Raw genomic sequence first — 227,732 nt, forward strand, 5'->3', positions numbered from 1 at the left:
ATCGGGAGCATGCGGTCGCGGAGCTTGCGGCGGTAGACGAGCCGGTGGAACGACACCGGGGCCAGGAACAGTCCGACGGCCAGTGCGGACGCGATCAAGGTGACGGCGTACACGTCGTGGGTAAACCCGTCGGCGTCCTGGAAGCGGTTCTGGAATGCGATGCTGAGCAGGAAGGCGAACAGGATCTGCGTACCGGTCTGGGCCAGCCGGAGTTCCTGCAGGAGTTCGTTCCACTGACGGTCCAGCCGTTCGCCGGCGTCCTCGTCCGGGCGGCCGTACGGCGGGTTGTCGGTCACGGATCCATTGTTCGTCATCGCGTCCGGGATTGGCGCAAGGACCAACGCGAAAGGGCCGCACACCTGGTGGTGTGCGGCCCTTTCGGTGTCGTGCTGGAAGGGGTGAACCTCAGGTTCCGATCGCGCGGATGTTCTCCGCCTGCAGACCCTTCTGGCCCTGGGTGATCTCGAACTCCACCCGCTGGTTCTCGTCCAGCGAACGGAAGCCCGACATCTGGATGGCCGAGTAGTGCGCGAACACGTCCGCACCACCGTCATCCGGCGTGATGAAGCCGAAGCCCTTGTCAGCGTTGAACCACTTGACAGTACCGACAGCCATTTGTCTATCTCCTCGATGGCTTGTAACAAACCGTGACCCACACCTCATGAATCACGTGTCGCGAAAGGCCCCAGACGACAGACCGGCCATGCAGCACAGCAAAAGTCAGGGAGTCCAAAACTGCAACGGCATAACTGTAGCCGTTCTGCGGCCTGATGGTAGAGGTGACCACAAACACGTGTCGCTGATTGTCGCGGCCCGTTACTCTCCGTGCCCGCCGGATTCTGGGCCGTCCGGAGCCGTTCCGGAGCCCGAAATCCTGCGCCGACCTGCTCGTTCGCGCCCCGCCGATGGGTCCGGGACGATGGCAACGTAGGACAAGCCCCGGTACGCCGGGTGATGGCGCAAGATTCTGATCAAAGCTCTCGGCGTGTCGCGCGGGTGTGAGCAAGCACTGGAACCAATGGAGGCAGCGTGATCGTCAAGGTGACCCGCAGCGGGGGATTCGCCGGCCTGACCCGGCAGGGCGAGCTGGACACCAGCGCCCAGGCCGATGCCGATCAGCTCGAGGCCGCGGTGCATGCGTTGGGCAACAAGGACCTCGGGTCCGGCCGGCCGCAGCCGGACCGGTACGTCTACCGGCTGGAGGTGCGCGACGCCCCGGACAAGGACGTCGCGCACCAGCACACCGTGGCCGAGCAGGACGTGGACGAGACCACGGCCTGGCTGCTCGACCGGGTCCTCAGTTCCTGGCGCCAGTCGATCTCCGGCGCCCGGTAGAAGTTGACCCCGAGCACCTCCCAGCGCGGCCCCTGCTCGGCCAGCCGCTCGCGGTACGCCGACCAGTCGAGCGCGGACTCCGCCGACCAGCCAAGCTCAGCGATCCCGGGCAACCGCGGGAACACCAGGTACTCGATCTTGCTCACGTCGTCGACCGTCTCGGTCCACAGCGGCGCCTCGACGCCGTCGATCGCGCTCGCCGGTACGTCGGGGACCAGCGTGGCCGGATTCCAGTTGTACGACTGCTCCACGCTGATCAGGCCGGCCCAGTCGAGGCCCAGCTCGGTGTTGGCGTCGTACTTCATGTCCAGGTACGCACGGTTGGCGGGGGAGAGCACCAGCGTCGCGCCCTGCTCCACCGCCTTCTGCGCCAGCACCTGAGCCTTCGGGTCCTCGGTGCCCCAGTACTGCACCACAGTGCCGGCAGGCAGCGGTCCGTCGGCGATCTCGTGCCACCCCATCACCCGCTTGCCGTGCTTCACGACCAGCTCGGCCGCCTTGGGCACGAAGGCGAGGTACTCCGAGTGCGGTGTCGAGTGGGCCTCGTCTCCACCGAGGTGCAGGAGCTCACCGGGCGTCTGCTCGGCCACCTCCCGGAACACGTCGTCGAGGAACTCGTACGTGACGTCCTTGTCGATGGCGAACGAGCTGAAACCAACCTCGGTCTCCGTGTAGAGGTCCGGCGCCTGGTCGCCCTTGTTCAGCTCGGGGTACGACGCCAGCGCGGCGTTGGTGTGGCCCGGTGTGTCGATCTCCGGGACCACGGTGATGTACCGATCGGCGGCGTACTGCACCAACTCGGCGTACTCCGCCTTGCTGTACGAACCACCGTCCGCACCACCGACCTGCTTGCTGCCGCCGTACACCGTGAGGTTGGGCCAGGAGTCCACCTGGATCCGCCAGCCCTGGTCGTCGGACAGGTGCAGGTGCAGGCGGTTGACCTTGTACAGCGAGATCAGGTCGATGACGCGCTTGACCTGGTCGACGGTGAAGAAGTGCCGGGAGACGTCGAGCATCATGCCGCGGTAGCCGTACCGCGGGGAGTCGGAGATCGTCGTACCCGCGATCTCCCACGGGCCGTCCTGCGCGCTGTCGGCGTCGGCCTTGGCGGGCAGGAGCTGGCGGAGCGTGGTGACACCGCGGAACAGTCCCTCGGCGGTGTACGCCGTGATGCTGACGCCGGATGCGTCCGCGCGGAGTTCGTAGCCTTCGGCACCTAATGAGTCGGGGCCGCTCGTCGACAGCGTGATCGTGCCGGCGCCTTCCTGGACCGGCAATGCGAAACCGGTCGAGGTCCGGAGCTGGGCCGCGAACCGGTCGGCGATCGGCTGGGCAGAAGGATCGTCGAGTCCGATGGTGGCGTCGGACGGCAACGTGAAGGTCTCGTCAGGGAGCGCCTGCTGCGCGGTGGGCTGCGGGATCATGATCGGAAGTGTTGGCGGGCTCCAACAATTCGTCAAGAGCTTTCAAAACTTCGCGGCGCCGCCGGGTCAGCAAAGGCTCGGACAGCATCACCAGAAACGCGGCCGCGGTCAGCAGACCGCCGACGAGGGCCACGCTGCGCACGGTGGTGGCATCGATCAGGGCGCCACCGACGAACGCGCCGGCGGCGATGCCGACGTTGAACGCCGAGCTGGTCCCGGCCGAGGCGATATCGGTGCTGCCTGGGGCGATCTGGAGCGTGCGGCTCTGCACGGCGACCGCTAGCCCGCTGAACGACAGCCCGATGACCGCGATCAGCAGGACGGTCGCCACCTTGAGAGTGCCGAACGCATACAGCCCGAACAGCCCGGCGGTGATCAGCCCGAGAGGCGCGACCACAGCTCCGAAGGGGAACCGGTCGAGCAGCCGGCCGACGATCAGCGTGCCGGCGAGTCCGCCCACGCCGCTGGCAAGCAGCATCGGACCGAGCGCGTCGGACGAGAATCCGGTGATGTCCAGCAGGAACGGCGTGACATAGGTGTTGTAGGTCAGGAAGCCGGTCACCCCGACCGCGCAAGCGATCAGCAGGACGACGTACCGGCGGAGGTCGGGGGAGCTGCCTCGACGTGCCGGGCTGTCCTGGATCTCGGTGTGCGGCAGCAGCGTCATGACGCCGATGCAGGCGGCGGCGCCGAGACCGGCGGCCACGACGAACGGCACTCGCCAGCCTGCCTGCTCACCGAGCCACGTGCCCAGTGGGATCCCGAGGATCGGCGCCAGTGCGGTGCCGATCGCGAGCCGGGCGACCACCCGGCCGCGGCGCTCCGGCGGGAACAGGCTGGTCGCGATCGGCGGCGCGATCGACCAGAACAAGGCCTGCGAGAGCGCGATCACCAGTCGCCCGGCGAACAACACCTCGTACGACGGGGCGGCCGCGGAGAGCGCGGTCGCGACGGTGAGGACTCCGAGTGTGCCGCCGAGGACGAGGCGGCGGGGGAGGTGGTGGGTCAGCCGGGCCAGTGGAATGGACGCGAGCACGACGACGACGGCGTACCCGGTGACGAGGAGGCCGACCTGCGAGCGTGACCGGCCGAGGTCGTCGGCCATCACGGTCAGCAGACCGATCGGCAGCACCTCGATGGTGACGAACGTGAAGGTCGAGACGCCGAGGAACACCAGCGCTGCGGTGGCCCGGCGGGTGGAGAGCTGCATGCGTCACCTTGTGATCCCGGTAAACATTCTGATGGTGGTAGCGTCTCATCTATGGCCGACAGTTCTCATGCGGAATTTCGCATCGTGGGCGGACACCCAGCTGTCGACCTGGTGAACACTGTGAGTCCCCGCGTGCGGGGTGGCTCGGTCGAGCACGATTACCTGACCTCGCCGGCCGACCTGCTGGCCTGGAGCCGCCGGATCGAGCTGATCGATCTCCGCGACTACAGCGCGATCGAGGGCACCTGGCGGTCCTCGCCGGAGCTGGCCGTGAAGGCGCTCGGAGCGACGCTGGAGATCCGCGAGGCGACGTACGACGTACTGGCGCCGCACGCGGCAGCGGCCGTGGTCGCGAAGGACGGAGTCAAGCGCAGCCAGGGATCCGCCTTCGAGCGCTTGATGTTGCGCTGGTCGGCGGCGGCCGCGCGGTCGATGCTGATTCCGACCGCGAACCGGGAGCGCGGGGTGGCCGACCTGGTGGTCGGGACCTCGCCGGCGCAGCTGATTCCGGATCGGCTGGTGGTGGCCGCGGTCGAGCTGGTGCGGACGGTCGAGTTGCGGCAGTTGCGGGCCTGTCCGGTCGACGACGGCGGCTGTGGCTGGCTGTTCCTGGACCGCAGCCGGAACGGCTCTCGGCGCTGGTGCGCGATGGAGGACTGCGGGACGCAGGCGAAGATCCGCAAGCTCGGCGAGCGGCGACGCGCTACCGCTGTACACCCCGTTTAGTGGTAGCGCGAACGAACCTTCACTGTCAGCGATCGGCTCACAGGTCGAGAACGCGTGTCGAAAGGTGCGAACTGTCCCCCGAACCTGTCATCGTAGGCGGCCGGGCCTTCTGACCAGACGGGCCTGGCCGGTCCTGCCCCGAACCGGGAGCAGGCTGACGAAACAGAATGTGGAGGACAGATGACGCAGGTGGCAGAGCAGCCGGGCAGTACTGCCGGGCGGCTCGGCTCGGTGGTGCTGGATTGCCCGGACCCACTCGAGCTCGCCCAGTTCTACTCGGCGCTGCTGGGGCTGGACATCGACGAGAACGGTGACGACGACTGGCGGAGCCTGACCGGCCCCGGCTCGTCGCTCGGCCGCTCGACGCTGGCCTTCCGGCGCTCGGAGCAGTACGTGCCGGCCACGTGGCCCGGCACCGAAGCGCAGGATCTCCATCTCGACCTGATCGTCGAGGACCTCTCCAGCGGTCACGCCACCGTGGTTGCCCTCGGTGCCGAGCCGCTCGACCCACTGGACCCGCCGCCCGCCGAGAACGCCCGCGGCTGGCGGATCTACGCAGACCCGGCCGGCCACCCGTTCCGGATCTGCCTCGAGTAACCCGTCGAAGGCCCGCCCCAGCCGGGGCGGGCCTTCGCATGTTCAGGCCCAGGCGCTGCTGCCGGTGAACGGGAAGTGCTGCCCCTCGTCGTACGTCGGCCGCGGCTGGTAGCTGTTCACGCCCGGCTCGCCGCGCAGGTGGAAGGCGCTCGGGTACGGCGTCTCCGGATCGGTGATCCTGGTGGACGTCGGGATGTAGCGGATCGTCAGTCCGCAGCGCCGGTTCGGGGACGTGTTCGCGTTGCTGCCGTGGACGATGTTCGGGTGATGGACCTCGACATCGCCCGGTGCGAGCACCATGTCCACCGCGTGCGCCTCGTCCACCTCCACTGCGATCTCCTGACCGAGGACGTTCTCGATCTCGGTGTTGTCGCGCATCCCGGCCACCCCGGACCGATGGCTTCCCGGGACGACCCGGACGCACCCGTTCTCCGGCGTCGAGTGGTCGACCGCCAGCCAGAGCGTCACCACCTCCATCGGATCCAGCGGCCAGAACGCGGCGTCCTGATGCCAGAGCACCGCCTGCCCGGAGTACGGCGGCTTGGAGATGTAGTGGGAGGCGAACAGCGCGATGTCCGGTCCGACGAACTGCTGCGCGATGTCGACCAACCGGTCGTCGCTCACCAGTCGCAACCAGAACGGGTCGTCGCGCAGGTACACATGCCCGAGTTGCTCGGGCCGTACGTCGGGATGCCGGGCCTGCAGCCACTCGACATGATCGTTCACTTCCTTGATCAGGTCCTGGTCGATGACGTCGCGGAAGATGACGTAGCCGTCTGTTTCGAACATGTCTTCAGAGTGCGGTCGCGACGCGTCGGCGTACTAGCAGCGGTCTGACCAGAATTTGTACTGTGTTGACGTGGATCAGATCCTGCGGTTCGAGACGCACGCGTTCGGACGGCCGTATCACGCGGCCCGGGTGCGGATCCCGGCTCGGGCTCGGGACACGGAATTGCACACGCATGCGGACTTCCACGAGTTCATGGGAGTCGTGTCGGGAAGCGGCGAACATCTGCTGACGACGGGCGTCTCGTCGCTTCAAGCCGGCGACGTCGTACTGGTCCGGCCGAGCGACCGGCACGCGGTCCGCGGCTCGGCGCCCGACGGCCTCGAGTTCGTCAACATCGCCTTCCCGAGCTCGATCTGGCAAGGGTTCCTCGACCTGACCCGGACCGCGACCTGGTCGTCCCGCGGTCCGATCAGCTTCCACCAACCGGCCGCAGTACCCGTCTTCGAGCACGCCCTCGATCGATTCCAGGACAGCCCGACAACTTACGACCTGCTGCGCTTCTGGATCGACCTGCTCGACCTGCTCAAACCCGGTGACGCTGGAGGTCCCGGCGTACCGGATTGGCTCGCGAAGGCCTGTACGGCGATGCGCGCAGAGGACAACCTCCGCGGCGGAGTACCTCGTCTGCTCGAGCTGGCCGGCGTCAGCGCCGCCCACCTGTCCCGCTCGATGCGCGCGGCGTACGACGTCACGCCCACCGCCTTCGTCACCGACCTCCGGCTCGAACACGCCGCATCATTGCTAGCGGCAACCAACACCCCGATCGCCACCATCGCCGACCGCTGCGGGTTCACCAGTCAGTCCTACTTCACCCGCACTTTCACCGCCGCCCACGAGCTCCCGCCCCGCGACTTCCGCCGTCGCTCCCAACGCGCGTTCGTGCCCTAGAGCTGTTCCAGGTACGCGGCAGCTTCGTCCTGCTTGAACCACTTCGCCCAGCCGAGTACGTCGGCCTCGAACCGCGGGTCCTTCGCCGACAGGTCCGCGCCGTGCTCGACCAGGAACCGCAGCGTGTCGAGCGAGCCGGTCCCCGCCGCCAGGTGCGCAGCGGTCCTGCCCTCTGCTGTGCGCTCATTGACGCCGAAGCCCAGCTCGGCGAGCTTCGGGACGACCTCCCATCGCTGCGCCGCCGCCGCTTCGGCGAGGAGGGCCGGGCGCTCCGCAGGCGTCAGTTCGCCGGCGAGGGCGGCCGCGAACGGATCATCGGGGTGCACGCCTCGGTAGAAGTCGCGAACAGTGCCGACCTCGGCTCCGTGGTGGATGAGTTCGTCCAGGATGTGCAGGGCGAACGAGGCGCCGTCGTGGTCGGCGTACAGGCCGGCGGGCTCGCCCATCGGCTGGTCGAGGTCGTCCTGACTGAGCGACGCGAGCCGCCGGCGCCACACGTCGTACGAGTGATCGAGCGCTGCCAGCGCGGCCTCAGCCGACTCCGGTACCGGGGGCTGGCCGTCGTCGGCCGCAACCTCGTGGCCGAACCAGGTCGCGGTGCGATCCTCCTGCAGGATGTCGACGATGTGGGTGATCCGCCAGGCGAGGGTGGTGAACGGCGGCGGCTCCGGCGGGATCCAGGCCCAGTCGGCGACGTACCCCGCATCTGTCTTCCGGATCGTCCAGCAGCCGTCGAACGGCTCCCAGAAGTATTCGTCGTCGGTGATCCCCGCGACACGTCCACGGAGGCGTTGCCAGGCGAAGTCGGACAGGTCCAGCAGGTTCTGCAGCGTCGTGGTCATGAAGTCACCGTAGAGCGACCTGCGGACAGGATCGGTCCGCAGGTCGAGGCAGAATGGAAACTGATGGATACCGCGGCCCGTTTGCTCCGCTTGCTGTCGTTGCTCCAGTCGCGCCCGCAGTGGGACGGCACCGAGCTGGCGGCGAGGCTCGCCGTCACGCCCCGGACTGTACGGCGTGACGTGACCCGACTGAGGTCACTCGGGTACCCGGTCGAGGCCGAGGCCGGCATCGGTGGTGGGTACCGCCTCGGTCCGGGCGGCCGCCTACCACCGCTGCTGCTCGACGACGAGGAGGCGGTGGCGATCGCGGTCGGCCTGCGGGTCGCGACGACCACGACCGTGTCAGGTGTCGAGGAGGCGGCGATCTCGGCGCTGGCCAAGCTCCATCAGGTCCTGCCGACCCGGCTGCAGGAACGGGTCGCGGACATCGGTGCGCACACCACGCAGTTGCCGCAGGGTGAGCTGCCGCAGGTCGACGGCGAGGTGCTGGTCACGCTGGCCGCCGGTTGCCGTCACGTCGAAGGGATCCGCTTCCGCTACCGCACCCATGACGGCGCCGAGTCAGAGCGCAGCGTCGAGCCGTTGCAGATCGTGCACACCGGTCGCCGCTGGTACCTCGTCGCCCGCGACCGGGACCGCCAGGCCTGGCGTACCTTCCGCGTCGACCGCATCACCCAGCCCGTGCTCACCGGCTCCCGCTACCGCTTCGAGGACCCGCCCGACCCGGTCGCACTGGTTGCCGAGGGCACCGGAGTGGCGCCGTGGGACATCGTCGCCCGGGTCCGCGTGCACGCCGACGCCGAGACGGTCGCCCGGATGATTCCGCCGAGCCAAGGCGTGGTCGATCCCATCGACGCGAACACCTGCGAGGTCCGTTTCGCCGCCAACGAGCTCGGACCCCTCGTCTCAGGCGTCATCCGCCTCTACTGGCCGTTCGAGATCCTCGACCCACCCGAACTCCGCACCGCCGTCCACAGACACGCCCGCAGGCTGCTCGAGTCCTAGCTGTCCGCCAGCGCCTTGCGGATGCGCTTCTCTGAGACCGGGTACGGCGTGCCGATGGTCTGGGCGAAGAGGCTGATGCGGAGTTCTTCGAGCATCCAGCGGACGTCGAGGAGCTCGGGGCTGGGGTACTTACCGGTGGGCACAGCACGAAGGTGCTTCTGGTACTCGTCGGTCAGGGTCTGGACGATGGCCATTCCGGACCGGTCGCGAGCTGCGTTCGCACTGAGCTTGTCGAGGCGCTGCTCCATGCCGCGGAGGTAGCGGAGCAGATCCGGGAGCCGCTTGGCGCCGGCTTCGGTGATGAAGCCGGGGTGGACCAGGGCTTCGAGCTGACCGCGGACGTCGGACAACGCCACGATCAGGGCCGGGCTCGACGCGCGGGAGATGAGCTTGTCCACGGTCCGCGCCTGCGTCAGTACCTGCTCGACCTGCTGCAAGATCGTCAGGACCGTGTCCGCGAGCTCCGACCGTACGGCGTCGCGCAGGATGGAGAACGCGGTCAGGTTCCAAGCCGGCCCACCAGCGGCCGCCATCAGCTGATCGATGGCCGCGGCGATCGCGTCGTCGAGCAACTCACCGACGTTGCGATGCGGACCCGCCATCAACGTCATCTTCTGCTGATTACTCAGGTGCCGCTGTACGAGGTCGATCACCGACGGCATCGTGAGCAGCAGAAGCTTCCGCGTACCCGCCCACATCGCGGCGGCCTGGTCGCGCTCGGTCTCCTGCAGCCGGATCGCGACGCTCTTGCCCTCGTCGACGAGCGCTGGGTAGCCCGCGACGGTCAGGCCGTTGCGGTGTTCGGAGAAGCTGCGCGGCAGGTCGCCGAAGGTCCAGTCGGTCAGGCCGGCCTTCTCGAGCCCGCTGACCGCCTTGGATGCGACCTGCGAGATCGCCGCCGTCGTCTTCGGCTTCAGCTTCTCCTTCAGCCGGGCGAGATCCTTGCTCTCAGCAACAGTCTTGCCCTTGTCGTCCTCCACCCGGAACGTCATCCGCAGATGCTCCGGCACCCGGGTCCAGTCCCAGTCGGCCGGCTCGATCACGACACCGCGCAGTTCTCGCAGCGCGCGAGCCATCGCGTCGGTGAGCGGACCGGACGCCGGGTCGAGCTGGGGGAGGATCTGCCGCGCGTGGTCCGGAGCGGGCACGATGTTGCGCCGGATCGTCTTCGGCAAGGACTTGATCAGCGTGGTGACCAGATCCTCGCGGAAACCGGGCACGCTCCACTCGAACCCGTCCGCCGTGACCTGGTTGAGTACGAGCAACGGGATGTGCACAGTCACACCGTCGGCGTCCGTACCCGGCTCGAAGGCGTACGTGAGATCGAAGGTCATCCCGTTCTGCGTCCAGAGCAGCGGGAACTCTTCCTCCCTGATCTCCGCGCCGTCGCGGACCACGAGCGACCGCTCGAAGTCGAGCAGGTCGGCGTCGCGCTGCCGGGCCTTCTTCCACCAGGTGTCGAAGTGCGCGCCGGTGACGACCTCGGAGCCGATGCGTTCGTCGTAGAAGGCGAACAGCGTCTCGTCGTCGACCAGCAGATCGCGGCGCCGGGTGCGTTCCTCCAGCTCCTCGACCTCCTCGATCAACTTGCGGTTCTCGTGGAAGAACTTGTGGTGGGTGTCCCAGTCGCCCTCGACCAGCGCGTGCCGGATGAACAGCTCGCGCGACACCTCCGGGTCGACCTTCCCGTAGTTCACCTTGCGCCGGGCAACGATCGGTACGCCGTACAGCGTGACCTTCTCGTACGCCATCACGGCACCGGCCTTGCGTTCCCAGTGCGGCTCGGAATACGACCGCTTGATCAGGTGCGGGGCGAGGTCCTCGGCCCACTCGGGCTCGATCTTCGCGTTCACCCGCGCCCAGAGCCGCGAGGTTTCGACGAGCTCGGCGGCCATCACGAACTGCGGCGGCTTCTTGAACAGCCCCGAGCCCGGGAAGATCGCGAACCTCGTCCCGCGAGCGCCGATGTACTGGTGCTGGTTCGCCGGATCCTTCATGCCGAGGTGGCTCAGCAGACCGGACATCAGCGAGAGGTGCACGCTCTGCGGATCGGCCGGCTCACCGCTGTTGAGCCGTACGCCGATCTGGGCGGCGACCTGGCGAAGCTGCGCGTAGATGTCCTGCCACTCGCGGACGCGGAGATAGTTCAGGTACTCGCTGCGGCACATCCGGCGAAACTGGTTGCCGGACAGCTCCTTCTGCTGCTTCTTCAGATATCCCCAGAGGTTCAGGTATCCGAGGAAGTCGCTGTTCGGATCGCGGAACCGGGCGTGCGCCTGCTGGGCCTGCGCCTCGGCGTCGGTCGGGCGCTCCCGCGGGTCCTGGATGGAAAGCGCGGCGGCGATGACCATCACCTCGCGGACGCACGCGTTCTTGTCTGCCTCGACGATCATCCGGGCCAGCCGCGGGTCGAGCGGGACCTGGGCGAGCTGGCGGCCGATCGGGGTCAGCCTGCGGTGCCGCTCGGACGCCTTCGCGGGCTCGATTGCGCCGAGCTCGGTGAGGAGCTGGAGGCCGTCGGTGATGCTGCGCTTGTCCGGCTCGTCGATGAACGGGAACGCCGCGATGTCGCCGAGCCCGATCGCGGTCATCTGCAGGATGACGGACGCGAGGTTGGTGCGGAGGATCTCCGGGTCGGTGAATTCGGACCGGCTCTCGAAGTCCTCTTCGGAGTACAGCCGGATGCAGATGCCGTCGCTGGTCCGGCCGCTGCGGCCCTTGCGCTGGTTGGCGCTGGCCTGCGAGACGCGCTCGATCGGCAGGTGCTGGACCTTGGTGCGATGGCTGTACCGCGAGATTCGCGCAGTACCCGGGTCGATGACGTACTTGATACCGGGGACGGTCAGCGAGGTCTCGGCGACGTTGGTCGCGAGGACGATCCGCCGGTTCGAGTGCGACTGGAAGACGCGATGCTGCTCGGCGTTAGAGAGCCTCGCGTACAGCGGCAGGATCTCGGTGGTCTGACGGTCGTTGCGGAACTTGTCGTTCAGCGCGTCGGCGGTGTCGCGGATCTCTCGCTCACCGGACAGGAAGACCAGTACGTCGCCGTCCGCCTCGTACGCGAGCTCGTCGACGGCGTCCAGGATCGCCTGGGTCTGGTCGCGGTCGATCGTGGCCGGGTCCTCGGGGTCGTTGACCGGGCGGTACCGCACCTCGACCGGGTAGGTCCGGCCGGACACCTCGACGATCGGCGCCGGCTTGCCCTGGGCGTCGGAGAAATGGGCGGCGAACCGCTCCGGGTCGATCGTCGCCGAAGTGATGATCACCTTGAGGTCGGGCCGGCGGGGGAGCAGCCGCTTCAGGTAGCCGAGGATGAAGTCGATGTTCAGGCTGCGCTCGTGCGCCTCGTCGATGATGAGCGTGTCGTACCTGGTCAGGTCGCGGTCGCGCTGCAGCTCGTTCAGCAGGATGCCGTCGGTCATCAGCTTGACCAGAGAGCGCTCGCTGACCTTGTCGGTGAACCGGACGGCGAAGCCGATCGTCTCGCCCAGCTCGGTGCCGAGCTCCTCCGCGATCCGCTCCGCGACGGTGCGCGCTGCGAGCCGACGGGGCTGGGTGTGCCCGATCATCCCGCGTACGCCGCGACCGAGCTCGAGACAAATCTTCGGGATCTGGGTGGTCTTGCCGGACCCGGTCTCACCGGCGACGACCACGACCTGGTTGTCCCGGATCGCGGCGGCGATCTCGTCCTTGAGCTGGCTGACCGGCAACTCTTCCGGGTACGTGATCTCCGGTACGGCGTCCCGTCGTACCTCGACCCGCTGCTCGGCCTGCTCGATCGCCCGGACCACACCCTGGAGCGCCTGCTCCCGCTTCCCGGCTTCCTTGGTGGTCCGAACCCGCTCCAGCCGCTTGCCGAGCTGCTCCCGGTCGTACACCGTCAGGTCGTCGAGCCGAGCGACCGCCTCGGCCAGGCTCAACCCACCGTCGGCCGGCGGCGTGCTGGACGACGCGAGGCGCTCAGCAGACTCGCCCGACGCGGCGGCCGTTCGGGCCGGGTCGTTACCCGCCGGATTCGGCTTGCGCCGCCGGCGGCGCGGACGGTGGGTGGCGGTTGGCTCCGGGGAGGGAACTGGGGAAGGACTCGGGGACTCGGTCCGGGCATCAGGCATAACCAGTCCAGTTTAGGCGCCCAACCCCAGCTGCTCACCCGGATTACCAGAGGCGCCCGGCCAGCGTCTTCAACGCGGCGATCTGGTCGGGGATCGGGGTGCCGACGAGGTTGAGGTCCCAGTCGACCCTCGTGATGCCTTCGTCGGCGGCGTGCTCGAGGTCGTCGAGGATCATGGCAGGGGTGAAACCCACCGGATCCTGCTGCATCGGATGCGGTTTCATCGGCCCGGCGCGAAGGACGATCGGCCCGGACCCGCCGGCCTCGTGGTACCAGCCGATTGCCGCGCGGGTGGACTCCCAGTCGCGATGCGCGAGGGTCAGGCCGTCGGCGATCCGGGCAGCCCGTTCGATCGCGGGCTGCGCGACACCACCGCCGTACAGCGTCAGGGGTGCGACCGGCTTGGGCCCGAGTGTCGCCATCGGGACGGTGTAATGCGCACCGGTGAACTCGACCGGATCAGGACCCCAGCACGCCCGCAGTACGGCGACCGACTCCTCGAACGCCGCGACCCGTCCACGCGCGGGCACGCCGGCGGCGACGAACTCCTCCGGCAGCCAACCGAGCGCGATGCCCAGATCCATCCGCCCGCCGGACAGCTGATCGATCGTCGCCACCCGCCGCGCGAGCACGACCGGTTGCTGAAACAACGGCATGAGTACGGCGGTGTGCAGCCGCACCCGCTCGGTCCGCGCGGCGACGTACGTCAGCGTCTCCAAGGCGTCGTACGCCGCCTCCGTCGGCAACCCGGCGTGGTTCACCCAATCGGGCGCCGCCGGAACGAGTAGCCGCTCGAAAACCGAGACGGCCGCGAATCCGAGCTCGTCGGCAGTGGTCGCGAGCTCGACGACCGCATCCGGCCCGCGCAGCCCGACCACCGGGAGCCCGACGCCAACCTCGGGATATGACATCCGCAGTTCCTTCCGCTCCCGGGCACCCCGAAGGTGCCGCGTTCACCCGTGGGTCGGAGCGGTCGGCAGGTTCTTGCGGTCAGTCGTGCGGCGACGGGACCTTGACCGCGAGGACCGGGACCGGGGACTCGAGGAGCACGCGCTGGGCGGTGCTTCCGAGGATGAGTTTGCCGACCGGGCTGCGGCGGCGGAGGCCGAGGACGATCAGGCCGACGTCTTCGGCGGCGGCTGCTTTGAGAAGTTCGCCGGCGACGTCGCCCTCGGAGACGGCCTGATGGATGGTCACCTCGACGCCTTGCTCACGCAGCTTGGCCTCGGCGGCGGCCAACTCGTCGGCATTCGCGTACCGGGCGTCGATGTAGGAGTCGCCGCGACTGGTGTTCAGCAGCAGGATCGAGGCTCCGCGCAGCTCGGCCTCGGCCGCCGCCGCGGTCAGTGCGGCCTCACCTTCGGGCGTTGGTACGTATCCGACGAGAATCTTCACGGCACCCACTCTCCCATCAATCGACGTCACCGAAGGTCAGGCAGTTAGGGTCAAGCGCATGGTTGAGCTGCAGGTGGTCCTGCCGGACGAGTCGGCAGCGATGCCGCCCGAGCGACTGGTCGAGCTGGCCGTAGCCGCCGAGGAGTTGGGCTACGGTACGGCGTGGTTGCCCGACCACCTGCTTCCTCCGGGCGACTTCGGCTCGACGTACGGCGGTGTGTACGAGCCGCTCGTGACGATCGGGTACCTGGCCGCTCGGACAACCCGGATCCGGTTCGGCACGTCCGTGCTCGTGCTGCCGATGCGGAGTGCGTACGTGGTCGCCAAGCAGGCCGCGACCCTTCATCGGCTGTCCGGCGAGCGCATCGTGCTCGGTGTCGGAGCAGGTTGGGCGGCCGCTGAGTTCGCGGCGGTTGGTGCGTCGTTCGAGGAGCGCGGTCGCCGGACGGATGAGTCGCTCGGGATCATCCGGGACCTGTTCGAAGGGCGCGATCGCGGCGGGGTGTTCGAGCCGAAGCTGCGGGCGCCGCTGCCGATCATGATCGGCGGTACGACGACGCCTGCGTTGCGCCGGGCTGCTCGATTCGGTGACGAGTGGCAGGGCCTCGGCCTGGATGGCGCCGGATTCAGTGCGGCGGTCGCGCGACTCCGGTCGTTCGGCGAGCGCCCGGTCAAGGTCGGCACTCGGCTCGACTGGTCCAGTGGCGATCCCGGACCGGTGGTCGCGCAGGCTCAGGAACTCACCGAGGCTGGCGCGGAGACGATCGCCGTGTCCTTCGGAGACGAGACCGGCGCGCTCGATCGGATGACTCGGTTCCGCGGGTTGTTCACGGCGGGCTGAGTTTGCCGCGGAGCACCTTGCCGGTCGCGTTACGCGGGAACTCGTCCAGTACGACGATCTGACGCGGGGTCTTGTAGCGGGCCAGATTCGCCTTCACGTGATCGATGAGTTCGTCAGGCGTGGCCGGCTCACGCAGTACGACGTACGCGATCAGCCGCTGGCCGAAGTCGTCGTCGGGGACGCCGGTGACGACTGCCTCAGCGACCGCCGGATGAGCGGCGAGGCACTCCTCGACCTCGACCGGGTACACGTTCTCGCCGCCGGAGACGATCATGTCGTCCTCGCGGCCGTCGACGAACAGCCGCCCGGCCTGATCGAGATGACCGAGGTCGCCGGTACTCATCCGGCCGTCGACCACGGTCTTGCTCGACCCGTCGGAGTACCCGCCGAACACCAGCCCGCCACCGGCGAAGATCCGCCCGGTCGTGCCCGTCGGCACCGGCCGGTCGGCGTCGTCGAGGATGCGGATCGAGCTGCCGAGGCACGGCCGCCCGACCGTCCCGGGCGCGGCGACCAGGTCGGCGGAAGTCGCGATCGTGGCGATGCCGACCTCGCTCGACCCGTAGGCATCACACAGCACCGGCCCGAACCGCTCGATGAACCGCTCCGCCAGCGGTGCGCCGAGCTGGGACGCGCCCGAGATCACAGCCCGCAGCGAACGCAGGTCGTACTCCGCGATGGCCGTCGGACCGAGGTCGAGCAGCCGCCGCAGCATCACCGGAACGGCGACGACCGAACCTGCCCTCGTTGCCTCGACATCCGCCAGCAAGGTCGCGGCGTCGAACCGCGGCCGGAGGACGAGCGGCGAACCGAGGAACAGCGCGAGCATCGAAGTCAGCAGCCCGAGTCCGTGGAACAGCGGCGGCCCGATGATCACCGGCTCACCCGACCGCAGCCCGAACCGGTTGAGCGCACTCGCGGTCAACCCCGCCAGCCCAACTGCCGTCGGCACCCGCGGCGCCGCCTTCGGCGTGCCCGTCGTACCCGAGGTGAGGATCGTGATGTGCCCGGCCGAGTCAGGCGCGGGCGCGGCCGGCGCTCGACTCGCGGCAAGCTCGTCGAGATCCGACTCGATCGCCGGGATGCCTTCCGGTACGGCGAACTCGGCGTCGTGGATCAACAGGTCGGGCCGATGCCGTTCGAGTACCGCCTGCAGCTGCGGCGCGGCGAACTCGGTGTTCACGAACAGTACGTCGGCGCCGATCCGGGACGCCGCCAACGTCGCTTCGAGAAAACCGGCGTGGTTCCCGCACAGCACCGCCACCTTGCTCCCGGCAACGATCCCGTAATGCGCGTGCATCGCGGCCGCGATCCGCTCACACCGCCGGTCCAGCTCGGCGTACGTCAGCTGGCTCTCGCCGGAGATCACCGCGGCACGATCGGGGTAGCGGATCGCCGCGACCACTCCGAGCGCAGCCATCGACTGGCCCCAGGTCCGCAGCGCGCGCTCGATCCGGACCAACTGCGCCGGGCCCGCCGACCGCCAGACCCCGGACCTGATGAGTGCGACCGACAACCCGCCGACCTCGGCCGCGCTGTGAACCAGCCACTCAGGCGGGCGGATCGGTCCGATCGGCCTCACCGCTTCTTGCTTCCAGTCAACCGGAAGTAGGACTCGAGCAACCGATCGGTCGGCACCCGCAGCAGGTTGCCTACGGCATCGGCCGGCCGGACGAACGGCGGCGTGATGTTGTGCGGCCGCTCGGCCACAGCCGTACACACCTGATCGGCCGCCTGCTCCGGCGTCAGCCCCGGCATCTTGTTCAGCAGCGGCGTCGGCTCACTCATCCGGGTGTGCACCAGCCCCATATAGACAGTCGACGTCGTCACCCCGTCGCCGCGAACCTCCTGCGCCACGCACCGCAGCCAGACGTCGAACGCACTCTTCGACGCCAGGTACGCCGACCAGCGCGCCATCGGCGGCGTCCGAACGCCGGCCGTCGACACGTTGACAATGTGGCCGGATCGGCGTTCGCGCATCGACGGGAGCAGCTCGAGCACGAGCTTCGCCGGGCCGAGGTAGTTGATCGCGTTGGTCCGCTCGATGTCGTGGAACCGCTGGTACGTGTCCGCGATCGACCGCCGGATCGACTTGCCCGCGTTGCTCACCAGCACGTCCACCCGCCCGTGCTCGGCCAGGACGGTACGCACGAGTTCCTCGACCGCGTCCGGATCGGCAAGGTTCGCCGGATAGACGTACGCCGTACCGCCGCCGGACCGGATGTCCTCGGCCACGAGCTGCAGCTGATCCTCGGTCCGGGCAACGAGCAGGACCGTCGCCCCGGCCGCTGCCAGCCGGCGCGCGGTCGCCTCACCGATCCCGTACGACGAACCGGTCACCAGGATCACCTTGTCCCGGACCGCCGCGCTCAACCGCTCGTCGGAGATCCGGGCGCGCCCGTTGGTCAGTGCGACAAGCAACGGCCACCCGATCGGACGCTTCCCAGTCATGCCGCCGACATTACCCGCTGGTAGCCACTCGCGGCAGCCCTTGGCTGACTCTTTGCAACCACTCGCGGACCAGCGCTGCCAACAGCTCGGGCTGTTCGAGTTGCAGGTTGTGCCCGGCCACGTCGGCGACCGCGTAGGTGGCGCGCGGATAGTGGGGGAGCAGCGTGAACTGGTCCTCGTAGCCGGTGATCGAGTCCTGCCGCCCACACAGGATCAGCGATGCTCCGTCGTACGGCGGGCCGCTCTCCGGCGCGATCGACAACGCCCAGTTCTTCTGGATCCGCTCAAGCGCAACTTCGTCTGCAAGCGCGAGACCCGGCGCGACATCGGAGCGGTAGGCGGCAAGCGCGGCCGCGGTCTGGACGACGGCGAGGTCGGTGAAGTCCTCGCCCTCGGTCAGCGATTCGAGCACGCCCGGCTCGGTCCGCAGTACGACGTGTTCCGGCACCTTGCGGTCCTTGTGCCAGAGGGTGCCAACCGGGCAGATCAGTCCGATACCGAGGATCTGCTCGGGGCGTTCGACGACCAGGGCGCGGGCGAGATAACCGCCGTACGACTCGCCGATGAGAAGGAACGGCTCGTCGTCGATCTGCTCGTCGATGTACTCGCGGACCGCTGCCATGATCCCGTCGGAACTGTCGATGTCGCCCGCCGGACTCTGGCCCATGCCGGGCAGGTCGGGATAGAGCCGCCGGTATCCGGGGAGGTCGGCGAAGATCGGTTCCAGGCAGCCGGTCATCAGTCGATGGTCCGGACTCCAGCCGTGCAAGGCGAGAACCGGAACGCCGTCGCCGAAGGTCACATGGTGCAGAGTCATGGAGAAGTTGTAGCAACCTGCCCCGACAGTTCTAGAGTCGGACCATGGCCCGTCGCTCAGCTCTTCCTCCCATTCCTGATGTCGCCGTACTGCGTGCCCGCTTGGATCGCGCCCGCGAGGCTGCGGCAGGGACCGGTTTGGTCATCGCGCCGGGCTCGGATCTGCGGTACCTGATCGGTCAGCCCGGGGGCTCGTTCGAGCGACTGACCGCGCTGCTCATCCCGGCCGACGGTGCGCCGGCTCTCGTCGTACCGAAGCTCGAAGCGCCTGGGTTCAATGGGTTGGAGGACCTCGGTGTCGATGTTGTGACCTGGGTGGATGGTGTCGATCCGTACAACCTGGCGGCCGAGCGGCTGGGTGGCGCCGAGCGGGTCGCAGTCAGCGACTTCACGCCGGCGCTGCACGTGCTGGGTATCCGCGACGCGTTGCCCAAAGCCGAGCAGGTGCTGGCTGGGCCGATCGTCCGCGAGCTGCGCATGCGGAAGGACGCGGCGGAGATCGAGGCGCTGCGGAAGGCGGGCGCTGCGATCGACCGCGTGCACGCTCGGGTCGGCGACTGGCTGCGGCCAGGCCGGACGGAGGCGGAGGTCGGCGCCGACATCGCCGCCGCGATCGTCGAGGAAGGTCACACCGAGGCCGACTTCGTGATCGTCGCCAGCGGTCCGAACGGCGCCAGCCCGCACCACGCCCTGTCCGAGCGGGTGATCGAGGCCGGTGACGTGGTCGTCGTCGACATCGGCGGACCCGTTGCCGAGGGCTACAACTCTGACTCGACCCGCACCTACGCTGTCGGCACTCCACGGGACGCCGACGTGGCCGCGACGTACGCCGTACTGCAGGAGGCTCAGCAGGCTGCGGTGGATACGGTTCGGCCGGGTGCGACCGCGGAGTCTATCGACGCAGCGGCTCGGGACGTGATCGCGGCGGCTGGCTTCGGCGACTACTTCATCCACCGGACCGGGCACGGGATCGGGCTGGACGTGCACGAGGAGCCGTACATCGTGGCGGGCAACGAGCTGCCGCTCGAGGCAGGCATGGCGTTCAGTGTCGAGCCGGGCATCTACCAACTAGGCCGTTGGGGTGCGCGGATCGAGGACATCGTCGTGGTCACCGCGGACGGCGTCGAGTCGATGAACAAGCAGCCGCACGACCTCGTGGTGCTCTGAGACTCAGCCCGCCCGGAAGGTCTTGCGGTAGGCCAGGGGAGAGACGCCGAGGTCGGAGCGTAGGTGATGGCGCAGCGATGCGGCCGTGCCGAGACCTGCTTCTTCGGCGACCCGATCGACTGACAGGTCGGTCGTCTCGAGTAGATGGCACGCGTGCCGAACGCGTTGCTGCAGTAGCCAGGTGCCGGGGGACTGGCCGGTCTCGGCCTTGAAGCGGCGGCTGAACGTACGCACACTCATCTGCGCGTACGCCGCCATCGCCGGCAGGCTGATCTCCTGACCGAGCCGCCCGAGCGCCCACGCCCGCGTCGGCGACGTACCCTCGCTACCTACCTCCGGGACCGCCCGCTCGATGTACTGCGACTGCCCACCATCACGCCAGGGCGGTACGACGCAGTGCCGAGCGGCCCGGTTGGCGACCTCGCTACCGAAGTCACTGCGGACCAGATGCAGACAGAGGTCGACGCCTGCAGCCAGACCGGCCGAGGTGAGGATGTCGCCGTCGTCGATGAACAGGCGGTCCTCGTCGAGCTTCACGTCCGGGTAAACGCTGCGGAACAGCTCGGCTCGCTCCCAGTGGGTGGTCGCCGGCCGGCCGTCGAGCAGCCCGGCCGCGGCGAGCACGAATGCGCCTGTACAGATCGACGCGATCCGTGTGCCCGGCCGGATCATCGCGAGCGCTTTGGCGAGGTCGTCGGGCAGCGTTCCCTCGTAGCGCGGCTGCGGGACGGAGGTACCCGGAATGATGACGGTGTCTGCTTGAGCCAGCGCCTCAGGGCCGTGATCCGGGATCAGAGTGAAGCCGGCGCTGGCGCGGACCGGTCCGCCGTCAGGCCCGCAGATCCGGACGTCGTACAGCGGCGTACCGTCCGCTGTCGTGGCCGCCCCGAAGACCGTCGGCGGGATCGTCAGGTCGAAGCCGACGACCGGTTCGACGGCGAGGACGGCGACCACGTGCGGACCGGCAGAGGCCAAGCGGCGAGGGCTCATGGCCGTATCTTGACACATGTTGTCCATCTGGCCACTAGTTCGATGATGATCGAACCGGCACTCTGATCGGGTGACGCAGATCGTGGAGACGAAGAAGGCCCCCAGGGTGCACCTGGCCTGGGCGGTCGCGGTGGTTGGGTTCGTGACCTTGATCGGTGCGGCCGGGTTCCGTTCGGTGCCGAGCGTCCTGCTCGATCCACTGCACGAGGAGTTCGGCTGGTCGCACGCCACGATCTCCGCGGCGGTGTCGATCAATCTCCTGCTGTACGGCGGGATTTCGCCGTTCGCCGCCGCGCTGATGGACCGGCTCGGTCTGCGCAAGGTGGTCAGCGGGGCGCTGGTGCTGATCGCGCTTGGCAGCGGACTGACTGTCTTCATGACTGCGTCCTGGCAACTGTTGCTCTGCTGGGGTCTGTTGGTTGGTGTCGGCACGGGCTCGATGTCGATGACGTTCGTGGCGACGATCACCGGACGCTGGTTCGTCCACCGCCGTGGTCTGGTCACCGGGATCCTGACGGCGGCCGGTGCGACTGGGCAGCTGGTCTTCCTCCCGCTGATCGCATCGCTGGCGACGCACCACGGTTGGCGAGTGCCCGCCCTGGTCGCAGCCGGTGCGGCGCTGGCCGTCGTACCGCTGGTGCTGTTCTTTCTGCGCGACTACCCGAGTGATGTCGGGTTGAGGGCGTACGGCGCACCTGAGGGGAGCATGGCCGGGCAGCGGGTTGAGACGACCGGTAGTAGTGCCATGCGGGCGCTGACTGCGCTGCGGACTGCCTCGCGGCGGCCGGCGTTCTGGCTGCTGGCGGGTGGATTCGCGATCTGTGGCGCGTCGACGAACGGACTGGTCGGGACGCACTTCGTGACCGCGGCACACGACCACGGCATGCCTGCGACGACTGCTGCGTCATTGCTGGCGCTGGTTGGTGTGTTCGACGTGGGCGGGACGATCTTCTCCGGGTATCTGACCGACCGGTGGGACCCGCGGTACCTGCTGATCGCGTACTACACGCTGCGTGGTCTGTCGCTGCTGGTGCTGCCTTCGCTGCTCGGGCCGACTGCTGCACCGAGCACGTGGGTGTTCATCATCTTCTACGGGCTGGACTGGGTGGCGACGGTGCCGCCGACTGTGGCGCTGTGCCGGGAGTGGTTCGGGCAGGACGGGCCGATCGTGTTCGGCTGGGTGTTCGCGTCGCACCAGGTCGGTGCCGCGCTGGCTGCAACCGGTGCCGGCGCGATCCGGGACGTCCAGGGCAGCTACAACCTGGCGTGGTACCTCGCCGGTGGACTGTGCGCGGGAGCCGCGCTGATGTCCGCAAGCATCGGACGCCGAGTCGTGCCTGCCTGACGCTTTCCGCTAGCCTCGATTTAAGTTGAGGTTGGAGGGATGGGCGATGGATATCGAGCCGGGTGAGTTGACGGTCGGGCAGCTGTCGCAGCGCAGCGGCGTGGCGATCTCCGCGCTGCACTTCTACGAGCGGCAGAGCCTGATCCTCAGCCGCCGTACGTCGGGGAACCAGCGCCGCTACAAGCGCGACACGTTGCGCCGGGTGGCGATGATCCGGATCGCCCAGCGGGTCGGCATCCCGCTCGCCGAGGTGGCCGCGATCCTCAAGCTGCTGCCCGAGAGCCGGACGCCGACGCGCTCGGACTGGGAACGCATCTCGGAATGCTGGCAGGCCGAGCTCGACCGTCGCATTCTGCACCTCGAGCAACTGCGCGACGACTTCAAGGACTGCGTCGGCTGCGGCTGCCTGTCCCTCGACCGCTGCGCCCTCGCCAACCCGTACGACGCTCTGGCCGCCAAGGGCCCAGGGCCTCGCCGCCTGATGAATCCCGAGGGCGAACCCTGCCACCCGGGCAAGTGCGCCTGAGGTTATCCACAGGCGAGGCGTCGTCGCCAGCGGACTGGGGGTGGGGGCGTCTAGGGTTCGAGCATGGCTGAGACTGCGGGACCGCTTGCTTTGACCGACGACCGGGCGAAGGTCGCCGGGGACGTGATCCGGGCGATCGCCGGTGACGACGCCCGGTTGCGGGCGGATCAGGAGACCGCGGTCGCGGCGCTGTGCGAGGCGGCGGCACGGGTGCTCGTGGTCCAGGCGACCGGTTGGGGCAAGTCCGCGGTGTACTGGGCGGCTACGGCGATCAGACGGGCGGAGGGGTTCGGTCCGACGCTGGTGGTTTCCCCGTTGCTCTCGCTGATGCGGGACCAGGTCGGGGCGGCGAGCCGTGCGGGGCTGCGCGCCGCCACGCTGAACTCGAACAACATCGACGAGTGGTCCAACATCGAGCACGACATACGATCCGGAGCGATCGACGTGCTGCTGGTGTCGCCGGAGCGGCTTGCCAACCCGGGGTTCGGGCGGCGAGTGCTGGACGGGTTGGCCGGGCAGATCGGTCTGCTGGTGATCGACGAGGCGCACGCGGTGTCCGACTGGGGGCACGACTTCCGGCCGGACTATCGCCGGGTGTCCGACGTACTGCAGCGGCTCAACCCGAAGACTCCGGTGCTCGCGACGACAGCGACCGCGAACTCGCGGGTGACCGACGACGTGGCCAAGCAGCTGGGGGAGTCGACGCTGGTACTGCGTGGTCCGCTGGCGCGATCGAGTCTCCAGTTGGCGGTCGTGGATGCGTTGTCGCCGTTGGATCGGTTCGCCTGGGTGGTCGACGAGCTGCCCAAGCTGCCCGGATCCGGGATCGTCTACACGCTGACCGTCGCTGACGCGCAGCGGCTGGCTGCGGTGGTTCAGGAGGTGCACGGGCGGGACGTGCCGGTCGCGGCGTACACAGGTCAGTTGGAGGCGGGGGAGCGGGAGAATCTCGAGGACGCGCTGCGGGCGAACCAGTTGAAGGCTTTGATCGCGACCTCCGCATTGGGGATGGGGTACGACAAGCCGGATCTCGGGTTCGTGGTGCACGTAGGGTCGCCGCCGTCACCGGTGTCGTACTACCAGCAGGTTGGTCGTGCCGGGCGCGGGATCGATCACGCGGTGGTGGCGTTGCTGCCGTCGGATGCCGACTCGGGTGTGTGGGACTACTTCGCTACGGCGACGATTCCGGTGCCGGAGAACGTGCAGCGGCTGTTGCGGGCGCTGGAGGGATACGGGCCGGACCAGCCTGCGAGCGTGCCGGCATTGGAGGCGGAGACCGGCCTGCGGCGTACGCGGGTCGAGTTGATGCTGAAGCAGCTGGCGGTGGACGGAGTGGTCGACCGGGTCGAGCGCGGTTGGGTGCGGACGGACGTGCCGTGGAGCTTCGACGCCGAGCACTACGACGGGATCGTATCCGTCCGCCGGCGTGAGGCGGACATCATGCGCGCGTACACGCGGGGTGATCGTTGCTTGATGCAACTTCTCCAGGAGTCGCTGGACGATCCGTCGGCGGAGCCGTGCGGACGGTGCTCGGTCTGCCTGGGCGAGTTGCCCGCGCCGTTGGTGTCGCGGCCCGATCCGGAGACAGTGGCGACGATCGTCCGGCTGCTGCGCGGTGAGGTGCATGTGCTGGAGCCACGGAAGATGTGGCCGGGCGGCGCGTTCGGCGCCCGCGGCAAGATCCCGCCGGCGTTGTCGGCCGAGCCCGGCCGCATCATCGTGTACGCCGACGCGCCGGAGTGGCGCGAGGTCCTCAGCGGTGCGTTCAACGGATCCCCGTCGCCTGATGCGGTCGAGGCGTTGAAGGCGGGCGCGGTCGCCGCCCTGTCGCGATGGCGCGGCTCATGGTCCGGTCGCCCAGAGGTCGTCGTACCGCTCGCTGCCGGTGGTTATCCGGAGCTCACGTCTGCTGTCGCCGACCACGTCGCCGGCGTCGGCCGGTTGGACCGGGCGGAGCTGACGGTCGACCGCACCGGCTTCACCGACGACCTGTCGTCAGCCGAGGAAGCGAGGGTTTGGCGCGACGGCCTCCAGGTAGACGACGCCACAGCCCAGGCCGTCACAGCCCGAACCGTCCTCCTCCTGGTCGACGCCACCTCATCCCAATGGCCCGTCACCGTAGCCACCGCCAAACTCCGCGAAGCAGGCGCCGCCGCCGTCCTGCCACTCATCATCCACAAACGCCCTTGATCATTAGATCTGCGGCCTGCCCAAGCAGGTCAGCTGACGGTTGCGGGTGACGTTTCCAGGAGGGACTTCAGGTCGGCGAGGAGGGCTGGCCAGCCTTCTTGGATCATGGTTCGGATGGTGCTGCCGGGCTCGAAGCCGGTGTGGATGACGGTGAGCTTGACCTGGTTGTCGACCGGCTCGAGTTCGAAGGTGGCGGTGGAGAGCGGCTCGCGACTGATCTTCTCGTACGTCGCGTCGTCGATCCCGAACTCCTTGGCGAACTCGGGCGTGATGTGGTGCCACGTGTACGACAGCCGGCTGTACGGATCGTGCTCCACCACGACCTGGTCCGCGCCGGAGATCGTGACACCACCCTCGTGCTGCCACACCATCTCCGAGCCGACCTTCCAGTCGGTCTCATGGCGCAGCTTCCAGTACTGCTCGGTGAACGCCGGGTCGGTCAGCGCCTGCCACAGCCGCTCGGGCGTGGTCCGGATGTACGTCGTGTAGACGAAGTCGTTGTCACTCATAGTCGTTTCGGCCTCCAAAGCCGTTTTGAGGTCGGCGAACAGCTGGACCCGGCGGCGGTCGTACTGGTGGATCCAGCGATCGGCGATGGCGTTGATCGGCTCCGCGTTGAGGTGGTGCAGCTTCTCCCGGCCGCGCCACACCGTGGTGACCAGGTTCGCTTCCTCGAGTACGGCGAGGTGCTTGCTGACGGACTGCCGGGCCATGTCCAGCTCGGCGCACAGCTCCCGCAGCGTCTGCCCATTGCGCGCGTTCAGCAGGTCGAGCAGCCGCCGGCGGCTGGGGTCCGCCAAGGCCCGGAACACCTCGTCGTCCATCGCGCTCCGATCAATTCATGCAGCCGATCGGCTGCATGATCAACATAGGCAGCCATCGGGCTGCATGTCAAGGGAATCGGATTGACGCCCGCGCGAGGATAAGGAGGTGGAGATCACGAGCCTGGGCTACCGCACCGACCTGTTGCTGCTGGAGTTGAGTGGCAGCACGTTCCACGACACCGGCGAGTACGTCGTGATCCGCACGCCGGCCAACCCCGGCTTCTGGTGGGGCAACTACCTGCTCTACCGGACGCCGTTCGCACCGGACGACACCAAGCTCCGCATGGACGACTTCCACCGCGAGTTCCCGGCCGCGGATCACATTGCCCTCGGCATCGATTCCGTCGATGGGGAGATCGGGGCCGAGGACGAGCTGGCCGCCGCCGGGTTCACGATCGACCGCGACGTCGTGATGACGGCCGACCGGGTCCTGCCACCAGAGCGGCCGAACACGGACTCGACGTACCGCTTCCTGAGTAGTGACGACGACTGGGAGCAGCTGTACCACCAGAGCCTTGCCACCGCGTCGATGACGGTCGACGCGGCGTACGAGGAGTTCACCCGGCGCAGGCTGGCGGCACAGCGTGAGCTGGTCGACGTCGGTCATGGGAAGTGGTTCGGCGCGTTCGACGAGGATCGGCTGCAGTCGTCGCTCGGGTTGATGTTCGACGGCAAGGGGCTGGCCCGGTTCCAGGACGTGCAGACCTCCCCGGAGGACCGCGGCCGCGGTCTGGCCACCACACTCGTCCATTACGCGTCGACGTACGGCCTGACCGAGGGCGGCGCGCGGACGCTGGTGATGGTCGCGGATCCGGAGTACCTCGCGATCCGGATCTATCGCTCGCTCGGATTCACCGACTCGGAGACCCAGCTCGGGTTCGCGAAGCCGCCTGCGTGACAAAGTATGGGCATGACTGACAGACGTGGGGTCGTGCTCGTCACCGGTGGGAGTCGCGGGATCGGCGCGGCCACTGCGGTCGCGCTGGCCGCCGACGGCTGGGACGTCGCGGTCAACTACCGGACCCGAGCCGACGAGGCTGCTCGGGTCGTGAAGGCCTGCGGGCGCGCGATCGCCGTACAGGCTGACGTCGTCGAGGCCGATCAGGTCGAGCGCCTCTTCGACACGGTGACCGCCGAGCTCGGCCCGATCGGTGCCGTGATCAACAATGCCGGCGTCGTCTCGCCGGGCGGCCGGGTCGCGGAGTACGACGCCGAGCGGCTCGACCGGGTGTTCCGGATCAACACGATCAGCGCCTTCCTCGTCGCCGGCGCTGCTGTACGTCGGATGTCCACGGCGTACGGCGGCAATGGCGGGGTCCTCGTCAACGTCTCGTCGCGAGCGGCCGTGCTCGGATCGGCCGGCGAGTACGTCGACTACGCCGCCAGCAAGGCCGCGGTCGACGCGCTGACCACCGGCCTGGCCAACGAGGTCGCGAAGGAAGGCATCCGCGTCCTCGGCGTGCGCCCCGGCCTGATCGAGACCGACATCCACGAACCGGGCCGCCTCGACCGCCTGGGTACGACGCCACCGTTGGGCCGGCCTGGTCGGGCGGAGGAGGTCGCGGAGGTGATCGCGTTCCTGGCCTCGGATCGTTCGTCGTACATGACCGGTACGACGGTGGACGTGTCGGGCGGACGTTAACTATGGGACTGCGGCCGGTGGACCTGGCGCGGCGGGCCGGGGTGTCGACCCAGCTCGTCCGCAACTACGAGGCGGCCGGGATCCTGCCGCCGGCGCCGCGGTCGGACACCGGTTATCGGCAGTACGGCCCGGAGCACGTGTCGGCCCTGCTGACGTACCGCGCTCTGGCGCCAGGGTTCGGCGCGGAGACTGCGACGGCGATCATGCGCGCCGTACTCGACGGCGACGAGGCCCTCGCGTACCGGTTGGTGGACGCCGCCCACGCGGCGCTGCACGAGCAACGGCTGGCAACCGACGCCGCGAGTGAGGCCCTGGCCGCGCTCGCCGCCGAGTACGTCGACGAGCAGCCGGTCAACGGCCCGTCGTTACTGGTGGGGGAGTTGGCGCACCGCCTCTGCATCCGCACCTCGGCGCTGCGGGTCTGGGAAGCCGCGGGTTTGCTGGCCCCGACGCGAGAGCCGGGGACGAAGTACCGCCGGTACGGACCCGAGGAGGTCCGCGATGCGCGGATCATCCACATGCTCCGGCAGGGCCGCTACTACTTCGAACAGATCAAGCCCGTCCTGGACGGCCTGCGCCGCACAGGCAGCACCGACGCTCTACGCACCGCGATCGCCGAACGCCGTGCCGCCCACGACCGCCAAACCAAGGCAATGCTCCACGGCGCAGCCCTCCTCTACGAGCTCCTTGAGCACCCGCCAACCATCTGATCGCCGCCGAAACGGTTGGTCCGTGCTCAAGGTCAGTGGGGGACGGCGAGGAGGGTCGGGGTTGAGCGGCCGCGGACGGTGACTTCGGCACCGGGCCGCCAATGAGCAGCCTCCTCGGGCGCCGATTCGTCCACGGCGGTCATCGAGGCCATCAGCCGGCCGGGCGCGGCCTTGGCCAGATCGCTCAGGCGGGCAGCTTCGTTCACCGGGTCGCCGATCACGGTGTACTCATGCCGCCGTACGTCGCCCACCGTCCCGGCTACCACGATCCCGGCCGTGATCCCGATCCCAGCCGTTGCCTCGGGCAACTCCTCTGCGAGCCGCCGGGCCAACGAGCGGCCGGCGCTCAACGCACTCCCGGCCGGATCCGGCAGCTCGGCCGGCGCCCCGAAGATCGCCAACGCCGCATCGCCGGCGAACTTGTTCACAAACCCGCCCTGCCGGTCCACCTCGTCGACCACGATCGCGAAGAACCGATTGAGCAACTGCACCACCTCGGTCGGCGGCCGATTCGTCGCCAGCTCGGTCGACCCGACCAGATCGACGAACAGCACCGCGACGAACCGCTCCTCCCCGCCGAGCGAATCGCTGGTCAACGCCTCCTGTACGACGCCAGGACCGACGTACCGCCCGAACACGTCCCGGATCCGCTCCCGCTCCCGCAGCCCTTCCGCCATCCGGTTGAACCCGGCCTGCAGCGACCCGAGCTCAGTACCGTCGAACACCGGGATGCTCACGTCGAGCCGGCCCTCGCCGATCAGGCTCAGCGCGTCCCGCACCGACCGTACCGGCGCCACCACCGACCTCGCCGACAGCAGCGTCAGCAACCAACCGTTGCCGAGAGCCACGATGCCCACGGCAAGGATCACGACCGACAACCGGGTCGACGTCACATCGTCCTCGATAAGCGCCAGTACGGCGGCCAGCATCAAGCCGGCCACCGGTACGCCGGAACCGACCGCCCAGAAGAACACCGTCCGTGCCTTCAACCCGGCCGCGAGCAGTCGTCGAGGCGGCGGCGAGTCGACCAGCGCCCGGGCAGCGACCGGCCGCAGCGCGAACTCGGTCAGCAAATAGGAAACCGCACAGGTGATGATCGCCCCGTCGATGACTGTGAGCGCGACCCGCAGCGCGTTCTGGGGCTGGAGGATCACGGTCATCACAGTGAAGATGACGGCGGCCACCAGCCAGAGGAGCACCTCGATCAGCGTGAGGCGAAATGGCAGCTGCAGGGTGGCGATCTGCTCCCGGCGAGTGGCGGGACGGCCCAGCTCGATCCAGCGAGTCACCCGGCGGGTCAACCGGGTGCTCCAGACGCAGCCGACCGCCATCGCGACCACGAAGTACAGCGGGATGATGATGGCGTCCATGAGCTGGAGCTGGTCGATCAACGACGGCCCGGGCAGCACGAAGACCGCGAGTACGAACACGACCGCCGCACCGATCAGGTTGGTGCCGATCGAGAACGTGGTCATCAGGATCTGCAGGCGGAACCGCAGCCGCCGCGCGCTCTGATCGGCCGGGCCGAGCAGCCAGGATCCGAACGGCCGCCGCGTCAGCACCAGATCGGGACTGCCCTGGGTCATCATGCTCACAGTCTGCTACCAAGCGCCGCGATTCCCGCAACCGGTGTCAGGACCGAACCGGGGTTTTGGCACGGTGGTGCGGATGGCCCAGATTGGCCGTCCGATCGGACCGCGACGTGGGTACTGTTCCTCGGACGCCTCACTCGGGGAGCTTCCGTTGACGCACGATCGCCACTCCTTCGCCGAACCTGACCTGGTTCGGACCACCCATCTCGAGCTCGACCTCGCGCTCGACTTCGACGAGAACGTGCTGGCCGGTAGTGCCACGCACACGCTCGCGTGGACGGGTACTGCTGAACGCCTCGTCCTGGACACCCGCGACCTGACCATCTTGGCCGTCGAGGGACAGACCGCCGACGGCTGGGAGCCGCTGGAATACAGCCTGGCCGTCCCTGACAAGGAGCTCGGTGCCGCGCTCACGATCCGGACGTCGAGTCATCCGCGGGTGAAGGTGAGTTATCGGACCGCTCCGACCGCGACCGGTCTGCAGTGGCTGGAGCCGGCCATGACGGCCGGTGGCGTGATGCCGTTCATGTTCAGCCAGTCGCAGGCGATCCACGCCCGCAGCTGGGTGCCGGTGCAGGACACCCCGAGCGTGCGGTTCAGCTACGCCGCTCACGTGACCGCGCCGCCGGAGCTGATGGTGCTGATGAGTGCCGACAACGGTACGACGTCGCGCCGGACCGGCTCGTACGACGTCGTGATGCCCGAACCCATCCCGTCGTACCTGCTGGCGATCGCCGCGGGCGACCTGGTGTTCGAGCCGCTGGGCGAGCGGTCCGGGGTCTGGGCCGAGCCGGCCACGGTGCGGCAGGCCGCGACCGAGTTCTCCGACACCGAAGAGATGATGCGGGTCACCGAGGAGCTCTTCGGCCCGTACCGCTGGGGCAGGTACGACCTGCTCGTGCTGCCGCCCTCCTTCCCGTACGGCGGGATGGAGAACCCGCGGATGACGTTCGCGACGCCGACCGTGGTGATTGGCGACAAGTCGCTGGTCAGCGTGATCGCGCACGAGCTCGCGCACAGCTGGTCGGGCAACCTGGTCACGCAGGACAGCTGGGACGACATCTGGCTCAACGAGGGCTTCACGTCGTACGTCGAGAACCGGATCGTCGAGGCGGTCTACGGGACCGAGTTCGCGCTGATGGAGACCGCGATCAAGCAGCACGCGACCGTGGTGAAGCTGGACCCGCTGACGCCGGCGGAGCTGGCGGTCGAGCTGCCGGGGCTGCATCACCGCTCGGAGTACCACGGTAAGACGTCGACCGGCCCGCTGAAGGGGTCGTGGTTCCTGTCCTGGCTGGAGGAGCGGTTCACCCGGGAGGTGTTCGATCCGTTCCTGCGCGGGTACTTCGACCGGTTCGCGTTCCGCAGCATCAACACCGACGACTTCGTCGGGCACCTGCGCGAGCATCTGCTCGAGCCGCACCCGGACGTGGTGACCGAGGACGAGCTGTCCGCCTGGCTATACGAGCCGGGCATCCCGGCGTTCGCGGAGCGGGCGGTGTCGGCGCGGTTCCAGGTCGTGGACGAGGCGCGTACCAACTGGCTGACGACCGGTGAGCTGCCGCACGGCGCCGAGCGGTGGACGACGCAGGAGTGGCTGCGGTTCCTCGACGCGGCTCCCGACGTACTGAGCCCGCTGTTGCTGCAGCAGCTCGATCGTGCCTTCGGTTTGACCGGGACCGCGAACGGCGAGATCGCCCGACGGTGGTACCAGATCGTTGCCGCGAGCAGCTATGAGGCGTCGTACGCCGAGATGGCCGAGTTCCTCACGAAGGTCGGCCGGATGAAGCTCGTCCTGCCGGTCTACCAGGCACTGGCCGGGACGGATCGGGCCTTTGCTGCCGAGGTGTTCGCCAAGGCTCGACCGGGCTACCACCCGATCACGACGGCGGCGGTGCAGAAGATCCTCGGCCAGTAACTACAGGTCGAGCTTGCGCCGGTGCACGCGGTACCCCGGCTGGTAGCCGAGGTGGTCGTTGGTCCGGCGCATCGCCACGTTGGTGTCGACCGTGTCGGTGAGCAGGCCGTCGAGATCAGGGAACAGCTGCCGGATCTCGCGGATCTGCGCGGCCTTCATCCAGAGTGCGAGTCCGCGGCCGCGGTGCGCGGGCAGGACGGCGGTCCCGTAGTTCTGCCCGTCACCCTTCCCATCACCCGGTACGACGACCTCGGTGAAGCCGGCGATGAGCCCAGCCTGGTCGACGGCAGCAACGACGTTGAGATGGTCGCCGCGTTTCGCGATCACCTCGGCGGCGTTCCGGGTCCGCTTCACGTCCCAGACATCCGCGCCGGCCGAGATGCTGCCCGACGGTGCGTCGTTCATCCCGGTGCGCGCGTCGGTGAACGTCTGCAGCAGCCCATCCGGTACGACGCCCTGCCAGGAGACCAGCCGGTACTCCGGAACGTCCGCCACCACTGGGATGTCCGCGGACAGCTCGAGCCGCGCGTAGATCAGCGTCAGCCCGATGGCGAAGCCGTGGTGCTCGAGGAATTGGTCGCCGCCCGAGTCGACGTTGACGTCGGTGAGCAGTGTCTGGACCTTGTGGTCGCGTGCGCCGGTGACGACGGCGCCGAGCAACTCGGACCCGATGCCACGACGGCGTTCGGCCGGGTGCACGGTGAGCTCCAGCTCGGCCAGGTGCGAATGGTTCTCCCGGCTGTCGAGCCGGAGGAACGCGGATCCGACCGGAGTGCCGTCGGTCTCCGCGGCGAGCCACGCGATCCGGCGGCTGGACGGACGGTAGTCGGGATCGGTCAGGGGAATCAGTCTGATGCTCAAGCCGTCAACATAACCCGCTCGCAGGATCACGTGCCGCCGGTCTGCCGATCGGCTACCGTGGCGCGCAGGCCAAGCGGGGAGAGGAGCCAGGGGTGGAGCAACTGGACGGTGAGGACAGGCCGATCATGGGCATACGCACCATCGGTGCGGATCATGTCGCTCTGCGCGAGCAGGTACTCACGGAACTGCGCCGGCGGATCGTGGACGGCGAGTACAGCCAGGGTGAGCGGCTGACCGAAACCCGGCTCGCGGACGACTTCGGAGTGTCGCGGAACCCGGTCCGCGAGGCACTCCGCGTGGTCGAGGCCGAAGGCTTCGTGCAGATCCTGCCGCGACGTGGCGCCGTCGTTGCGACCCTCGACGACACCGCGGTCCGTGACCTGTTCGCCGTACGGCAACAGCTTGAGACGCTGGCCGCCGGCCTGGCCGCTGAGCGAGCCACCTCTGAGGGGATCGCTGCGTTGCGTCGCCTGATCGAGGAGGCCAATGAGGCAACCGAGGCCGAGGATTTCGATCGGGTCGCCGAGCTGAACAGCGAGTTCCACCGGGCCGTGATCGAGGTCAGCGAGAACCGTTGGCTGCACTCGATCTCGGCCGCGATGTATCACCACGTCCACTGGGTGTTCCGGGGCGGCGCCGCGCAGCGCGCACCGCACTCGTCGGTCGAGCACGTGCGACTGGTCGACGCGATCGAGGCAGGTGACGCGGCGGCCGCGAGTACGGCCGCCGCCCTGCATGTGGAGGCCGCTATGAAGGCGGCCTTCGGTCAGCGGCCGACCGCGTAACCCTGCATGCCGCGCGGGTTGGCCGCCGCGGCGAGAACCCCGTCGGCCTCCTTGCGTACGGCGCAAAGCCGGCCGAGGCTCCACGGATCCGAGTCGGTGACGACGTGCCCGCGTCGTACCAGCTCGTCGCGGATGTCCTTGCCGACCCGGGTCTCCATCACCAGACCACCTGGCTGAGTGGCGCGCGGATAGAACGACGACGGGAAGCTGGTCGTGTGCCAGGCCGGCGCGTCGATCGCCTCCTGCAGGTCCACACCCGCGCCGAGATGGCGGAGGAGGAACAGCAGTTGCCACTGGTCCTGCTGGTCGCCACCGGGTGACCCGCAGGCCATGACCGGCTCGCCGTCGCGCAGGACGAGCGTCGGCGTGAGCGTCGTACGCGGCCGCTTGCCCGGGGCGAGCGAGGCCGGCAGGCCCTCCTCGAGCCAGAACATCTGCGCCCGGCTACCGAGGCAGAAGCCCAGCTCGGGGATCGTCGGCGAGGACTGCAGCCAGCCGCCGCTCGGCGTCGCCGAGATCATGTTGCCCCACTTGTCGACGACGTCGACGTGACAAGTGTCGCCGCGCGTGACGCCGCCGGAGGACACGGTCGGCTCACCCGTGGTCGCGTCGCCGGTTTCGTTGCCTGCGGCAAATGATGGGAGCACCGGCTTGCGGTCGTCCGGGCTTCCGGGGCGAAGGTCGAGCGATGCGTCCGGACCGACCAGCTTCGCCCGCTCGGCGGCGTACGCGGGGGAGAGGAGCGTGTCCAGCGGTACGTCGGCGCCGTCGCCGTACCAGGCCTCGCGGTCCGCGTACGACAGCTTCATCACCTCGACCGTCGCGTGCACGCCCTCGGCAGTGTCCAGGTCGACGTCACCGAGCGCCGCGAGTACGGCGAGGGACTGTAGCAGGGCAGGACCCTGACCCCACGGACCGGTCTTGGCGACGGTGTAGCCGTTCCAGTCGTACGTCGCTGCGTCCTCCCAACTCGCTTGGAAGGCGGCCATGTCGTCGCCTGTGATCAGGCCGGCGTGGTCCTCGCCGCTGGAGTCGCGGTGCGGCAACCGCGAGAACTTGTCGATCGACTCCGCGACGAAACCTTCCCGCCAGGTCTTCCGAGCCTGCTCGATCTGCGCCTGCCGATCCGTTCCGGCAGCCTCTGCTTCGGTCACGAGCTTCTCGAGCGTTGCGGCGTACGCCTGGTTGCTGAAGCGGCCGCTCACCGGGCGTCCGTCCTTCAGCCAGAGCGCGGCCGACGTCTGCCAGTGGTTCTCGAACAGGTGCTGCACGGTGCCGATGGTGTCGGCGACCCGCGGCACCAGCGGGTGACCATTGCGGGCGTATTCGATGGCTGTCTCGAGTACGACGCGCAGCGGCAGGGTGCCGTGGTCGCGGAGCAGGAGCAGCCAGGCGTCGACCGCGCCGGGGACTGTCGCGGCGAGCGGGCCGGAGCCAGGCACGAGGGTCAAGCCGAGGGAGCGGAAGTGCTCGATGGTCGCACCGGCCGGAGCGACGCCCTGGCCGGACAGCACACGCGGTGCGGGGTCGTCGGCGGTCGCGATGATCACCGGAACCTCACCGCCGGGTCCGTTGAGGTGCGGCTCGACCACGTGCAGTACGAACCCTGCCGCGGCGCCCGCGTCGAACGCGTTCCCACCGAGCTCGAGGATGCGCATCGCCGACTGCGAGGCCAGCCAATGCGTGGACGAAACCATCCCGAACGTACCGCGCAGCGTGGGCCGGGTGGTGAACGTCATCGGGCAGCTCCTTCTGTTGGTCGTACGTCTGGTCCGGTTCCGTCGTCGTTGACGAGGTGACAAGCCACCTGGTGTCCACCTTCTCCGATCGTGCGGCGTTCGGGCACGACTGTCCGGCATTTGTCCACCGCGACGGGGCAGCGGGTGTGGAAGCGGCACCCGGACGGCGGGTCGATCGCCGACGGGAGGTCGTCGCCGAGGAGGACGGGGCGGCGGGCGCGTTGCTCGGCCGGATCGGGTACGGGCGCCGCCGACAGGAGCGCCTGCGTGTACGGGTGCGCGGGCTTGCCGAAGATGCGGGCTCGCGGCCCTTGTTCGACCAACTGGCCGAGGTACATCACCGCGACCTCGTCGGCGAGGTACTCGACCGCGGACAGGTCGTGAGTGATGAACAGGCAGGCGAACCCGAGGTCTCGTTGCAGGTCTGCGAGCAGGTTCAGTACTGCGGCCTGCACGGAGACGTCGAGTGCGCTGGTCGGCTCGTCCGCCACGAGCAGGTGCGGTTCCGAGATGAGAGCCCTGGCGATGCTGACTCGCTGACGTTGACCGCCGGACAGCTCGTGCGGAGCGCGGTGGGCGACCTCTGGGCGCAGTCCGACCCGGCGTAAGGCTTCGTTGACCTTGGCCGGGATGTCCTTGCGGCGCATGAGCCGCAGCGGTTCACCAACGATGTCGCCGACCGACAACCGCGGGTCGAGCGAGCCGGCCGGGTCCTGGAAGACGATGGACACATTGCGGCGATGCGGGCGGAGCTGGCGGCGGTTGAGATGGGTGATGTCGACACCGGCGAGGTGGACCGTACCGCCGCTTGGCTCGACCAGCCGGACGATGCACCGACCGACCGTGGACTTACCCGAGCCGCTCTCACCCACCAGCGCGACGACCGAACCCTGCCGGATCCGGAGTGTGACACCGTCGACCGCGCGTACAGGTCCGTAATGCATGACCAGGTCTTCGACCTCCAGCGCGTCCATCAGACCTCCACTGGTTCTCGGACCGGGTTCCAGCACGCGACTCGGTGCGGACCAGGTGTCAGCTGCGGCTGAGACGTCGTACACGTGTCGACCGCTCGGGGACAGCGGTCGGCGAAGGTGCAGGCGTCGGGTTGTTCGGTGAGGACCGGGACGAGGCCGGGGATCTCGTTGAGGCGCTGCGATTCCGCGTGCCGCCCGGCGGCGGGGGAGGCGCCGAGCAGGCCCGTCGTGTACGGGTGCTGCGGATTGGCGAACAGGTCGTGAACCTCGGCTGTCTCGACGACACGTCCGGCGTACATCACCGCGACCCGATCAGCGAGATCGGCAACGACACCGAGGTCGTGAGTGATCAGCACGATGCTCGTGCCGAGTCTCTCCCGTAGTCCTCGCAGTACGTCGAGGATGCCGGCCTGGATCGTGACGTCGAGGGCTGTGGTCGGCTCGTCGGCGATCAGGACCTTCGGGTCGCAGGCGACGGCCATCGCGATCATCACCCGCTGCCGCATGCCGCCGGACAGTTGGTGTGGGTAGTCGCCGATCCGCCGCTCGGCGGACGAGATGCCGACCAGCTTGAGCAGCTCGATCGCACGGGTACGAGCGTCTTGGCGGTTGAGACCGATGTGAGTCCGCAGTACTTCGCTGATCTGGTGGCCGACGGTGAAGACCGGGTTCAGCGAGGTCATCGGCTCCTGGAAGATGTATGCGACCTCCCGACCGCGAATCGAGCGGAGAGTGCGTTTGTCCGCGCCGATCAGCTCGGTGCCGTCGAGCTCGACCGAACCGTCGACGGTCGCGCTGCGGGGGAGCAGACCGGCGATGCTCATCGCGGTGACGCTCTTGCCGCAGCCGGACTCACCGACGACTGCGAGCACCTCGCCGTCACCGACCTCGAAGCTGACGTGATCGACCGCGGACAACGGCCCGTCCTCGGTCCGGAACGTGACCGACAGATCCTTCACTGCGAGAACAGGCGTCATCGACGGCTCGCCTTCGGGTCGAGGGCGTCGCGGAGGCTGTCGCCGACGATGTTGAACGCCAGCGTGAGCAGCATGATCGCGACACCCGGCATCACCGCGGCCCACGGCGCTCTGGACGCGAACTGCTGGGCGTCCGACAGCATCGTGCCGAGGCTCGGGGCGGGCGGCTGGATGCCGAGGCCGAGGAACGAGAGCACCGCCTCGCCCAAGATCGCGGCCGGGATGCCAACGGTGGCTTGGACGATCAACGCCGAGCCGGCGTTCGGCAAGATGTGCCGACCGAGTATCCAGGCGTCCCCAGCGCCCTCGACGATCGCAGCCGAGACGAAGTCGAGCGACTTCAGCCGGAGCGTCTCGGACCGGACGATCCGGATCATGCCGGGGATCTGCGCGATGCCGATCGCGATCGCCGCATTGCCGAGACTCGCACCGCGGATCGCGGCCAGCCCGACCGCGAGGATCAGGAACGGGAACGCCAGCACCAAATCGGTGAGCCGCGAGATCAGCGCGTCGATCGCACGGAAGTACCCGGCGATGAGACCGAGTGGTACGCCGATCACCAGCGAGAACGCGACCGCAAGGATGCCGACGTGCAGAGACGCGCGCAGGCCGAACATGATCCGGGACAACACGTCCCGGCCGAGGTCGTCCGTGCCGAGGAGATGGCCGGCTGTCCCTGGTGGGGCGAACGCGTTGCCGAGTTGGGTCTGGGTCGGATCGTGCGGCGCCAGCCAGTTCGCGAAGACCGCGAGTACGACGGCGATCGCGAGGACGGCGAGTCCGGTGATCGCCAGCGGGTTGCGGAGTACGCGACGTACCACTCGGCGGCTGTTGCTGCGGGGCGGGACGAGGGCTTCGACGACTGCCATCAGGCCTCACCTCGGACGCGGATGCGCGGATCGATGACGGAGTACAGCAGGTCGACGAGCAGGTTGATGACGATGTACGCCGTCGCCGTGACCAGGACGACGGCCTGGATGACCGGGTAGTCGCGCTGGAAGACCGCGTCGACGGTGAGCTTGCCGAAACCGGGGAGGGCGAAGATCCGTTCGGTGACGACGGCTCCGGAGATCAGCGCACCGAGCTGGAGCCCGACGATCGTGACGACGACGATCAAACTGTTGCGGAGGGCATGCTTTCCGATCACTGCCTTGGGCGGGAGGCCTTTGGCTTCCGCCGTCCGGATGTAGTCGGCGGAGAGGGCGTCGAGCATCGAGGATCTGGTCTGGCGCATGATCACGGCGGCCAGGCCAGTGCCGAGGATGACCGCCGGGAGGATCAGGTGGTGCAGGTTCGCCACCGGGTTGGTGAAGAACGGGACGAAGCCCGAGGCGGGAAAGAGGCCGAGGGCAACGGACAGGTAGAGGATCGCCATCAGTCCCAGCCAGAAGTGCGGGACCGACAGCCCGAGCAGGGCGAGTCCGTTGGCGGCCCATTCGGCCGGACCACCTCGTCGTACCGCTGCCAGTACACCGGCCCCGACTCCGATCACGCTGGCAATCACGATCGCCAGCACCGACAACTCGATCGTCACCGGCAGGGCGCTCAGGATCATCGACCGGACCGGCGTACCCGTCCGGATCGACTCGCCGAGATCGCCTCGCGCGGCATGACTGACGAACTTCCAGAACTGCACGAGCCACGACTGATCCAGCCCGTACTGCTGCCGGATGGCCCGCAACGATTCCGGATCCCGCTCCTCGCCGGCCAGCGCCAGCGCCGGATCCCCGGGCAACGCCCGCACCCCGACGAACACCACGATCGTCGCGAGCACGAGCGTCACCAGGCTCTGCCAGAGCCGGTTGAGGAGGTATCGCCTCACTTGGCGAACCCGGCGAAGGCCGTCCGGATCACCCCGTCGGGGTAGACCTGGATGCCGAGGAGTTTCTTCGAGACCCCGGTCAGGTTGCGCTGGCGGTACATGTAGATGATCGGGTCGTCCTGCTGGAGTTTGGCGACGACCTCGCCGTACAGCTTGACCCGCTCGGCCTGGTCGGTGGACTGGCGGGCATCGGTGAGGAGCTTGTCGACGTCCGGGCTGCTGTAGCCGGAGACGTTCTGGCTGCCGGTGGTGGCGACGAAGCTGAAGATGTTGGCATCCGGATCGACCCGCCCGGACCAGCCGAGCTGCAGCAGCTCGAAGTCACCACGGTCCTGCTGGTCCAGCAGGGCGGCGTACTCGACCGGCTTGATCACCAGGTCGAATCCACCCTCCTTCACCATCCCCTGCAGTGCCTGGGCGAGCCGCAGGCTGTCCGGGTTGTTCGAGGTGACCATCTCGACCTTGTACGGCGTCGGCACGCCGGCGTCGGCGAGCAACTGCTTGGCCTTCGCCGGATCGTGTGCCGGGCAGGCCTGCGCCGCGTCCGAGGTGAACTCGCTCTTCGGCGAGACCGGTGAACAGGCGACGGTGTTGAGGCCTCCGAAGAGCGACTTGACCAAGGCGTCGCGGTCGATCGACAAGGCCAGCGCCTGCCGCACCCGCGGGTCCTTCGCGATCGGGGTGCCGAGTGACTTGAGCGGGTTGCCGAGACCGTTCGCGTTGCCGATGTTGATGGTCAGGCCCTGGTACCCGAGCGACTGGGACTGCAGCACGCTCACGCTGTCGTCCTTCTGCAGCGTCGGTGCGTCCTGCGTCGACAACGAGTCGGCGACCTGCGCGTCGCCGGACTTGAGGTTCGCCGAGCGGATGCTGGAGTCGGTGATGATCCGGTACTCGATCGCGTCCAGGTGCACCTTCGCGGCGTCGTAGTACTGCGGGTCCTTCACCACCTTGATCGAGTTCTGCGCGACCCGGCTGGCGAACTTGAACGGGCCGACACAGACCGGCGCGTTGGAGAAGTTCGCACCCAGCTTGGCGACCGCGGCCGGGCTGAGCACCATGCCGGCCCGGTCGGCCAGCGCCGCGGTCAACGGCGCGAACGGCTTGGACAGCTTGATCACGACTGTCTTCGGGTCCGGCGTTTCGATCGAGGTGATCGGGCCGAGCTCGCTCTTCCGCGCCGAGCCGGCCAGAGTGAGGTCGCGGTTCAGCGAGATCTTGACCGCATTCGAGTCGAACGTGCCGCCGTCGGCGAACTTCACGCCCTGCTTCAACGGGATCGTCAGGCTGAGGCCGTCGGCGGAGATGGTCGGGAGCGCGGTCGCGAGTTGCGGTACGAGCTTGGCGTCCGGCCCGAGGTCGTACAGCTTCTCGCACATCGTGTGGAAGACGTACCGCGAGTACAGGCTGCGCGACAGGGTCGGATCGAGCTTGTCCGGGTCGGCGGACAGCGCGACCGTGAGCGTCCCACCCTGTTTGACCTGGGCCGCGTCGGCCGCCGTACCGAACACGTCTTGGCCGGCGGTCGACTGACTGCTGGACGAGCTGTCGCTGCCCGCCTGCTCGACCGGCGAGCAGGCGGTCCCTACTAGGGCGAGCGCAACGACGGCCGCGCCGATCCCGGCTACAGTGCGTTGCCGGGTGCCGGGCATGAAACGGTTCAGTGAGAGTCGACGAGTCATCGGAGGGCTCCTGAGTAGGCGGTTCTGTCGACTGTTTCATGTATACAAGGTTGTTGCGCAAGTGATTCGGCGAGTTTGACTGAACCTTTTACGACCGCCCGCCGTACTCAGAGTGGAACGTTCAAGTCCGTCAGTCGGCGACCGGATAGACGAGGTCGCCGGCCGGTACGGCGTGCCCGTCGAAGGCCAGCGCCATCAGGCTCGGGCCGTCGTACTGCGGGTGGCGAACGCCGAACTCGGTCGCCGGCCGGAACCCGAACCGTGGGTAGTACTCCGTGTGGCCGAGCAGCACGACCGCACGCTCACCGCGATCACGCGCGGTGTTGAGGGCGGCCGTGATCACCGCTTTGCCGGCTCCTTGCTGCTGGTACGCCGGGAGCACGGCGACCGGTCCCAGCGACAGGATCGGTACGTCGTCGATGTGACAGCGGGTGAGGAGCGCGTAGGCGATGGGCTCGTCGTCGACCGTTGCGACGAACGACATGCCGGGGATCCATGCGACCGGGTCGGCGCGATGGGCATCGAGGAAGTCGACTTCGTACTGGCGGCCGAAGGCTAGACGGGTGATGTCGCGAAGGGTTTCGACGTCGGACGCGGTCTCGACGCGGGTGTTCCATGTGGACAACGGAGGTGCCTTTCGAAGGTCAGAGGGTGAGTTGAGTAACCGGGCGCGCGTGGGCGCTGGATGGCGCGGTCATCAACTCACCTCCTCCTTCGAAGTCGCGATCAACTTTAGCGGGGTGTGAGGCGTCAATCATCTGAATTCGTCAGCTGAACAAGGGGTCACTTCAGTGAACGTTATCTGCGGGAACCATAAGAGTCGGGGCAGTTGGAGAAGGTATGCCCTCGGGGCCGGTGCGGTCGCCGCACTCCTGACAACCGCCGCCTGCGGGTCAGCAGATGCGGCGGACGGGAGCAAGCCCTCCGACCAGCACAGTGCCACGAGCTCGCCGAGCGCAACGACCTCGCCGACGGCACCGACCTCGATTTCGGCGCGGCCGGCGAAATCGACTGCGAAGCCTTCGCAGCTGCCCACCGACGACGCGAGTGTCGACCTGTGCACCATGGCGGACCTGACCTTCACCGTCACGAACTACGACGCGCCGGGCGAAGACGTGCGCCACCTCATGCTGGTGGCCGTGAACAAGGGGGCCAAGAAGTGTGACGTCCAGGGCTATCCGGAGGTCACGCTGGGCGACGCCAAGAGCTACGCCCCGGTCAAGGAGGCGACCAACTCTGGCGAGGCAGTCACCCTTGCCCCGGGCGAGAAGGCGTACGCCGGCGTGCTCGCCACCGGCGGCCAGAGGGACACCTACACGGTCAAGTTCATCACCGTCGGCCTCGGCAGCCCCGGCGGCGAGACCGAGCCGGAAAAGGCGGTCAAGGTGAAGATGCCTGTCCCCTCCTTCGAGGCGGACGACGGCCAGCTCGTCACGTACTGGGCAGGCACCGAGGGCCTCGCCATGCGCCCGGTCACGTCCTGACCAACCACATCGCTGCGGCTAGCGCATCGCTCACCCCCGGCTTGGCCATACCGGCCGCACCACCCTCACCACCCGCTGACCAGCGGCCGCACGGGGTTCACCACTCGATGACCAGCGGATCCTTGGACGGCGTGCCGGCTGGGATCCAGGTGTCGTCGACGAGCCGGTACGGGTGCCAGCGGCCGTGGCGGTCGAGGCGGAGTTGGGTGTCGGCGCTGATCGTCAGCTGGTTGAGGGCTGTGGTGATGGCCAGCTCGTCGTCGGTCGCGAGCAGCTCGGTCCGAGCGCGGTTGAGCTCGGCTGGGTCGGGCGTCCAGGTGTGCTCGAGTACGTCGAGTCCGGGCGCACCGCCGTACCGCCAGGCTTGGATGCCGAGGGCAAGGTCTCGTCCCGTTGCCTCGGTCAACGGTGTGGTGAGCTCGGGGAAGTCGGCGGCCAGACGGATGGTGTCCTGCCATTCGTCGAGCGGTTGCGGTTCGCGTGTCCCGTGGAGGAGTGCGTTGAGGATGGCTCGAGCTCGGCGGGCGGCGTCGAGCACGAGGAGCTGAAGAACCGCCGGCCCGAAGCCGTCCGGCGGCTCGATGCCCGTGACCGCGAGCTCGTCGAGGCCGACCTTGGCGGGCAGCACTGGTACGTCGGGCAGCTCGGCGGGCGTCGTTGCGAGGACGTCGGCGACTGAGATCCCGGCCTCGGTCGGACGGGTCGCCGAGAGCTGGAGCTCGTCGAGGAGCGCCTCGCGAGTGCGGCCGCGGAGTAACAACAGCACGAACGGGTCGGCGTCGAGGAGCCACGCGACCTGGTAGCACAGGGCGGCCGCATGTTGGCAGGGGAGTTCCCAGGCGTCGCAGGTACAGCTCGGGTCGAGATCGCCGATGCCCGGCAAGAGCGTGACGCCTGCGTCGGCGGCGGCCTCGACCAGGTCATGCGGCATCTCGCCGTCCAGCAATGCCGCGATGTGACCGACCCGCGCGGCGACCTCCGCCTGGAACCGGCGCCAGTCGTCGGCGCTCAACTCGTCGACGCGTACGACGGACTCGTAGGTGTCCTCGGGGGAGTACACCGTGGCCGCGATCCGGCCCGGGCTGATCGTGATCGTCCCGACCTGCCCGGAGTTCGCGTACCGGCGGCCCCTCTTCAGCTGGTCGTTGTCGAGCGACGTGTCCTCCATCGCCTGCACCCACGACCGTGCCCACCAGGACCGCCCACGAGTGCTCCGATGCTGAGCGGCGTACGCCGGAAATCCTCGGACGTCACTCACAACACACCTCCACCAACGCACTCCACAAGCACCGATCCGTCGCCACCTCAACCACGCCTCGGCTCATCGGGCGCCTCCGCGTAGCTCGACGAGGTCGGCCAGTTCGGTGTCGGACAGCTCGGTCAACGCCGCCTCGCCGCCGGACAGCACCGCCTCGGCCAGCTCGCGTTTGGCGGCGAGCATCGCGGCGATCCGGTCCTCAATGGTGCCTTCGGCAATCAACCGGTGGACCTGCACCGGCCGCGTCTGCCCGATCCGGTACGCCCGGTCCGTCGCCTGATCCTCGACCGCCGGATTCCACCAGCGGTCGTAGTGCACAACGTGATCGGCACGCGTCAGGTTCAGACCGGTTCCCGCCGCCTTCAAGGACAACAGGAACACGCGTGACTCACCAGCCTGGAACCGATCGACCATCTCCTCACGCCGCGCAACCGGCGTACCGCCGTGCAGGAGTTGGGTGGGAATGCCGCGCTCGGCCAGGTGCCGCTCGAGCATCCGCGCCATCGCGACGTACTGCGTGAACACGAGCACCGCACCGTCCTCGGCGACGATCGTCTCCAGCAACTCGTCGAGGAGCTCGAGCTTCCCCGAACGACCGGCGAGCCGAGCGTCCGCACCCTCCTTCAGGTACTGCGCCGGGTGGTTGCAGATCTGCTTCAACCCGGTCAGCAACTTCACGATGAGACCGCGTCGCGCCATCCGGTCACTGGCCTGGACCTCGGCCATCAGCTCACGAACAGTTGCCTCGTACAACACCACCTGCTCGCGGGTGAGCGATACCGGCTGGTCGGTCTCCGTCTTCGGCGGCAACTCGGGCGCGATCCCCGGATCAGACTTCTTGCGGCGAAGCAGGAACGGCCGGACCAGCTTCGCCAGTCGCGCGGCGACCTCCTCGTCCTTGTCCGCCTCGATCGGCGTCGCCCACTGATTCCGGAACGACCCAAGCCGCCCGAGCAACCCGGGCGTCGTCCAGTCGAGAATCGCCCACAATTCGGACAGATTGTTCTCGACCGGCGTACCGGTCAGCGCAACCCGCGCCTGCGCCGGCACAGTCCTTAGGGCCTTCGCCGTTCCCGACGACGGATTCTTCACATGCTGCGCTTCGTCAGCGACCACCAGCCCCCACCGATGATCAGCCAGCCGTACGGCGTCGCGCCGCAACGTCCCGTACGTCGTCAGCACGAAGCCGTCCCGCGCGTCGTCGAGGGATCGCGACGTCCCGTGGAATCGGCGTACCGACGTGCCAGGAGCGAACCGCTGGATCTCGCGCTCCCAGTTGCCGAGCAGCGATGCCGGGCAGACAACGAGCGTCGGTCCGGCGGTGTCGGCGGACTGCTGGCGATGGAGGTGCAGCGAGATGAGCGTGATCGTCTTGCCGAGACCCATGTCGTCGGCGAGGCATCCGCCGAGGCCGAGCGACGTCATCCGGGCGAGCCAGCGGAGGCCGCGCAGTTGGTAGTCGCGCAAGGTGGCATGGAGCTCGGCTGGGGCCTCGATCGGCTCGTCGGCGCGATCGGGATCGGCGATCCGAGCACGTAGGTCTTCGAGCCAGCGGGTGGGGGTGACGGCGATCTGCTGGCCGTCGATCTCGGTGGTGCCGGTGAGCGCGACGCCGAGGGCGTCGATGGCGGTGACGGGTTTGAGGATTCGTTCGCGGGCCTTGCGGGCGAGCTCGGGATCGATCAGCATCCACTGGTCGCGCAGGCGAACGACCGGGCGGGTGGCTTCCGCGAGCTGGTCGAGCTCGGCCTCGGTCAACGGATCGTCGCCGAGGGCAACTTGCCAACTGAAGTCGAGCGATGCGCCACCACCGAAGAACCCGGGCATGTCCTTCGGCGGGCCGTTGGGCGAGGTGATCGCCGCACGCGCCGTCAACGCGCGCCCGAGACTCCGCGGCCAATGCAGCTCCACCCCAGCCGCCGCCAACCGCTGCGCCGCTCCCGCCAGGAGGTCGGCCACCTCTTCGTCCGCCCAACTCATGCCGTTTGGTACGGGCTGGTCGAGCAGTTGGCCGAGCGGCGCCCAGACGCGGGCGGCTCGGCGGATCGCGAGGGTGGCGTCGATGCGCGCTCGCGGTCCGAAGCCGGGTACGTCCTGGGACCAGACGTCGTCTGCGTCTCGTACCAGCGTCGGATCCTTCAAACTGTGCAACTGCACGACCGCGCTGAACGCGAGCGAGTCACTCAACTCGATCCGCAGCGAGATCCGCACCCCGGTATCGAGCCCCACCGAAACCTCATCGGCCCAACCCCGCAACCCCTCAGCCCGCTGAGGCGCCCTCGCGGCAAACAGATCAGTCCGATGAGCCTTAGCCGCCGCCGGCGACCGAGGCATCCCATCAGCCACCGCGTCCAAGAAGTCCCGCAGTAGGTCCTCAGCAACAGGCAGCCGCAACTCGCTCAGCCGGGAGGACAGCGCAGGAGCAGCCGCCCCCTCGGGATCGAGCGACGTGGACCCGACCGAGCCGGACCCGGGTGGGGTGGACCCGCGCGACGTGGGACCGGCTGAGGTGGGGCCGGAGGTGGTCGAGGGCGTGGAAGCGGAGGCGGGTGGGGTGGTGAGGGGGAGGGCTCGGGCTGAGGGGGGCATTGCTTCGGCGAGGGTTAGGAGGCGGGTGATGTCGTCGGGGTCGAGGGGGCCGACGCGCCAGGCGTCGTGGCCGCCGGGAGAGACGCCGGGGAGCAGTTTGCCGCGGGCAACCAGTTGGAGTGCGACCAGTGCGGCACCACCCCAGAACGCTGCCGACGGATGCGCCCCCGCCGCCCGTCGCATCCGCCCAAGCACCGGCACCGCATCCGCCACCGGCACCTCAATCGCCCGCACCGTACGCAACCACGGTCCACCGCCGGACCGCGAAGCCACGTCGCCCGCGCCGGACTGCGCGGACCGCGAAGCCGCGTCGCTCGCGCCGGATTGCTCGGGCGCGCCGTGGTCGTCGGCGCGGGACTCGGTGGGCTCGTTGACGACCAGGTCGAGGTCGACTTGGTCGCCGACTCCTAGCGGGAGGGGGTTGCCGGAGGGGTCCCAGAAGGCGACTCGGCTTGTGCGTGGTGGATCGGCTGGTTGGAAGACCACCGCGTATCCAGCCAGCTCCTGCTCCGTGCCCACCAACCCGACAACCTCCTGTCCAACCGTGAGTACCAGCGCCGGCCCACTGGCGGGATATTTGCCCGTTGACCTGTTACATCCCGCTATCCGTCAAACAATCCGCTACCGATGCCCCAGGCAACCGTCTAGACGGTGACCGGGTCGGCTCCCGGTTGCTCGAACTGGGTGCGGTACAGCTCTTCGTAACGTCCGCCGGCGGCCAGTAGTTCCGCGTGGCGGCCACGTTCCACGATTCGCCCGGCCTCGATCACGAGGATCTGGTCCGCGGCCCGGATCGTCGACAGGCGGTGCGCGATCACCACCGCCGTACGTCCGGCAAGGGCCTCGGTCAGCGCAGCCTGCACCGCTGCCTCGTTCGTCGAGTCCAGTGCCGCGGTCGCCTCGTCGAGGATCACGACGCGCGGTTGCGCGAGCAACAACCGTGCGATCGTCAGCCGCTGACGCTCGCCACCGGACAACCGGTACCCGCGCTCGCCGACGACCGTATCGAGCTGGTCCGGCAGCGACCGGATCAGTTCACCAAGCCGAGCCCGCTCGATCGCGTCCCACAGGTCCTGCTCCGAGGCCTCGGGACGCGCGAGCAACAGGTTCTCCCGAATCGAGTCGTGGAACAGGTGGCCGTCCTGAGTCACCATGCCGAGCGTCTCCCGCAACGACTCCGCCGACACGTCACGGACATCCACCCCGGCGAGCCTCACCGCACCGGAATCAACGTCGTACAGCCGGGGGATCAGCTGCGCGATCGTCGACTTCCCGGCGCCCGAAGATCCGACCAGCGCGATCATTTGCCCAGGCTCGGCGCGGAACGACATGTCGTGCAGTACGTCGACTCCGCCGCGAGTGTCGAGCTTGGCGACCTCCTCCAGCGACGCGAGCGAGACCTTGTCCGCCGACGGATAGGCGAACTTCACGTTCGAGAACTCAACCGCGACCGGTCCGGACGGCACCTTGCCCGCGTCAGGCTTGTCCTGGATCAGCGGCTCGAGATCCAGCACCTCGAAGACTCGCTCGAAGCTGACCAGCGCCGTCATCACCTCGAGCCGCGCACTCGCCAGCGCAGTCAGCGGCGCATACAACCGGGTGAGCAGCAACGCCATCGAGACGACCGCACCCGCGTCGAGCTGGTGACGAAGCGCGTAGAACCCACCCAGCCCGTAGACCACCGCAAGCGCCAGCGCCGACACCAGCGTCAATGCGGTCACGAAGATCCACTGAACCATCGCGGTCCGAACCCCGATGTCACGCACCCGCCGCGCCCGTACGGCGAACTCGTGCGACTCCCGCGCCGGCCGTCCGAACAGCTTCACCAGAGTGGCGCCAGGCGCCGAGAACCGCTCGGTCATCTGGGTGCTCATGGTCGCGTTGTAGTTGGCCGCCTCCCGCTGCAACCCCGCCAGCCTGGCTCCGACCCGGCGCGCCGGTATGACGAAGACCGGCAGAATGACCAGCGCGAGCAAGGTGATCTGCCAGGACTGTCCGAGCATCACAACCAGCGTCAGCACCAGCATCACGAAGTTGCTCACGACACCGGACAGCGTGTCGCTGAAGGCGCGCTGCGCCCCGATCACGTCGTTGTTGAGCCGGGAGACCAGTGCGCCGGTCCGGGTCCGGGTGAAGAACGCGATCGGCATCCGCTGGATGTGGTCGAACACCGCCGTCCGCAGATGAAGGATCAATCCTTCGCCGATGCTCGCGGACAGCCAGCGGGTCAGCATACTGACCCCGGCTTCCGCGACCGCGATGACGGCGATCAGCAAGGACAGTCGCAGTACGACGCTGAACGCCTTGCCGTCGACGATCGCGTTGACCACCTTGCCGGCCAGCACCGGAGTCGCGACCGCGAGGACGGCGGCGCCGATGCTCAGCACGAGGAACCAGATCAAGTGCGTCCGATGCGGCCGCGCGAACGCGAGGATCCGGCGCAGGGTGGCTCGGGAGAAGGGTCTCTTGTCGTCTTGGGCGTGCATCGCGTGGTACAGCGAGTTCCACGCGGTCATCTCCATGCTCACGGCAGTGTTCTCCAGGCTCCGCAGAGTCGAATCGATCGGGACCGTCGATGATTCCGCACACCACCGACAAAACCTGACGCTAGAACCTCGACCAAACTAGAGGTCAACTGCGTACACAGAACGAAGTACCGAACCTCGAGTAAATGCACTTGTGAGTGAGTACTCACTCAGTTACCTTTGCTCCGTGACCCCACGAGCGACCCCCATGCCCCCCGAGGAGCGCCGCGCTGCCATCGTCGAGGCCGCGCTGCCGTTGCTGGAGGAGTTCGGGGCCGAGGTCAGCACCAAACAGATCGCTGAGGCGGCGGGGATCGCCGAGGGGACGATCTTCCGCGCGTTCGGCAGCAAGGACGCGCTGATCGAGGCCGCGATGGCCACCGTGTTCGACACCACCGACATGATCCGGGCGCTCGAGCGGGTCGACCGATCGCTGCCGTTGCGGGAGCGCACCGTCGCCGCGGTCGAGATCGGCCAGAAACGGTTGCGCGGTGTCTTCAAACTGCTGTTCGCCCTGCGGATCCGCCGGCCACCGGATTTCAAGCACTCCACGCCGATGGACGAGGCTCGGCGGCAGCGGCTGTCCGACCTGGCCAACGCGGCGTTCGCGGACCTGCTCCGGCCGGACGCGGACCAGCTGCGGGTCCCACCCGAAGAGGTGGTCCGGATGATCGGGCTGCTGACCTTCTCCGCCACCCACCCAATGATTTCCGCGGGCCACGTGCTGACCGCCGAAGAGATCGTCGACTTCGCCTTCGACGGTCTCCGCAAGCGCGAGACAGCTCAGCCGCTGGCCCCGGAGGGCATCGTCGAGTACGCGCTCGGCGGCGCCCGCCATCACGACTCTGGGGATGATTGATGTTACTTCGCCTCTTGCGTACGCACCTGCGTCCGTACGCGGGCAACCTGTCCTTGGTGGTCGTCCTGCAGCTGATCGGGACGATCGCCTCCCTCTACCTGCCCAGCTTGAACGCCGACATCATCGACAACGGCGTGGCCAAGGGTGACACCGGCTACATCATGGGCACCGGGGGCTGGATGCTCGGTGTCAGCCTGGTGCAGATCGCCTGCACGATCACGGCGGTGTACTTCGGTGCGAAAACGGCTGCTCTGTTCGGTCGCGACGTACGCGCCGCCGTCTTCCACCGGGTCGGCGAGTTCTCCGCCCGCGAGGTGAACCAGTTCGGCGCGCCGACACTGATCTCGCGGAGCACCAACGACGTACAGCAGATCCAGATGCTGGTCGTGATGACCACGACGATGCTGGTCGCGGCACCGATCACGATGGTCGGCGGCGTGATCATGGCTGTCCGCGAGGACGTCGGACTGTCCTGGCTGGTCGTGGTCGCCGTACCGCTGCTGGCCGGCTGTGTCGGCTTCATCGCCAGCCGGATGGTCCCGCAGTTCCGGAAGATGCAGAAGAACATCGACGGCGTGAACCGGGTACTGCGTGAGCAGATCACCGGGATCCGGGTGGTACGGGCGTTCGTCCGCGAACCGCACGAGATCGAGCGTTTCGGCGAGGCCAACCAGAACCTGACCGACACCGCGATCAAGGCCGGCCGGCTGATGGCGCTGATCTTCCCGACCGTGATGCTGATCCTGAACGTGTCGAGTGTGGCGGTGCTGTGGTTCGGCGCCTCCCGGATCGAGAACGGGACGATGGAAGTCGGTGCGCTGACCGCGTTCCTGAGCTACCTGATCCAGATCCTGTTCTCGGTGATGATGGGTGTGTTCGTGATGATCATGGTGCCGCGGGCCTCGGTCTGCGCGGACCGGATCTCCGAGGTGCTCGACACCGAGTCGTCGGTGCGGCCACCGGTCACCCCGATCCGGAACTTCACCGGTCGCGGGCAGTTGGTGTTCGAGCACGCCTCGTTCCAGTACCCGGGTGCGGCCGAACCGGTGTTGCGCGACATCAGCCTTGTCGCCTCGCCGGGTCAGACGACCGCGATCATCGGCAGTACAGGCGCCGGCAAGACGACGCTGCTGTCCCTGGTGCCGCGGTTGTTCGACGCGACCGACGGGCGGGTGCTCGTCGACGGCATCGACGTACGCGAGATCGAGCCGGAAGCACTGTGGGAGCGGATCGGACTGGTACCGCAGCGTCCGTACCTGTTCTCCGGGACGATCGCCAGCAACCTGCGGTACGGCAACCCGGACGCGACCGACGAGGAGCTCTGGCACGCGCTGGAGATTGCCCAGGGCAAGGACTTCGTCGAGGCGATGGCGGAAGGACTCGACGCGCCGATCGCGCAAGGCGGCACGAACGTGTCCGGCGGCCAGCGGCAGCGGCTCGCGATCGCGCGAGCCCTGGTCCGCAAGCCGGAGATCTATCTGTTCGACGACTCGTTCTCGGCGCTCGACCTGGCCACCGACGCCCGCCTGCGGGCCGCGTTGCGCCCGGTCACCAGGGACGCCTGCGTGGTGGTCGTCGCACAGCGGGTGTCGACGATCATCGACGCCGACCAGATCGTCGTGGTCGAGGACGGTGCGATCGTCGGCAAGGGCACTCATGACGAGTTGCTCGAGAGTTGCCCGACGTACGTCGAGATCGTCGAGTCCCAGCGCTCCGCGGAGGAGGCGGCATGAGCGAGGTAGAGAAGCCGTCCCCGAACGGACAGGCCGCCGAGAACGGCCAGGCTGCCAAGACAGTCAAAGCGACTGAGCGACCGACCACGGGTCGGGCGTTCGGGCCGCCGGGAGGCATTCCCGGCGACAAGTCGATGAACTTCCTGCCGTCGGCGAAGCGACTGCTCCGCCGCCTGAAGCCGCATCGGCTGAAGGTGTCCGGCGTGATCCTGCTGGCGATCTGCAGTGTTGGCCTGTCGGTGCTCGGCCCGAAGATCCTCGGCCGGGCGACCGACATCATCTTCGCCGGCGCGATCGGCAAGCACCTGCCCAGCGGCCTGACCAAGGCGCAGGTGATCGAGCAGACCCGGGCCGGTGGCAACGGTCGGCTGGCGGACCTGCTGCAGGGGATCGACCTGATCCCCGGCGTCGGGATCGACTTCGATGCCTTGCGCAACGTCCTGCTGACGGTCCTGGCGCTGTACGTCGGCGCGTTCTTCCTGTCCTGGGCGCAGGGCTACATCCTGAACGGCGTGGTCCAGCGGACGATCCTGTCGCTGCGCTCCGACGTCGAGGAGAAGCTGAACAAGCTGCCGTTGAGCTACTTCGACGGCGCGCCGCGTGGTGAGCTGCTCAGCCGGGTCACCAACGACATCGACAACATCTCGACCAGCCTGCAGCAGACGCTGAGCCAGCTGCTCACCTCGCTGCTGACGGTGGTCGGCGTGCTCACGATGATGTTCATCGTCTCGCCGACGCTGGCGCTGATCGCGCTCGTCTCGATCCCGATCTCGATGGTGCTCACCGCGGTGATCGCCAAACGGTCGCAGGCCCGGTTCGTCGCGCAATGGCGGCATACCGGCGCCTTGAACGGTCAGATCGAGGAAGCGTTCACCGGGCACGAGCTGGTGAAGGTGTTCGGTCGGCAGAAGGAGATCGAGGAGAGCTTCGCCAAGAAGAACAACGAGCTGTTCCAGGCCGCGTTCGGGGCGCAGTTCATCTCCGGTCTGATCATGCCGGTGATGATGTTCGTCGGGAACCTGAACTACGTGGTCATCGCGGTCGTCGGCGGTCTGCGGGTCGCCTCCGGCACGATGTCGCTCGGTGATGTCCAGGCGTTCATCCAGTACTCGCGGCAGTTCACCCAGCCTCTGACCCAGGTGGCCTCGATGGCGAACCTCCTGCAGTCCGGGGTGGCGTCGGCCGAGCGGGTGTTCGAAGTACTGGACGCCGAGGAGCAGGTGCCGGACGACCCGACGCCGGAGAAGGTGACGGACGCTCGCGGGCGGGTCGAGTTCGAGCACGTGTCGTTCTCGTACGACCCGGACAAGCCGCTGATCACCGACCTGAGCCTGGTCGCCGAGCCCGGGCAGACGGTCGCGATCGTCGGCCCGACCGGCGCCGGCAAGACCACGCTGGTGAACCTGATCATGCGGTTCTACGAGCTGAACGGCGGCCGGATCACGCTCGATGGTGTCGACATCACCGAGCTCACCAGGCACGACCTGCGCTCGCGGATCGGCATGGTGCTGCAGGACACCTGGCTGTTCGGCGGCACGATCCGGGACAACCTCCTCTACGGCAACCTGGACGCCACCGAGGAGGACATGCTGTCCGCGGCCAAGGCGACGTACGTCGACCGGTTCGTGCACAGCCTGCCGGACGGCTACGACACGGTGATCGACGAGGAAGGCAGCAACGTCAGCGCCGGTGAGAAGCAGCTCCTGACCATCGCCCGCGCGTTCCTGGCCGACCCGCAGTTGCTCATCCTGGACGAAGCGACCAGCTCGGTCGACACCCGCACGGAGGTCCTGGTCCAACGCGCCATGGCCGCCCTGCGCTCCGACCGCACCAGCTTCGTCATCGCCCACCGCCTCTCCACGATCCGCGACGCCGACCTGATCCTGGTCATGGAGAACGGCGCAATCGTCGAACAGGGCACGCACCGCGAGCTCCTCACCGTCGACGGCGCCTACGCCCGCCTCTACAACGCCCAGTTCAGCGGCGCAGTAGTAGACATCGACGAAGAAGCCGCCGCCCTGGCGGCCCCCGCACCCACCCCAGCCGGCCGCCCAATGGCCCGCTGAAACTCTCGAAACAGAAGGGGGACGCCAAGCAGGCGTCCCCCTTCTGCTACCTGTGGATAACTTCCGCGGAGCCCTCGCGTTCTGTGGCGTACTTGAGACATGCCCACGAACGCAGACTTCGTCAGCGCACGCAGCACCCGGACGGCGCTACGAGTTGCCGCGAAGCTCGGCATCTCCGAGGTCGCTGACAAGAAGACTCTGCGCGACGCCTATCTCGTCGCCTACCAGTTCCCGGCGCCGTTGATGGTCAGGGTTGCCGACGACATGCTCGCCGATCTGCGGGCCGACGTTGCGCGGAAGACCGACAGGATCGTCGCTCTCGGGCGGGACGGACACCACCTTGCGCTGGCGATGACGCGGCTGGATGGGCAGTTCTACCGTCGGCACGTCTCGAACCTCGTCCTGTCGCGTGCTCTCGTCGAGAACGCTCTGCAGGATCTGGAGCACCATCAAGGTCTGCGGTTTCCACAGGTGCACGGCTTCCGGCGGGTGGCTCCACGAGTGGATCCCGCGGACACCATCGGTGGGTTTCGGGTGCTGACCGACTATCTGCAGGCGAATCAGGTGCCGGCCGGTAGGCCAGGGAGTCGGGTCAGTGTCTTCGACACGAGCTTCAAGGGCACGGTGCAGGAGCTGCTCGCGGCGGCGTACCCGGAGACGACGTTCACAGGTCGGTACGCGTTCCTCGGCGAGTCGCCCGACGACCCGCATCCTGGCAGCAAGAAGGGCTATGAGGTCCATCTGGCCGGGACGGAGTCACGGCAAGGACGGCCGCTCTACGTGCTCCCCGCCGACGAGTCGAAGACGTTTGCCCATCAGTTGGCTCTGAACAGCATCGAGGAGTTGCTCGACGGTCCGATGTCCAGTCCGGTGCGGATCGGTGCTCGAGGACCTGAGCAGTCCGGCCAACGGCACCATCCGATGCTTCTGGAAGGCTTGAGCAGGGGACGCGTATCGCCGCGGTTGCGGGATCTCCGGGTCCGCGAGGGTGTCAAGGTGGTGAATCTGATGGCTGTCGCGGACCTGGCCAGGGATGTCGCCGTACTGCGCGATGCCGGCGGCAACTATCGGTCGTGGCTGGACGACTGGTCGACACGATTTCGGAGCGAGATCCGCGCTTGGATCGGGGACCGTTCGACGGATCCGCGGCTTGCGGAGTTCCTCGACTCGTTCGTGCACCGCAGCGACAAGCAGCAGGCTGACGCACTGCAGAAGACGCTGGATCGCGGACACGTGCCGGAGCGTGACCGGGAAGCGATCTGGGCCGCGTACGAGCGGTGCGGGAGCGACGGTGACAAACGGGTGTTCGTAGACAATGTGTTCAATTCGATGCGAATCAGCGGAGGTGGCAATGGGCAGCGGGGAGGCGGATCCCGAGGACGAGTGGATGGCGCTCGCCGGGACGAGCGCGAGCTTTGAGGAGTTCGAGGAGCTCGCTGGTCCGCTGATTCGGGGTGGGCCGCCGCCCGCCGTCGGCGTACCGGCGATTGCTCGTGCGCCGATGGTCATTGACACGGATATCGGTGGGGATCCTGATGACACCGTGGCCTTGGTCGTCGCGGGTCGATTGGTGCCCGAGTTGAGATTGGTGATCACGAGCGACGAGTACGGCGGGGAGCGGGCCCGGTTTGCGCGGTACTTGCTGGATCTTGTGGGGCGGACGGATGTCCGGGTGGTGGCGGGATCCGACCTGGGGAACAGTCGGATGTGGGTGATCGACGGGTTGTGTCCGGCGGAGGTGCCGCGCCAGGGGACCGATGTTCTGGGGGCGGTGAGCGAGCTTTGTGCGGCGACGGACGGGCGGATCCGGTGGGTGGGAATGGGACCGTTGTCGAACCTCGCCATGCTCCAGGCGGAGCGGCCCGAACTCGTGTCACAGCTGGTCGTGACGCAGATGGGCGGGGCGATCAACTTCCGGGATCCGACACGGGCGGAGCACAACTTCCGTGTCGATCCGCAGGCGGCGATCCGGATGGTGCCCGCGCTCGAGCCGTGGCTGCCGACCTTCGTGGTGTCAGACGTGACGTTCAACCCGGCGATCGAGATCACCACGGAGTCGCGGCTGTACAAGCGGTGGGCGCATCCGGACGCGCGCCCGTGGGAGCGGCTGTTCCGGGAGCACTGCGATCGCTGGATGGCGAAGTACCCAGGCACGATGCAGCATGACGCGCTGACGCTGGCGGCCGCGATGCTCTGGCCCGGAGTTCGATTCGTGCGGGAGCGGGTGGCGCTCGATTCGATCGCGCGAATGAGCCGCAGTGACGGCGGGACCGAGATCGTGATGTCGGTGTCTGCTGACTACGCCGCCTTCATGTCCTGGCTGGAAGACGCTCTGAGCTAGCTGGCTGTACGGCGGGCGTAGGCGCGGGCGGCTCGGTAGCGGTCGCCGCAGCGGGTGGAGCAGTGGCGGCGGCCGTGGCGGATCAGGTAGCGGTTGCACGGGGTTGATTCGCAGGCGGTGAGGGCCGCGGCGTCTTGGCTGGTGAGGAGCGGGCCGCGAGGAGCGAGCGGACGTGCTCGCGAAGGGCACGGAGCTGGGTCGCGCACATCTCTTGTACGTCGGCATTGTCCGGAGCGAGGCCGTGCCCGGTGAGCCATTCGTTGACTGACGCGGGGCTGCCGAGCAGGTCGACGTACTGGCCGCCGGGGAGGGCGATCGCGGTGTTGGCGAAGTCCAGCCCGACCACGGTCGTTACCGGCTTGCTCGTGTTCGCCGTCGGCGCGGTCGGCTTCTCTGTCATTCCCGGCATGCAGGCCCGCGTTCTGACCACGGCCGCGGCGGCCCCGACGTTGGTGATCGCGGTCAACGCCTCGGCGTACCAAGTCGCGGCCGCAGTTGCGGGCTGGCTCGGTGGCCAGGTCATCGCCGGCCCCGGCCTTCCAGCCGTCTACCTGGTTGCCGCAGGGTCGACGCTCTTCGGCCTCGCTCTCACCGGTTTGGCGTTAGCGCGTGGCTGAGGAACTGCCGGAACGCCGCCGGAGCCGAGAACATCGGCATGTGGTCGGCCTCGGGGAGCACCGTCAGCTCCGCGTGCGGGACCTGATCGGCGATTCGGGCGGCCCAGAGTTGGGTGCCTTCGAAGTCTTGGGCGCCGACCAGGACAGAGACCGGTACGGCGATCTCGGCGAAGCGGGTCTTGACCGGTGGGTCGAGCTCGCGAGCGTTGTCCTCGGTCATCGTCATGATCCGGGAGTTCGCGATCGCCAGACCGATCAGCAGCCGCCGGTCGGATTCGTTCACGGCCGGGCACCAGGCGGCGATGTCGTTGGCGGCGGCCGCCGGGATGTCGTCGATAGCCAGGAGCTCGGCCTGCCGGGCGAAGTGCGCCCGCATCACCACCCGCGCCGCCTCCTCGGCCGGGCTGGGATCCGGGAACTCGCCGAACGAACCCGCCACGGCCCCCACCCGCACCACCCGCTCGGGCCGGTGACACGCGAAGGCCAGAGCTTGCCGACCGCCGTCCGACACCCCGACCAATACAGCACGGTCGATGCCAGCGGCATCCATCACGGCGGCGAGATCGTCGAGCTCGCTGTACGGCGCGGCCGAGGTCGACGACAGGCCGCGATCCCGGCAGTCCCAGGTCGTGACCCGCGCCGAATCCGACAACCAGGAGACGGTCGAGTCCCACATCCGTACGTCGGCCAGCCCGCCGTTCAGCAGCACGACATCCGGTCCCGTCCCCGACTGCTCGTAGTACAGATAGCCGTCGGGTACGTCGATGAAGCCCTTCGTTCGCATGCCCGCAGTCTGGCCTGCCGGGCGGGGCAGGCCAATCGGGAATTCTCCTTAGTCGCCGCGGTTCAGCCGGCGTACGGCGAGTTCGGCGAGGAGGGCTGAGGCGTCGGGCAGGATCGAGTCGTCGAAGTTGGCCAAGGGGGAGTGGTTGTCGTGGGCCGCATCGGGGTCGGCCGTGGTGCAGGCGCTGAGGTTGAGATAGACGCCGGGGACCTCATTGAGGACATAGGACATGTCCTCGGCGCCGCAGCGCGGATTGGCGCGTTCGCGGAAGCGGTCGGGGCCGAAGACGTCGATGATGGTGTCACGGGCGAACGCGTACTCCGCCGGATTGTTGACCGTCACCGGATAACCGACCCGATAGTCCGCCTCTGCCGTCAGCCCGTGCGCGGCCGCCATCGCCTCGGCCAGTTGCACCGACGTCCGCTGCATCTTGGCGCGAGCCTCCTCGGAGAACGTCCGTACCGTCGCTTCGAAGAAGGCATCATCCGGGATGATGTTCTCCTTCGTACCGCCCGCGATCTGCCCGACGGTGAGGACAACCGGGTCGAACACGTCGAACTGCCGGGTGACCATCGTCTGCAACGCGCCGACGATCTCGCAGAGCACCGGGATCGGGTCCTTGCCCCGGTACGGCGTCGAGCCGTGCGTCCCTTCGCCGATGACGCGCACGTGCAACTGGTCGGCCGCGGCCATGAACGAGCCCGGCCTGCTGCTCCACATCCCCAACGGCTGGCCGGCCGAACCGACGTGCAGACCGTACGCCGCATCCGCCCGGCGCCCGGCCGCGTCGAGCACCCCTTCACGGATCATCACCGGTGCTCCGCCGGTCGTCTCCTCACCCGGCTGGAACATGAAGACCACGTCGCCCGGCAGCTCGGCCTGGAGCGCGCAGAGAACCTTGGCCGCACCAACCAGTCCGGCGACGTGCAGGTCGTGACCGCAGGCGTGCATCATCCCGACGTGCTGCGAGATGAACGGGACATCGGTCCGCTCCGTCACCGGCAGCGCGTCCATGTCGCCGCGCAGCAGCACGACGGGCCCCGGCCCTGCGCCACCCCGCAGTACCGCGGTGACCGACGACAGCTCCTTGCCGAGCGTGATCTCCAGCGGGAGCCCCTCGAGCGCGTCGAGGATGAGCTGCTGGCTCTTGGGCAGGTCGAAGTCGTACTCCGGGACCTGGTGCAGGGCCCGTCGAAGCGTGATGATCTCGTCGCGGAAGCGCTCCGCCAGCTCGACCGTGCTCATGCTTTCGGGCCCAGGTCGAGAGCCGACATGACCCGCTGGGCGCTGCTGCCGAGCTCGAGCAGCTCGACCAGATCGAGCCATCGTTCGGGGTCCTTGATCGTGTGCGGGATCGTCGCGTCGTAGGTCCCGACCGGCGCGTCCTTCGCGACCGCGACCACCTTCGGCGCGACGTCCAGGTAGTCGGCCGAGGCGAGGATCTTCTTCTTCACCCCGGGCGCCATCGGCGTACTCGGGTCGGCCGCGGCGGCCCGGATGGCGTCCAGATCGCCGTACGCCGTGACGAGCGAGGCGGCCGTCTTCTCACCGACGCCCTTCACGCCGGGCAGTCCGTCGGAGGCGTCCCCGCGCAGCGTCGCGAAGTCGGCGTACCGATTGGCGGGTACTTCGTACTTCGCCAGCAGCGCCTTCTCGTCGTATACCTCGGCCCGGCCGACGCCGCGAGCAGCCGTGTAGATGATGCGGATGCCGCGGCTGTCGTCGATGAGCTGGAACAGGTCGCGGTCGCCGGTCACGATGTCTACGGGCATCGTCGCCTGGTGCGACAGCGTGCCGATCACGTCGTCGGCCTCGTGGTCCGGCGCGCCGACGACGGGGATGCCGATGGCCTCCAGGCAGGCGCGGATGTACGGCACCTGGACCTCGAGCCGGTCCGGTACGTCCTCGACCTGCTCGCCCTTCGCCGACACGAACTCGACCCGCTGCGCCTTGTACGACGGGATCAGCGCGACCCGCCACGACGGCCGCCAGTTGTCGTCCCAGCAGGCGACCAGATGGGTCGGCCGGTGGTTCTCGGTCAGCCGCGCGATGAAGTCCAGCAGCCCGCGGATCGCGTTGGTCGGCGTACCGTCGGCGGCCTTCATCGTGTCCGGCACGCCGAAGAACGCACGGAAGTAGAGCGACGCGGTGTCGAGCAGCATCAGCCGCTGTCGTGTCCCCGGGTTTGTCTCAGCCATGGGGCGATGCTTTCATGCCGGGGCGTCGCGGCAGTAGGGTCTCCAGGATGGAGGACCTGGATCGCAAGATCGTCGGGCTGCTGGCGTCCGACGGCAGGATGAGCTTCACCGACCTGGGCAAGGCGACCGGCCTGTCCACGTCGGCGGTGCATCAGCGGGTGAAGCGGCTCGAGCAGCGCGGCATTATCCAGGGATACTCGGCAACCATCGACCACACCGCGCTCGACCTGCCGCTGACCGCGCTGATCTCGATCCGCCCGATCGACCCGTCCCAGCCGGACGACTCGGCCGAGCGGCTCCGCGAGGTCCGCGAGATCGAGTCCTGCTACTCGGTCGCCGGCGACTCCAGCTACATCCTCGTCGTCCGGGTCGCCTCACCGGTCGCGCTTGAGCACTTGCTGGCCGTAATCCGGGCCCGCGCCAATGTCTCCACCACCACGACCATCGTGCTGAGCACGCCGTACGAGCGCCGCCCACCCGCCCTCTGAAACGACACCCCCTTCGGCGGTGGTGGTCGTTCAGCACCTGGTCGCACACTGCAGGCACGGACGAGGTCGGTGGGCGAGGAGGGACGGGTTTCCGGAAGATAGTTTGCAGTACGTGGCAGTGATGTTCCGGAGAGCGTGAGTGCGGCCGGATAGGGTCGGGGCGTGCGCAGAGCCCTTCTGAGTGATCTCTTCAGCACTCTGGTTCCTGGTGGTGAAGCCGAGCGTGATGCGGTCCACGAGCAGATGGCCTTGGTGTTGGGTGTCGACCCGGTCGCGTTCGCTCGCGAGTTCGAGGCGACCTCGCGTGAGCGGTTCACCGGCGCGTACGGCGACCTGCCGAACACGATCCGCGTGATCACCTGGCGCGCCGGTGGCGACCCGACGGACGAACAGGTGCAGCAGGCAACGACCGTCCGCGAAGGCCTCTCCCGTCGCCTGGTGGACGCCGTACCGGCCGGCACGCTCGCCACACTGGCCGAGCTGAGATCGGCCGGGTGGCGGATCGGCCTGGTCAGCAACATCACCGCCCACACCGAGCTCCAGTGGCCGGCGAGCCCTCTTCCGCCGTACTTCGACGCCACGGCCTTTTCGACCCAGGTCGGCGCGGCCAAGCCGGATCCGGAGATCTACCTCGCCGCCTGCACCGCGCTCGACGTGCCGCCGTCCTCGTGTGTGTACGTCGGCGACGGACGGGACAGCGAGCTACAGGCTGCGGCCGCGCTCGGCATGTACGCGATCCGTACGACGGAGCACGCGGACAGCCACCCGGCCTGGACCGGCCCGACGATCGCGTCGTTCGCCGAACTCCCCGCGGTGATTCACCTGGCCGATCTCGCCGGTCAGTAGCCGCCGGCTTCGATGAGTTGGGACTCGAAGGACGCGACCTGGATCTTGCCCTTCGGCGGGATCAGCAGGACCGCGTCGTGGATCGTCGTCGAGGTGAGGCTGCTCTGGTACTTCACCGTCGCCGGGCTGAACGCGTTCTCCGGCATACCGGCCCACCAGAACTGCCAGTTCGCACCCGGCAGCAGCGTGTACTCGTGGGTCAGCGAGACGAACACCACCGCAGTACCGGACTTGGTGACGAACGCGGGTGACTGTGACGGGGCGGCAAAATCGTCGGAGATGCCGCGGGTGGATCCGCGCTGCTTCGCCTTCTCGGCCCTGTTGTTCACGATGCCCGCGAGGAGGCTCGTGATCTGGGCGTTCGGCTGGAAGGCGGCGGCGCGAGGTGACTTGGTTCCGCCGGTCAGGTACGTCGCCAGGCTGGTCGCGGCGAGCTGCGGGGCGACGGCAAGCCTGGTGTCGTCGGCCTTGGTCGCCGGGCGGACGCCGGTCAGGTCCGGCAGCTTGACGGTTGTCGGAACGCCGGCGGCGAACGTCAGCATCCAGGGGCTGCCGGCGGTCTCGCGTTCCCACAGACCGACGTGGCGGTACTTCGGGTTGTCGGAGATCCCGGACGAACTGACGAACCGCATCGGGTAGCTACCGAACTCCGGTGCGCCGATCACCGACTTGGTGTAGGTGAACGCCGTCATCGGCTTGGCCTTGGCGTACTGGTCGATCGTGTACCCGGCCTGGCTCTCCCTGACGAGATTGCCGCCTTCGATCGTCGCGATCAGCTTGCTGTTGCGAGTGCTGTTCGCCTTGTTGTTCACGTCGTTGTAGTGCTTGATCACCGCAACCGCGGCGGCGTCGGTGATCGCGGGCCGGGTCAACACCTTCACACTGTTCGGCTCCGGAATCGCCGAACACCCGGTCACCAACCCAAAGGCCAAACCCACACCCACAATCCGCCGCACAGTCCCACCACCGGACGGTCGCTGCTGGGGCGGCTGCCCTTGCACGGGCGGGCGCTGCGGCGGCTGACCGTACGCGGGTGGCCGTGAGCCGGGTTGGCCTTGGGGGTGCTGCTGCGGGCCTGCCGGCACCGGTGGCCGGCCGGGCGGCGGGCCTTGCGGCTGTTGCGGGCCAGCCGGACCGGGCTGCTGGGCCGGCGGGTACTGCGGGTACTGAGGCTGCGAGGACTGCGAGTTGTCCTGCGGATAGAGCACCTGAGTCGTCGCGCCGCCAGTCGGTTGCGCCTTCTTCGGGCGACGGCGGAACAGCACCAGAAGGATGCCCAAGGCAAGAAGAACGATGCCGACGGCAAAGATCACCAGTGCCGTCCGGAAGGCATGCGGGATCTCGATGCCCAGGTTGACCTGGGTGGCGGGCGCCGTCTTCCCATCAGCGTTCATGACGACGACGTCGTACGGTCCGTCCTCGATCGGCCACGCGATGGACTGCGTCCCGGCGCCGTTCGCCTTCGTGACCCACCAGTCGAGCGTGTCCGGCGCGGCCAGCGGTCCCGCCGTACCCTTCGCGTCCTGCGTCGTCAGCGCGATCGGGTACTGCACCTGCACCAGCTTCGTGTACGCCGTGCCCTTCAGATAACTGCTGACGTCGAAGTCCCGCGCGACCCCGACGAACACCGGCTGGTTCTTGGTGGACCGTACGTCGACGTGCAGTACCGGACCATGCCGGTTCAGCAGATCCGGCGTACTCGCGACCGCGAGCCCCTTGCTGCTCAACGCCTGTTCGCCGGACTGGACCGTGTCATCCGGCCCGATCAGCCAGAACGCAGCCACCCCGCCGACCACCGCCACGACCAGCCCGATCAATGCCAGCAGCACGCCAACTATCCCGCGGATCACCCGCACACGAACTCCCGAGATCGCGGCATGCCCCAGACACACCGCCCAACAAGCGACCCGTGATGCTAGCGCCCGCCAGGAGCACCAAACGCCCCGCACCCAACACCCGCACCAAGTTGCAACCTCAGTAGCGGTTCCCGAGCGCGAAGACATAGAGCGCCTCCGGTGCCGCCCCCTGCATTGGCGGCACCGAAGACGGGTTCAGGCGAGGTCGAGGAGCTTTTGGGATTCGGCGGCTGCGCGGGAAGCGGCGGCTCGTTCCTCGGCTTCGGCGATGTTGGTGGTGGCATGCTGGGTCCACCAGGCCTGGCCCTCGGCCGGGAGGGTGTCGATCGGGTCGTAGTACTCGTACGTGCGGTTCAGCGCTTCCGGGTCCTGCTGCTCGATCCCGGTGCGGTAGTTCTTCTTCCAGTACGAGATGCCGCGGACCTCGTCGTACTCCGACAGCTGGTGCACCCACCGCTTGCCGACGTACGGGACGTCGCAGACGATGCGTGGTGTCGCGAAGCCCGGGAGGTAGCCGAGGATCCCGTGCTGCAGGTGCTGTGCGTCGCGCACCGACACCCGCCAGTGCTCCGAGAACGGGATCATGTCGCACATGTAGAAGTAGTACGGCGTGATGTTCGCGCCGTCGAGCAGCGCGAAGCAGAGGTCGAGCAGCTGCGGAGTCGAGTCGTTGACCCCCCGCATCAGCACGCCCTGGTTCCGGACGTCGCGCAGTCCGGCCTCCAGCATCGCCTTCGACGCCTCCGCGACGAGCGGCGTCACGGACTGGGCCGCGTTCACGTGCGTGTGCATCGCGATCATCACGCCGCGCCGGCGGGCGATCGTGGCGACCCGCTCGACGCCGGCCCGGACGTCGTCGGACAGCCAGTGCTGCGGCATGCCCATCAGGGCCTTGGTCGCGAGCCGGATGTCGCGGATATTCTCGATCTCCAGCAGGCTGGTCAGGAACGCTTCCAGCCGCGGCCACGGCATGTTCGCCACGTCGCCACCGGACACGACGACGTCGCGGAGACCCGGCGTACGGCGCAGGTAGTCGAGCATGTTGTCGAGCCGGGTCTGCGGCTTCGCGACGAACTTGAGCTTGTCGATCACCGGGGTCGAGTTCCCGACCAGGTCCATCCGGGTGCAGTGACCGCAGTACTGCGGGCACGTCGGCAGGATCTCCGCAAGGACCTTGGTCGGGTACCGGTGGGTCAACCCCTCCGTGGCCCACATCTCGTGCTCGTGCAGCGAGTCCCGGGTCGCGTGCGGATGCGACGGCCAGTCGGAACGACGGTCACTGAACACGGGCAGCATGTAGCGGCGGACCGGGTCCGCGTAGAACGCCTCGGTGTAATCGTCAGCACCGTTAGGAACGATCGTGTTGAGCATCTGCGGCGGCAGCAGCATCGACATCGTCGCCCGCTCGGCCTGGTCCCGGGTCAGGTCGTCGTACAGCCGGTCCTCGAGCAGGTCGCCCATCACGTCGCGCAGCTGCTTGACGTTCTTCACGCAGTGCACCCGCTGCCACTGCGCCGACCGCCACTCCTCGGCCGTGACGTCCTTCCAACCGGGCAGCCGGGTCCAGTCCGGTTCCACCAGTTCGGCCCGCCGGTACGCATACGGCTGGCCGTCGCCGGGCTCGGAATGAGCCAGCTCCGGGGTGATCAGGTCGGTCACGGGTCCTCCGCAGGACTTCAGTGGAGTAGCTGTCTCATGTGAGGATAGCGATAGAAACTCCCTGATTTCCAACAGTACGCCGCAAGAATTCTCGTCAGACCGCTGTTTGAGTAGTATTTTGCCTGACCGCTACGAGGAGGATCCGTGTCATCGAGCCCGGTAGGACTGCACCGCGTACTCGCGCCGTCGGGCGTGTTGCCGCAGGCGGCTGAGCGTCTCGACGCACGCGCGGAGATCTGGCCCGACGAGGTCCGGATCGCGGTCGAGCGGCTGAACCTGGACGCCGCGTCGTACCGTCAGCTGGCCGAGGCCCACAACGGCGACGGTACGGCGATTCGCCGGGCGGTCCTCGACATCGTCAAGGCCCGCGGTAAGATGCAGAACCCGGTCACCGGCTCCGGCGGCATGCTCGTCGGCGTGGTCGACGAGGTCGGCCCGGACTCGCCCCTCGGGCTCCGCATGGGCGACCGCGTCGCGACCCTCGTCTCGCTGACACTGACCCCGCTGCAGCTCACCGACGAACTGCAGGACTGGGACGGCAAAGGTGAGCAGGTCCCGGCGCAGGGTCACGCGGTCCTCTTCGCCCGGTCGATCGTCGCGAAGCTGCCCGACGACCTGAAGCCTGAGCTGTCGCTCGCGGTCATGGACGTGTGCGGGGCACCGGCGCTGACCGCCCGCGTCGTGCGCTCGTATGTCGACAAGGGCACAAAACCTGTCGTGTCAGTTATTGGCGGCGCTGGTAAGTCCGGGTCGCTGTCGCTGGCCGCCGCGCGGGCTGCCGGCGCGGCCCGCACGATTGGCATCGTGCCGGTTCAGCACGAGCAGGACCGCCTGACCGAAGCCGGCCTGGCCGACGTCGTGACGCTGGCCGACGCCCGTGACCCGGTGGCCTTGGCGAAAGCGGTCGAGCAGGCCGGGGGACCGGCGGACATCACCGTCGTGTGCGTCGACGTACCGGGTTGTGAGCATGGCGCGGTCCTGTCGACCGCGGCCGGCGGCACGGTGATCTTCTTCTCGATGGCGACGTCGTTCTCGGCCGCGGCGCTCGGCGCGGAAGGTCTCGCGGCGGACGTGACGATGCTGGTCGGCAACGGGTACGTCCCCGGCCATGCGGAGTACGCGCTCGAGCTGCTCCGCGCCGAGCCGGGTGTCCGTGGTCTGTTCGAGAGCAGGCTGGCGGAGGATTAGTTCGTGCGCACACTTCTGACCAACGGTTCCGTTTACTCGCCCGCCGACCCCCACGCGACCGCGATCGCCTTCGACGACGGGGTGGTGACCTGGCTGGGTGACGACACCGGCGCGAGTTCGTACGCCGAGGGCGCGGACGAGGTGATCGACCTCGACGGCAAGCTGGTGACGCCGGCCTTCGTCGACGCGCACGTCCACGCCACGCAGACCGGCGCGCTGCTCACCGGCCTCGATCTGGCGGGTACGACGTCGCTCACCGAAGCCCTGGACCGCCTGTCCACCTTCGCGGCTGGGCTGGCAGAGGATGCGGTGATCGACGGCGCCGGGTGGGACGAGACCAAGTGGCCGGAAGGTCGGCCGCCGACGGCTGAGGAGCTGGATCGAGCCGCCGGTGGACGCCGCGTCTACCTGTCCCGCATCGACGGTCACTCCGGGGTGATCTCGTCCGCGCTGCTGTCCGCAGCTCACGGCGATGGTCTCGACGGGACTGGACGGGTGGAGCGCGATGCGCACCACGCGGTTCGGGATGCGTTGAGCGAGCTGATCGGTCCGGATCAGCGCCGCCTGGACGTCCGAGCCGCCTTGAACGCGATGGCCGCGAAGGGCATCGGCGCCTTCCACGAGATGGCCGCGCCGCACATCGGCCCGCTGTGGGAGCTCCCGATCGTCCGCGAGATCGCCGACGAGCTCGGCCTGTCGGCGACCCTCTATTGGGGCGAGCCCGGAGTCTTCGAACACATCGGCACCTATAGACTGGCCGGCTTGGCAGGCGACCTGAACGCGGACGGTGCCCTCGGTTCGCGTACGTCGGCACTTCGCGAGCCGTACGCCGATCGCCCCGACCACCGTGGTCACGCCTATCTGACCGCCGAGCAGATCGCCGACCACGTGATCGCCTGCACCGAACGGAACGTCCAGGCCGGCTTCCACTGCATCGGCGACCAGGCGCTGGCCAACATCGCCCAAGGTTTCGAGCTCGCCGCCGAGAAGGTCGGCATCCAAGCCCTCGTCGCGGCCCGGCACCGGCTGGAGCACGTCGAAATGGTCGACGAGGCAACAATCGCGATCCTCGCCCGCTGCGGAGTCGTGGCCAGCGTGCAACCGATGTTCGACGGCCTCTGGGGTGGCCCGGACGGCATGTACGCCGAGCGCGTCGGCGACCGCTGGCAGGGGATGAACCCCTTCGGGTCGCTGGCCCGGGCCGGCGTCGTACTCGCGTTCGGGTCGGATTCGCCGGTGACGGAGTTGGGCGGCTGGGAGGCGGTCCGCGCGGCCGCGTTCCACCACGAGAAGTCGGAGCGGATCACGGTCCGGGCAGCGTTCCAGGCCCACACGCGCGGCGGTTGGCGGGCGGCCGGGATCGACGACGCCGGCGTACTCGCGCCTGCGACGGCAGCGACGTACGCGATCTGGCAGACCGATGCGGACCTCGTCGTACAGACCCCGGACGAGCGGGTCGCGGCGTGGTCCACCGACCCGCGGGCCGGCGTACCCGTGCTGCCGGATCTAAGCGAGGGAACTCCTACCTGCTTGCGGACTGCCGTGGGCGGTCGTGTCATCTATGAAGCCCAGGGATGGTCCCAGTGAAGAAGAAGCTCGACCTTGATCCGGTCACCGTTCGGAAGGCTCGCAGCCTGGCGCGTAAAGCCGGGAAGCCGATCGTCGATCTGGCGCAGCAGCACACCACGGTGTCGGTCGAGCGAGCGGTACTGCGGCTTGCCGGGCTGACCGGCGCGGACACCGAGGGCATCCCGTGGGTGAACCGGCTCGCGGATACCGTCCGCGCGGACGTCGGGCTCGAGCACGGACTCGCATTGCCCGTGTGGGATGCGCTGGTCCGAGGTGAGGCCGAGGACCTGGCCGTGCTGGCCCAGAAGGCTGCGTCCGGTTCGGTGACGTTCCGGATGCCTGAGGGACGGGACGCCGTACGGGCCCGGTCCGCGGCGCGGAAAGCAGCGACCGCTGGGATGAAGCGGATCGACGGGCGGCGGCGAGAGCGGGACCGGCTGGTCAAGCGGCACGGCGACCCGGAGCAGCGGCCGTGGATCTACCTGATCGTTGCCACCGGCGACATTTACGAGGACATCCCGCAGGCGCAGGCGGCGGCCCGTGAGGGCGCCGACATCATCGCGGTGATCCGGTCGACCGGGCAGTCGCTGCTCGACTACGTCCCGGAGGGCGCGACCCGGGAAGGGTTCGCCGGCACCTACGCGACGCAGGAGAACTTCCGGCTGATGCGGGCGGCGCTGGACGAGTCGTCTCGCGAACTGGGTCGGTACGTCAGGCTGACGAACTACGCGTCCGGTCTGTGCATGCCGGAGATCGCCACGCTGGCCGGGCTCGAGCGGCTCGACATGATGCTGAACGACTCGATGTACGGGATTCTCTTCCGCGACATCAACCCGATCCGGACGTTCGTCGACCAGCGGTTCAGCCGGCAGATCCACGCCCGCGCCGGGATCATCATCAACACCGGCGAGGACAACTACCTGACCACCGCCGACGCGGTCGAGGCAGCGCACACGGTGACCGTCTCGCAGCTGCTGAACGAGTACTTCGCCAAGGAGGCCGGACTCGAGGACTGGCAGCTGGGCCTCGGCCATGCCTTCGAGATCAACCCCGATCTGCCGGACTCGTTCCGGATGGAGCTGGCGCACGCGATGCTGGCCCGGCAGCTGTTCCCGAACGCGCCGCTGAAGTGGATGCCGCCGACCCGGCACATGACCGGCGACGTGTTCCGCGGGTACCTGCTGGACGGGTTCTTCAACCTGGTCGGCGCGATGACCGGGCAGGGCATCCTGCTGGTCGGGATGATGACCGAGGCGGTCGTGACGCCGTGGATCTCCGACCGCGACCTGGCCCTGCAGAACGTCCGCTACGTCTTAGGTGCCGCTGGCAACCTTCACGAGGACTTCCGGCCGGAGCCGAACGGATTCATCGCGCAACGGGCCCGCCAGGTGCTGGGGGAGTCCGTCGAACTGCTGGAGCGGATCGTCGACGACGGCCTGCTGAACGCGATCGGCGACGGCACGTTCGGCCTGATGAAGCGACCGCAGAACGCCGGCCGCGGCCTCGACGGAGTCGCCCGCAAGTCTGGCGACTACTACAACCCGGCGATCGAGCTGCTCGAGGAGGGCGTCTGATGAGCATCGTCCGTCCGTACGGGGACACCACCGGAGACGGGATGGTGCAGCTGTCGTTCACGCTGCCGGTCCCGCACGACAAGCGCGCCGAGGGCGCCGCGGTCCAGCTGGCCAACAAGATGGGCATGGATCCCGCCCTGGTCGTGCATTCGAAGCCGATCGGTCCGGACTTCACGTTCTTCGTCGTCTACGGTCCGGTGAACCACCTGGTGGACACGTCGAAGGTCGAGGTCATCGAGCGCGACTACCCGCTGCTGTCGCCGAAGGAGGTGAACCTCGCGATCCGCAAGGGCCTGCGCCGCCGGCTGACCGTGGTCGGCGCCTGCATCGGCACCGACGCGCACACGGTGGGTATCGACGCGATCCTCAACATCAAGGGTTTCGCCGGCGAGAAGGGCCTGGAGTACTACCGCGAGGTGAAGGTGGTGAACCTCGGCGCACAGGTCGCCGTACCCGAGCTGGTCCGGCGCGCGAAAGCCGACAAGGCCGACGCGATCCTGGTCTCGCAGGTGGTCACCCAGCGGGAGGCGCACGTACTCAACACCAAGGAGATGTCGGCCGCCTTCCGGGAGGCGTACGCCGAGGACTCCCGGCCCGTATTAGTTGCTGGCGGCCCCCGTTTCACCGAGCAGATGGCCGGCGAGCTCGGCGTGGACCGGGTGTTCGGCCGGGGCACGACGCCTGGCGAGGTAGCCAGCTACCTGGTCGACGCACTGGTGACCAAACGATTCCCGGCGAAGAGGAGCGCATAGGTGTCAAAGGCAACCATCGGGCTGACCGTCACACATCGGCGCTACGTGCCCTACAGCCACGCGCACTACGCCGGGAACCTTGTCGACGGCGCCTATGTCCTGGCGCTGTTCGGCGACGTCGCGACCGAGGTCTGTATCCAGGCTGACGGCGACGAGGGCCTGTTCGCGTCGTACTCCGACGTGCAGTTCCTGCAGCCGCTGCGGGCCGGCGACATTGTGGAGGTGAAGGCAACGATCACCCGGGTCGGGAACCGTAGCCGCGACCTCGATTTCAGTGCGTACGTCGTCTGCCGCGGACGTCCGGACCGGTCCGAGTCGGCGGCCGAAGTACTGGCCGAACCCCTTGTGATCACGCGCGCAAAGGGAACCGTCGTCGTACCGGTTGGGTGACGATTGGTTGCCCTGGGTAACGATCACGTGGAGTGCCGAGACCGCTCTGTAACGTGACTTGGGTGAGAGATCCTCGTTTCCCCTTGTGGGGCAGGCGATAGTGTTACAACGGGCTCAAGGAGCCGGGGGAGAGGTTGACACCGTCGCCGCCAGCGAGCATCGTTTTGGGAGTCGTCATATCCCGTTTGTTCAACGGTCACACGAAGTTCGGCCACCGGATGATCCCGCGACGCTGACCAGGCCAAAGCCAGGCTTGAGTCGACGGGGGCTGAGATCGCCGGTGGTTAGCCCCCCGCGGGGCAGAGGTGGAAGAGGCTCGGCGGCCAGTAGACAACAGCCGAACGGTTCGCAGCCAGCGCATCGTCGGTTGGTCCGAAGGCGCGCCGAGCCTCTTTCCTCCTGTCTGGGCCTGTCTGGATCCGGACGGTCGCGCTCTGCTGATACCCCTTCACTTTCCGCGTTCGGTGCCGAATGGCTACTGGCCGGATACATTGCCGTGTCTTGAACGTTGTACGGTCGTGCGACGTGCTGGTGAGGACATAAGGGGTACGGCGTGGACCGATTGAAGGCTCTGGGGCGGCTCCTGCCGAGGCTGGTCGTGGCGGTGGCGGCCGGTGCGCTGCTCGGCTTCGCGTTCGAACCGCATGACCACCCCTGGCTGACGATCGTCGCCGTACCGCTGCTGCTGGCCGCGCTGAACGGCATCTCGATGAAGGCCGGCTTCCTGGTCGGCGCCGGCTTCGGGATCGCGTACTACGCGGTCCTGGTCCCGTGGCTGAGTGTGATCGGTGGCGATGCCGCAATCGCGCTGGCGATCCTCGAGGGACTGTTCTATGCGGTCTTCGGGCTGTTCGCGACACAGGTGCTGAAGCTGCGGCTCTGGATGCTCTGGATCCCGTGCCTCTGGGTGGCGACCGAGTTCGCGACCGCTTCGGTTCCGTTCGGCGGGTTCCCCTGGGGCCGGCTCGCCTGGGCCTTCTCGGATGCGTCATTGGGCAAGCTCGCGGCGTACGTCGGGATCCCGGGCCTGAGCTTCGTCGTCGCCTTCGTCGGCGTCCTCGTGTACGCCGTACTGCGCCGTGCCAGCGGCCTCCGGCTCCGGGCGGTCGCGCTCGTCGCCGGGCTGGCGATCGTGTTCGGAAGTGCCCTGATCCACCTGTCCGTCGCGGGCGACGGGAAGAGCGTGAAGGCCGCGATGGTGCAGGGGAACGTGCCGGGCAAGGGGCTGGAGTTCCTCGGCCGCGCCCGGACCGTGACCCAGAACCACCTGAAGGCGACCCTCGATCTGGAGAAGCGGGTCCAGGCCGGCACCGAGATGAAGCCGGACGTGGTGATCTGGCCGGAGAACTCGACCGACATCGACCCGTACGAGGACGACGAGACGCGGGCCGACATCGAGGAGGCCGTCAAGGCGGTCGACGTGCCGATCCTGGTCGGCGCGGTCACCGACGGACCCGGTCCGAACGAGCGGCAGACCACCGGCATCGTCTGGGATCCGGTCACCGGGCCCGGACAGCGGTACGCGAAGCGGCACCCGGTGCCGTTCGGTGAGTACATCCCGTTCCGCGACCAGCTGCTGCCCTACATCAAGCGTCTCGAGATGATCGGCCGGCAGACCGCGCCCGGCAAGACCCCGGGCGTGATGCCGATCGGCGGCGTGACGTACGGCGACATCATCTGCTTCGAGCTCGCCTACGACAACGTCGTCTCGGACCTGCTCAACGGCGGCGCCCAGGTCCTGATCGTGCAGACCAACAACGCGACGTACGGCGGGACCGGTCAGCCGGAGCAGCAGTTCGCGATCACCCGGATGCGCGCGATCGAGACCGGCCGGACCGTGCTGATCGCGTCGACGAGCGGCATCTCCGGCGTGATCCGGCCGGACGGGACGGTCGAGCACAAGTCGGCCCAGTTCGTCCCGGACGTGTACGTCGCGACTGTCCCGGTCCGCGACGGGCACACGCTGGCCACCACGCTCGGCGGCTGGCCGCAGTGGATCCTCACCGGCCTCGGGCTGCTCGGTCTGGTCCTCGCGCTGGTCAACCGCCGCCGTCGGCGGACCGACGACGCACCGCAGGACCCGCCGGCTGCGACGCCGAGCCGCGAGAAGGTCCCGGTCTGAGTCAGGGTTAACTCAGGGTTGGCCGCTCCCGCCTGTTCCGTACGCTGGTGTCTTAGGCAGGAAGGGGCAAGACATGCCGTGGTTAGTGGCGCTCGCGCTGCTGGTGGTGCCGGTTGCGGAGATCTTCGTGATCATCCAGGTCGGTCAGGTGATCGGCGGATGGCCGACGGTCGCGCTGCTGCTGGCCGAGAGCGTCCTCGGCGCGTGGCTGATCAAGCGTGAGGGCCGACGGGCGTGGCGGGCGCTGCAGAGCTCGTTCCAGACCGGGAAGATGCCCGGCCGCGAGCTGGCCGACGCCGCCCTGATCCTGATCGGCGGCACGCTGCTGCTCACCCCGGGCTTCATCACCGACATCTTCGGCTTCTTCTTCGTCCTCCCCTTCACCCGCCCGCTCGCCCGCCGAGCCATGACCGCCTTCTTCGGCCGCCGTCTGACCACACAGCTGGGCACCCCCGGCCTAGGAACCTTCATCCCTGGCGCAGGCATGCCCGGGCCTAGTGGACCGACGAGGCCCCAGCGCCCGTCCGACGACGTCATCCAGGGCGAAGTAATCGACCCGGATCCCAAGTAGCGCGACTCGGACCCGCTGCGCCTGGGTACCTGATGGGGTGGTGCTTGGCTGCTTGGAGGGGAGAGGGTACGTGGGATTTCGGCGTGGGGATGAGGTTGTGGCGGCGATTGAGCTTGGTGGGTTCTGGCAGGGGAAGATTCCGGTCGGCACGCCTGGGGTGATCGATGAGGTCGATGACTCCGATGCCGGACCGGTCTTCACCGTCACCTTCACGATCGTCCAGGACGACCTCCTCACCCCGCACCGAACAACGGTGACGGGGCTCGGCGAAGGTGAGCTCACGAGTTAGTGCGGGTGCGGGCGGTGGCCTGGTTCTTGGCGCGGGGGAGTTTGGTTCGTGCCCGGGATTGTGGGGAGCGGAAGTTGGGCGGCCTGGTACTGGGCGAGGTTGTACTGACCGGTGGTGTCGGGCAGCGTCGGCGCGTGGTGGGTGTCGTTGAAGCGGAAGGCGCCGGTGAGGTCGCCTACCGTTTTGCGGCGCCAGGCGCTGATGTTGGTTTCCTTCACGCCGGTGATCTGCTCCAGGAACCGCAGCTGTGACGTGTGGTCGGAGGTCTCGGAGAAGACGTAACCGCCGGTCGTCCACGGCGAGATGATGATGCAGGGCACGCGGAAGCCGAGCCCGATCGGCAGTCCGCCGCCGACCTCGCCGGTGTTGGAGGTCTTGAAGACGAACTCGTCGGGTGTGCCGGGCTTGGGGAGCGGCGGCAGGACGTGGTCGAACATGCCGTCGTTCTCGTCGTACGACAGGATGAAAGCCGTCTTCGCCCAGACCTCGGGGTTGGCCGCGATCGCGTCGATCTTTCCGGCGACGAAGGTAGCCCCGGCTGCGGGCAGCGCGGACGGGTGCTCGTCGAAGCCGGACGGCGGGAGGATCCAGCTGACGGTGGGCAGTTGGTCGTTCATCGCGTCGTACTCGAACTGACCCATCGGCTGCGTGACCATGCCGTTGTCGTAGAGCGGGTCGCCGGCCTGCGCGCTGCCGAACTGCTTCCACTTGCTGATCGCCGCCGAGCCGGTCTGTCCGCCGGGCTGCCGGTAGATCTTCCAGCTGACGCCCGCCTGCTGCAGCCGCTCCGGGTACGTCGTCCAGCTGAACTGGTTCGGCGGTCCACTGGTCGTGAGTGACGGTCCGCCGGCCAGGCCGTTCGGGTCGAGCGTTCCGGACATCCACATGTGCCGGTTCGGTGCCGTCGGCCCGAGCACCGAGCAGTGGTAGCCGTCCAGGACGGTGAAGTTCTCGGCGAGGGCGAACTGGAACGGGATGTCGTCGCGGGTGAAGTACCCCATCGTGTACTGGCCGTCGATCGGACCGTCGGACGCCATGTGGGCCGGCACCCAGTTGTCCATCGTGCCGCCGTTCAGAGCCTGGTGCTGCACAGCCCAGGCGTGACTCATCGACGGGATCGCCTGGGCGGCGGTGATCTTCGTGTTGAGCCGGTACGGCAGCAGGTAACCGTCGGGGTTCGACGGGTCCGGCTGGTAGAAGACGTTCCGGCCGTTCGGCAGGCGTACGGCGTGCGGGTCGCTGAACCCGCGGACGCCGGACAGGGTGCCGTAGTAGTGGTCGAAGCTGCGGTTCTCCTGCATGAGCATGACGACGTGCTTGATGTCCTTCAGCCCACCGTGCTTCGGGGGCGGCGACGCCAGCGCCGTACGCACGTTCGGCGGCAGCGCGAGCGAGGAGGCCGCGGCCAGGCCGGCCGCGGCGGTCGAGCCGAGCAGTCGGCGGCGGCTGATCCCGGTCGGCGCGTCGGAGGAGTCGTTCATGGGTCCTCACTTCCGGATGCTGATGGCGCCGAAGACTCGGCGCCATCAGCCACCGTCGAACCGCGACGTAGCTGGCCGCCGATGCTTGGATGGCGGCTGGGCGAACGTACGACAACGAGCAACTGCTTGTTCGACGTATCACGGCGCCGGGCCGGGGACTCCGTACCGATGAGTCCGCACCTCGGGTGGAACCGTTCCGCAAGAACGGTTGCGGGCGCGAAGAAGGTACTGCGATGGGTGCGTTACGCGCGGTCGGGGGACCCCGTTGGTTGGTCAGGGCGCTTGCGTGTGCCTCGGCTGTCGTGATCGCGGTCGTGATGGCGGGTGGGGCCGCCTATGCGACAGGTGACGGTACGGCGAGGTTGCGGCTGGATCGGGATGAGGGGCCGCCGGGCACCGTGGTGTTCGCGAGCGTTCAGGGGTACGGCGGGTGTCGTCCGGCCGGCGTGACGACGCCCGCCGGCGGCGGGGTGGTCGAGGTCTTCTGGGAGGGGATCGAGGACGCGGTCGGGTCGGCGGTGGTGCCTCCGAACGGTTCGGTCGAGGTGATGTTCTCTGTGCCCTTCGGGGCAACGGCGCAGAGGTACTCGATCACGTCGGTCTGCAGGACCAACGCTCAACTGACGGACGACGACCTGTTCGTGGTGACCGGCATCGCATCCCAGCTGGTGCGGGTGCCCAGGGTGGTCGGGTTGAAGGTCGCCGAGGCCGAGGCCAAGGTGGCAGCGCTCGGGTTGGTACTGCGGGTGCCGTCCGGCGCCGGAGATGTCGTCGCCGGGCAGTCCCCGACCGCTGGTTCGATGGTTCGGGCCGGTCACGCCGTACGCATCACCACCAAGCAGGTGGTGGTTGCGCCCGCTCGGCCGGCACCCGAGCCGGCCGTCGTCGCGCGGGCAGCCGATCCGTTCCCGTGGAGGACGACGGCTCTGGTGGCGCTCGCCGTACTGGTGGCCGGCGTTGTCAGCTATCGCGTCGTGAAGTGGCGACTGGACAAGCGATGGGTTCGCAACCATCTGCGGGTTGTCGTCCCACCCGCTCCCGCCCTCGATCCACAGCTGACCGAGTCCGACTCGGCGCCGCCCATGTTGGTCGTGCGGATCCAGCCGCACGAAGACGCAGGTATCCACATTCTTCAAGGGGGCTGACTGATGACCGCTACGACGCTTGATCGAGCTGTGCACACACCGCTGACCGCGAAGGCGCTCCTCTTCGGGGCGAAGTCCCGGACGGCCGAGGACTTGCTGGTCGAGGCGATCCGCCAGCACGACGCCAGCCGGACCGCCCTGCGGCAGGTCCGTCGGCTGTCCCGTTCGGCCGCCGGCCTCGTCGACCGCGAGGTGGCCGCCGCGACGGACGGTCTGCTCGACCTGAATCTCGGCGAGGTCTTGCTCGCCGCCTGGCAGAAGCACTCGAAGCTGACCGAGGCCGCCCAACGGACGCTTGCCGACAGTGACACCGAGGAGATCGTCAGCCTCGCCGCGCACAGCATCAAGTCGACGTACGCGCCCAGCGTCGACCTGATCGTGAACGGCGCTCTGATCCACAGCTTCAGGTTCGTGCTCGGAATCGTCGTCGAGGTGGACGCCCTGGACGCCGTCGTCCAGGGCGGCACGCTGGTCACGATCCGCGGCGGCGACTGCGTCATCACAGCAACCCTGACCCTGGCCGGCGTACGGCTGGTAGGTGCCCGCCGCACGGTTGACCTGGACGGGGCCGTCCGGCTGCCCGAGCCCCGCCCGCTGCTCACGAGCCCAGTGGCCGCCTGACGTTCGCTGTTACCGGGTGAAGGGGCCCTTGTAGGTGAAGGCGTGCTCGGCGAACCGGGCGGCCATCGACTCGTGGGTCTCGGGTCCGGGGTGCAGGTCGTCGAGGAGCGGACGGGCGGCGTTGTCGGCCTCGCCGTACAAGGTGCGGCCGTCGAGGTAGTGCAGGTTGGGGTCGTCCTTGGCGCGTTGGGCGATGATCCTGGCCAGCTCGGCGCGGATGACCGACAGTGTGAGCTTGCCAGCCGCAACCTCATCGGGATCGCCGGTGGCGACGAAGCGGAGCTTGCCTTCGGCAAGGGCATCGAGGTCCCAGCCGGTTGGGCCGGGGGTGTCCTCGTGGATCGGGCAGAGGATCGGGGAGATGACCAGGACCGGCGTGTCGGGGTGACCGTCGCGGATGGTGTCGAGGAAGCCGTGGACGGCGGGCGTGAAGGTGAGGAGGCGGAGGCTGTCGGAGTTCACGATGTTGATGCCGAGTTTGATGCTGATCAGGTCGGCGGGCGTGTCGCGGATCGTGCGGGCGAAGAAGGGCTGCAGGTAGGCGCTGCCGCTGAATCCCAGGTTGAGCAGCTCGACCCCGCCTGCGGCCGCGGCCAGGGCCGGCCAGGTGCCGGTCGGATGGGTCGCGTTCGACCCGTGGCTGATCGAGCTGCCGTGATGGATCCAGGTCCGGCGGCTGGCGGGAACCGGCTCGACGGGCGCATCGGTGCGCAGGGCAACGAGTTCGGTGGTTTCGTCGTGCGGTAACCAGATCTCGACGGTCTTGGGTACGGCGGACAGTCCGGCGACGCGGAGAGTCTGCGGTTCACCCGGTCGGGTCTCGGCGCTGCCGGTCATCAGGTCGATGGTGATGACGTCGCCGGCGGGCGCGCTCAGCTGGGTGACGAGTTGCCCGTCGATCAGTACGTCGTACACGCCGTCCGGCCTCGGGGGAGCGCCGACGTAGTCACGCTTCGTCGGCAGGGTCTCGAGCTCGACGATGGTCGCCGATGTTCTGAAGACCAGTCGCACGCCGGACGGTTGCGACTCGGCCATTATCAGCTGGCCGTCGTCGTATTGCGTCCGGGCCCAAGCGGGCAGGCGGTGCGGGAGGATGCCGCGCTCGGTCTGCTCGAGTTCGAGCGCGCCGCGGACGAGGTCGGCGGAGATGGGGGTGGTGATCACTTACGGCTCCAGACGCGGAGTAGAGAGTCGAGGGACTTGAGGATGCGTGGCCAGGTCTCGGCGCTGTCGGGTGAGCTGTGGCTGAACGAGCCGGCCAGCTCCAGGCTGACGTACCCGTGGAAGACGCTCCCGAGCAGCCGGATCGCGTCGGTCTGCGCGGGTTCGTTCAGGTCGTACGCGCGCAGGACGGCCCGGGTCAGCTCCGAGTGCCGTCGCCCGGCCTCGATCAGTTCGGGACTGGCCTCGTCGGGCTGGAAGCGAGTGGCGGCGTACCGGCCGGGATGGGCACGGGCGTAGTCGCGGTAGACGTTCGCGAGCGCGATGAGCGCGTCGCCACCAGCACGACCTGCCACAGCAGCGGACGCTTCGTCGGCCAGCTCCGACAGCGCGAGCGTCGCGATCCGCGCCTTCAGATCCTGAGAGTTGCGCACGTGCGAATACAGACTCGCCACCTGTACGTCGAACTGCCGGGCCAGCGCGGACGGCGTGACCTGCTCGAACCCGACCTCATCGGCCAGCTCGGCGCCCGCCCGCGCCAACCGGTCGCTGGTCAATCCTGCTCGTGCCATAACTCATTATGTGTAAACCTAAAGGCTTTAGGCAAACGGGACAATGAAAATGCCCCCACCGCGCCGTTGCGGTGAGGGCACTCCAGTGGCTCAGGCCGTGCGCTTGGTCCGGTGCAGGTGCGCCGGGCCGATCTCGCCCTTGCGAAGCAGCTCGACCCGCTCGGCCAGCAGCTCCTCAAGCTCCGAGATGCTGCGGCGCTCGCGCAGCATGTCCCAGTGCGTACGGGCCGGCTTCTCCTGCTTCGGCTCCGGCTTCTCGCCGGTGGACCGGGCGGCCTCGCTGCCGCAGTGCGGGCACTCCCAGACCGCGGGCACCTCGGCGTCGTGCGCCATGGTGACCTCGACCACATGGCCGCGGGGGCAGTCGTACGTGATCATCTGGCGCGGCGCGAACTCGACGCCGCGGTCATCCTCGAAGCTGACCCCACCCAGCCCCGAACCACGCAGTACGCGATTAGACATTCAAACCTCCGAGATCGTCATCCGAGCCAACGGTCGGCCGACCCGGATCATTCCCATTTTGGCATGTCCGAGCCATATGTTCGCACCTGACAACACTCTCGTGACCCGCTGTCATGGAGTGTTCACAGATCACGGTGTGTCGCGAACCGCCCGACCTACGACGCACCAAATCGATACCTGGTTCACAGCCGGTTGCCAGTAAGTGAGGATCTCCTCCTCAGTATCGGTCCCTAACGTCTGCATCCATGGTGCTACCCCGCCACAAGATCCGTGGCCTCAGTTTCGTGAACGTGGCCCTGGTGGCCATTGTCCTCGTCATCGCCCTCACCGCCTACTTCCTCTTCTTCAAGAAGGACCCGCCGGCCGCCAGCGCGACCCGGCCGAGCGTGGCGGTGCAGCGTGGCGCGGTGACTGCGAGCGTCAGCTCGAGTGGCACCTTGCAGAGCTCCCAGACCGCCTCGCCGCAGTTCGAGACCTCGGGCACGGTCACCCAGATCCTGGTCAAGGTCGGCCAGGTGGTGGCGAAGGGCGCCGCGATCGCGAAGGTCGACCCGACGGACGCCAATCGTCAGCTCGTGATCGCCGAGCAGAACCAGATCGCCTCCGCGAACTCGGTGACCGCGGCCGACGAGACCCTGAGCGACGCCGAGGACGCGCTCGAAGCGGCCGAGGAGGCCTCCGCCTCCCCGTCGCCGACGCCGACCGCGACCAACGGTCAGCAGGAACAGCAGTCCCAGTCTCAAGCTCAGGGTCAGAGTCAGAACCCGCAGGTTGCCGTCAGCAACGCCCAGGCGAGCCTGGCGAAGGCGAAGGCCGACAAGGAGCAGTCCGACCAGAACGTCGAGGCGGCCCAGGAAGCGGTCGCTGCGACCACTCTGAAGGCGCCGATCGCCGGCACGATCACCGCGATCAACGGTGCGATCGGGTCGGTGTCCGGCGGGTCCAGCTCAGGTTCAGGCAGCGGTAGCACCAGCGGCCAAGGCTCGACCTCAGGTCAAGGTTCAGCCTCAAGCTCCAGTACGTCGTCCACGTCGAGCACCGGCTTCGTGGACATGGCCGACCTCAAGGCCCTCCAGGTCGTCGCCGCGTTCGCCGAGGCCGACGCGATCAAGATCAAGGCCGGCCAGTCCGCGACCGTGACGCTGAACGCCGAGCCCGGTACGACGCTGACCGCATCGCTGGCGTCGGTCTCGCCGACCCCGACCACGACCAACGGCGTCGTCTCGTACTCGGCCACCTTCTCGCTCGCCAAGCTGCCCGCCAACGCCCGGATCGGCCAGACCGCGAACGTCACGGTCCAGACCGCGAAGGCGGCCAACGCGCTCTACGTCCCGAGCACCGCGATCGCCACCAGCGGTACGACGTACACCGTGACGATGGCCGACGGCAGCGGGACGCGTGACGTCAAGATCGGCGTCCGCGGCGACAGCTTCACCCAGATCGTCTCCGGGCTGAACGAAGGCGACCAGATCGAGCTCCTGCAGGGCGCGATCGGCGGCACCGGGACTCAGACCGGCGGCCGGCAGGGACAAGGCGGCACCGGGCAGTTCCCGACCGGCTTGGGCGGCGGTGGCGGTGCGGGTGCCGGCGGTGCAGGTGCCGGTGGTACCGGTGGTGGTGGCTTCCGTGGCCGCTGACGCCCTGATCGACATCCGGGACGTCACCAAGACGTACGGCCACGGCGAGACCGCGGTGCACGCCCTCAGGGGCGTGTCGCTGCGGGTCGACGCCGGCGAGTACGTCGCGGTGATGGGCTCCTCCGGATCCGGCAAGTCCACCTTGATGAACATCCTCGGCTGCCTCGACGTACCGTCCCGCGGGGAGTACTGGCTGGACGGCAGCAACGTGGCCGGGCTGAGCGAGGACCAGCAGGCGCTCGTCCGCGGCCGCAAGATCGGGTTCATCTTCCAGTCGTTCAACCTGATCCCGCGGACCTCGGCGCTCGCCAACGTCGAACTCCCGCTCACCTACGCACACCTGCGCCGAGCCGAACGACGGAAGCGGGCCAGCCGGGCGCTCGACCTGGTCGGCCTCTCCGATCGTGCCGATCACCGGCCGAACCAGCTGTCCGGCGGTCAGCAGCAGCGCGTCGCGATCGCCCGCGCTCTCGCGACCGGGCCGCGGATCCTGCTCGCCGACGAACCGACCGGCAACCTGGACGCGCACTCGACCGACGAGGTGCTCGGAATGTTCGACCAGCTGAACTCCGAGGGCCGGACGGTCGTCGTCATCACCCACGAGCACGACGTCGCGGCTCGCGCCCGGCGGCTGATCCAGGTTTCCGACGGCCGGATCATCGTCGACGAGGTGACCCGCTGATGTCACCTCGCGACCTGATGGGAGCCGCTCTGCGCGGCCTCAGTGCGAACAAACTCCGCTCCCTGCTGACCGTCCTCGGCGTGTCGATCGGCGTCGGCGCGGTCATCGTCCTCGTTGCTGTCGGCAACGGCTCCGGCAAGGCCGTGCAGGCTCGGCTGGAGGCGATGGGCACCAACCTGCTCACTGTCTCGACCACCGGCGGTGGCGGCGGCTTCCAGCGCGGCCAGGCCGGACCGGCCAACCAGCAGTACAGCCTCACGCTCGATGATGCGTCCGCGCTGGCCGACAAACGGCTGGCTCCAGATGTCTCCTCGGTCGCGCCGGTGATGACGAGCTCCGGTACGACGGCGACCAACGGCGACACCAGCTACACGGTCAGCCAGATCATCGGTACGACGCCGTCGTACATGCCGGCCACGAACACGCCGGTCGGCATTGGGGAGTCCTTCACGCAGGAGGACGTCGACACCTCGCAACGGGTGATCCTGCTCGGGCAGACGACTGCGACGGAGTTGTTCACCCGGCCGGCGAGTGCGGTCGGGCAGACGATCAAGCTCGGCGCTGTCGACTTCGTCGTACGGGGTGTGCTGGCGAGCAAGGACAGCACCGGGTTCAACGACCCGAACGCGACCGCGATCGTCCCGATCAACACGCTCCGGGCGACGCAGGCCGGGTACGGCGCCTTGAGTCAGATCGTCGTACAGGCCGCTAACGAGGACCGCGTCGACACGGCGCAAGCTGAGGTGACGCAGCTCTTGACCGCGCGTCATCAGGTGCCGGCCGATCAGACGTCGCCGTTCCGGATCACGAACTCGGCGCAGATCCTGCAGACCAGCCAGGACACGGCCGCGACGTTCACCGCGCTGCTGGCCACGGTGGCCGCAATCAGCCTGCTCGTCGGCGGGATCGGCGTCACCAACATCATGCTGGTCACGGTCACCGAACGGACCCGCGAGATCGGTATCCGGAAGGCGCTCGGCGCCCGGCGGCGGACGATCCTCGGCCAGTTCCTGATCGAGGCGACGCTGCTCAGCCTGATCGGTGGCGCGGTCGGCGTCGGGGTCGCGCTGATCGTCTCCCGCTTCCAACTGGCCGGCGTGCAGCCGGCGCTGGTGCCGTCGTCGATCGGACTCGCGCTCGGCGTGTCCGCGGCGGTCGGCCTGTTCTTCGGCAGCATGCCGGCGCACCGAGCCGCCGGACTCCGTCCCATCGATGCACTACGTCACGAGTGAGAGGCAACATCCCATGAGTAACCAGACGCCGGACGACTTCACGCAGATCGGGTCCGACGAGGAGGTCGACGCGGCGCTCAAGCCGAAGAAGACCCTCAACCTGCCGCTCGCGACGGCGATCCTGGCCGGCATCGTCGTACTCGCCATCGGTCTCGCGGGCGGCGCCGGGCTGCACGCTGCGTTCGCCTCGGACAGCACCTCGAACCAGCCGCAGGCCAGTGGGCGCGGGGCCGGCGGGTACGGCGGGTTCCGTGGGCAGAACGGCGGTGGGACCGGGCAGGGCGGTCAGGGTACTGGCCAGTTCCCGGGTGGGGCCGGCACGATCGGGACCGTGGTGTCGGCGACCAGCACCGAGTTGGTCGTGAAGACTCAGACCGGGAACGTCACGGTGAAGCTGACCGGCGACACGACGTACGAGATCACCAAGCAGGGGACCTCCGCCGACCTGAAGGCCGGCGAGCAGGTGGTCGTCACCGGGCAGACCGCGAACGGCACCGTGACCGCGAACAGCGTGCGGCAAGGCACGCTCGGCGGCGGCTTCCGCAACCCGAACGCCACCCCGTCCTCCCGCTAAGGATCCCCAGGCCATCACAATTGCGCGGCCATCGCGGCCGTGAGCGTGGCTTCGCCTAGCGGCGCCGCGTTGTGATGGCCTGGCGGTCCGTCATACCCGGGTCGCGGTGAGGGCGACGGTGACGGACTCCAGGGTGAAGCTGCCGCCAACCGCGTCGATGGCGGCTCCGGTCCGAGTGAGGACGGCGTCGAGCTTGCCCGCTTCGGCGAGGGGCTTGGCCATGCCGCTGGTACGGAGCTGGTCGAGCCACTCGTCGCGCGTGTACGAGCGCGTCCACGGGTACGTCGGACGCTCGAGGCTGGTGAACGCACCGGTCGCGGTCAGGCTGTCGGCGGCTCGGTCGAGGAAGTGCTCGTACGCGTTCAAGGGTGACGCGGCGACCTGGGGACTGTCCGGAAGGACTTCTCGGTGGACCGCCGCGAAGGCCGCCCCCAGCTCGGGCGGCGGCTGCAGCACGTACCAGAACACAGCGAACCGTCCGCCGGGCCGGAGCACCTCGGCAGCCTTCGTTGCACCGACAGCCGGGTCGATCCAGTGCCAGGTCATCCCAGCAACGAGCGCATCGAACGTGCGGCCGGCCGGCTCCCAGGACTCGAACGTCGAGACCTCGGCCTCGACGCCGGTACTGCGGGCGTACGACGCCATCCGCTCGTCCACATCCACGCCGAGCACGCGGCAGCCGGCCGCCTGAAACTGCCTGGACGCAATCCCGGTTCCGCATCCGACGTCGAGCAGATCGCGCCCGGGCGCTGAGCTCGCGACCGCTTCGATCAGGGCAGCTGGGTACTCGGGTCGGGCGCGGTCATACAGCGCAGCGTCGGCGCCGAACGACTCAGCCATGTCGCGACGTCGATGTGGATCGTTCTGTACCGGTAGAGTGGGCATGTGCCCACGATAGTGGGCGGATGCCCACTTGTGTCAACGGGAGGTGTGTGTGCCGACTGGTGTGGCGATACGGGACGCGCGGGAGCAGTTGTTCGACGCGGCCGAGCGAGTGCTGCTCCGGGACGGTCCGGACGCGTTGACCAGCCGGGCCGTGACGACCGAGGCCGGGTGCGCGAAGGGCGTGCTGCACAAGCACTTCACCGACTTCGACGGCTTCCTCGCCGAGCTCGTCCTGGACCGGATCCGCCGCCTCGACGACCAGGCCGAGGTCCTGCTGAAGGCGGCCGGGCAGGGGAGTGTCGCCGACAACCTGACCACGATGCTGACTGACTTGTTCGGCTCGGTCGCGGTCGCGATCGTGAGCCTGACGATCTCCCGCGACGGCCTCCGCGCCCGACTACGCGAGGCCGTGCCAACCGGCGTACCGATCCTCAGCGACGCCGGCCGCGTGGTGATGGACTACCTGACCGCGGAACAGAAGTACGGCCGCATCCCCGCCGACGCCGACCTCAACACCCTCGGCCTCACCCTGATCGGCTCCACCCACCTACTCTTCGCCGACCGCACCGGCGTCCGCCCCACCTATGACGAGGTACGCCGCTTCGTCAGCTCCGTAGTACCCGAATAACTAGACCCGGGCGGGCTGGGTGTTGCCGGCTTCGTCGATGCCTCGGCGCATGTCTACCCGGACCAGGAGGGCCAGGCCGATGACGAAGAAGATGCCGAGGGCAACGATGGCCGGGCGGTACGAACCGGTGAGCTGGTGGACCAGGCCGAAGACCAGCGTGCCGAGCCAGGACGTGCCGCGTTCGCCGGCCTGGTAGAGGGAGAAGTACTCCGCCTCGCGGCCCTTCGGGATCAGCTGGCTGAACGCCGACCGGGACAGCGCCTGGGTGCCGCCGAGGACGATCCCGATCGCGACCCCCATCACGAGGAACGGCGCGATCTGGTGGGCCGGCAGCAGGAACCCGGCGATCACGATCAGCATCCACACGACCAGACCACCGGTGATGGTCCGATGTGCGCCGTACCGCTGGGCGAACCGTCCGAACGCGAGCGCACCGAAGAAGGCGACGAACTGGACCAGCAGGATCGTCGCGATCAGGATCTGGGTCTCGAACCCGAGCTGCTTCTCGCCGTACGTCGACGACACCGAGATGACTGTCTGGATCCCGTCGTTGAAGAACAGGTACGCGATCAGGAACAGCATCGTCATCCGGTACGCGCGCATGTGCTTCAACGTGGCCGACAACTGCCCGAAGCTCTGCCGGACCAGGTTGCCGCTACGGACCTGTTCGACCCCTGTCGGCGGCCGGTTCCGCAGCCGGATGAACGGGATGAAGGTGAACAGTCCCCACCACAGCCCGGCGCTGAGCAGACTGAGCCGGACCGCCGTGCTCTGGCTCATCCCGAGCGCGTCGTGCGCGGTGACGACGGCGAGGTTCACCAGGAGCAGCAGGAAACCACCGGCGTACCCGAACGCCCAGGCGCGCGACGAGACGGCGTCACGCTGATCCGGGGGCGCGATGTCGATCAGGATCGAGTCGTAGACGACCAGCGACGAGCCGAGGCACAGGTTGCCGATGAAGAGCAGTAGTGCGCCCAGCTCCCAGCGGCCGCCGCCGACGAACACCATGCAGGACGCCGCCAACGCTCCGGCCCAGGCGAAGCCGCACATCAGGAGCTTCTTGTTCGCCATCCGGTCCGCGATCGCGCCGACCACCGGCAGGAAGAGCGCCGAGACCAGGGTCGCCACGGTCACGATGTAGAACGCCAGCGAGCCGGGGGAGATGCCGAGCCCAAGCACCTGCAGGTTCGTGTTGCAGGGGTGGTCCGTGGTCCCGACGTACCCACAGGCTGCGTTCTCCGCGACCGACGTCAGGTACGGCGCGAACAGCACGGTGCCCGTCGTCGTGACGTAGCCCGAGTTCGCCCAGTCGTAAAGGCTGAACCCCCAGTACTCGCGCTTGTCGACCGCCGGAGGGGCGGAGAGAAATCCCATGCGCGGAAGTGTGTCAGGTCCAGGGGAGCTTGGCCCTAGAGAGATCCGCGCTAGTCCGGTTTACTGGCCCGAAGGGCTCTCGGCGGGTGACCGAACGAGTACCCGGTGCGGCCTCACCCGCCAGGCGCCGCAGCTTCAACACAAGAGGGGGAATCTCATGCGCAGACGCTTGCGCCTTGGGGGACGAACAGGACTGGCGCTAGTCGCGGGCTTCGGCCTGCTGTTCGCCGGTACTTCGGTGTCTTCCGCAGTGCAGGAGAAGTCGGCGGGAGCAGCCACAGTGGCTGCGCTCGTCGTCAAGAACAACGACTTCAACTCCGACACCCACTCGGACGTCCTGTCCGTCGACACCGCTGGGCGCCTGTGGCTCTACCCGGGGAGTGGTGCGGGCGGCTGGCAGTCGCGCGTCGGATACAGCCTCGGCTGGGACGCGATGACCCAACTGCTGGTGCCCGGGGACTTCGACGGGGACGCACACGCCGACCTGATGTCGGTCGACGCCGACGGTTACCTGCGCCTGTACTCGGGCGACGGGCACAGCGGTTGGCAGGTCTGGAAGCGCTTCGGCGGCGGCTGGAACGCGATGACCGCCGTCCGCGGCGTGGGCGACTTCAACGGCGACGGCTTCATGGACATCATGGCCCGGCAGAGCACCGGCCAGCTGTGGCTCTACCCGGGCAACGGCAAGGGTGGCTTCCTCACCCGGGTCGGGTACGGGTACGGCTGGAACGCGATGACCGCCTTGATGGGCATCGGCGACTTCGACGGCGACACCTTCCCCGACCTCGCGGCTCGTGACGGCGACGGGGCTGTCTGGCTGTACCGAGGCAACGGAACGGGCGGCTGGTTGGCCGGCCGGACCCTGATCGGCTCCAGCTGGCAGAACCTCACGGCTCTGGTGACGCCGTGGGACTTCTCGGGTGACGGCAAGGCGGATCTCCTGGTCCGCAATGTGCCGGGGGCGCTCCTCATGTACCGCGGCAACGGAACCGGCGGATGGACTCTGCCTCCGGTTCAGGTCGGGTCCGGATGGAACGGCATGACGAAGATCGTCAGCTGACGGCGGACGACCCGCGGCGCCCTCGGGTACCGCGGGTCACGTCCACTGACCTCGCTCGATCAGTACGTCGCGGAGGAGGTCGGTGCGGTCGGTGATGAGGCCGTCGACGCCGGCGTCGAGCAGCCGGCGCATCGTGTCGGGATCGTCGACCGTCCAGACGTGGACCTGCTTGCCGTGGGAGTGGGCTCGCTCGATCAGGCCGGGCGTGAGGATGTGCAGAGCGCCGTACCGCTCCGGGATCTGCAGGCAGCCGCCGGGGGACTTGAGCGCGAACGGCAGGAACCGGATCAGGGCGATCTCCAACTCGCCGTACCCGGTGCACAGGCGCGGACCGAGCAGCTTGCGGATCCGCCGGACCCGGGACTGGGAGAACGACGAGACGCAGATCCGGTCGATCGCGTTCGCGGCCCGGAGGACCTTCGCGGCCGGCTCGAGCCCACCCTCGGCCTTGATGTCGAGGTTGAACCGGATGTCGGGGAAGTGCTCGAGCAGCTCGTCCAGCCGGGGGATCGGCTCGTGACCGTTGATCTTGGCCTTGCTGACCTCCGACCAGGGCAGCTCGGCGATCACGCCGGTCCGGTCGGTGACGCGGTCGAGCTTGTCGTCGTGGAACGCGATCACGACCCCGTCGCTGGTCGCGTGCAGGTCGGTCTCGAGATAGGTGTACCCGAGGTCGACCGCGTTCTCGAACGCGTGCAGCGAGTTCTCGTAGCCGACGTTGTCCGGGTGTTTCGCGCCGCCTCGATGAGCCATCGCGATCGGCCCGTCGTGGACGAGGTAGGGATACACGACAGGAAGTATGTACCGTTTGGGTCGTGACGGTACTCAGCTCCCGCCCCGACCTGTGGACCCTCGACCCCGATGTCCTCCACCTCAACCATGGTTCGTACGGCGCCGTGCCGCGCCGGACCCAGGAGGTGATGGCCGGCCTGCGGGCCGAGATGGACGCCAACCCGATGGTCTGGTTCCGCACGGTCGCCGACCGCCTGACCACGAGCCGCCTCGAGCTGGCGGCGTACCTGGAAACGGACCCGGCCGGATTCGCCCTGGTCCCGAACGCCAGTGCCGGTGTCACGGTCGCGCTCGCGACGCTGCCGATCCCCGCGGGCAGCCGGATCGTCCTGACCGACCACACGTACGGCGCCGTCCGGTACGCCGCTGAGCGGTTCGCCAAGGCCAACCAGGCCGAGGTCGTCATCGTGGGGATCCCGCTGGAGGCCGACGACGAGACCGTGGTGTCGCTGATCGCGGAGAGGCTCGACGGGGCGTCCGTCCTGATCGTGGACCAGATCACCTCGGGTACGGCGAAGGTGCTGCCGATCGACGGCCTCGTCAAGGCGGCTCACGAACGCGGCGTACCGATCGTGGTCGACGGCGCGCACGCCCCGGCACTGATCGACGCACCGGCGGCCGCGGGCGCGGACTTCTGGACCGGCAACTTCCACAAGTGGCCGGCCGCGCCGCGGGCGACGGCTGGGCTGGTGGTCGCGGAACAGTGGCGCTCGGCAACGATGCCGCTGATCGTCTCGTGGTCGGAGTACGAGGAGCGGATGCCGGAGCGGTTCGACATGCAGGGCACGTACGACTACATCCCGTGGATCGCGGCGCCCGAGTCGCTGCGGGTCCTGGCCGCTCTGGACTGGCCGACGCGGCGTCCGCAGCTGACCGCGCTGGTCGAGGAGGGCGCCAGGATCCTGGCCAAGTCGCTCGGCACCGGTGTCGCGGAGGTCGTCCACCCACCTGCGACGATGCGCCTGGTCGAGCTGCCCTCCTCGGTCGACCTGTCCGGTGGCGATGCGCTGAAGATGCGGATCTCGCGCGAGCTGAAGGCCGAGATCACGTTCACCGGTTTCGAGGAACGCAAGTTCATCCGGTTGTCGGCGCATGCCTACAACTCGCCGGCGGACTACCAGAAACTGTCGGAGGGCCTTCCTAAGCTCCTCGCGTGAACGACATTCAAGGGTCTTACAACGCCGCTGCCGCCGAATACCACGCGATCCTGAAGGACTACCACCGCGCCGATCCGTTCGAGGCGGGCGCGCTCGACTACTTCGCCGCGCTCATCGAAGACGGACCGGTCGGGGACCTCGGATGTGGGACCGGGCGGATCACGACGTACCTGGCCCAGCAGGGTCTGGACGTGTTCGGGGTCGATCTGACGCCGGGGATGATCGAGGTCGCGAAACGGGAGTATCCGGAGCTGCGGTTCGAGGTCGGGTCGTTGTTCGACCTCGACTTGAAGGACGGCGAGCTGGCCGGCGCACTCGCGTGGTACTCGCTCGTCCATACTCCGCGCGAGGACCTGCCGGCCGTGTTCGCGGAGCTGTTCCGGGTGCTGCGGCCCGGTGGCTATCTGGTGCACGGGTTCAAGGTAGGCGTCGGCGATCGGCATCTGAGCAGCGCCTACGGTCATGACCTCGACCTCGAGGTCTACATGCAGGATCCCGCGGACGTCGCCGGGCTGCTCGCGGCCGCCGGGTTCGCGGAGGTCGCGACCCTGACGCGCGCGGCGCTGCCCGGCGAGAAGGACGCCGCACAGGCCGCCCTCATCGTCCGCAAGCCTGCTACCCCTTGATCGCTCCCGACGTCATGCCGGCGACGATCTGCCGGTTGAAGAACAGGAACATGATCAGCGGCGGGATCGTGATCAGCAGGATGTTCATGAACAGCAGGTTGTACTGGGTCGAGAACTGGCTGTTGAAGTTGTAGAGCGTCAGCTGAACGGTCGCGTTCTGGTCGCCGGGCAGGAAGTACAGCGGGTTGGTGAAGTCGTTGAAGACGGCGACCGACTGCACCACGACGACGGTGACGATCACCGATCTCAGCAGCGGGAAGATGACGCGGAAGAAGAGGCCGAACGGGCCGGCGCCGTCGATGACCGCGGCTTCGTCGAGTTCGCGGGGAATGGTCGCGACGAAGGCCCGGAAGAGCAGGACGCAGAACGAAAGGCCGAAGGCTATCTCTATCAGGATCAGGCCTGGCAGCGTCTTGAACAGGCCTAGTTTCTGCAGCACCCAGATGGTCGGCACGACAGCCGGCGGGATGATCAGGCCGGAGAGCACGAGGAAGTTGATCAGGCCGTTCCACCGGCTTTTGCGGCGCTGGAGGACGAAGCCGGCCATAGCGGCCAGGATCACCATGCCGGCGACGCTGGCGACGGTGAGGACGGTGCTGTTGATGAAGGCGATCACCAGCATGTAGTCGCGCGCCTTGACCACTTCGACGAAGTTCTGCACGATCCGGAATTGATGCGGCCAGGCGAAGTTCAGGTCCGCGGATTGCTGCCGATCCTTCACGGCGGTCAGCACGATGAACGCGAACGGGATGACGAACACGACGATCGAGACCAGGATCGCGACCGCGCTCAGCGCCCACTTGCGGGCCGGTCGGTGGTTGACGAGTTCCGCCGTACTCACATGTCCACCTCTTTCCGGTTCAGGAACCACGACAGCGGGAGGACGATCGCGGTGACGGTGATGAACAGGACCACGTTGCCCGCGGTCGACAGACCGTAGAAGCCGGCCTGGTACTGCTTGTAGATCACCGACGCGATCACGTCCGAGGTGAATCCTGGCCCGCCCTGCGTCATCGCCCAGATCAGGTCGAAGGACCGCAGCCCGCCGATCAGGGACAAGATGATGACCGTGACGGTGGCCGGCCGCGACAGTGGCAGCACCACTCGCCGGAACGTCTCCCAGGAGCTGGCCCCGTCGACCCGGGCCGCCTCGATGTACTCGCGGGGAATCGAGACGATCCCCGCGATATAGATCAGCGTGGCCAGGCCGACACCCTTCCAGACGTCGACCGCGGCGACCGACAGCAGCGCCCACTTCGGGTCGGTCAGCCAGCCTGGACCGCTGATCCCGACCACGCTGAGCGCACCGTTGATCAGGCCACGCTCGGGGTTCATCAGCACGGTGAAGGTGAGACCGACGCCGATCGTGGAGACCAGTACCGGGAAGAACACCACCGAGCGAAGGTAGCCGCGGGCAACGATCTGGGAGGTGAGCAGTACGGCGAGGAGCAGCCCGAGCACCACCTTCGACCCGGACGTGACGACGGCGTAGATGAGCGTGTTGGTGAAGCCCTTGACCAGCGCGGGCTCCTGGAAGAACAGCTTGAAGTTGTCCAGCCCGACGAACTTCGAGTCGAACAGGCTCCACCGGGTCAGGCTGAAGTACAGCGAGGCGAACGTCGGGACCAGGAACAGGACGCTGTAGATGATCGCCGACGGCAGGAAGAACCAGTTCGAGTACGGGCGGTAGACCTTGCTCCCGGCCGCCGAAGCGGCCGGGGCGGCCTTGCTACGTTCCTGTGGTTTCACCGAAGTGGTGGTCATGGGGCCTCCCGGCCTGGACTGAGGAGCGCAGGGAGCGAAGCGACCGGAGCGACGAGGGAAGGCCGGGAGTTACAGCCCCATGACCCGCCGCGCCGGAGGCGCGGCATTAGTAGAGCCACGGACCCTCACCAACCTGCCAGCCCGAGTTGCTGGGCCTGCTTCTTCACGTCCTCGTCGTACCGGACGGCGCCGTCCTTCGCCTTCCGGATCCCCGAACCGACCTCGACGGTGATCTGCGAGAGCGACGGGCCCTTGACCGGGGACACGAACTCCAGCGCGAGGCTGGACGCACCCGGCTTGTCCAGGTACGGCTGCATGTCCTTGATGGCTTGCGGTACATCGGCCGGCAGCGCGCAGCCCTTGACCGCGTACGGACCGGTCGGTGCCCCGGCCGTGGTCTGCGACTTGCATCCGTCCGGGCTGGCGATGAAGGCGAGGAACTTCTTGGCCGCGTCCAGCTTGGCGCCGGTCGCGGTCTTCGGAATGTAGTTGGCACCCGGCGTCCAGACGGTCAGGCCGTTCTTGCTCGCGTCGTCACCAGGCAGCGCGAACAGGCCCACGTTCTTGCCCGCGTCCGGGTACGTCGCGATCATGTTCGCGACCACGCCGGACAGGATCGGGTACTGCGCACCCTTGCCGGTGGCAAGCATCTTGAGCCCGTCCGGCAGCTTGGCCGAGGCGAAGTCCTTGTTCTCGTAGCCGGCGTCATGGACGGCCTCGGTGTGCTCGAAACCCTTGAGCGCGGCCGGCGAGGTCGCGTACTTCGCCTGGTTCTTGGTGTACTTGTCGGCGAAGTCCGGCTCCGTGGCCGCCACGTTGTGGAAGTCGCCCAGGACGAACAGCTGCGCGGTCCAGGTCTCGCCGTAGGTCTGGATCACCGGCGGGATCCCGGCGGCCTTGATCTTCGCGCTGTTCGCCATGAACTCGGCCCAGGTCTTCGGCGGCGTCAGCCCGAGCCGCTTGTAGATCGGGATGTTGTACAGCACCGCTCCGCCCATGAACCCGCCGACGGGCACGCCGTACACCTGGTTGTCGGCGGTCACGGTGTTCTTGAAGTTGTCGTCCAGGTTGCCGACGTACGGCTGGTCGCTGAGTGAGACGAGGTTCTTCTGTGGCGCGATCGCCTGGAACAGCGACCCGGTGTTGTAGTTGAACACCTCCGGCATGTCGCCGGTGGACAGCCGGGTCTTGACGATGTTGTCGCCCTCGGTGCCGGCCGGCCGGGTTTCGATCTTGATCGAGATCCCGGCGTTCTTCGCGGTGAAATCCTTCACCAGTTGCTGGGCGTTCTTCAGATCCTGATCCTGGTTGCCGATCAGGTACGTGATCTGGACCGAGCCGCCGCTCGAGTCGCTACTGGATCCGAGACTGCCCGCGCTGCACGCGGTGAGCACCAGCGAACTGACGGCAAGTAGCGCCAGTCCGCTGGCTCCTGGGCGGAACCTCATCTTTGACCTCCAAGGGGATGTTGTTCGAAGCAGCGGGGCGGGGTCGGGTGGTGGGTTAGTGGTTGATCAGGGCCTCGAGCTTTGCCTTCAGGACCTCGGCGCTCGGGGTGAGTCCGCGTCGGCTGAGCGCCTCGACGAGTCCGGTGGCGGGCTGGTCCAGGTACCGCTCGAGACGGGCAGCCAGCTCGGCGTCGTCGGTGACGACCCCGGTCTCGGTCGCGGCCGCCGCGAGTGCGGTCCAGGTCGGTTCGTGGTCCATAAGCTGGCGGACCGTTGCATCTGCGGGCACTTCCGGCAGCTCGGCGTACGGGTCGGCGGCGGTCCACTCGTGCGTACCGTGACCGACCTCGACGACGCCTTGCCCAGGTACCTCGACGTTCGCGCGGGACCCGACCGGCACGGTGACCGACAACGTGATCTGACCGTCAGATCGCGTCCACGCGACCGAGGCTTCGCCGTACGGCGTGATGTGTTTGGCGGACGCCTTGGTCAGTTGCTCGGTGAAGAGCGGCCGTACGTCGATGGTCCGGTAGCCGGGCTCGGCGGCTGCGAGGCCCGCGACCCGGCGGTGCATCCAGTCGGCGACGGCGCCGAGGGCGTAGTGGTTGAACGATGTCATCTCACCGGGGTTGATGCTGCCGTCGGGCAGCATGCTGTCGTAGCGCTCCCAGACCGTCGTCGCTCCCATCGTCACTGCGTACAGCCAAGAGGGGCAGCCTGTCTGTAGCAGAAGGCGGTAGGCCAGGTCAGGATGTCCGGAATCGGCCAGTGCGTCCGCCACCAGCGGCGTACCGACGAATCCGGTACTGATCCGGAAACCCGACACGCGAACGAGGTCGGCGAGGCGGTCGCCGGCACGCTGCCGCTGGGTCTCGGTCGGCAGCAGCGCCCACTGCAGAGCGAGCGCGTAGGTCGTTGCCGCGTCGCTCAATACCCGGCCGCCTTCGGTCGCGTACTCGGCCGCGAACGCCTGCCGGACCCGGGCTGCCAGGTCGGTGTACTCGCGGGCCAGGTCGGTCTGGCCGACGACCTCCGCGGCCTTACCGACCACCTCGGCCGAACGGGCCAGGTGCGCGGTCGCGACCACGTCGGGGTCGGCCTTGGCGCGGAACGGGTTCTCCGGGGGAGCGGTCGGGTCGAGCCAGTCGCCGAACTGGAAGCCGCCCGACCAGAGCAGGTTGCTACCGGCCAGGTTGGCCATCTTGTCGACCCAGGCCCGCATGCTCGGCAGTTGCCGGGCGAGCAGTCCGGCGTCGCCGGAGCGCTCGTAGATCACCCAAGGGACGATCGTTGCCGCGTCACCCCAAGCGGCCGTGGCCGGAGCCTCGTTCTTGAGCACGTCCGGTACGACGAACGGCACCGAGCCGTCCTTCTTCTGCTCAGCCGCCAGGTCGGCAAGCCAGTTCGTCAGGAAGCCGGCGGTGTCGAACAGGAAGCTCGCGCTGGGGGAGAAGACCTGGATGTCACCGGTCCAGCCGAGCCGCTCGTCGCGCTGCGGGCAGTCGGTCGGTACGTCGACGAAGTTGCCGCGCATACCCCAGACCACGTTCTGGTGGAACTTGTCGAGCAGCTCGTTCGACGACTCGAACCAGCCGGTGCGCTCGAGGTCGCTGCCGACGACGACGGCCTCGATGTCCTCCTTGCGGAGTGCGCTCACTCCCGTCACCTCGGCGTACCGGAAGCCGTGGAAGGTGAGCGGTGAATCGAGCGTGAGCTCGTCGGGGCCGGCCAGGATGTAGGTGTCGGTCGCCTTCGCGCTGCGGAGCGGGCGGACACCGAGTTCGCCGTTCTCCAGGACTTCCGCGTGGCGCAGGACGATCTCGTCGCCCTGGGCGCCGCCGCGGACCTTCAGCCGGACGCGGCCGACCAGGTTCTGGCCGAAGTCGACCAGGGTCTTGCCGGACGGTGACGTGGTGATCTCGACCGCGGGCAGGACGTCGGTGATGCGGACCGGCGGGCCGTCGGGGGCGACGAGCAGGCCGAGGTCGGCGTCGAGAACGTCCACCAGGGAGGCCTCTCCGGGCTGTCGCCGGAAGTCAGTGGTCTGGCCGTCGTACAGGTCGTCGGCGAGGACGTTGCTCTCCCGGGAGGTCCACGTCCCGTCGCTGCCGAAGGTATGGACCTGGCCGTCTTCCGTGGTCACCTCGAGCTGAGCGAGTACGGCGAGCCGGTCGCCGTACAGCTGCTTCTGGTTGTGGAAGCCGATCCGGCCGCGGTACCACGCGTTGCCGACCAGGAACTCGAGCTTGTTCTCACCAGGTTGAACAAGCTCGGTCACGTCGTACGTCTGGTAGCGGAGCCGGTACTGGTACGCCGTCCAGCCGGGCGCGAGTTCCTCGGTGCCGACCCGCTTCCCGTTGAGCTCGGGAAGGTAGATGCCGTACGCCGTCGCGTAGAGGCGGGCCTTGACGATCCCGTCCGGGAGGTCGGCGATGCCGGCGATGAGCGGAGCGGGGGAGCCGTGCGGGTTCTCGTGCGGGCTGACGAACCGGGCGCTCCAGTCGTCCGGCGTGAGCAGCCCGGTCTCGACGGTCGCGGGCTCGCTCCACTCGCTCCAGGCGTCGTTGCTGCGGACACGGACCCGCACCGACGCGGACTCACGGGACTTGAGTGGTTCGGCCGGCCAGGGCACGAGGACCTGGTCGGGGGACTGCACGGTGAAGGCTTGGGTGGTGCCAGTGGTGATCTCGACCTCGTACGCCGTCTGCGCATAGCCGGCGTCCGCGGCGGGGATCTGCCAGGAGATCCGCGGCGCCGCGGTGCCGGTGCCCAGCACGGGTGCGGGCTGATGCTCGAAGCGGAGGGAAGTGGGTGCGGCGAGATTCGACATGAGGCTCCAACTCGCGAGTGAAACGATTCAGTGGGTGCTCCGGCGAAGCGCCTCGATTTCGATCCGGATGGTTGGCGCGACGTTTCGCCTGTTCCCCGATCCTGCGGCCGGTAGTCGTCGGTGAGTAGCCCGAAGTGCACTCGGTCTAGCACGAAATGCACTTCGGCCCCTATCGTGAAGCATGGCCGACGAGCCCGTGAGGACCCGCGGAACAGTGCTGCACTTCGTCGAAGGGACGGTCGTGCACGCGGGCCCGCACGTGCACGAAAACTCGCATCCGCTGCACACGCACAGCTTCTTCGAACTGCTGCTGGTCACCGGCGGTGAAGGCATCCACCACAGCCTCGCCGGCCGGCAGAAACTCGAGGCCGGCGACGCGATCCTGCTCCGTCCGGGCGTCTGGCACGAGTACGTCGACTGCGAGGCGCTCGAGGTCTACAACTGCTGCTTCTCGGCCGACCTGGTCCGGCGCGAACTCGCCTGGGCGCGCGAGGATCCCTTGCTGGGTTACCTGTTGTGGACCGGGCCGTTCTCCGCAGAACGCCGTGGAATGCTCGCCACGCACCTCGATCCGGCGACCATGAAGGAAGCCGTCGGTCACCTCGACGGCCTACGGCAACTGCGCAACCAGCCGCTCAGTCAGCACCGCGGCGAGGTCATCGGCTGGCTGTCCTTGTACCTGAGTTGCGTGGCCCGGACGGTGGCCGAACGCGACGAGCGCAGCGAGCACACGGCCCAGACACATCCCGCCGTACTCGACGCGATGCGGTTGATGGAGGCCGATCCGGCGCGGCACTGGACGCTGACCGATCTGGCCGGCGAGCTGCACCTCGCGCCGGGCTATTTGGTCCGGCTGTTCAAGTCGGTGACCGGGCTGCCGCCGATGGCGTACCTGTCCCGGCATCGGGTCGAGCTCGCAGCCGATCGGTTGCTGCACACGGACCTGCCGATCAGCCGGATCGGGGAGTCCGTCGGCTGGCCGGACCAGAACTATTTCGCCCGCCGATTCAAGTCCCACTACGGACTCCCGGCGTCGGTCTATCGGGAACGTTTCAACGCGGTCAAGTCGACGCCTTCCTACCGTTGATCAGGAGTTCGAGACCGTCCAGGATCCGCTGCAGCCCGAACTCGAGACCCTGGTTCTCGCTACCGGCCGACGTACGCATCGCGGTGGTGAGGTGGGGAAAGCGAGCGGCCTCGGTGGTGAGGATCTCGGCCAGCGACTGTTGCATGTCCTCTTCGGTCAGACCTGTGGTGTGACCGGGGAAGGTCGTGGACTGCTGGGCGATGTTCCGGATGTGACTGGTGATCACCAGGATCGAGTCCAGCTGTTCGCCACCGGTCAGCCCGCTCTCGGTCAGCGCGCTCACGCCCTGCTCCATCCAGGCCAGCTCATTCGGCCCGAGTAGGCGGCGACCGACGGTCGACAACAGCAACCAGGGGTGCAGCGTGAAGCCGTCGTACAGGTCATTGGCCCACGTGTGCAGAGCCTCGCGCCACGGTTGGTCGGGGCGGTCCGGCGGGGAGCCCATCGCGAGGTCACTCATGACCGCGACCAGCTCGGTCTTGCCGGGGACGTACCGGTAGAGAGCCATCTTCGTCACCGGCAGCTCGCCGGCGATCCGCTGCATCGAGACCGCGTCGAGGCCCTCCGCGTCGGCGATCCGGATGCCGGCCTCGGCGATCCCGGTCAGCGTCACGGCGGGTTTGGGTCCGCGGCTCGGCAGCGGCTGTTTGCCCCAGAGGAGTTCGGTCACAGTTCGATCCTTTTCGAAAGCCTTGAACTGTGTCTACCATACACGCTACTGTGTCCGGCAGACACAGTTAATCCTGAGGAGGGGACGATGAAGGTTCTGGTATCCGGTGCGAGCGTGGCCGGCCCGTCGGTGGCGCTCTGGCTGGGCCGGGCGGGACACGACGTCACGGTGGTCGAGATCGCCCCGGCGCTGCGGAAGGGCGGGTACGCCGTGGACTTCCGCGGTGAGGTGTTCACGACGGTTCTGGACCGGATGGGCGTGCTGCCCGACCTGCGTTCGCTGCAGACCGGTGGCAGCGGAATGAGCTTCGTCGACGCGGCGGGCCGCACGCTGATGCGGCTGCCACCGGAGTTCGCCGGCGGTGAGCTGGAGGTACTGCGAGCAGACCTGTCGCGGGTGCTGTACGAGCACAGTCGCGCGCAGGCGACGTACCGCTTCGGGGACTCGATCGCCGAGCTGCGGGAACACGCGGACGGCGTGGATGTGCGGTTCGAGAGCGGGGTGGAGGACACCTACGACCTCGTCATCGGCGCGGACGGAATCCACTCCGTCGTACGGCGGCTGGCGTGGCCGAAGGAGCGAGTCGTCGAGCGCCACCTCAAGTACTACGTGGGCGGTTGGGAGGTCCCGAACACGCTCGGGATCAGTGGAGACGATTCGCTGCTGTACAACGTGCCGGGCAAGCTGGCGAGCGTCGGCGCGGACCGTCGGGACGCAGGTCTGGCGCAGACGCTGTTCGTGTTCAAGTCGCCGGAGCTGACCTACAACCGGCGCGACCTCGACCAGCAGAAGGCCATCCTGCGCGAGCAGTTCACCGGTTTGGGCTGGCACGTGCCGGAGCTGCTGAAAGGGTTGCCGGCGGCAACGGAGCTGTACTTCGACTCGATCAGCCGGGTGAGCGTGGACCGCTGGTCCACCGACCGGATCGTGCTGCTCGGCGACGCGGGGTACGGCGCGACCTTCGGGGCACTCGGGACGGGTACGGCCGTCGTCGGCGCCTATGTGCTGGCGGGGGAGTTGGCCCAGGCGCGCGGCAACTTCCGGGCCGCGTTCGACCGCTACGAGGCGCGGCTGCGCAAGTCGGTGACGACGACCCAGGACGGTAGTCGCGCGGGGTCGTTCCTGGCACCGGCAACCCGGTTCGGGCTGACGGCGCGCAACCGGATCCTGGATATCCCATTCTTCAACAACCAGATGATCAAGATGGCGCAGAAGATGAGCGAGCTGATCGAGCTTCCCGACTACTCAGGGCAGGAGGGGAAGCTTGTACAGGAATGACTCCCACGAGTCGGGCAGCCAGCCCGGCACGCCGAGCACGGCCATGTAGAGCCAGATCGCGACGAGCACGCAGAGGAAGAGCGCGAGGGTCCCAAGCGCCTTCAGCCAGGCGGGCTGCTTGCCGGTCCAGGTGGTGAGTGCCTTCACCCAGTCCTTGACCCGGTACAGCAGCCGCTGCGCCCACTCGAACTCGCTGGCCAGCACGGCGAGACCCGCGATGAACAACGGGATCCCACCCGGTCCCGGCAGCCACCCGGTCAATGGCGCGGCGATGAGCAGCAACCCACCGACGACGCCCACGCCGATCCGGTAGAACAACAGCTTGCGCGGATTCTCCCGAATCCGCCGCCGCCACTCCCACCGGTCATCCGCAGCATCGAGGGTGATGTTGTGATCCGTGCGGTCGGGACTATCTTTCTCGGCCACGGCCTCAGACTACCTGGCGGTCAAGCGGTTGCCGGGTTTCCGAACTCCCAGTGCCACGGCTCTTCGCGGTTGCCGCCCTGGTCCGCCCAGGCCGGGTGCAGCCAGCCGTACGTCGGGGCGTGCGACTTCATCCACTGGTATTGGGTGGTGTTGTACTTGTCGATCCCGCCGCACAGGTCGACCGCGACACCCCAGCCGTGGTTCGAGGTGCCGGGGAGGGCGGCCAGCGACGGCTTGCGCTGGTACAGGTCGCCCTGCGAGGCGTACGAGCGGTACGAGTCCGTGATGCACAGCGTCGTACCGAACTGCGCCTTGTAGGCGGCGGCCAGCTGCTGGTACGCCGCGGCCGCGTCGCAGCGGAGCATGTGGCCGGAGGCGATCCCGCACAGCTTGCTCGCCGGGATCATGCCGTTGCTGTAGCCACCCCAGCCGATGCTCGCGGAGCCGGTGGCCAGGAACGGCATCGGGTTGACCGGGTCACCGCCGAGGTGGACCTCGAAGTGCAGGTGCGGACCGGTCGAGTTGCCTTCGGTGCCGACGGCACCGATCTGCTGCCCCGGCGCCACCTGTTGCCCGTTGGTGACGTCGACCCGGCTCAGGTGCGCGTAGAGCGTTTCAAGACCGTTGCCGTGGTCGATGCGGACCAGGTTCCCAGCCCAGGCCGGGTGCTCGACACTGACGACACCGGTCGTCACCGCGTGAACCGGCGTACCGACCGGGGCGACGAAGTCCTGGCCGGTGTGGAATCCGGTCGACCACATCGAGCCGGCCTGACCGAACGGCGTACCGATCTGGTAGCTGCCGTCGGCCAGCGGCCAGGTCCAGGCGCCGGAGCCGACGTTGTACGACGTTGCCGTGTTGCCGCACCGGAAGGCGACGGAATCCGAGCTGGCGGTCGGCGCGACCTGCGGCTTGACCGGCGCGCCGAGGGTCGGGCGCAGGGCGGCGTACAGGTTGTCCGGGACGGTGGTGACGACCACCGAGCCCTTGGCCTCGTCGGCGGCGATCATCTCGCCGTTGTCGAGGGCGACGCCGATGTGGACGAGCCCGAGCGACTTGCTGCCCATGACGAGCAGGTCGCCCGGCTGGACTTGAGTGGCCGGGACCGCCTGGTAGTCGGGATACACCTTGCCGACCAGGTTCGGGAGGGTGGTGTACGGCTGCCATGCGACCCGAGCCGCGCCGAGGCAGCCGTACTTGTCCGGTCCGGTCGCTGCCACGCCGTACGGCTTGCCGACCAGGCTGAAGGCTTGGTTGACCGCCCGGATCGTCTCGGCCGACATCACCCGCACAGTGCGGCCCGCGACCGCCACCGAAGCGACACCTGGGACGGCAGCGCCTCGGCGGGTCAGCGGAGCCAGCCCAGCCGGGAGCTTGGTCGGGTTCTTGAGTACGGCGGCCGCCGGGGGAGTGATCTTGGCGGTGGTGAGCTCGGTCAGGTACGTCTGCCAGCGAGTCAGCGCCTGCTGGTTGCGCGCCAACTGCAACTGCTTGGACAGCGCGGAGGCGACATCGAGGTCAGCAGCCTGGTCAGCCATCGACGCCGAGGCGTCGGCGGCCTTCTGCTGCACCTGCTTGCTGAGGTCCTGTGCCTTGGTGGCGGCCTCGTTCGCAGCCGCCCGCTTGCTGGTGGCGTCGGCCTTGAGCCGATTCGACTCGGATTCTGCGGCCATAGCCGTTTTGTACTGCGACACCTGGGTGCTGCCGAGTTGGGTGATGGCAGTCTGCCGGTCGGCGATTTCCTGGAGGTTCTCGGCGATCGGGGCGAGCGACCACAGCATGGACTCGGTGCCCATCACGGTCGGGATGCCCAGCTGGTACGCCTGGGCGGTGAGCAGGCCGAGCTGCCGGCGCTCCTCGTCAGCTTTGCCCCTTGAGGCAACCGCGCTGGTCTCCGCCTTCTTGGCGGCGGCCTCGGCGGTCTGCGCGTCCTTGAGGGCCTTGGTGTAGGCGATGGTCGCCTTGGCGAAGTCGGCCTGGACGGCGGCGGCCTCGGCCTGGAGCTGCTCCAGCGACCGGTTGACGTCGGTCACCGAGGCGGGCGGCGGTTGACTGGTCGAGGGAGTGGGGTCGTCGGCGTACGCCGGCAGTCCGATGACTGCCAGCAGTGTGCCGAGTGCCGCGAATCGCAGCCCCCGATGTCTCCCCAGATTCATCCGTCCCCCATGCCGCATCTTCCTCGTGACGCCTCACGCGCCCGCCCAGCGTAGGCGGCCTACGGTCCTTACGGAACCCCGGCTAAAGTTCACCCCATGGCCTCGCACTTTGACGTTGTTGTCCTCGGCGCCGGTCCGGGTGGGTACGTCGCGGCGATCCGCGCTGCCCAGCTCGGCCTCAAGACCGCCATCATCGAGAAGAAGTACTGGGGCGGTGTCTGCCTGAATGTGGGCTGTATCCCGTCCAAGGCGCTGCTGCGGAACGCCGAGCTGTCGCACATCTTCCGGACGGAGGCGAAGACCTTCGGCATCAGCGGCGAGGTGACCTTCGACTTCCCGACCGCGGTGCAACGCAGCCGCAAGGTCGCGGACGGCCGGGTCAAGGGCGTCCACTTCCTGATGAAGAAGAACAACATCACCGAGTTCGACGGCTGGGGCTCGTTCACCGACGCCAACACGCTCGACGTGACGCTGAACGACGGCTCCTCGGAGACCGTCACGTTCGACAACTGCATCCTGGCCACCGGCGCGACCACCAAGCTGCTGCCGGGCACCCAGCTGAGCGAGCGCGTCGTGACGTATGAGGAGCAGATCCTCACCGAGGAGCTGCCCGGCTCGATCGTGATCGCCGGCGCGGGTGCGATCGGTGTGGAGTTCGCCTACGTGCTGGCGAACTACGGCGTGAAGGTGACGATCGTCGAGTTCCTCGACCGAGTCGTGCCGCTCGAGGACATCGAGGTGTCCAAGGAGCTCGCCAAGGCGTACAAGAAGCTCGGTGTCGACGTACTGACCGGCACCAGGGTCGACTCGATCGACGACTCCGGCGACAAGGTCAAGGTGACGGTCACCGGCAAGGACGGAGCGCAGAAGACGCTCGAGGCCGACAAGGTCATGCAGGCCATCGGCTTCCAGCCGCGGGTCGACGGCTACGGTCTGGACAAGATCGGCGTGCAGCTGACCGAGCGCGGCGCGATCGGCATCGACGGCTTCTGCCGGACCAACGTGCCGAACATCTTCGCCATCGGCGACGTGACCGCGAAGCTGATGCTCGCGCACGCGGCCGAGGCGATGGGCGTGATCGCGGCCGAGACCATCGCCGGGCACGAGACGATGGAGCTCGACTACAAGATGATCCCGCGGGCGACGTTCTGCCAGCCGCAGATCGCCAGCTTCGGCTGGACCGAGGAAGAGGCCCGGCTGGAGGGCTTCGACGTCAAGGTCGCCAAGTTCCCGTTCACCGCGAACGGCAAGGCGCACGGCCTCGGCGACCCGACCGGCTTCGTCAAGGTGATCAGCGACGCCAAGTACGGCGAACTGCTCGGCGCCCACCTGATCGGCCCGGAGGTGACCGAGCTCCTGCCCGAGCTCACCCTGGCCCAGAAGTGGGACCTCACCACCAAGGAACTGGCCCGCAACGTCCACGCCCACCCGACCCTGAGCGAAGCCCTCCAAGAAGCCTTCCACGGCCTCGAAGGCCACATGATCAACTTCTAGCCCAAGGTCACAGTTGGGTGCCGGCGGGATGCAAGTCCGGGGTGCAGGAGCTGTAATGACGGCGTGAGTTCATCAGCGCCTCCGGATCCGCGTGTGTTTCATGGGTACTCCGACGCGCCCACCCACCGGGTCTTGATCACGGTCGGGTGGTGCGCGGCGGGCGCGTTCGGGCTGTTCGGATTGCTGGGCGTGTTCATGATGGGCGCTCCGTCCGATCCCTGCGACCCGGACGGCATCGGGTGCGGCCCTGAACCCACAACGTTCGGGGCAGTCGGCGTGGCGCTCCTCGGCCTGGCTGTGGTCGCCGCCGGGTGGTCGTTGTTCTGGCACGCCAGGGACAAGCGGTATCGCTTCCAGCCGCCACCGAACTGGCCGCCTGTCGCGCCGGGATGGCGGCCGCCGCCGCAATGGTCTCCGCCGCCTACTTTCCCCCAGGCCCCCGAGGGCTGGAGCTTCTGGCGCTAGCGGTCGGAGATGTCACCCAGGACCGGCTTCACGTCCACGATCGGCGTCCCGTCGAGTGCTTCGAGGTTGTTGACCTGGACGCGGAGATCGTCGACGGCCAGGACGGTGACTCGGTGCAGTCCCAACGGGTTGGGCCGGTCGGGGGAGCGGGTGCTGAAGACACCGGTCGCTGGACGGGACGTGTCACCGCGAGGGTGGACCTTCTGTACGTCGCGATCGGCGCGGTCGAACCAGGTGATCAGGATGACCTCATCGCCGGCCGCAATGTCGGCGAGGGCAGCACGGACGGAGTCGTCGAAGACGATCCACGCGTCGGGAGCACCTTCGTCGCCCTGACGGGGAGCGTCGGTGCGCTCGCGCAGACTGGACTCGACCCGAGCGATCGGTCGCATGACGAATTCGGTCATCGGGGGTACCTGTAGATCGTTTGGAGGGGCTCGCCAGGGGTGTGGACGTGCAGGGCCAGGCCGGGATGCGACGACGGGTCAACGACGATGCCGTCACTGGTCGGAGGCTCGAAGGTGAGCGGGACGGTCGAGCGGATCCCGGGCGCCCCCAACACCTGATGGCCGGCGAAGCTGGTGACGATGGCGTTGTGCACGTGCCCGGTGAGGATCGCGGTGATCGGTTTGCCGGTGAGGACCTCGGCCAGCGCCGGCTGTCCTTCCAGCTTCCACTGGTCCATCACAGGGTGATGCAGCTCCAGCGGCGGATGGTGCATCGCGACGAACACCGGTCCGTCGAACGGTTCCCGCAGTACGCCGTCCAGCCAGGCGAGCGACTCGTCGGACAGCAGCCCGTGGTCCGCACCCGGCACAGTGCTGTCGACGAGCACGAACCGAGCCGCGCCGACCTCATGCACCTGGTGGACCGGATGACCCTCACCGGGTGAACTCACCAAGGTGCGCAACGGTGTACTCACGTCGTGGTTCCCGGGCAACATCAGCACGGGCACGTCCAGCTTCAGTTCGCCCGCAAGCTCGGCGTACTCCGCCTCGAGACCGTGGTCGGCGAGGTCTCCGGTGACGAGCACGACATCGACCGGCCGCGTGAAGTCGCCGAGGTACGACGTGATGTGCCGGAGCCGTGATCGCGCCTCGTCGGTGCCGTCGAGATGCGGGTCACTGAGATGCGCGATCACGTACATGTCAGCACAGTACTGGTCAGGCCGGGTGCCGGAAGAGGGTTTGGAGTGGAGCACCTGGCGTGTGGATGTGGAGCGCCAGGCCCGGGTGGGCGGTGGTGTTGTCGACGAGGCCGCCGCCGGGCGCCTCGGGCTCGAAGGGGAGCGGCGGGGTCGAGCGAACTCCTGGGGCTACCAGGAACGGCAGTCCGGCCCAGGTCGTTGCGAGGCCGTTGTGCACATGCCCGGCGAGCAAGGCGGTGATCGGCTTACCCCTGAGCACGGCCTCGAGTTCCGGGCCGGAGCGCAGCAGCCACTGATCGAGGACGGGGTGGTTCAGCTCGAACGGCGGGTGATGGAGAGCCACGAACAACAGGCCATCGACCGGTTCAGCCAGTACGCCGTCGAGCCAGGCGAGTGACTCCGCCGACAGCAGCCCGTGGTCCTCACCGGGCACCGAGGTGTCGAGCAGGACGAATCGGGCGCCGCCGACGTCGTGCACCTGGTGCACCGGATGCCCCTCGCCGGCCGAGTCGACGAACGAGGACAGGCCGGCTCGCAACGGCGCGCTGACGTCGTGGTTGCCCGGCAGCACCAACACGGGCACGTCCAGCTTCAGCTCGGCGGCGAGTTCGGCGTACTCGGACTCCAGGCCGTGGTCCGCGAGGTCGCCGCTGACCAGTACGACGTCGACCGGCCGCCGGAACTCGCGCAGGTACGACGTGAGCTTCCGCAGCCTGTTCCGGGCCTCGTCGGAGCCGTCGAGATGGGGGTCACTGAGATGCGCGATCACATACATAACGGGAATTATCCGGAGAACCGTCCAAGCGCGCCGGGATTATCCACAGGACGATCACCCACAGAATCCCGCCGGCAGATCGCTGCACGGAACGAGCCCGCCCCGCTCCAGCACGGGCCGCGCCTGCGTCGACCGCACATAGTCCAGGAACGCCGCGGTCAGCGACTTCGCCTCCGGGGCCTTGTAGGTGTACGCGTGCTCCACTTCCCAGAACTTGTACGACCCGTCGGCCACCTTCGACGTGTCCGGTACGACGTTGTCGATCGTCGCGGCCGCGAGCTGCGGGAACTTCCGGGCACCACCAAGCTCGGCGTACCCGATCGCGCCGTCGATCCCGTTTACCCGGGTGAGCAGCTCGTCCGTCGTACCGACCTCGCAGCGGTGGTACTTCGCCGCGGTCGCATCGTCGTCGCGGCGGCAGTCGTCCGAGGTGATCCCTAGCTCCTGCGCACCGCCGAGCACCTTCTGCCGGAACACCCGCCGCGAGCCAGAGTCGGGGCCGACGCGGCTGACCATCCGGATCGGCAGGTCCCGCCCGCCGAGCTGGTCCCAGTTGGTGACCTTGCCGGTGTAGATGTCGCGTAGCTGAGCCGTGGTCAGCGCCGTCACGTCGGCCGCCCGGTTGACGACGACTGCGAACATGACCACCGCGATCGCCTCGCCGCTGAGGTTCGGGGAGTCCTCGGCCGGCCCGTCCGACATGGCGATCACCTTGCCGGCCGCCGCCGGATCCTTCGGACCGAGGCTGTCGAGCTCCTGGACGCCGCTCAGGCTGCCGTCGGCCGCGATCGTGATGTCGGCGTTCGTGCACTTGCTCGCGTACGCGCTGCGCAGCTCGGTCATCGTCGGCTCCACCGCGGTCGACCCGATCAGCCGCAGCTCACCCGACTTGCAGTCGTCCGGAGGCTGCAGCACGTCGACCAGGAAGAACGCGACGAGTGCGCCGACCAGCACCAGCGTCAGCGCGCCGAACATCAAGGTACGGCGGCCCGGGCCGCGCGGCCGTGGTTCGTGGTAAACGCCGCCGTTCGCCCCGCCGGCCAGGTAACCGGAGTGCGTCACGTCCTTGCCCTTGCCGGACAGCACGAGCAGGAACTTGAAGTGGTCGCCGCGGTTGATCGCGAGCTTCGGCACCGTGATCGCGTCGGTGTCGACGTACTCGGCCGGCTTCATATCGGCCTCGAGCAGCTCACCGATGTCCGGCGGGTGTGACTCGACCACCTTCATCCGGACGATCCTGCGGCCGGGGAAGGTGAACTTCACCGCGCCCTGCATGTCCTTCGCCTCGATGTCGGTGCCGGTGTTGTCCACCCGGAGCAGCACGATGCTGGGGTCGTGGACCGCCTTGCCCTGGTGGACGACCTCGATGTCGACCATTTCCTTGGCGCGGTTCTGCCGGGGGTGCACCCCGATCTGCGCGTCGACCTGGACCCGGTACACGAGCCGTTTGCGGCGCCAGACGTACCGATCGAGCAGCCAGATGATCGCCGTACCGATCAGCGTGACGGCGGCGATCACGGTCTCGATGTTGATGCTGCCGAAACCAGAGAAATCGAACAACTCTGTCCTCACTTCTACGAGTACAGGACGCTAGTGGCCGGTGGTGAACGAATGCTTACCGACCGATGACGCGCCGGGTGGAGACTTGGCCGGGTCCGGTCGCTCTGGGAGATTGGGCGGCATGGCTGAACAGGTGGATGTCGTCGTGGTGGGGCTCGGGGTTGGCGGAGAGGAGACGGCGGGACGGTTGGCGCAGGCCGGGTTGCGGGTGGTGGGCATCGAGTCGCGGCTGGTCGGCGGTGAATGCCCGTACTACGGGTGCATCCCGAGCAAGATGATGATCCGGGCCGCGAACCTGATCGCCGAGACCCGTCGCGTCGACGGCATGGCCGGTACGGCGACCGTCCAGCCGGACTGGACGCCGGTGGCCAAGCGGATCCGCGAGGAGGCCACCGACACCTGGAACGACCAGGTCGCCGTCGACCGCCTGGTGAACAAGGGCGCCACCGTGATCAAGGACCACGGCACGATCACCGGCCCGAACACGGTCCGCGTCGGCGACCGCGAGTACGAGGCGACCCGCGGCATCGTGATCGCGACCGGAACGATCCCGTCCATTCCGCCGATCGACGGTCTCGCCGGTACGCCGTACTGGACGAACCGCGAGGCGATCGAGGTCGAGACGCTGCCGTCGTCGCTGCTCGTCCTCGGTGGCGGCGCGATCGGGATGGAGCTGGCCCAGGTGTTCGCCCGGTTCGGAGTGCAGGTGACCGTGATCGAGGGCGCCGCTGAGGTGTTGTCGATGGAGGAGCCGGAGTCCGGCGTATTGGCTCGTGAAGCGTTGGAGCGCGACGGGGTGACGTTCAAGCTGGGCGCGCACGCGACGCAGGTCGGGCACGCCGGGGACACGTTTACGGTCATGCTCGCCGACGGATCGTCGGCCAGTGGTGAGAAGTTGCTGGTGGCAACCGGACGGCGGGTTGCGACTGCGGACCTCGGGTTGGACAAGGTTGGTCTCGACCCGACCGCTCGTCGGATCGAGGTCGACGAGCACGTTCGGGCCGGCGACAAGGTGTGGGCGATCGGCGATGTCACTGGCGTCGGCGCGTTCACCCACAACGCGATGTACCAGGCGGACATCGCGGTCCGCGACATCCTTCAGGAGGCGGACGCGCCGACCGCGAGCTACCGCGCGATGCCGCGGGTGACGTTCACGGATCCGGAGATCGGTGCGGTCGGGATGACCGAACAGCAGGCCCGGGAGAAGGGGCTGAACGTGCGGGCCGGATCGACCCCGATCCCGGCCTCGACGCGGGGCTGGATCCACAAGGCCGGCAACGAGGGCTTCATCAAGGTCGTGATGGACGCGGACCGGGGTGTGCTGGTCGGTGCGACGAGCGCCGGACCGATGGGCGGCGAGGTGCTCAGCGCGCTCGCGGTCGCGGTGCATGCCGCCGTACCCGTGGATTCTTTGCGGCAGATGATCTGGGCGTACCCGACGTTCCACCGTGCGATCGGCGAGGCTCTGAAGGAATTGTGAGATTGCTTGTTGCGATCCGGTCGCAAGTAGATCAAGAATGTGGGCGTGCATGTTCCTGACGGTTTCTTCAACGCGCCCACATCTGTCGCCACTGGTCTGATCGCGGCCGGGGCGGTCGGCTTCAGCCTGCAGAGGGCGAACCGCGAGCTGCGCGAGACCGGTCCGGCGCTGGCCGGGCTGACCGCGGCGTTCGTGTTCGCCGTACAGATGGTGAACTTCCCGGTCGGTGCCGGGACGAGCGGTCACCTGCTCGGTGGTGCGCTGGCCGCGGCGCTGGTCGGACCGTGGACAGCCGTACTGGTGATGTCGACGGTGCTGCTGGTGCAGGGGTTGCTGTTCGCTGACGGCGGTCTGACCGCGTTGGGCACGAACATCACGTTGATGGGGCTGGTCACGGTCCTGGTCGGGTACTTCCTGACGCGGGCGCTGTTGAAGGTGATGCCGCGGCGGGTGGGTAGCGTCGTACCGGCGGCGACCGTGGGGGCCCTGGTTTCGGTGCCGGTCGCCGCGCTGGCGTTCACCGGGCTGTACTCGATCGGCGGGGCGGTCGACATCCCGCTCGCGAAGCTGGCAACGGCGATGGTCGGGTGGCACATTCTGGTCGGGATCGGCGAGGCGGTGATCACCGCGACCGTCCTGAGCGCGGTCGTCGCGACTCGGCCTGACCTGGTGTACGCCGCTCGGCACTTGCAGCAGGATCTGGTCCTGGTGGATGCCGATGGCAACAGTTCGACGGTGTCTCCGGACAGGCCGATCGGGGCTCAGCCGGCCGGGCGGTCGCTGGGGGTCGGGATTGCGGTCACGCTCGTTGTTGCGGGCGGGTTGAGTCTGTTTGCGAGTGCGCATCCGGACGGGCTGGAGTTCGTCGGGGGCAAGCTCGGGTTCGATGGCGCGGCGAAGGATTCGGCGGTGGCCGGGAGTCCGCTGGCCGATTACGGCGTACACGGGATCGGCAATACCCAGGTCTCGGGGGCGCTCGCCGGCATCATCGGCGTACTGGTGACGATCGTGGTCGGGCTCGCGATCGCCAAGCTCGCATCCTTGCGGGCAAGCAAGGCATCGTGAGCGGCGACGGCCTGCTCGTCGCGGTGGAGAGCCCGGTCCACCGGATCCCGGCGCAGGTGAAACTGGTTGCCCTGTTCATCTTCGTACTCGCGGTGGTCTCCACCCCGGCTGCCGTCTTCTGGGCCTTCGGCGGGTACGCCGTGATGCTCCTGGCAGCTCTGGTCACCGCGAAGTTGCCGGCGCCGGTGGTCTCGCGACGGCTCGCGGTGGAGACGCCGTTCCTGGTCTTCGCGCTACTGCTGCCGTTCGTCGCAACCGGCCCACAGGTCTCCGTGTTCGGTCTGCAGTTGTCGCAATCCGGAGTACTCGGCGCCTGGAACGTGCTTGCGAAGGGGACGCTCGGCGTGATCGCCGCGATCTTGCTGTCGGCAACAACCGCACCGCGCGAACTGCTGGCCGGACTGGAACGACTCCGGCTGCCCGCGACGCTGGTGGCGATCTTGTCATTCATGGTCCGCTATTTGAGCGTGGTGTCGGACGACCTGCACCGGATGCGGGTTGCCCGGGAGTCCCGTGGGTACTTGGGCGGCCGCGCTGGTCAGCTGAAGGCAGTTGCCGGGGGAGTCGGCGTACTGTTCGTCCGCAGCTTCGAGCGGGGCGAACGCATCCATCTCGCAATGCAATCGCGCGCTTACACCGGCCGGATGCCGCAGCTGAGTACGCACGGCGCTTCACAGTCGCAATGGCTTGTGGGCCTGGCGATCCCGCTGGCCGCGATCCTGATCGCGATCGCGGCGAGGGTGGTTGGGCTGTGAGCGCTCCTGCGATTCAGGTTGAGCGGTTGGTGTTTGCTTATCCGGATGGGCGGCAGGCGCTGTTCGGTGTTGACTTCACTGTCGAGCGAGGGGAGCGCGTCGCGCTGCTCGGACCGAACGGGGCGGGCAAGACGACGCTGGTCCTGCACCTGAACGGGATCCTCGGGTCCGTCGCGGGTGGGACTGGGAGCGGTCGGGTCCAGATCGGGGGGACCGGTCTGCATCGGGAGCATCTCGGCGAGATCCGGCGCAAGGTCGGCCTGGTCTTCCAGGACCCGGACGACCAATTGTTCATGCCGACGGTCCGGGATGACGTGGCGTTCGGTCCGGCCAACCTCGGTCTCCGCGCCTCAGAGCTGGACGATCGCGTCCACGAAGCACTCGTGCAGGTAGGCATGCAGGACCACGCCGATCTAGCCCCGCATCACCTGTCCTTCGGTCAACGCCGTCGGGTAGCCGTCGCCACCGTCCTCGCCATGCGTCCCGAGGTACTCGTCCTGGATGAGCCGTCAAGCAACCTCGACCCCGCTGCCCGCCGTGAACTCGCGGACATCCTCGCCGGTCTCGACGTCACGCTCCTGATGATCACCCACGATCTCCCATATGCGCTCCAACTCTGCGAGCGCAGCCTGCTGATGAACGGCGGCCGCATAGTCGCCGACGGCAAAACCCGAGACCTCCTGGCCGACGCTGACCTGATGTCCGCAAACCGCCTGGAACTCCCGTACGCCTTCAACCCCCTCTCAGTCCCCGGCCCCGAACACTAAACCCGCCCCCGCCCCGCCCAGCCGACCCAGCCGCGGCGCCCGCAGGTCGTCGTACGACGCGACTTTGTGCACGAGAGCCGTACCGCGACGGCCTTGGCGTACGCCACTGGTGCACAAGGTGGGGCCAGAGTCGGCGGAGGGGCGGGCGGTGGCGTGAGGGCTGTCCGTTGCCGGGGGCTTGGCTGGTGGTGGGGGCTTGGCTGGTGGTGGGGGCTAGCTTTCGGTTGGGGTCGCTTCGAAGGCGGTGCGGAGGCGGGAGCGGGAGGCGGTGAGGTGGGCGTGCATGGCAGCGTCGGCGGACTGGGTGTCGCGCCGGCGGATGGCGGTGACGATCAGGTCGTGTTCGTCGAGGGCGTCTTCGGTGACTCGGGAGTCGCGGAGAAGGCGGAAGAGCTGCAGGTGGCAGTGCAGCTTGGCGAAGATCTCGCTGAAGTAGCTGTTGCCGGTCGCCGCGATCACGGCCTGGTGGAAGTCGGCGTCAGCGCGGGCGAAGGCGCCGTACGACATCGTGCCGGCCTGGTAGCGGCCGCGCATCTCACCCGCGATCCGGGCGATCTGCTCGACCTCGTCACCCCGGTACCGGCCGGCCGCGAGGCCTGAGCAGAACGGCTCGATCAGGAAGCGCGCCTCGAAGAGCTCCTCGAACCGCTCCGGCGTCAGCTTCGGCGTCGCGGAATATCCGATCAGATGCGTTTTGGTGACCAGGTCCTCGGCCTCGAGCCGGTTCAGTGACTCGCGGACCGGGGTCTGGGAGACGCCGAGCCGGCGGCTCAGCTCGTCGACCCGGATCCGTTCACCCGGCTGGATCTGCCCGTCCAGCAGGAACTCCTGCAACCGCTCGTAGACGACATCACTCATCCGCGGGCGTCCGGAACGCTCCGTGGTGCGTTGGCTCATCTGTTGTCCATCCAGTCGGCCGACAGTCGAAAGAAACTGTGGATTCGTATTCACAGACCATTGCGGATCATATCCGATCTGATCTAGCCTCCCAAGACATCGAGCACTGAATACGAATGCAGCGACTCCACCCTGGGATGGTCGACGTGCACACAGATCTGCTCACGGCCCAAGCACTGGCCGAACGACTCCTGATCACCGCCGGTGTGCCCGCCCCCGCCGCGGCCCAGCAGGCCGAGCTACTCGTCGTCGCCGAGGCGAAGGGAATGCCGTCCCACGGACTGCTGCGCCTGCCGAGACTGCTGCGCCGGCTGGCCAACGGCACCGCAAGCCCGACCAGCACCGGCCGGCACCACTGGAGCGGCCCCAGCTACCTCACCGTCGACGGCGAGCAAGGACTCGGTCCCGTCGTCGCGGTCCGCGCCTTGGAAGCGATCGTCCCGGCTGCCGAGCAGTACGGCGTCGCGGTCTGCTCCATCACGAACAACAACCACCTCGGCATGCTCGGGTACTACGCCGGCCGGATGGCGGACCGTGGTCTGGTCTGCCTCGGCATCACCACGAGCGAGGCTCTGGTGCATCCGTGGGGCGGCACCGAGGCGATGCTCGGCACCAACCCGCTGGCGCTTGCAGTCCCGGCGCGGCCGGCTCCGCTCGTGCTCGACATGGCCACCTCGCAGATCTCGATGGGCAAGGTCCACGACCATGCGCTGCGCGGCGTACCGCTGGAGCCGGGGTGGGCCCTGGATGCCAAGGGCAACGAGACGATCGACCCGGACGCGGCCAAGGACGGATCGATCGCGCCGTTCGGGGGAGCGAAGGGCTACGGCCTCGGCCTCGGTCTGGGCGCGATGGTCACCTTCCTCACCGGCGCCGCCTACGGCACCGCGGTCGGTGGCACGCTCGACGACGACCACCTGAGCAACAAGGGCGACCTGTTCATCCTGCTCAGCGGAGGCGGCGGCCGCCACTCCACCACCGAGTACCTCGACCAGGTACGCCGCAGCCGCCCGGCGGACCCGGCCTCGCCGGTAGCGGTCCCCGGCGACGGCGCCCGTACCCGGTATCACGAGTCCGTTGCCCACGGCATCGAGATCGCCGACGACCTGTGGCGTGAGCTGACCGCTCTCGACGCGGAACGCCGCGAAGCCGTGCTGGCCGACTGACCCCCGCCCACGACCGGACAAGGACCAACCTATGACGATCACCGCGCCTGCCTTCGGCGTGCAACGTTCCCCACGCACGGTTGTCTTCGGCGCCGGCCAGCGCACTCTGCTCGGTCACCACGCCGCCGAGTACGGCAGCTCAGCCCTGATCTGCACCGACGAACGCCTGGCCGCATCACCCGAGTTCGCCGCGTTGCGCGCCGATCTCGAGGACCACGGCCTGAACGTCCACGTCTGGCAGGACACCGCCCCCGAGCTCCCGATGTCCGACATCGACGCCTGTTTCGACGCGATGGAGTACGCCGGAATCGATGTCGTGATCGGGATCGGCGGCGGCAGCTGCCTCGACCTCGCCAAGGCCGTCGCGCTCATGCTCACCCACGGCGGCCCGATCGACCGGTACTACGGGGAGAACGCCGTACCCGGACCCGTCCTCCCGATCATCGCCGTACCGACCACCGGCGGCACCGGCTCCGAGGTGACCCCGGTCTGCGTCCTCAGCGACAGCCGGCGCGAACTCAAGGCCGGCATCTCCTCGCCGTACCTGATCCCGACCGTCGCGATCTGCGACCCCGAGCTGACCTACTCCTGCCCGCCCAGCCTGACCGCGAGCGCCGGAGCCGACGCGGTATCGCACCTGGTCGAGTCGTTCACCGCGATCCAACGGCCGCCGTCCGCGGTCGCGGAAGGCCGGGTCTTCATCGGCAAGAACGTGATCAGCGACTCCTACGCCCGCTGGGGTCTCGGACTCCTCGCGAAAGCACTCCCGATCGCCTTCGAGCAACCCGACGATCAGCAAGCTCGCTCCGAGGTGATGCTCGCCGCGAACGCAGGCGGCTACGCCCTGGGAGTCGCGGGCACCGCGGCCGCCCACGCGCTGCAGTACCCGCTCGGCGCGCTGACCCACACCCCGCACGGCGTCGGCGTCGGCGTACTCCTGCCGTACGTCATGCGCTACAACGTCCCCGCCCGCATTGACGAGTTCGCCGAGATCGCCCGCATCTTCGACCTTCCGCTAGTCGGTAACCCCCAGCAACAAGCTCTCGCCGGTATCGAAGCCGTGGACGCGTTGCTGGACCGCATCGGCATCCCGCCGACGCTGAAAGAGCTCGGCCTCACCGAGGACCAACTCGAGTACGTCGCCCAGCAAGGCCTGCAGTCGGCCCGGCTGATCGACAACAACCCGCGCCCGCTCGACGCCGACGCGCTGCTCGAGATCACCCGCGCCGCGTACGCCGGCGACCGAACCGACCCGTTCTGAACCCCGGAGCCAGCAGATGACCTCTCCGCACGATCTCTTCATCGATGGCCAGTGGCGCCCGGCCGCCGACGGCCGGCGCTTCCCGGTCCACGACCCGGCCGACGGGTCCGAGCTGGCCCAGTTCGCCGCGGCCACCGAGGCGGACTGCCTGGCCGCCGTCGACGCGGCCGCCGACGCGCTCGCCTCGTGGTCCGCGACCCCACCCAGGCAGCGCTCCGAGCTACTCCGCGCCTGCTTCGACCTACTGACCGAGGAACGTGAGCAGCTCGCCGCCCTCATCGTCGCCGAGAACGGCAAGGCGTACGCCGATGCCATCGGGGAGGCGGCGTACGCGACCGAGTTCTTCCGCTGGTTCGCCGAGGAAGCGGTCCGGATCGGCGGCGACTTCCGGCTCTCCCCGTCGGGCGACAAGACCATCGTCGTACGCCGCGACCCGATCGGCGTAGCCGTCCTCGTCACCCCGTGGAACTTCCCGGCCGCGATGGCCACCCGCAAGATCGCGCCCGCCCTGGCCGCGGGCTGCTCAGTAGTCCTGAAACCGGCCAGCCAGACGCCACTCACCGCGGCGTACGTCGTCGACGTCCTCCGGCGAGTCGGCGTACCAGCAGGTGTCGTCAACCTGGTCACCCCAGTGCCAGCCGGTCCGGCGGTGAGCGCGATGCTGCACCACCCCGCCGTACGCAAGCTGTCCTTCACCGGATCCACCGAGGTCGGACGAGTACTGCTCCACGAGGCGGCAGACCAGGTGGTCAGCTCGTCGATGGAGCTCGGCGGCAACGCGCCGTTCGTAGTCTTGCCCGGTGCCGACGTAGAGGCCGCGGTCGAGGGCGCGATGGTCGCGAAGATGCGCAACGGCGGCTCCGCGTGTACGGCGGCCAACCGGTTCTACGTCCATGACTCGCTCGTGGACGAGTTCAGCACCCGGATCACCACCGCGATGAAGGCGGTCACCATGGGCCCCGGCGCCGACCACTCGAACGACCTCGGAGCGCTGGTGTCACCGGAGGAACGCGACAAGGTCGCCGGCCTCGTCGACCGGGCCGTTGCCGAAGGCGCCAACCTGACACTTGGAGGCGGCGGGCAACCGAGCGGCGGAGCGTTTTATCCGCCGACCGTGCTCACCGACGTGAAGCACGGCACCGAGATCAACCAGACCGAGATCTTCGGACCGGTCGCCGCGATCGTTGCCTTCAGCGACGTCGACGAAGCCGTTGCCATGGCCAACGACACCATCTACGGCCTGATCGCCTACGTGTACGGCGATCCCGCCCAGGCGCTCTCCGTCGCGCAACGGATCGACGCCGGCATGGTCGCGGTCAATCGCGGCGTACTCAGTGATCCGGCCGCGCCGTTCGGTGGGACCAAGCAGTCCGGACTCGGCCGTGAAGGCAGTTCCGAGGGCATCCTCGAATTCCTCGAGGAGAAGTACATCGGGATCGAGGTGTGACCGATGGCCAACGCAGTCCTCCTGAAACCCCCGGACGTCGACGGACCACCGGCCCGGAAACGGGTCAAGGTCAAACTCAAGCGGCAGAACCTGGCCGGCTGGCTGTTCGTCGGTCCGGTGATCTTCGGTGTGCTGTTCTTCCAGCTCCTCCCGGTCGCGGCCTCTCTGGTGGTGTCGCTGACCAACTGGACCGGGCTGAACTCGCCGAAGTTCCTCGGCCTGGGCAACTACAAGGAGCTGTTCACCGCCGACGACACGTTCTGGCCGTCGCTGAAGAACACCGCGATCTTCACCGTGGTCGTCGTCGTACTGACCATTTTCATCGGGCTCGGACTCGCGGTCCTGTGCAATCAGAAGATCAAGGGCATCGGATTCTTCCGGACGCTGTATTACTCGCCCGCAGTCACCAACGTGGTCGCGATCGGCTTCGTCTGGTTCTGGCTGTACAACCCGGACAGCGGCCTGTTCAACTCCACCCTGAAGACGATCGGCATCCACGGCCCGGCCTGGCTGTCCGACACCAAGACCGCGTTGATCGCGGTGATGATCGTCGCGCTCTGGCAGGGTGTCGGCTACCCGATGGTGATCCTGCTGGCCGGGTTGCAGAGCATCGACCAGTCGCTGATCGAAGCGGCGACGGTGGACGGAGCGTCGGCCTGGCGGCGGTTCTGGGCGGTCGTCTTCCCGCTGCTGACGCCGAGCCTGTTCTTCCTCACCATTACGCAGTTCATCACCTCGTTCCAGGTGTTCGGGATCATCTACGTGATGACGTCCGGCGGGCCGAACAACGCCACCTCGGTGTTCATCTTCCAGATCTACGAGGCGGCCTTCGGGCACGGCCGGCTGGGCTATGCCTCCGCGATGGGCTGGGTGCTGTTCGTCATCGTCGGTGTCGTCACCGCGATCCAGTGGAAGATGGAGAAACGGTGGGTGCACTATGACAACTGAGGCCATCCGGGTCTTCAACCGGGCGCCCAGGCACATCCCGCGCCGGGTCGTACTGATCGTCGTGCTGCTGTTCTTCGCGGTGGTGTTCGCGATGCCGCTGCTGTGGATGATCAGCGCGTCGCTGAAACCGGAGAACGAAGTACTGCAGTCGCCGCCGACGTTCTTCCCGTCGGAGTTCCAGTGGGGCAACTACTCCCAAGCCGGCCACGGCCTGCTGCCGTTCTTCCTGAACAGCTGCAAGCTCGCCGCGCTGAACGTCGGTTTCCTGCTGCTGTTCGCGTCGCTGGCCGGGTACGGTTTCGCCCGGCTGAACTTCGCCTTCAAGAACCTGGCCTTCGCACTGTTGTTGTCGACGGCAATGATCCCGGGCATCGTCTACCTGGTTCCGCAGTACATGCTGTTCCGGCAGATGGGGTGGATCGACACACACTACCCGCTCTGGGTCCCGAACGTGCTGACCCCGGTGTTCGGCACGTTCCTGCTCCGGCAGGCGTTCCGCGGGGTGCCGATGGAGTTGGAGGAGGCGGCCAAGCTCGACGGCGCGTCCACCTTCGGAACGTTCTGGCGGATCATGCTGCCGCAGGTGAAACCGGCCCTGGCCGCGGTCGGCGCGCTGACCTTCATGGGCTCGTGGAACGACCTCTTCGGCCCGCTGATCTTCCTCAACTCGACGCGGTTGCAGACCATGCCGATCGCGCTCGCGCTGTTCAAGGGTGAGTACTTCACCCAGACCAACCTCATGATGGCCGCCGCGACGCTGACGATCCTGCCGCCGCTGCTGCTGTTCCTGCTGGCTCAGAAGTACTTCGTCCAGGGCATCACGATGTCCGGCCTGAAAGGATAAGAATGCGGATCACCAAGATCGAGTCGATCATCCTGCTCGACAAGCTGCACATCGTGAAGGTGCACACCGACGAAGGCCTGGTGGGTGTCGGCGAGGTCAGCCCGATGAACGCCTTCGTCTCGCACAGCGTGGTCGAGAAGGCACTCGCGCCGCTGCTGATCGGCGAAGAGGCGTCGGATATCGAGCGGCTGTGGCGCCGGCTGTACACCAAGCCGTACAAGCTCGGCCCCGGCGGCGCGCAGCTGAACGCCATCGCCGGTATCGACATCGCGCTGTGGGACCTGCTCGGCAAGGCCGCCGGGCTGCCCACCTACAAGCTCCTCGGCGGCAAGTACCGCCAGAGCGCCAAGGTCTACGCCAGCTCGATGTCGCGCAGCATGACACCGGAGCAGGAGGCCGAGCGGGCGAAGTCCTTTCAGGAGAAGGGATTCCACGGCTACAAGATCCACTCGTCGACGCCGTGGATGCACGACGACGGCTTCGACCAGACCATCGCCACCGTGACCGCGGTCCGGGAGCTCGTCGGTGACGACTTCCCGATCCTGGTCGACGTCAACAACGCGTACTACGAACACACCGCGATCAAGCTGGCCCACGCGCTCGAGGACCTCGGCGTGTGGCACTTCGAGGAACCGCTCGCCGCCCACGACTACGCGGCGTACGGACGGCTGGCGGACGCGGTCGACATCCCGATCGCGGCGGGGGAGCAGGAGTACACCAGCTGGCAGTTCCGGGACCTGATCCTCGACGGCCGGGTGGACATCCTGCAGCCGGACGTCATCAAGTGCGGCGGGATCACGGAGTTCAAGAAGATCGCCGTACTCGCCGACACCTTCACCAAGCCGATCACGGTGCACAACACCCAGCAGACGATCGGTACGTCGGCGCACGCGCACCTGTGGGTCAGTACGCCGTCCTGCGTCTACCCGCAGGAGTACAACATCGAGCACAACCCGGTTCTCGACGACGTACCGATCTGGAAGAACCCGCTTGTCCCGGTGAACGGCGAGATCACGCCGTGGGAGCTGCCCGGTCTGGGCATCGAGCTGGACGACGACGCGGTCGCAAAACTGCGGACCAATTAACTTCAGAGAACAGGAACGACCATGCCCGCATCAGACATCAGCCGTCGGTCGATACTCAAAGCCCTCGGCATCAGCGGTGGCGTGCTCGCCGCCGGAGTACCGCTCGCCGCCTGTGGAAGCAACGGAAGCGGTGGAGGGGGTGGCGGCAACGCCTCCTGGATGACCTGGGACACCGAGAGTGGCTCGCCGATGTACACGGTGGCCCAGAACTGGGCCAAGCAGGCCGGCAAGACCCTCGACATCCAGTCCATCCCCGGCGACGACTACGACACCAAGCTCCGTACGGTGCTGTCGTCGGGCGCCGCGCCGACCGCGATCCGGATCAACGACGACTACGTCCGGGGGTACTACGCGGAGGGCTCGCTGCTCGACCTGCGTCCGTACCTGGAGAAGGACGGAATCAAGCCGGACGACTACTTCCCGGTCGCCTACAACTTCGCCAAGCAGCCCGACGGCGCGCACGCCGCGTGGCCGATCATGACCAACCCCGGCGTGCTGTACTGCAACACCGACGCCTTCGCGGAGGCCGGGGTCGAGCTCCCGCCGAAGGACTGGGCGAAGAGCGGCTGGACCTGGGACGACTTCGTCGACGCGGCGAAGAAGCTGACCAAGCCGAACGGCGAGCAGTTCGGCGCGCTCGTCTTCCCCGACACCTCGCTCGAGACGGTCTTCCCGGTCAGCAACGGCGGCGACGGTATCTACTCGAAGGACGCGACCCGGTTCACGCTGGCCGAGCCGCAGGGCGCCGAGGCGATCCAGTGGGTCGCCGACCTGTCGCTCGTCCACAAGGTGCACCCGGACTTCGCCACCGTCACGGCCGGCAAGCAGACGCCGAACTGGGCACTGGCCCAGCTGGGCACCGGCAAGGTCGCGATGCTGCTCGGGCTCACCAGCGGCATCCCGTACCTGCGCACCAACGCGAAGGTGAAGTGGGACATCTTCCCGACGCCGATGAAGGTACGGCGTACGACGGTCAACACGCTGACCGTCCTCGCGGTGCCGAAGGCCTCGAAGGACCCGGACGCCGCCTGGGACTTCCTGAAGTACTGCGCCGGCGCGGACGCGGCGAAGCTGCTCGCGCAGTCCCGCGGCTTCATGCCGGTCGCGAAGACCTCGTCGGCGCTGTTCGTGCCCGACGACAAGTCGCCGTCGAACCTTGCGCTGGTGACGCAGGCGCTCGGCAACGCGGTGAACGAGAACTTCAGCCGCTACATCGAACGCGCCCGGACCATCTACCGGCCGGTGCTCGACGACGTCTGGAGCGGTAAGAAGACCGCCGAGGCGGCGCTGGGCAGCGTGAAGCAGAAGGTCGAAGACGTTCTCGCAGGCAAGGGATGACCGCATGAAGATCACCGACATCAGTGTCGACATCACGTCCGAACCGAAGGCGCACGCGGTCCGCGACGCGATCCAGTTGCTCGACCGGAACGGGCAGACCCGGGTTCGGATCGACACCGACGAGGGCGTGAGCGGCGTCAGTACGACGTACTTCGGTCGCGTCGAGAGTTCACCGGCGGTGCTGGCCAAGCTCATCACCGAGCAGCTGGCGCCGGAGGTGATCGGCGAGGACCCGACGATCATCCGGGGGATCCGGCAGAAGCTGCAGACCCTGACCGACTACCAGGGGACCGCCGGGTTGTCGTCGTACGGCATCTCGGCGATCGACCTGGCGCTGTGGGATCTCCTCGGCAAGTCCCTCGACGTGCCGGTGTGGAAGCTGCTCGGCGCACAGCGGACCGCGATCCCGACGTACGCGATGGTCGGTTGGCTCGAGCTGGACGTCGCGGGTCTGGAGAGCGTCTCGGCGAAGGCGATGGAGCAGGGCTTCCGCGGCGTGAAGATGAAGGTCGGCGGCGGACCGCTCAGCGAGGACGTGCAGCGGATCAAGGCGGTCCGGAAGGTGATCGGTCCGGACGCCCCGCTGATGGTCGACGCCAACCAGGCCTTCGGGTACGCCGAGGCGCTGAGACGCGGCCGGGTCTACGAGGAGCTGGACTGCCGGTGGTTCGAGGAGCCGCTGCCGGCTGCGGACACCGACGCGCACGTGCGGTTGGCGGAGAAGCTGGACATCCCGATCGCGACGGGGGAGAACCGGTATGGCCAGGCCGCTTTCCGGGACCTGATCTCGCGTGGTGGCGTCGGCGTCGTACAACCTGATCTGCGGCGGGCCGGTGGGTTGACCGACTGCCTGGAGATCGGGTTGATGGCAGCCGGGTTCGGTGTGCCGTACGCATCGCACGGCGGGGGAGCGCATATCCATGTGCTCGCCGCGTTGCCGAACACCATCTATGTGGAGAGCGGACTGCTGCCCGCTGACGGGAAGGTGAAGCTCGTCGACGGGTGCTATCCACTGCCTCCGGGGCCAGGGTTGTCGTCCTGGAACGGCTAGTTGGTGACCGACACCGGGAATCCACGGTTAATTTGTTACTAGGACCTTGTGTGTTACTCGCCAGTCAGCGAAGGTGACGTTGAGTACTTCAGTCGCCACCCCTCGCTTACAAAGGCGGTCCGCCCAATGAAGTCCATCGCCAGTTTGCTGTCCGCCGCGGCGCTCGGCGCCGTGGTCCTACTCAGCCCAGGTGTCGCGCACGCGGCGTCGCCGAACTACGTCGCACTCGGTGACTCGTACGCCTCCGGTGTCGGGACCCGCACTTACATCTCGAGTAGCGGGTCCTGCCAGCGGTCCACCAAGGCCTATTCGTACATCGACGCGGCCCGAATCGGGGCCAACCTGACGTTCGTGGCCTGCTCCGGCGCGAAGGTCGCCGACGTCACTGCGAACCAGTTGCCGTCGGTGACCAGTTCGACCAACATCGTCTCGGTCCAGGTCGGCGGCAACGACGCCGGCTTCTCGTCGGTCATCACCGAGTGCGCGAAGCCGTCGTGGCTCGGCGACTGCACGAGCGCCGTGGCCAACGCCCAGGCGATCATCAACAACACCCTGCCCGGCCGGTTGAACACTCTGTACTCGTCGATCAAGAGTCGGGCGTCGTCGGCCCAGGTCGCGGTCGTCGGGTACCCGCGGCTGTTCAACGGCACCGACTGCAACGCCGGCACGTTCTTCAGCCCGGACGAGATGACCAAGCTGAACGCGACCGCCGACCTGCTCAACTCCAAGGTCGCGGCTTCGGCGAGCGCGGCCGGGTTCTCGTTCGTGAACCCGACGACGAAGTTCATCGGTCACTCGGTGTGCGGCAGCCCGGAGTGGCTGAACGGCCTCTCGAACCCGGTCAGCGAGTCATACCACCCGAACGTGACCGGCCAGGCAGCCTTCGCCGACCTGGTCCAGCCCGCCCTCTGACCAAAGCGCATTTGGCTGGTTGACCAGCCAATTTGCCTGGTTGGCCAGGCAAATCAGGGGTTTGTGACCCGGAATCAGGGTCACAAACCCCTGATTTCGTTGGTGGACCAGTCAAATCCGTATTTCAAGGTGCGGACTCGTCCGGTTCGTGGTGTCATGCTGAGGTGACGCGAAGGTCCGTGGACTGGTTACTGGCAGCCAGGATGCAGGCCAACTGCTTAGCGCGTCCGGTGGACGAGGCCGGCCCCGGAGGGGTGGCCGACGTCGTACGCCGGACGGGGGGACTCCAGGCGCAGAGCTGGCGAGGCGCCGCGTACGCCGTCCGGGCCCGATCGACCGCGACCACGCTCGCTGACGTCTCGCGAGCTCAAGAGGACGATCGCTCCGCCGTCCGCGGCTGGTTCATGCGCGGCACGCTGCAACTGGTCGCCGTCGAGGATGCCGGCCCACTGCTCGGTCTGCTCGGCGCAAAGCTGATCAAAGACACTTCACGGCGGTTCGGCGAGCTGGGTCTGACGCCGTCGATCCGCGCCGAGGCGGCCGATCGCCTGGAGGAACATCTGCTGGCCCATGGTCCGTCCACCCGAGCAGAACTGGCGGACCTGCTGGTGAAGGCAGGTCTGATCTCGGAGCCGAAAGGACAAGCGGTCTACGCGTTGATCCGCTACACAGGCTTGCTCGGACGCCTCTGCTACGGCCCCGGCGAGACCTGGGTCGCGGTGCAAGCATGGCTCGGCAGACCGCTCGTATTAGAAGGCGATCCCGAGGCTCTGGCCCGGCGGTACCTGACCGCCTACGGCCCGGCGACCGCGCGGGATTTCGCAACCTGGTCGGGCCTGCCGGTGCCGGCCGCTCGCCGCGCTGTCGACGCGGTCGCGACCACGACGTTCGAAGTCGAGGGCACCGAACTGGTTGCCGTCGGCGACGTTCCGGGTTGCCAGGAAGTGCGCATGCTGGGCGAGTTCGATGCCTACCTACTCGGCTACCAAGATCGGTGGCAGGAGCTGCCGCGCTCGATCTTTCCCGGCGGCGGCATGCTGCGGCCCGCGGTGGTGGAAGCCGGTCGGGCGATCGGCACCTGGCGGCACGCTGACCTGTCGGTAGACGCGCCGGCCGACGTTTCAGCCGAGCTGAAAGATCTGGCTCGCTTCGCCGGTTGATCGTATATAACTCGTCGGGTATATATAGATCCATGACCGAGACGTTGAGTTCTGAGAACGGACGGACCGTGTTGCGGATGCGGCGGGAGCTGCGGCATCCGGTCGAGAAGGTGTGGCGGGCGATCACCGAGCCGAGCCAGTTGGCCGAGTGGTTCCCGGCTGCGGTCGAGCTCGATCTGCGGCTGGACGGGGCGATCAAGTTCACGTTCGAGCAGGATCCGGGCGCGCCGGTGGACGAGCAGTCCAGCGGTGTGATCCGCGCGTACGAACCGCCGCACGTGCTCGAGTACACCTGGGGTGTCGAGGTGCTCCGCTGGGAGCTGGTGCCGAACGCGGACGGTTGCACGTTGCATCTGACCGCGACGTACGACGACCGCGCCGGATCGGCGAGCTTCTCCGGTGGCTGGACGTTGTGCTTCGACGCGCTCGCGCGGGTGCTCGGCGACACCGTGCCGCAGCAGGACTACCGCGAGCTGCACGAGCACTTCGTGAAGGTGTTCGGACTGGATCAGGGCGTGCTGACCGACGACGGTGGGGTCCGTTTCGAGCGGCAACTGGTGCAGCCGAAGGAGGCTGTCTGGAAGCTGCTGACCGGCGCGCAGACAGCCACCGCGGGCAGTCCGCCGCCGGCCGGGTTCGTTGCCAAGGGCATTGAACCCGGACCGGTTGCAGACGCCGAAGAGCCCGTGCGGCTCACCTACACCTGGAGCGGCGGCGAGGTGACGTGGGCATTCCGGGACGGCAACGGCGGCGCCCGCCTGGTCCTCACCCAGACCGGCCCCGCCGCGGACTACCTCAACCCCTGGCGCGAATTGATCGAGGCCCTAGCTCGCTGAGACGTACTCCCGAAGGTGCTCGGCGGTGAGCGTCGGGCTGCTCTCGACGAGGTCGGCCGGCGTACCGGTGAAGACGATCTGACCGCCGTCGTGACCGGCGCCCGGGCCGACGTCGATCAACCAGTCGGCGTGCGCCATCACCGCCTGGTGGTGCTCGATCACGACCACGGTGTTGCCTTGGTCAACGAGTGTGTCGAGCATCTTGAGCAACTGGTCGACATCGGCCAGGTGCAGTCCGCTGGTCGGCTCGTCGAGGATGTAGATCGAACCGGTCCGGCCCATGTTGATCGCCAGCTTGAGCCGTTGCCGCTCACCACCAGACAGCGTCGTCAGCGGCTGCCCGAGCCCGATGTACCCGAGCCCGACCGTCGCAAGCCGATCCAGGATGGCGCGCGCCGTGCCCTTCCCGAAGAACTCACGTGCCTCGGCGACCGTCATCCGCAGCACCTCGCTGATGTTCTTCCCACGCAACCGATAGCCGAGCACCTCCGGCGTGAACCGCGCGCCGTTGCAGTCCTCGCAGACCGACGCGACCTCCGCCATCATCGCGAGATCCGTGTAGACCAGCCCGAGGCCCTTGCAGGTCGGGCACGCGCCGACCGAGTTCGCGCTGAACAGCCCGGGCTTCACCTTGTTCGCCTTGGCGAACTCGGCCCGGATCGGATCGAGCAGTCCGGTGTACGTCGCCGGGTTGCTCCGCCGCGAGCCACGGATCGGTTCCTGCCCGGCGATGATCACGCCGTCCCGGCCGGCCAGCGAGCCGTGGATCAATGAGCTCTTCCCAGATCCGGCGACTCCGGTGATAACCGTGAGTACGCCGAGCGGGACGTCCACACTGACATCGCGCAGGTTGTGCAGCGTCGCGTTCTCGATCGACAGCTTCCCGGTCGGACGGCGTACGTCGTCACGCACCCTCACCCGATGGTCGAGGTACTGCCCAGTCAGAGTGCCCGAGGTCTTCAGGCCGGGGACATCGCCGGCGTAACAGAGCCGTCCACCGGACAGACCTGCGCCCGGGCCGAGATCGACCACGTGATCGGCGATCCGGATCGTCTCCGGTTTGTGCTCGACGACCAGGACGGTGTTGCCCTTGTCCCGCAGTTGGAGCAGCAGGTCGTTCATCTGCTGGATGTCGTGCGGGTGCAGGCCGACCGTCGGCTCGTCGAAGACATAGGTGACATCGCTCAGGCTCGACCCGAGATGGCGGACCAGCTTCACACGCTGCGCCTCGCCGCCTGACAACGTGGACGACTCACGATCCAGGCTGAGATAGCCGAGGCCGATGGTGACGAACGAGTCGAGGGTCTGGGCGAGTCCCTCGAGCATCGGCCCGACGCCCGGATGCTTGACTCCGGCAACGAACTCGGCGAGGTCGCTGATCTGCATCGCCGAGCACTCGCCGATGGTCCGCCCGTTGACGGTGACAATGCGAGCCGCCTCGTTCAGCCGGACGCCGCCGCACTCCGCGCAGGTTTGTTGCCGAATCGCGCGTTCGGCGAAGGCTCGGGCGTGACTCTGCATGGACTGCAGGTCCTTGCTCAGGTACTGGCGTTTGAGCTTGCTGATCAATCCCTCGAAGGTCAGGTTGCTCTTGCCGACCCTGATCTTGATCGGCTCCTGGTAGAGGAACTGCTGCCAGGCCTCGGCCGGGTAGTCCTTGAGCGGCAGATCGGGATCGAACAGACCAGAGCTCGCCATCAGTTGCCAATGCCAACTGTCGACCGAGTACCCAGGCGCCTTGATCGGACCCTGGTTCAGGCTCTTCTCGAGGTCCACCAGCTCGTCGAGATCGAACTCGGTGGTCCGCCCGAGTCCCTCGCAGACCGGACACATGCCCTCGGCCCGGTTGAAGCTGAAGACGGACGGTGGGCCGGCGTACGGCGTTCCGGCTCGGCTGAAGAGGACGCGGAGCATGGTGTGGGCGTCGGTCGCGGTGCCGACCGTCGACCGGGCGTTGGCACCGATGCGTTCCTGGTCGACGATGATCGCGGCGGACAGGTTCTGCAGCGCGTCCACGTCGGGGCGGCCGAGGCTCGGCATGAAGTTCTGGACGAACGCGGTGTAGGTCTCGTTGATCAGCCGCTGCGATTCGGCGGCGATGGTGTCGAAGACGAGGGAGGACTTGCCGGAGCCAGAGACCCCGGTGAAGACGGTGAGCCGGCGTTTCGGGATGTCGAGCGAGACGCCGCTGAGGTTGTTCTCGCGGGCGCCGCGCACCTGGATGACGTCATGACTGTCAGCAGGAAGCATCCTTCAATGGTCTCATTGAACCGCCCATACGAACTTTGCCCAGCGGCTCCAGTCAGCACGACCGGCTAAAACCCTCAACGCCGTCAGGAAGGTTTGCGGGCCACCTTCGCGACCTCGTCGAGCAACTCCTGAAGTTGCCCGGCCAACTGGCTGCGGGCGGCGGGGGAGAGGGACGCGACCAGGTCCGCCTCGCGGGTGAGCACCTGGTCGACAGTTCGCTCGACCAGGTCGTGGCCGGCCTTTGTCAGCGTCACGACCACCGCGCGACTGCCGTCCGCGGCGGACCGGCGGGTGACGAGTCCGCTCTCCTCGGCCCGAGCGACCCGCTGCGAGATCGCTCCTGCGGTGACGAGGGTACGGCGGGACAGTTCGCGCGTACTCAGCTCGTACGGCGACCCCGCGCGCCGCAGCACGCTGAGCAGATCGAGGGTCGCCGGGTCAACGCCGGCGTCCGCGAGGACCCGGCGGCGGTCGTCGGCGAACAGTTTGGCCAGCCGCCACAGGGGAGTGACAATCTCGATCGAGTCGGTCGGCGTACCGGGGCGTTCCCGCTGCCAGGCGCGGGCGATCTCCGCCGCGGGGTACGGACTCGGGGCATCGAGCGGGTAGTTGTCGGCCACGAGCATCATGGTACGTTTAGGTCTAAACATTTAGACCTAAACGTGAGGTGTCGAGTGAGGACGATCGTGGTGACCGGGGGAGCGACTGGGATCGGGCGCGCGACCGCCGAGCGGTTCCGTGCCGACGGAGACGATGTGGTGATCACCGGGCGACGCGCCGACGTACTGGCGAAGACCGCGGCGGATGTCGGAGTCAGGGGAGTGGTGTGCGACGCGACGGATCCGGTGCAGGTGGAGCGGTTGCTGGACGAGTTGCCGGACAAGGTCGACGTACTGGTGAACAACGCCGGCGGCAACACCGACTTCGGTCGCCCGGACGGTGATCTCGCCCAACTGAAGGCCAACTGGCTCGCCAACCTCGAGGCCAACCTGATCAGCGCGGTGCTCACCACGACCGCGCTAGGACCCCGAATGACGACCGCCGTCATCCACCTCGGCTCGATCGCGGGCGCCCGCGGCGCGGGTTCGTACGGCGCCTCGAAGGCCGCACTGGCGATGTGGAACGTCGACGCGGCGACCGAGCTCGGGGCTCAGGGCGTGACCTCCAATGTCGTCGCGCCCGGCTTCACCGCGGACACCGAGTTCTTCCAGGGACGGCTGACCGATCAGCGCCGTCAAACGTTGCTCCAAGCAACGTTGACCAAGCGCGAAGGTCAGGTCGAGGACATCGCCGGCACCATCCACTACCTCGCCTCGCCGGCCGCCCGGCACCTCACCGGTCAGGTCCTCCATGTGAACGGCGGGGCGTTGATTACGCGCTGATCACTGACAACGTGGGCCAGATGTGACAATGGGCGACATGCGTCCCACCGTCAAAGATGTCGCCAAGCTGGCCGGGGTGTCGCCGAAGACGGTGTCGAACGTGATCAACGGCGTCGTCTTCGTGCGGCCTGAGACGCGGGCCCGGGTGGAGAGCGCCCTGGCCGAGCTCGACTACGTGCCGAACATGAGCGCGCGCGGACTGCGGAACGGCCGGTCCGGAATGATCGCGCTGGCCCTGCCCGACCTGCTACGGCCGTACTCCGCCGAGATCATCCACCTGGTCGTCGAGCTGGCCCACGAGCGCGGCTGGGGCGTGCAGATCGAGCAGACCGCGGCCGAGCCCAAGCGCGAGTTCGAGCTGCTCTCGAAGGCCCGCGCGTACCTCGTCGACGGCCTGATCCTGAACCCGGTGAACCTCGACGACAGCGCGGTGATGTCGGCAGGACCGCTGCCGCCGTTGGTGCTGATCGGTGACGTCGATCAGGACGTCGTCAGCCAGGTCGCGATCGACAACCTCGCGGCCGCGCGGGACATGACCAAGCACCTGCTCGCACGCGGCTGCCGCCGGATCGCAGCCGTCGGTACGCCGGAGATCCCGCGCGGCTCCAGCGGAGCAGGCGTACTCGCGGGTTCCGCCGAAGGCCCCGGTACGGCGGCGTCGCGACTAAGGACCACCGGATACCACCAGGCGCTCGAGGAGGCCGGCGTACCGATCGATCCGTCGCTCGAGATCAGCCTCGACAGGTGGCGACCAGAGGGCGCCGCGACCGTAGTGGGGAAGTATCTGGCCGACCACGAGCTGCCGGACGCGTTCTTCTGCTTCACCGACTCGATCGCGTCCGGTGCGCTGGCGGCGCTGTGGAGTGCGGGCATCGCCGTACCCCGGCAGACCCTGGTCGCCGGGTTCGACAACATCCTCGAGAGTCAGTTCATGATCCCGCCGCTGACCACGATCGATTTCGACCGGCGGGAGTTCGTCGGGGCCGCGCTCGACCTGCTCGCCGAGGCGATGGCCGACCGGGGTGCGCCGCCACGCAGGGTGATGATCCCACATCGCGTCGTCGAACGCGCCAGTACCGAACGCTAACGGATACGTTTCCACAAAATCCCACATCGGAGTCTTGTCTCGCGCATTCTAACGATGTAATTTTCGGTTCGCCTCTCGAAGGAGACCGAATGAGTGACCAGCTCTCCCGGCGCGGACTGCTCAAAGCAGCGGCCGCGCTGGCCGGTAGTGGGTTGCTCGTCGGCTGCGCGCCTGGTGCGTCGCGGTCGGCGACCGACCTCAGCTACTGGCACCTTTTGACCGGCGGTGACGGCACAGTGATGGCAGGCCTGGTGGATGCCGTCAATGCCGCGAACCTCGGGTTCCACGCGACCCAGACGGTCCTCGCCTGGGGACCGCCGTACTACACGAAGCTGGCCATGGCCTCGGCCGGTGGCCGGGCTCCGGACGTGGCGATCATGCACGCGTCCCGCATCGCCGGCTACGCGCCCGGGGGCCTGCTCGAGCCGTGGGACCTCGACCTGCTCGCCGAGGTCGGCCTGCACGAGAGCGACTTCCCGGCTCGCGTCTGGGAGAAGTGCCAGTACGACGGGAAGCTGTACGCGATCGCCCTCGACACCCATCCGTTCGTGCTCTACTACAACACCGAGCACGCCGAGAGGGCCGGTGTCACGGACGCTCTGCACTCGATGAAGAGCCCGGAAGAGTTCACGGAGATCGCGGCCAAGCTGCAGAAGGTGACCGGGAAGCACGGTCTGTCCTACGGCTACCTCGGTGACGGCTCGCAGATGTGGCGGCTGTTCTACACGTTCTACCGGCAGACCGGCGCGGACATGAAGCTCGTGCCCGGCCAGAAGGCGCAGGTCGACAAGGACGCCGCGGTCAAGACGCTGACCTTCATCCAGTCGTTGCTCAACGACACCATCGCGTCCCGCAGCGGCGACGGCGGTACGGCGACCAGCGAGTTCCTGCACGGCGAGAGCGGGATGTTCCTCGGCGGCGTGTGGGAGCTGCCGGTGCTCAAGGACGCGAAGATGCCGGTCGACGCGCTGCCGATCCCGACGCTGTTCGGGACCCAGGCGGCGTACGCCGACTCGCACACGTTCGTCCTGCCGCGGCAGTCGAAGGTGTCGCCGGAGCGCCGCAAGCACGTGTACACGATGGTCGCGGAGATCCTGAAGCGCTCGGTGAAGTGGGCCGGCGGCGGACACATCCCGGCGTACCAGCCGGTGGCGCACAGTGCGGAGTACCAGGCGCTGAAGCCGCAGTCGAACTATGCGGGCATCCCGGCGTACGTGAACTACGACCCGGACGTGTGGTTCACCGGGGCCGGCAGCGACTTCCAGAACTACTTCGCCGAGAACGTGCAGAACGTGTTCCTCGGCAGTGGTGACCCAGCGGCCGGGTTCGACGGGTTCGTCGCCCGGCTGAACAAGCTGCTCGACCGTCCGCAGCCGGTGTGAGAGGAGAGGCACAGATGTCTACTGCTATCGACACTCCGCCGGTGACGGCCGAGGAGGTCACGGCTCAGGGCAAGGCGCGGGCCAAGCGTGGGGAGACCCTTACTGGGTGGGCCTTCGCGGCGCCGTTCGCCGTACTGTTCGTGCTCTTCCTCGTGGTGCCGGCGGTGTATGGCCTGTATCTGAGTTTTACCGGTGAGACGTTGACCGGTGCGGGCAGCGGATTGGTTGGATTTGCCAACTACGGCGAGGCTTTGCGTGATCCGGACATGTGGAAGTCGCTCGGGAACACGCTCTGGTTCACGGTGCTGAGCACGGTCCCGCTCATCGTCTTGTCGCTCGCGCTGGCACTGCTGGTGAACCTGGGTCTTCCGGGACGCTGGTTGTGGCGGCTGTCGTTCTTCCTGCCGTACCTGCTCGCATCCACCGTCGTGGTGATGTTCTGGAGCTGGATGTACAACCCGACGCTCGGGTTGATCAACGGCGTACTGGCGAAGTTCGGTGCCGCGCCGGTGGCCTGGTTGCAGGATCCGAAGGTGGCGATGGTGTCGGTCGTGATCACCACGCTGTGGTGGACGATCGGGTTCAACTTCCTGCTGTATCTGGCGGCGTTGCAGAACATTCCGGAGCAGCAGTTCGAGGCGGCCGCGATCGACGGCGCCGGCAAGTGGCGGCAGCTGTTCTCGATCGTGATCCCGCAGTTGACGCCGACGACGGCGCTGCTGGTGACGTTGCAGGTCCTCGCGTCGCTGAAGGTGTTCGACCAGATCTACATGCTGACCAACGGTGGTCCGGCCGGGAAGACGCGGTCGATCGTGGAGTACATCTACGAGTCCGGCTTCACCGGTTACCGGTTCGGGTTCTCGTCGGCCATCTCGTACCTGTTCTTCGTGCTGATCGTCCTGGTGGCGTTGGCGCAGTACAAGATCATCAACCGCAGGAGCGCGGCATGAGCACATACACGTTGAGCCGTAGTGGGCGTGGCATGAAACAAACGCACAAGCCAGGCGAAAACCCCTGGAGCGTGTCCAGAATGGCCGCGCTGCTGGTACTTGCGGTCCTGGCCGCAACCTGGCTGGTCCCGTTCGCGTGGTCGGTGCTGACGTCGCTGAAGAGCGAAGCGGACGCCGGCGCCTCTGCGATCACGCTGAACCCGCCGGACGGGTTCAGCTTCGATGCCTACCGCAAGGTGTTGTCAGCCGGTGACATCCCGACCTGGGCGTGGAACAGCCTGCTCACGTCGGTGGCGATCACGGTCATCACGGTGGCGACGTCCGCGCTGGCCGGGTACGCGTTCTCGCGCATCAACTTCAAGGGCAAGCGTTGGTTGTACGCCGCGATCATCGCGGCGATCATCATCCCGCCGCAGTTGCTGATCGTGCCGTTGTTCCGGCAGATGCTCGCGTTCAACCTGGTCGACACGTACTGGGGGATCATCCTGCCGCAGTCGTTCGCGCCCGCGATGGTCCTGATTCTCAAGCGCTTTTTCGACCAGATCCCGGTCGAGCTGGAGGACGCGGCCCGGGTCGACGGCGCGGGAAGGCTGCGTGTCTTCTGGTCCGTCGTACTGCCGTTGTCGCGGCCGATCCTTGCCGCGGTGGCGATCTTCGTGTTCATCGGGGCCTGGAACAACTTCCTCTGGCCGTTCATCGTGACGACCGACGCGCACCTGATGACGTTGCCGGTGGGACTGCAGACGGTCAAGAGCGCTTATGGCCTGCAGTACGCGCAGAACATGGCGTCCGCGATCCTGGCCGCATTGCCATTGGTCGTGGTGTTCCTGTTCTTCCAGCGGCAGATCATCAAGGGCATTGCGACCACTGGCTTCGGTGGTCAGTAATTTCGTGGACACGGGTTCCGGAACTCGGGATTCCGGTCACGATCCCTTGAAAAGGTCGTCACGCTCAGCGAGGGTTGCTTGATCACTTCCGCGTCGTTTCCGGGTGCGGGAAGGACGGGGAGTGTGCGGTCCTACGGCCGCAACCACCGTCACTCGGGGTAGTTCACGATGAGAAGGGGGAAGTGTGTCAGCGATGAATAGGCTCGCCGAGCTGTGCCGTGATGTGAGGAGTCACGGCAACGCGGGGCTCGGACGAGCTGCGATCCAACCGGCGGTGTGTACCGGCATCCACGAGGTGAGCTCGTCGAGCAGCCCGGTGCGACCGCGACGCGTGGCGGTGCTGAGGTTGAGCAACGGCATGACGACCACGCTGCGACTTGGCGAAGGTGCCAAGCTGCCCGCGCCTGGAAGCACTGTTTTCGTCCAAGGTGGCCGAGGCATGGGCGATCAGCCTGTCTCAGGTGGGGTCATCCTCGCGTCGAGCGAGCCTGTCCGGACGTCAATGGTCTGAGTCAGTGACAACTGGCCGGTCTCAGGTGTCAACGCCCAGCTGAGGCCGGCAAGTCCCCGGAACTACTCCGGCATCGGAGCGGTGAATTCCCGGATCTCGATCGGGGAGTACGGCGCCTCGGGCAGGCGCGCGGCGATCTCGGTCGCGCGCTCCAGGTCGCAGTCGACGATGTAGTAACCGGCCAGTACTTCCTTGGCCTCGGTGAACGGCCCGTCGGTGACCGCCGGTACGCCGTCCTGAACCCGGACCACCCGTGCGTTCGCGACGGTCAGGCCGAGTCCGTCGACGAATTCGCCGCTCGCCCGCAGCTCCTCGGTCAGTTTGCCGTGCTGTTCCATCACCTGGTCGATGCCCTGCTCGTGCAGGGTGCCCCAGGTCTCGTCGTTCCCGTAGATCAGCAGCATGTATTTCATACCAGCCTCCAATTCACCGGGAACGTCGGAACGCCGGATGTCTTCTCGACATCCGGCGCTCACGTTACTTGCTACCAGGTGGCTCCGGCGGGAGCGCGCACCGTCGTGTTGATGCGGTTGAACATGTTCGTCAGCGCGATCATCAGCACGATCGCCGACAGTTCCTTCTCGCCGAACTCGTCGGCCGCCGCGGCCCAGATGTCGTCACTGACCGAGGTGGGATTGTCGGCCAGCCGGGTCGCGGCCTCGGCCAGCTCGAGCGCGGCCCGCTCGGCGTCGGTGAATAGGTCGGACTCCCGCCACGCGGCGACCTGGTGCAGCCGCTCGTCGGTCTCGCCGTTCTTCAGCGCCGACTTGATCCCGCCGAACACGCACGGGGAGCAGCCGTTGATCTGGCTGGCCCGCAGATGCACGAGCTCCAGGATCTTGCCGTCCGTCCCGGACTGGCCGATCGCCTTATAGATGTTCTGGATGCCCTTGGTGGCGTCCGGCAGAATCGTTGCAGGGTTGGTCATCCGTGCTTGCATGGGAGGTTCTCCATCAGGGTGTGTGACTGTTGCTTTCACTCCCTTGACGGATGCTGCGCGGCGGATGTGACAGCGAACCTCAGATCTCTTCTGAGCCGTTCGTCGACCAGTACGGCGGGATCGGAGTACTGCGCTGTCAGGCAGACCGGGCCTGCATATCCGACCTTCTGTAGTGCGGCGAAGACGGCCGGCCAGTCGGAGAGCCCGTCCTCGGCCTCGACGAAGTTCGTCTTCCAGCCACCGTCGGTCCGCAGGTAGTGGACGTTCTTGAGGTTCACGATTCCGAGCCGGTCCGCGCCGAGCTCCAGCGTCACCGCGGGATGGTCACCGGCCAGCGCGTCGTGCGCCGCGTCCCACACCAGCTTGAACCGGTCCGGCAACCCGTCGAGCAACTGCAGTACGCCGAGCGTCGACGAAACATACCGCCCGTGATGCGGCTGCACCCCGACCTGTACGTCGTACCGCTCCGTCAGTACGGCGGCCTGCTCGAGCATCGCGCGGTTGCGTTGGACGGAGGCGGCGTACCCGTCGGAGCCGAGCTCGGCCATGATCCGGATCATCGGTACGCCGGCTTCCGCGCAAGCGGCGAACACCGGCTCGGACAGGTCGCTGGCGACGCTGATCGGTTCGATGCCCTCGGCCCGTAACTGCCCGGTGAACTTCGGCAGCTCGGTCTCGGCGTTCGCCGGCGTCAGGTACGCCGCGTCTCGGACCGGGATCTCGGCGCCGCCGAACCCGATCCCGGCGACCAGCCGCCCGAGCTCGTCACCGGGCAGACCCAACCAGGGTTTGGTGAACACCGACCACAGATACGTCATCAACGGCCTCCTAGACCACTCATGGTGATACCTCGGACGAACCAGCGTTGGGTCAGGAAGAACAGGACGATCAGCGGGATCGTGGTGACGGTCGCTGCCATCAGCAACAAGTTCCACTGGGTGCCGTTGGTGTCCTGGAACACCTGCAGACCAACGGATGCCGTTCGGGTGGCGTCGCTGTTGGAGATCACCAACGGCCACAGCAAGTTGTTCCACTGACCGATAAACTTGAACACGGCCAGCGTCGCGATCGCCGGCACCGCGAGCGGGATGATCACCCGGACGAACGCCTGCCACCGGTTCGCGCCGTCCAGCCGGGCGGCCTCCTCGTAGTCGCGCGGGATGCCGAGGAAGAACTGCCGGAGCAGGAACACGCCGATCGCGGTGAACGCGTGCGGCAGGATCATCCCGGGCCAGGTGTCGATCCCGTGCAGTTTCGCGACCAGCACGAACTGCGGGATCAGGGTCACCTGTGACGGGATCATGAGCGTCGCCAGGTAGATCCCGAACAGCCAGCTGCGGCCAGGGAAGTTCAGCCGGGCGAACGCGTACGCCGCGAGCGCAGCGGTGACCGTTTCGATGATCGTCGTACCGCCGGCGAAGTAGACGGTGTTCAGCAGGTACTTGCCGAGCGGGACCAGGTCGAACGCGCGGGTCAGGTTCTCCGGGTGCCAGCTGCTCGGCCAGAACGACGGCTTGGCCGCCATCGACTCGGCGTCGGACTGGAACGCGACCAGCACCATCATCACGACCGGAACGAGTGTGAAGGCGGTGACGAGGAAACAGCCGAAGAGGATCAGCTTGCGGCGGATGTCAGTTGTCTCAGTTGTCATAGTGCACCAACCTGCGCTGGAAGAGGAACTGACCGGCGGTGATGACGACGATGAACGCGAACAGCACCAGCGATTGCGCCGCGGCGTACCCCTGGTCGTAGTTCTCGAAGCCGGTCCGGTAGATGTACATGACCAACGTGGTCGTGCGCGTGCCTGGACCACCGTTCGTCATGATCAGCGCCTGGTCGAACACCTGGAACGACCCGATCACCGACGTGACGATCACGAAGAACAGTGCCGGGGACAGCATCGGCAGCGTGATGTGCCGGAAGCTGTTCCAGGGCGACGTACCGTCCACTCGCCCGGCCTCGTAGAGCTGTTGCGGGATCGCCTGGAGTCCGGCGAGGAAGACCACCATGCCGAAGCCGAAGCTCTTCCAGACGCTCATCTGGATCAGCGCGGGCATCGCCCAGTTGTCCGAGATCAGCCAGGTCGGTCCATTGATGCCGAACCATCCGAGCACGGCGTTCACCAGGCCGTCGTGCGGGATGTAGAGCCAGATCCAGACGAACGCCACCGCGACCGTGATGGTTGCGTACGGCAACAGCAGGAGCGACCGGAAGATCGCGATCCGGCGTACGCCGTGGTTGAGCAGCAGCGCGAGGGCCAGGCTGACCGCGATCGTGAGCGGCACACTGACCAGCGTGAAGTACGCCGTGTTGCCGAGCGCGGACCAGAACGTCGGGTCCGGGCCGAGACGGGCGAAGTTGTGCAGGCCGGCCCAGGTCGGGCTGCTGAACAGGTTCCAGTTCAGCAGCGAGATGACGCCGGCGGCAACGACCGGTCCGGCGGTGAAGATCAGGAAGCCGATCAGGCTGGGCAGGATGAACAGCCAGGCGGTGAGCGCCTCGCGGCTGCGCCAGCGCGGCGTCGGGTTCGACGACTGGTGGGATGGTGCCGGGGCAGTGACCGCTGGTGCGGTATCGACGGCCATGTCGATCACCCCTTCCTGGCGGTGGCTTGGCGGACGGTGTCGAGGTGCTGGCGCATCAGGATGTCGAGGCGCGGCGTGAGTCCGTTGATGGCCTCCGGGACGGTGACCTGGCCGAGGAAGGTTCGGGGCAGGTCCTGGCCGAGCAACTGCTTGACCTGGTTCCAGTTCGTGGTGACGTCGAAGGCGTGACCGCCGGCGAGCTTGCCGGCCAGGATGTCCTGGACGATGCCGAGGTTGTCGGGCGGCGGCTGGAACGCGGTCCCCGCACTGAGCCGGGCCGGGTTGTTGCGGCCGGCCTTGGCGTAGATGTCGAGGGCGCCGGTGCTGGTCAGGGCCTTGATCAACTTCCACGCGAGGTCGAGCTCGGCACCATCGCGTACCCCCGATGGAATCGCGAAGCTGGAGCCCGAGACCCGCGGCTTGCTGCCCGCCGAGCCGGCCGGAAACGGGATGATGTCCCAGTCAAACTTGGCTTTCCGGGCGTTCACGACCTGCCACGGACCGTTCTGCATGAACGCGACGTTGCCCTGCATGAAGTTGGACAGCGAACTCTCGGTGACGAGGTTCTTGATCGGCGGTGTGACCTTGTCCTTGACGAACAGGTCGATGACGTACTGCAGCGCCTCCATCGACTCCGGATCGCCCAACGTGCTCCGGCCACCGTCGTCGCTCATCACGTTGCCGCCGGCGCAGTAGATCCACGACACCAGGTCGTCGATGGCCGGCGCGCAGGTGAAGCCGTACTGCTGTCCGGGTTTGGTGAGCTGTTTGCAGAGGTCGCGGAAGGTTGCCCAGGACATCGGTTCGGTCCGGGACGGCAGCGCGATGCCCTGCTGCTTCAGCAGGTCCTTGTTGTAGTACATGACGGTCGGTGCGACGTCGAAGCCGATCGCGTACGTCTTGCCGTTGAAGCTCGAGATCCGCCGACTGGTGTCGTAGAAGTCGTCGAGCTTGAAGTCCGGGTCGGCGGCGATCAGGTCATCGAGCGGTCGGTGTGCACCACGGGCGGCGTACGTCGGGATCAGGGTGCCGTTGAGTGCGGTGACCAGGCTCGCGGTGCCGCTGACCAGTTGCAGGTCGAGCTTGGTCGGGTAGCTGGGCGACGGCGTCAGGGTCGCGACGGACTTGACCTTCAGCTGCTGCTCGACGTACTTGCCGAAGTCGTCCCAGACCTTCTTCTCCGCGGGGCTGCTGGACCACATGGACCAGGTCGCGCTACCGGATGGCGGGCCGGACGAGCAGCCGGCCACAGTTCCAGCCGCGGCCAACCCGAGCCCGGCCAGGCCGGTCAGCTCTAGGAAGCTGCGGCGGGACAGCTTGGTGGACATTGATTCTCCCTCACCTATAGAGCAGGTCGATCGACTCGGCGCGGATGCGTTCCTCGTCGACCTCGACGCCCAGTCCAGGGGCGGTGGGGACCGTTGCGACGGCCTTGGTGATGCTCAGCCCGTCGACGTACAGATCGGTCAGCAGCTCCGGCCCGTTGAGCTCGGCGGGCAGTGCGAGCTCGAGCTGACTGAACACGTGCAGGGCGGCGGCGAACGCGATACCGCAGTCGGTCAGGCCGCTGGCGAGGATCTCGAGACCGCCCGCGAGCGCGGTCTGGGCAGTCTTCAGGGCGTTGCGCAGTCCGCCGGATTTGCAGACCTTGATCACGACCAGGTCGGCGGCGTCGAGGCGGATCGCGCGGGCGAGGTCCTGTGCGGAGAAGCTGCCCTCGTCGATCGCGATCGGGAGCGTGATCAGCTCACGCAGCCGTTGCATCGCGAGCGTGTCCGTGCTCGGCACGGGCTGCTCGACGCAGTGGATCGTGCGGAGGTCCGCCGTACGGTCGAGCAGCTGCTTGAGCGCGCTCGGGCGATAGGACTGGTTGGCGTCGAGCCACAGCGGCTTGCCGCCGGCCACCTCGGCGACGGTGTGGATCGCGGCAGTGTCCGCATCGAGGTCGCCACCGATCTTCACCTTGTACGCCGAATAGTCCGACGACTGGAGCGCGTGTTCGCGGACCGCGTCTTGATCGCCGACCCCGATCGCCGAGCAGAGCGGGATCTCGTCGTGGATCTTGCCGCCGAGGAGAGCGTGGACGGGGACGCCGGCGAGTTTGCCGGCCGCGTCGTGCATCGCGACGTCGACAGCGGCCCGGGCGAATGGGAACCCGTTCGACACCGCCGGACTGAGCCGCTTGGCGGCCCGTTGGTGGAACAGCTCGACGTCGAACGGCGTGAGCTCGAGCAGGATCGGCGCGAGATGCCGCCGGATCACCACCGCCATCGTCTCGGCGGTCTCGTAGCTCCAGCTGGGCAGCGCTCGCTGCTCGCCCCAGCCGACGACGCCGTCCTCGGTGGTGAGCTTGACGAAGATCACCGCCCCGGCCTGATCGGGCGCCGCGTCGGGAGCACCGACGGCACCGCTGCCGAGCACGAACCGGCGAGCGAACGGCACCGCGACCGGGAACACCTCAACCTGACTGATGCGGGACATCGTGGGTTCTTCCTCTCAAGCCGCGATTCAGGCCGCGATCGACCACGCGGCGGCGTCTACGAAGCTCGGGCCCCGGGTGCCGTTGTCGAGCCACTGGAGTGCGTCCTTCAGGACGTAGCCCGCGAGTGCGAGATGACCTTCGGCGGTGTCCCCGGCGATGTGCGGGGTGAGCAGCAGGTTCGGGGTCTGGAGGGTCTTGGCGTCGAACGCCGGCGGCTCGGGGTCGTAGACGTCCAGGGCGGCGTAGATCCGGCCGTCCAGCGCGTGCTCGAGCAGCGCCTGCTGGTCGATCGCCGGTCCGCGCGACGAGTTGATCACGACCGCGCCGTCCGGGAGTGCCTCGATCAGTTCGCGGGAGATCATGCCTTTGGTCTCGGGCACGTTCGGGACGTGAATCGTCAAGAAGGTGCTCGCTGACGTTTCGCGCAGATCCGCCAGGCGGACGCCGAGTTGCTCTGCGCGCTCGGTTGTTAGGTAGGGGTCGTAGACAACCAGGTCGCAGCCGAACGGCTTCAGCAGCGTGATCAACGCCCGGGCGGTGCTGCTCGCGCCGATGATGCCGACCTTGGCGCCGGCCAGCTCGTGACCGCGGTACTCCGTCTGCTTCCAGCCGCCGGCGCGGATCGCATCGTCGAACCGGGGGAGTCGCCGGGCCAGCGTGAGCATCGATGCGAGGCAGTACTCGCCGACCGACCAGGCGATCCGTGGACCCGCCGAGAACACCGCGACGCCCTGGTCCAGGATGACCGGATCGATCAGGTTCTTCACCGTGCCGGCTGCGTGCGCAACCACCTTCGGCCCGTTCCCGTCGGACCACAGTTCCTTGCCGAGGTGCGGCGTACCCCAGCTGGTGAGGAGGACGTCGGCACCGGCGACAAGCTGCGGTACGGCCGCTGGGTCGAGCGCCGGCGGCTTGGCGGCGGATCCAGGACCGGTGGTGTGCTCGGCGGTGGCCCAGACGACCTCGAAGCGGTCCTCGAGCAAGCGCCGGGTGTCGGCGTCGACGACATCGGCAGCACGTTCGGGGGAGAAGAGGGCAGCGAGTTTCGGCATGGCACTGACGGTAAGCGCCTTCCGCTATGCAGGTCCAAGCCCGTTTCTGTATGAACCGATACCGTGTGGGCATGGATCTCTCCTTGCAGCAGCTCCGCGGATTCGTCGCTGTCGCCGAGGAACTGCACTACGGCCGGGCCGCCCAGCGGCTGAACCTGACCCAGCCGCCGCTGACCCGGCAGATCCAGGGCCTCGAACGCACCCTCGACGTACGCCTCTTCGACCGAACCGGCCGCGGCGTCCGACTGACCGCGGCCGGCGGGGTGTTCCTCGAACACGCCCGCCGCGTCCTCGCGCTGCTCGAGGTCGCTCCGGAAGCGACTCGGCGCGCGGCCGATGGCACGACCGGGACGTTGCGGCTCGCGTTCACCGCGATCGGCGCGTACGCCGTACTCGCGGACTTCCTCACCATGGTCGGCAAGCGGACGCCGGGCGTGACCGCCGAGCTGACCGAACTCGTCAGTCCGGCCCAGTTCGAGGCACTGGCGAACCTGGAGATCGATCTCGGGCTGGTCCGGCCGCCGATTCCGGCGCAGTTCGAGTCGCTGCTGGTGCACTCGGAGGATCTGGTGCTCGCCGTACCGGCATCCCATCCGTTGGCCGATGGGGACGGGACGGTCTCGCTAGTGGATGCGACCGACGACTACATCGGGTACAGCCCGGAAGGATCGCAGTACCTGCATGACATCTGCGCGGCGATGATCGGCATGGATCGGTACGCCGTCAGCCAACTGGCCTCGCAGGTCCCGACAATGCTCGCGCTGGTTCGGGCCGGCCTGGGTTGTGCGTTGATCCCGCGCTCGATCATGGCGATGGGTGTCGAAGGGGTTCGGTACCGCGAACTGGACGCGGCCGACGCGCACTCGGTGACCCTGCACGCCTGCTGGAGTCCGGACAACCCGAACCCGGCGCTCCAGCGGCTGGCCGAGTCGCTGCGGCAGGACCCGCATCTCGCCACTTGACCTAGAGCGAGCTCTAACTCGTACGCTCAAGGGCATGAGCGCACAACACAAGATCGGCTCGGGTTTCGGGCAGGACAGCACCGCGGACGACGTCCTGGCCGGGATCGACCTGACCGGCAAGCTGGCGATCGTCACCGGTGGATATTCCGGTCTCGGTCTGGAGACCACGAAGGCTTTGACGAAGGCCGGCGCGCACGTCGTCGTACCGGCCCGTCGGCCGGATGCCGCGCGGGAGGCGCTGGCAGGTGTCGACAACGTAGAGATCGATGAGCTGGACCTCGGTGACCTGGAGAGCGTGAAGGCGTTCGCGGACCGGTTCCTCGCGTCGGGCCGGTCGATCGACATCGTCATCGACAACGCGGCGATCATGGCCGCTCCGGAGACTCGGGTCGGTCCGGGCTGGGAGGCGCAGTTCGCCACCAACCACCTCGGGCACTTCGCCCTGGTGAACCGGCTGTGGCCGGCGATCGTGGCCGACGGCGGCGCGCGGGTCGTGTCGGTGTCGTCGACCGGGCACCGGCGGTCGGACATTCGCTGGGACGATCTCGAGTTTCGGCAGGGGTACGACAAGTGGCAGGCGTACGGGCAGGCGAAGACGGCCAACGTGCTGTTCGCCGTCCAGCTCGATGCCTTGGGCAAGGACTCTGGTGTGCGGGCGTTCGCGTTGCACCCGGGTGGCATCCTGACGCCGTTGCAGCGGCACCTGGAGAAGCAGGAGATGGTCGACTTCGGCTGGATCGACGAGGACGGCAACCCGCTGAGTACGGCGTTCAAGAGCCCCGAGCAGGGCGCGGCGACACAGGTGTGGGCCGCGACGTCGCCTCAGCTCGACGGTCTCGGCGGAGTGTTCTGCGAGGACTGCGAGATCGCTGAGGTGTCGACCGACGATGCACCTGGCGTGCGGCCGTACGCTGTGGACCCGGCGTCGGCCGCTCGGTTGTGGACGGTCTCGGCGGAGCTGACCGGAGTGAACGCGTTCGAATAGGGGTTGTGTGTCTGTTTCTGTTGAGCTTGGCCACGTCGTCGAGCGGTTGCGCGCGTCCGGGTGTGTGTTTGCCGAAGACGAGGCCGCGCTGATCGCCGAGACCGCCCGCGATGCGGCCGAGCTCACAGCGATGATCGATGAACGGGTCGCCGGTCAGCCGTTGGAGTACGTCGTCGGGTGGGCGTCGTTCTGCGGGTCGCGGATCGCTGTCGATCCCGGGGTGTTCATTCCACGGCGTCGTACCGAGTTCTTGGTGGCCGAGGCCTTGAAGGTCACGGTCGATGGATCGATTGTGGTCGACCTCGGGTGTGGTTCCGGGGCACTCGGCGCGGCCGTCGCGGCCGAGCGCGAGGTGACGCTGTACGCCGCGGATGTCGAGCCGGCTGCGGTCGCGTGTGCTCGTCGGAATCTCGCTCGTTGGGGCGGGACCGTCTATCAGGGCGATTGGTTCGCGGCGTTGCCGGAGCGGCTGCGTGGTCGGGTGGATGTGCTGCTGGCCAACGTTCCGTACGTGCCGACCGACGAGATCCGGCTACTGCCGGCAGAGGCTCGGTTGTACGAGCCGCACGTCACGCTCGACGGTGGCCCCGACGGCCTCGCGACACTGCGTCGAGTCGTCGCTGGAGCCACGGAGTGGCTGGCGCCGGGCGGTCACCTGTTCACCGAAATGAGCGAACACCAGGCCCCACTGGCACAGGCGCTCATGATCGAACACGGCCTCACCGCCGACCTCGTCGAAGACGACGAACTCGGCGCAACTGTCGTGCACGGCACTTGCCCGTAGGGGCAAAAGGGTTCGCGGCAGCGTCCTGCGGCCCGGGACGATGGGCGAGCTATGGGTGCACACATTGCCTTCCTGACCATCCCGGCCGCCGGCCACCTCAATCCGACGCTTCCCCTGGTCGCCGAGCTGGTACGACGTGGTCACCGCGTCTCGTACGCGACCGGGGCGGCGTTCCGCTCGGCCGTGCTGGCGACCGGCGCTGAGTTCGTCGAACTCGACTGGGCTCCGCAGGCAGTGAAGGTGTCGCCAGCCGGGCAGACGACGGCTGAGTTGGGCGAGATGCTGACCGGGTTCGTCCGGATAGCTCGCCGGGTGATACCGGCGATCGAGCAGTGGTTGGAGACGGATCGGCCGGACCTGTTCTGCTACGACATGATGACCTTCATCGGTCCGATGGTCGCGGCGAAGCTCGGTCTGCTCGAGGCGACGACGGTGGCGAATCTGGCCACCAACGAGCACTTCGACTTCCGGCGCGAAATGGCTCCGGCCGACTTCGATCCGCGGCATCCGAAGTTCCAGCAGTTCATGACCGAACGGGCCGCGTTCGCGGCCGACTTCGGCGTACCCGTGGAGAAGGTGGTCGCGACGGGTGCGGTCGCCGGGCTCAACCTGGTGTTCGTGCCGCGGGAGTTCCAGGTCGCGGGGGAGACGTTCGACGAACGGTTCCGGTTCGTCGGGCCGGCGGTCGGCGCGCGGGTCGAGACGGCGGACTGGGAGCCGCCCGCGGACGGGCGGCCGCTGCTGTTCGTGTCGCTCGGGACGGTGGTGAACGACCGGCCGGACTTCTTCACCGCCTGCGCGAAGGCCTTCGGCGGGACGAATTGGCACGTCGCGATGGCGATCGGCGACCAGGTGGATCCGGCCGTGCTCGGTGCGGCACCGGCCAATTTCGACGTACGGCGGTCCTTCCCGCAACCCGCCGTACTCGCGCACGCTGCAGCATTCCTCACCCATGCCGGGATGAACTCGGTGATGGAGGCGCTGCTGTATCAGGTGCCGATGGCAACCTTCCCGCAGACTCCGGAGCAGCACGCCAACGCGCGGCGGGTGGCCGAGCTCGGGCTGGGGCGTTCCCTGCCTGACCTGGATCCGGAGTCGCTGCGCGAGGTGGTCGACGGGGTCGCCGCTGATCCGTCGATCGTGGAGCAACTCGAGGTGATGGCCGGGCACCTCCACCGGGCCGGCGGGCCGGTTGCGGCCGCCGACGCGGTGGAGGCTTACCTGGCTACACCCGGCGCTGGACGTGGAGGAGGTACTCGCGGCGGTTGAGGGGGTCGTGGTCGGTGCGGGGGCGGTCCGGGATCGGGCCGGTGACGGGTTGGTAGCGCTCGAACGCGGACTCCAGGACGCCTTCGCCTCGGGTGAGGGCGGGGAGTTGCTGCTCGAGTTCGTACACGGCGGCCGCGGGGATTTCTCCTTCCAGGGTTGAGGTTTCCGCGGCCAGCGCCGGAACCTGCGGGATCGCGCGGAGCCGGGCGAGCGCCGCGAGGACGGCACGCGTGGTTTCGGTCGGGATCTCCAGCTGGAACCGGTGCATCGGCTCGTGCACCGACGTACCTGCTTGTTGGAGAGCCGTCATCAGGACGAGCGGGGTGAGGAGGCGGAAGTCGCCGGCCGTGCTGGACATGCTCTTGTCGAACACGGCATGCGCGTGGCTCTGCCGAGCGGAGTACCCCGAGTGCGTCATGACGACATGCGCGTCGGGGATCTGCCAGCCGTGGACGCCCTGGTGCAGCGTCTCGATGACGGTCTCCTCGACGGCCTTGATGAACGAGTACGGCATCGAGCCGAGCTCGACTTCCAGCTCGAAACTCACGCCGCCGTTCACCGGAGCAGGCTCGACGCGCAGGCCGATGGTCGCGAGGAACGGGTTCGGGTCCTTCTTGTTGAACTCGACCGCGGCGCCGGTGCCGATCAGTCGCTCGATGCAGATCGTGGTCGTCTCGCGGAAGTCGACCGCGATCCCGAACTCGGTCGCGAGCGTGGTCTCGATGACCTCCTTCTGCACTTCGCCGTACAGCGAGACGTAGGTCTCCTGACGGAGGTCGTCCTGGCGCAGGTTGATCAACGGGTCTTGCTCGGCGAGCTGGGTCAGGGCGACGCGCAGGTTGCCTTTGTCGGAAAGCTTTCGCGCGGAGATGACCGTCTCCAAGGTGGGCGGGGCGAAGTACTCCTGGTTTCCGGAAGTAAATGGTCGCCCGGTGGCAGCTATGTTCCGGAGATCGGTCAGGCGATCGCCGATCTGGATGGCTGAGAGGCCCCAGAGTTTGGCGATCTGGCCGGCGCTCGCGTGGGGTGCTGAGGCCCCGATGACCTGCAGGGCGGTGATCTTCGCTTCGTGCTCGCCGAAGCGGACCCGGTCGCGGACGTCCGCCGTACCTGAGAACAGGCGGGCGTAGGCGATCTTCTCGCCGGCTGGTCCGCGTTCGACCTTGAAGACGGAGGCGTTGAGCGGACCGTCGTCCTGGCGGGCGCGGGGGAGAAGGTCACGGATGCCGTCGGTGAGAGCTTCCGTGCCGGCGCCGGTGATCGCCGAGCCGAAGTACACCGGGTGTACGCGCGCCTGGTGGGTTTGGGTTCTGAGCGCGTGAGTCAGCGTGTCGGGGGAGAGCGGCTCGCCGTCGACGTACCGCTGGAGGAGGTTCTCGTCTTGTTCGGTGAGGACCTCCAGGAGCGCGTCCTCCTGAACGATCGGCTTGAACGCCGCCTCAGCTGTGCCGAGGTGAGTCGCCTCGCCCATCGGTACGACGGCCGGGGTCAGCTTGGCCGCGATCTGGTGCAGCACACCGTCGTACTGCGCGCCTCGTCGGTCGAGCTTGTTGACGAAGATCAGGGTCGGGATGCGGAGGCGCTGGAGGGTTCGCATCAGGACGCGGGTCTGCGCCTGGACGCCCTCGACGGCCGAGATGACCAGCACCGCGCCGTCGAGCACGCTGAGGGCGCGCTCCACCTCGGCGATGAAATCCGGGTGGCCCGGGGTGTCGATCAGGTTGACGGTCAGGTCGCCGATCGCGAACGAGACGACCGCCGACTTGATCGTGATCCCACGCTGCCGCTCCAGCGCGAGTGAGTCGGTCTGGGTGCTTCCGTTGTCGACGCTGCCGACCTCGTCGATCACACCGGCGGCGTACAGCAGCCGCTCGGTCAGGCTGGTCTTTCCGGCGTCAACATGCGCCAGGATCCCAAGATTGAGTACTTCCACGCAGCTTCATGTCCTTAGAACAGGTGACAGTCCTTTCAGCAACAGACATGAAGCGAGGTCGCATGACGGACTCCTTGGATTGGTCACCTGCTCTGTACGTCCTTGAGTACACCAACTCCGGCCCGTGCCGGACAAACCATTTAGTCGATGACTACAAGGTCAGCTGATCAGGGTGCCGACGTGGGTGCCGTTGACGATGGCGGAGGCGGCGCCGGGGCGGTCGATGTCGAAGACGTGCAGTGGGAGGTGGTGGTCGCGGGCGAGGATGAACGCCGTTTGGTCCATCACGCCGAGGCCTCGGTCGATGACCTCGGTGTAGCTGAGGTGGTCGAACCGCTTGGCGTCGGGCTCCTTGTTCGGATCGGCGTCGTACACCCCGTCCGTACCGTTCTTCGCGACCAGTAGTGCATCGGCGCCGAGTTCCACCGCTCGCTGAACGGACGGGTAGTCCGTCGTGGTGAACGGTTGTCCGTTGCCACAGGCAAGCAGGACGATCGAGCCCTTCTCCAGGTGCCGGAGGGCGCGGAGCCGGATGTAGGGCTCGGCCAGGTTGTTGATCGGGATCGCGGTCATCAGCCGTACGCCGTGCGCGCCGAGGGCATCCAGCCGGCCGCGGAGCAGGACCGCGTTGATCACGGTGCCGAGCATGCCGATGTTGTCCGCTTCGACCCGGTCGATGCCCCAGTCGTCGGCGCGGTTGCCGCGGAACACGTTCCCACCGCCGACCACGACAGCGACCTGTACGCCGGTGGCCCGCAGCGCGATCACCTCGTTCGCAAGGTGGGTGAGCCGGTCGCTGCGGAATCCGAACTCGTCGGGGCCGGCGATCGCCTGCCCGGAGAGCTTGAGGACGAGCCTGCGGTACATGCCGCTCCGTTCGGTCAGATGGCGGTGACGCGTCAGTAGGTCTACCACGACTCGGTCTCTCACCGCGGCCAGAATTCTGTCGGTGCGGCCGTTTACTCTCGTCGCAATCGGCTTTGGAGGGTTGGGATGGCTCACGCGGACTGGCGCAAGTTGGCTCAGGCGTTGCACACGCGGTACGTGACGGCGTCGTTGGCGGAAGGGGCACGGTTCGTCCAGGCGGTCGGTGAGGCATGCTCGGCGGCTGACTTCGTACCGGAGCTGCGCCTTGGTGCGACGTACGTCGATGTCTCCAGCCGGGACACTGTGATTGCCGAGCTGATCAGCACGATCGCGGCGGATCACGGTCTGACTGCGGATCCGACGGCTGTGGCACAGCTGGAGATCGCGATCGACACGGCGGACCTGCCTGAGATCGGGCCGTTCTGGGCGGCGGTGCTGACGGGGAGCACGGACTCATTCAAGGGGAACGACATCGTCGACCCGACCGGCCGAGTCGCGAATCTGTGGTTCCAGGGGACGTCTCCCCACGAGACACCACGGCAGCGGTTCCACCTGGATCTGTGGCTGCCGCCGGAGGTTGCTGCTGGGCGGATCAAGGCTGCGCTCGCCGCCGGCGGGACGATCGCGTACCACGACGAGGCGCCGATGTTCACGGTGCTGGCCGACCCGCAGGGCAACAAGGTCTGTCTGTGTACGTCGGAGGGTCGCTAAATCGGGGGCGCCCTACTGCTTGCTCTGTTACGGTCGTGCTGACTCGAGGAGGTGCGTGATGGCTTGCATGGTTATCCGGTTCCGCGCCAATCCCTCCTCTTCTGCTGCCTCCTGACAGCTTCTTCTTCTCCGGACCGGTTGGTGCGTCGCGGCGTTTGCCGCGGATCACGTATGCGCTGATCTTGCGCAGCGCGTACTCCGTGCCGATCGAACCGGAGCCTCCGCATGTCCTCCGTGGACACCCAACTGCATGCTGCCCTCGCACGCGCCGTCGCCGGCGTCCCACATCATGAATTACACAAGCGAGTAAGCGCTCTCTCACACCGCTACCGCACCGAGCAGGTCGACGACACCGCTCCCGGAATGAGCGACGCCCTCGACAGCCTGGCGTACGCCGTCATCCGCATGCCGGCCACCTTCCGCGCCATCCAAGCCGCTCTCTCCGCAGCCGATCGTCATGTCGACGCAGAGCTCACCACCCACCTCGACCTCGGCGGCGGGACGGGCGCGGCCGCCTGGGCCGCCGCGTCCCTCTGGCCAACAATCACCACCGAGATCGTCGAACGCCAACCAGCCGCGATCCGCCTCGGCCGACAACTTGCCGACGGCAACTGTTCTCCCAGCTGGACGACGGCCGACCTCCGGCACTGGCGCCCGCCGGCCAAGGTCGACCTGATCACGATCGGCTACGTCCTCAACGAACTCACCGACGACGCCCGCCGCGACCTGATCCACCTCGCGGCACAGGCCGCCGGCACGGTCGTCATCGTCGAACCCGGTACGCCTCGCGGCCATCGCCGTACCCTCGAGGCTCGTGATCAGCTGATCGGGCGCGGGTTCACGATCTCGGCTCCGTGCCCGCATCAGCACACCTGCCCGACCGACTGGTGTCACTTCGCCGTACGCCTGCCACGGACCGAGGTCCATCGCGTCTTGAAGGACGCGACGCGGAACTTCGAGGACGAGAAGTTCAGCTACGTCGTCGCGACCCGCCACCCAGCTCGGCCTGCTCCGGCGCGGGTGATTCGCCGACCGGGCAGACCGAAGAACCGCGTCGTACTCGACCTCTGCACCTCGGCCGGAATCTGCGAACAGGTCGTAGTACCGAAGTCATCGGACGCCTACCGGGACGCCCGCGGTGCGAGCTGGGGTGACGCCTGGTCTCAGAGGTCGTAGCCGCCCGAGGCTTCCACGGTCTGGGCGGTGATCCAGCCGGAATCGGGGGAGCCGAGGAACGCGATGACCTTGCCGAGGTCGTCGGATTCGCCGATCCGTCCGAGCGCGGTTTGTTCGGCGATCGGCGGGATCAGTTCGGGGTGCTGGGCGAACGCGTCGTCCCCGAGGCGGGTCCGGGTCACGCCAGGAGCGACGGCGTTGACCCGGATCCCACGGGCGCTCAGTTCCTTGGCCAGGTAGCGGGTGAGCACGATCTGGGCTCCCTTGACGCTGGCGTAGACGGAGTATCCGGGCGACGGTCGGGCCGACGCGAGTGCCGACGTACTGGTCGTGTAGACGATCGAGCCGTTGTCGGCGATCAGCGGGAGGAGTCTCTGGGTGAGGAAGTACGGACCTTTGAGGTGGACGTTGAGCATCTGGTCGAACAGGTCCTCGGTCGTGTCCTCGAACATCACCGGATGCTGGCCGACGCCGGCATTGCTGACGAGGAAGTCGAACGACGTCCGCCCCGACTTCTCGAGTACGCCGGTCAGCGCGGTCGCGAACTCCGCGAACGTCTCCGGGCGACCGACATCCAGCGGCAGTGCGACCGCCGTACCGCCGTCCTTCTCGATCCGCTCGACCGTCTCCAGACCGCGTTCGCGGCTGCCGCGGTAGGTGAGGACGACGGCCGTGCCGCGCTTCGCGAGCTCGAAGGCCGCGCTCTGGCCGATGCCGGAACTTCCGCCGGTGATAACAGCTACTTGCATGATCGTGCACAACTCCTACTGGTCAGGAACAGGTACCTGACCAGTACACGCTGACCTGCAGGCGATTCGTTAGATCAATCCTCGCCGTTACTTGCACGATCCTGCCTTTACGCCAGTACGCCGACATCGCGGCTGGGCGGCGTACCGAATTCACGGCGGTACTCGCGGCTGAACTGGGACGGGCTGTCGTAGCCGACTGCGTACCCGGCGCTCGTGACGTCCTCGCCGAGCCCGACCACACGGAGCCGTGCTTCCTGCAACCGGATCTTCTTCTGGAACTGGATCGGGGTCAGCTCGGTGACCGTGCGGAAATGGCGGTGGAAGGCCGACGTACTCATGCCGGCCATCGCCGCCAGGTCCTCGATCCGGAACGGCTCGGTGTAGTGGTCGCGGATCCAGCGGATCACCCGGGCCACGTGCGAGAGGCTGCTGTCGGCGAGGCCAATCTCGCGGACGGCGGCGCCTTGCGGGCTTCGGAGCAACCGCCAGAGGATCTCGCGCTGGACGAGCGGCGCGAGTACGCGAGCGTCGTCGGGCTGGTCGACCAGTCGGAGCAGGCGGATCACCGCGTCGACGAGGTCCGCGGACGCGGGGCTGACGGTAAGGCCGCGAACCGGTCCGCCAGGCTTCTCCGTCGAATCGAGAAGCAAGGACGCGATCAGCTCCGGCCGCAACTCGAGCCCGACGCCGAGGCAGGGTTTCTCCTTCGATGCCTCGACGAAGTGCCCAGTCACCGGCAGGTCCACGGACACGACCAGGTAGTCGCCGGCGCCGTACTCGAAGACCTGCTCCCCGAGCGCGAGCCGCTTCCGGCCTTGCGCAACCAACGCGAAGGTCGGCGTCGCCAGCGAAGACATCGGCGGCGTAGGTGCGTCAACCACCGACAGCAACAGCCCGTCGATCGCCCCCTCGCGCCCCACAGCGCCGACGATCAACTCCCGCAACTCCGCGAATGCGCTCATCGAATCCGAGGCTATCCGCGAAAGGAGGTTCTGTAAGTGTTCGGCGGGATGCCTACGACGCGTTTGAACTGGCGGCGGAGGGTTGTGGCGGTGCCCAGGCCGGTGGCGGTGGCTACTGATTCGATGCTGTTGTCGGTGGCCTCCAGCAACTGCTGGGCTCGGCGGACTCGTTGGGTCAGCAGCCATTGAAGTGGCGTCTGACCGGTCACCGCGCGGAACTGGCGGCCGAGGTGGCGGGGACTCGTGTTCGCGCGCCGGGCCAGGTCGGTGACGGTCAGCGGCTGGTCCAGCCGCTGCAGCACCCAGGCGAGCAGCTCCGCGAGAGTGTGATCGCCGCTCACCGGCATCGGTGTCGCGACGAACTGAGCCTGTCCACCGGCCCGATGCGGCGGTACGACGAGGCGCCGGGCCACCGTGTTCGCGACTGTCGCACCGTGATCCAGATGAACCAGATGCAGACACAGGTCGACCGCGGCCGCCTTCCCGGCCGCGGTCAGGATGTTCCCGTTGTCGGTGTAGAGCACGTCGGGATCGACGACGGCCTGTGGATACCGGGCTGCGAGCGCGTCCGCATGACCCCAGTGCGTCGTTGCACGCCGGCCGTCGAGCAGCCCGGCCGCGCCCAGGACGAAGGCGCCGGTGCAGAGCGACGCGATCCGCGCGCCTGCCTCGTAAGCGGACCGAACGGCGGACACCAGCTCGGGTGACGGTTCCTCGTCGACATCCGCCAGCGCCGGGACAATCACGGTGTCGGCGCTCGCCAACCGCTCGAGGCCGTCGTCCGGTTCGACGGTGAACGGCCCGACCCGGACGGATCCCGGTCCGCACAGGCGTACGTCGTACCACTCGCCGGATCCGAGCGGCGGGTTGCCGAAGATCTCGTACGCGATCCCGAGCTCGAAGTGGAGCAGGTGCCCGGCGGTCGCCAGCGCGACAGTATGCATGTCCGAAAGTGTACGAACAGTGTCGTTCCGGACTCTCACGCCATCGCCACCGGTACGGCGAGACTCGACGCATGAACGCTGTCGTTGTCTATGGAGCAACCGGCCACACCGGCCGTTTCGTCGTCGAGGAACTGCTGCGCCGCGGCCTCCCGACCGTCGTGTCCGGCCGGAACCCGGCCGCCCTCGAATCGACCTGGGGCGACCTCGAGATCCGCCCGGCCTCGGTCGACGACCCGCGAGCACTCGATCAGGCGCTGAAGAACGCCGCCGCGGTGATCAACTGCGCCGGCCCGTTCGCCGTGACCGCGGACCCGGTCGTCGACGCGGCCGCCCGGGCGGGGATTCCGTACGTCGACGTCGCGGCCGAGATCGAGGCCACCGTGTCGACGTACGCCAGACGCAGTGACACGCTCGTCGTCCCGGCAATGGCGTTCTACGGCGGGCTCGGCGACCTGCTGGCGACCGCGGCGCTGGGGGAGCGCACCAGCGCCGACGAGGTGCACGTCGCCTATGGACTGACCAGCTGGCACCCGACCCCTGGCACTCGCGCCGCCGGCCAGGTCTCGCACGACCGGCGCGACGGCCGCCGGCTGCGGTTCACCGACGGCGCCCTGCAGTACCACGACGACAAGCCGGTGCAGGTGGACTGGACATTTCCGGAGCCGCTCGGCCGCCGTCGCGTCATCCCGGAGTTCACGATGGCCGATGTCGTCACGATCCCGAGCCACCTCGCCGTACCCGAGGTGCGCACGTACATGACGGTCGAGGCCGCCGGCGATCTGGCGAATGCAGGCACCCCGGCACCGGCACCTGTCGACGAGTTCGGACGCTCGGATCAGACCTTCGTCGTCGACGTCCGGGTCCGCACCGATGGCGAGGAGCGTCGGGCGACCGCCCGCGGGCAGGACATCTACGCGATCTCGGCACCGCTCGCGGTGGGCGCAGTACGGCGAATTCTGGCCGGTGAGGTGTTCGCCGAAGGAGTGGCGTCGGCAGGCGCGATGTTCGACGCCGTCGAGTTCCTCGAGGATCTGCCACTGACGCTCGACCTGCCGTAGATCATTCAGGCGATGACGAGCTGGGTGATCTTGTCGTCCTTGAGGGTGAAGGTGAAGTCGAGGTCGACGGTTCCGCCGGGGAAGTTGCCCTCGAGGTGGTGGGTGGCGACGTAGGTGTGGTCGTCGAGCCGGCGCGCGCCGATCAATTCGGTGGTGTAGGTGTACTCGCTGGCTGAGCGATCCAGCCAGGCGCGGATCTCGTCGTGGCCGTGGTAGGTCTTCCCTTCGTCGGTGACTTCGGCGTCGGCGGCGTACCACCCCATGGCCGCGTCGAGATCGCGAGTGGTGTGGGCGGTCAGGTAGCTGGTGATTGCGGTCGGCAACATGTTCATACCGGTCAGCGTGGTGGCTCTCCGGGGGAGAGACGCAAGGAGGTGACTCTCTCCCAGGGGGAGGGTGCACACTGGCGGGGTGAGCCGGGGACTGACGATCGGTGAGTTCGCGCAGGCGACGCATCTGAGCGTGCGGACGCTGCGCCGGTATCACGAGAGCGGTCTGCTCGAGCCGGCGTCGATCGATCCGTCCAGCGGGTACCGGTACTACACGGTCGGGCAGATTCCCTCGGCGCAGGTGATCCATCGGTTGCGCGAACTCGACGTACCGCTGGCCGAGGTCGGCAAGATCCTCGCGACGGACGATCCCGAGGTCCGCGCCGGCCTGATCGCCGCTCACCTCGACCGGCTTCAGGCCTCCCTCGACCGGACGCGCGCGGCGGTGACGTCGTTGCAAAGCCTGCTCCGGCCCGAGCCCGGCGAGTTACCCGTCGAACTGCGCTCGGAGCAGGCCCGGACGGTCGCCGCGATCACCGATGTGGTCGACCTCGACGGCGTCTTGACCTGGTACGACGGCGCCATGGCCGAGCTGGACTCCGCCATCCCGAGTGACCAGCGCCTCGGTCCGCCAGGCGGTCACTACGACAACGAACTCTTCACCATCGGCCGCGGCACAGTCCTCGTCTACCACCCCGTCGCCGGCTCACCGTCGTACGGGAGGGTGCGGCCGATCGAACTCCCGGCTGTCGACCTGGCCGCCACCATCCACCACGGCCCCCACGACGACATCGACGTAACTTACGGCCGCCTGGCCAGCTGGGTCCTCAATCACGCCCTCACCGTCAACGGCCCGATCCAGGAGACGTACGTCGTCGGCCCCCGAGACAACCCGAACCCAACAGCCTGGCGCACAGAAATAGCCTGGCCAGTCTTCCGCCTCAGCTCCTAGGAGCCGTGCAGAGTAGGCCGGTAGGTGAGTTCCTGGGTGTTGCCGTCGTACGTCCGGCTCTCGATGAGCTCGAGGTCCAGGTCGGGCGCACCCCCGAAGATCCGATCCACCCCGGTCTTCCCAGTGACCACCGGGAAGACCGTCACCTGGATGCGGTCGACCAGGCCGGCCGCCAACAGCGCCCAGTTCACCGAGAGGCTGCCGTGTGAGCGCAGCGGTACGTCGGACTCCTCCTTGAGCCGGGTGAGGATGTCCACGAGGTCGCCGCTGACGACGGTCGCGTCCGGCCAGTCGAGCGGTGCCTGCAGCGTGCTCGACACGACGACCGTCGGCAGATCCCGCATTCGGGGGACCCACGAGTCAAGCGCCTCGGGCGGAACGGAGCCCGGCGCGAGCATCTCGAGCTGCGCCCGAAACGTGGTGGCGCCGACAAACATCCGCTGGTCCTCGCCGTACACCTCGAAGCGGTGGTCGAGGAACTCGGGACCTTGCTTGCCCCAGTAGCCACCCCAGTCACCGCTGTGCGAGCCGAAGCCATCGAGGCTGGAGAAGACGTCGAACGTGTAGGTAGCGGTCATGATGCTCTCCTCGGGTACGGCGGCCGCCACGGTTGGCCGCCGCTTACCTCTGCTACGAACCCGTCAGCGCCGATCCGACACTCAGACAACTCCCACGAGGAGACAGAACGGATGGCCGGCTGGGTCGGCCAGGACGTAGAGGGGTTCGGAGTCTTCGGTGGTGCGGTCCAGTAGCAGGGTGGCGCCGAGGTCCTCGGCGCGGCGGCGGTGGCGGTGGAGGTCCTCGAGCGTCGGTACGGCGTAGTCGATGTGGAGCTGCATCGGTACGTCGGTGGCCGGCCAGGTGGACGGCGGGAGTACGTCGACCTGCTGGATGGCGAGCTGTCGGTTGCCGTCGTCGTCGACCAGGACGAGCCAGTCGGCGTCGTCCGGCGTACCGCTGTCCGGTGGCTCGTCGCCCGGGCGGTAGCGCAGCCCGAGCAGGACCCGGTAGAACTCCGCCAGCCCGCGAGCGTCCGTCGTATCCAGCGCGGTGTGCATCCGTCGTGGATAGCTGTCCATGGCCGTCAGAGTAGTTCGGGGTGACCGGCGAGCCGTGCCGTAAATCGGTTTCCTGGGGGAGAATTGAAGGTCCCCTGCTGACCGCCCTTAACAGCTGGAGGCCGCCCGCCATGCCTGAATTCCGCCTGTCCCGACGCTCTGTCCTCAAACTGTCAGCCGCCGGTGCGGTCGCCGCGAGTGGGTTCTCCGCGCTTCCGGCGTACGCCGATGAGATCGACTACACCGCCCGTACGACGTTCGACGACTGGGATCGGCTCTTCCAGCAAGGCGGTCCGGGCCAGCCGGATCAGCCGAACGACAACACCAACCGCGACGGCCGGTCCGGGATGCTGGCGTGGAGCCAGTCGTACGTCCTGCTCGGCCTGGTCCGGATGTACGAGAAGTACCGTGACACGTACTACCTCGACCGGCTGATCGACAACGTCGACCAGGTACTCGCGGTGCGGGACAGCGAGCGTGGCGTCAAGGACTACCGCGGTCTGTCCCTGCCTGCCTGGCGGGCGGACCACCCCTACACCACCGGCTACGCGACACTTGCCGATAGCAACGGTCTGCCGCTGCTCGATCTCCGCGAGGCCCTCTCGTACGCCGAGGACACCACGATCACCGTCACCGCCGGGACCCGCCCGGACACGTTCACCGTCGACCTCATCAACACGACCGACAACCGCAGTACCACGCTCTCCGAGCTCTCCCTCGATCCGGCCAGCCCCGACTACGCGGTCAGCCGGATCTACGCCGCCGCGCCGGGACCGCTCCAGCTGACCGCCGCCGATCGACGGCCGACTCCGCGAGCAGGCGACGTACCCCGGCTCGGCACCTACGAAATGCACTGTGAGCCGGTGATCTTCGCCGTTCACACCGGCATGATCACGTACCCGATCGCGAGCTTCGTCCGGATCGTCCTGAGCTCGCCCGCACTCCGTCGCCGCTACCAGCGGAAGGCGGCCGAGTACCTGCTCGCCTGTCGCGAAGCGGTCGCCGTCCACGACTGGGAGTACCGCGACGGCGGCTACCTGATCTGGCCGAAGACCCAGCCCCTCCCGTACGACGGATGCGAGCAGCCGATCAACCAGTCGGTCGGTCTCGGGCAGACCCTGGTCGAACTCGCACTGGCGACCGGCGATCGCGGATACCGGCAGAAGGTCGCCGCGATGGGCCGGATGCTCGCCGGCCAGCTCACGGTCGACGCCGGCGACGCCTATGTGTGGCACTACTGGCCGGTGGGCGGTCACATCTACGACGGGTTCGCGAAGACGGGCAACCCTGAGACCGACATCTCGATCTTCACGCCGTCGGGCGGACCGGCCCGCGGGTTCGAGGACATCAGTCACGGTGCGATCGACGTCGAGTTCGCCGCCCGGGCGTTCCGGGCCCGGCTCGCGTTCACCGGGCGCGACATGGCACGGATCGCGCGCACGTTCACCCAGAACATCGCGACCACGGACGCCGACGGGCTGCCCGCCATCAACACCACCGTCGGCGGCGGCACGCTCGGTGCGCCCTCGGTCGCGCAGCAGGCTCCACGCTGGATGCAGGCCGCTGCCTGGGACCCCCAGGTGCACGCTCAGTGCCTCGCGCTCTACAACCGCTACCAACCGACCCCGGAGCGCGACGGCCAGCAGGCCATCGGCTTCGGCTGGCTCCTCGCCAACGTCGCCTACCTGAACTGGGCCCGATAACTTCCGGCGTGACATAGCCTGGTGGAGTGGAGGGGACTGAGGTAGGGGTGGGGAGTGCTCCGTCTCGAACGGGGCGCTATACCGGAATTGTGATCGCCGGATTGTTGCCGTGGGCATGGTTCTTGGTCCGGGACTGGTTCGGCGTGGTCACGGACGTGATGGCGATCGTGCTGCCTCTGCTCGCACTGGTCACGGCGGTCGTGGTCGGTGTGCTCGGGCGCACTCACCGGGCGGCGGTCGTGTTCGCCGTGTCGACGCTGCTGGTCGGGATCGTCGCGACATTCGTCCCGTGGATTCCGGACGGAGCAGGCTCGGTCGATCCGGCCCGCGCCGTACGGATCGCGGCATCCAACATCGGGAGCGGTGAGCTCGAAGGCGCGGACAACCTGCTGTCTCTGAAGGCCGACGTACTCGTGGTGTCGGAGATCGGGCAGCCGCTGACGGAGCGGTTGTCGCGGTCGTATCCGAACCAGGTGTCGGATTGGAACGGCCCGGCCGTCGGCGTGTTCAGTCGTTGGCCGATCACGGTGCTCGAGAAGCCAGGGCCCGATCTGCCCGGGTTCATGCTCCGGATTCAGGCGCCGTCGGGTGACTTCGATCTGCTCGCGGTCCACATCCCGCGGCCGTGGTACACCTCGAGCGGAGCGTCGTACCAGACGACCGTCGCCAACCATCACCGGCTGGTCGAGCAGGTCGCGCTGCGAGCCCAGCGTGACGATCACCCAGTGGTCGTCACGGGTGACCTCAACACCACCGACCGCGGTCGAGACTACCGAGTGCTCACCAAGCACCTCGACGACGCGATGCTCGATGGCTGGGGCCGGCCGTCGGAGATCGGGAACTGGCGGTTGCTGCTCGGCCGGATCGACCATCTGCTCGTGAAGCCGGGATGGTGCTCCGACAAGTCGGGCTGGTATTCGGTTCCGAGGTCGGACCATTATGGTCTCGCCTCAACGATCGGACCCTGCAAGCCATGACCACCGAGCTCGAGCAACTGACGGAGACCCTCGACGGGCTGCGGGCCGGCGTACTGAAGAAGCTGGCCGGCCTCAGCGAGACGGACGCGCGCCGAAGCACGGTCGACTCCGGGACGAACGTCGCCGGCCTGGTCCAGCACCTGACCTTCGTGGAGTCGCTCTGGTTCGAGGAGGTCGTGGCCGGCGGCAAGGCCTCCCGCGGCAAGCGGTCGATGCAGGTCGACCCTGAGGCAGCTTTGAAGACGCTCCGAGCCGAGTATAAAGCAGCCTGCGCCGCGTCCGACGAGATCATCGCGAAGCTCGGCGACCTGGACGCTCCGGTTACCCGCAACGGCAAGACCCACAACCTGCGCTGGGCCGTCCTCGCCGTCATCGGCGAGACCTCCCGCCACGCCGGTCACGCTGACATCATTCGTGAGCAGATCGACGGCACTACCGGCCGCTGACGCTAGGATTTCTACGATGAGTAACGGTACGACGGACCAGCAGCGCCTGGAGGACCTGGCGCGGCTTCGGCGTGTGAAGGACCGGATCGACCGGGAGTACGCGCAGCCGCTGGACGTCGAGGCGCTGGCGCGCGGTGCGCACATGTCGTCGGGGCACCTCAGTCGTGAGTTCAAGCGCGCTTACGGAGAGTCGCCGTACGGGTATCTGATGACGCGGCGGATCGAGCGGGCGATGATGCTGCTGCGGCGCGGCGGGATGAGCGTGACCGACGTCTGTTTCGCGGTCGGCTGCCAGTCACTGGGCACCTTCAGCACCCGCTTCGCCGAGCTGGTCGGGATGCCGCCGAGCGTCTACAAGGAGCGCGCGGCGGACGCGACGCTCGGCATCCCGTCGTGTGTCGCGAAACAGGTGACCCGACCGATCAGGAATCGAGAAGCATCTCCGACCTCCGGCACGTAGCGTGACGCCATGGAGATCAAGATTCACGCCAGCTTCCTGCCGCACACCGATCCGGAGGCGTCCGTCGCGTTCTACCGCGACATCCTCGGCTTCGAGGTCCGTACCGACGTCGGGTACGGCGGCATGCGCTGGGTCACCGTCGGTCCGGCCGGGCAGCCCGACACGTCGATCGTGCTCTGCCCGCCGTTCGCCGATCCCGGGGTGACCGAGGACGAGCGCCGTACCATCGGCGAGATGATGGCGAAGGGCACCTACGCGACCGTGGTGCTCCAGACCGATGACATCGACGGTCTGTTCGAGCGGCTGCAGGCCACCGACGCGGAGGTCATCCAGGAGCCGATGGACCAGCCGTACGGCATCCGCGACTGCGCCTTCCGGGATCCGGCCGGGAACCACATCCGGATCAACCAGGCCTCCTGAAACGACTTGGAGATAGAAGCATGAGCCGCGACGAGCACGTTGCCGACAGCCACGACATGATCCGGGTCACCGGGGCCCGGGTGAACAACCTGAAGGACGTCAGCGTCGAGATCCCGAAGCGCCGGCTGACCGCGTTCACCGGGGTGTCCGGCTCGGGCAAGAGCTCGCTGGTGTTCGGCACCATCGCGGCCGAGTCGCAGCGGCTGATCAACGAGACCTACAGCGCGTTCGTCCAGGGCTTCATGCCGAACCAGGCCCGCCCGGAGGTCGACGTACTCGACGGCCTGACCACCGCGATCATCGTCGACCAGGAGCGGATGGGCGCCAACCCGCGCTCTACGGTCGGTACGGCGACCGACGCCAACGCGATGCTGCGGATCCTGTTCAGCCGGATCGCGAAACCGCAGATCGGCCCGCCGACGGCGTACTCCTTCAACGTGCCGAAGCGGACCGCGACCGGCTCGATGACCGCCGACAAGGGCGCCGGCGAGAAGAAGGTCGTCCGCGAGGCCGTGTACGCGGGCGGCATGTGCCCGCGGTGTGAGGGCATGGGCTCGGTGACCGACTTCGACCTGACCGCGCTGTACGACGCGGAGAAGTCGCTGAACGAGGGCGCGCTGACGATCCCCGGCTACAGCATGGACGGCTGGTACGGGCGGATCTTCCGCGGCTCGGGCTACTTCAACCCGGACAAGCCGATCAAGAAGTACACCAAGAAGGAACTGCACGACCTGCTCCACCGGGAGCCGACCAAGATCAAGGTCGAGGGCATCAACCTGACCTACAGCGGGATCATCCCGGCGATCCAGAAGTCGTTCCTGTCCAAGGATGTGGACGCGATGCAGCCGCACATTCGCGCCTTCGTGGAGCGTGCGGTGACGTTCACGATCTGCCCGGACTGCGGTGGGACGAGGCTCAGCGCGGAAGCGCGAGGCTCGAAGATCAAGGGCAAGAACATCGCGGACCTGTGCACGATGCAGATCACCGACCTGGCCGCGTGGATCCGGGCGCTGAAGGAGCCGTCGGTCGCACCGTTGCTGAAGGCACTGAGCGACGCGCTCGACGCGTTCGTGGACATCGGGCTCGGGTACCTGTCACTGGAGCGGCCCGCCGGCACGTTGTCGGGCGGTGAGGCGCAGCGGACCAAGATGATCCGTCACCTCGGTTCGTCGCTGACCGACGTCACGTACGTGTTCGACGAGCCGACCATCGGTCTGCACCCTCACGACATCCAGCGGATGAACGAGCTGCTCCTGCAGCTGCGTGACAAGGGCAATACCGTGCTGGTCGTCGAGCACAAGCCGGAGACGATCGCGATCGCCGACTATGTCATCGACCTAGGGCCGGGTGCCGGGTCCGGCGGTGGCGAGGTCGTGTTCGAGGGCACGCTCGACAAGCTGCGGACGAGCGGGACGCTGACCGGGCGCCACCTGGACGACCGGGCGTCGGTGAAGTCATCGGTACGGTCGGCGTCGGGTGCGCTGGAGGTGCGCGGGGCCTCGACGAACAACCTGCAGGACGTGGATGTCGACGTACCGCTCGGTGTGCTGGTCGTGGTGACTGGTGTGGCCGGCTCTGGGAAGAGTTCGCTCATCCGCGGGTCGATCGCTGATCTCGAAGACGTCGTGTCGATCGACCAGGCGGCGATCCGAGGGTCGCGGCGGAGCAATCCAGCGACGTACACCGGGCTGCTGGAGCCGATCCGGAAAGCTTTCGCGAAAGCAAACGGGGTGAAGCCGGCGCTCTTCAGCGCAAACTCCGAGGGTGCGTGCCCGGCCTGCAAGGGCGCGGGCGTGATCTACACCGAGCTCGGCGTGATGGCGACCGTCGAGGCTCCTTGCGAGGAGTGCGAGGGTAAGCGGTTCCAGGCCGCCGTACTCGAGTACACCTTCGGCGGGAAGAACATCGCTGAGGTGCTTGCGATGCCGGTGTCGGAGGCCTTGGGGTACTTCGCTGAGGGCGAGGCTCGTACTCCGGCTGCGGAGAAGATCCTCGAACGGCTGGCGGATGTCGGGCTCGGATACCTGTCGCTCGGGCAGCCGTTGACCACGCTGTCCGGGGGAGAACGGCAGCGGCTGAAGCTCGCTACGCACATGGGCGAGAAGGGCGGGATCCTCGTCCTCGACGAGCCCACCACCGGCCTGCACCTGGCCGACGTCGAGCAGCTGCTCGGCCTGCTGGACCGACTGGTCGACTCCGGCAAGTCGGTCATCGTCATCGAGCACCACCAGGCCGTGATGGCGCACGCCGACTGGATCATCGACCTGGGTCCAGGCGCGGGTCACGACGGCGGAAAGATCGTCTTTGAAGGCACTCCGGCCGACCTGATCACCAAGCCGAAGACACTGACCGGGAAGCATTTGGCGGAGTACGTCGCCTGAACGGTCAGGAATCAAGAAGCAGGTGCGGTAGGGCCGCGACTAGCGTGAGAGTCAGTAAGGCAACCACGAGTTTGGAGAAGCTGAAATGACTACCACGCAAGGCGTCAAGACGATCCTGCACCCGGTCACGGACCTCGAGAAGGCCAAGCCGGTGTACGCCGCACTGCTCGGGATCGAGCCGATGGCAGACTCGCCGTACTACGTCGGTTTCGAGGCCGAGGGCCAGCAGATCGGCTTGGTCCCGAACAGCGACCTGACCTCGCCGACCGCGTACTGGCACGTGACCGACATCGAGGCCAAGATCGCCGAGATCACCGCCGCCGGCGGCACCCTCAAGGACGCCCCGAAGGACGTCGGCGGCGGCCGCCTCGTCGCCACCCTCACCGACCCCGACGGCAACATCCTCGGCATCCTCCAAGACCCGTCCTGATCAGTCCCCTCCGGCCCGAGGGAGAGGCCAAGGCTCCGCCCACCCGCCTCCCCTCCGGCCGATCAGATCGTCGGCCGGCTCTGAGAAAGGTTGGCACTTACATGTGCAAGGTGCCGAGGATGTACCGCGCCGCGGTGTACGGCGTCCAGCCGCAAGAGAACTTAGCTGGCTTGGAAGGCAAGTCGGAGCCAGCGCACGTTGTCGTGGACGACGTTGAGGAGTCGCTGGGCGAATTCCGGGGACTGGCTGAGCTCGAGCAAGGCGTACGGCCAGGGTGACCGTTGCAGCCGGTCGTTTCTTAGAGGACGGCCGGCTTGCACCAGGGCGGCGCCGTCTGCGTCGGCTCGGCGGATGAGCTCCGCTCGCAAAACCTCGTCCACACTGAGCAACCTAGCTTTAAGCTCGTGCGCATGACCCCGATCGCTCAGCTCCAGGTCAATCTGTTCTGCGACGATGTGGAGGCGTGTCTCGCTTTCTACCAGCGGTTCGGTCTCACGGAAGCTTTCCGAGCGCCGGCCACCGGTCCGATCCAGCACGTCGAGGTCGAAGCCGCCGGCACCCGAATCGGCCTGACCTCGGCCCGGGTCGCCAACGACCTTGTCGGCCTCGGCGTGGCACCGACGACCACGCCGTCCACCGAGCTCGTCTTCTGGTGCGACGACGTCGACGCGCTCTACGACCACGCGTTGAGCTCCGGCGCGACGAGCGTCGTACCGCCAACCAACTCTCCTGACAACCGCCTCCGGTTCGCCTGGCTCCACGACCCCGAGTCCCACCAGCTGAAGCTGGTCCAGAATGCCTGACCGCGTCGAGCACGTGCTGTTCGATGCGGACGGCGTACTGCAGGATCTTCCTGGGGGTTGGTACGCCGCGATGGAGCCGTATGTCGGGGACCGGGCGCGCGCCTTCCTCCACGAGACCTGGTCCGACGAACTGCCGATGCTCGCCGGCCGCGGCGACTACCTGCCCGTCCTGGCAGCCTCGCTGCAGAGGTACGGCGTGAGCGTGCCGGTGAACGAGGTGTACGACGCCGTCTGGAAGAACATCGTCCTCATCGAGGAGTCCCTCGAGATCGTCCGGGCGCTCAAGCGCAACGGGTACGGCGTACACCTCGGAACCAACCAGGAGTCCTACCGAGGCAACCACATGCGAACGGCCCTCGGGTACGACGACCTCTTCGACGTCAGCTGCTACTCGTACGACCTAGGCGTCGCCAAACCCGACCCAACCTTCTTCACCCAAGCCGCCACCCGCATCGGCGCCGCCCCGTCAACGATCCTCTTCATCGACGACACTCCCCGAAACATCGAAGGCGCCCGAACCGCCGGCCTCCCCGCCAACCAATGGGACTTCACCCAAGGCCACGACCTCCTACAAACCATCCTCACAAACCACGGCATCTCAACCCACGCCTAGAGTCCACAGGTGCCCCGGTGAAGGGCACGCTTGGACGGATGCGGACCGCCACGCAGGCAGAAGTGCTCATTTGGGCGCCCGACGGGGGCGGTTCGCCCACTTCTGCATGCGTGGCGGTCCGCACCTACTCCGCGCGGCCGCGCTCTGGAACGTGACGTTGGGTCGATAGGGCAACGAGTTGGTGGTTGGCCTTCGTGCTGCGAAACAATGGGGGCGTGGACATTCGCGTTGCTGTTCAAGCGGACCTGGCGGACCTGGCTCGTTTGCTCTGGCTGAATGCTGGGCCTGACGAGCGGGCCAAGCAGTCTGTCGAGGCGTTTGCGGTTGACATTGGTGCGTGGTGGAACGAACACGCCGACTCGCATCTCGCGTTGATTGCTCGAGCTGACGAGTTCGCGGTTGTCGGGATGGCTTGGCTGGCGATCGTTGCGAGGCCGCCGCGGCCGGGGGATGTCGGGCGTCGGTCGGCGGACGTTCAGAGTGTGTTCGTCGTACCGGAGGAGCGGGGGAAGGGGATTGGCTCGGCGCTCGTGAAGGCTGCCGCAGAGCATGCGTTGCACCTTGGGGCAGGCCGGGTGACGGTCCACTCCGGCCGCAAGGCGGTGCCGGTCTATGAGCGGCTCGGCTTCGCGTCCTCGCGGCAACTTCTGCAGAAGGTACCGGACTAGCGTCACTGCTCCGGTGGAAGATGTGGGGCGATGAGTTCGAGGAGGGTTGCGTGGGTTTCGGCGTCGGCGGCGGCGATTACGCCGAGGCCGGTGTGGAGGGGGTGGCCGCGCAGGTCGGTGACGATGCAGCCGGCCGCGCGGCACAGGGCGAGACCTGCGGTGAAGTGGACGCTGTCGCGGAGGTTCCCATCGGTCACGTACGCCGCTCGCCTGCCTGCGGCCACCCACGCGACGGCCAACGTCGTCGACAAGACTCGCTGGCCGAAAGCTTTCCTGAAAGCGGGATCAGTCAACAGCCGTACGCCGAGGAAGTCGCCGTCCGTTATCGGGTCGAGGTTGACGTCGACGAGACGTGAATCCGCCGACGCGATCACGGGGGAGTCGGACCCGTCTCGCCGTACCTGCGCGATCTCTCCATCGGTCCAGAAGGTCTCGCCGGACGTTGGATCCGCGACGGCGGCAACGGTCGTCTCCTGGTCGACCTGCAAGGCGACGTTGACCGAGAAGAGCGGAGTCCCGGCCGCGAAGTTGAGCGTTCCGCACAATGGGTCCACGAGCCAGCGCCGAGATGCATCGACGTCACCACTGGCGCCGTACTCTTCGCCGACGACCGCATCCGACGGTCTGGCGGTCCGGATCAGGTCAAGAATTGCCCGTTCGGCCTCGAGATCCGCATCGGTCGCGAAGTCCGTCGCCGACTTGTCGTAGCGGCCAACCGACGTCCCGTACTTGCCCCGTACCACCGCAGCGCCCGCCTCAGCCGCCGCGACCGCCAACTCCACATCAGAACCATCACGCATCCCTCCATTCAACACGTCCGGGCTAGCCCTGGGAGAAGAGCGGTGCTGCCCCTGATGTGTCTACGCGGGGTGTCGGCTTGGCTGGAGATCGAACGCAGGTCGGCGAGGGGGACTGTGCTCTCGCTGTCGCAGGCGGACCCACGCGGATCGCCTTCGGAACAAGCGAACGGTCAAGGAGTTCCCATGAATCAACCTAACGGTTTTAGGAGCAAACGGAGCCTGTTATGGCTGCTGGCTCTAGTTCTCGTCGGCGTGACGCTGCAGGCCGCGCCCGCCGACGCAACCTTCCCGGGTGAGAACGGGAAGATCGCCTTCCGCCGGTTCCTCAACGAGGAACGCACCTGGGGCGCGGTGTTCACCATCCGCCCGGACGGGTCAGGCGAGCGGCAGATCACCAAGCCACCAAACGGTTTCGTCGACCGGAACCCCGACATCTCGCCGGACGGCCGGCGGATCGCCTTCGAACGCGAAGCCGTCGACTGCGGACCGGACTGCACCTCCGATGAGGTGTACGTGGTCAACTCCGACGGCACCCACCTCAAGCAACTGACCCGGAACCCAGCTGGTCAGCTCTGCGGCAGCGGCGGCACCTGCAACGGCACGCCGGCCTGGTCGCCCGACGGTCGGCACATCGCCTTCACCCGCGCATCCGGCCTGGTCGTCGACGACACGATCGAGAACGTCGGCATTTTCGTCATGAAGGACGACGGTTCCCAGATCCAGCAGTTGACTCAGAAGGTGCGCCCGTCCGTGGGCGCGGACTCTGATCCGCAATGGTCACCGAACGGGCGCACGATCGTGTTCCAGCGACGCAACGTCCGTACTGCGCTACCGGCCAACGGAATCGCACTCGTCGTCATCGACCTGGCTACCCAGCGTCAACGGCGCATCACCCCTTGGGAGTTGCGGGCCGGAGACACTCCGGACTGGTCCCCTGACGGACAGCGGATCCTGTTCCACTCCAACGTGGACGGCGCACCGGACGTCTCCGCCAACCTGTACACGGTTCGCCCAGATGGAACGGGCCTGCGGCAACTGACCTTCGCCACCGGCGGCGTGGTGCAGTACCTCGGTTCTTCCTACTCGCCGGACGGTCGGATGATCGCGTTCGGCCGCTTCCCCGAAACCGGCGGAACGAACGCGGACGTCCTGGTCATGCGCACAGATGCGACCCACGTCCGTCGCGTCACCCACACGGTGCTGTACGACAGTTATCCGGATTGGGGCCCGGCCTGACATACCGGGCGGCTCGGCGGGACGGCGTACGGCGTTGCACAGTCCCGCCACCGCCGGGCGGCCGCCTCATCCTGTCGCGTGCTGAGCACCTCTTCGACGATCGTGCTGAACGTGTCGCGAGCTGGGGCCTCGTCGTCCTTCAGTCCTGCCAATACGCAGGTAGAAGGCGGCAGGTCGCGGAGCGGAATCGCGACCACGTCAGGGTGCTGGAAGTGCTCTGCGAATGGCGAGACGGTGGGATGGACGAGCTGACCACGCGCCAGCAGGTAGAGAAGTTCAGCGTTGTCGTCGACGGGTGCGTCGACGAACCGGATCGTTCGACCCGATGGAGTCGTGGCTGGACAGGTCGCCTCGGCCAGTTCGACGGGGACACCGTGAGGTCGCCGTACGTCGTGACCTATCAGGTCTTCCGTGGTCAGGTCGGTGTGGCCGGCTAGCAGGTGGGTTCTGCCGACCATGACAACGCGCTCGTCCGTACTCAACACCGGACCGACCGCGATGTCGGGTTGGTCGAGGGGGAGCCGCGTCATGACCAGGTCGACCTCGCGTCGGCGCAGGGGACCGAGGCGGTCATCGAACGGCGTGGTCGTCAGCTGCACCTTGGAGCCCGGGTAGACCGCCTCGTACCGTTCGATCGCTCGGGTCAAGACATCCACTCCGGAAGCGAAGTTGAGGACGCCGACACGGACCACACCTGGTCCCAGGCCTCGAGCTCGGGCACTACGCAGTACCCGGTCCAGACCCTCGACCGCTGGACTCAGCTCGGCGTGCAACTCGCGTCCGGCGTCGGTGAGACTGACGACGCGACTGGTGCGGAGGAAGAGCAAGTCACCGCCGAGCTTCCGCTCAAGGACCCGCAAGGTCTGGGATACCCGCGAGGTCGTCAGACCGAGTCGCTCGGCGGTGCGCCCGAAGTGCAATTCCTCTGCGAGCACCAGGAAGAGGCGCACTTCACGCAGCTCCACCTCGGGAATCATGTACCGACGCTACACGCTGCGTGGAGCAGATCGTCGTTGATGCTGTCGGCTCACCCTGACAGGCTCGGAGTCATGAAGCCCGGCAATCTGATCACGGTAGGCGTGCTCACACCGCACGCAACTGAGGGTCCGCGCGCCGAGTGGCGGTGCATGGCTGCGACGCACGTTCGCGTCCATCTCTCAAGGGCCTCCGGGGCTGATCTGCTCGCGCAGACCACGCCGGCCGCTCTCGATGCCGCGGTATCGGCGTTGCCGCTTGCCGAACTCGACGTACTGGTCCTGGCATCGACGAGCGCGGGCTACGCCATGGGGTACGACGAAGAGTCGGCAATGATGCAGCGGCTCGGTGAGCGGTGGGGCTTGCCTGCGTTCTCTACGTCGAGGTCGGCTGTGGCGGCACTGACGGCGTACGGCATCAAGCGGGTCAGTCTCATCCACCCGCCCTGGTTCGGGGCCTCGCTCAACGATCTCGGCGCCGAATACTTCCGCAGCCAGGGATTCGAGGTCGTCGAAGCTCAGCTGGCGGATCTGCCCAACGACCCGGACCGGATCGAGCCGGCCGCGGTCGTCGACTGGATCTCTGACCATCTCAGCCGTCGCGCGGAGGCGGTGGTCATCGGAGGCAACGGCTTCCGGGCGGCTCACGCCGTACAAGCGTTGGAGAACAGAACCGGACGCCTCGTCCTGGAGGCGAACCAAGTCCTGCTGAGATCCGTACTCGACAGCACGATCGACGGTTTTGGAAGGCTGCTCAACACAACGAGAGGTAGTCATGCGTAACGTCATCCTGTACATGTCCATGTCGCTGGACGGAATCGTCGCCAGCGATCGCGAGCATCCCGGCGTCGCGTTTGACGATCCCGAGGTGAAGCAGTGGAAGCTCGAACAGATCAGTAAGGCCGGCGCCCACCTGATGGGTCGCGTCTCGTACCAGGAGATGGGGCCGTTCTGGCAGCAGTCGGACGACGCGTACGCCGGGCCGATGAACGACATCCCCAAGGTCGTGTTCTCCAAGACGCTCAGCGACGCCGACGCGAGCTGGCCGGTCAGCCGCGTCGCGCGTGGAGACCTCGCAACCGAGATCGCCGCGATCAAGGCTGAACCCGGCGCTGACGTCATCGTCTGGGGCGGAGCGGGATTCGCCGGGGCGCTGGTCGCGGCCAACTTGATCGACGAGTACCGCCTGTTTGTCCAGCCGATGGTCCTGGGTCAAGGACGGGCGCTCTTCGACCAACTCCCCGAGTCGCGACACCTGGACCTGGTCGAAGCCACGCCGTACCCGAGCGGCATCGTCGTACAGATCTACCGACCGCAGCGCACCTGAGTCAGCGCCTCGAGCTGTGGAAGTCGGCCGAACATGTCGGGTAGGCCGCGTAGGCCGTTGCGCACGGACTCGTGCGACAGCGCGAGTTCAGGGCCGGTGCTCGCCTCGACACCGTCCAGGCAACGCAGGATGTTCCACCGTGTGTGCCCCAGCCAGCCGCCGATCATGAACACGAACCAGCTCGGTCCCGACGGTGGCAGCGCTCCGCCCGCGGCGACGTACCCGTCGAGGACCGAGCGGAAGATGGCGGGCTTGATGTCGTCGAAACCAGGTCCCTTCGCGATGCTCAACGCGGTCGAGCCGAGCTCGCTGGACAGGTCGAGCAGCCCCGAGAGCTCCCAGTCGAGCACCACCGGGCGACCGCCTCGGGCGAGCAGGTTCCACGGTTGGATGTCTCTGTGGGTGAGTACGACGGGGCCCGGCCGCTCGCAGGTGTCGACGAACTGCGCGATCGCGAGGAACGTCTCGACCTGGGAGGCGAGTTCGTCGGCCCACGGCTGTCCGGTCGCCTTCGCCCGCTCGGCGAGCTCAGGCCAGTCGCGCGCCACCGGTTCCTCGATCTCGGCGTCGGTCCACTCGACGTCGAGGGCGTGGATGCGCGCGAGGATCTCACCGATCTCGAACGCGTACGCCGCCGAAACCGGTGCCTCAGGCAACTTGTTTCCCTCGACCCAGCGGTGGACGAGCGTTTGGTCGCCGGCCGAGATCGGCTCTGGCATCGGAATGCCGGCAGCGAAGGCCGCCTGCTCGAACCTGAACACGTCCTCGAGGTGGTACGTCGTACGGCGGTCGACGAGGTTCAACTCCTTCACCGCGAACGATCCCTGGTCGGTGTCCAGCCGGTACATCCGGTTCGCGTACCCGCCGTGGACACGGATCATCGGCCCACTCGGCGTACCGAGCTGCGAGAGATTCACCTCACGCACTCTAGGACTCGGACGTCACCGAAGCACCGGATTTGCCTGGGGGAGTGGATGCGACCTGGACGGCACTGAGGAGGTCCGACAGGCTCTCCGGGTGGGCCAGCTTCAGGTCTGCGAGATCGCTGGGCCGGAACCAGCGAAGATCGTCGTGCTCCTCCGGTGCGGCGTTGACAGGCTCCCCGTCCCAGCGCGTGACGAGGAACGCGTGTACGTCGAGTGTGGGGTCATTGACCGTCATCGGGACGGGCACCGGGTCGTGCAGGTGGACCCCGAGTTCTTCGAGGCATTCCCGACGTACGGCTTGGTCAGGCAACTCGCCCGCCTCGACGTGCCCGCCAGCGGAGAAGCTCCAGCTGTCGGGATACCACCGACGCGACGGGTGTCGATGCACCAGGAGCACCAGACCGTCACGGACAAGCACAGCAACCGAGATCGAAATCCGAGCAACCATGGCGACACCCTAGGCGGCGCCGCCGACATTGTTCACCTGGTGTGAGTGCGCAAGGCTCACGAACGTGGAGCGTACTAACGCCCGACCTGTCTACTGTCCGGCCAGCTTGGCCACGACCGGCGCGAGTGTGTCGGCGAAGGCGGCGCCGATGACGAAATAGGAGAAGCCGATCTCCTCGCGACGTCGTTGGATTTCCTCGGCGGCTGCCGCTGGGTCACTCGGAAGGATGACGAGCGAGTCGGCCGCGCGAAGAGCGGCGGTGTCGAGGTTGGGCCCCGCCATGAACGCAGCGACGCCGTCACCGACAGCGGCGACGTGCTGGCCGAGTTCGATGTCCCGGTCTGCAGGAAAGTCGCGTACCCGGTTCGTGGTTTCGACCCGATCATCGTCCGATGGGAGTACGAAGGTGACTCCGTCTGCGACTTCGAGCGCCAGCGCCTGCGACTTCGGTCCGCTCACCGCCATCACAACCGGCGTGTGTAGATCGGAGCCGTCAAACGTACGCAGGGCGGCCACGGTGTCGCGCATCCTGGCACGACGTTCAGCGGGGGAGACGGCAGGCAACCCCAGCTCGACTTCGATGCCGGGCCGGCCGGCGCCGATGCCCATCTCGAAGCGGCCTTCCGTGAGTACCGAGAGCGAGTGGGCCTCCCATGCTGTATTCCATGGTTCGCGCAACGCGGCGGCGTAGACCCAGGAGCCGACCCGCAGGTCAGTGAGCGCGGCCGCGGTCGCCAGCGTCGGGCCGATTGCTGGTTGCCACGTAGGAACATCGGGCATCAGCAACGTTGAGTAACCGCTGTCAGCGATGCGGCGCACGCTGTCCCGCCACATCGCCAAGTCAGAACCGATCGGCGCAACGACCCCGAATCGGAATGGTCTGGTCGCTCGCCTGGCCTGGTCGTTCATCGTGGATCTCCTCGAGTCTGGGACTTGTTCGGTCTGCTTGCCCTATCCACGAACCCGCCACCCAGAATCCGACAACCCAGCCCAAGAACCTCCGCTTCCGTTAACTGGTACCGCCAGAGGACCTCCTGAAGGCCTGGCGGGCACGGGACAGTTTTGCGGGCCCGGCTGATCGCTTAGCTGTTGGTCTTCAGGTGGTGTTGGGTGTGAAGTTTCGTGATCCAGGCAGCAAAGGCGCGGAGGTCTTCGACGTTCGTTTGGGGGATATGGAGTTTGGTCCCGCGGGTGGAGGTGATGGTCAGGTAGGGGGCGGCGAGGCCGCTGGCGGGTGTGACGAGGGTTGTGCCCTCGAACTCGGACCACGGGATCTGCCGCCACCAAGCGAAGCGGATGCCAGTGGCGTTCACGGTCACTCGCGGGTGACCGAGGAGGAACAGGACAGCGAGCGCGATGCAGGCGGCGAGGAGTACGCCAAGAAGCGCCACCCGGATCGTGAACCAGGTGTCGCGCGTGTCGAGGTCCCGGACGACCGAGACGATCGGGATGCCGGCCAGCGTCAGCACGACGATCAGCCCGCCGAAGGCCAGCGCGCGCCGGACCGCGAAGACTACTCGGCCGGAACGGTGCAACTCCGCGTCCCAGGCGCCGATGTCCTGATTCCCCATCACCATGTGTCGATCCCTCCGCGGCGGGAGTGTACTTGCCCGTGTCCGGCTGCCCGACGAGGACGGCGGTGATCACACCTGGATGGACCTCGGTTCGAGTCTCGCCGCTGCTCACACATGTCGGGCTTGTCAACTCCCGAAGCGTTCGTAAGTGGTTCCATTCGCGGCGTGCGCCTCTGGCGAGGCTGTTGAGACACCAGCGCGGACTCCAGAAGCGTTTCCCGACGCCCGTGCTTAAGCGCCGATAACGAACATTATGTCAACTAGTGGCTGGGATGGGGTCGGAGCTTGAAGATCAGGATGCCGAGGTACTTGTTCATCCACGCCTGTTTGTGCGGGTATCTGCGTCCGGCATCCTCGGACAGCTGAGGTTCGGTCGCGGTCTCGATCCACAGGCCGGCCGCACTGAACACGTTGATCAGGTCAGAGATTGTGTACGGGCGTTTGGTGAGCGTGATCTGGTCGTTCCAGCCGCTCAGGTAGGAAAACGGCTCGGCCGAGAAATACTCCTCGCCCAGCGACGTCCCGTTCTGTTCGGCCTGTTCGACGGCGTACCGGATCGGTTGCGTCTTGGTTAGCAGGATGAATCCGTCGTCGGCGAGCATCGCGCGTGCTGCCTGCAGGGTGCGGACCGGATCCTTCGCGTAGCCGAATGACTGCAGGAACAAAATCCGGTCGAACCTGCGACCGGCGAGCCGAGGCACAGAATCCAGCTCACAGAGATCGCCTTGGATGAACTCCAAGTCAGGCGGCGAGGCTTTGAGGAAGTTGCCACTGACATCGACACCGACGGAGGCCGTCGCACCGCCTCGAACCAGCTCAGCGAGCTTGCCGCCATTGCCGCAACCGACATCAAGCACCGACCGCCCGCTGACATCACCCAGAAGCTCCCGCTGCGCAGGCCACTCGACAAGCCGATCCAGCGAATCCTCCCTGGCCCGGGCCCGCTCGTAATCCGGAGCAAGCTCCAGCCACGCCTGGCTCGACTCCCCCGGACTGTCCGTGTGAGAACCCGTCGCCTGTGAGTCGTCTGACATCGTCACGATGCAGACCATAAACGAAGGACGTAGCCGAGGTAGGGCGCGCCAGCGGGTCCGGGCCGCGAGGTTCCGTCTCGGGTCCAGCCGTGTCGTTCGTAGAACCGGATGGCACGAGAGTTGCGCTCCCACACTTCGACCTCACCGACGGCGTCAGCCTGACGTGCAATGGACACGAAGCGTGCCATCAGAGCGCTTCCGACACCGATGGACCACTGGCCGGGATCGACGAAGATACCGGCAAGCCGGACACGCTTCTCGTCGGGTGCGCTGGTTGGAAACACCCGGCCCGCATCCACCGTGACCACACCGACGATGTCATCGCCCAACGCGGCCACAAGGACGGCGATCCGAGCATCGTCCACCATCTTGCGCCATGCCTCCCGGTACTGCCCGTCAGGATGCGACGCCACCTCATGGCCGCCGGCGCGGTAGTACACAGCCCGCGACCGGGCATGCAACTCCGCCAGCGCATCGCCGTCCCCGCGCACTGCGTCACGAATGCGGACTTGAGTCGGCTTACTCATAAATCACGAGACTACGGCCCCGCCCCAGAGTCGCTCTGTCAGTTCGACTCCGTGGGCGACGATGAGTTGCTGGTACGCCGTCGTGCTGAGCGACTCCCCCGCCCGCTCGCCGTGAAATGGCCCGCCGTGACCGAGCAAGACCAGAGGACGAGCGGTTCCGTCGGTCGGCGGCTGCCAAAGGACGCCGGCAAAGCCACGGTCGACCTCGAACGATGACTCTTCAACGTCGTCGTACACATGTTCGAGACTCTCACGACAAAGGTAAGTACTTCCGGCACGCCTCGATGTTGTGCAGCTGGATGTCGTCCCTGCGTTGCCAGTTGTCTCTGGTCAGTCGCCACCGGTTCAACAACGCTGGTTCGCCAAGTCGTGTAGCCCAGTCCGATCCGTTCGGCTCGTAGCCGAGGGCTCGCGAGATCGCGTTCGAGCCGTGGTTGTCCACAAAGGCATCGCTGCCCGCTTCCTTCGCTCCCAGCCCGTCGAACGCGAGATGCAAAATCGCCGCTCGCATCTCATGGCCGATCCCCCGGCCGCGCTGATCGCTGGCCAGCCAGGAGAAGCTGGTGACCGTGCCGAAGCTGGGGAAGTCGACTCCGATCAGATCCTGCATCCCGACCGCGCGCCCGTCCACGACGACCACGAAGTACAGCCGCCACGCTTCGGGCTCGACCTTCCCTCGACCGCGCCAGATCGCCCGCAGCCACTTCGCCACCCGCAAGTCAGGATCCGGCTCGTAGAGCGAGATCGGGTCGTCGTAGGGCAGCGGCTCGGCGTGCGTCTTGCCAGAGCGAACCGCGTCCGCGAGCTCGTCCAGCAGGTTGTCGGTGGCGCCGCGCAGCTCCAAAGCCGGCGTACTGACGCGCACATCAAGAAGCGGATAGCTCGACACAGAACGATTCAACTCCACAAACCCACAACCGCGCACGTGGATTTCACCATAGGCTGCAGCGATGCGACCCGAGCAGCAGCAAGGTGAAATGATTCTGGCTGACGGCTGGGATGCCAATGCCGACGCGTGGATCGAGTGGACCAGACGAGGACTCGACAGCTACAACACCCACAAACTGGCCTTCCTGCCGTTGATCCCGCCGCCCGGTCGGCTCACAATCGACGTCGGCGCGGGTGAGGGTCGTGTCAGCCGTGAGTTGCAAGCACGAGGACATCGCGTCCTGGCGATCGATCGATCGTTGACGATGAGTCGGTCCGCGGCGACGCACCCCGAGGTACCTGTGCCGGCCGTTGTCGCCAATGCCGTGAACCTACCGTTGCCGGATGCAACTGCTGATTGTGCAGTGGCATTCATGAGCCTGCACGACATCGACAACGTCGAAATGGCTATCGCGGAGATCGGCCGAGTTCTCGCCGTCGGCGGGAAACTGGTGATGGCGATCGTGCACCCACTCAATTCTGCGGGCGCTTTCGACCAAGCGCGGTACGTCATCCGGGATTCGTACACCGAAGCCAGGAACTACACCACCACACGCACCCGAGAAGGCCTTTCGATGACGTACCACGGAATTCACCGACCGCTGCAGGTCTATACCGAGGCCCTCGCCGACGCAGGCCTGGTGATCGAGCGGCTCCGCGAACACGCCAGCGATGATCCCGACGACAAGTGGTCTCGTATCCCCCTGTTCATGCACATCGTCGCGTCCCGGACGGCGTAATTCGATTGCGCGGTCTTGTTACGTTGCCTGCATGTCTCTACTGCCGCGGTCGACACCGGCCGCCCAGGGCATGTCGTCTCGTGCGATCGCCGCGCTGCTGGACCGGATCGCAGCGGAATCCGTCGAGCTCCACTCGATCATGGTCGTACGCCGGGGCCACGTCGTCGCCGAAGGCTGGTGGGCGCCCTACTCCCCCGAACGCCCACACCTGCTCTACTCGCTGACCAAGTCGTTCACCTCAATCGCGGTAGGACTCGTGATCGCCGACGGCCTGCTCTCGCTGGACGCCTTGGTCGTAGACGTGTTGCCCGAACACGTCCCAGCCGACATCTCCGAGCAGGGTCGCCGCATCACCGTCCATCACCTCCTTTCCATGACCTCCGGCCACACCACGGACAGCCTCGAGGAAGCCTGGCAACTGGAGCCGAACGACCTGGTCAAGGGCTTCCTGCGCGTGCCGTTCCGCGAGCCCGAGGGAACCCACCACACCTACGACAACGCGACCACCTTCGTCCTCGCTCGGATGGTCGAACGCGTCACCGGCCGCGGCCTTCCGGAGCTGCTCGACGAACGCCTGTTCAAGCCGATGGGCATCGACCACGCCGAATGGGATCGGGTGGCGAGCGGAGCCGCCTTCGGTTTCCACGGGCTGCACCTCACGACCGAGGCTGTCGCCGCGTTCGGCGAGTTGCTGCTGCGCGGAGGCGTCTGGGGCGACCAGCAGTTCATCCCCCGCGCGTGGGTAGAGCTCGCGACCAGCCGGCACATCGAAACCCTGCCACTCGACGACTGGGCCAGGAGCCCCGACTTTCTCTCCGGGTACGGCTACCAGTTCTGGATGTCGCGTCACGGCTACCACGGGAACGGCGCCTTCGGCCAGCAGTGCGTGGTCGTTCCTTCCCACGAGCTCGTCATCGTCGTGACCGCCGCCATCGCTGAGGGGAACGCGTTCCCCGGCGTCTTCTGGGACTACCTCTTGTCTGATCTGGACGACGCGGAGTACGACGAGATCCTCGCCGATCGGCTCCGACGGCTCTCACTTCCGCTCGTGGAAGGTGCGGCCAACCCAACCCGCTCCGTCGAGGCGACGCTCGACTCCTCCCCCGAGAATTCGGCTCTGCCCGACGGAACACCAGTCATCGTTGATCCCGTCGACGGTGGATGGCAGCTGCAATTCGAGGCGTTCACCCTCAAGGTCGGGTACGGCGAATGGCGCGAAAGCTCACCCCGCGGCCGCCCCGTCGTCGCGACCGGCGCCTGGCAAGGCGACACCTTCCTCGCCGACCTCTACATCATCACCACCCCGCACCGGGTACAGGTGGTAGTCGACGCGGGGAGAGCCACGGTGACCTGGAGCACCGTCCCCCTGACCGGCCCGAACCTGGCCTTACATCTGCAGTCGCCGCTGATGACCCGGCCGGACGTCGCGTAGGTACGCCCTGCTGCGAGGATCTACGGCATGGCCACCGACCCAAAGCGACCACGGACGTAACGGATGGCGCCCATTCGCGCGTGGTTGGACAAGACAACCGAGACGTGGACCCCGCCGACAACCCGTGATCTAGCCAGCCCTCTCCGCTTCCTGTACTGGCTGACTCGATCGCAGTCACGGCGCATCGCATTAGGTGCAGTGTTGGGCATCTGCTGGACGGTCGGCCTGACCGTGCCGCCATGGGTGCTGTCCCGCGCAGTAGATGAAGGACTGGTCGCCGGCAATACGGGTGCTTTGGTCGGATGGGCGTTGGTTTTGCTGGCCGTCAGCGTCCTGAACGCGCTGCTGGGGATCGCCCGGCATCGCACCATGACGAAGATCCGGATGGACGCATCGTTCCGCTCGGTCCGCACCACCGTCTGGCACACCTCTCGACTGGGCGCCTCATTATCCCGTCGTGTAAGCGCCGGCGAGGTAGTCACGGTCGGCATCAGCGACGTGTACACGGTTGCGATGGCGCTGACCGTCACCGGTCCGGGCGTCGGCGCGGTCGTCGCGTACGCCGTCGTGGCGGTCGTACTGTTCACCATCTCGCCGTTGCTTGCCGCCGTCGTACTCGCCGGAGTCCCCCTTCTTGCCGTCACAGTCGGCCCGTTCTTGCAGCGCATCGAACGCACAGGCGGCGAGTACCGCGTGCACCAGGGCCGATTGACGACCCGTCTCATCGACGTGCTGGCCGGGCTCCGCGTACTCAACGGCCTCGGCGGAAAGACCTTCGTCGCCGAGCGGTACGACGACCAGTCGCAGCGACTCGTGGGACGCGGCTACCGAGTCGCCGGCCCCGCCAGCTGGGTTGGCGCACTATCGACCGGATTGCCGGCCCTCTTCCTCGCCGCCGTGGTCTGGTTGTCCGCACGAATGGCCGCCACCGGCGCCATCACGATCGGCGATGTCGTCGCCGTCTACGGGTACGTCGCCGTGCTCGTCGTACCCGTCTCGTTCTTCATCGAGGGCGGTGCTGACATCGCACGGGCTCGGGTGGCGGGGCAACGAATCATCGACCTCCTCAACCTGCCAGTTGCCAGCGACAACGACACTGCGGCGCTCCCCACCGGCAGTGGCCCGTTGGTCGACCCCGACTCGGGAGTGATCGTTCGTCCCGGCCTACTGACAGCGTTAGTCGCGGCCAACCCGGCGGAGGCGACCACGGTAGTCGAGCGCCTTGGGCAACTAACTTCCGAGGACACGGATGTGACGTGGGCAGCTGTGCGCATTGATGAGGTCCCGCGCGAGCAGTTCAGACAACGATTGGTTGTCGCGGACAACGATGCCGAGGTGTTCGCCGGCACAGTCCGCGACATCGTTGCCGGACGCATGGAACCTGACGACGACCGGATCCGTGCGGCCATCCACACGGCTGTGGCCGAGGATGTCGTAGAGGCACTGCCCGGCGGTCTGGACGCGGTGATCGCCGCCGGTGCGAGCGATCTGTCCGGTGGGCAACGGCAGCGAATCCGGCTCGCCCGTGCTGTCTATTCCAAGCCTGACGTACTGCTCGCCATCGACCCGACCTCGGCGGTCGACGCGAACACCGAATCGGCCATGATCGACCGGATCCGCGAAGCCAGGCGCGACACGACAACGGTGATCACAACGTCGTCGCCACTCGTCCTGGACCGCGCTGACGAGGTCATCGTCCTGGTCGACGGCAAGACGTCGTCGGCCGGGACGCACGCGGACCTTCTGCGCAGCGATCCCTACTATCGCGACCTCGTAACCCGCGCCCAGGACGGCCTCGACGATGAGTAACCAGATGCCGGTCGCCGGCCCGGCCGAGGTCCGTACTGCGGCGCTACGCGACCTGGCCGCAGACCGACGTGCTGTGGTTGGGGTCGTCCTGGTCAACGCGTTGGCCGCCGCGGCAGGTTTGATCGGTCCGTGGCTTCTCGGCCGGATCATTGACACGATTCAGGCCGGCTCCGGCGACGTACTCAGCGCGGTCGACCGTCTTGCCTTCGGCGCTCTGCTGTTCACCGTTGTGCAGACGGTGCTGTCGTGGTGGGCGCTCAAGATCGGCTATCGCTTCGGCGAACGTACGGCGGCCCGTGTTCGAGAACGATTCCTGGCCCGGACCCTGGCGCTGCCTCCACGAGTCGCAGACCACCTTCCGACCGGCGACCTGATCGCCCGCGGAAGCACCGACGCCTCGCTGGTCGCGATCACCTTGCGATCCGCCGTACCCGAGGTTCTCGTGGCCATGATCCACGCCCTCGCCCTCATCGTCGCCGTACTCTTCCTGGACCTACGGCTCGGGCTTTGCGGGCTCGTCTGCTTGATCGGCGTCGGAGCGGCGATCCGCTGGTACCTGCGGCGGGCCAGGCCGGTCTATCTCGCAGTCGCAGCATCGGGTGCAGACCTCGCCGATGTCGTCGCGAGCACCGCCAAAGGCGCCCGTACGGTCGAGACACTCGGGTTGGAACGCCGTCGGTCGCAGGTCACAGAGACCGCCATCGCTCAAGCCCGGTTCGCGCGCCTGGCAGCACTGTGGCTGCGAACAGTCCTCTTCCCGTGGTCGGAAGTAGCGCTGGCGCTCCCCGTGGTGGGAGTCCTGCTGATCGGCGGCGCCCTGTACGCCCACGAGCTGGTCAGCCTCGGAGTCGTGGTGACCGCGACGGTGTACCTGCGCCAACTCGTCGGCCCACTCGACACCCTGATGCTCTGGATCGAACAACTCCAAGGCGCCGGAGCCTCCTACGCCCGCGTCGAAGGCCTCGCAGACATCCCCAAGGAGGAGCCGCAGCTTTCACCGGGGACCGTCGGCGACCGGATCCGAGTGGACAACGCGCACTACAGCTACACCGGCGCTCGCGACGTACTTCACGGCATCGACCTGCTGGTACAGCCCGGAGAACGCCTGGCCATCGTCGGCACGTCCGGAGCTGGAAAGTCAACCCTGGCTCGTCTTCTCGCCGGTCTCGACCGCCCTCACACCGGCTCGGTGACCATTGGCGGTACGCCGGTCGCCGACCTGCCACCCGACCAACTCCGCGAACACGTCGTACTGATCACCCAAGACCATCACGTCTTCCACGACACCGTGCGCGACAACCTCCTCATCGCAAAACCGAACGCAACCGACGACGAGTTGTACGCCGCCCTGGACGCAGTCGGGGCCGTATGGGTCAACGACCTCCCACGCAGGCTGGACACCGAGCTCGACCACGACACCAACCTCGACGACGCCAGCGCCCAGCAACTCTCACTGGCACGCGTCGTCCTCGCCGATCCCCACACCCTGATCCTGGACGAAGCCACCTCACTCCTCGACCCCAGAACAGCACGACGGACAGAGCAATCACTGGCCTCCGTACTCCAGGGCCGCACCGTGATCGCGATCGCCCACCGCCTCCAAACAGCCCACGACGCCGACAGAATCGCCGTCATGGAAGCCGGCGAACTCGTCGAGCTCGGCACCCACGACGAACTCGTCCGCGCCGGACGCGTCTACGGCCAACTCTGGCAAACCTGGCACGCAGAAAGCCCTTAATGCCACCTGTGGAAAAGAGATTTGGTGTCTTCAGTCAGGCGTTGGGCGGCGTGGTGAAGCCAGGACGTCGGCAGTTGGGCCACGTGGTCGCGGGCGGCGTCGAGCTGCTCGGGGCTGGCGCCGTGGACGTCGGCGGCTGCCCGGGCCATTGAGGTCAGCATCCGCTCGGTGTCTTTCGGGCGCAGATTCTCGATCGTGATCCGTTGTACGTCGGGTGCGAGCGCGCGTATCTGCCACCCCTCGACGCGGCGCATCGGATCCGGGCCGCTGACCGTCGTCAGCACGCGCTCGTACAGCGTCTCGTCGGGCCGCACTCCCCCGGCGGGTTCGAAGAGCGCCGTTGGTGGTCCCAACAGCTTCACCTCGCGAGCAACGTCCTTGCCGACCGCAACGAAGCGTGGATGACCGAGTGAGCCGACACCGGCCTGACGGCGGTACCACGACGGCTCCCAGTCCGGCCCGACCGAATCAATCGCCGCCCGACGGACGTGCGCCGGTACGTCGGACGCCGCGGCCGGCTGCCCCTCGGCCAACCGTCCGAAGTACCGCTGATCCGCCGCCGGCCGAGGCATCAATGCACGCAGATGCTGAGCACCGTCGTCCGCAAGATCCACCGCGCGACCGGCCTGCGCCTGCGTCCAACCGTCCAGCACAACCCGACAGATCCGCTTCGGCCCGATCGCCACCTGCGGCGTGAGTACTGCGGACACGGCCAGCCGCACCAGATCCAGTGCAGGCGTCCCCCACGCCAACTCGTCGAAATCGTTGACGCCCCATCGCCGTACGCGGTGCCGATCCAGCCACGTCCCGAAGTTCTGCACATGCAAATCGCCGACCGCAGGCACTTGAGGTCCGTCGAACAACGAAGGCACCAGCTCGGCCGCTCGCTCCAGCCACAGGTAGTACGTCCCACGGAGGAACCGGGCCGGGTCGGCAGCGAGCGTCCGGTGCTTCAGCTCCAGATCCTCCGGTACGCCGGGAATCCGCTCACCCAACCACGCTTCGTACGCCGCCGTCACCGCAACCGGATCCACCGTCACGACGACGCCTTGTCGTTGCTCTCGGCCACCAAACCACGGCGTACCGCAATCCCACCAGCGACGGCGCTGACTGCGATCGTCAGCAGCGCCCCGAGGATCAGCGCGGACGACTCCCCCGGCTCCAATACGTTGAGTGCTGTCCCGACCGTCGCGGCCGCGACCGGTACGCCGAGCTGCGCGGCCGAGAGCGCCCCGATACTGACCGGCTGCCGACTCAGCACTCCCGACAGGTGACTGATCAATGCGCCGGCGCCAAGGGCGACCCCGAGGCCGATGAACCCCGGTCGCGTCCCCAGCTCCCGAAGATCGAGCGACGCACCGAGCCACACGAAGAAGACCGGACCAAGGAACCCTTCAGTCAGAGCAAACAACTGGCGGGCCAATCGCCGCGGCTCCCCCACAGCCGCCACCGCCAGCCCGAACACGAACCCAGCCAACATGATCGACACGTGCGTGGCGGTAGCCAAGCCGGCCAGCGCGAACAGCACGATGAGACTCACCCGAAGCTCGATCGCGAGCCGCCGGTCCTCGGACACTCGGTGCACTCGTTGCCGCACGCCGCTCCGCTCGACCCAGTTCAGCAGCACGAAAACCACGGCCCCGCTGGCAAGCACCGCCAGCGCGCCGAGTGCCGCCCGTCCGGCGTGCGGCGGGTCGATCGCGAGCGGGAGCGCCACGATGCAGGCGGCGTCGGCGATCGCGACCTGCGGCAACAGTTGGACCACAGCCGGTCCCCCGAGCCGCAGCGAGTCGACGATCGGCAGGATCAGCGCGGCGGACGAGGACGCCATCAGTACGGCGTACAAGGCGACGTGCCCGGTGTCGAAGATCGCGTTCAGACCGAACGCCAATCCAGTAGCGACGATCCCGGTGACCACCGCGCGGAGCAGGCCGGGTCGGATCGCCCGTCGCAGGCTGTCGTCGCGGACCGGAACGTGCGTCCCGGCAACGAACATCACCAGCCCGAACCCGATGTCCGCGAGGAACGTGAACCGCCCGTCGGTCGCGTCCAGGTAACCGATCCCGGTCTTGCCGAGCACCACGCCGGCGACCAGTTCGCCGAGGACCAGCGGAATGTGCCAGCCGCGCGGCAGCGCCAGCAGTGGACCGAGGAGGCCGACGGCAACCACGACGGCCAGCATCGTGAAGCTCACCGCGCCACTCCTTTCGCCGACGCCCTATTCTGCCGCCGGATCGCGCCGCCCGGTGGGAGGCTGCGAGAATGTCGCGGCAGACGACTACAGGCGGTGAGCAAGCAGGATGCAGTACGACGACTTCCGGCGGGCGTACGACGGTGTGATGGCGGACTGTCGCGCGGCGAAGCTGAACACTTCGGCGCTCGAGGAGAGCGTTGCGCGCATGCAGGAGCTGTACGCCGCTTTGCCGGCCGACGATCAGGCTCGGGCGGCCGACGACCTGGCCCGGCTGGAGCAGATCCTCGGGACCGCCCGGCGGTATCAGGTTCGCGACTTCCCGCTCTACCGTGAGGCGTCGGCGATCTTCGCGTCGGCGAACTCGGACGAAGGTCCCGCTCAGCTGCGGGCCCAACGAGCTCGCGACGGCATCGGTCAGCTGAACGCACTCGCCGAGCGTACGACGGCAGCCGACGAGCGCTCAGCGGTCCTCGCCCTCACCGAACCGCTCGCCATGCTGGTCTCCGCCCTCGACGCGGACAACTGATGGTCGATCTGAGCGGCCTGATCGACCCGCGCGCGGTCGAGTACTTCGAAGGCTTCATGAACCGCCAGGCCGAGGCGGCGATGGCGGTGACCGGCGCACCGGCGTCCACCTGGAGCGGACGCTATTCGTCCCGCACCCAGCAGGTGAAGATCGACCTCGGAACCTCCGTCGCGACGGTGACCTGGGCCGGCGACATCGAGTACGACGCCAAAGCGGTGATCCAGCCGATCTGGCTGCTGTGCCGTCGGGGCGGCCGGCTCGAGGGCTACCGGCTGGACTCGGCCAGGGACGCCTTTCGGATCGTCTTCCACGAGAACCTGCACGCCGTGAACCAGCTGGGCCGGACGATGGGGCAGTCGGAGGCGGCCTTGCAGGATCCGGCGAACCGCGCACTGGAAGAGGGCCTGACCGAGCTGTACGCCCGCCGGAATCTGAACGCCTACCTGCAGAAGCTCGGCGTCGCGGAACTCGTTCCCGGCATTCTGACGGCGAACGACTACTGCGAGGGAACCTATCCACACTTCGTTCCGGCGGTGGAGGTTCTGGCCGAGGGACTGAGCCGGCGGACCGGTTTCAGCGAGAACGAGATCCTCCGGCGGCTTGTCACGATCGACTGTGAGACCCGCTGGCAGGTCGTCGGTGACCTCCTCTTCGAGGCCGAAGGACTCCACCACCTGGTGCCCGAGGCGGACCACGCCGGCGTCAAGGACCGGCTGACGGCCGCCATGCGGCAGCCGTTCGCACAGCTGGTCGACCTCGACGGCTCGATCGACCAGATCATCGTCGCCTCGACGACGGCGGGTTACGACGCGCTCGGATCATTCGACCGGGAAGTCGAGGCGCTGCGGCTGGAACACGACCGGACCCGCGGACCGGCCCAGCTCCTGGACAGCATCCTGGAGCGTCAGGAACACGCTGCTCTCGCGGTCACCGGCGCCCACCACATCACCCAGATCAGCGGTTCGGTTGCCGACTTCACCTTGGCGGACGGTTCCACCGTCGAGGAGGTACTGCGAAAGATGTGCGAGCGGGCCGGCGAAGAGAACCAGCCGTACGAGGACCTCGCTCAGTACAAGGAAGCGCTCCACGTGCTCCTCGAGCACGACATCTACCAATCCGCCGGCCGGTTTCGTGAGGTCGGGATGGGCGACGTCCCCTTGGACCGCGGAACGGTCGTCTTCAGCGAAGGTCTCGCCAGGGCGCTGTCCGACGACCGCCTGAACGCGTACGTCGACCAGTTGGGTCTCGAGCCGATCGCCCCGGGCCTTCGTGACACCGCCTCACCTCGTCGGCTGGACCCTGGTGCCGTCGCCGCAAGGGCGTTCGTCCAGGAGATCGGCCGCGAAATCCAGGTGCCGGTGAAAGGCCAGGGCAACACGGGCAACGGCGAGCAGCCGGCCTATGTCGAGATGGACCGTGACGTGCTGCTCAGACAGTTGGCCGGAGTAGATCCGGAGCTGCCCTGGCTCCGCGTCACTGACTTGGTGTACGGCAGTCAGGCCTTTCCGCGACTATCTGGACTCGGAGGACATTCGCGAGGTCAAAGACATCATCCAGCAGTCGATGACGGAGGGCTTCGCGCGGGTCGGCGTACCGGAGGCGTCCGGCCCGTTCCCGCTTTTGTCGGCAGAAAAGCTCGGTCGCGAGGCCGCACAGGCCGGCCGTAGGACCATGATCGAGCTCGACGGGGCGTTGCGGCCGCCTGTTCAGGCGACCCCGGTGGCGATGCATGCGATGTCGGTGGGCCAGCTGCCGAGTGATGCGCGGATGGCGGTCGACCTGCTGACCCAAGGCCGACCAGGACCTACGGCCCGTCCCTCGCCCAGCCGGCAACCTCGCCAGTACGGCGGCCAGAGTCCACGGCCCGGTCGCGAGGTCTAGTACCGGGCTTGTCGTAGAACCCTTGAGGGCTAGTGTCGGTCGAAACTTCTTCGGCGGCGGCGTCGGATTGGCGTCGAGGTGTTCGTTGCACAGGTAAGTGGACGAGGAGCGTCCCCGAACGCAGGAGATGATCATGCGGTATCTGGTTTCGGTGATCGATGACAAGGACAATCCCGGCAGCACGGACCGGCAGCCTGCCATCAGCACGTTCAACGACCGGCTGATCGCTGAGGGCTACTGGGTCTTCGCGGGCGGACTCGCAGACACCACCGCGGCCACGGTCATCGACAACCGGGGTGAGCAGGCGGTCTTCACCGACGGGCCTTTCGTGGAGTCGAAGGAGTACCTGGCCGGCGTCTGGGTGTGGGAAGCCCCCGATCTGGATGTGGCGCTCAAGCTTGCCACCGAGGCGTCGAAGGTCTGCGATCGCAAGATCGAGGTGCGGCCATTCCAGTGAGTGACGTCGAAGCGGCGATCACCCGGGTGCACCACGAGGAGTGGGCCCGGGTAGTCGCCTCCCTCACCAGGCGCTTCGGCGATCTGGACATCGCCGAGGAGGCCGCGGCCGAGGCCTTCGCGACAGCCGTCGAGCGGTGGCCTGCCGACGGTGTACCCCCGAACCCCGGCGCCTGGCTGACCACCACCGCCAACCGCAAGGCAATCGACCGGCTCCGGCGCGAGAACAAGCGCGACGACAAGCAGAAGGAGGCTCAGATGGTGTACGACGGCCCGCCCGAGCCTCTCGGTGCGATCGACGACGAGCGACTCCGGCTGATCTTCACCTGCTGTCACCCGGCGCTCGCGATGGAGACCAGGGTCGCGCTGACGCTGCGCATGGTCGGTGGACTGACCGTGCCTGAGATCGCACGGGCGTTCCTGGTGCAAGAGACCGCGATGGGTCAGCGGATCACGCGGGCGAAGTCCAAGATCAAGGCGGCCGGCATTCCGTACCGGGTGCCGGCGACGGAGGATCTTCCGCGGCGCATCTCCGGCGTACTCGCGGTGCTGTTCGTGGTGTTCAACGAGGGGTATCTGGCGACGGGTCCTGACACCGACCCTGTGCGCCATGAGCTGACGGCCGAGGCGATTCGGCTCGCGCGGCTGATCCGTGCGCTGATGCCGGGTGACGGTGAGGTGGCTGGGCTGCTGGCTCTGATGCTGCTCACCGAGGCTCGTCGTACTGCGCGGGTATCGGCGACCGGCGAACTGGTTTCGCTTGAGGAGCAGGATCGTGGGTCCTGGGACGCGGCGCTCGTCGCTGAGGGGCACAGGCTGGTGCGCGAGCGCCTGGCGTCTGGGATTGCTCCAGGTCGGTATCAGGTCCTTGCGGCGATCAACGCGGTACACACGTCTGCTCGCGATGTGCGCGACACGGACTGGTCGCAGATCGTTGCCCTCTACAACCAGCTGATCCGCCTCGATCCCTCGCCGATCGTCGCGCTCAACCGGGCGATCGCGGTCGCGGAGCTCGACGGTCCGGAGGTGGCGCTCGCCGCCGTCGACCGTCTCGAGGACGCGCTGGCCGGGTACCACGCGTACCACGCGACTCGCGCCGAATTCCTGCGCCGGCTTGGGCAGAGTTTGAACTCCCGCGCGGCGTACGACAAGGCGATCGAACTGGCCGGCAACACCGCGGAGACCGCCTACCTCACGCGCCGGCGCGACCAACTAGTCGCGGGTTCGTCCGAAGCGGGCTAGGCAGTGCCAGACCTGCTTGATGGATTGCGCGGGATGTACGCCGGAACGCGCGGCGTGACCTAGTCGCTCAGGAGTGAGCTCAGCGCCAAGCTCGCGGGCCAGGTCGACGATGTGCTGGCCGCGGTACGCCGGGTCGAACGCGTCCGGTGTCGCGCGGAAGCCCGCGTGGTATTCGACCGGACACCCGAGGCGGTGCGCAGCCTCTTCGACTGGGGTGCCGATGAAGGACGGGTCGAGGACGACGGCGTCCACGTCGGTGTCGAGGCGTACGGCGCCGTGGACCTGTGCTTCGACGTACTCGTCAAGGTCATCGAAACCGGAATCGTCCGCCAGCCGACACAACTGCGGCAGGACGGACGCGTCGCCGAAGTGCTCCGGATCGCGGGCCGAATCTGGAAAGCAGAACGTCGATCGGTCGATCGCCTCAGGTTTCAGCCGAAGGTACGACGACCCGAACCGGATCGCACCACCGTACGAATCGTCCCGCCGATTCCACACCCCGTAGACAGGCCGATCCGCCCCGGGCAATTCGTCGTACCTGCCCGCAAACAGCCGACTCTCCCACCGCCACCGATCCCCACCCAATCCCCCGTTAGAAATCCCAGTAACAAACTGCGACCGATAAACCCCATCCAAAGCCAACGCCTCAATAACCAACCGCTCCCCAAACCGCCAGTTCGGCTGAAACTGCAGCGTGATCATCAGACCGGTCCCGTCAAACGCCCGTCGGCGTCGATGACGATGAATCGGAGTTCTTGATCATGCCTGCCGGTTGCGAGCCAGTGCGCGAATGCGACTTGCGCCGTCGGTGGCATGTCGAGCGTCCTTGGGTCCACCGTCAGATCGAACCACCCGAGATCTCCCTCGGTGCATTCGGTGGGGATAGGTGACTCGGGGCGCAGGTCGGCGGCGAAGTAGTACGTCGTACGAACCTCTGTCCCGGTGTCTCGCATCGCGACGTAGCGCAGAGCCAGGTTAGTGAGCTGATCGGCGGTGACTGCGATCTCCTCGTCGAGCTCTCGGAGCGCGGCGCTCGTCGGCTGCTCGCTTGGTTCCAGGTGACCGCCGATTCCGACCCAGGAGTCGGCGATCGCGCGGGAGCCTCTGCGGTACAGGAGCAGGACACTCCCCCGGTGGACCAGGAACACCGAGGTCATGTGCCGCGTCGCGCGTTCTGTCATCTGGTTCAGACGTTGATGTTGAAGCCTAGGTCTAGGTCGGAGGCGGCTTGGCCGGAGCGGATTCCCCAGTTTTCGGTGGGGAGGTCGCGGACCAGGATTGTTACGTGGTCGGGTGGGATGTTGAAGGCCTTCAGGTTGGTGACGATCTCGGTGTAGAGGCTGCGCTTGGCGTCGATGGAACGGCCGGCGAAGCAGTCGATGCTGACAAGGGTGAAGAACTCGGGCTGCGTGAGACGCGGCGAGCAGGCGAATCGGTGCGGGGCGTGGACGACTAAGCGGACGTCCTTGTCCTGCGGCGGGATCTGAAACGCGGTGACCAGCGCGTCGTGCACGGCGTCGATCAGACCAACTTCTTCAGCTTCGGAGTACTCACGGCGTACCTCGATAAGCGCACTAGGCATACGTCGAATCCTTCCACTCTCAGGCCCGGACTCTCCGACCCCATCACGAAGCGACGGCTCCGGCGAGCGAATTTAATCGAGGTGGGCGACTAGGCGGGTTAGGCCGAGGAGGTTGCCTTGGTCGGCTTCTAGCATTTGTTCGTCGGGGGCGTAGCCGCGGCCTACTTGGGCGCAGGTCTTGAGCCAGAGGAGCCAGTCGGACCAGCCGTTGGGGACGAAGTCGGCGGTTTCGACGGTGACGAGGTTTGTGCGTTCCCAGAGTTGGCGCCACCAGTCGGGCGGGAGCCAGGTGCAGAGGTCCGGGCCCCAGCGGGTCGCGAGGTACGGCGGTGGGGCGAGGTCGGGTTGGGTGCGGATTCCGGGGACGACGACGCCGACGGTGCCGCCGGGGCGGAGGAATTGGGTGCAGTAGGCAAGGTAATCAGCACCCGTGCCGAAGTAGTTGAAGGCGCCGACGCTGACGATCGCGTCGAAGAATCCGTGTGCGAACGGGAGTTTGTGCGCGTCGGACTGGATCGGGTGGACGCGGTCGGCGGCGCCGGCTTCCTGAATACGTTGCCAGTTCTCGGTCGGGTCTACCCAGAGATCGGTCGCCCAGACCTCCACGTCGTACTCGCGGGCGAAGAAGATCGACGTCAGCGCCGTACCGCAGCCGAGGTCGAGGACCCGCATCCCGGGCCGCAGCGTCATCGCCTGCATCAGGCTCTCGGCGCTCCAGAGTGGATGTGGGCCCATCAGGTTGTCGACGATCCATTGCGGGTCGTAGGTGTTCGACCGCGGATATCGGTCGAGGGTGAGCGCTTCGCGCAGGAGTTGGTTGGACATGGCGCGACGATCCCAGCGGGCTCGATTCGTCACAACGGAGTTTCGCCGACGGCCTCCGCGATCATCCGGTGCCCTTGCTGCTCGAAGGCCTCGTCTCCGACTTGATGCGCCCAGACGGCTGTGCTGACGGCCTCGCGGATCCGGGCTCGGTGCCAGACGTCCGGCTCACGGGGGTCCGGGCCGTAGCCGCTCACGAAGGCAGTCTCGAGTGCGGGCATCGATCGGAACTGTTGCGCTGCGAGGCGGACAAAGTCGGTGTACGCCGGGCGGAGGTCGGCGCGGCCGAAGTCGATGATGCGGATAGTGCCGTCGTCAGTGAGCCAGTTGCGCGGCTGCCAGTCGCCGTGGGTCGGCACGAGAACGGCGGGCGGCGTCGGCCAGTCCGCGATCTCTGCGCGGAGACGGTCCGCGAGCACCGGGTTGATTCGGTGCGGTTTGGCGAGGTGCGTGAGGATTCGCTGGTTCTCGCGCGTTTCGTATGCGTCATCCGGTACGGCGGATTGTCGATGGAACGCGGCCAGCAGTTCACCGGCCTGGCGGTAGGTGTCGGGCGCCCATTCGGCGGGCGAACCTTCCACCAGCTCCCCCGGCAGGAACTGCGTCAGGAGGAGCTTGGCGTCGCTGTCGGCTCGGATCAGCTGCGGGGCTCTGCCCTGTGCGGTCCACGGCGTCAGCCAGTTGCGGTGGGCCCGCAGCTCGCGCGCGAGGTGCCGGTCGGCCGCGTCGCCGGCCTTCGCGATGTAGCGCTCACCGTTGTGCAGAAGCTCGAGTACGACGGTGCCGACGAGACCCCAACTGTGATCCTTCAGGACTTCGGCTGACGGCAACCACTCGCGCAGAAGCTCTCGTTGCCGGTCGCTGAGCCTCGGTGAGATCGGACGTCGCATGGGCGCAGACTAGTCCAGGAAAAGTATTTGAAAAGGTGGACGAATGTCCTTTGAGGATTTATCCTGGCCTAATGCACAATTCACAGGTAAATACGTCTCTACCATTAAACCTATCATCAGAAATTGACGAAGGCAAGTCGGCGGAATTCTGGCGGCTTGGGGACGTTGTGGTTCGGCGGATCGGGTTCGGGGCCAAGCGGCTTGCGGGGCCTGGCCGTGATGGGGCGGATGTGCAGGAGCGGGCGGTTGCCCTGTTGCGGCGCGCGATCGAGCTGGGCGTGAATCACCTCGACACGGCGGCGTTCTACCCGAGTCACGGGCCGGAGGGCCAGACGCACTTCGAGAGCCTGGACTGGGCGAACGAGGTGATCCGGCGGGCGCTCGCGCCGTACCCGGAGGAGTTGGTGATCGCGACCAAGGTCGGGCCGATGAAAGATCGGCTGGCGCGGCCGGATGAATTGCGCGGGCTGGTGGAAGCCGAGTTGCAGGCGCTCGGTTTGGACGTGCTGGATGTCGTTTATCTGCGGCTGCACGGGGTGAAGTCGATCGCGGAGCATTTCGGTGCACTTGCCGAGCTGCAAGCGAAGGGGATGATTCGGCAGCTCGGCGTGTCGAATGTTCGGGTGGAGCAGCTTCAGGAGGCGCGGGAGATCGCGCCGGTGGTTGCTGTGCAGAACAGGTACAGCGTGGGATTCGGGCGGGTGAACGACGAGATCCTGGGCGTTTGCGGTGAGCTCGGGATCGCGTTCGTACCGTTCTTCGCGCTGACCGCGGAGTCGCGAGAGGCGGGTGGTGTGCCGGACTCCGATGCCGTGCAGGCGATCGCGGATCGGCACGGCGCGACGGCCGCGCAGGTCCGGCTGGCGTGGACGTTGAGCCGGGGCAACCACGTTCTCGCCATCCCGGGCACGTCCAGTCAGCAACACCTGGAGGAGAACCTCCAGGCCGGCGACCTCATCCTGTCCCCCGACGACCTCGCCGTACTCGACGCCATCACCGACTGACCACCATCGCTGGGGGCGGCCAACACCGCCCCCAGCGCGGAGGTCAGAAGGTCAGCTCGTCGGCATTCTGTACGGCGGCCGTCCTGCCAGGAGCCTGGTGGTTCTCCCAGTACAGGTTCGTGTGCGCGATCACCTTGTCAGGCGTAGGGGCGCCCCACTCGCTCAGATCCTCGGTCGTGTGTGCGTCGCCGACAAGAGTCACGTCGTACCCGCGGACGATCGCGCCGTGGATCGTCGACCGGATGCATTCGTCGGTCTGCGCGCCGCTCACGACAAGATGACCGATCCCGGCCCGGGCCAGCACGTCCTCCAGATCGGTCGCTTCGAAGGAATCCGGGTACGTCTTGTGGACGAGAGCTTCCGCCGCATCACGAGAGAGCTCGGGAACGAACTGCCACTCGTCGCTGTCCTTGACGAGGTTGTCGCTCGAATGCTGGACCCAGACCACCGGCACTCCCCCGGAGCGGGCCTTGCCGACGGCGGTGCTGATGTTCGCGACGACCTGGTCCCGCTCGTGGGCCTCGGCGACGACACCGTTCTGTACGTCGACCACCAGCAAGGCCGTGTTCGGCCGATCAGACAGCGTGGACATGTCCGCTACCTCCCCTTCGGATGAGTACGGCGAACGCTAGACCCGACCGCCGACAGTTCTCGTCACGTCACCCGCGCAGCCGCAACCGGACCGTCGGTACGTCGCCGTCGTCGAGCTCCTCGGCCCGTCGGATCGAGGTCTTCACCGGCAGGACGTAACCCCCGTCCTTCGGGAACATCGACGTCTCCCAGACGCTCCCGCCGATCTCCGCGGTCACCGGGATCATTCCCCACCCGTAGCTGACCGCACTCGCCTCGGCCTCGAAGTACGCACTCTCGTCGTCCGGCACGGTGATGAAGTACCACGGCGCCGGCCCGCGCCAGTACCAGATCTCCCCCGCAAACTCGACCTCGTTCATCCCGCGTCCGGGGTGCTTGCGGCGATCAGGCGGCGGCCGAGCTCCTGGGAGGCGGCTTGGAGTTCGGGGCCGCCGAGGATTCGGTAGGGAGCGTGGAGGTCGGCCAGTTTGGCGGCGTACCAGTCTGGTTCGTCGGTGCTGGCGATGAGCCGGGTGTGGGTGTCGTCGATGGCTTCGAGGCGGCCCATGCTGCGGGAGATCCACCACCCGACCTCCTCGCGAGGTGCGTCGATCACGACCTCGATCGGGTACTTCCATCCCATCGCCAGGTGCTCCTCGACGGTGGCGAGTGGGTCCAGGTCGGCCGGTGGCGTGAATTCGTCGGCGAGTGGCTCGACCTTGGTGACCTTGTCGACGCGGAGGACCCGTTGCGAGTCCTTCGCGTGCGACCAGCACAGCAGGTACCAGCGACCTCGGCGTACGACGACAGCCCAGGGATCGACGTCCATCGGCCACTCGTCGTGGTGCCGGCGGTAGTGGATGGTGACCTGCCGGCGAGCGGTGCTGTGCGCGACGAGCGCGGCGGTGATCTCGGGGTCCGGCGTCCGTACGCCGGGGTCCGGAGCGCGGGCGCTGACCCGCCGGATCGCGTCGGTCGAACGCGCGATGTGCTCGGGGAGAACGCGGATGATCTTCCCGAGCGCGCTCTCCACCGGATCCGCGGCGCCGCGCGGTCCTTCGAGGACGGCCATCACCAGGCCAAGCGCCTCCGTGGTACTGAACATCAGCGGCGCCAGTCGCAGCCCGCGGCCGACGCGATAACCGCCGTACGGGCCGCGGACGGACTCGATCGGGATGTCGGCCTCGCGCAGGATCGCGACGTACCGGCGGGCCGCTCGCTCGGAGACGCCAAGCTTGTCTCCGAGTTGGTCGGCGGTGATGCCGGGGCTGTTCTGAATCAGCTCGAGGACCATCAAGGTCCGGGCCGTCGGGCTCACGTCGTACGCCATATTTCACCATTCCGGAAGGTGTTCGTCCGGAACCGAGGGTAGCTTCCTCGACATGGACAACAACAGTGTGGACACGGTGGATGCAGTGGAGCTCCCGGCCGCCGGCGACGAGGTGCAGACGTTGCTCGGCGTGCTGGATCGCAATCGGCGGACGTTCGCCTGGAAGTGTTCGGGGCTGAACGCGGAGCAGCTGCGGACCCGGCTCGCGCCGTCGTCGATGACGTTGGGCGGCCTGATGAAGCACCTCGCGCTGGTCGAGGACGACACGTTCACGCACCGGCTGTTCGGTCGTGACCTCGGCGCGCCATGGGGCGCGGTCGACTGGGACTCGGATCCCGACTGGGAGTGGCGTACGTCGACCACGGACTCACCGGAGGAACTCCTTGAGCTGTGGGACAGCGCCGTGCGGCGTTCCCGCGCGTCGGTCGCGGAGGCGATGAGTGACGGTGGCATGGATCGGGTCGGAGCGCTGGTCTGGCCGGACGGGCGTTCGCCGAATCTCCGGCGACTGGTCACTGATCTGATCGAGGAGTACGCACGGCACACCGGGCACGCGGACCTGATCCGCGAGTCGATCGACGGCCTGGTCGGCGAGGGCATGCCGCCAGAGGACTGAGTCACCGTCGGTAGACAGTGATGGGCCGATGGTGAGGATGGAACCGACGACGTGATGTCGGCGTCCGAATGGACCGTATGCCTTAGTAAGGTGCCATGGTTCAGCGTGTTCCGACCCCACTCCTCCTTAGCCTCAGGAACGATTCGTGACCACATCCCCTCCCCAGCCGCCGCAGAACCCGTACCCCGGTCAGCCGGCCGGCTACGGTCCGCCTCCGCAGCAGTTCCCGCAGTACTCGCAGCCTGACCAGCAGCCCGGTCAGCAGCAGCCCCAGCAACATGGCCAGCCGTACGGTCAGCCCAGCCAGCCCTACCAGCAGCCGTTCCAGCAGGCACCCGGCCAGCAGCAGGGCGGGTACCCGCAGGACCAGTACCCGGGCCAGCAGCAGTTCGGTCAGTCGTTCCCGCAGGGTCAGCAGGCGTTCGCGCCGCAGGGCCAGATGGTCTGCCGGTTCTGCGGTGGCTACCCGGCGGTCGACGCGACCGTGCGCGGCCACCAGGGCATGATCATCCTGATGCGGTTCCTCAAGCTGCGCGGACCGTTCTGCCGGACCTGCGGGATCGCGTCGGTCCGCGACATGACCTCGAAGAGCCTCTGGCAGGGCTGGTGGGGTGTCGGCTCGTCGATCATCAACCCGATCACGATGCTGATGAACATCGGCCCGATGCAGAAGTTCAAGAGCCTGCCGGAGCCGCAGCCAGGCCCGGGCCGGCCGATGGACCCGGGCAAGCCGATGCTCCAGCGCCCGGCGATGCTGATGCTGCTGGTGCCGTTCGTGGTGATCGGCCTGATCATCTTCGCCAACCTGAACTCGACCGAGGCCAAGGCCAACGTCGGCGCGTGCGTGGTGAACAACGGCACCTCGAGCGACCCGGACGTGAAGGTCGTCGACTGCACGTCGTCCGAGGCCGAGTACAAGATCGTCGGCAAGGTCGACGACTCGACCGACGACAGCCAGTGCGACCAGTTCGCCGACGCACAGGCGTCGTACGTCTACCAGCAGGGTTCGACGAAGTACACGCTTTGCCTCACTCCGGTGAAGTGACCTACACGTAGTACCCGTCCACCGGCACGCGTGCCTCGTCGTACAGCGCAGGTCCTTCCTGCGGTACGGCGGGGAAGCTGCCGGTGGACTTCAAGCCGTCCAGCTGCTCCCCCGACAGCGCGAACACGACCCGGCCGAGCCCCGAACGCGCGAGCGCACCGGCGCACATCCCGCACGGCTGGCAACTCGTGTACATCGTCGTGCCGGCCGCGACGTCGGGCGTCAGGTGTTGCGCGGCCCAGACGGCGAGCTTCAGCTCCGGGTGGAAGCTGATGTTGCCTTCGCTGATCGTGGTGTTGTGGTCCTCGGCCAGCACGGTCCCGTCCGGCCCGACCAGCAGCGAGCCGAACGGTGGGTCGCCCCCATCCCGCGCGGCCGCGGCCAGCGCGATCGCGCGGCGGAGGAATCCTTCTGCCTCGGGTGTCACGTCGTCTCCAATCGTTGATGCGCGGCGATCGTCGCCAGCGCTTGCCAGGCCGCTTCGGGCCGTTCCGTTTCGGTCGGGTCGCCGAGGAAGGGATCGAGTACGACGGTCTCCGCGCCGAGCTCCCGCAGTACGTCGAGATCCGCGATCACCTGCTCCACCGTGCCTTCTCCGGCGACGCGATCGTCGTCAGGCAAGGGCTTGTCGGTCAGCCGGAGCAGGATGCGCGGCGCGAATCCGGGAACCGGCCGGTCGAGCGACGCCGCCATCGTCCGCAGCTGATCGAGGCCAGACCACATTTGACAAACGCGCTGACGCAGCGGATGCCACGCCGTACCAAACCGTATGGTACGGCGGAGGGCTGCCGCGCTAGAGCCGCCGACCCAAATCGGGATCGTGCCAGCACCGTAGTCCGCTGTGTCCGCCCATGCGCGCCGCAGCTCGGCGAGCATCACGTCCGTCTGCTCTCCACGCCGGCCATGCTCCGCGCCGAGTGCCTCGAACTCCTGCCGCGCCCAGCCGATCCCGACGCCGAGTACGAACCGGCCGTCGCTGAGCTGGTTGAGATTTGCCGCCATCCTTGCCACGAGCAACGGATGCCGGTACGGCGCGATCAGCACCGTCGTCCCGAGCCGGACCCGCTCCGTGATCCCGGCCAGCCAGCTCAGCGTGGTGAACGGTTCGTAGAACGGCGCCGGGTACTGCCCGGCCACGTCCGGCGTGATCACGACATGGTCCGACACCATCAACAGGTCGTACCCGAGACCCTCGACCACGCGCGCCCAGTCCCGCAAGCGCGCCGGATTCGTCCCCGGGCCGAAGTTCGGCACGTTCACTCCAAGTTCCACACCCTCAGGCTATCCAGGCAACAGCCTGCTCTTGAAGAGATTCCTCCCGGCGTACGACGGCCTGCACCGGGGAATCGCCGGTAGATTGGCCCCATGACCGAGACTCTCGATTCGACCGACTGGGCGATCGTCGACGAGCTGCAGGAGGACGCCCGGATCTCGCTGACCGAGCTCGGCCGGCGAGTCAGCCTGAGCGCCTCGGCAACCACTGAACGGGTCCGCCGGCTGGAGTCGATCGGCGTCATCACCGGGTACCGCGCGGAGATCGACCTGACCAAGGTCGGCTACCCGGTGCTGGCCGTCGTACGGCTGAAGTACCCGGGCAACAAGCACGACCCGCTGCACCGGTTGCTGGCTGAGCGGCGCGAGATCCTCGAGTGTCTGCGGACGACCGGTGACGACTGCTACACGCTGAAGGTCGCGGCGGCCTCGATGCCGCATCTCGAGGAGCTCGTCAACGAGCTGACCAGCTTCGGGAGTACGACGACCAACCTGGTCTACTCGCAGACCCAGCGGTACCGCGGGCCGCAAAAGCCAGTGGCCGAGCCCGCCTAAGGATGAGAACGTTGCCCGGTGCTGACCGTCCTGGGCATCGACGTCTCCCCCGACCTGCTGGCCCGATGGGTCGACTGGCTCGCACCCGACGAGCAGCCGTTCTTCCTCACCAAGAAGCAGGCGAACGCGTGGAGCCTGACGGTCGACGACCGCGAGCCCAGCCGGCAGGACCGCGACACCTACTGGACATACGCCATCGACCGCCGCGCTGCCCACACCGCTTGGCTGACCGAGGCGGCGTACGGCGAGCTGCCGAAGGCGACCCGGGCCGCGTTGGTGCGGGCACAGGTGAACTACGGGCGTGGCGCGGTTCCGACCGTCCGGAAGTGGGCGGGCGTTGTCGGGGCGGAGGTTCGGCAGCAGGCCGACGGGCATCGGTTCGTCTGGTGGAAGTCGCTGCTGCGAGAGCCGGAACGGGTGCTTCCGGAGATCGTGAGCGAGGGCCTCGGGCCCAGTCGGCACGGCGACGTACGGACCTGGCCGGCGGACTTCCCTCGGGTCCGGGAATTGGCGGGCACGTTCGCGGACGGCAGTGGGCCGAACTGCTTCGGGACAGTGATGGCGGCGTGCGGAGTCGAGGGCGCCGAGTCCGTTTGGATGGTCCGCGAACCGTTTGAAGAGTGGCTCGCCAACCACACGGAGCCTGGTGGACAGGACGGCGTACCGGGGACTGTGTTCGTGTGGCGGGACGCGGCGGCGCTCGTTCAGCACGCGGCGTTGACGATCGGGGACGGCTGGATGTTGCACAAGCCGTCGCAGTCGTGGATGTCACCACGGAAAGTACGGACGGTGACGCAGGTAAAGCGCGCCACGCGGACTGCCGGCTGGCGGCTCGAACGCCATAAGGTTGTGGGGTGAGGTTGCTCGTCACTGGAGCCGCTGGACTCCTGGGGCGCGAAGTCATGCGCTGTGCCGAGAAGGACCACGACGTCGTACCGGCGTACCACTCGCAACGCGTGCCGGGTGGGGTGCAGCTCGACGTACGGCGCCGCGACGAGGTGCGGGACGTGATCCGGGCAGTGCGACCGGACGGGATCATCCACACCGCCTATAAACAGGACGACTGGGCGACCACCGCGCTCGGCGCGGTCAACGTCGCCCTAGAAGCTGACGGCGCCCGCGTGGTGTTCGTGTCGACCGATGCGGTCTTCGGTCACCGGGGTACGCCGTACGACGAGGACGAGCTGCCATGCCCGATCACGCCGTACGGCGCGGCCAAGGCAGCGGCTGAGACGGCGATCCGCGCGATCGTGCCGGGTGCTGTGATCGCGCGTACGTCGCTCATCATCGGGTCGGACGGTCTATCCGAGGAGGAGCAGCGGGTACGCCGGTTGGCGGCCGGCGAGCCTGGTGCGTTCTACACCGAGAACATCCGCTGCCCGGTTCACGTCACCGACCTGGCGTCTGCGCTGCTCGAACTGCTCGCGTCCGACGTCAACGGCATCACCCACGTCGCCGGACCGGAAGCGCTCAGCCGGCTCGAGCTGGGCCGACTGATCGCCATCCGCGACGGGTTCGACCCGGACCTACTGCCGGCCGTACCGGGCGAGCCGTCAGACATCCGCCTGGACAGCCGCCAAACCCAGTCCGTCCTGAAAACCCACGTCCGACCGGCGACCGAGTTTCTAGCTGGCCGAACGGTTGGGTAGGAGGTCGCGGACGAGTTGGTCGAGCGCACGTGAGAGTTCGGCGACCCGGGCCGGATCGTCGGTCCCCAGCGCCTTGGCCAGTGCAGGCTCGATGCTGGTGGCGCGGACCTCGGCCAGCCGGTCGGATACGCCGGCGGCCCGACTGACCAGGGCTCGGCGGCGGTCGGCGGGATCGGTGGTGGTGATGACCGCGCCGGCCTCCTTCAACCGAGCGATCGCCGTCGACACCTGGCTCTGCGGCAGGCCGGTCCGGGCGGCGATCTCCCCCACCGCGGTCTCCGGATGCTCGGCGATATCGCTGGCGACGATCAGCACCATCCGCGCACTACCGGCGTACTTCGCCGCTCCGCCCGGCGGCTCCGGCAAGGCGTCCTCGCCGATCCTCATCAGCGCCCGCCCGAGCAGGAAGAGATCCACTCCGTTCACAGCCGAAATCTACATCAACTCAGATACATCTTGATAGATGCATCGACCCAGATGTAATCTCCGAGCCATGACCACGATCAACGTCCCCGGAGCCGTCCTGCACTACCAACTCGAAGGCAGCGGACCGCTGCTGCTGATCTCGCAGAGCGGTGAAGGCGACGCCGACCGCACGACGGACCTGGCCGGCCACCTGACCGATCGGTACACGGTTCTCACCTACGACCGCCGCGGCCTGTCCCGCAGCCGGCTCGACAACCCGGCCGGCGGCGCCACGATCGCCGACCACGCGGACGACGTACACCGTCTGCTGGCGCACCTCACCGACGAGCCCGTCGCCATGCTCGGCTGCAGTCTCGGGGCGGTCATCGGTCTGCATGTCGCGGTCGACCACCCCGGCCAGCTCCGCACCCTTGTTGCGCATGAGCCGATCGCACCCTGGCTGCTCGCCGACGCGAAACGCCACCGCGACGAGCTCACCGAGATCCGCGACCACTACCTGGCCAACGGACTCCAGGCGACCATCCCGGAGATCGTCCGCTCCCTAGGCATCGACCCGTCGACCGGCGAGCCGAAGCGGACCGACTTCCCGATGGACGCGAACCGGATCGCGAACTTCGACTACTTCATCCGCCACGACTTCCTCGCCGCTGCCCACGACGACCTCGACTTCACAACAGCCGACGCACGGATCATCCCGGCAGCGGGTACGACGACACCGCACACCGTCTTCGACTACCAGTGCGCGGAGGCCCTCGCCGCCCTGCTCGACCAGGAGCTAGAGCTCTTCCCGGGCGGCCACAACGGCAACCTCAGCCATCCGAAGGCCTACGCGCACCGCCTCATCGAAGTGCTCAGTCGTTGACCGTCGTCGTGACCGGTGTGCCGAGCTCGACCGTCCGGCTGACCGTGCAGAGCCGGTCGTGCGACATCTTCACCGCCCGCGGCAGCGCCTCGCGCGCCTTGTCGCCGTCCTCGCCCTCGGGGAAGTGCACGGTGAACTCGACCGCGAGGTTGTCCATCCGGTTGCCTTCCTCGGCGTCCCGGATCTTGTCGCCGCGAACCACGGCCTTGAACTCGGTCGGCTCGGCGCGCCGGCTGACCACGATGTCGACGTCGATCGCCGAGCAGGTCCCGATCGCGGCCAGCAGCAGCTCGACCGGCGTGAAGTCGGTCTCCGCACCGCCCGAGCCGACCCGGATGGTGCCGCCGCGCACGTTGCGCACCTCGTAGCTGCTGTTCGCCACGCGCTCGAAAGTCACCTGGCGGAGTGTGTCTGCCATCTGTCCGAATCCGTCACATTCTGTTGCTTGTGGCAACGTCAGAGAGAGTTGAGAGCCTCGGTCACCGGGGTGTTTCCGCCGATGAGCTCGAGGGTCCGGCCGATCGCGGCCGGGGTGTCGCACAGGCCGGCCAGCACCAGCGCGACGTCGTCGCGGCTGATCCGGCCGTTCCCGGTCTTGTCGGCGAGCGTGACCATGCCGGTGCCGGGGTCGTTGGTCAGCCCGCCCGGCCGCAGAACCGTCCAGTCCAGATCCCGCGCCCGCAGGTCCTCCTCGGCTGCCCACTTGGCCTTGAGGTAAATGGTGAAGCTGTCGTCGTCGGTCAGCGAGTCGGCACGGTCCGCGCCCATCGAGCCGACCTGGATGTGCCGCCGTACGCCGGCCTGCTGGGCAGCGTCCGCGAAGAGAGCGGCCGCACCCCGGTCGACCGTGTCCTTGCGGGCGTTCCCGCTGCCCGGACCGGCGCCGGCCGCGAAGATCGCGACGTCCGCACCGTCCAGAACCTTGGCGACGGCGCCTACGTCGACCTGCTCGAGGTCGAGCACGGCGGCCTGGCCGCCCGCGGCCGCGATGTCGGCCTCGTGGTCCGGGTTGCGCACCAGACCGACCACCTCGTGTCCGTCACCGCTCAGCAGCCTCGTCAGTCGCAACGCGATCTGACCATGTCCACCCGCAATCACGACTCGCATACCTGCAGACTATCTCTGTGCCACACGCAGCAGCTATTGACGGGACGAGGATCGCCTATCAGGTTCGGGGCGCTGGGCAACCACTTGTCCTGCTCGCCGGTCAGTCGAACAACCACACCTGGTGGGATCCGATCCGGGCGGACTTCGAAACGCAGTACCAGACGATCACTCTGGACTGGAGAGGAACCGGCGAGAGCGACAAGCCGGACGAGGTCTACAGCACGGTCGGGTTCGCGGACGACGTGGTCGCGGTACTGGATGACCTCGGGCTGGACAGCGCGAACGTCTACGGGACGTCGATGGGCGGGCGGGTCGGGCAGTGGCTGGCGATCAACCACCCCGAACGTGTCGACGCACTGGTTCTGGGCTGTACCTCACCCGGCGCGGCGCACGGGTACGAGCGCAGCCAGGAGATCCGGAAGGCGCTGGTCGATCCGGCCCGGACCGAGCGCGTGCTGCTCGAGCTGATGTACACGCCGGAGTGGATCGCGCAGAATCCTGGCCCGTACTACGTCCTCGGTGACACGACCATGCCGTCGTACGCCAAAGGCCGGCACCTGGTGGCCAGCAACAAGCACGACGCGTGGGCCGGCCTGCCGAGCATCAGCACGCCGACGCTCGTCCTGCACGGCGCCGACGACGTCTTCAGCCCGGCCGCCAACGCGCAGCTGCTCTCGGACCGCATTCCCGGAGCGCGTGCCGAGCTGATTGCGGGCGCTCGGCACGCCTACTTCCACGAATTCCGGTCGGTCGCGAGTCCAGCGGTCCTAGCCTTCCTCGCTGCGCAGCACCGGGCGTAGGGCGTCCAGTACGGCGGGGTCCTCGATTGTCGACGGGACTGGTTCGTCTCGTCCGTCGGCGATTCCGCGCATCGTCCGGCGCAGGATCTTGCCCGAGCGCGTCTTCGGCAGGGCGTCCACCACGGACACGTCCCGGAAGGCGGCGACCGGCCCGATCTCCCGGCGTACTGCGGCCACCAGCTCAGCCTGCAAGTCAGCCTCGGACACCGACGCCCCGGCCTTCAACACCACCAATGCTCGCGGCAGCTGACCCTTCAACGGATCATGCACCCCGATCACCGCGCACTCAGCGACCGCCGGATTCGCCGCAACCACCGCCTCGATCGAGCCCGTCGACAACCGGTGCCCGGCCACGTTGATCACGTCGTCGGTGCGGCCCATCACGAAGATGTAGCCGTCGTCGTCGATGAACCCGCCGTCCCCGGTCAGGTAATACCCGTCGTACTGCTTCAGGTAGCTCTCGATGTAGCGCTGGTCGTCGCCCCACAACGTCGGCAGCGCACCCGGCGGCAGCGGGAGCTTGATCGCGATCGCACCCTCCTCCTGCGGCAGCAGCACCTTGCCGTACGCATCCAGGATCTGCACGTCCCAGCCCGGCATCGGAACGGTCGCCGAGCCCGGCTTGGTCGGCAGCGGTTCGAGGCCGCGCGGGTTGGCTGCGATCGACCAGCCGGTCTCGGTCTGCCACCAGTGATCCACGACCGGTACGCCGAGATGCTCGTGCGCCCAGTGGTACGTCTCGGGGTCGAGCCGCTCCCCCGCCAGGAACAGTGTCCGGAACGAGTCCATCGGGTACTTCGCCAGCTCGGCCGCCTCCGGATCGACCTTCTTGATCGCGCGAATCGCGGTCGGCGCGGTGAACAACGCCTTCACGCCGTGCTCGGAGATCACCCGCCAGAACGCACCGGCGTCCGGCGTACCGACCGGCTTGCCCTCGTACAGGACGGTGGTCGCACCGACGAGGAGTGGCGCGTAGACGATGTACGAGTGGCCGACGACCCAGCCGACGTCGGAGGCGGTCCACCAGACGTCGCCCGGGCCGATGTCGTACACGGCGCGCATCGTCCAGGCGAGTGCGACCGCGTGGCCGCCGTTGTCGCGGACGACACCTTTCGGCTTCCCCGTCGTACCGGAGGTGTAGAGGATGTAGAGCGGGTCAGTCGCCGCGACCTCCACCGGATCGGCCGGCTCGGCCTTCAGCGCAGTCCAGTCGACATCACGCTCGCCCAGCTCCGCCCGCGCCTCGTCCCGCTGGAAGACGACCGTGTGCTCTGGCTGGTGCTGAGCGATCGTCAAAGCCTCGTCGATGATCGGCTTGTACTCGACCACCCGCGTCGGCTCGATGCCGGCCGAGGCCGCGACGATGACCCGAGGCGTGGCGTCGTCGATCCGGGCCGCGAGTTCGCGTGGCGCGAAGCCGCCGAACACCACCGAGTGGATCGCGCCGAGCCGCGCGCACGCCAGCATGGCCACGACTGCTTCCGGGATCATCGGCATGTACACGATGACCCGATCGCCCTTCGCGACCCCGAGCGACGCCAGCCCGCCGGCGAACGCCGCCACCTCGTCCAGCAACTGCGCATAGGTATAGGTCCGCCCCGTCCCAGTGACCGGCGAGTCGTAGATCAGCGCGATCCGCTCACCGGCGCCCGCCTCGACGTGCCGATCCAAGGCGTTGTACGACGTGTTCAGCGCGCCGTCCGGGAACCAGCGGTAGATCGGGGCCTGACTCGCGTCGATCGCGCGCGTCGGTGGCCGGGTCCACGAGATCGCCTCGGCCGCCTCCAGCCAGAAACCTTCCGGATCCTCAAGACTCCGCCGGTAGCTGTCCTCGTAAGCACCCATGTTCTCCATCGTGGCAGGGTTGGCGTATGACGGTAAGTGTCGAAGACGTGCGGCGGGCGGCGGAGCGGATCGCGGGACGGGTACGCCGTACCCCGGTGATCGAGGTCGCGCCGGGGCTCACGTTCAAGCTCGAACTGCTCCAGCACACCGGCTCGTTCAAGCCTCGCGGCGCGTTCAACCGGCTGCTCAGCGCGAAGGAGAGCGGCGAGCTGACCGGCCACGGCATCGTCGCGGCGTCCGGGGGCAACGCCGGGCTGGCCGCGGCGTACGCGGCCCGAGAGCTCGGGGTGCCAGCACGGATCTTCGTCCCGCAGACGGTCCCGGCCGCGAAACTCGGCAAGCTGCGGACGCTCGAGGCGGACGTCGTACAGGTCGGGAGCGAGTACGCCGAGGCGTATCAGGCGGCGCTCGCGGCGCGGGACGAATCTGGGGCGCTCCTGGTCCATGCGTACGACCAGCCCGAGATTGTCGCCGGGCAGGGGACGGTCGGCCTCGAGATCCTTGACCAGGTCAGCGACTTCGACACCGTGATCGTGGCGGTCGGTGGAGGTGGACTGATCGGCGGGATTGCGACCGCGATCGGCACGAACGCGCAGGTCATCGGCGTAGAGCCCGTGCTGGCGCCGACCCTGCACCGCGCTCTGGAGGCCGGCGAACCCGTCGACGGCTCGGTCGGCGGAGTGGCTGCCGACTCGCTCGGTGCCCGCCGGATCGGCGAGCTGGCGCTCGCAGCGGCGCAGCACCACAACGTCCCGTCGCTGCTGATCGAGGACGAGGCGATCGTTGCTGCGCGCAACGAACTGTGGCGGGACTACCACCTCGCGACCGAACACGGCGGTGCGGTCGCGTACGCCGCCCTCGCCTCAGGCGCCTACCGCCCGGCCGCAGGCGAGCGAGTCGTCGTCGTGGTCTGCGGAGCGAACACCGACCCGAGCACGCTTACTTCTTGACGCTTGGCTTCTTGTCGTCCGACAGGACCCAGGCGGCGAGTACGCCGGCGATCCCGCCGAACAGGTGTCCTTGCCAGGAGATCCCGTCCTGCGGCAGCAGCCCGCCGAGCAGCGCACTCCCCCACACCATCACGACCACGATGCCGACCAGCACCTGCCCGAGCCGCCGGTTGAACAGCCCACGCAGGATCAGGTACGACGCGTAGCCGAAGACCAGCCCGCTCGCGCCGATCGTGGTCGTGTTCGGCGGTGAGATCAGCCAGGTCCCGAAGCCGCCGATCACCACCACGATCGCGGTCACGGCGAACAACCGGGCCGCGCCGCTGATCGCGATGATCGCACCGAGCGTGACCAGCGGCAGCGTGTTCGAGATCAGATGGCCGAAGCCCATGTGCAGGAACGGCGCGGTCAAGACGCCGATCAGACCGCGCGGCTCGCGGGAGATGATCCCGTACTGATTCAGCGAGCCATCGGTCGCGGTGTCGATGACCTCGCTCAGCCACATCAGCCCGACCAGCACTGCGAGCAACTTCAGCCCACTGCCGATCCTGGCGGTGTCCACACTCCGCCCAGTCCGCTTCGCCGGGGTTTGCGAGCTCATGGTCCAACCATGCCGTACTCGCTCAAATCTCAGTCCGTGGCAGGCGTGGCGACAGCGGACAGTGATCTCTGAGATACTGCGCGTGGCGGTCGTCGAGTGAGGGGGAACGATGCCAATAGCTGTCTATGTCCTGGGACTGAGCATCTTCGCGCAGGGCACGTCCGAGCTCATGCTGGCCGGCCTGCTCCCGGAGCTCTCCACGGATCTGCACGTCACGATCCCCCAGGCCGGACTGCTGATCTCCGCGTTCGCGCTCGGCATGCTCGTCGGCGCACCCGTCCTCGCGGTCCTCCCCCTCACCTGGTCACGGCGTACGGCGGGTCTCGTCTTCCTGGCGATCTTCGCGCTCACCCATGTCGTGGGCGCACTGACGACGAGCTACGCCGTCCTGCTCGCCACCCGGGTCGTCGGCGCCTTCGTCTACTCCGGGTTCTGGTCGATCGCCGCCGTGACCGTGGTCGCCCTCGTACCGGCGAACAGCCGCGCGCGGGCGATGAGCATCGTCACCGGCGGGCTCACGATCGCGACCATCGTCGGCCTCCCGCTCGGAACGGTCCTGGGCCAGCACCTCGGCTGGCAGTCGGCGTTCTGGACCGTGGCCGGGATGTGCGTGCTCGCGATGGCAGGCGTCTTCGCCACGCTGCCGGCCGACCGGCCTGACCCAGCGAGCGCGCCGCGGTTCGCAGACGAGCTCCGGGTGTTCCGGAACGCGCGGCTCTGGCTCGCGTTCGGTACGACGGTCCTGGTGACCGCGACGATCCTCGTCGTCTTCAGCTACCTTGCCCCGCTCCTGATCCAGACCACAGGTCTGCCGGCCGGAGCCGTTCCCGGCGTACTCGCGCTCTACGGTCTCGGCTCGTTCATCGGGATCACCCTCGGCGGCCGGTTCGCCGATGCGCTCCCGTTCCACACCTTGTTCATCAGCATCACCGGGCTGCTCGTCCTGTCCGGCGTACTGGCGGTCACCGCGTCCGTCCCGGCGGTGGCGATCGGTGTGATCGCTTTGCTCGGCGGCTTCGGTTTCGCCGCGAACCCTGCTCTCAACGCCCGCGTGTTCAGCCTGGCCGGTGACGCGCCGAGGCTTGCGACCGCGACGAACTTCTCCGCGTTCAACGTCGGCATCACGCTCGGGCCGTGGCTCGGCGGCCTGGCGATCGGCGCCGGAGCCGGCTACCCCGCACTCGGCTGGATCGCCGTCGGCACCGGCGCCGCGGCCCTCGCGACCGTACTGTTCGCCGCACTCGTCCCGGTCAGTTCACCGGCCCTTGCGGATCAAAGTCGGCGTACCGCCTGACCATCGCTCATCGTGGCTCCACGGGTCGTTCTGACAGCATGTGGCCCGTGATGCACCTTCGTCTCATCGTCCCGTCCGACCGCAGCGAGCGCGTCCTGAACGCGCTTGTCGCCGATCCCCGGGCCACCAGCATCGTCCGGTTGCCCGGCGCCGCACGCCGGCCCGAAGGGGACATGATCGAGTGTGACGTGACCCGCGAGGCGACCTCGGACGTCCTCGCGTTCCTGAAGGCCGAGGGCCTGTACGACGACGGTGCCGTTGCGCTGAGCTCGGTCGACGCGGCGCCGTCGCGGAACGCCCAGGCCGCGGAGAAAGCGGCTCCCGGGGCACCCGACGACGCGGTCATCTGGGACGCCGTCGTCGATCAGGCCTACAACGAGGCCGGCGGTTCGTGGGTGTACTACGCCTTCCTGACGCTGGCGACAATGATCGCATCGGTTGCCGTGGTCACCGATTCCGCGATCCTCGTCGTGGGCGCCATGGTCGTCGGACCCGAGTTCGGTGTGGTGGCCGCGCTGGCCGTCGGACTCTTCCTGGGCAAGGGCGGTCTGGCTCGCCGGTCGGCGGTGCTGCTGGTTCGCGGATTCGCGCTGGCGATCGCGCTGACGGTGATCGCGGCCCTGCTGGCGCGAGCAGTCGGATGGGTGGACGTCAGCGATGTCACGGCGGCGCGGCCGCTAACGGGGTTCATCTGGCGACCGGATCGCTGGTCCGTGGTCGTCGCCGTACTCGCCGGATGTGCAGGCGTCCTGTCGCAGACGGCCGGGCGTGGCAATGCGCTGGTCGGGGTATTCATCTCGGTGACGACGGTCCCGGCCGCCGGTGATCTCGCGCTGTCGATCGCGTTGTGGGCACCGGGTCACATCGGCGGCGCCGCGGCTCAGCTGGGTATCAACCTGGCCGGCATGACCATTGCCGGGGTCGTGACGCTGTTGCTCCAGCGGGTGATCTGGCGCAGCTATCTGCGCGTGAAGCGTAGGGCGGGCGCGCGCGTTGAGGCTTGACCGGGCGTCCCCTGCCCGATCCGCGCGCGCCCAGCATCGTCAGGCTTACCCCACCGCGGCCGTATCCGGGCCTGACCCGGGCTGACGGATGCAAGACATGTCGCGAAGTCGCCAAACCGGTCGAGTCCGGTCCACTGGACGAGATAGCCTGATCGGATGCTGGAGTCGGTAGGGGTGGAGCCGCCTGATGAGGAGGCCTACCGGGCGCTGCTGTCGGCGCCCGGCTGTGACGTTGCCGAGCTCGCGAACCGTCTCGGTCGCGACGAACCGGACCTGACCGCGACGGTCGGACGGCTCGAGAAGCTCGGTCTACTGACCACCACGGCCGACGACCCGGTCCGCCTACTGCCGACCCGCCCCGACGTCGCGGTCGACGCACTGGTCGCCGTACGCCGGGCCGAGCTCGACCGCGTCCGCGCCGAAGCCCGCGTCATGCTGTCCGAGCTCGCCGCCCAGGAGCAGCACCGCCCGGAGAACCTGGTCGAGGTGATCGTCGGCCAGGAAGCGATCGCCGCCCGGTTCGCCCAGTTGCTGAACGGCACCCAGGACCAGCTACTCGTCCTGGACAGGCCGCCGTACGCCTCGCGACCCGGCGACTCCGACCCGAAGGTGCGCGGACTGCTGGGCGACGGAGTAGTCGTCCACGGCATCTACTCCCCCGACTCGCTGGACATTCCCGGCGGGGTCGACGAGGCGTACAGCGCGGCCGATGCGGGCGAGACGTCGCGGATCCATCCGCAGGTGCCGATGAAGCTGGCCGCGTTCGACCGGAAGATCGCGCTCCTGCCACTGGCCGTCGACCAGTTGGTCGACAGTGCACTCGTCGTACATCCCTGCGCGTTGCTCGACGCACTGATCGAGATGTTCTGGCTGCTCTGGGACCAGGCCGTTCCGGTTGTCCCGACAGCGAAGGCCGATCCGACCGACGCGCGGCTGATGACGCTGTTGGCTGCCGGGTTCAAGGACGACGCGATTGCTCGGCAGCTCGCGCTGAGCAGCCGGACCGTCGGCCGGCGAGTGGCCGAGCTGATGGAGACGCTGGGCGCGCGGACCCGGTTCCAGGCCGGTATCCACGCCCAGCGCCGCCATCTACTCGAGGACTAGCAGGTTCCGAGCATCTGCGTCAGCGCGGTCTTCTCCGCCGACTGCAGTGACAGGCCGTAGGTGTACTTCACCCAGATCCAGTAGCGGGCGTAGATGCAGTGCACCGCGGTGTTCGTCGGCTGCCACTCGGACGGGTCCCGGTCACCCTTCGAGCGGTTGCTCGACGCGGACACCGCGATCAGCTGCGAGATCGTCAGGTTGTTCGCGAACTCCTGACGCCTGGCCTGCGTCCAGCTACTGGCGCCCGACTTCCACGCCTCGGCCAGCGGCACGATGTGGTCGATGTCGACGTCCGACGAGTCGGTGAAGGTCGTCTTGTCGTACACGCTGTACCAGCTGCCGGCGGTCGGCTGACAGCTGCTGTCGACCTTCACGCCAGTGCCGTCGCGCTTCAGAACCTCCTCCCGGGTGTCGCAGGTCCCGGACTGCGTGATCCAGTGCGGGAACTTGTCCCGGCTGTAGCCGGTCGTCGACCCTTCCGTCTTGACGGTCAGGCCGGCCAGCTCAGTGGCCGCCGTACTCGCGGACGGTGGGGTCGGTGGTGACGCCAGCGCCGGGCCGGCGTTGAGGGTCCATGCCGCGATCGCGGCGAGCGCCGCAAGGGCGGCAGTGATGGAGCGTCGCATCAGTCAGGCCTCCGAAGGGTAGGGCGGTTCCCCCCTGACGTGCTGACCACAGCCTTCCCCGATCACGCGCGGTGAGAAACCACTCACCGATGAAAGCCGTGTGAACGCTCCCCGTCATACGGCGTTCACAACGCTTCATAGGTCGGAAATGCCATCCCGGTATACAGGCGACACCATCCAGTGAGGAGATGTGCCGATGGCAAAGAACAGCTTTGGCGAGCAGGCTCGCGCCATCCTCCGCTCCGGCCTCGGCCGCCGGGACTTCATCCGGGCGACGGCGGCCGCCGGTGCCGGAGTTGCGGTCTCCGCCGGTACGGCGACCTCCGCCGGCGCGACTGCCCCGCGTGAGGTTCTGCAGCCGGGGAAGGGGCCGATTCACGGTCGGCACTACCTGCCGTCGACGCCTGACCAGGTCCGGTGGGGTTACGTGCCGTCGCTCGACAGCGAGCCGGTTCTGCGGGTGCGGTCTGGCGACACGGTCACCGTCGACACGGTCTCGCACGAGGGCATCCTCGAGGACCAGGGCCGCGATCCGGTCGAGTACTTCGCGCAGCACGGCGTCGGCAAGTCGTCCGTACTGAACGACGCCGTCGCGATCGCCCGTGACTACGACCGGACCACCCGGAACTTCGACGTCGACGGCCCGCACGTGGTCACCGGCCCGATCTTCGTCAACGGCGCGAAGCCAGGCGACGTTCTCAAGATCGAGATGCTGTCGATGCTCCCGCGGGTCCCGTACGGCGTGGTGTCGAGCCGGCACGGGAAGGGCGCACTCCCCCGGCTGGCCGGTGGCGCCGTACCGGCCGGAATCACGCTCGACGAGATCATGCCGCCGGTGTCGACCGACGGACGTGCGACCGGCGACCCGACGCAGTACGGGAACGTGTCGGTGTTCACGCCCGTCCGCGGCGGACGCGGAGTGATGCCACGCGGGCGGCGCGAGGTGAAGTTCCCGCTCAACCCGTTCATGGGCCTGATGGGTGTCGCGTTCGCCGACTCGGAGTCGCCGACCGGGCCCGAACTGAACTCGATCCCGCCGACCCTCGGCGGCGGCAACATCGACATCAACCTGCTCGGCGTACGGTCGACGTTCTATCTGCCCGTGTTCGCCGACGGCGCCCTGTTCCATGTCGGCGATCCGCACTTCGCGATGGGCAACGGAGAGGTCGCGCTCACCGCGCTGGAAGGTTCGCTGCGGGCGACCTTCCGGTTGACCGTGTGCGCGAAGGGATCGGGTGACGCCCCGTCGGTCGCGTTCGGGTACCCGTTCGCGGAGACGCCGGACGCGTGGGTGCCGATCGGGTTGTCGGACCCGGACGGCAGCCAGAACGGTCAGGGTAACGACCTCAACATCGCCATGCGTCGCGCGGTCGTCAACGCGCTCGACTTCCTCGAGACCGACCAGGGGATGGACCGGGCGACGGCGTACGCCTATCTGTCAGCGGCAGCCGACTTCGAGGTCTCCCAGGTCGTCGACCGGACCACCGGCGTCCACGGCGTGATCCGCAAGGCCGACTTCAGCTAGTCGTGCTCAACGACGGTCAGCGTCCAGCCGGTGGCGGCGCGGTCGAGCTCGGTGTTCCAGCGTTCGCTGATCAGTTTGTGCAGGGACTTCGGGGTGCCGGGGTCCTTGCCGGATTCGAGCAGGTGGCGGGCGACGAGGCCTCGGGTGTGCTTTGCGTTGTGGGAGACGACTGTGCGGATGCCGTCGCGTTCGCGGACGACGTTGACCGAGACCCACTTGTCCGCCTGATCGCCGGTCGGTCGCCAGGCAGCGATGTACGTCGACGATCGGCAGTCCACGATCACGCCGTCGCTGTCGGCGAGTACGGCGGCGAGCGGGTCGCGCCATACCGAGGCGAGCGGTCCGTGTCCCGGCAGCGTCGTACCCATCGATAGGCGGTACGGCGGGACGCGGTCGGCCGGTCGGAGTGCGCCCCAGGCGGCAGAGATGACGAGGAGCCGGTTGGCGGCGCGACGCTTCGTTCCTGCGGAGAGCGTCGAGTAGCCGAGGGCGTCGTACAGAACGCCGGAGTACAACTCGGAGACCGGCACGGACGGCTCGGTGCGCCAGCGGGTGTTGCGGTCGACCTCGTGCTGGAGCGAGGCGCCGACACCGAGGACGTCGAACGCGTCCGAGGACGCGGAGACCTTGGCCAGGGTGTCGAGCACCTGCTCGCGGACCGGATTCAGCTCCGGGAACGACAGCGTGGAGAAGTCGACGGCGCGACCGCGCGACCGACCGGTCTTCCCTTCGGACGGCGGGAGAAGAATCAGCGTCACGTCAGCTCGTCTAGCGCGGCGAGGTCGGCGGCGGTTGGGTCCCAGGTGCCAGCTGCGACGTTCTGGGCGATCTGTTGCGGAGTGGTGGCACCTGCGATGACGGAGGCAACTGCGGGCTGGGCTGCCAGGCCGCCGATCGCGACGTCGATCAGGGTCAGGTCCCGCTCGGCCGCGAAGGTCTCGAGGGCCTCGATCTTGTCGAAGTCGGCGTGGGCCAGCCGCTCGGGCTGGGTCGCCAACCGGCTGCCGTCCGGTGCGTCCGCATCGCGCTTGTACTTGCCGGTGAGCAGACCCGACGACAGCGGGAAGAACGGCAGGATGCCGACACCGAGGTGCTCGCAAGCCGGCGCCAGCTCGTCCTCGACCTCGCGGTCGAGCAGCGAGTACCGGTTCTGCGCGCTGATGAAATGCTCCAGCCCCGCGGTCCGTGCGGCCCAGTCCGCGTCGACCACCTGCCAGGCCGCGAACTGCGAGCTGCCGACGTACCGGACCTTGCCCTCGGCAACGAGCTCGGTGAGCGCGGCGAGGGTCTCCTCGATCGGGGTGACCGGGTCCGGGACGTGCAGCTGGTAGAGGTCGATCCAGTCGGTGCCGAGTCGCTTCAGGCTCGCCTCGACCGCCTTGCGGATGTACCGGCGGGAGCCGCGGACACCCCAGTCCGGCCCGTTCTCGCCGTGCATGTCGCCGCCGAACTTGGTCGCGATCACCACCTCGTCGCGGCGGGCGCCGAGCGCCTTGCCGAGCAGTTCCTCGCTGAATCCGTGCTCGCCGTGATAGACGTCCGCGGTGTCGAACAGGGTGATCCCCGCATCGACCGCAGCGTTCACGACCGCGTCCGTCCGGCTCGCATCGAGGCGCCGTCCGAGGTTGTTACAGCCCAGTCCGACGACGCTGACTGTCAGACCCGAGTCACCAAGCTGCCGGTACTCCATATCCGCCATGTGCTCAGCCTAGTCTCGGCATACAGTGGCCCTCATGCCGAGTCTCACCGTCGACGGCGCCCGCACTCGGGCCGCCGCGCTTTCCGTCCAGTCGTACGACGTCGATCTCGACCTCACCCAGGGCGAGCGGACGTTCGGGTCCACCACCACGATCAGGTTCACCGCCTCCTCGCCTTCGAGCTGGGTCGACGTGAAACCCGACGAACTGATCTCGGTCACGCTGAACGGCACGGCCGTCGACGTGACCGGCCTGAACGACGGACGGCTCGAGCTGACCGACCTGCAGCCGGAGAACGAGCTGGTCGTGGTCGCCACGATGCTGTACTCACACGACGGTGAGGGACTGCACCGCGCGGTCGACGCCGCGGACGGTCTCTCCTACACGTACGCGATGTCGTTCCTCGACGCGGCTCCGCGGATCTTCGCCTGCTTCGACCAGCCCGACCTCAAAGCGCCGTACCGTCTCAAGGTCACGGCTCCCGAGGAGTGGCTCGTGCTCGGCAACGGCGGCGCGACCCAGGTGTCACCCGGTCGCTGGGAGCTGGCCGAGACCAAGCCGCTCTCTACGTACTTCGTCACCGTCGTGGCCGGGCCGTACCACCAGATCACCGATGCGCACGACGGCATCGCGCTCAGCGTGGTCTCCCGGCAGTCGCTGAAGGACGCCCTGGACCGCGAGGCCGCGGACATCTTCGAGGTGACCAAGCAGTCGTTCGACGAGTACCACCGGATGTTCGGCTACCGGTACCCGTTCGGCGAGTACCACCAGGCGTTCGTGCCGGAGTTCAACGCCGGCGCGATGGAGAACCCGGGCTGCGTGACCTTCCGGGACTCGATGGTGTTCCGTTCCGCGGTCACCGACGGCGAGCGCAGCCAGCGAGCCCGGACGATCGTGCATGAGATGGCGCACCAGTGGTTCGGCGACACCGTGACGATGAAGTGGTGGAACGACCTCTGGCTGAACGAATCGTTCGCCGAATACATGGCGCACCGGGTCTCGACCGCGGCCACCCGGTACACCGACAACTGGATCGACTTCGCCTACATCCGCAAGTGGTGGGGCCTGCAGGCCGACCAGCGGTCCTCGACGCACCCGGTCGCGGCCGACGCGGTCAAGGACGCACTCGCTTCGCTCGACGACTTCGACGGCATCTCGTACGCGAAGGGCGCGGCGGTCCTCAAGCAACTGGCGGCGTACCTCGGTGACGACGTGTTCCTGGCCGGCGTGAACGCGCACATCGCCGCGCACGAGTTCGGCAACGCGACCTTCGCCGACCTGGTCGCGAAGTGGACCGAGGCCGGTGCGGTTGGCCTGGACGACTGGGCGCAGGCGTGGCTGCGGACCCCTGGCGTCGACACGATCACCGCATCGCGGACCGCGACAGGGATCAAGCTGACCCGAAAGGCGCCGGCGGAGTACCCGGCTTCACGACCGCACAAGTTCACCGTCGGCGGGTACGACGCGGACGGGCGGAGTACGACGGTCGACGTACTGCTCGACGGCGACGAGGTGGAGGTGGAGCTCGACCCGTCGGCCCTCGTCGTGGTCCCGGACGCGGGTGACGACAGCTGGGCGAAGATCCGGCTCGATGCGGACAGCCTCGCGAACCTGGCCGCCGTACTGCCGAAGATCCAGGACGGCGTGACGCGGGCCGTCGTACTGAACAGCGTGCGGGACTCGGTCGCTGACGCGGAGCTGGACCCGAAGCTCGGCTTCGACGTCGTACTCGGACTGCTGCCGACCGAGAACAGCGACATCGCGGTCGCGACGATGCTCAACTGGGCGAACCTCCAGGTGCTCGGGGTCTACCTGCCGTACGAGCCTTATCGCGGACAGCTCGCCGAGGTACTGCGGGCGCGGCTCGAGACGGTCGAGGTCGGGAGCAGCGTGCAGCTTTCCGTGGCTCGCGGGTTCGCGCGCTTCACCGACGACGCCGACCGGCTCAAGGGTTGGCTCGCCGGTGACGGCGTACCGGACGGCGTGACGATGGACGCAGACCTGCGCTGGATCGTCACGCTGCAGCTCGCCCGGCTCGGTGCGATCGGCGAGGCGGAGATCGACGCCGAGCTCGAGCGCGACTCGTCCTCCGAGGGCGTCGTACATGCGACCCGTTGCCGTGCCGCGCTGCCGACGGCGGCCGCGAAGGAGCGGGCATGGACGCAGATCATGACCGACGCCGACCTGCCGAACTACGAGCTGTACGCCGCGTCCGAAGGGTTCTGGCACCCGACGCAGGCCGAGCTCACTGCGCCGTACGTCGACCGGTACTTCGCGGAGATCGCAGGCACCGAGAAGCTGCGGTCGGGCTGGGTCGTCGCGACCAGCGCGAAGCTCGCGTTCCCGCGATACACGATCGAGCAGCGAGTGGTCGACCGTGCCGCCGACCTGCTCGCCGACGAGTCGGTCGCGGCCGGCATCCGGCGGTCCGTCGCCGACAGCGCGGACGACCTGAAGCGTGCGCTTGCGGTGCGATCCGCCTTCGCCGGCTGACATTCGGTTAGCTGTCACACCGTGTTGTGACTAATGTGACTGGTGTTACCGGGAGGACCTCGGTGACCAGGCAAGATGTGATTTCGTGACGTAACCTCCACAATGACCGGGCGGCACGGCGCGCCGGTCTTGGTCAGGCCCAGCGTCCGGGAGAGACTGTCTAGAACCGCACAGGAGAACAAGGTCAATGCGCGAGGCGAGGCTCGTCGGTCTGAGCCAGGATGGGAAACAACTCATCGTGGCGCTGGCAGAGACGGGTGAGGAGTTCGCCGTACCGGTCGACGACCGGTTGCGTGCGGCCCTCCGCGGCGACCGTGCCCGACTCGGCCAGCTGGAGATTCAAATGGAGAGCGCGCTGCGCCCACGAGACATCCAGGCTCGTATCCGCGCCGGCGAAAGTCCCGAGGCAGTCGCTGCCATCGCCCAGATGCCGATGGAACGCGTGATGGCGTTCGCCGGCCCGGTCCTGGCCGAGCGGGACCACATCGCCAGCCTTGCGCAGCGTGCATCGGTACGACGTCGTGGCGGAGGCGACGCCCCGACGCGGAACCTCGGCGCCTGGGTGACCGACCGGCTGCGCACGCGTCAGGTCGACCCGGCGTCGGCCGAGTGGGACGCGTGGCGTCGCGAGGACGGACGTTGGGCGGTTCGCGTCTCCTACTTCGTCGAGTCCGAGGACGAGGCGGAGCAGAAGGAAGAGAAGATCGCGATGTTCGCGTACGACGCCCCGGGGCGGTACGCGGTGCCGGACGACGACGAGTCGCGCTGGCTGGTCGGCGAGCAGGCACAGGTGATCGCGACGCCGACGCAGCCGCAGCCTGGTGAGCGGCGGCTGGCCGCTGTCGCGGACATCGACCCGTTGCTGGCGCCCGACCACGGCGCCGACAGCTACGAGGCCGGCTTCGAAGACACCGTCGGCCTGCGCCGCCGGAACCACCCGGCTTCACGCGACGACGCCTACGACCAGACAAGAGAAACCGGCCGCGACGGTCGCGACTCCCGAGACTTCGGCCGCGATGCGCGAGGTGGCAGGGAGGACGGTCGCGACTCCCGAGACTTCGGCCGCGATGCGCGGGGCGGTCGCGAGGACGGTCGTGATGCGCGTGGAGGACGGGAGTCGTGGGACGACGGTCGGGAGTCCGGTGACTCTCGGCGTGACGGGTCGCGGGAGTCGGCCCGGCAGCCGGAGCGCGGTCCGCGGCGCGTGCACTCGGTCCCGAACCCGGACGAGGAGCCGACCCTGATCGACGTACCCGTCGACCAGCCCCCGGCACCCCGCCCCGCAGTACGCGCCGTCGAGCGCCCCGCCGACCCACCAGCTTTCGCCTCCCCCGCCGCAGACGACCGCCCCGCCGAGCGCCCTGCGGCTACTACGGAAGCTCGCCGACCAGAGCCGGCTCCTGAGCCCGAGCCGACCGCTGCACCGGCAGCTGCGTCGACGTCCGCACCGACTGCCAAGTCGGCGCCTCGCGCCATGCCTGAGCCTGCTCGCGAAGAGGCCGTCGACAAGCCGGCCGAGGACGCCGAGCCAACCGGCACGGAAGAGCCGAAGAAGAAGCCGGCCAAACGAGGCAAGCGCGCCAGCGTCCCCAGCTGGGACGAGATCATGTTCGGCAAAAAGGCCGACTGAACCCCGGTCCATCACCGCCCGCGGCACTCGGCCGCGGGTTGGTTGCCTGCGGTCCATGACCGCCCAGCGGCTCTCGGCCGCGGGTTAGTTGACGTATCGCGGACAGTTGTCCCATATTGCGGACCGTGTTTGCCGGTGGCCCGGGACTGCTGCCATGATCTTCGGCATGCAGATGCTGTGTTGTTGTTGCTGTCGTCGCTGACGCGCGCCGAGTTCGGCGCACGAGGCCCTGCCCCTTTCCGTGGCCCGCCCGCCGACACAGCACTCACAGGAACTTCGCATGAATCTCCCGGCTCTCGCCGACCTGCTCGCGTCTCGTGGTCTCCGGCTCCTCCCCGGTTCGCACGCCGTACCGGTCGAGCTGCTCGTACAGTTGCCTGACGCAACGATCGTCCAGTTCACCGCCCGCGGTACGACGCTCCGCCTGCGCACCTACTCCCCCGACGCACTGACCACGATCACCATCCCCGCCGAATGCGGTTGCGGCGACCACCACCCCCAAACCGGCCCGTCCCGCGTCACCCTCAGCAGGTACGCCGTACCCGTGGAAGAGCGCACCCTCGACGGCGAACTCCTCTACGGCTGGACCCACCACGAAGCCGGCCACCTCCGCCTTCCCGAAGCCACCCCCCACTTCTTCACCCTCCTACAAACCCTGACAACCCGCGAACTCGTCGGCGTCGCCTGAAACACCAGCGGACTACACCGCGTCGTCCGACGTCCCGCGGATCCGCCGCACCAACGAACGCGCCCGCGACTCCCCGTCGTACCCCGTCACCAGCCGCCGCCCGGCATCTCCCAACCCCATCGCGGCCCGTCCGTCTCAGGGGTTAACCCCCGAGTTGGACGGTTACCCCGTCGGAATGCCAGGGGGCAACCGACCATCTCAGGGGTCAACCCCGCAGACGTACCGAGGTTGGAGCCCGTCGGGTTGGGCGCGGGTTCGCGTCCGTCGGGTCGGGCGGCTGCCGTAGTTCGACGGATGTCAGGGGCGGCGGTGGGCGGGTTGGGTGGTGTCGAAGTGGTGGCGGGCTTTTTCGACTTCGGCGAGGTTGGGGGACCATTGGGCGAGGGAGTGGAAGAGGGGTGCGAGGCTTCGGCCTAGCGGGCTGATTTCGTACTCGACGCGAGGTGGGACTTCGGCGTGGTACTCGCGGACCACCAGGCCGTCGCGTTCCAGTTGGCGTAGGCGTTGGGTCAGGACCTTCGGGGTGATCACGCCGATGCGGCGCTCGAGCTCGACGAAGCGCTGGCGGCCGTACTCGTTCAGCGTCCACAGGATCGGCGTCGTCCAGCGGCTGAAGACCAGGTCCACCACCGGAGCAATCGGGCACGCCTGCACCGAGTCGACGGCCGCACCAACAGGAGAGTCAACAGCAGCATCCATCCCGACACCGACCCCTGCATCTACAGCTGTGGTCTCGCTCACAAATCTGCCTTTCGCCCAGTACTTTCCTCTAGGTACCTACTATCCCACGACAACTAGCGTCATCGACATGATCGTGATCACCGGAGCAACCGGCAACGTAGGCACCCCACTCGTCCAGACCCTCACCGCGGCCGGCGAAGACGTCGTACCTGTCTCGCGGAGCGGCGAAGGGCATCAAGCCGACCTGACCAAACCCGAAACCCTCAAGCCCGCGCTCGACGGCGCGAAGGCGGTCTTCCTGCTCACCTCCGCCGACTTCCTTGCCGGCGGCAACCTTCACGACGTCGTCGACGTGATCAAGGCGGCCGGCGTACCCCGCGTCGTCCTGCTCTCGTCGCAAGGCGTCGGTACGAAGCGCCACCCGTCCATCCACGAGGACGCGGTCACCCAGTCCGGGCTCGACTGGACGATCCTTCGTCCCGGCAACTTCGCCAGCAACGCGTTCCAGTGGGCCGACTCCATCCGGACCGACCGCACGATGGCCGCACCCTTCGCGGACGTCGCGCTGCCGGCCGTCGACCCGAACGACATCGCCGAGGTCGCCGCGGCCGCTCTCCGCGACCCGAGCCACACCGGCGCCATCTACACGCTGACCGGACCGGCCGCGATCTCACCGCGTCAGCAAGCCGACGTGATCGGGACGGTCATCGGGGAGCCGGTGCAGTTCACCGAGCTCAGTCGGGATCAGGCGCAGGCCCGGATGCTGCAGTTCATGCCCGAGCCAGTCGTCGAGGCCACACTCGACGTCCTCGGTACGCCGTCCGCCGGCGAGCAGCTGGTCAACCCCGACGTACCGAATGTCCTCGGTCGGCCAGCGTCGACGTTCGCGGACTGGGTCACTCGGAACGTTCACGCGTTCCGCTGACCAACGGCAGGAAGACGTCGTCGACGAGCGACGTGAGCGTCGAAGGGGCCACCGGTTCCCCGGCGAACAGCATCTCGTGACGCAGCAGGTTGGTGGCAGCGGTGAGGACCCGATCGGGTACGTCGGCCGTCGGGATCTCACCGCGCTCCGCCGCCCGCTTCACGATGGTCGCCATCACGCCCGCCATCCGCGTGTAGACCTCCGGATCCAGATCCGGCGCCTCCGCCAGCAGTCCGTGCACGACCTCGGGCCCGAGCGTCTCGAACCGGTCGGCCATCCGCTGCAGTACGGCGAGCACGTCGGCCCGCAGACTCCCGGTGTCGGGCACGTTCCCGACGATCGAGCCGGTGCGGTGCCGCATCGCCGCGACCACCAGCTCCGCCCGATTGCGCCACCGCCGGTACAGCACCTGCTTGCCGGTGTGCGCCCGGGCAGCGACCGCTTCCATCGTCAGCCGCGTGTAGCCGGTCTCCATCAACTCGTCCCAGGCGGCATCGAGCAGGACCGCTTCGAGCTCCGCGCCCCGCCGGCGTTGTGCCTGCTCCATGAACGACTCCTCAAAAGAGACCTTGCGTCTCTTAACGGTCCGAGCTTACTATCAATCCGTAAGAGACGCATCGTCTCTAAGGAGCCGCTCGGATGACCACACCAACCACTACCGCCCGCCTCGACCGCGGGGTTCTGACCCTTGCCGCCGTACTGATCGTCGGCGCTATGGCCCCGTTGCTCGACAGCACGATCGTCACGGTCGCGATCCACACCCTCGGCGTCGAGCTGCACACTTCGGTGTCCACCGTTCAATGGGTCAGTACGGCGTACCTGCTGGCGCTCGCGATGGCCGTACCGATCACCGGTTGGTCGGCGAACCGCTTCGGCGCCAAACGGATGTGGATCATCGCGCTCGCATTGTTCCTCGTCGGTTCGATGCTGTGCGGCGTCGCCTGGAACATCGGCTCGTTGATCGCGTTCCGCACGATCCAGGGCATCGGCGGCGGGCTGATGCTGCCGATCATGCAGACCCTGCTGCTCCGCGCGGCCGGCCGTGATCGCATCGGCCGGCTGATGTCCGTCGTGACCTTGCCCATCGTGCTCGGCCCGATTCTCGGTCCGGTGATCGGCGGCGTACTGGTCGGGCATCTCGACTGGCGCTGGATCTTCTACGTCAATGTGCCGATCTGCATCGCCGCGATCGTTCTCGCCGTCCGCGCGCTCAAACCCGATCCCGAGCCGACCGCGGCAGCCCTCGACGTCACCGGCCTGCTGCTCATCTCCCCCGCCCTCGCCGGCATGATCTACGGCCTCAGTCAGGTCGGCAACAGCGGCGGATTCGGCCACGCTGCCGTCCTGATCCCGCTCGTCCTCGGCGTCGTGCTCCTGATCGCCTTCGTACTGCGACGCACCGCCGAACCGCTCATCGACCTGGCCCTCTTCCGTACGAAGTCCTTCACCGCATCGATCGCGCTGATGTTCCTCACCGGCTTCGGCCTGTACGGCGCGATGCTGCTCCTCCCGCTCTTCTACCAACAGGCCCGCGGCCAAACTGTCACCGCCGCCGGCCTCCTGCTGGTCCCCCAAGGCGTCGGCAGCCTCATCGCTCGAGCAGCCGGCGGACTGACGGACCGGATCGGCGCGCGACCGGTCGTCCTGGCCGGCATCGCTCTCACGACGATCGGCACGATCCCGTTCGCCTTCACCCACACGTCGTACGTCGTACTTGCCATCGCGCTCGTCATCCGCGGCGCCGGGCTCAGCGCGGTCAACCTGGCGGTCATGGTCGGTGCCTTCCGTGACCTCGAGCCGGTACAGATCCCGCACGCGAGCAGCACGACCCGGATCATGCAGCAGCTCGGCGGTGCGTTCGGGGCTGCGACGCTCGCTGTGGTCGTGCAGAGTCAGCTCACCGGACACCCGGCGTCGACGGCCTACGCGCACAGCTTCCTCTGGGCCATCGGCTTCACCGTGATTGCCGCCGTACCAGCGCTTTTGCTGCCGAAGCGCCGGGCTCTTGAATAAGTAACACGCTTGGTTTAACTTATCCGCGCAGCGGCAGTCGCCGTGTACTTCCGGTCCGCCACCTGGAGGTTCCAGCATGCTCAGACATGTCCTCGCGCGGTTTCTTCCCGCCGTGCTTCTCACCTCAGTGTTCGCCGTACCCACGGCGCACGCCGCCACCATGTATCCCAGCGGGGTCGGCGCCGATCTCGGCCCGACCCTGACCACCCTCGGCGTGCAGCCCGCCGCCGGTGACGACCCGGCCGGGCTTCGCACCGGCACCGAGCAAGGCCGCACGTACTGGCAGACGAACCGGGCCGCCGGCACCGGCTACCTCGAGTTCGACGTCGACCACGACTACGTGGACGAGATCGGCACCGACGATGTCCTGGTGACGGTGACCTATCTCGACAGCGGCTCCGGCACGCTCGACCTCCAGTACGACGCCAAGGCCAACCCGCAGCAAGACGCCACCGACGTCCAGCTGACGAACTCCGGACAGTGGAAGACCGGCGTCTTCTCGTTGACCGACATCGAGTTCACCAACCGCCTCGGCGACGCCGACGTCCGCGTCTTCGGTGGCACCACCGACATCACGATCGCCAGCCTGCGGATCAGTACGGCGGGAGCGTCGGTCCAGCTCGGCGCCGCCCCGGTGGAGAGCGGCATCAGCCCGCGAGCGGGTGACGATGCGTCGCACCTGATCACCGGAGTACAGGACGGTCGCCCGTACTGGCAGACCGACCGGACCGCGCCGTCGCCGGGGACGAACTTCTTCTACATGAACGTCGCCGACACGTACCTGTACGACAACCACAGCCTCGCGCTGGTCAGCATCGACTACTTCGACGCGGGCAACGGCCAGTTCGGCCTGCACTACGACTCCCCCGGCGACACGATCCCGGACAAGTTCAAGAACTCCGAGGTCGTCCAGTACGGCGACACCAAGACCTGGAAGACGTACACCTTCGCCCTGCCGGACGCGGTGATGACGAACCGCTCGAACGGCGGCGACTTCCGCATCCACAACGGCGACGGCTCGGCCGACCTCAAGGTGGCCGCGGTCCGGGTCGCCAAGGTCGCGACCACCCTCGACGTCACCGAAGGCCTCGTCGACCTGATCGGCCAGGCGACCCGCGCGGAGAAGGCAGCCCGGGAGGGCACCCGCGACGGGCAATACCCGGCTGGCAGCCGCGCCATCCTGCAGACCGCGATCGACGACGCTCAGGCGATCGCGTCCACTCCGGGCGTCACCGACGTACAGGTCAAAGCAGCGCTCCAGACCCTGCAAGCCAAGCTCGACGCCTTCACCGCGTCCGTCGTCGACACCAACTTCGCCGGCAGCGGTACGGCGTCCGCGAGCAGTGGGACCGGCGCCGCGAACGTGAACGACAACAACCACGACACGGCCTGGACCAGTGGACCCGGTGACGCGTGGCTGCAGCTCGACCAGGGCAAGCCGCGGCCGGTGAACGACGTACAGGTCGAATGGGCGCAGTCCTACTCCCCTGACTACACCGTGCAGGTCTCGAACGACGGCACGAAGTTCACCACCGTCGGCCGGACCGGATCGCCAGGTGCTAATCAGTTCAGCCGGACCCGGTTCGCGACCACGAGCGCTCGCTACGTGCGAGTCGCGATGACCGGCGCCGACTCGTTCATCGTCAAGGAGCTCCAGCTCCGGCTCACGCCTGTCGTCACGCCGAAACCGAAGCTCGTGCAGACCAGCAACCCGACCGAGGACGGCGTCGTCGCCGACTTCGACGCCACGCAGTACGGCGCCGACCGCACCGGCAAACGGGACTCCACCAAGGCCATCCAGCAGGCGATCTACGCCTGCCAGGACGCCGGCGGCGGCACCGTCTGGCTGCCGGCCGGCCAGTACAAGGTGACCGACACCATCGAGGTCCACGCGTTCTGCAGCCTCCGCGGTGATCACGGACAGAAGCTCGGATCGGGAACGGTGATCATCGCCGATCTCGCCTCCGGGGACGACGGCCCGAGCCTGTTCCGGATCGGCGGCAGCGCCGGCGTCCTCGGCGTCACGACGTACTACCCGAACCAGAGCGCGACGAACCCGGTGCCGTACAACTACACCTTCGAGATCCCCGGCGGCGCCTGGATCGGCAACGAGAACTACATGATGTCGACCGTCTCCGACGTCACCATGCTGAACTCGTACCGCGGGATCGGCGTCAGCACGATGCCGAACGACCACGGCAACGCCCCGAGCTCCGGCCAGGTGCACGAGTCGACCACGATCCGCAACGTGCAAGGTACGGCGCTGTTCGAAGGCGCCCGTGCATACAACGGAGCCGACGTCGGCACCTGGGAGAACGTTGCCTTCAGCAACTCCTACTGGTCGTCCGCACCCAAGGCCTTCAAACCGCCGTCGCGGCAAGCCCTGGACACCTGGACCCGCACCCACGGCACCGGCCTCGTCCTCGGCGACCTCGAGTGGGACCAGTTCTACCGGATCGCGCTGTCCGACTACTCGGTCGGCATCCACGTGGTCGCGGGTCAGCGGGCCCAGTTCACCGGCAGCTTCCTCGAGCCCGACGTACGCCGGACCGGCACCGGCCTGCTCGTCGACGTGATGGACGACCGGTGGGGTCTGACCCTGGCCGGCGGTCACCTCGATGGCGGGATCACCAACAACTCGCAGGGGTACGTCAAGATCACCGGAACCGAGGTCACGGGCGCCATGTCCGGGATCATCCACCAGATGTCCGGCACGGCGCCGACGTACAACCAGAAGCCGCTGCCCAAGCCCGTCCAGAAGCTGTACGTCGTGGACGCGCCGCACGGAGTCGGATACCTGCCGACGGCGGACGCGACCCGGTCAGTACAGAAGGTGCTCGACCGAGCGGGCCGTGAGGGCGGTGGCATCGTCTACCTGCCCGCCGGCTGGTACCGGATCACCACGCACCTGAGCGTCCCGGCGAAGGTCGAGCTGCGCGGCGCGTCCGCCGTACCGAACCGGGACGAGGGCGGCGACAGCGGCGGGACGGTCCTGCAGGCGTTCGAACGGAACACCGACACGGCCCTGATCACGCTCAAGAGCCAGGCCGGCGTCCGCGGGCTCCGGATCTTCTACCCGGAGAACAACCCGAGCAAGGCCGAGGGTCTCGTGCCCTACCCGTACGCGATCCGCGGTCACGCCGGCGGTAACTACGTGATCAACGCCGGCTTCCCGAACGCCTGGAACGGGATCGACCTCAGCGGCGACAACGTCGTCGTCCGCAAGATCGCCGGCGCGTTCTTCGACCACGCGATCTCGATCGGAGCCGGTCGCAACGGCCGGGTCGAGGGCGTGCTCTCGAACGGGAACGCCGTCACCCGGGTCGGGTACCAGCAGCCGTACTGGATGAACGAGGGTGACATCTTCACGCTCGTCATCGACAAGTACATGCGCAAGACGGCCAAGATCGTCACCGTCGACGGCGCTCGCGGGCTGACACTGCTCGACGTGTTCGCGTACGGCTTCCACGACGGGCTGGTGGTGAACTCGGGTCAGGTCGACGCGTTCAACCTCGGCACCGACAACCTCGGCACCGACGGGCACACCGTGCAGGTGGTCAGCGGGGACGTCGAGGCGACGAACCTCGCCCGCTACAACGGCGCCACGCTCAGCGGCCCGGCCACGTTGCACAACGTGATGGTGATCAACGTCGTCCAGCGCACCATCAAGGTGCAGGCCAACGGGAACGGCACCGTGAAGATCGTTGGAAACGAGTCCGAACCGGGTACGTACGAAGTCGGCGCGCAGGTCACCGTGACGGCGGCGCCCTCATCGGATAGCGTTTTCCAGAGTTGGACCGTGGACGGGACCGTGGTGTCGACAACGCCGTCGTACACCTTCACCGTCAGCACGGACCAGGTTCTGACCGCGAACTTCCAGTAGGAGCGAGATGGCTGACACACAACAGCAGGTCGCGATCGTGGGCTGCGGCATCATCGGCCGGACCCACGCCAAGACCATCGCGGAACGGCCGGACGCGATCGTCACCGCGCTCGTCGACGGTGACGCCGCCGCCCGGGAGGCACTGCGGGCGCAACTCACCGAGGCCGGGCAGCCGGAGCCGAAGGTGTACGACGACCTGACCGCGGCGCTGAGTGGGTCGGACGTCACGCTGGTCGCGATCTGCACGCCGAGCGGCACGCACGCCGCGCTGGCCGAGGAGGCGCTGAACGAGAAGAAGCACGTCGTCATCGAGAAACCGCTCGACGTCGACCTGGTCCGGGCCCGCCGCCTCGGCGCGGCGGCCGCCCGGGCCGCGAGCCACGGGGTGGTGTCGTCGGTGATCAGTCAGCACCGGTTCGACCACGGCAGCGCCGTGGTGAAACAGGCGATCGACGCCGGCCGGTTCGGTCAGCTGACGTCGTCGGTCGCGACGGTCGCCTGGTGGCGGAGCGACGAGTACTACGCGTCGGCCGGCTGGCGCGGGACGTGGGCGCAGGACGGCGGTGGCGCGCTGATGAACCAAGGTGTGCATACCGTCGACCTGATGTTGTGGTTCATGGGCCGCCCGGTCAGCATCCAGGCGCAGGCGTTGCGGGCGGCACACCATGCGATCGAGGTCGAGGACACGGTGGTCGCGACGCTCACCTTCGAGAACGGCGCCGTCGGGACACTGCATGCGACGACGGCGGCGTTCCCTGGTGGGCGTACGCGGGTGTCGGTCCACGGCACCGAGGGTGGCGCCGAGGTGGAGGACGACCGTCTCCGCCGGCTCAACGTGGACGGCTCGAAGGACGATGCCCCGACCGACGGCGAGCCTGGCGGCCACGAAGCGCAGTACGACGACATCCTCAAGGCGATCGCGGCCGGCAACGCGCCGGCGATCACGGTGCAGGATGCCATCGACGCTCTCGCCACTGTCCGGGCCGTCTACATCGCCTCGACGCTGCAGCGTCCGGTGAAGTTCGTCGACGTCCTGGAAGGCAGGTACGACGACGTGGACGTGTCGCGAGGTGTCGGCCTGCCGCCGAACTAGGCGCCGGGCTCGCGGTTGTTGAGGATGCGCTGGTAGAGGTTGCAGTCCTCCCACTTGCCTCCGATGTGGAGGTAGGTGGGAGCGAATCCGATCTGCTCGAAGTCGGTGCGCTGGAGGACGCGTTGCGATGCGACGTTGTTCGTCAGCGTGCTGGCTTCGATGCGGTGCAGCTTCAACTGCTTGTCGGCGATCTCCGCGACCGCTTCGACGGCGAGGGTCGCCAGGCCGCGGCCGATGGCGTTGACGCCGACCCAGTAGCCGACGCTCGCGCTACGGAACGGTCCTGGCACCAGATCGCTCAAGGTGATCGCGCCGACGATCCGGTCGCCCTCGGCCAGTACCCACGGCACGACCAGGCCGTTCTTGTGCCGCTCGAGTTGATAGACGAGCCGCTCGGCCTGACCGGCCGGCGTGAACCATTTGTCCGCCCGCTCGGGCTCCCAGGGCGCCAGATGTTCCCGGCTCTCGATCTGCGCATCGGCCAGCGCGGGTGCGTCGTCGAGGGTTGCGATCCTGAGTTGTACGTCGGAAGTCAGCGAGCGGGCATCGATCACTTCGGCAGCCTACGTGCCTGGCTGGAGCCGGACACGCGAGGGGTGAACGCATCGTGGAAGATCGTCGAGGCCGCCCCGACCGCGGCCGCATCGGTCTGCAACATCGACTCCTCGACCGCGACCGGCCGGGTCTCCCGGGCCACTGGATGAGCGTTGACGGCCCGCCCGATCTCGGTCAGGAAGATCTCCGAGATCTCCTTCATGTACGCCGGCCCGCCGAGCACGACGAGGTCGATGTCGAGCAGATCCACCAGCCCGACCGCACCCTGACCGACCACTCGCGCCACCTGCGTGACCGCCTTGACCGCGGCCTCGTCCCCGTCGGCGGCCGCCTTGCAGACCGCCTTGTACCGCTTGGCCTCATCGGTCGCGCCCGGATCGGTCTCGACGTACCCGAACTCGGCCGCGATCACCGGCATCGACGCCGTCGGGTTGCACTCAGGCACCATCCGGGGACCGTCCTCCGGGTCCCACTCCCCCATCCGCAGTGCCGCGATCTGGCCGAACTCTCCTGCATTCGCCGAGCCACCGCGGTAGATCGACCCGTTCAGGATCAGCCCGCTGCCGACGCCCGTACCGAGGTAGAGATAGGCGAAGTCACGTGCGCGCGCCGACCGCCCGATCCAGCGCTCTCCGATCGCTGCCGCCGTACCGTCCTTCTCGACCAGGACCGGATGATTCAGGCGCTCTTGCAACAGCTTGCGGATCTTCAGCCCTCGCCAGGCCGGCTGCAGCGGAAGCGCGAGCAGCGATCCGTCCGTGTCGATCGGCCCTGGTACGGCGACGCCGACACCGAGCACCGACTCCGGATCGACCTGGCTGATGCTCAGCGCCGCACTCACCGTCGCCGCACTCAGGTCGACAAGCTTGCCGCCCTCCAGGCCGTCGGCGAGGTCGACGGTCTCACGACGGACGATCGTCCCGTCCAGGTCGACGACCGCGACCGTCAGCAGCTCCGGGTCGATGTGGATCCCGACCGCGTGCGCGGCCTTCGACCGCAACCGAACCGGCGTCCGCGGCTTGCCGAGCCGTTCGGCGCGCTCCTGCGCCTCCTCCACCAGCAGACCTTGCTGGAGGAGGATGCGCAGGATCCGCGACACCGACTGCTGGGTGAGACCGGTCCGCTGGGAGATCTCGGTCCGGCTGATGATGCCGGCCAGCCGGATCGTCTCGATGATCACAGCCTCGTTGAACGAACCCAGGTCGTACTGGTTCGCACCCGCTCGCCGCAGGTCCAGCCCGTCAACCGTATCGCTCATCTCCACCTCCCCGTCTCATCCCGATTAGCCGCGATCGTACTGCGCACTGTCCGTATTTACGGCGCTTCGAGCGCACCGTCGATGCGCCGTACCCCGGCCGCCCACTCGTCGTGGCCGGACAGTTGCGCCGGATAACGAGCGGCCGCGTCCAGATCGAGGTCGATACCCCAGCCCGGGGCCTCGTTCGGGCGCAGCCAGCCGTCCTCGATCCGCAGCGTTCCGGGGAACACCTCGTGCGTCGCCTCGTCGTAGATATGGCCCTCTTGGATGCCGAAGGCAACAGAACTCACGTCCAGCGCGACGTTCGCCGCGGCCCCGATCGGCGACGTGTCGCCGGGTCCGTGCCAGGCGGTGCGTACGCCGGAGATCTCGGCGAGATCGGCCAGCTTCCGGGCCGGCGTCAGGCCGCCGATGTCGGAGACATGCGAGCGGATGAAGTCCACGCCGCCGTCCCGGATCAGCCGAACGGCGTCGCCGAACGAGGTCGTCAGCTCACCGACGGCCAGCGGCACCGGCGAGGCGGCCCGCACCTCGGGCAGCCGGTCCCACAGCTCGGGCGCGAGCACGTCCTCGAGGAAGAGCAGCCGGTACGGCTCCAGCGAACGAGCCAGCAGCACCGCTTCCTTCGGGGTCAACCGCGAGTGCACGTCGTGCAGCAGCTCGATGTTGTCCGGCAGCGCGTGCCGGGCCTCCGCGAACAGCTCAGGCGTGGTGCGCAGATAGTCCCGCGCCGACCAGCCGTTGTGGTACGGCGCGTCCGGATAGAGAGTCGGCACCCGCGGAGCGCCGTACCCGCCGCCGCCCGGCGTGGACATCTGGAGCCGGATGTGCCGCCAGCCCTGCGCGATCAGCTTCTGGGCGTGGTCGAGGGTGTCCTCGATCGTCTTGCCGCTGGCGTGGATATAGGTGTCGGCAGCCGCGCGGACCTTGCCGCCGAGCAGCTCGTACACGGGCATGCCGGCGCGCTTGCCGGCGATGTCCCACAGCGCCTGGTCGATGCCGGAGATCGCGTTGTTGGTGACCGGTCCGCCTCGCCAGTAGCCGGAGTACCCGGCCAGTCGAGTCAAGTCGCCGATGTCACCCGGGTAGCGGCCGACGAGCAGCCGGGACAGGTGCTCGTCGACGAACGTCTGCACCGCCTTCCAGCGCTGGGTGAAGGTGGCGCAGCCGAGCCCGTACAGGCCCGGCTCGGTGGTGTCGATCTTCACGACCACCAGCGGGATGCCTTGCGGCGCCGTGACGATCGCCTTCACCTCACGGATCCGGATGTCGTCGCGGGCCGGCCACGGTTGGTCGAAGTTCGAGGGCATTCAAAGCTCCAGAGGAAGGGTGGGTAGGTCGAGTTCGTGCTTGGCCTCGAAGCCGAGCACGGTCCGGACCGCGGTCAGGTCGATCGGCACCTCGCGGCCGATGAACCGGCGCGACCGCGGCACGTCCGGTGCGAACACGTCGAGCAGGTCCTCGGTCGCGTACGGCGCCGTGGTGGTGCCCGCGGCAACGAAGAAGGCGTGCGCCCCGGACAACGAAGCGGTCAGCCCGAGCTCGACGGCGTACGCCGCGTCCCGGGTGTCGAGGTAGCTCCAGGCTTCCCGCAGTCCGCTGCGCGGGTTCGCCCGGACGTGCGCGGACATCCGTTCCAGGACGTCCGGTGAGTTCACGTGCGGGTACCGGAAGGCGACCACGTCGATCCCCCACCGGCGCCAGGCCATCCGCGCGGTGTTCTCGTCGTTCTGCTTGGACAGCGAGTACCAGTCGCCGACGTCGCTCGGCGCCTTCTCGTCCCAGGGGAAGTACGGCTGCCGGATCTCGTGCGGGTTGAACGGGACCCCGGTCGCGTTGATGCTGCTCGCGATCACGGCCCGGTCGATGCCGAGGGCACCGGCCTGCGCGAGCACGTTGAACGTCGACACCACATTGATGCTGTAGACGTCGTACGGCGAACCTGCCGACGGATGCGCGAGTGCTGCCAGGTGGACGACGTACTCCGCACCCTCGAGGGCGCGGGCCACGTCGGACTCCGAGCGAGTGTCGCCGATCAGCACCCGGTCTGCTTTCAGCTCCGGGTGCTCGACGTTCGACAGGGCGGTCACCTTGGCACCCAGGTCGTTCAGGTGCTCAACCGTGACCAGCCCGATCCGGCCGGCGGCCCCCGTGACCAGCACCCGCCGACCGTTCAGTTCACTCACTCTTTGATTCCTCCCGCCATCCCCACACCACGCAGGAACTGTTTCTGGAACAACAAGAACAAGATCACAGGTATCAGAACCGCGAGGAACAGGGCACTCATCTGCAGCGAGATCTCAGTGGTCTTCTGCACCCTTGGCAGGGCGACCGAGATCGGTTGCAGGGTCGGGTCGGGCAGCACGAGCAGCGGCCAGAGGTAGTCCTTCCACGAACCGATGACGGTCAGTAGTGCGACGACTCCGACGATCGGTTTGGACAAGGGCAGGATCAGCGCGGTGAACAGCCTAAGGTTGCTCGCCCCGTCGATCCGGGCTGCCTCGATCAGCTCGCGCGGGATCGAGTCGAAGTACCGCTTCATCACCAGCACGTTGAACGCGCCGGCCGCCGACGGCAGCCAGACCGCCCAGAACGTGTTCTGCAGGCTGATCCCGAGCAGCGGCATCTTCAGCACCGTCATGTACAGCGGCACCAGTGAGATGACGCCGGGCAGGAACAGCGTCGCGAGTACGGCGCCGGTGACGATCGGACCCCATTTGGGCCGCAGGATGCTGAGGACGAACGCTCCCGTCGTACACACGAACAGCGTCGAGATCATCGAGCCGATCGCGATGAACGCCGTGTTGCCCAGGTACGCGCCGATCTGCACGCGGTTCCAGGCGTCGGGGATGTTCTTCAGCTGAATGCCCGACGGCCACAGCTGCATCGGGCCGCTCAGGATGTCCTGGCTGGTGGAGACACCGGACTTGAGCAGCCAGAGCAGTGGACCGACGCCGGCGATCGCGACCGCGATGAAGATCAGCACCTGGATCGCCGCCAGGCCGTAACGGATCACGCCGCGCTGCCGGTCGGCTGTGGAGATGATTCCGCGTTCCGAAGTGCTCATGTGGTACTCCAGCGGCGAGTGACGAAGTGGTAGACGACCGACAGTGCACACAGGACCCCGGCGAGCAGCACGCTGAGTGCGGTCGCGGCACCGAAGTCTCCGTTGACGAACGCGTACCGGTAGATCAGCAGCAGGACGGTCATGGTCGCGTTGTTCGGACCTCCGCCGGTGAACAGGAACGGCTCGGTGAAGACCTGGAACGTCCCGATCAGCTGCAGCAGCATCATGATCAGGATGATTCCGCGGATCTGCGGGAGGGTTACGTGCCAGACCCGGCTCCAGATCCCGGCCCCGTCCAGCTCGGCCGCCTCGTACAACTCCGTGCGTACGCCGGTCAGCGCCGCCAGGTAGATGATCGAGGTGGCGCCCGCGCCGGCCCAGGTCGCCTCGAGCACGATCGCCGGCATCGCCAGGGTCTGCGAGTTCAGCCACGCGAACGGGCCGATCCCGAACCAGCCGAGGATCGAGTTGAAGACTCCCGACCCACTCGGGTCGTAGAAGAACGTCCACAACAGGATCGCGGCCACCGGCGGTACGACGGCCGGCAGGTACGAGAGCACGTTGTACAGCCAGCCGGTCTTCCGCAGCTCGCTGATGAACACGGCCAGGAACAACGGCACCGGGAAACCGAAGATCAGTGCCAGGAAAGCGAAGTACAGCGTGTTGAGAGCCGCCTGCGGGAGTTGCGGGTCGGTCAGCACGTAGCTGAAGTTCGACCAGCCGACCCACTCGGCCGGGGTGACCAGGTTGTTCTTCTGGAAGCTGAGCACCAGCCCGCGGATGATCGGGCCCCAGGAGAAGTACAGGAAGATCAGTACCAGGGGCAGGGCGAAGAGGATGGCGCTCAGCCCGCCGGAGCGATACCAGGTGATAACGCTCCGGCCGGACTTTTGCGTTCGTTGCTGGAACATGGCGGCTACCGGGCGAGGCGTGCGTCGATCTTCGAGGCGGTGTCGCTCAGAAGTTTGTCGATGTCCGCATCCTTCTTGGTCAGCACCTGCTGGACCACCGGGTCGAGCAGCGAGTAGACCTCCTGGCCCTTGTTCGACGGCTCAGGCAGCAGCTTCAGCGACGTGGTCGAGTCGGTGTAGCCCTGGAACTGCTTGACCGGGACGTTCACGTACGGCTCACGCCACTTGTTGAACTGGTCGAACGTCGCCTGGCTCAACGGGGAGATGCTGGGGCGGCCGACGAAGCCCTTGTCCGCGATCGTGTTCTTGGCGTCCTGCACCGCGACCGACTCGGTCGTGTACTTGT

The 227,732-nt window shown here is 67.6% G+C and carries 224 protein-coding genes and 1 pseudogene (2 of these 225 cut by a window edge); 116 read left to right on the forward strand and 109 right to left on the reverse strand.

The features are described 5' to 3' along the window. Both EV650_RS05275 and EV650_RS05280 read right to left on the reverse strand, forming a co-directional pair. A protein-coding gene (locus tag EV650_RS05275; protein WP_238174027.1) for a DUF6328 family protein crosses the window boundary here: on the reverse strand, positions 1–296 show its 5' portion. It extends 193 nt beyond the left edge of the window; 296 of the gene's 489 nt are visible here — the first part of the coding sequence; the start codon lies at positions 294–296; its stop codon lies off the left edge, out of view. A gap of 109 nt (positions 297–405) precedes the next feature. Further along, positions 406–615 carry a cold-shock protein gene (locus tag EV650_RS05280; protein WP_134115893.1) on the reverse strand — a complete coding sequence of 70 codons (210 nt, stop codon included), beginning with the start codon at positions 613–615 and terminating at the stop codon, positions 406–408. 414 nt (positions 616–1,029) lie between these two features. Between EV650_RS05280 and EV650_RS40920 the strand changes: the two genes are divergently transcribed. Further along, complete coding sequence (locus EV650_RS40920; protein WP_134115895.1) at positions 1,030–1,335, forward strand: protealysin inhibitor emfourin; 306 nt, start codon at positions 1,030–1,032, stop codon at positions 1,333–1,335. A gap of 92 nt (positions 1,336–1,427) precedes the next feature. On the opposite strand, the pseudogene EV650_RS05290 reads toward EV650_RS40920, so the two are convergent. Further along, a pseudogene (locus EV650_RS05290) lies at positions 1,428–2,759 on the reverse strand (beta-N-acetylhexosaminidase); the annotation flags it as partial. Beyond that, positions 2,722–3,969, reverse strand: coding sequence for an MFS transporter (locus tag EV650_RS05295; RefSeq protein WP_134115899.1), 1,248 nt, complete (start codon positions 3,967–3,969; stop codon positions 2,722–2,724). The gene EV650_RS05295 and the pseudogene EV650_RS05290, both read right to left, overlap by 38 nt. A gap of 51 nt (positions 3,970–4,020) precedes the next feature. On the opposite strand from EV650_RS05295, the gene EV650_RS05300 reads away from it, so the two are divergent. Together EV650_RS05300 and EV650_RS05305 are read left to right on the forward strand one after the other, a co-directional pair. Then, entirely contained in the window at positions 4,021–4,695 is a 675-nt protein-coding gene (locus EV650_RS05300) for a CGNR zinc finger domain-containing protein (protein WP_134115901.1), read from the forward strand. A 180-nt stretch (positions 4,696–4,875) separates the two neighbouring features. Further along, entirely contained in the window at positions 4,876–5,292 is a 417-nt protein-coding gene (locus EV650_RS05305; protein WP_134115902.1) for a VOC family protein, read from the forward strand. Between the two features lie 42 nt (positions 5,293–5,334). On the opposite strand, the gene EV650_RS05310 is transcribed toward EV650_RS05305, so the two are convergent. Continuing rightward, on the reverse strand, positions 5,335–6,081 hold the full coding sequence (locus EV650_RS05310) for a phytanoyl-CoA dioxygenase family protein (RefSeq protein ID WP_134115904.1): 747 nt from the start codon (positions 6,079–6,081) through the stop codon (positions 5,335–5,337). Positions 6,082–6,151: 70 nt separating this feature from the next. Between EV650_RS05310 and EV650_RS05315 the strand changes: the two genes are divergently transcribed. Beyond that, positions 6,152–6,970, forward strand: coding sequence for a helix-turn-helix transcriptional regulator (locus tag EV650_RS05315; protein WP_134115906.1), 819 nt, complete (start codon positions 6,152–6,154; stop codon positions 6,968–6,970). Here EV650_RS05315 and EV650_RS05320 read toward each other — a convergent pair. After that, complete coding sequence (locus EV650_RS05320) at positions 6,967–7,812, reverse strand: DinB family protein (RefSeq protein ID WP_134115909.1); 846 nt, start codon at positions 7,810–7,812, stop codon at positions 6,967–6,969. The genes EV650_RS05315 and EV650_RS05320 overlap by 4 nt on opposite strands. Before the next feature lie 63 nt (positions 7,813–7,875). Here EV650_RS05320 and EV650_RS05325 point away from each other — a divergent pair, with 63 nt between their 5' ends. Beyond that, entirely contained in the window at positions 7,876–8,817 is a 942-nt protein-coding gene (locus EV650_RS05325; RefSeq protein ID WP_238174028.1) for a helix-turn-helix transcriptional regulator, read from the forward strand. Here the strand turns inward: EV650_RS05325 and hrpA are convergent. From hrpA to EV650_RS05340, 3 genes are all read right to left on the reverse strand, one after another. After that, positions 8,814–12,929, reverse strand: coding sequence for an ATP-dependent RNA helicase HrpA (hrpA, locus tag EV650_RS05330; protein WP_238174029.1), 4,116 nt, complete (start codon positions 12,927–12,929; stop codon positions 8,814–8,816). The two genes, EV650_RS05325 and hrpA, sit on opposite strands and share 4 nt — an antisense overlap. A gap of 43 nt (positions 12,930–12,972) precedes the next feature. After that, positions 12,973–13,839 (reverse strand): TIGR03619 family F420-dependent LLM class oxidoreductase, encoded by an 867-nt coding sequence (locus EV650_RS05335; protein WP_134115911.1) that lies wholly within the window; start codon positions 13,837–13,839, stop codon positions 12,973–12,975. Between the two features lie 79 nt (positions 13,840–13,918). Then, on the reverse strand, positions 13,919–14,323 hold the full coding sequence (locus tag EV650_RS05340; protein ID WP_134115913.1) for a universal stress protein: 405 nt from the start codon (positions 14,321–14,323) through the stop codon (positions 13,919–13,921). Positions 14,324–14,381: 58 nt separating this feature from the next. On the opposite strand from EV650_RS05340, the gene EV650_RS05345 reads away from it, so the two are divergent. Further along, positions 14,382–15,164 carry an LLM class flavin-dependent oxidoreductase gene (locus EV650_RS05345; protein ID WP_134115915.1) on the forward strand — a complete coding sequence of 261 codons (783 nt, stop codon included), beginning with the start codon at positions 14,382–14,384 and terminating at the stop codon, positions 15,162–15,164. Here EV650_RS05345 and EV650_RS05350 read toward each other — a convergent pair. The 3 genes from EV650_RS05350 to EV650_RS05360 are packed head-to-tail and all read right to left on the reverse strand — an operon-like array spanning position 15,151 to position 18,432. Further along, the gene (locus tag EV650_RS05350) at positions 15,151–16,746 is read right to left on the reverse strand and encodes an AMP-binding protein (RefSeq protein WP_238174030.1); all 1,596 of its coding nucleotides are present in this window, start codon (positions 16,744–16,746) and stop codon (positions 15,151–15,153) included. The genes EV650_RS05345 and EV650_RS05350 overlap by 14 nt on opposite strands. Continuing rightward, positions 16,743–17,615, reverse strand: a complete 873-nt coding sequence (locus EV650_RS05355) for an SDR family NAD(P)-dependent oxidoreductase (RefSeq protein ID WP_134115917.1) — start codon at positions 17,613–17,615, stop codon at positions 16,743–16,745. Before EV650_RS05355 ends, EV650_RS05350 begins: the two co-directional genes overlap by 4 nt. Before the next feature lie 10 nt (positions 17,616–17,625). After that, the gene (locus EV650_RS05360) at positions 17,626–18,432 is read right to left on the reverse strand and encodes an alpha/beta fold hydrolase (protein ID WP_134115919.1); all 807 of its coding nucleotides are present in this window, start codon (positions 18,430–18,432) and stop codon (positions 17,626–17,628) included. A 44-nt stretch (positions 18,433–18,476) separates the two neighbouring features. Between EV650_RS05360 and EV650_RS05365 the strand changes: the two genes are divergently transcribed. Further along, the gene (locus tag EV650_RS05365) at positions 18,477–19,598 is read left to right on the forward strand and encodes a M24 family metallopeptidase (protein ID WP_134115921.1); all 1,122 of its coding nucleotides are present in this window, start codon (positions 18,477–18,479) and stop codon (positions 19,596–19,598) included. A gap of 3 nt (positions 19,599–19,601) precedes the next feature. Here EV650_RS05365 and EV650_RS05370 read toward each other — a convergent pair whose 3' ends face one another. Continuing rightward, complete coding sequence (locus EV650_RS05370; RefSeq protein WP_134115923.1) at positions 19,602–20,588, reverse strand: GlxA family transcriptional regulator; 987 nt, start codon at positions 20,586–20,588, stop codon at positions 19,602–19,604. Positions 20,589–20,658: 70 nt separating this feature from the next. On the opposite strand from EV650_RS05370, the gene EV650_RS05375 reads away from it, so the two are divergent. From EV650_RS05375 to EV650_RS05385, 3 genes are all read left to right on the forward strand, one after another. After that, on the forward strand, positions 20,659–21,933 hold the full coding sequence (locus EV650_RS05375; RefSeq protein WP_238174031.1) for an MFS transporter: 1,275 nt from the start codon (positions 20,659–20,661) through the stop codon (positions 21,931–21,933). A gap of 46 nt (positions 21,934–21,979) precedes the next feature. Further along, the gene (gene soxR, locus EV650_RS05380) at positions 21,980–22,459 is read left to right on the forward strand and encodes a redox-sensitive transcriptional activator SoxR (protein WP_134115925.1); all 480 of its coding nucleotides are present in this window, start codon (positions 21,980–21,982) and stop codon (positions 22,457–22,459) included. 63 nt (positions 22,460–22,522) lie between these two features. Continuing rightward, a complete protein-coding gene (locus EV650_RS05385; RefSeq protein WP_134115927.1) occupies positions 22,523–24,649 on the forward strand; it encodes a RecQ family ATP-dependent DNA helicase in 2,127 nt (708 codons plus the stop codon). Positions 24,650–24,678: 29 nt separating this feature from the next. Here EV650_RS05385 and EV650_RS05390 read toward each other — a convergent pair whose 3' ends face one another. Then, positions 24,679–25,473, reverse strand: coding sequence for an ArsR/SmtB family transcription factor (locus EV650_RS05390; protein WP_134115929.1), 795 nt, complete (start codon positions 25,471–25,473; stop codon positions 24,679–24,681). 106 nt (positions 25,474–25,579) lie between these two features. Here EV650_RS05390 and EV650_RS05395 point away from each other — a divergent pair, with 106 nt between their 5' ends. The 3 genes from EV650_RS05395 to EV650_RS05405 are packed head-to-tail and all read left to right on the forward strand — an operon-like array spanning position 25,580 to position 27,825. Next, positions 25,580–26,371 carry a GNAT family N-acetyltransferase gene (locus tag EV650_RS05395; RefSeq protein WP_134115931.1) on the forward strand — a complete coding sequence of 264 codons (792 nt, stop codon included), beginning with the start codon at positions 25,580–25,582 and terminating at the stop codon, positions 26,369–26,371. Positions 26,372–26,383: 12 nt separating this feature from the next. Then, positions 26,384–27,115 (forward strand): SDR family oxidoreductase, encoded by a 732-nt coding sequence (locus EV650_RS05400; RefSeq protein ID WP_134115933.1) that lies wholly within the window; start codon positions 26,384–26,386, stop codon positions 27,113–27,115. 2 nt (positions 27,116–27,117) lie between these two features. Further along, positions 27,118–27,825, forward strand: coding sequence for a MerR family transcriptional regulator (locus EV650_RS05405; protein WP_134115935.1), 708 nt, complete (start codon positions 27,118–27,120; stop codon positions 27,823–27,825). A gap of 32 nt (positions 27,826–27,857) precedes the next feature. On the opposite strand, the gene EV650_RS05410 is transcribed toward EV650_RS05405, so the two are convergent. Beyond that, positions 27,858–29,414 (reverse strand): adenylate/guanylate cyclase domain-containing protein, encoded by a 1,557-nt coding sequence (locus tag EV650_RS05410; RefSeq protein ID WP_134115936.1) that lies wholly within the window; start codon positions 29,412–29,414, stop codon positions 27,858–27,860. A 154-nt stretch (positions 29,415–29,568) separates the two neighbouring features. On the opposite strand from EV650_RS05410, the gene EV650_RS05415 reads away from it, so the two are divergent. After that, on the forward strand, positions 29,569–31,335 hold the full coding sequence (locus tag EV650_RS05415; RefSeq protein ID WP_134115938.1) for a M1 family metallopeptidase: 1,767 nt from the start codon (positions 29,569–29,571) through the stop codon (positions 31,333–31,335). Here the strand turns inward: EV650_RS05415 and EV650_RS05420 are convergent, their stop codons facing one another. Then, positions 31,336–32,196 (reverse strand): GNAT family N-acetyltransferase, encoded by an 861-nt coding sequence (locus EV650_RS05420; protein WP_134115940.1) that lies wholly within the window; start codon positions 32,194–32,196, stop codon positions 31,336–31,338. 92 nt (positions 32,197–32,288) lie between these two features. Between EV650_RS05420 and EV650_RS05425 the strand changes: the two genes are divergently transcribed. Next, positions 32,289–32,981 carry a GntR family transcriptional regulator gene (locus EV650_RS05425; protein WP_134115942.1) on the forward strand — a complete coding sequence of 231 codons (693 nt, stop codon included), beginning with the start codon at positions 32,289–32,291 and terminating at the stop codon, positions 32,979–32,981. Here the strand turns inward: EV650_RS05425 and EV650_RS05430 are convergent. The 7 genes from EV650_RS05430 to EV650_RS05460 all read right to left on the reverse strand — a co-directional run bounded on the left by EV650_RS05430 (position 32,963) and on the right by EV650_RS05460 (position 40,800). Further along, positions 32,963–34,720, reverse strand: a complete 1,758-nt coding sequence (locus tag EV650_RS05430; RefSeq protein ID WP_134115945.1) for a gamma-glutamyltransferase family protein — start codon at positions 34,718–34,720, stop codon at positions 32,963–32,965. The two genes, EV650_RS05425 and EV650_RS05430, sit on opposite strands and share 19 nt — an antisense overlap. After that, entirely contained in the window at positions 34,717–35,694 is a 978-nt protein-coding gene (locus EV650_RS05435; protein ID WP_134115947.1) for an ABC transporter ATP-binding protein, read from the reverse strand. The genes EV650_RS05430 and EV650_RS05435 overlap by 4 nt, the downstream gene beginning before the upstream one ends. After that, a complete protein-coding gene (locus EV650_RS05440; protein ID WP_134115949.1) occupies positions 35,694–36,671 on the reverse strand; it encodes an ABC transporter ATP-binding protein in 978 nt (325 codons plus the stop codon). The genes EV650_RS05435 and EV650_RS05440 overlap by 1 nt, the downstream gene beginning before the upstream one ends. Next, the gene (locus tag EV650_RS05445; protein WP_134115950.1) at positions 36,668–37,540 is read right to left on the reverse strand and encodes an ABC transporter permease; all 873 of its coding nucleotides are present in this window, start codon (positions 37,538–37,540) and stop codon (positions 36,668–36,670) included. Before EV650_RS05445 ends, EV650_RS05440 begins: the two co-directional genes overlap by 4 nt. Then, positions 37,540–38,493, reverse strand: coding sequence for an ABC transporter permease (locus EV650_RS05450; protein WP_134115951.1), 954 nt, complete (start codon positions 38,491–38,493; stop codon positions 37,540–37,542). Before EV650_RS05450 ends, EV650_RS05445 begins: the two co-directional genes overlap by 1 nt. Next, entirely contained in the window at positions 38,490–40,175 is a 1,686-nt protein-coding gene (locus EV650_RS05455) for an ABC transporter substrate-binding protein (RefSeq protein ID WP_238174032.1), read from the reverse strand. Before EV650_RS05455 ends, EV650_RS05450 begins: the two co-directional genes overlap by 4 nt. A 130-nt stretch (positions 40,176–40,305) precedes the next feature. Beyond that, on the reverse strand, positions 40,306–40,800 hold the full coding sequence (locus EV650_RS05460) for a GNAT family N-acetyltransferase (RefSeq protein ID WP_134115952.1): 495 nt from the start codon (positions 40,798–40,800) through the stop codon (positions 40,306–40,308). Positions 40,801–41,239: 439 nt separating this feature from the next. On the opposite strand from EV650_RS05460, the gene EV650_RS05465 reads away from it, so the two are divergent. Then, positions 41,240–41,659: a DUF4232 domain-containing protein gene (locus EV650_RS05465; RefSeq protein ID WP_134115954.1), complete on the forward strand. Its 420-nt coding sequence runs from the start codon at positions 41,240–41,242 to the stop codon at positions 41,657–41,659. 97 nt (positions 41,660–41,756) lie between these two features. Here the strand turns inward: EV650_RS05465 and EV650_RS05470 are convergent, their stop codons facing one another. The 3 genes from EV650_RS05470 to EV650_RS05480 all read right to left on the reverse strand — a co-directional run bounded on the left by EV650_RS05470 (position 41,757) and on the right by EV650_RS05480 (position 48,022). Further along, positions 41,757–42,917, reverse strand: a complete 1,161-nt coding sequence (locus EV650_RS05470; RefSeq protein WP_238174033.1) for an SWIM zinc finger family protein — start codon at positions 42,915–42,917, stop codon at positions 41,757–41,759. A gap of 63 nt (positions 42,918–42,980) precedes the next feature. Beyond that, positions 42,981–46,025 (reverse strand): SCO1167/SCO6262 family helicase, encoded by a 3,045-nt coding sequence (locus EV650_RS05475; protein ID WP_238174034.1) that lies wholly within the window; start codon positions 46,023–46,025, stop codon positions 42,981–42,983. A gap of 125 nt (positions 46,026–46,150) precedes the next feature. After that, positions 46,151–48,022, reverse strand: a complete 1,872-nt coding sequence (locus EV650_RS05480) for an ABC transporter ATP-binding protein (protein WP_202874628.1) — start codon at positions 48,020–48,022, stop codon at positions 46,151–46,153. Positions 48,023–48,218: 196 nt separating this feature from the next. Between EV650_RS05480 and EV650_RS05485 the strand changes: the two genes are divergently transcribed. The 5 genes from EV650_RS05485 (at position 48,219) to EV650_RS05505 (ending at position 55,030) form a co-directional block, all read left to right on the forward strand. Beyond that, a complete protein-coding gene (locus EV650_RS05485; RefSeq protein WP_238174035.1) occupies positions 48,219–48,890 on the forward strand; it encodes a TetR/AcrR family transcriptional regulator in 672 nt (223 codons plus the stop codon). Continuing rightward, positions 48,890–50,623: an ABC transporter ATP-binding protein gene (locus tag EV650_RS05490; RefSeq protein ID WP_134115957.1), complete on the forward strand. Its 1,734-nt coding sequence runs from the start codon at positions 48,890–48,892 to the stop codon at positions 50,621–50,623. Before EV650_RS05485 ends, EV650_RS05490 begins: the two co-directional genes overlap by 1 nt. Continuing rightward, positions 50,620–52,689, forward strand: coding sequence for an ABC transporter ATP-binding protein (locus tag EV650_RS05495; protein WP_134115959.1), 2,070 nt, complete (start codon positions 50,620–50,622; stop codon positions 52,687–52,689). Before EV650_RS05490 ends, EV650_RS05495 begins: the two co-directional genes overlap by 4 nt. Before the next feature lie 99 nt (positions 52,690–52,788). After that, positions 52,789–54,108, forward strand: coding sequence for an ABC transporter permease (locus EV650_RS05500; RefSeq protein ID WP_134115961.1), 1,320 nt, complete (start codon positions 52,789–52,791; stop codon positions 54,106–54,108). Beyond that, a complete protein-coding gene (locus tag EV650_RS05505; protein WP_166678037.1) occupies positions 54,041–55,030 on the forward strand; it encodes a nucleoside hydrolase in 990 nt (329 codons plus the stop codon). Before EV650_RS05500 ends, EV650_RS05505 begins: the two co-directional genes overlap by 68 nt. Positions 55,031–55,112: 82 nt before the next feature. On the opposite strand, the gene EV650_RS05510 is transcribed toward EV650_RS05505, so the two are convergent. Continuing rightward, the gene (locus tag EV650_RS05510; RefSeq protein WP_202874403.1) at positions 55,113–55,430 is read right to left on the reverse strand and encodes an ABATE domain-containing protein; all 318 of its coding nucleotides are present in this window, start codon (positions 55,428–55,430) and stop codon (positions 55,113–55,115) included. A 7-nt stretch (positions 55,431–55,437) separates the two neighbouring features. Here EV650_RS05510 and EV650_RS05515 point away from each other — a divergent pair, with 7 nt between their 5' ends. Then, on the forward strand, positions 55,438–55,647 hold the full coding sequence (locus EV650_RS05515; protein ID WP_134115965.1) for a hypothetical protein: 210 nt from the start codon (positions 55,438–55,440) through the stop codon (positions 55,645–55,647). On the opposite strand, the gene EV650_RS05520 is transcribed toward EV650_RS05515, so the two are convergent. The 3 genes from EV650_RS05520 to EV650_RS05530 are packed head-to-tail and all read right to left on the reverse strand — an operon-like array spanning position 55,619 to position 58,593. Then, on the reverse strand, positions 55,619–56,431 hold the full coding sequence (locus EV650_RS05520; protein WP_134115967.1) for an alpha/beta fold hydrolase: 813 nt from the start codon (positions 56,429–56,431) through the stop codon (positions 55,619–55,621). The two genes, EV650_RS05515 and EV650_RS05520, sit on opposite strands and share 29 nt — an antisense overlap. A 48-nt stretch (positions 56,432–56,479) precedes the next feature. After that, positions 56,480–57,676, reverse strand: coding sequence for a M20 metallopeptidase family protein (locus tag EV650_RS05525; RefSeq protein ID WP_134115969.1), 1,197 nt, complete (start codon positions 57,674–57,676; stop codon positions 56,480–56,482). Next, a complete protein-coding gene (locus EV650_RS05530; RefSeq protein ID WP_134119910.1) occupies positions 57,673–58,593 on the reverse strand; it encodes a 5'-3' exonuclease in 921 nt (306 codons plus the stop codon). Before EV650_RS05530 ends, EV650_RS05525 begins: the two co-directional genes overlap by 4 nt. An 83-nt stretch (positions 58,594–58,676) precedes the next feature. Here EV650_RS05530 and EV650_RS05535 point away from each other — a divergent pair, with 83 nt between their 5' ends. Further along, entirely contained in the window at positions 58,677–59,117 is a 441-nt protein-coding gene (locus EV650_RS05535) for an Lrp/AsnC family transcriptional regulator (RefSeq protein ID WP_134115971.1), read from the forward strand. Between the two features lie 162 nt (positions 59,118–59,279). Beyond that, positions 59,280–59,963 carry an HAD family hydrolase gene (locus tag EV650_RS05540; protein WP_134115973.1) on the forward strand — a complete coding sequence of 228 codons (684 nt, stop codon included), beginning with the start codon at positions 59,280–59,282 and terminating at the stop codon, positions 59,961–59,963. Here EV650_RS05540 and EV650_RS05545 read toward each other — a convergent pair. Together EV650_RS05545 and EV650_RS05550 are read right to left on the reverse strand one after the other, a co-directional pair. Beyond that, positions 59,957–61,792 (reverse strand): DUF8094 domain-containing protein, encoded by a 1,836-nt coding sequence (locus EV650_RS05545; protein ID WP_134115975.1) that lies wholly within the window; start codon positions 61,790–61,792, stop codon positions 59,957–59,959. The two genes, EV650_RS05540 and EV650_RS05545, sit on opposite strands and share 7 nt — an antisense overlap. A 222-nt stretch (positions 61,793–62,014) precedes the next feature. Further along, positions 62,015–63,478, reverse strand: coding sequence for a KamA family radical SAM protein (locus tag EV650_RS05550; protein ID WP_134115977.1), 1,464 nt, complete (start codon positions 63,476–63,478; stop codon positions 62,015–62,017). A 144-nt stretch (positions 63,479–63,622) separates the two neighbouring features. Between EV650_RS05550 and kdd the strand changes: the two genes are divergently transcribed. From kdd to EV650_RS05590, 8 genes are all read left to right on the forward strand, one after another. After that, positions 63,623–64,666: an L-erythro-3,5-diaminohexanoate dehydrogenase gene (gene kdd / locus EV650_RS05555; protein ID WP_134115979.1), complete on the forward strand. Its 1,044-nt coding sequence runs from the start codon at positions 63,623–63,625 to the stop codon at positions 64,664–64,666. 3 nt (positions 64,667–64,669) lie between these two features. After that, on the forward strand, positions 64,670–66,253 hold the full coding sequence (locus EV650_RS05560) for an amidohydrolase (RefSeq protein WP_134115981.1): 1,584 nt from the start codon (positions 64,670–64,672) through the stop codon (positions 66,251–66,253). Beyond that, a complete protein-coding gene (kamD, locus tag EV650_RS05565; RefSeq protein WP_134115984.1) occupies positions 66,241–67,809 on the forward strand; it encodes a lysine 5,6-aminomutase subunit alpha in 1,569 nt (522 codons plus the stop codon). The genes EV650_RS05560 and kamD overlap by 13 nt, the downstream gene beginning before the upstream one ends. Continuing rightward, positions 67,809–68,561, forward strand: a complete 753-nt coding sequence (kamE, locus tag EV650_RS05570) for a lysine 5,6-aminomutase subunit beta (RefSeq protein ID WP_134115986.1) — start codon at positions 67,809–67,811, stop codon at positions 68,559–68,561. Before kamD ends, kamE begins: the two co-directional genes overlap by 1 nt. Beyond that, on the forward strand, positions 68,562–68,951 hold the full coding sequence (gene kal, locus EV650_RS05575; RefSeq protein WP_134115989.1) for a 3-aminobutyryl-CoA ammonia lyase: 390 nt from the start codon (positions 68,562–68,564) through the stop codon (positions 68,949–68,951). A 553-nt stretch (positions 68,952–69,504) separates the two neighbouring features. Next, a complete protein-coding gene (gene lnt, locus EV650_RS05580) occupies positions 69,505–71,073 on the forward strand; it encodes an apolipoprotein N-acyltransferase (RefSeq protein ID WP_134115991.1) in 1,569 nt (522 codons plus the stop codon). A 73-nt stretch (positions 71,074–71,146) separates the two neighbouring features. Further along, on the forward strand, positions 71,147–71,644 hold the full coding sequence (locus tag EV650_RS05585; protein ID WP_134115993.1) for an FxsA family protein: 498 nt from the start codon (positions 71,147–71,149) through the stop codon (positions 71,642–71,644). A gap of 97 nt (positions 71,645–71,741) precedes the next feature. Continuing rightward, complete coding sequence (locus EV650_RS05590; protein WP_134115995.1) at positions 71,742–71,933, forward strand: hypothetical protein; 192 nt, start codon at positions 71,742–71,744, stop codon at positions 71,931–71,933. Here the strand turns inward: EV650_RS05590 and EV650_RS05595 are convergent. Beyond that, positions 71,930–73,414: an alkaline phosphatase family protein gene (locus tag EV650_RS05595; RefSeq protein ID WP_134115997.1), complete on the reverse strand. Its 1,485-nt coding sequence runs from the start codon at positions 73,412–73,414 to the stop codon at positions 71,930–71,932. The genes EV650_RS05590 and EV650_RS05595 overlap by 4 nt on opposite strands. 233 nt (positions 73,415–73,647) lie before the next feature. On the opposite strand from EV650_RS05595, the gene EV650_RS05600 reads away from it, so the two are divergent. Beyond that, the gene (locus EV650_RS05600) at positions 73,648–74,559 is read left to right on the forward strand and encodes a PASTA domain-containing protein (protein ID WP_166678038.1); all 912 of its coding nucleotides are present in this window, start codon (positions 73,648–73,650) and stop codon (positions 74,557–74,559) included. 3 nt (positions 74,560–74,562) lie between these two features. After that, positions 74,563–75,180, forward strand: coding sequence for a hypothetical protein (locus EV650_RS05605; protein ID WP_134116001.1), 618 nt, complete (start codon positions 74,563–74,565; stop codon positions 75,178–75,180). 9 nt (positions 75,181–75,189) lie between these two features. Here the strand turns inward: EV650_RS05605 and EV650_RS05610 are convergent, their stop codons facing one another. The 3 genes from EV650_RS05610 to EV650_RS05620 form a co-directional block, all read right to left on the reverse strand. Further along, entirely contained in the window at positions 75,190–76,344 is a 1,155-nt protein-coding gene (locus EV650_RS05610) for a GDSL-type esterase/lipase family protein (RefSeq protein WP_134116003.1), read from the reverse strand. Beyond that, positions 76,341–76,913 carry a TetR/AcrR family transcriptional regulator gene (locus EV650_RS05615; protein ID WP_134116005.1) on the reverse strand — a complete coding sequence of 191 codons (573 nt, stop codon included), beginning with the start codon at positions 76,911–76,913 and terminating at the stop codon, positions 76,341–76,343. Before EV650_RS05615 ends, EV650_RS05610 begins: the two co-directional genes overlap by 4 nt. A 90-nt stretch (positions 76,914–77,003) precedes the next feature. Next, positions 77,004–77,375 (reverse strand): RNA polymerase-binding protein RbpA, encoded by a 372-nt coding sequence (locus EV650_RS05620; protein WP_130448290.1) that lies wholly within the window; start codon positions 77,373–77,375, stop codon positions 77,004–77,006. A gap of 245 nt (positions 77,376–77,620) precedes the next feature. Here EV650_RS05620 and EV650_RS05625 point away from each other — a divergent pair, with 245 nt between their 5' ends. From EV650_RS05625 to EV650_RS05640, 4 genes are read left to right on the forward strand one after another with little or no spacing between them, the layout of a single operon-like run. Continuing rightward, positions 77,621–79,012 (forward strand): efflux RND transporter periplasmic adaptor subunit, encoded by a 1,392-nt coding sequence (locus EV650_RS05625; protein WP_134116007.1) that lies wholly within the window; start codon positions 77,621–77,623, stop codon positions 79,010–79,012. Next, positions 79,002–79,694: an ABC transporter ATP-binding protein gene (locus EV650_RS05630; protein ID WP_134116009.1), complete on the forward strand. Its 693-nt coding sequence runs from the start codon at positions 79,002–79,004 to the stop codon at positions 79,692–79,694. Before EV650_RS05625 ends, EV650_RS05630 begins: the two co-directional genes overlap by 11 nt. After that, a complete protein-coding gene (locus EV650_RS05635; RefSeq protein WP_134116011.1) occupies positions 79,694–80,926 on the forward strand; it encodes an ABC transporter permease in 1,233 nt (410 codons plus the stop codon). Before EV650_RS05630 ends, EV650_RS05635 begins: the two co-directional genes overlap by 1 nt. A 13-nt stretch (positions 80,927–80,939) precedes the next feature. After that, positions 80,940–81,500 carry a hypothetical protein gene (locus EV650_RS05640; RefSeq protein ID WP_134116013.1) on the forward strand — a complete coding sequence of 187 codons (561 nt, stop codon included), beginning with the start codon at positions 80,940–80,942 and terminating at the stop codon, positions 81,498–81,500. 90 nt (positions 81,501–81,590) lie between these two features. On the opposite strand, the gene EV650_RS05645 is transcribed toward EV650_RS05640, so the two are convergent. Next, entirely contained in the window at positions 81,591–82,385 is a 795-nt protein-coding gene (locus EV650_RS05645) for a class I SAM-dependent methyltransferase (RefSeq protein WP_134116015.1), read from the reverse strand. Positions 82,386–82,434: 49 nt separating this feature from the next. Here EV650_RS05645 and EV650_RS05650 point away from each other — a divergent pair, with 49 nt between their 5' ends. Next, positions 82,435–83,013 (forward strand): TetR/AcrR family transcriptional regulator, encoded by a 579-nt coding sequence (locus EV650_RS05650; protein WP_134116017.1) that lies wholly within the window; start codon positions 82,435–82,437, stop codon positions 83,011–83,013. Here EV650_RS05650 and EV650_RS05655 read toward each other — a convergent pair whose 3' ends face one another. Then, positions 83,014–84,387 carry an MFS transporter gene (locus tag EV650_RS05655; RefSeq protein ID WP_134116019.1) on the reverse strand — a complete coding sequence of 458 codons (1,374 nt, stop codon included), beginning with the start codon at positions 84,385–84,387 and terminating at the stop codon, positions 83,014–83,016. It abuts the gene before it with no gap. Positions 84,388–84,544: 157 nt separating this feature from the next. On the opposite strand from EV650_RS05655, the gene EV650_RS05660 reads away from it, so the two are divergent. Further along, complete coding sequence (locus EV650_RS05660) at positions 84,545–85,447, forward strand: FG-GAP repeat domain-containing protein (protein WP_166678039.1); 903 nt, start codon at positions 84,545–84,547, stop codon at positions 85,445–85,447. A gap of 36 nt (positions 85,448–85,483) precedes the next feature. Here the strand turns inward: EV650_RS05660 and EV650_RS05665 are convergent, their stop codons facing one another. Continuing rightward, on the reverse strand, positions 85,484–86,236 hold the full coding sequence (locus tag EV650_RS05665; RefSeq protein ID WP_202874404.1) for a glycerophosphodiester phosphodiesterase family protein: 753 nt from the start codon (positions 86,234–86,236) through the stop codon (positions 85,484–85,486). A gap of 26 nt (positions 86,237–86,262) precedes the next feature. Between EV650_RS05665 and EV650_RS05670 the strand changes: the two genes are divergently transcribed. Then, entirely contained in the window at positions 86,263–87,396 is a 1,134-nt protein-coding gene (locus tag EV650_RS05670; protein WP_134116023.1) for an aminotransferase class V-fold PLP-dependent enzyme, read from the forward strand. Then, positions 87,393–88,022 carry a class I SAM-dependent methyltransferase gene (locus EV650_RS05675; protein ID WP_134116025.1) on the forward strand — a complete coding sequence of 210 codons (630 nt, stop codon included), beginning with the start codon at positions 87,393–87,395 and terminating at the stop codon, positions 88,020–88,022. The genes EV650_RS05670 and EV650_RS05675 overlap by 4 nt, the downstream gene beginning before the upstream one ends. Here the strand turns inward: EV650_RS05675 and EV650_RS05680 are convergent. The 4 genes from EV650_RS05680 to EV650_RS05695 all read right to left on the reverse strand — a co-directional run bounded on the left by EV650_RS05680 (position 88,012) and on the right by EV650_RS05695 (position 94,064). Continuing rightward, positions 88,012–88,863: a carbohydrate ABC transporter permease gene (locus EV650_RS05680; RefSeq protein ID WP_134116027.1), complete on the reverse strand. Its 852-nt coding sequence runs from the start codon at positions 88,861–88,863 to the stop codon at positions 88,012–88,014. The genes EV650_RS05675 and EV650_RS05680 overlap by 11 nt on opposite strands. After that, a complete protein-coding gene (locus EV650_RS05685; RefSeq protein ID WP_134116029.1) occupies positions 88,860–89,786 on the reverse strand; it encodes a carbohydrate ABC transporter permease in 927 nt (308 codons plus the stop codon). The genes EV650_RS05680 and EV650_RS05685 overlap by 4 nt, the downstream gene beginning before the upstream one ends. A 125-nt stretch (positions 89,787–89,911) precedes the next feature. Then, entirely contained in the window at positions 89,912–91,234 is a 1,323-nt protein-coding gene (locus EV650_RS05690; RefSeq protein ID WP_134116031.1) for an ABC transporter substrate-binding protein, read from the reverse strand. Between the two features lie 55 nt (positions 91,235–91,289). After that, positions 91,290–94,064 carry an alpha-L-rhamnosidase gene (locus tag EV650_RS05695; protein ID WP_134116033.1) on the reverse strand — a complete coding sequence of 925 codons (2,775 nt, stop codon included), beginning with the start codon at positions 94,062–94,064 and terminating at the stop codon, positions 91,290–91,292. Between the two features lie 181 nt (positions 94,065–94,245). On the opposite strand from EV650_RS05695, the gene EV650_RS05700 reads away from it, so the two are divergent. After that, positions 94,246–95,151, forward strand: a complete 906-nt coding sequence (locus EV650_RS05700) for a helix-turn-helix transcriptional regulator (protein WP_134116035.1) — start codon at positions 94,246–94,248, stop codon at positions 95,149–95,151. Here EV650_RS05700 and EV650_RS05705 read toward each other — a convergent pair. Further along, entirely contained in the window at positions 95,126–95,821 is a 696-nt protein-coding gene (locus tag EV650_RS05705; protein ID WP_134116037.1) for a TetR/AcrR family transcriptional regulator, read from the reverse strand. The two genes, EV650_RS05700 and EV650_RS05705, sit on opposite strands and share 26 nt — an antisense overlap. Before the next feature lie 87 nt (positions 95,822–95,908). Here EV650_RS05705 and EV650_RS05710 point away from each other — a divergent pair, with 87 nt between their 5' ends. After that, entirely contained in the window at positions 95,909–97,099 is a 1,191-nt protein-coding gene (locus EV650_RS05710; protein ID WP_134116039.1) for an FAD-dependent monooxygenase, read from the forward strand. Here EV650_RS05710 and EV650_RS05715 read toward each other — a convergent pair. Both EV650_RS05715 and EV650_RS05720 read right to left on the reverse strand, forming a co-directional pair. Next, positions 97,067–97,525: a PGPGW domain-containing protein gene (locus EV650_RS05715; protein WP_134116041.1), complete on the reverse strand. Its 459-nt coding sequence runs from the start codon at positions 97,523–97,525 to the stop codon at positions 97,067–97,069. The two genes, EV650_RS05710 and EV650_RS05715, sit on opposite strands and share 33 nt — an antisense overlap. Before the next feature lie 20 nt (positions 97,526–97,545). Continuing rightward, positions 97,546–99,681 carry a peptidoglycan DD-metalloendopeptidase family protein gene (locus tag EV650_RS05720; RefSeq protein ID WP_166678040.1) on the reverse strand — a complete coding sequence of 712 codons (2,136 nt, stop codon included), beginning with the start codon at positions 99,679–99,681 and terminating at the stop codon, positions 97,546–97,548. 96 nt (positions 99,682–99,777) lie between these two features. On the opposite strand from EV650_RS05720, the gene lpdA reads away from it, so the two are divergent. Then, positions 99,778–101,175, forward strand: coding sequence for a dihydrolipoyl dehydrogenase (lpdA, locus tag EV650_RS05725; protein WP_134116043.1), 1,398 nt, complete (start codon positions 99,778–99,780; stop codon positions 101,173–101,175). Positions 101,176–101,238: 63 nt separating this feature from the next. Next, the gene (locus EV650_RS05730; RefSeq protein WP_134116045.1) at positions 101,239–101,640 is read left to right on the forward strand and encodes a hypothetical protein; all 402 of its coding nucleotides are present in this window, start codon (positions 101,239–101,241) and stop codon (positions 101,638–101,640) included. Here the strand turns inward: EV650_RS05730 and tsaA are convergent. The 4 genes from tsaA to EV650_RS05750 are packed head-to-tail and all read right to left on the reverse strand — an operon-like array spanning position 101,637 to position 105,134. Further along, positions 101,637–102,047 (reverse strand): tRNA (N6-threonylcarbamoyladenosine(37)-N6)-methyltransferase TrmO, encoded by a 411-nt coding sequence (gene tsaA, locus EV650_RS05735; protein ID WP_134116047.1) that lies wholly within the window; start codon positions 102,045–102,047, stop codon positions 101,637–101,639. The genes EV650_RS05730 and tsaA overlap by 4 nt on opposite strands. Continuing rightward, a complete protein-coding gene (locus tag EV650_RS05740; protein WP_134116049.1) occupies positions 102,044–102,787 on the reverse strand; it encodes a metallophosphoesterase in 744 nt (247 codons plus the stop codon). Before EV650_RS05740 ends, tsaA begins: the two co-directional genes overlap by 4 nt. 16 nt (positions 102,788–102,803) lie before the next feature. Then, positions 102,804–103,562 (reverse strand): metallophosphoesterase, encoded by a 759-nt coding sequence (locus tag EV650_RS05745; protein WP_134116051.1) that lies wholly within the window; start codon positions 103,560–103,562, stop codon positions 102,804–102,806. A 54-nt stretch (positions 103,563–103,616) separates the two neighbouring features. Next, a complete protein-coding gene (locus EV650_RS05750; protein ID WP_134116053.1) occupies positions 103,617–105,134 on the reverse strand; it encodes a PstS family phosphate ABC transporter substrate-binding protein in 1,518 nt (505 codons plus the stop codon). 109 nt (positions 105,135–105,243) lie between these two features. Here EV650_RS05750 and EV650_RS05755 point away from each other — a divergent pair, with 109 nt between their 5' ends. From EV650_RS05755 to EV650_RS05770, 4 genes are read left to right on the forward strand one after another with little or no spacing between them, the layout of a single operon-like run. Beyond that, positions 105,244–106,602, forward strand: coding sequence for a dihydrolipoyl dehydrogenase family protein (locus EV650_RS05755; protein WP_134116055.1), 1,359 nt, complete (start codon positions 105,244–105,246; stop codon positions 106,600–106,602). A gap of 45 nt (positions 106,603–106,647) precedes the next feature. Next, positions 106,648–107,667 (forward strand): energy-coupling factor ABC transporter permease, encoded by a 1,020-nt coding sequence (locus EV650_RS05760; protein ID WP_134116057.1) that lies wholly within the window; start codon positions 106,648–106,650, stop codon positions 107,665–107,667. Beyond that, positions 107,664–108,422 (forward strand): cobalt ECF transporter T component CbiQ, encoded by a 759-nt coding sequence (gene cbiQ, locus EV650_RS05765; RefSeq protein ID WP_238174037.1) that lies wholly within the window; start codon positions 107,664–107,666, stop codon positions 108,420–108,422. Before EV650_RS05760 ends, cbiQ begins: the two co-directional genes overlap by 4 nt. Next, positions 108,419–109,189 carry an energy-coupling factor ABC transporter ATP-binding protein gene (locus EV650_RS05770; protein WP_134116061.1) on the forward strand — a complete coding sequence of 257 codons (771 nt, stop codon included), beginning with the start codon at positions 108,419–108,421 and terminating at the stop codon, positions 109,187–109,189. The genes cbiQ and EV650_RS05770 overlap by 4 nt, the downstream gene beginning before the upstream one ends. 213 nt (positions 109,190–109,402) lie before the next feature. On the opposite strand, the gene EV650_RS05775 is transcribed toward EV650_RS05770, so the two are convergent. Then, positions 109,403–110,086 carry a GntR family transcriptional regulator gene (locus EV650_RS05775; RefSeq protein WP_134116063.1) on the reverse strand — a complete coding sequence of 228 codons (684 nt, stop codon included), beginning with the start codon at positions 110,084–110,086 and terminating at the stop codon, positions 109,403–109,405. A gap of 146 nt (positions 110,087–110,232) precedes the next feature. Here EV650_RS05775 and EV650_RS05780 point away from each other — a divergent pair, with 146 nt between their 5' ends. The 11 genes from EV650_RS05780 to EV650_RS05830 all read left to right on the forward strand — a co-directional run bounded on the left by EV650_RS05780 (position 110,233) and on the right by EV650_RS05830 (position 122,134). Next, positions 110,233–111,252: an Ldh family oxidoreductase gene (locus EV650_RS05780; protein ID WP_202874406.1), complete on the forward strand. Its 1,020-nt coding sequence runs from the start codon at positions 110,233–110,235 to the stop codon at positions 111,250–111,252. Positions 111,253–111,283: 31 nt separating this feature from the next. Further along, positions 111,284–112,513 (forward strand): iron-containing alcohol dehydrogenase, encoded by a 1,230-nt coding sequence (locus EV650_RS05785; RefSeq protein WP_134116065.1) that lies wholly within the window; start codon positions 111,284–111,286, stop codon positions 112,511–112,513. Positions 112,514–112,529: 16 nt separating this feature from the next. Beyond that, a complete protein-coding gene (locus EV650_RS05790; protein WP_134116067.1) occupies positions 112,530–113,960 on the forward strand; it encodes an NAD-dependent succinate-semialdehyde dehydrogenase in 1,431 nt (476 codons plus the stop codon). A 3-nt stretch (positions 113,961–113,963) separates the two neighbouring features. Next, positions 113,964–114,908, forward strand: coding sequence for a carbohydrate ABC transporter permease (locus tag EV650_RS05795; protein ID WP_134116069.1), 945 nt, complete (start codon positions 113,964–113,966; stop codon positions 114,906–114,908). Beyond that, positions 114,898–115,752 (forward strand): carbohydrate ABC transporter permease, encoded by an 855-nt coding sequence (locus EV650_RS05800; RefSeq protein WP_134116071.1) that lies wholly within the window; start codon positions 114,898–114,900, stop codon positions 115,750–115,752. Before EV650_RS05795 ends, EV650_RS05800 begins: the two co-directional genes overlap by 11 nt. Positions 115,753–115,754: 2 nt before the next feature. Further along, entirely contained in the window at positions 115,755–116,837 is a 1,083-nt protein-coding gene (locus EV650_RS05805) for a mandelate racemase/muconate lactonizing enzyme family protein (protein WP_134116073.1), read from the forward strand. Between the two features lie 21 nt (positions 116,838–116,858). Next, on the forward strand, positions 116,859–118,175 hold the full coding sequence (locus EV650_RS05810; protein ID WP_134116075.1) for an ABC transporter substrate-binding protein: 1,317 nt from the start codon (positions 116,859–116,861) through the stop codon (positions 118,173–118,175). A 4-nt stretch (positions 118,176–118,179) separates the two neighbouring features. Continuing rightward, the gene (locus tag EV650_RS05815) at positions 118,180–119,226 is read left to right on the forward strand and encodes a mandelate racemase/muconate lactonizing enzyme family protein (protein ID WP_134116077.1); all 1,047 of its coding nucleotides are present in this window, start codon (positions 118,180–118,182) and stop codon (positions 119,224–119,226) included. 126 nt (positions 119,227–119,352) lie between these two features. After that, positions 119,353–120,138, forward strand: a complete 786-nt coding sequence (locus EV650_RS05820) for an SGNH/GDSL hydrolase family protein (protein WP_134116079.1) — start codon at positions 119,353–119,355, stop codon at positions 120,136–120,138. 179 nt (positions 120,139–120,317) lie between these two features. Further along, entirely contained in the window at positions 120,318–121,298 is a 981-nt protein-coding gene (locus tag EV650_RS05825) for a winged helix DNA-binding domain-containing protein (protein WP_134116081.1), read from the forward strand. Positions 121,299–121,330: 32 nt separating this feature from the next. Next, positions 121,331–122,134, forward strand: a complete 804-nt coding sequence (locus tag EV650_RS05830; protein ID WP_134116083.1) for an SRPBCC family protein — start codon at positions 121,331–121,333, stop codon at positions 122,132–122,134. On the opposite strand, the gene EV650_RS05835 is transcribed toward EV650_RS05830, so the two are convergent. Together EV650_RS05835 and EV650_RS05840 are read right to left on the reverse strand one after the other, a co-directional pair. Further along, positions 122,123–124,384: an ATP-binding cassette domain-containing protein gene (locus EV650_RS05835; RefSeq protein WP_134116085.1), complete on the reverse strand. Its 2,262-nt coding sequence runs from the start codon at positions 124,382–124,384 to the stop codon at positions 122,123–122,125. The two genes, EV650_RS05830 and EV650_RS05835, sit on opposite strands and share 12 nt — an antisense overlap. A gap of 83 nt (positions 124,385–124,467) precedes the next feature. Then, positions 124,468–125,004 carry a MarR family winged helix-turn-helix transcriptional regulator gene (locus EV650_RS05840; RefSeq protein WP_439648760.1) on the reverse strand — a complete coding sequence of 179 codons (537 nt, stop codon included), beginning with the start codon at positions 125,002–125,004 and terminating at the stop codon, positions 124,468–124,470. 54 nt (positions 125,005–125,058) lie between these two features. On the opposite strand from EV650_RS05840, the gene EV650_RS05845 reads away from it, so the two are divergent. The 5 genes from EV650_RS05845 (at position 125,059) to EV650_RS05865 (ending at position 130,072) form a co-directional block, all read left to right on the forward strand. Then, the gene (locus tag EV650_RS05845) at positions 125,059–125,766 is read left to right on the forward strand and encodes an SDR family NAD(P)-dependent oxidoreductase (RefSeq protein ID WP_202874407.1); all 708 of its coding nucleotides are present in this window, start codon (positions 125,059–125,061) and stop codon (positions 125,764–125,766) included. A 37-nt stretch (positions 125,767–125,803) separates the two neighbouring features. Then, positions 125,804–126,853 (forward strand): LacI family DNA-binding transcriptional regulator, encoded by a 1,050-nt coding sequence (locus EV650_RS05850; RefSeq protein ID WP_134116089.1) that lies wholly within the window; start codon positions 125,804–125,806, stop codon positions 126,851–126,853. Between the two features lie 89 nt (positions 126,854–126,942). Then, positions 126,943–128,235 carry an extracellular solute-binding protein gene (locus EV650_RS05855; RefSeq protein WP_134116091.1) on the forward strand — a complete coding sequence of 431 codons (1,293 nt, stop codon included), beginning with the start codon at positions 126,943–126,945 and terminating at the stop codon, positions 128,233–128,235. Between the two features lie 14 nt (positions 128,236–128,249). Further along, positions 128,250–129,185, forward strand: a complete 936-nt coding sequence (locus tag EV650_RS05860) for a carbohydrate ABC transporter permease (RefSeq protein ID WP_134116093.1) — start codon at positions 128,250–128,252, stop codon at positions 129,183–129,185. 80 nt (positions 129,186–129,265) lie between these two features. Beyond that, positions 129,266–130,072, forward strand: a complete 807-nt coding sequence (locus tag EV650_RS05865; RefSeq protein WP_238174038.1) for a carbohydrate ABC transporter permease — start codon at positions 129,266–129,268, stop codon at positions 130,070–130,072. Positions 130,073–130,303: 231 nt separating this feature from the next. Here EV650_RS05865 and EV650_RS41310 read toward each other — a convergent pair whose 3' ends face one another. The 9 genes from EV650_RS41310 to EV650_RS05905 form a co-directional block, all read right to left on the reverse strand. Further along, on the reverse strand, positions 130,304–130,432 hold the full coding sequence (locus tag EV650_RS41310; protein ID WP_255511954.1) for a hypothetical protein: 129 nt from the start codon (positions 130,430–130,432) through the stop codon (positions 130,304–130,306). 213 nt (positions 130,433–130,645) lie between these two features. Further along, positions 130,646–130,996: a YciI family protein gene (locus EV650_RS05870; RefSeq protein ID WP_134116097.1), complete on the reverse strand. Its 351-nt coding sequence runs from the start codon at positions 130,994–130,996 to the stop codon at positions 130,646–130,648. Positions 130,997–131,067: 71 nt separating this feature from the next. Then, positions 131,068–131,511, reverse strand: a complete 444-nt coding sequence (locus EV650_RS05875) for a carboxymuconolactone decarboxylase family protein (protein WP_238174039.1) — start codon at positions 131,509–131,511, stop codon at positions 131,068–131,070. Between the two features lie 47 nt (positions 131,512–131,558). Then, complete coding sequence (locus tag EV650_RS05880; protein ID WP_134116101.1) at positions 131,559–132,341, reverse strand: sugar phosphate isomerase/epimerase family protein; 783 nt, start codon at positions 132,339–132,341, stop codon at positions 131,559–131,561. Then, positions 132,341–133,174, reverse strand: a complete 834-nt coding sequence (locus tag EV650_RS05885) for a carbohydrate ABC transporter permease (protein WP_134116103.1) — start codon at positions 133,172–133,174, stop codon at positions 132,341–132,343. The genes EV650_RS05880 and EV650_RS05885 overlap by 1 nt, the downstream gene beginning before the upstream one ends. Next, positions 133,164–134,108 (reverse strand): carbohydrate ABC transporter permease, encoded by a 945-nt coding sequence (locus EV650_RS05890; protein ID WP_134116105.1) that lies wholly within the window; start codon positions 134,106–134,108, stop codon positions 133,164–133,166. Before EV650_RS05890 ends, EV650_RS05885 begins: the two co-directional genes overlap by 11 nt. A gap of 5 nt (positions 134,109–134,113) precedes the next feature. Further along, on the reverse strand, positions 134,114–135,436 hold the full coding sequence (locus tag EV650_RS05895) for an ABC transporter substrate-binding protein (RefSeq protein WP_134116107.1): 1,323 nt from the start codon (positions 135,434–135,436) through the stop codon (positions 134,114–134,116). Positions 135,437–135,446: 10 nt separating this feature from the next. After that, complete coding sequence (locus tag EV650_RS05900; RefSeq protein WP_134116109.1) at positions 135,447–136,589, reverse strand: mandelate racemase/muconate lactonizing enzyme family protein; 1,143 nt, start codon at positions 136,587–136,589, stop codon at positions 135,447–135,449. A gap of 27 nt (positions 136,590–136,616) precedes the next feature. After that, positions 136,617–137,642, reverse strand: a complete 1,026-nt coding sequence (locus EV650_RS05905; RefSeq protein WP_134116111.1) for a hydroxyacid dehydrogenase — start codon at positions 137,640–137,642, stop codon at positions 136,617–136,619. Positions 137,643–137,713: 71 nt separating this feature from the next. On the opposite strand from EV650_RS05905, the gene EV650_RS05910 reads away from it, so the two are divergent. Genes EV650_RS05910 through EV650_RS05925 form a run of 4 tightly spaced genes read left to right on the forward strand, consistent with a single transcriptional unit; the run spans position 137,714 to position 141,642 of the window. Then, positions 137,714–138,604 carry a LysR family transcriptional regulator gene (locus EV650_RS05910; RefSeq protein WP_134116113.1) on the forward strand — a complete coding sequence of 297 codons (891 nt, stop codon included), beginning with the start codon at positions 137,714–137,716 and terminating at the stop codon, positions 138,602–138,604. 34 nt (positions 138,605–138,638) lie between these two features. Then, positions 138,639–139,589: an SDR family NAD(P)-dependent oxidoreductase gene (locus tag EV650_RS05915; RefSeq protein WP_134116115.1), complete on the forward strand. Its 951-nt coding sequence runs from the start codon at positions 138,639–138,641 to the stop codon at positions 139,587–139,589. Positions 139,590–139,596: 7 nt separating this feature from the next. Next, positions 139,597–140,373, forward strand: a complete 777-nt coding sequence (locus EV650_RS05920; protein WP_134116117.1) for a putative protein N(5)-glutamine methyltransferase — start codon at positions 139,597–139,599, stop codon at positions 140,371–140,373. Between the two features lie 51 nt (positions 140,374–140,424). Further along, positions 140,425–141,642: a macrolide family glycosyltransferase gene (locus EV650_RS05925; protein ID WP_134116119.1), complete on the forward strand. Its 1,218-nt coding sequence runs from the start codon at positions 140,425–140,427 to the stop codon at positions 141,640–141,642. Here the strand turns inward: EV650_RS05925 and EV650_RS05930 are convergent. Next, the gene (locus EV650_RS05930) at positions 141,599–143,575 is read right to left on the reverse strand and encodes an elongation factor G (RefSeq protein WP_134116121.1); all 1,977 of its coding nucleotides are present in this window, start codon (positions 143,573–143,575) and stop codon (positions 141,599–141,601) included. The genes EV650_RS05925 and EV650_RS05930 overlap by 44 nt on opposite strands. 159 nt (positions 143,576–143,734) lie before the next feature. Next, on the reverse strand, positions 143,735–144,442 hold the full coding sequence (pyrH, locus tag EV650_RS05935; RefSeq protein WP_134116123.1) for a UMP kinase: 708 nt from the start codon (positions 144,440–144,442) through the stop codon (positions 143,735–143,737). Between the two features lie 126 nt (positions 144,443–144,568). On the opposite strand from pyrH, the gene EV650_RS05940 reads away from it, so the two are divergent. Continuing rightward, positions 144,569–145,153: a 4a-hydroxytetrahydrobiopterin dehydratase family protein gene (locus EV650_RS05940; protein WP_134116125.1), complete on the forward strand. Its 585-nt coding sequence runs from the start codon at positions 144,569–144,571 to the stop codon at positions 145,151–145,153. A gap of 225 nt (positions 145,154–145,378) precedes the next feature. Continuing rightward, a complete protein-coding gene (locus EV650_RS05945; protein ID WP_134116127.1) occupies positions 145,379–146,329 on the forward strand; it encodes a small ribosomal subunit Rsm22 family protein in 951 nt (316 codons plus the stop codon). Here the strand turns inward: EV650_RS05945 and EV650_RS05950 are convergent. The 3 genes from EV650_RS05950 to EV650_RS05960 all read right to left on the reverse strand — a co-directional run bounded on the left by EV650_RS05950 (position 146,317) and on the right by EV650_RS05960 (position 148,984). Then, positions 146,317–147,078 (reverse strand): SDR family NAD(P)-dependent oxidoreductase, encoded by a 762-nt coding sequence (locus EV650_RS05950; protein WP_134116129.1) that lies wholly within the window; start codon positions 147,076–147,078, stop codon positions 146,317–146,319. The two genes, EV650_RS05945 and EV650_RS05950, sit on opposite strands and share 13 nt — an antisense overlap. Positions 147,079–147,185: 107 nt before the next feature. Continuing rightward, a complete protein-coding gene (locus tag EV650_RS05955) occupies positions 147,186–148,040 on the reverse strand; it encodes an AraC family transcriptional regulator (protein ID WP_134116131.1) in 855 nt (284 codons plus the stop codon). 11 nt (positions 148,041–148,051) lie between these two features. Further along, positions 148,052–148,984 carry a helix-turn-helix domain-containing protein gene (locus EV650_RS05960; protein ID WP_134116133.1) on the reverse strand — a complete coding sequence of 311 codons (933 nt, stop codon included), beginning with the start codon at positions 148,982–148,984 and terminating at the stop codon, positions 148,052–148,054. Positions 148,985–149,055: 71 nt separating this feature from the next. Here EV650_RS05960 and EV650_RS05965 point away from each other — a divergent pair, with 71 nt between their 5' ends. Continuing rightward, positions 149,056–150,042 carry a saccharopine dehydrogenase family protein gene (locus EV650_RS05965; protein WP_134116135.1) on the forward strand — a complete coding sequence of 329 codons (987 nt, stop codon included), beginning with the start codon at positions 149,056–149,058 and terminating at the stop codon, positions 150,040–150,042. Positions 150,043–150,047: 5 nt separating this feature from the next. On the opposite strand, the gene EV650_RS05970 is transcribed toward EV650_RS05965, so the two are convergent. Further along, entirely contained in the window at positions 150,048–150,374 is a 327-nt protein-coding gene (locus tag EV650_RS05970; RefSeq protein ID WP_134116137.1) for a nuclear transport factor 2 family protein, read from the reverse strand. Positions 150,375–150,453: 79 nt separating this feature from the next. On the opposite strand from EV650_RS05970, the gene EV650_RS05975 reads away from it, so the two are divergent. Next, positions 150,454–151,263, forward strand: coding sequence for a MerR family transcriptional regulator (locus EV650_RS05975; protein WP_134116139.1), 810 nt, complete (start codon positions 150,454–150,456; stop codon positions 151,261–151,263). Here EV650_RS05975 and EV650_RS05980 read toward each other — a convergent pair. Both EV650_RS05980 and EV650_RS05985 read right to left on the reverse strand, forming a co-directional pair. Further along, positions 151,260–151,841 carry a dihydrofolate reductase family protein gene (locus EV650_RS05980; RefSeq protein ID WP_134116140.1) on the reverse strand — a complete coding sequence of 194 codons (582 nt, stop codon included), beginning with the start codon at positions 151,839–151,841 and terminating at the stop codon, positions 151,260–151,262. The genes EV650_RS05975 and EV650_RS05980 overlap by 4 nt on opposite strands. A gap of 81 nt (positions 151,842–151,922) precedes the next feature. After that, positions 151,923–152,342 (reverse strand): VOC family protein, encoded by a 420-nt coding sequence (locus EV650_RS05985; protein WP_134116142.1) that lies wholly within the window; start codon positions 152,340–152,342, stop codon positions 151,923–151,925. A 110-nt stretch (positions 152,343–152,452) separates the two neighbouring features. Between EV650_RS05985 and EV650_RS05990 the strand changes: the two genes are divergently transcribed. The 10 genes from EV650_RS05990 (at position 152,453) to EV650_RS06035 (ending at position 161,222) form a co-directional block, all read left to right on the forward strand. Further along, positions 152,453–154,024: a hypothetical protein gene (locus tag EV650_RS05990; protein ID WP_134116144.1), complete on the forward strand. Its 1,572-nt coding sequence runs from the start codon at positions 152,453–152,455 to the stop codon at positions 154,022–154,024. 89 nt (positions 154,025–154,113) lie between these two features. Then, entirely contained in the window at positions 154,114–155,001 is an 888-nt protein-coding gene (locus tag EV650_RS05995; protein WP_134116146.1) for an endonuclease/exonuclease/phosphatase family protein, read from the forward strand. Then, a complete protein-coding gene (locus EV650_RS06000; RefSeq protein WP_166678041.1) occupies positions 154,998–155,447 on the forward strand; it encodes a DinB family protein in 450 nt (149 codons plus the stop codon). The genes EV650_RS05995 and EV650_RS06000 overlap by 4 nt, the downstream gene beginning before the upstream one ends. Before the next feature lie 16 nt (positions 155,448–155,463). Then, on the forward strand, positions 155,464–155,907 hold the full coding sequence (locus tag EV650_RS06005) for a helix-turn-helix transcriptional regulator (protein WP_134116150.1): 444 nt from the start codon (positions 155,464–155,466) through the stop codon (positions 155,905–155,907). Between the two features lie 9 nt (positions 155,908–155,916). Continuing rightward, entirely contained in the window at positions 155,917–156,327 is a 411-nt protein-coding gene (locus tag EV650_RS06010) for a VOC family protein (RefSeq protein WP_134116152.1), read from the forward strand. A gap of 20 nt (positions 156,328–156,347) precedes the next feature. Then, on the forward strand, positions 156,348–158,708 hold the full coding sequence (locus EV650_RS06015) for an ATP-binding cassette domain-containing protein (protein ID WP_134116155.1): 2,361 nt from the start codon (positions 156,348–156,350) through the stop codon (positions 158,706–158,708). Between the two features lie 85 nt (positions 158,709–158,793). Continuing rightward, positions 158,794–159,138, forward strand: a complete 345-nt coding sequence (locus EV650_RS06020; RefSeq protein ID WP_134116157.1) for a VOC family protein — start codon at positions 158,794–158,796, stop codon at positions 159,136–159,138. 410 nt (positions 159,139–159,548) lie between these two features. Next, a complete protein-coding gene (locus EV650_RS06025; RefSeq protein ID WP_134116159.1) occupies positions 159,549–159,941 on the forward strand; it encodes a VOC family protein in 393 nt (130 codons plus the stop codon). Continuing rightward, positions 159,934–160,554, forward strand: a complete 621-nt coding sequence (locus EV650_RS06030; protein WP_134116161.1) for an HAD family hydrolase — start codon at positions 159,934–159,936, stop codon at positions 160,552–160,554. Before EV650_RS06025 ends, EV650_RS06030 begins: the two co-directional genes overlap by 8 nt. Positions 160,555–160,769: 215 nt before the next feature. Beyond that, entirely contained in the window at positions 160,770–161,222 is a 453-nt protein-coding gene (locus tag EV650_RS06035; protein ID WP_134116163.1) for a GNAT family N-acetyltransferase, read from the forward strand. Positions 161,223–161,224: 2 nt separating this feature from the next. Here the strand turns inward: EV650_RS06035 and EV650_RS06040 are convergent, their stop codons facing one another. Then, the gene (locus tag EV650_RS06040) at positions 161,225–162,022 is read right to left on the reverse strand and encodes an inositol monophosphatase family protein (protein ID WP_134116165.1); all 798 of its coding nucleotides are present in this window, start codon (positions 162,020–162,022) and stop codon (positions 161,225–161,227) included. A 183-nt stretch (positions 162,023–162,205) separates the two neighbouring features. Here EV650_RS06040 and EV650_RS06045 point away from each other — a divergent pair, with 183 nt between their 5' ends. After that, a complete protein-coding gene (locus tag EV650_RS06045; protein ID WP_166678042.1) occupies positions 162,206–163,258 on the forward strand; it encodes a TolB family protein in 1,053 nt (350 codons plus the stop codon). Here EV650_RS06045 and EV650_RS06050 read toward each other — a convergent pair. After that, positions 163,234–164,235: a LysR family transcriptional regulator gene (locus tag EV650_RS06050; protein ID WP_134116169.1), complete on the reverse strand. Its 1,002-nt coding sequence runs from the start codon at positions 164,233–164,235 to the stop codon at positions 163,234–163,236. The two genes, EV650_RS06045 and EV650_RS06050, sit on opposite strands and share 25 nt — an antisense overlap. 72 nt (positions 164,236–164,307) lie before the next feature. Between EV650_RS06050 and EV650_RS06055 the strand changes: the two genes are divergently transcribed. Continuing rightward, the gene (locus EV650_RS06055; RefSeq protein ID WP_134116171.1) at positions 164,308–165,015 is read left to right on the forward strand and encodes a maleate cis-trans isomerase family protein; all 708 of its coding nucleotides are present in this window, start codon (positions 164,308–164,310) and stop codon (positions 165,013–165,015) included. Continuing rightward, complete coding sequence (locus EV650_RS06060; protein WP_134116173.1) at positions 165,008–165,559, forward strand: dihydrofolate reductase family protein; 552 nt, start codon at positions 165,008–165,010, stop codon at positions 165,557–165,559. The genes EV650_RS06055 and EV650_RS06060 overlap by 8 nt, the downstream gene beginning before the upstream one ends. Here the strand turns inward: EV650_RS06060 and EV650_RS06065 are convergent. The 8 genes from EV650_RS06065 to EV650_RS06100 form a co-directional block, all read right to left on the reverse strand. Next, entirely contained in the window at positions 165,538–166,476 is a 939-nt protein-coding gene (locus EV650_RS06065) for a phosphotransferase family protein (protein ID WP_134116175.1), read from the reverse strand. The two genes, EV650_RS06060 and EV650_RS06065, sit on opposite strands and share 22 nt — an antisense overlap. A gap of 10 nt (positions 166,477–166,486) precedes the next feature. Continuing rightward, on the reverse strand, positions 166,487–166,933 hold the full coding sequence (locus tag EV650_RS06070; protein WP_134116177.1) for an NUDIX domain-containing protein: 447 nt from the start codon (positions 166,931–166,933) through the stop codon (positions 166,487–166,489). Positions 166,934–167,023: 90 nt separating this feature from the next. Then, a complete protein-coding gene (locus EV650_RS06075) occupies positions 167,024–167,842 on the reverse strand; it encodes an LLM class flavin-dependent oxidoreductase (protein ID WP_134116179.1) in 819 nt (272 codons plus the stop codon). A 173-nt stretch (positions 167,843–168,015) separates the two neighbouring features. Then, positions 168,016–168,510, reverse strand: a complete 495-nt coding sequence (locus tag EV650_RS06080; protein ID WP_134116182.1) for a hypothetical protein — start codon at positions 168,508–168,510, stop codon at positions 168,016–168,018. A 257-nt stretch (positions 168,511–168,767) separates the two neighbouring features. Further along, a complete protein-coding gene (locus EV650_RS06085) occupies positions 168,768–169,541 on the reverse strand; it encodes a class I SAM-dependent methyltransferase (protein WP_134119915.1) in 774 nt (257 codons plus the stop codon). A 2-nt stretch (positions 169,542–169,543) separates the two neighbouring features. After that, a complete protein-coding gene (locus EV650_RS06090; protein WP_134116184.1) occupies positions 169,544–170,068 on the reverse strand; it encodes a GNAT family N-acetyltransferase in 525 nt (174 codons plus the stop codon). 3 nt (positions 170,069–170,071) lie between these two features. Then, complete coding sequence (locus EV650_RS06095; RefSeq protein ID WP_134116186.1) at positions 170,072–170,305, reverse strand: hypothetical protein; 234 nt, start codon at positions 170,303–170,305, stop codon at positions 170,072–170,074. A 13-nt stretch (positions 170,306–170,318) separates the two neighbouring features. After that, on the reverse strand, positions 170,319–170,957 hold the full coding sequence (locus EV650_RS06100; RefSeq protein ID WP_134116188.1) for a GNAT family N-acetyltransferase: 639 nt from the start codon (positions 170,955–170,957) through the stop codon (positions 170,319–170,321). An 88-nt stretch (positions 170,958–171,045) separates the two neighbouring features. Between EV650_RS06100 and EV650_RS06105 the strand changes: the two genes are divergently transcribed. The 4 genes from EV650_RS06105 (at position 171,046) to EV650_RS06120 (ending at position 176,714) form a co-directional block, all read left to right on the forward strand. Next, a complete protein-coding gene (locus tag EV650_RS06105; RefSeq protein ID WP_166678043.1) occupies positions 171,046–171,735 on the forward strand; it encodes a class I SAM-dependent methyltransferase in 690 nt (229 codons plus the stop codon). 31 nt (positions 171,736–171,766) lie between these two features. Beyond that, positions 171,767–173,167: a serine hydrolase domain-containing protein gene (locus EV650_RS06110; RefSeq protein WP_202874410.1), complete on the forward strand. Its 1,401-nt coding sequence runs from the start codon at positions 171,767–171,769 to the stop codon at positions 173,165–173,167. A gap of 198 nt (positions 173,168–173,365) precedes the next feature. Next, positions 173,366–174,976: an ABC transporter transmembrane domain-containing protein gene (locus EV650_RS06115; RefSeq protein WP_238174040.1), complete on the forward strand. Its 1,611-nt coding sequence runs from the start codon at positions 173,366–173,368 to the stop codon at positions 174,974–174,976. Further along, positions 174,969–176,714: an ABC transporter ATP-binding protein gene (locus EV650_RS06120; RefSeq protein WP_134116194.1), complete on the forward strand. Its 1,746-nt coding sequence runs from the start codon at positions 174,969–174,971 to the stop codon at positions 176,712–176,714. The genes EV650_RS06115 and EV650_RS06120 overlap by 8 nt, the downstream gene beginning before the upstream one ends. On the opposite strand, the gene EV650_RS06125 is transcribed toward EV650_RS06120, so the two are convergent. Then, positions 176,711–177,754 carry a DUF2252 family protein gene (locus EV650_RS06125; RefSeq protein WP_166678044.1) on the reverse strand — a complete coding sequence of 348 codons (1,044 nt, stop codon included), beginning with the start codon at positions 177,752–177,754 and terminating at the stop codon, positions 176,711–176,713. The two genes, EV650_RS06120 and EV650_RS06125, sit on opposite strands and share 4 nt — an antisense overlap. After that, entirely contained in the window at positions 177,751–178,908 is a 1,158-nt protein-coding gene (locus EV650_RS06130) for a cation:proton antiporter (RefSeq protein ID WP_134116198.1), read from the reverse strand. Before EV650_RS06130 ends, EV650_RS06125 begins: the two co-directional genes overlap by 4 nt. Positions 178,909–179,014: 106 nt before the next feature. Here EV650_RS06130 and EV650_RS06135 point away from each other — a divergent pair, with 106 nt between their 5' ends. From EV650_RS06135 to EV650_RS06155, 5 genes are all read left to right on the forward strand, one after another. Then, positions 179,015–179,434, forward strand: coding sequence for a hypothetical protein (locus EV650_RS06135; RefSeq protein ID WP_134116200.1), 420 nt, complete (start codon positions 179,015–179,017; stop codon positions 179,432–179,434). Next, entirely contained in the window at positions 179,434–181,101 is a 1,668-nt protein-coding gene (locus EV650_RS06140) for a hypothetical protein (protein WP_134116202.1), read from the forward strand. Before EV650_RS06135 ends, EV650_RS06140 begins: the two co-directional genes overlap by 1 nt. A 4-nt stretch (positions 181,102–181,105) precedes the next feature. Continuing rightward, positions 181,106–181,315, forward strand: coding sequence for a hypothetical protein (locus EV650_RS06145; RefSeq protein ID WP_134116204.1), 210 nt, complete (start codon positions 181,106–181,108; stop codon positions 181,313–181,315). Between the two features lie 133 nt (positions 181,316–181,448). Then, positions 181,449–181,772, forward strand: a complete 324-nt coding sequence (locus tag EV650_RS06150; protein WP_134116206.1) for a YciI family protein — start codon at positions 181,449–181,451, stop codon at positions 181,770–181,772. Next, positions 181,769–183,013, forward strand: coding sequence for an RNA polymerase sigma factor (locus EV650_RS06155; protein ID WP_134116208.1), 1,245 nt, complete (start codon positions 181,769–181,771; stop codon positions 183,011–183,013). The genes EV650_RS06150 and EV650_RS06155 overlap by 4 nt, the downstream gene beginning before the upstream one ends. On the opposite strand, the gene EV650_RS06160 is transcribed toward EV650_RS06155, so the two are convergent. From EV650_RS06160 to EV650_RS06180, 5 genes are all read right to left on the reverse strand, one after another. After that, a complete protein-coding gene (locus EV650_RS06160) occupies positions 182,984–183,715 on the reverse strand; it encodes a DUF3626 domain-containing protein (protein WP_238174041.1) in 732 nt (243 codons plus the stop codon). The genes EV650_RS06155 and EV650_RS06160 overlap by 30 nt on opposite strands. After that, positions 183,715–184,194, reverse strand: a complete 480-nt coding sequence (locus tag EV650_RS06165) for an NUDIX domain-containing protein (protein ID WP_134116212.1) — start codon at positions 184,192–184,194, stop codon at positions 183,715–183,717. Before EV650_RS06165 ends, EV650_RS06160 begins: the two co-directional genes overlap by 1 nt. A 5-nt stretch (positions 184,195–184,199) precedes the next feature. After that, positions 184,200–184,595: a tautomerase family protein gene (locus tag EV650_RS06170; protein ID WP_134116214.1), complete on the reverse strand. Its 396-nt coding sequence runs from the start codon at positions 184,593–184,595 to the stop codon at positions 184,200–184,202. Positions 184,596–184,667: 72 nt separating this feature from the next. After that, positions 184,668–185,420: an SAM-dependent methyltransferase gene (locus EV650_RS06175; RefSeq protein ID WP_134116216.1), complete on the reverse strand. Its 753-nt coding sequence runs from the start codon at positions 185,418–185,420 to the stop codon at positions 184,668–184,670. Positions 185,421–185,449: 29 nt separating this feature from the next. Beyond that, complete coding sequence (locus EV650_RS06180) at positions 185,450–186,307, reverse strand: phosphotransferase (RefSeq protein WP_134116218.1); 858 nt, start codon at positions 186,305–186,307, stop codon at positions 185,450–185,452. A gap of 167 nt (positions 186,308–186,474) precedes the next feature. Here EV650_RS06180 and EV650_RS06185 point away from each other — a divergent pair, with 167 nt between their 5' ends. Continuing rightward, positions 186,475–187,311, forward strand: a complete 837-nt coding sequence (locus EV650_RS06185; protein WP_238174042.1) for an aldo/keto reductase — start codon at positions 186,475–186,477, stop codon at positions 187,309–187,311. A gap of 43 nt (positions 187,312–187,354) precedes the next feature. Here the strand turns inward: EV650_RS06185 and EV650_RS06190 are convergent, their stop codons facing one another. The 3 genes from EV650_RS06190 to EV650_RS06200 form a co-directional block, all read right to left on the reverse strand. Further along, on the reverse strand, positions 187,355–187,903 hold the full coding sequence (locus EV650_RS06190) for an isochorismatase family protein (RefSeq protein ID WP_134116221.1): 549 nt from the start codon (positions 187,901–187,903) through the stop codon (positions 187,355–187,357). Between the two features lie 67 nt (positions 187,904–187,970). After that, the gene (locus EV650_RS06195) at positions 187,971–188,261 is read right to left on the reverse strand and encodes a DUF1905 domain-containing protein (RefSeq protein ID WP_134116223.1); all 291 of its coding nucleotides are present in this window, start codon (positions 188,259–188,261) and stop codon (positions 187,971–187,973) included. Further along, on the reverse strand, positions 188,258–189,211 hold the full coding sequence (locus tag EV650_RS06200) for a helix-turn-helix transcriptional regulator (RefSeq protein WP_134116225.1): 954 nt from the start codon (positions 189,209–189,211) through the stop codon (positions 188,258–188,260). The genes EV650_RS06195 and EV650_RS06200 overlap by 4 nt, the downstream gene beginning before the upstream one ends. Before the next feature lie 52 nt (positions 189,212–189,263). On the opposite strand from EV650_RS06200, the gene EV650_RS06205 reads away from it, so the two are divergent. Both EV650_RS06205 and EV650_RS06210 read left to right on the forward strand, forming a co-directional pair. Then, the gene (locus EV650_RS06205; protein WP_134116227.1) at positions 189,264–189,827 is read left to right on the forward strand and encodes a DinB family protein; all 564 of its coding nucleotides are present in this window, start codon (positions 189,264–189,266) and stop codon (positions 189,825–189,827) included. A gap of 145 nt (positions 189,828–189,972) precedes the next feature. Continuing rightward, positions 189,973–190,872: an LppU/SCO3897 family protein gene (locus EV650_RS06210; RefSeq protein ID WP_134116229.1), complete on the forward strand. Its 900-nt coding sequence runs from the start codon at positions 189,973–189,975 to the stop codon at positions 190,870–190,872. Position 190,873: 1 nt separating this feature from the next. On the opposite strand, the gene EV650_RS06215 is transcribed toward EV650_RS06210, so the two are convergent. Beyond that, positions 190,874–191,299, reverse strand: coding sequence for a nucleoside deaminase (locus tag EV650_RS06215; RefSeq protein WP_134116231.1), 426 nt, complete (start codon positions 191,297–191,299; stop codon positions 190,874–190,876). Further along, complete coding sequence (locus EV650_RS06220) at positions 191,296–192,144, reverse strand: LLM class flavin-dependent oxidoreductase (protein WP_134116232.1); 849 nt, start codon at positions 192,142–192,144, stop codon at positions 191,296–191,298. The genes EV650_RS06215 and EV650_RS06220 overlap by 4 nt, the downstream gene beginning before the upstream one ends. 93 nt (positions 192,145–192,237) lie before the next feature. Here EV650_RS06220 and EV650_RS06225 point away from each other — a divergent pair, with 93 nt between their 5' ends. Genes EV650_RS06225 through EV650_RS06235 form a run of 3 tightly spaced genes read left to right on the forward strand, consistent with a single transcriptional unit; the run spans position 192,238 to position 194,348 of the window. Then, a complete protein-coding gene (locus tag EV650_RS06225; protein ID WP_134116234.1) occupies positions 192,238–192,699 on the forward strand; it encodes an Lrp/AsnC family transcriptional regulator in 462 nt (153 codons plus the stop codon). A gap of 18 nt (positions 192,700–192,717) precedes the next feature. After that, positions 192,718–193,557, forward strand: a complete 840-nt coding sequence (locus tag EV650_RS06230) for a hypothetical protein (RefSeq protein ID WP_238174043.1) — start codon at positions 192,718–192,720, stop codon at positions 193,555–193,557. Then, a complete protein-coding gene (locus tag EV650_RS06235; RefSeq protein ID WP_134116236.1) occupies positions 193,554–194,348 on the forward strand; it encodes an SDR family oxidoreductase in 795 nt (264 codons plus the stop codon). The genes EV650_RS06230 and EV650_RS06235 overlap by 4 nt, the downstream gene beginning before the upstream one ends. On the opposite strand, the gene EV650_RS06240 is transcribed toward EV650_RS06235, so the two are convergent. Further along, a complete protein-coding gene (locus EV650_RS06240) occupies positions 194,325–194,774 on the reverse strand; it encodes a MarR family transcriptional regulator (RefSeq protein ID WP_202874411.1) in 450 nt (149 codons plus the stop codon). The genes EV650_RS06235 and EV650_RS06240 overlap by 24 nt on opposite strands. 67 nt (positions 194,775–194,841) lie before the next feature. Between EV650_RS06240 and EV650_RS06245 the strand changes: the two genes are divergently transcribed. After that, a complete protein-coding gene (locus tag EV650_RS06245) occupies positions 194,842–195,636 on the forward strand; it encodes an alpha/beta fold hydrolase (RefSeq protein WP_134116238.1) in 795 nt (264 codons plus the stop codon). Here the strand turns inward: EV650_RS06245 and EV650_RS06250 are convergent. Continuing rightward, on the reverse strand, positions 195,626–196,033 hold the full coding sequence (locus EV650_RS06250) for an OsmC family protein (protein ID WP_238174044.1): 408 nt from the start codon (positions 196,031–196,033) through the stop codon (positions 195,626–195,628). The two genes, EV650_RS06245 and EV650_RS06250, sit on opposite strands and share 11 nt — an antisense overlap. Positions 196,034–196,092: 59 nt before the next feature. Next, on the reverse strand, positions 196,093–196,743 hold the full coding sequence (locus tag EV650_RS06255) for an SDR family oxidoreductase (protein WP_134116242.1): 651 nt from the start codon (positions 196,741–196,743) through the stop codon (positions 196,093–196,095). A gap of 17 nt (positions 196,744–196,760) precedes the next feature. Here EV650_RS06255 and EV650_RS06260 point away from each other — a divergent pair, with 17 nt between their 5' ends. After that, complete coding sequence (locus EV650_RS06260; protein ID WP_134116244.1) at positions 196,761–197,543, forward strand: alpha/beta fold hydrolase; 783 nt, start codon at positions 196,761–196,763, stop codon at positions 197,541–197,543. Here the strand turns inward: EV650_RS06260 and EV650_RS06265 are convergent. Continuing rightward, a complete protein-coding gene (locus EV650_RS06265) occupies positions 197,511–199,388 on the reverse strand; it encodes a propionyl-CoA synthetase (protein ID WP_238174045.1) in 1,878 nt (625 codons plus the stop codon). The two genes, EV650_RS06260 and EV650_RS06265, sit on opposite strands and share 33 nt — an antisense overlap. A gap of 26 nt (positions 199,389–199,414) precedes the next feature. Between EV650_RS06265 and EV650_RS06270 the strand changes: the two genes are divergently transcribed. Next, on the forward strand, positions 199,415–200,338 hold the full coding sequence (locus EV650_RS06270; protein ID WP_134116248.1) for a threonine/serine dehydratase: 924 nt from the start codon (positions 199,415–199,417) through the stop codon (positions 200,336–200,338). Here EV650_RS06270 and EV650_RS06275 read toward each other — a convergent pair. Beyond that, positions 200,328–200,939, reverse strand: coding sequence for a rhomboid family intramembrane serine protease (locus tag EV650_RS06275; RefSeq protein WP_134116250.1), 612 nt, complete (start codon positions 200,937–200,939; stop codon positions 200,328–200,330). The two genes, EV650_RS06270 and EV650_RS06275, sit on opposite strands and share 11 nt — an antisense overlap. 109 nt (positions 200,940–201,048) lie before the next feature. Here EV650_RS06275 and EV650_RS06280 point away from each other — a divergent pair, with 109 nt between their 5' ends. The 3 genes from EV650_RS06280 (at position 201,049) to EV650_RS06290 (ending at position 204,341) form a co-directional block, all read left to right on the forward strand. Next, positions 201,049–202,233, forward strand: coding sequence for a Cmx/CmrA family chloramphenicol efflux MFS transporter (locus EV650_RS06280; RefSeq protein ID WP_134116252.1), 1,185 nt, complete (start codon positions 201,049–201,051; stop codon positions 202,231–202,233). Between the two features lie 50 nt (positions 202,234–202,283). Beyond that, positions 202,284–203,237 carry a DUF389 domain-containing protein gene (locus EV650_RS06285; protein WP_134119919.1) on the forward strand — a complete coding sequence of 318 codons (954 nt, stop codon included), beginning with the start codon at positions 202,284–202,286 and terminating at the stop codon, positions 203,235–203,237. Between the two features lie 156 nt (positions 203,238–203,393). Next, positions 203,394–204,341, forward strand: coding sequence for a MarR family transcriptional regulator (locus EV650_RS06290; protein ID WP_134116254.1), 948 nt, complete (start codon positions 203,394–203,396; stop codon positions 204,339–204,341). On the opposite strand, the gene EV650_RS06295 is transcribed toward EV650_RS06290, so the two are convergent. Next, a complete protein-coding gene (locus EV650_RS06295) occupies positions 204,338–204,967 on the reverse strand; it encodes an HNH endonuclease family protein (RefSeq protein ID WP_134116256.1) in 630 nt (209 codons plus the stop codon). The two genes, EV650_RS06290 and EV650_RS06295, sit on opposite strands and share 4 nt — an antisense overlap. 196 nt (positions 204,968–205,163) lie before the next feature. On the opposite strand from EV650_RS06295, the gene EV650_RS06300 reads away from it, so the two are divergent. Then, positions 205,164–206,492 carry an acetamidase/formamidase family protein gene (locus EV650_RS06300; RefSeq protein ID WP_134116258.1) on the forward strand — a complete coding sequence of 443 codons (1,329 nt, stop codon included), beginning with the start codon at positions 205,164–205,166 and terminating at the stop codon, positions 206,490–206,492. Here EV650_RS06300 and EV650_RS06305 read toward each other — a convergent pair. Together EV650_RS06305 and EV650_RS06310 are read right to left on the reverse strand one after the other, a co-directional pair. Continuing rightward, positions 206,489–207,250, reverse strand: a complete 762-nt coding sequence (locus tag EV650_RS06305; protein ID WP_134116260.1) for a YaaA family protein — start codon at positions 207,248–207,250, stop codon at positions 206,489–206,491. The two genes, EV650_RS06300 and EV650_RS06305, sit on opposite strands and share 4 nt — an antisense overlap. Next, positions 207,247–208,191, reverse strand: a complete 945-nt coding sequence (locus EV650_RS06310; protein WP_134116262.1) for an aldo/keto reductase — start codon at positions 208,189–208,191, stop codon at positions 207,247–207,249. Before EV650_RS06310 ends, EV650_RS06305 begins: the two co-directional genes overlap by 4 nt. 34 nt (positions 208,192–208,225) lie before the next feature. Here EV650_RS06310 and pepN point away from each other — a divergent pair, with 34 nt between their 5' ends. The 3 genes from pepN to EV650_RS06325 all read left to right on the forward strand — a co-directional run bounded on the left by pepN (position 208,226) and on the right by EV650_RS06325 (position 213,000). After that, complete coding sequence (gene pepN, locus EV650_RS06315; RefSeq protein ID WP_134116264.1) at positions 208,226–210,682, forward strand: aminopeptidase N; 2,457 nt, start codon at positions 208,226–208,228, stop codon at positions 210,680–210,682. A 187-nt stretch (positions 210,683–210,869) separates the two neighbouring features. Further along, on the forward strand, positions 210,870–212,312 hold the full coding sequence (sepH, locus tag EV650_RS06320) for a septation protein SepH (RefSeq protein WP_134116266.1): 1,443 nt from the start codon (positions 210,870–210,872) through the stop codon (positions 212,310–212,312). Between the two features lie 280 nt (positions 212,313–212,592). Next, positions 212,593–213,000 carry a hypothetical protein gene (locus EV650_RS06325; RefSeq protein ID WP_134116268.1) on the forward strand — a complete coding sequence of 136 codons (408 nt, stop codon included), beginning with the start codon at positions 212,593–212,595 and terminating at the stop codon, positions 212,998–213,000. A 297-nt stretch (positions 213,001–213,297) separates the two neighbouring features. Here the strand turns inward: EV650_RS06325 and EV650_RS06330 are convergent, their stop codons facing one another. Further along, entirely contained in the window at positions 213,298–213,699 is a 402-nt protein-coding gene (locus EV650_RS06330) for a winged helix-turn-helix transcriptional regulator (protein ID WP_134116270.1), read from the reverse strand. A 109-nt stretch (positions 213,700–213,808) separates the two neighbouring features. On the opposite strand from EV650_RS06330, the gene EV650_RS06335 reads away from it, so the two are divergent. Then, positions 213,809–214,606: an NAD(P)H-binding protein gene (locus EV650_RS06335; RefSeq protein WP_134116272.1), complete on the forward strand. Its 798-nt coding sequence runs from the start codon at positions 213,809–213,811 to the stop codon at positions 214,604–214,606. Here the strand turns inward: EV650_RS06335 and EV650_RS06340 are convergent. Then, positions 214,578–215,153: a TetR/AcrR family transcriptional regulator gene (locus tag EV650_RS06340; protein WP_134116274.1), complete on the reverse strand. Its 576-nt coding sequence runs from the start codon at positions 215,151–215,153 to the stop codon at positions 214,578–214,580. The genes EV650_RS06335 and EV650_RS06340 overlap by 29 nt on opposite strands. Before the next feature lie 92 nt (positions 215,154–215,245). Between EV650_RS06340 and EV650_RS06345 the strand changes: the two genes are divergently transcribed. From EV650_RS06345 to EV650_RS06355, 3 genes are all read left to right on the forward strand, one after another. Further along, positions 215,246–216,619 carry an MDR family MFS transporter gene (locus tag EV650_RS06345; RefSeq protein ID WP_134116276.1) on the forward strand — a complete coding sequence of 458 codons (1,374 nt, stop codon included), beginning with the start codon at positions 215,246–215,248 and terminating at the stop codon, positions 216,617–216,619. A gap of 76 nt (positions 216,620–216,695) precedes the next feature. Beyond that, on the forward strand, positions 216,696–220,502 hold the full coding sequence (locus tag EV650_RS06350) for a discoidin domain-containing protein (RefSeq protein ID WP_134116278.1): 3,807 nt from the start codon (positions 216,696–216,698) through the stop codon (positions 220,500–220,502). Between the two features lie 7 nt (positions 220,503–220,509). Continuing rightward, positions 220,510–221,595 carry a Gfo/Idh/MocA family protein gene (locus EV650_RS06355; RefSeq protein ID WP_134116280.1) on the forward strand — a complete coding sequence of 362 codons (1,086 nt, stop codon included), beginning with the start codon at positions 220,510–220,512 and terminating at the stop codon, positions 221,593–221,595. Here EV650_RS06355 and EV650_RS06360 read toward each other — a convergent pair. The 7 genes in view from EV650_RS06360 to EV650_RS06390 are tightly spaced (at most 56 nt apart) and all read right to left on the reverse strand, a layout consistent with a single transcriptional unit that may run on beyond the window. After that, on the reverse strand, positions 221,592–222,149 hold the full coding sequence (locus EV650_RS06360; RefSeq protein WP_134116282.1) for a GNAT family N-acetyltransferase: 558 nt from the start codon (positions 222,147–222,149) through the stop codon (positions 221,592–221,594). The two genes, EV650_RS06355 and EV650_RS06360, sit on opposite strands and share 4 nt — an antisense overlap. Continuing rightward, a complete protein-coding gene (locus tag EV650_RS06365) occupies positions 222,146–223,408 on the reverse strand; it encodes an ROK family transcriptional regulator (protein ID WP_134116284.1) in 1,263 nt (420 codons plus the stop codon). The genes EV650_RS06360 and EV650_RS06365 overlap by 4 nt, the downstream gene beginning before the upstream one ends. Before the next feature lie 56 nt (positions 223,409–223,464). Then, positions 223,465–224,718 carry an enolase C-terminal domain-like protein gene (locus EV650_RS06370; RefSeq protein ID WP_134116286.1) on the reverse strand — a complete coding sequence of 418 codons (1,254 nt, stop codon included), beginning with the start codon at positions 224,716–224,718 and terminating at the stop codon, positions 223,465–223,467. After that, positions 224,719–225,594 (reverse strand): NAD-dependent epimerase/dehydratase family protein, encoded by an 876-nt coding sequence (locus EV650_RS06375; protein WP_238174046.1) that lies wholly within the window; start codon positions 225,592–225,594, stop codon positions 224,719–224,721. Next, on the reverse strand, positions 225,591–226,475 hold the full coding sequence (locus EV650_RS06380) for a carbohydrate ABC transporter permease (RefSeq protein ID WP_134116288.1): 885 nt from the start codon (positions 226,473–226,475) through the stop codon (positions 225,591–225,593). Before EV650_RS06380 ends, EV650_RS06375 begins: the two co-directional genes overlap by 4 nt. Then, positions 226,472–227,386, reverse strand: a complete 915-nt coding sequence (locus EV650_RS06385) for a carbohydrate ABC transporter permease (protein WP_134116291.1) — start codon at positions 227,384–227,386, stop codon at positions 226,472–226,474. Before EV650_RS06385 ends, EV650_RS06380 begins: the two co-directional genes overlap by 4 nt. 5 nt (positions 227,387–227,391) lie before the next feature. Continuing rightward, positions 227,392–227,732 carry the final stretch of an ABC transporter substrate-binding protein gene (locus EV650_RS06390; RefSeq protein WP_134116293.1) on the reverse strand. The gene runs 1,051 nt beyond the window's last position, so the window shows 341 of its 1,392 coding nt (coding positions 1,052–1,392); the start codon falls outside the window, past its right edge; the stop codon is at positions 227,392–227,394.

The sequence above is a fragment of the Kribbella kalugense genome (genome assembly GCF_004365875.1).
GTDB lineage: Bacteria > Actinomycetota > Actinomycetes > Propionibacteriales > Kribbellaceae > Kribbella > Kribbella kalugense.

Bases quoted from the DNA above. Each gene is read 5' to 3' on its own strand.
- tsaA (WP_134116047.1), bottom strand. From the start codon at position 102,047: ATGACCGAATTCGTCATGCGACCGATCGCTCGGGTCGAGTCCAGTCTG.
- EV650_RS06280 (WP_134116252.1), top strand. From the start codon at position 201,049: ATGCCAATAGCTGTCTATGTCCTGGGACTGAGCATCTTCGCGCAGGGC.
- EV650_RS05335 (WP_134115911.1), bottom strand. From the start codon at position 13,839: ATGTCATATCCCGAGGTTGGCGTCGGGCTCCCGGTGGTCGGGCTGCGC.
- EV650_RS06030 (WP_134116161.1), top strand. From the start codon at position 159,934: ATGCCTGACCGCGTCGAGCACGTGCTGTTCGATGCGGACGGCGTACTG.
- EV650_RS06105 (WP_166678043.1), top strand. From the start codon at position 171,046: ATGATTCTGGCTGACGGCTGGGATGCCAATGCCGACGCGTGGATCGAG.
- EV650_RS06225 (WP_134116234.1), top strand. From the start codon at position 192,238: ATGACCGAGACTCTCGATTCGACCGACTGGGCGATCGTCGACGAGCTG.
- EV650_RS05640 (WP_134116013.1), top strand. From the start codon at position 80,940: ATGAGTAACCAGACGCCGGACGACTTCACGCAGATCGGGTCCGACGAG.
- EV650_RS05435 (WP_134115947.1), bottom strand. From the start codon at position 35,694: ATGGACGCGCTGGAGGTCGAAGACCTGGTCATGCATTACGGACCTGTA.
- EV650_RS06165 (WP_134116212.1), bottom strand. From the start codon at position 184,194: ATGACAGAACGCGCGACGCGGCACATGACCTCGGTGTTCCTGGTCCAC.
- EV650_RS06365 (WP_134116284.1), bottom strand. From the start codon at position 223,408: ATGAGCGATACGGTTGACGGGCTGGACCTGCGGCGAGCGGGTGCGAAC.
- EV650_RS06345 (WP_134116276.1), top strand. From the start codon at position 215,246: ATGACCACACCAACCACTACCGCCCGCCTCGACCGCGGGGTTCTGACC.
- EV650_RS06045 (WP_166678042.1), top strand. From the start codon at position 162,206: ATGAATCAACCTAACGGTTTTAGGAGCAAACGGAGCCTGTTATGGCTG.
- EV650_RS05875 (WP_238174039.1), bottom strand. From the start codon at position 131,511: ATGACCAACCCTGCAACGATTCTGCCGGACGCCACCAAGGGCATCCAG.
- EV650_RS06010 (WP_134116152.1), top strand. From the start codon at position 155,917: ATGGAGATCAAGATTCACGCCAGCTTCCTGCCGCACACCGATCCGGAG.
- EV650_RS06380 (WP_134116288.1), bottom strand. From the start codon at position 226,475: ATGAGCACTTCGGAACGCGGAATCATCTCCACAGCCGACCGGCAGCGC.
- EV650_RS05430 (WP_134115945.1), bottom strand. From the start codon at position 34,720: ATGACGTTCACCACCCGGCCCACGCTGCGCGGTACGTTCGGGATGGTT.
- EV650_RS05445 (WP_134115950.1), bottom strand. From the start codon at position 37,540: ATGGCAGTCGTCGAAGCCCTCGTCCCGCCCCGCAGCAACAGCCGCCGA.
- EV650_RS05360 (WP_134115919.1), bottom strand. From the start codon at position 18,432: ATGACTCTGCACCATGTGACCTTCGGCGACGGCGTTCCGGTTCTCGCC.
- EV650_RS06005 (WP_134116150.1), top strand. From the start codon at position 155,464: ATGAGTAACGGTACGACGGACCAGCAGCGCCTGGAGGACCTGGCGCGG.
- kamE (WP_134115986.1), top strand. From the start codon at position 67,809: ATGAGCATCGTCCGTCCGTACGGGGACACCACCGGAGACGGGATGGTG.
- soxR (WP_134115925.1), top strand. From the start codon at position 21,980: ATGGATATCGAGCCGGGTGAGTTGACGGTCGGGCAGCTGTCGCAGCGC.
- EV650_RS05955 (WP_134116131.1), bottom strand. From the start codon at position 148,040: ATGAGCGCATTCGCGGAGTTGCGGGAGTTGATCGTCGGCGCTGTGGGG.
- EV650_RS06060 (WP_134116173.1), top strand. From the start codon at position 165,008: ATGCGTAACGTCATCCTGTACATGTCCATGTCGCTGGACGGAATCGTC.
- hrpA (WP_238174029.1), bottom strand. From the start codon at position 12,929: ATGCCTGATGCCCGGACCGAGTCCCCGAGTCCTTCCCCAGTTCCCTCC.
- EV650_RS05520 (WP_134115967.1), bottom strand. From the start codon at position 56,431: ATGCGAACGAAGGGCTTCATCGACGTACCCGACGGCTATCTGTACTAC.
- EV650_RS05500 (WP_134115961.1), top strand. From the start codon at position 52,789: ATGCCCACGAACGCAGACTTCGTCAGCGCACGCAGCACCCGGACGGCG.
- EV650_RS06080 (WP_134116182.1), bottom strand. From the start codon at position 168,510: ATGGTGATGGGGAATCAGGACATCGGCGCCTGGGACGCGGAGTTGCAC.
- EV650_RS05830 (WP_134116083.1), top strand. From the start codon at position 121,331: ATGACCGAGACGTTGAGTTCTGAGAACGGACGGACCGTGTTGCGGATG.
- EV650_RS05685 (WP_134116029.1), bottom strand. From the start codon at position 89,786: ATGACCACCACTTCGGTGAAACCACAGGAACGTAGCAAGGCCGCCCCG.
- EV650_RS06205 (WP_134116227.1), top strand. From the start codon at position 189,264: ATGGACAACAACAGTGTGGACACGGTGGATGCAGTGGAGCTCCCGGCC.
- EV650_RS06325 (WP_134116268.1), top strand. From the start codon at position 212,593: ATGAATCTCCCGGCTCTCGCCGACCTGCTCGCGTCTCGTGGTCTCCGG.
- EV650_RS05880 (WP_134116101.1), bottom strand. From the start codon at position 132,341: ATGACGTATCTGTGGTCGGTGTTCACCAAACCCTGGTTGGGTCTGCCC.
- EV650_RS05320 (WP_134115909.1), bottom strand. From the start codon at position 7,812: ATGACCACGACGCTGCAGAACCTGCTGGACCTGTCCGACTTCGCCTGG.
- EV650_RS05815 (WP_134116077.1), top strand. From the start codon at position 118,180: ATGAAGATCACCGACATCAGTGTCGACATCACGTCCGAACCGAAGGCG.
- EV650_RS05280 (WP_134115893.1), bottom strand. From the start codon at position 615: ATGGCTGTCGGTACTGTCAAGTGGTTCAACGCTGACAAGGGCTTCGGC.
- EV650_RS05355 (WP_134115917.1), bottom strand. From the start codon at position 17,615: ATGACTGGGAAGCGTCCGATCGGGTGGCCGTTGCTTGTCGCACTGACC.
- EV650_RS06090 (WP_134116184.1), bottom strand. From the start codon at position 170,068: ATGAGTAAGCCGACTCAAGTCCGCATTCGTGACGCAGTGCGCGGGGAC.
- EV650_RS06385 (WP_134116291.1), bottom strand. From the start codon at position 227,386: ATGTTCCAGCAACGAACGCAAAAGTCCGGCCGGAGCGTTATCACCTGG.
- EV650_RS06270 (WP_134116248.1), top strand. From the start codon at position 199,415: ATGACGGTAAGTGTCGAAGACGTGCGGCGGGCGGCGGAGCGGATCGCG.
- EV650_RS06295 (WP_134116256.1), bottom strand. From the start codon at position 204,967: ATGCGACGCTCCATCACTGCCGCCCTTGCGGCGCTCGCCGCGATCGCG.
- EV650_RS06350 (WP_134116278.1), top strand. From the start codon at position 216,696: ATGCTCAGACATGTCCTCGCGCGGTTTCTTCCCGCCGTGCTTCTCACC.
- EV650_RS05620 (WP_130448290.1), bottom strand. From the start codon at position 77,375: ATGTCTAATCGCGTACTGCGTGGTTCGGGGCTGGGTGGGGTCAGCTTC.
- EV650_RS05385 (WP_134115927.1), top strand. From the start codon at position 22,523: ATGGCTGAGACTGCGGGACCGCTTGCTTTGACCGACGACCGGGCGAAG.
- EV650_RS05885 (WP_134116103.1), bottom strand. From the start codon at position 133,174: ATGACAACTGAGACAACTGACATCCGCCGCAAGCTGATCCTCTTCGGC.
- EV650_RS06145 (WP_134116204.1), top strand. From the start codon at position 181,106: ATGATCGAGCTCGACGGGGCGTTGCGGCCGCCTGTTCAGGCGACCCCG.
- EV650_RS05965 (WP_134116135.1), top strand. From the start codon at position 149,056: ATGAACGCTGTCGTTGTCTATGGAGCAACCGGCCACACCGGCCGTTTC.
- EV650_RS05925 (WP_134116119.1), top strand. From the start codon at position 140,425: ATGGGTGCACACATTGCCTTCCTGACCATCCCGGCCGCCGGCCACCTC.
- EV650_RS05465 (WP_134115954.1), top strand. From the start codon at position 41,240: ATGGCGGACCTGACCTTCACCGTCACGAACTACGACGCGCCGGGCGAA.
- EV650_RS05960 (WP_134116133.1), bottom strand. From the start codon at position 148,984: ATGCATACTGTCGCGCTGGCGACCGCCGGGCACCTGCTCCACTTCGAG.
- EV650_RS06175 (WP_134116216.1), bottom strand. From the start codon at position 185,420: ATGTCCAACCAACTCCTGCGCGAAGCGCTCACCCTCGACCGATATCCG.
- EV650_RS05390 (WP_134115929.1), bottom strand. From the start codon at position 25,473: ATGGACGACGAGGTGTTCCGGGCCTTGGCGGACCCCAGCCGCCGGCGG.
- EV650_RS05740 (WP_134116049.1), bottom strand. From the start codon at position 102,787: ATGTACGTGATCGCGCATCTCAGTGACCCGCATCTCGACGGCACCGAC.
- EV650_RS06075 (WP_134116179.1), bottom strand. From the start codon at position 167,842: ATGAACGACCAGGCCAGGCGAGCGACCAGACCATTCCGATTCGGGGTC.
- EV650_RS06255 (WP_134116242.1), bottom strand. From the start codon at position 196,743: ATGCGAGTCGTGATTGCGGGTGGACATGGTCAGATCGCGTTGCGACTG.
- EV650_RS05850 (WP_134116089.1), top strand. From the start codon at position 125,804: ATGCGTCCCACCGTCAAAGATGTCGCCAAGCTGGCCGGGGTGTCGCCG.
- EV650_RS05970 (WP_134116137.1), bottom strand. From the start codon at position 150,374: ATGAACATGTTGCCGACCGCAATCACCAGCTACCTGACCGCCCACACC.
- EV650_RS06340 (WP_134116274.1), bottom strand. From the start codon at position 215,153: ATGGAGCAGGCACAACGCCGGCGGGGCGCGGAGCTCGAAGCGGTCCTG.
- EV650_RS06285 (WP_134119919.1), top strand. From the start codon at position 202,284: ATGCACCTTCGTCTCATCGTCCCGTCCGACCGCAGCGAGCGCGTCCTG.
- EV650_RS05775 (WP_134116063.1), bottom strand. From the start codon at position 110,086: ATGAGCCAACGCACCACGGAGCGTTCCGGACGCCCGCGGATGAGTGAT.
- EV650_RS05440 (WP_134115949.1), bottom strand. From the start codon at position 36,671: ATGACGCCTGTTCTCGCAGTGAAGGATCTGTCGGTCACGTTCCGGACC.
- EV650_RS06020 (WP_134116157.1), top strand. From the start codon at position 158,794: ATGACTACCACGCAAGGCGTCAAGACGATCCTGCACCCGGTCACGGAC.
- EV650_RS06160 (WP_238174041.1), bottom strand. From the start codon at position 183,715: ATGATCACGCTGCAGTTTCAGCCGAACTGGCGGTTTGGGGAGCGGTTG.
- EV650_RS06015 (WP_134116155.1), top strand. From the start codon at position 156,348: ATGAGCCGCGACGAGCACGTTGCCGACAGCCACGACATGATCCGGGTC.
- EV650_RS05690 (WP_134116031.1), bottom strand. From the start codon at position 91,234: ATGAGGTTCCGCCCAGGAGCCAGCGGACTGGCGCTACTTGCCGTCAGT.
- EV650_RS05805 (WP_134116073.1), top strand. From the start codon at position 115,755: ATGCGGATCACCAAGATCGAGTCGATCATCCTGCTCGACAAGCTGCAC.
- EV650_RS05310 (WP_134115904.1), bottom strand. From the start codon at position 6,081: ATGTTCGAAACAGACGGCTACGTCATCTTCCGCGACGTCATCGACCAG.
- EV650_RS05455 (WP_238174032.1), bottom strand. From the start codon at position 40,175: ATGACTCGTCGACTCTCACTGAACCGTTTCATGCCCGGCACCCGGCAA.
- EV650_RS05700 (WP_134116035.1), top strand. From the start codon at position 94,246: ATGGCCGACGAGCCCGTGAGGACCCGCGGAACAGTGCTGCACTTCGTC.
- EV650_RS05505 (WP_166678037.1), top strand. From the start codon at position 54,041: ATGGGCAGCGGGGAGGCGGATCCCGAGGACGAGTGGATGGCGCTCGCC.
- EV650_RS05365 (WP_134115921.1), top strand. From the start codon at position 18,477: ATGGCCCGTCGCTCAGCTCTTCCTCCCATTCCTGATGTCGCCGTACTG.
- EV650_RS05480 (WP_202874628.1), bottom strand. From the start codon at position 48,022: ATGACCGCGTGGAACTCGCTGTACCACGCGATGCACGCCCAAGACGAC.
- EV650_RS06000 (WP_166678041.1), top strand. From the start codon at position 154,998: ATGACCACCGAGCTCGAGCAACTGACGGAGACCCTCGACGGGCTGCGG.
- EV650_RS05710 (WP_134116039.1), top strand. From the start codon at position 95,909: ATGAAGGTTCTGGTATCCGGTGCGAGCGTGGCCGGCCCGTCGGTGGCG.
- EV650_RS05295 (WP_134115899.1), bottom strand. From the start codon at position 3,969: ATGCAGCTCTCCACCCGCCGGGCCACCGCAGCGCTGGTGTTCCTCGGC.
- EV650_RS05985 (WP_134116142.1), bottom strand. From the start codon at position 152,342: ATGGACAGCTATCCACGACGGATGCACACCGCGCTGGATACGACGGAC.
- kamD (WP_134115984.1), top strand. From the start codon at position 66,241: ATGGTCCCAGTGAAGAAGAAGCTCGACCTTGATCCGGTCACCGTTCGG.
- lpdA (WP_134116043.1), top strand. From the start codon at position 99,778: ATGGCCTCGCACTTTGACGTTGTTGTCCTCGGCGCCGGTCCGGGTGGG.
- EV650_RS05655 (WP_134116019.1), bottom strand. From the start codon at position 84,387: ATGGGATTTCTCTCCGCCCCTCCGGCGGTCGACAAGCGCGAGTACTGG.
- EV650_RS06355 (WP_134116280.1), top strand. From the start codon at position 220,510: ATGGCTGACACACAACAGCAGGTCGCGATCGTGGGCTGCGGCATCATC.
- EV650_RS05410 (WP_134115936.1), bottom strand. From the start codon at position 29,414: ATGATGACCCAGGGCAGTCCCGATCTGGTGCTGACGCGGCGGCCGTTC.
- EV650_RS06335 (WP_134116272.1), top strand. From the start codon at position 213,809: ATGATCGTGATCACCGGAGCAACCGGCAACGTAGGCACCCCACTCGTC.
- EV650_RS05990 (WP_134116144.1), top strand. From the start codon at position 152,453: ATGCCTGAATTCCGCCTGTCCCGACGCTCTGTCCTCAAACTGTCAGCC.
- EV650_RS06180 (WP_134116218.1), bottom strand. From the start codon at position 186,307: ATGCGACGTCCGATCTCACCGAGGCTCAGCGACCGGCAACGAGAGCTT.
- EV650_RS05720 (WP_166678040.1), bottom strand. From the start codon at position 99,681: ATGAATCTGGGGAGACATCGGGGGCTGCGATTCGCGGCACTCGGCACA.
- EV650_RS06200 (WP_134116225.1), bottom strand. From the start codon at position 189,211: ATGGCGTACGACGTGAGCCCGACGGCCCGGACCTTGATGGTCCTCGAG.
- EV650_RS06190 (WP_134116221.1), bottom strand. From the start codon at position 187,903: ATGTCCACGCTGTCTGATCGGCCGAACACGGCCTTGCTGGTGGTCGAC.
- EV650_RS06150 (WP_134116206.1), top strand. From the start codon at position 181,449: ATGCGGTATCTGGTTTCGGTGATCGATGACAAGGACAATCCCGGCAGC.
- EV650_RS05595 (WP_134115997.1), bottom strand. From the start codon at position 73,414: ATGAACGACTCCTCCGACGCGCCGACCGGGATCAGCCGCCGCCGACTG.
- EV650_RS05345 (WP_134115915.1), top strand. From the start codon at position 14,382: ATGGTTGAGCTGCAGGTGGTCCTGCCGGACGAGTCGGCAGCGATGCCG.
- EV650_RS05835 (WP_134116085.1), bottom strand. From the start codon at position 124,384: ATGCTTCCTGCTGACAGTCATGACGTCATCCAGGTGCGCGGCGCCCGC.
- EV650_RS06085 (WP_134119915.1), bottom strand. From the start codon at position 169,541: ATGTCAGACGACTCACAGGCGACGGGTTCTCACACGGACAGTCCGGGG.
- EV650_RS05600 (WP_166678038.1), top strand. From the start codon at position 73,648: ATGGGTGCGTTACGCGCGGTCGGGGGACCCCGTTGGTTGGTCAGGGCG.
- EV650_RS05490 (WP_134115957.1), top strand. From the start codon at position 48,890: ATGTTACTTCGCCTCTTGCGTACGCACCTGCGTCCGTACGCGGGCAAC.
- EV650_RS05820 (WP_134116079.1), top strand. From the start codon at position 119,353: ATGAAGTCCATCGCCAGTTTGCTGTCCGCCGCGGCGCTCGGCGCCGTG.
- EV650_RS05615 (WP_134116005.1), bottom strand. From the start codon at position 76,913: ATGGCACGAGCAGGATTGACCAGCGACCGGTTGGCGCGGGCGGGCGCC.
- pyrH (WP_134116123.1), bottom strand. From the start codon at position 144,442: ATGTACCGCAGGCTCGTCCTCAAGCTCTCCGGGCAGGCGATCGCCGGC.
- EV650_RS06290 (WP_134116254.1), top strand. From the start codon at position 203,394: ATGCTGGAGTCGGTAGGGGTGGAGCCGCCTGATGAGGAGGCCTACCGG.
- EV650_RS06070 (WP_134116177.1), bottom strand. From the start codon at position 166,933: ATGGTTGCTCGGATTTCGATCTCGGTTGCTGTGCTTGTCCGTGACGGT.
- EV650_RS05400 (WP_134115933.1), top strand. From the start codon at position 26,384: ATGACTGACAGACGTGGGGTCGTGCTCGTCACCGGTGGGAGTCGCGGG.
- EV650_RS05525 (WP_134115969.1), bottom strand. From the start codon at position 57,676: ATGAGCACGGTCGAGCTGGCGGAGCGCTTCCGCGACGAGATCATCACG.
- EV650_RS05325 (WP_238174028.1), top strand. From the start codon at position 7,876: ATGGATACCGCGGCCCGTTTGCTCCGCTTGCTGTCGTTGCTCCAGTCG.
- EV650_RS06050 (WP_134116169.1), bottom strand. From the start codon at position 164,235: ATGATTCCCGAGGTGGAGCTGCGTGAAGTGCGCCTCTTCCTGGTGCTC.
- EV650_RS05980 (WP_134116140.1), bottom strand. From the start codon at position 151,841: ATGACCGCTACCTACACGTTCGACGTCTTCTCCAGCCTCGATGGCTTC.
- EV650_RS05950 (WP_134116129.1), bottom strand. From the start codon at position 147,078: ATGCAAGTAGCTGTTATCACCGGCGGAAGTTCCGGCATCGGCCAGAGC.
- EV650_RS05800 (WP_134116071.1), top strand. From the start codon at position 114,898: ATGACAACTGAGGCCATCCGGGTCTTCAACCGGGCGCCCAGGCACATC.
- EV650_RS06135 (WP_134116200.1), top strand. From the start codon at position 179,015: ATGCAGTACGACGACTTCCGGCGGGCGTACGACGGTGTGATGGCGGAC.
- EV650_RS05495 (WP_134115959.1), top strand. From the start codon at position 50,620: ATGAGCGAGGTAGAGAAGCCGTCCCCGAACGGACAGGCCGCCGAGAAC.
- EV650_RS05370 (WP_134115923.1), bottom strand. From the start codon at position 20,588: ATGAGCCCTCGCCGCTTGGCCTCTGCCGGTCCGCACGTGGTCGCCGTC.
- EV650_RS05895 (WP_134116107.1), bottom strand. From the start codon at position 135,436: ATGTCCACCAAGCTGTCCCGCCGCAGCTTCCTAGAGCTGACCGGCCTG.
- EV650_RS05660 (WP_166678039.1), top strand. From the start codon at position 84,545: ATGCGCAGACGCTTGCGCCTTGGGGGACGAACAGGACTGGCGCTAGTC.
- EV650_RS06040 (WP_134116165.1), bottom strand. From the start codon at position 162,022: ATGCGTGATGGTTCTGATGTGGAGTTGGCGGTCGCGGCGGCTGAGGCG.
- EV650_RS05795 (WP_134116069.1), top strand. From the start codon at position 113,964: ATGGCCAACGCAGTCCTCCTGAAACCCCCGGACGTCGACGGACCACCG.
- EV650_RS06310 (WP_134116262.1), bottom strand. From the start codon at position 208,191: ATGGCGGATATGGAGTACCGGCAGCTTGGTGACTCGGGTCTGACAGTC.
- EV650_RS05510 (WP_202874403.1), bottom strand. From the start codon at position 55,430: ATGACAGAGAAGCCGACCGCGCCGACGGCGAACACGAGCAAGCCGGTA.
- EV650_RS06170 (WP_134116214.1), bottom strand. From the start codon at position 184,595: ATGCCTAGTGCGCTTATCGAGGTACGCCGTGAGTACTCCGAAGCTGAA.
- EV650_RS05870 (WP_134116097.1), bottom strand. From the start codon at position 130,996: ATGAAATACATGCTGCTGATCTACGGGAACGACGAGACCTGGGGCACC.
- EV650_RS05785 (WP_134116065.1), top strand. From the start codon at position 111,284: ATGACGATCACCGCGCCTGCCTTCGGCGTGCAACGTTCCCCACGCACG.
- EV650_RS05910 (WP_134116113.1), top strand. From the start codon at position 137,714: ATGGATCTCTCCTTGCAGCAGCTCCGCGGATTCGTCGCTGTCGCCGAG.
- EV650_RS05530 (WP_134119910.1), bottom strand. From the start codon at position 58,593: ATGCTGCTCGACACCGCGTCGCTCTACTTCCGTGCGTTCTTCGGCGTG.
- EV650_RS05900 (WP_134116109.1), bottom strand. From the start codon at position 136,589: ATGTCCCGCATCAGTCAGGTTGAGGTGTTCCCGGTCGCGGTGCCGTTC.
- EV650_RS05905 (WP_134116111.1), bottom strand. From the start codon at position 137,642: ATGCCGAAACTCGCTGCCCTCTTCTCCCCCGAACGTGCTGCCGATGTC.
- EV650_RS05695 (WP_134116033.1), bottom strand. From the start codon at position 94,064: ATGTCGAATCTCGCCGCACCCACTTCCCTCCGCTTCGAGCATCAGCCC.
- EV650_RS06330 (WP_134116270.1), bottom strand. From the start codon at position 213,699: ATGGATGCTGCTGTTGACTCTCCTGTTGGTGCGGCCGTCGACTCGGTG.
- EV650_RS05915 (WP_134116115.1), top strand. From the start codon at position 138,639: ATGAGCGCACAACACAAGATCGGCTCGGGTTTCGGGCAGGACAGCACC.
- sepH (WP_134116266.1), top strand. From the start codon at position 210,870: ATGCGCGAGGCGAGGCTCGTCGGTCTGAGCCAGGATGGGAAACAACTC.
- EV650_RS05605 (WP_134116001.1), top strand. From the start codon at position 74,563: ATGACCGCTACGACGCTTGATCGAGCTGTGCACACACCGCTGACCGCG.
- EV650_RS05405 (WP_134115935.1), top strand. From the start codon at position 27,118: ATGGGACTGCGGCCGGTGGACCTGGCGCGGCGGGCCGGGGTGTCGACC.
- EV650_RS05945 (WP_134116127.1), top strand. From the start codon at position 145,379: ATGTCCTCCGTGGACACCCAACTGCATGCTGCCCTCGCACGCGCCGTC.
- EV650_RS05940 (WP_134116125.1), top strand. From the start codon at position 144,569: ATGGCTCACGCGGACTGGCGCAAGTTGGCTCAGGCGTTGCACACGCGG.
- EV650_RS06055 (WP_134116171.1), top strand. From the start codon at position 164,308: ATGAAGCCCGGCAATCTGATCACGGTAGGCGTGCTCACACCGCACGCA.
- EV650_RS05790 (WP_134116067.1), top strand. From the start codon at position 112,530: ATGACCTCTCCGCACGATCTCTTCATCGATGGCCAGTGGCGCCCGGCC.
- EV650_RS06265 (WP_238174045.1), bottom strand. From the start codon at position 199,388: ATGGGTGCTTACGAGGACAGCTACCGGCGGAGTCTTGAGGATCCGGAA.
- EV650_RS05810 (WP_134116075.1), top strand. From the start codon at position 116,859: ATGCCCGCATCAGACATCAGCCGTCGGTCGATACTCAAAGCCCTCGGC.
- pepN (WP_134116264.1), top strand. From the start codon at position 208,226: ATGCCGAGTCTCACCGTCGACGGCGCCCGCACTCGGGCCGCCGCGCTT.
- EV650_RS05745 (WP_134116051.1), bottom strand. From the start codon at position 103,562: ATGTATGTGATCGCGCATCTCAGTGACCCCCATCTCGACGGCTCCGAC.
- EV650_RS41310 (WP_255511954.1), bottom strand. From the start codon at position 130,432: ATGCCGTTGCTCAACCTCAGCACCGCCACGCGTCGCGGTCGCACCGGG.
- EV650_RS06120 (WP_134116194.1), top strand. From the start codon at position 174,969: ATGAGTAACCAGATGCCGGTCGCCGGCCCGGCCGAGGTCCGTACTGCG.
- EV650_RS05860 (WP_134116093.1), top strand. From the start codon at position 128,250: ATGTCTACTGCTATCGACACTCCGCCGGTGACGGCCGAGGAGGTCACG.
- EV650_RS05515 (WP_134115965.1), top strand. From the start codon at position 55,438: ATGCAGGCCCGCGTTCTGACCACGGCCGCGGCGGCCCCGACGTTGGTG.
- EV650_RS06195 (WP_134116223.1), bottom strand. From the start codon at position 188,261: ATGAACGAGGTCGAGTTTGCGGGGGAGATCTGGTACTGGCGCGGGCCG.
- EV650_RS05855 (WP_134116091.1), top strand. From the start codon at position 126,943: ATGAGTGACCAGCTCTCCCGGCGCGGACTGCTCAAAGCAGCGGCCGCG.
- EV650_RS06245 (WP_134116238.1), top strand. From the start codon at position 194,842: ATGACCACGATCAACGTCCCCGGAGCCGTCCTGCACTACCAACTCGAA.
- EV650_RS06025 (WP_134116159.1), top strand. From the start codon at position 159,549: ATGACCCCGATCGCTCAGCTCCAGGTCAATCTGTTCTGCGACGATGTG.
- EV650_RS05300 (WP_134115901.1), top strand. From the start codon at position 4,021: ATGGCCGACAGTTCTCATGCGGAATTTCGCATCGTGGGCGGACACCCA.
- EV650_RS05305 (WP_134115902.1), top strand. From the start codon at position 4,876: ATGACGCAGGTGGCAGAGCAGCCGGGCAGTACTGCCGGGCGGCTCGGC.
- EV650_RS05585 (WP_134115993.1), top strand. From the start codon at position 71,147: ATGCCGTGGTTAGTGGCGCTCGCGCTGCTGGTGGTGCCGGTTGCGGAG.
- EV650_RS06110 (WP_202874410.1), top strand. From the start codon at position 171,767: ATGTCTCTACTGCCGCGGTCGACACCGGCCGCCCAGGGCATGTCGTCT.
- EV650_RS05890 (WP_134116105.1), bottom strand. From the start codon at position 134,108: ATGGCCGTCGATACCGCACCAGCGGTCACTGCCCCGGCACCATCCCAC.
- EV650_RS05535 (WP_134115971.1), top strand. From the start codon at position 58,677: ATGGAGGACCTGGATCGCAAGATCGTCGGGCTGCTGGCGTCCGACGGC.
- EV650_RS05865 (WP_238174038.1), top strand. From the start codon at position 129,266: ATGGCCGCGCTGCTGGTACTTGCGGTCCTGGCCGCAACCTGGCTGGTC.
- EV650_RS06300 (WP_134116258.1), top strand. From the start codon at position 205,164: ATGGCAAAGAACAGCTTTGGCGAGCAGGCTCGCGCCATCCTCCGCTCC.
- EV650_RS05755 (WP_134116055.1), top strand. From the start codon at position 105,244: ATGGCTGAACAGGTGGATGTCGTCGTGGTGGGGCTCGGGGTTGGCGGA.
- EV650_RS05645 (WP_134116015.1), bottom strand. From the start codon at position 82,385: ATGCCCACTCTACCGGTACAGAACGATCCACATCGACGTCGCGACATG.
- EV650_RS05635 (WP_134116011.1), top strand. From the start codon at position 79,694: ATGTCACCTCGCGACCTGATGGGAGCCGCTCTGCGCGGCCTCAGTGCG.
- EV650_RS06275 (WP_134116250.1), bottom strand. From the start codon at position 200,939: ATGAGCTCGCAAACCCCGGCGAAGCGGACTGGGCGGAGTGTGGACACC.
- EV650_RS05625 (WP_134116007.1), top strand. From the start codon at position 77,621: ATGGTGCTACCCCGCCACAAGATCCGTGGCCTCAGTTTCGTGAACGTG.
- EV650_RS06370 (WP_134116286.1), bottom strand. From the start codon at position 224,718: ATGCCCTCGAACTTCGACCAACCGTGGCCGGCCCGCGACGACATCCGG.
- EV650_RS06140 (WP_134116202.1), top strand. From the start codon at position 179,434: ATGGTCGATCTGAGCGGCCTGATCGACCCGCGCGCGGTCGAGTACTTC.